The following is a 169,995-nucleotide window of genomic DNA, read 5'->3' as shown; positions in this document are numbered from 1 at the left end:
GTCAAAAGTACCAAATCACGTGCTTGCACGTTGATTTGAGACTTTATGACCCGCCCGAACACGAATAACGTAGTCGTTTTGCATAGCAAAAGGACGTGAGTTATGAGTGTTCAGCAGCACATTGCACACGAATGTGTGCGTTGGCGCTAATCAGTGAGTGGCAAATACTTTTGACCCTCACGTCATATTATTAAAGAATATTAAAAAGCCTGTATTTTCAACATGATAGTGTGTTGGAAATACAGGCTTTTATTAATTATGAAATAATAAATTTATGCGAACATATTGCATTTTTGGTATCTGTCATGAAAGTTATGGAAAGATATACTCACCCGTATCACTTTATGGATTTTACTATGGTTCCTCCGCCCACTACCACATCACCGTCATAGAGAACTACTGCCTGACCTATGGCGACAGCACGTTCCGGAGTATCAAATGTGATTTTTACCTGTCCTGTGGCAATTCCGTTTTTATCTCGCAGAACCTCTGCGGTTGCAGGAACTTCCTTTGCCTTGTAACGTGTTTTTACGGTGACTTTTACAGGCTCTTTCGGAGTGTCAAAAGGTATCCAGTTGAAGTCTTCAGCGATGAGTGCTTTTGAGTAAAGTTCAGGCCCTACAGTCAGGATGACTTCATTTTTCTCCATGTCCTTGTCGCACACGTACATAGGCTGCTTGAGTGCGAGACCCAGGCCTTTGCGCTGCCCTACAGTGTAGCGGATGATTCCCTTGTGCTGCCCGAGGACATTGCCTTCGGTATCTACGAAGTTTCCGGGTTCAAATGTTTCTCCGGTGTAGTCTTCGATGAAATCACCGTAATCACCATCTACAAAACAGATGTCCTGTGAGTCATGTTTGTGGGCATTTATAAATCCGTGTTTCTCTGCTTCGGCACGCACCTCATCTTTGGAAGCAAAATCACCTAGAGGAAACTTTGTGTGAGCGAGCTGTTCCTGATTCATGAAGTACAGAACGTAACTCTGATCTTTGGATATGTTTCTGGACTTCTTGAGAAGCCAGCGACCGGTGCCGGGATCCTGCTCTATGCGCGCGTAGTGACCTGTGACAATGAAATCGCAGTTAAGGTCTTTGGCTTTGTGATAAAGCTTTTCGTGCTTCATATAGCGATTGCATTCAATACAGGGATTTGGAGTTCCTCCGGCCTGATAGGTCTTCACGAATCGCTCGATAACCTGCCTGTCAAAGTCTTCTGTGAAGTTGAAGACGTAGTAGGGCATATCAAGGCTGTCGGCAACCTGTCGGGCATCCTCTGTGTCCTCCAGAGTACAGCATGTGTTATCGCGGCAGTTTGCCGAGGAGTCTCTATCATATAATTTCATGGTTACACCAATGCAGTCAAAACCTGCTTCACACATGAGAGCGGCGGCAACAGAACTGTCAACTCCTCCGCTCATTGCAATCAATGCTTTTTTTTCAGACATATATTTCTTCTTTCTTCTATTTATAGAATAATGACGTTTGCTGATTAATTTTAGGAGACTATAACATGACAATTCCTGCTAATCAAGATTATTGAAGGCAACAGTGACGTAATACAATTGAAGAGATGCGTGTAAGAGAGTATGGCTTAATGGTATATCTGACAGGTAAAACAGGTATCGGGAGGTATAACGGTACAATCCGAACCGGACTTTTTAACACCATGCAAAATCAATCGGGTGAGCCGGTGCCGTTCTGTATTTTTATAGTTAATAAAATTTAGATTTGTATATATGTACCTATTGTGTTAAAATTCAAAAAGTATGTATACATGTCGGGTGAACTATGCCCAAATTTGAGGGGGCTTTATCATACCTGATAGTAAAAGGAGCATTTATGAAGGGAATTATACTTGCCGGTGGTTCCGGTACGAGATTATATCCGCTTACAAAGGTAACCTCAAAACAGTTACTTCCGATTTATGACAAGCCGATGATCTATTATCCGCTCAGCGTTCTTATGAATGCTGGCATTCGTGACATTCTGCTTATATCTACTCCAAATGATACACCGAGATTCAAGGAACTTCTTGGAGACGGTAGTCAGTTTGGAATCAATCTTGAATATAAAGTACAGCCGTCTCCTGACGGACTTGCACAGGCATTTATACTTGGTGCAGAGTTTATTGGTGATGACTCAGTAGCCATGATCCTCGGAGATAACATTTTCTCAGGACACGGTTTTAAAAAGCTTCTCAGAAGTGCTGCTTCAAAGAAGTCAGGTGCTACAGTTTTCGGATATTATGTTGACGATCCTGAGAGATTTGGTATCGTTGAGTTTGATAAGAATGGAAAGGCTATTTCTATTGAAGAGAAGCCTGAGCATCCTAAGTCCAATTACTGTGTGACAGGTCTTTATTTCTATGACAATAAGGTCGTTGAGTATGCAAAGAACCTTAAGCCTTCAGCAAGAGGTGAGCTTGAGATCACAGACCTTAACAGAATCTATCTTGAGGATGGTGAACTTGATGTGACTCTTCTCGGACAGGGCTTTACATGGCTTGACACCGGTACCCAGGAGTCTCTTGTTGATGCTACAAACTTCGTTCATACCATTGAGACTCATGAGCATCGTAAGATCGCATGTCTTGAAGAGATTGCCTACCTTAATGGCTGGATTGACGCTGAGAAGGTTCAGGAAGCTTATGAGATGTACAAGAAGAATGAGTACGGACGATATCTCAAGGATATCCTTGACGGTAAGTATGTAGATAAGCTTACAGAGTGATATATGCGGCTGGCTTCCGGTTCTGATTATGGTGATGCCATGTTTTTATCATGGGTCAGAGTGGAGCCCTTCTGCATTACAGAATACAATACGTTACATATGGCTGATCACTGTGGTCGGCATATAGAATGGAGAATCAGATGAAATATATAGTAACAGGCGGCGCCGGTTTTATCGGCGGCAACTTCATGCATTTTGCTGTTAATACTTATCCTGATGATCAGTGGATCTGCCTTGATGCACTTACCTATGCAGGAAATCTTGAGACACTTGCACCACTTGAGGGCAAGCCAAACTATAAGTTTGTAAAGGGAGATATCGCTGACAGAGAGTTTATCTTCAGACTTTTTGAAGAGGAGAAGCCTGATGTAATCATTAACTTTGCAGCAGAGTCTCATGTGGACCGTTCAGTGGCTGATCCGGGAATCTTCCTTAAGACAAACGTAGGCGGAACAGTTACACTTCTTGATGCATGTAAGGAGTACGGAATCAAGAGATATCATCAGGTATCAACTGATGAGGTATACGGAGACCTTCCACTTGACAGACCTGACCTTTTCTTCACAGAGGATAACAAGATCAAGGCATCTTCACCATACTCTGCATCAAAGGCATCAGCAGACCTTTTTGTTATGGCATACCACAGAACATTCGGTATTCCTACAACCATTTCAAGATGCTCAAACAACTACGGACCATATCACTTCCCTGAGAAGCTTATTCCGCTTGTTATCTCAAGAGCGCTTAACGATGAGAAGATCCCGGTATACGGAAACGGTGCCAATGTTCGTGACTGGCTCTATGTAACAGATCACTGTAAGGCTATCGACCTTATCGTTCGTAACGGAAAGGTTGGTGAGGTTTACAATATCGGCGGGCACAACGAGAGAACAAACCTTGAGGTTGTTAAGACTATCCTTAAGGCACTCGGAAAGCCTGAGTCACTCATTGAGTACGTTAAGGACAGACCGGGTCATGATCAGAGATATGCTATGGATCCTACAAAGATGGAGACAGAGCTTGGATGGAAGCCTGAGTTTACATTTGATACAGGTATCCCTGTAACCATTGACTGGTATCTCAACAACAAGGAGTGGTGGGAGCATATCATTTCCGGTGAGTATGAGAGCTATTTTGACAAAATGTATGTAAAGGGTAAGGGACTTACAGATTGATAAGTCATTCCTTTAAAGAGATAGCGCAGGGTGTTTGTTGCACTCCTGCGCTTAAGTTACATAAAAAGAAAGTGAGAAAAAGTTTGAAAGTATTTGTTACAGGTGTCTGCGGACAGCTTGGCCATGATGTCATGAATGAACTTGCAAGGAGAGGTCACGAGGGAATAGGTTCCGGAATAGAGGCTGTTTACAGTGGAATTCAGGATGGTAGTGCGGTAACCGGGATGCCATATGTTTCCATGGATATCACAGACCGTGAGCAGGTTGACCGTGTTATAACAGAGGCTGCTCCCGATGTCATCGTGCATTGCGCGGCATGGACAGCAGTTGACCTAGCCGAGGATGAAGATAAAAAGGATAAGGTAAAGGCCATAAACATTGACGGAGCGAAGAATATCGCTGACGTTGCCAAAAAGCTTGATGCGAAGATGATCTACATTTCAACGGATTATGTATTCAACGGACAGGGTACTGAGCCATGGAAGGCGGATTGCAAAGACTATGCACCTCTTAACTACTATGGTGAAACAAAGCTTGGCGGAGAGCTTGCTGTTTCAGAGACACTGGATAAGTATTTTATCGTTCGTATTGCATGGGTATTCGGACTTAACGGAAAGAATTTCATCAAGACTATGCTGAATGTAGGAAAGACTCACGATACAGTTCGTGTGGTTAATGATCAGATCGGTACACCTACCTATACTCTTGATTTATCCGTACTGCTTGTAGACATGCTTGAAACTGAAAAGTACGGATACTATCATGCGACAAATGAGGGCGGTTATATCAGCTGGTATGATTTTACAAAGGAGATATATCGTCAGGCCGGACTTAAGACAGAGGTTCTGCCTGTGACAACAGCTGAGTACGGTCTCAGTAAGGCAGCTCGTCCGTTTAACTCAAGGCTTGATAAGTCAAAGCTTGTTGAAAATGGATTTAAGCCGCTTCCGACATGGCAGGATGCACTTTCGAGATATCTTGAAGCTTTGAAGGAAACTGAGGATTGACAGGAATCGCTTTCCTGGATACTAAGATGTCCGGACACGGATTCTCAATGCAGATTGATGCGTTGGGTCGAAAATTCGGACAGGGATTATAGATGGCTTACCTTTCGCTGATTAGGATTAAGCACACATAGTGTGGAAAGTGTTATTGATTTCATGCTCGATAAAGAATGTTCAGAGTGTGGGATTTCAAAACAATAGGAGTGAATTATGGGCAAATATTTTGGAACAGATGGCTATCGCGGAGAGGCAAATGTTAATCTTACCGCAGACAGTGCATTTCGAGTGGGAAAGTTCCTTGGCTGGTACTACGGACAGGGCAAGAAGGAAGGAGAGCGCTGCAGAATAGTAATAGGTAAGGATACCCGTCGTTCAAGCTACATGTTTGAGTATTCTATTGCAGCCGGTATCACAGCAACAGGGGCAGATGCATATCTTCTTCACGTAACAACCACTCCTTCTGTTGCGTATGTTGCAAGATCAGAGGATTTTGATTGCGGCGTCATGATTTCTGCATCACACAATCCGTTTTATGATAACGGATTGAAGGTTATCAATGGAAATGGTGAGAAGCTTGGCGAAGATGTTATCGAAAAGATTGAGGCATATCTTGACGGAAAGACTCCGGAAGTTCCTTTGGCTGTAAGAGAAAATGTCGGAAGAACTGTGGATTTCGCTGCTGGTAGAAACAGATATATCGGTTATCTTATTTCTCTTGCGACTAAGAGCTTCAAGGGCAAGAAAGTGGCACTGGACTGTTCAAACGGTTCGGCATCTTCTATTGCCAAATCTGTATTTGACGCTCTCGGTGCAGATACACATGTTATTCATAACGAGCCTAACGGTGTAAATATTAACGAGAATTGCGGTTCAACCCATATCGAATCTCTTCAGAACTTTGTCCGTGAACATGGATGTGATGTAGGATTTGCCTATGATGGAGATGCAGACAGATGCCTTGCTGTAGACGAGGAAGGCAATCTCATCGATGGTGATCAGATCATGTATGTTTGCGGCTGCTATATGAAAGAGCAGGGTCAGCTTCAGGATGACACTATAGTTACCACTGTTATGTCAAACTTCGGATTATACAAGGCTCTTGACGAAGTCGGTATCAAATATGAGAAGACCAAAGTTGGTGACAGATTCGTTTACGAGAACATGTCACAGAATGGTTTCGCTCTCGGCGGAGAGCAGTCCGGACATATCATTTTTATGCGTCATGCCACAACAGGTGACGGAATTCTTACTTCAATCAAGGTTATGGAGACCATGCTTGCAAAGAAGAAGTCTCTGAAGGAACTTGCATCACCGTTTACTGTGTTTCCACAGGTTCTAAAGAATGTCAAGGTACAGGACAAGGAAATGGCGCAGAAGGATGAAGAGGTTCTTAAGGCTGTTGATAAGGTGACTGAGGAGCTTGGATCTTCAGGAAGAATACTTCTTCGCGCATCCGGTACAGAACCTCTCGTAAGAGTTATGGTGGAGGCCGATACTCTTTCAAAGTGCGAAAAGTATGTTGATCAGGTTATAGATGTTATGAAAGAGAGGGGACTAGTTCTCTCTGTTAAGTGATTATATAATGGAGTAATGTGGGGAGCTCTCTAAGGGCGGTAATTTAGACAGAAACTTCACAGGATGTGTCAGATTCAAACAATCTGATATATGGCGCTGACGGTTTCACCGGATATAATCCGGAACCGGAGGTGCGGGATAGAAAGGGAGATAACATATGTTGAATTACAAGCGTTACAGAAGATTTCCGGCGTTTAAATATCCGGAAAGAACATGGGTTGACAATGAGATAACCGAGGCACCTGTATGGTGTTCGGTGGATCTTCGTGATGGAAATCAGGCACTTGTTGACCCGATGAGTGTTGAGGAGAAGATCGAGTTTTTCCAGATGTTGGTAAAGCTTGGTTTCAAGGAGATTGAGGTCGGTTTTCCGGCTGCATCACAGATTGAGTACGATTTCCTCAGACAGCTTATAGAGCGTAAGATGATTCCTTCAGATGTTACAGTACAGGTGCTTGTACAGTGTCGTGCAGAGCAGCTGGAAAAGACATTTGAATGTCTTACAGGACTTGATAAGGCTATCGTACATATTTATAATTCAACCTCTGTTCTACAGCGCGATGTTGTTTTCCATAAGTCAAAGGAAGAGATCATAGATATCGCCCTTACGGGTACGGCTTTGGTTAAAAAGTACGCAAAGGACTTCCCCGGAAAAATACGTCTTGAGTATTCTCCGGAGTCTTTCACAGGAACAGAGATGGATTATGCTGCAGAGATCTGCAATGCTGTTCTTGATGCCTGGGAGTGTGGAGAAGGAAGAGAAGTTATCATCAATCTTCCGTCTACAGTTGAGATGAATACACCCAATGTTTATGCTGACCAAATAGAGTATATGTGTAAACATTTAAAACATCGTGAGCATGTGATCGTTTCCGTTCATCCTCATAATGACAGAGGAGAAGGTGTTGCTTCTACGGAGCTTGCCATGCTGGCAGGTGCTGACAGAGTTGAGGGAACTCTTTTCGGTAATGGAGAGAGAACCGGTAATGTTGACATCCTGACACTTGCTTACAATATGTTCTCACACGGTGTTGATCCGAAGCTCAATCTTGAAGATATCAATTCTATAAAGGAAGTATATGAGAGATGTACAAAGATGAGCATTCCTCCAAGAGCACCATATGCAGGAGCTCTTGTATTTACGGCTTTTTCGGGTTCTCATCAGGATGCCATCAATAAGGGTGTTCAGGCTATGAAGGAGAGAAATTCCCAGATTTGGGAGGTGCCTTACCTTCCTATCGATCCTTCGGATATCGGAAGAATGTACGAGCCTATCGTTCGTATCAATTCCCAGTCCGGAAAAGGCGGGGTTGCCTTTGTTATGGATTCCCAGTTTGGTTACAAGCTGCCCAAGGGAATGCAGAGAGAGTTCGCAGATTATGTACAGGCACTTTCTGAGCAGGAAGGAGAGGTTTCACCACAGGAGATCTTCGATATCTTCGATGCAAGATATGTTCAGACGAAGGAACCGATGCACTTCAAGAATATCCGCATGACAGATACGGAAAACGGAGAGGACGACAGCTACACCACACTTGCGAATGTTACTTATATGAATCACGGAAATATGCAGACTTTCGGTGGTGTTGGTAATGGCCCTATCGATGCGGTTGTTTCAGGTCTTAATCATGAGATTGGGATCAATGCCAAGGTTTTGGACTATCAGGAGCATGCATTGGGACTTGGCTCCGGAGCAAAGGCTGTATCCTATATTCACCTTTTGGATGTGGACAGCGGAAAGACAAGCTATGGCGTAGGTATATCTTCCAATGTGACACGTTCTTCAATTCGTGGTATCTTCAGTGCAGTTAACCGTCTTTACTTCAAGGAAGAGGCTGAGGCTGCCGGAAAGAAGCGTGTAGAGCAGAATAGAGGAACCGAGAAGCCGAAGGCACTGTTTGGTAACTCATAAAATTAAATTTTTTGGTGGAAATCGAGATAAAAAGCCGCTTTTGCATATGGACAAAAGCCCGACGGATAGATATCTGTGTTATATCGATACTGCCATAAATACAGGTTAAACTGACCGGCTTAAACAAGCCGGTCATATGTGTTATATAGATATGAATATTGTATATGCTTCAGATAATGGATACTGTCAGCATATGGCAGTCTCCATTGTTTCGTTGATTGAACATAATAGAGGAGAACAGCTTACTTTTCATATATTGTCAGATGCTATTTCCGAGGAGAATAAGGAAAAGGTACGACAGATGATTAAGCTGTACGGACGAAAGGTGACCTTTTATCCTATAGAGGGGCTCATGCAGGAGCTTAAGGACAGAATTCCGGGACTTGATACCGGGAGATTTCGTATTACTACACTTGCGAGACTGCTCATGGGGTCGATTCTTCCGGAAACGGTTACCAAGGCATTGTATCTGGATTGTGATACGGTAGTTCTGAGAAGTCTGTCAGGACTTTACAACCTGAGACTTAACAATTGCATAGCTGCCATGGCGGCAGAGCCAACGATTTATCCAGATGTCAAAGATATCATAGGACTTACTGAGGAGGATAATTATTTTAACGCAGGTGTTATACTGTTCAATCTTTCATTGTGGCGTTCTGAGAATATGGAATCAGATTGCCTTGATTATTACAATGTAATGGGTGGAAAGCTCCCTTTTAATGATCAGGATATTTTAAACTACGTTCTGAAGGATCGTATAAAGAGAATAGGTCAGACTTATGATTTTATAACCAATTACTACTATTTCAGGTACTCTACACTTGTGGAGAAGTCTTCTTCCTATGCCGCAGGAGAGTCCAGAGAGAGTTTCCATCTGGCTAAGCATCATCCGCACATAGTACATTATGCATCTGATGAACGTCCATGGAACAGAGGGAACCTTAATCATTACAGTCGAGCGTATGATAAATATCTTAAGCTGACTCCATTCATGGACAATGCCAAAGTAAAGGGTAAGGAGTTCTACATGGCAGCATACCATATGATGAATGTTGCAACGTTTATTGCCCCTCGTATACGCCAGTACATTTCGGATAAGTATTACAATGATAAAGTTAAAAAGTAAAAAAATTCTTCTCATTATGCCGTTTTTTTATAATTATGAGAAGGATATTGAGAGATGCCTGATGGAATCAGGAAATCAGGTTTATCTGATAGATACCAATATTCACGCACAGGGATTCCTGAAAAAGCTTGCTATGTTCTATACTAAGAAGCTTAGGGATAAAATAGTGCGTGAGTATTATGAGGATAAAACAAAGGATGTGCCGCTTGGTATTGATACAGTTTTTGTTATCAAGGGACAGTGGATGACTGATGAAGTCATAGAGATGCTTAAGACCAGATTCAAGGACGCGAGATTCAAGATATATCAGTGGGACAGCGTTGCAACATTTTCCGATCAGACAAGGATTAATCCTCATTTTCAGGATATTTATACCTTTGATCCGGTTGATTCGGAGAATTACAACTGGAATTACAGACCTTTGTTTTTCAAGAGAGAAGAGTGTGTGGATACTGAAGAAAAGAAATATGATCTTATCTTTCTTTGTTCCATGCACACAAGACGAATGCAGATTCTTCTTGCACTAAAAAAGGTGGCTGAAGGATATGGTAAGAAAGTATTCAGCTATATTTATGTACCCAGACTTCAGTATATCAAAGAGGCTGTTTTAAAGAGAAATCCGTTGTATAAAGGAGCATCGGGTGAGCTTCATTTTGCGTCTTTGCCTATGAAGGACACAGTTGATGTTTACAATCATACGAGATGTTTTGTAGACTATACATTTCCGCAGCAAAACGGATTAAGCATGCGTACCATAGAATCGGTGGGTCATAAATGTAAGCTTGTAACCAACAACCGGCATGTACTTGATACGGACTTTTACGATCCTGATAATGTCTGCATTTATGATCCTGATGATTTCGATATACCAAAGGAGTTCCTTGAAACCCCTTATCATGATATAGCAAAGGATGTGTATGAAAGATACAGCCTTGAAGGCTTTTTAGAGGACATTCTTTGTGATTAAAGTAATTAATGTTGGAGATACAGATTTAGATGAAGATACTTGTAACCGGTGCAAACGGATATATAGGACAGGGACTGGTGAGACAGCTATTGGATGACGGGCATGAAGTTGTTGCCACGGATTTCCGTGTAGAGCACATTGACCCGCGAGCGGAGCGAAAAGCCACTGATCTCTTCGGGCTTGATGAACCTTATGAGTTTTTCGGAGAGCCGGATGCCTGCTTTCATTTAGCATGGAGAAATGGTTTTGTTCATAACGATCCATCTCATATAGAGGATTTACCAAAGCATTATGCATTTCTGGAAAAGCTGATAAAGAGTGGCATCAGACAGATGACGGTTATGGGATCCATGCATGAGATAGGTTTTTTTGAGGGCTCAATCAAGCCTGACACACCATGCAATCCACAGTCTCTTTACGGTATCTCGAAAAATGCTTTAAGACAGGCAATAGAACTTTTGTGTAAGAACAGTGAAACTGTGTTTCAGTGGGTCAGAGGTTACTATATAGTAGGAAATTCGGAGTACGGTTCATCTATCTTCTCCAAGATTACAGCCGCTGAAAAACGTGGTGACAGTGAGTTTCCGTTTACTATGGGACAGAATCAGTGGGATTTCATTGACTATGACAGATTTTGTGACATGCTTGCTGCAGTTATAGAGCAGACAGAGCATAAAGGTATCATCAATGCCTGCTCAGGTTTTCCGGAGAAACTTTCAGAAAGAGTTGAAAGATTCATAAGAGAGAATCAGTACAGTATAAGACTTAAGTACGGAGCATTTCCCGACAGACCATACGATAGTAAGGCCGTATGGGGTGATGATACAATTATCAGAAGGATTATGGAGAAAAGAGAAGCGAAATGATTACTGTCCTTTTATGCACCTATAACGGTGCGCAGTATGTTAAAGAGCAAATTGAATCCATTATGGCTCAGAACTGCAGTGATTTCGACATAGTGGTGTCGGATGACGGTTCGTCGGATGAAACATTGACAGTAGTAAATGAGCTGATGGAGAAGCACAATGGACGAATCAGACTTATACAGCAGAGTCCTCCTACGGGAAGTGCTGAAAGACATTTTCTTAAGCTGATTTCAGAAAAACAGTATGGAGACAGTGATTACATCATGTTGTCAGACCAGGATGATGTCTGGAACGGTGACAAGATGGAGAAGTCTCTGGAAGAGATGAAGGCTCTTGAAGTGATTTACGGTCATGATAAGCCGCTTCTTGTTCACTGTGACTCACTGGTTGTTGATAAGGAGTTGAAAACTATATCTCCCAGCTATGTGGAGTATCAGAAGATGACGCCGTCGAGAAAATCACTTAGTCAGCTGCTCGTACAGAATAATATTGTAGGAGGAGCCATGATGATAAATCGTGCACTGGCGGAACTTATAACTGCGGTGCCGGAACATTGTGTGATGCATGACCAGTGGATAGCGTTGGTTGCGGCAGCTTTCGGAGAGATTCGTTTCATTCCGGAGTCTCTCTATAAGTACAGACAGCACGGAGATAATGTTCTCGGTGCAGAGAAGGGCTCACGTATCATGGAGGTGCTTGGACGTTTCGGAATCGGCAGAAAAGACGGGAAGACAAAGGCTGAGATGGATGAACATTCCCGCAATGTATACATGGAAATGTTTGAACAGGCAAGATGCTTCCGGGATATGTACGATGACAGGCTTACGGAGAAGCAGAAAGATTTGCTGGATAGTTTTATCAGTATACCGACAAGGAATAGACTCGAAAAGATATTCATAATACTAAATCATGGTTTTACCTACAATATGTTGCATAGAACTGTGGGGGAATGCTTGTTTATAAAGTGAGGTATTGACTGAGTTCAGAAAATGCAATGGCGGTCGCCGGCTCACTCGATTGAAAGTACATCATGGTTTACATGTTCGTCTCGTCTGCACAATGTGCATCCGGTCTCGGACATGTAAACCATGATATTCTTTCTACTCGCAAGCCTTGGCAACCATCCATTACATTTTCTTGCCATACATCTGATAGATACAGATATATAATGGTGTGAGTGTAAAATCTGACATGGAAATGTTTTGAATTACAGTGGGAACGAAAGCATTTTTATATACGTCATGTGTGGTATAGGATATAGAGTTTTGAAGGTTAATTGAAACAGAAGGCGATACAATGAGTAAAGTAGAGACTGAAGTAAATAATGAACATGATAAACCTGTGATGGTCTCTGTATGTGTAGTGACATACAACCACGGAAAGTATATAGGTACATGTCTTGACCATATATTGGGGCAGGAGAGAAATTTCGAGATTGAGATTCTCATCCACGATGATGCGTCTATCGATAACGCTCAGGAAATCATCAGAAGCTATCAGGAAAAGTATCCGGATATCATTAAACCGATACTCAGGAAAGAGAACCAATACAGTAAGGGGATAACCAATATTTCAGGTGCCTTTAATTTTCCGAGAGCAATCGGGAAGTATGTAGCTCTTACGGATGGTGATGACTACTGGTGTGATCCCCGAAAACTTCAGAAACAGGTTGACTATATGGAAGCGCATCCTCAGTGCGTTTTTACATTCCATTCTGCCAGGGTAGTGACCGAGGATGGCGCTCTTGTTAATGGAGAACTAATGCGACCTTATAAACAGTCACGTGTGGTTAAACCTGAGGAACTTGTGGATAAAGCCATCGGATCGCCCTTTGCAAGCTTCCTGCTAAGGAGAAGTATCGTTGAAAAACTGCCGGATTACTATGTGGATTGTCCGGTAGGCGACAGACCGTTGGAACTCATGGCGGCGGCGGCCGGCGACAGCTACTATTTCGATGAAGCTATGAGTGTATATCGTTTTTCCATAGGAGGTTCATGGACAGAAAGTCAAATGACCGGAGATTATGTGAAGAAACAAGAGAAGTTTGCATCGGAGCTTTGGAAGATGTATAAAAGCTTTGATGAGGAGACGGGCGGAAGATTTCATGAAGCTGCTATGAGAGCAGGTGGAAGAAATGAATTTCTGACGAAAGTTAATACACGGGACTTTAAGGCGATATACAGTGCTGATAACAGAGAGTTTTATAAAGAACTCAATCTGCGTGACAGATTTTTTATAGGATTTGAATATCGCATGCCGAAGCTATACAAATGGCTGCGAGAAAGAAAAAATGATAGATAACAATAATTTAAAATCGAAAGTGATCAGGGGACTGTTTTGGAAAATTCTGGAGCAGTGCGGTTCACAGGGGATTCAGTTTGTTGTGGCGCTTGTTTTGGCGCGACTTATGACTCCGGAGGAATATGGAACCATTAGTCTGATCACCATATTTATAGCTATAGCCAACACCTTTGTACAGTCGGGATTTGCCACTGCACTTGTTCAGGGTAAGGAAATAGAAGAGGAAGACTATAGTTCTGTGTTTTGGATGAGTATGCTTCTGGCGCTCATTTGTTATGGTGTGCTGTTCGGCATTGCGCCATGGATTGCCGGTTACTATGATACTCCGGTTCTTCGCGAACTTGTGAGAGTCATGGGAGTGGTTTTGTTTCCAGGCGGAGTTGTGTCAATACAGACAGCATATGTGGCCAGGAATCTCAGATTCAGGCAGCTATTTCAGTCAACGATGATTGCAGTTATCATATCCGGAGCTGTTTCCATAGTATTGGCGTTTCAAGGTTATGGTGTGTGGGCAATGGCAGCTCAGCAGATAGTGTACTTCTTCTCTCTCATGATCGTTATGCTTATGACTGTGAAGTGGTATCCGCATATACTCTTCCGCACAAGTCGTTTGAAGCAGTTGTTTTCATTTGGCTGGAAGATACTTGCATCAGGACTGATAGATGCGGTATGGCAAAACATTTACGGCCTGATAATCGGCAAGAAGTATTCCAGTGCCGACCTTGGGGCTTACAATAGGGGCGAGCAGTTTCCGAAGATCATAGCTACCAATCTTTCCACTGCTATTCAGTCGGTTATGTTGCCTGCATACAGTAAGGAACAGGATGATCCTGAGGTATTGAGACGTATGACAAGCAGATCCATAAGACTCAGTGCATTTGTGATATTTCCGATGATGGCCGGACTTGCTGCTGTGGCGAGACCTTTGGTGGTGCTTCTTCTTACGGATAAGTGGATAGTTGCCGCGCCGTATCTTGTGCTTTTGGCAGTAAGTTATGCCGTTTACCCTATACATATCATCAATCTTCAGGTCATTAATGCCATGGGGCGTTCGGATCTGTTTTTGAAGCTTGAGATAATAAAAAAAGCACTCGGAATAGTTATCCTTGTGCTTAGTTTATCATTTGGTATATGGCCGATGCTTATACTTAAGGTCATCGATGAATATATATGTACCGTTATCAATGCATGGCCTACAGGAAATCTTATAGGCTATGGCCCTTTGAGACAGTGGAGAGAGGTTCTTCCATCCCTGATCATTTCGTTCCTGATGGGAGCTGTAGTATGGAGCATACAGTATTTTATGCTTCCTGCCATTATTACATTGTTGATTCAGATGGCTGTGGGGGCTGTCGTTTACCTTGTTTTTTCTTGTTTTTTTAATCGTGAGCCTTTGATGTATATCTTCGGATTAGCTTCGAAGCGTACTCAAATGTAGCTGCAATCAATCTTATTTCTATCGTGAGGTATCGCATAGGCGGTACCTCATTTAATTTTGCCCTTTTTAGCGTTTTGGTATTTTTGATGCCTTCTATGAAACCTGTAAAGTAAGCTTTCCCAAATCCGTTTTTAATGAAGAAAAGCTGTTTGATAAGAAATCCGAAAAGAATGGGCAGTATGTTTAAAAGAATCATAAATGCCGGCATGTTCTTATATAAGAGATAGACAGAGTTTCTTGAACTGATTCTGACTTTAAAGTCATTATACTTTGAACCACTGGTGCCGGAACCTACATGCTCAACAACAGCCTCAGGAGAGTAAATGACATTATAACCATAAAGCTGAGCTCTGAAGCATAAGTCTATATCTTCAAGGTATGCAAAGTGATTTAAATCAAAAAGCCCGGTTTTTGAGAACAGAGAAGTCCTGTACATGGCAGCGCCGGCGCAGGCCGAAAATACAGAAGCCTCTTTGTTCCACACAGGAAGTCCGGAGGGCTCATCAAGACCTCTTTGAAACTGCCAGCCAAGAACAGTATACTGATCACCAGCGTCATCCATGATGGAATTGTCGTGCATTTTGATCATCTTGCTTGAGATGGCAAAAATGCGGGATTGGGCATCCTTATCCATACGATTCTCAAGAGCTTCTATAAAGCCGGGTCTGACTTTTGTATCGTTATTGAGCAGAAGAGTAAACTCTATATCATTATCCATGGCCCACTGTATGCCCTGATTTACAGCTCCCGAAAAACCGAGATTATCTGCATTGAGTATAAGCTGTCTATGGAGAGGATCCTTTGTCTGCCAGTTTGTCAGCCAGTCTTTATCAGCTTCCCCTGAACCGTTATCAATGACAAGAGTGATAAAATCCGTTGCGGTCTGTGCATCAAGAGCCTTCATGCAGTCATCAAGGAATCTTAGACCGTTATAGTTTGGTATTACTACCAGAGTTCTTATTTTTTCTGAAATAGGCATAATATTGTTTTCCAAAGCTTTCTGTATATAAAGATAAGTGATGCGCTGAACATAAATACAAAGATTGAGTACATGAGGGTATATAGTATGAGACCTTGAGAACTCTCTCCGAACAGGTTCCGTACAATACCTTCAAGGCCTATGGCACGAAAATGATTTGTAAATATGTAGTGTATCAGATAAATATGGAATGTACAGCCGCCAAATGACTTGATAGCGGTACGTATCATACTGTTCCATTTTTGAGTCGGAAGTAATAATACCATACCGCTGAGAGAAATGGTCTGCAATGCACAAATCATACCGTTCCAACTTGTAAAATAGTAGTCAGTATTAAGGTCGGATGGGGATCTTCCTGACATCAGTCCTGCAACATATATATGCTTTTGAAGCATAAAGAGAAAAACTGATGATGTAAGGAACACAAGGAAGAATATGAAAGTGTATACGGCGGGATTATGTACATGTATATTCAATCCGGCGTCTGTTCCCATCGATGAAACAGAGTTGATGTCTGAATGGTTTGATGTCTGAATGGCTGATCTGTTGTCAGGTTCACGAATGCGTTTTACCCATGAATAGAATAGATAACCTGCTATCGCATACATGGAGGGTTTTCCTATTGCTGGAAATGTATACAGGCTGAATGGAAGTATAACCAATGCGCTGAGGTTTTGTAATGTGAAATGTATGGCGGCAAAAGCCAGCAAAAGCTTTAGCATGTTTTGTTCGTCATGGCGCACAAGTGGCAATATGACAGTCATCCAGAGCATTATCTCCGCATGACTGAAAATGTACCATAGGTGATCTGCATATATTCCGAAACGTACGGTGTCAAAGGCGAGAAATCCCTGTGCCATATCAGTTAACGCCTTAAGCGGATTTGCCAAGGATATGCTTGTCAGGATACTTATTTCGGGATGATCGATCCATGTGCGTATCATTCCGAGGACGAATACGAAAACTGCCGCAGGAAGTATGATTCCTTTTAGAAAACGTAGCCATACATGGATAAGGGATTGTTTTTTACTTATAAAGAAACCGCTTATCAAAAGAAATGAAGCAACTGCCGGGCCATTAAGTACATATATGAGGATGACTGCATCCCGCAGATTATCGCCTGAGAAAGGAAAAGGACGTACATGAATCATGATGACCATGAGACAGGCAATGATGCGGAGCAACTCAACGGAAAGGTCCTGCTTTTTCGATATATTAGTCATAGTGATCTCCTAAAACGCTCATGGCTAAATATTATAGCATATACATCGTTATAACAATAGAAAAAGCGGAACAGCATCTGATGCTGTTCCGCTTTTGTGATGAACAGTAGAAGAATATACTTCTGCCCGTTTTTGTTTTAAGTAAAGGTATTTTGAAAATCAAATACCTGCGAGCACTGAAAATCCTTACTGTGGCTCGCCTTCACCTGTTGCAGCGGCGGCCTCTGCAGCAGCTGCTTCGGCAGCGGCCTTGGCAGCGGCATCCTGAGCTGCTGTAACAAGAGGATCTGTAGGGTCAAATGTCTGGTTTCTTGGAATAGCCTGCTGTATAGCATCCTTCTCTATAGGACCCTTGTCCCACTTGTTGTTATAGATAGTAACTGTGGTTCCGTTTGGACAGTTGTTGTAGATCCATGCACAATCCACTGCACGAAGACGTACACATCCGCCGGACATGGAGTCATCCATGTAGTTATAGTAAATGGCGTCCATTGTGTTGTAGTCAGGTCTTGAATAGAGCAGTGAGTGGAGCAGGAAGTGTCCTTTGAATCTTGAAAGGAACTGGCAGTAGCAGTCTGTATGCATGAAGTGCCATCTGTACTTCTCGTAAATGCTGAAGGAACCGATAGGTGTATCATCACCAACTGTTACCATCAGAGTCTTGTAAGGAATAGTGAAGTTGCCTGATGCATCCTGCGCAAGTACATACATGGTTCTTGTTGCCTTGTTTATACGGATGGCATATGCTCCCGGATTACCCATAACACCGGAAAGATCCTTAAGAGCAACACCGCTCTCATCGAAGTAAATGTTGTATCCGTCAATTACATTCCAACCTGTTACAGCGACACCGTTGTTGAAGTAGTACTGGTTGGATTCACCATCAAAGCCCCATCCGGTGTATGAACGACCGTCGGCTGTTACATAGGTGGCACCTTCTGAAGTCCAGAACACACCTTCGTTATGGTCATTGGCCATAGGCTTCTCTGTTGAATCATAGAAAGGAACACCCTTCTTCCAAAGAGCAAGCTTGATGCCTACGATATAACGGTCATCACCGATAGAACCTACTGCCTGACCTTCAGGAGCCCAGTCAGTTACTGTACCATCGTTAAGAACAGCTCTGTAATAAAGATCGCCAAGATTATGTGTATAACCCTTCACACGGATCTGCATAGCGGAAACGATACCCTGATTAGGAGTGGCTTCCTTTGAAGTTGCCCATGGACCCCAGCCTGTGCCGTTTGAATATGTTCTGTAATACCATCTTCCGACATTGGCATGCTCAAGCATGAAGCTGGTGAAACCGATGGATGAATATGCAAATGAATCGTTCTTTGAAGTTGTGCCCCAGTCAATACGGTTTCCGGCTCCGTCATAAATAAAGTAGGAACCAAGAGGAACAAGGTTGAGAACAGGGTCTGCATCCATGTTTCCTTCGTTAGGAGTAGTCATGTATGTGTAGCGAATGGTCTCAACATCTGTAGGATCAACTGTAGGAAGTGTTTTTGAGCTTGCGCTTACAGCTGTTGTATTGGCTGAAGCTGTTGATGCTGTTTCTGTGGCTGTGGATGAAGTCTCTGTTGTTGCAGCAGTGGTCTCAGACACTGCCTGAGCAGTTTCTGAAGGAACAACCTCGGTTGCTACAGGGTCAGTTGCATTAACTGTATCTGTTGCCGCAGTTTCAACTGTGGTCTCAACTGCACCAAGAGTCGGTGTTTCAGCAGTGTAAACATTATCCGAAGTGCCGGAGGTGTTAGCCTCGTCTGCTATGGTGAACTGCGGTGTGAGATTGTCACCCGGAGTTGCAGCGATTGCAGACATAGGCTGAGCCAGCATTGTGGCTGCTGCGGCAAGGATAGCGACAGTACGTTTCATACTTATCATAATTAATCCTCCAAGTCTGGTAACATCAGCCCGCTGATTTTCGCCTGGCGAAAGGCTGATGTTAAATGTCAGGTTCCCCAAAAGAGCCTGACACAACCCCTATATATTTCAAAAAATTACACGAGTACACTTTATCACAAGGGCTTTGAAAGTTCTAGCCGGGATTTACTTTTTATAGGCAATATTATAAAATCGTAAAGTATTGGCAATAAACTGCTCTTTTTCCTATTATATAGGTATTTATTCAGTTTGATTGCCTATTCTTAATTTGAACTTTTTGGAGATAATATGTCAGATATAGAGAACAATGTTATTAATGTGACCAGAGCGAGTCTCCCGCCACTTGACGAATATACTGAGATGCTGAGAGATATATGGGATTCGGCATGGCTTACCAATATGGGAAGATACCATGAAGAGTTAAGAGCAAAGCTTATTGACTATCTCAAGGTCGGATCTATACAGCTTTTTGTAAACGGACACAGTGCGCTTGAGTTTTTGATTCAGGCGATGGATCTTTCCGGAGAAGTCATCACAACACCTTTTTCCTTTGCATCCACAACCCATGCGATAGTCAGAAACGGTCTTAAGCCAGTGTTTTGCGATATAAACATTCATGATTATACCATTGATGCCGATAAACTGGAGGCTATGATCACTGATAAGACAACGGCTATATTGCCGGTGCATGTTTACGGTAATATATGTGATGTTGAGAAGATTCAGGAGATAGCTGATAGACATCATCTCAAGGTGCTTTATGATGCAGCACATGCCTTTGGAGAGGAGTACAAGGGAAAGGGAGTAGGCAGCTATGGCGATGCGTCTATGTTTTCTTTCCACGCTACCAAGGTATTCAATAGTATAGAGGGTGGTGCTGTTACGACAGGCGATGTGAACGAAGAACTGATGGAGAAGCTTTATGAACTTAAGAACTTCGGGATTCTCGGTCAGGAAGAGGTTGCATCTGTTGGCGGGAACGGTAAGATGAACGAATTTGCCGCAGCTATGGGACTTTGCAATCTTCGACATGTAGACGGATATATATCAAAGAGAAAACTTGTATATGAACGTTATATAGAAAATCTCAACGGAGTGAAGGGAATCATACTTCCCGAACTCAATAAGGATGTTAAGCCGAACTATGCATATATGCCTGTTCGTTTTCATGATTACAAGAGAAACAGAGATGAGATCTTCAGTATACTGAAGGGTGGTAATGTTAATGCGCGTAAGTATTTCTATCCATGCATTAATTCATACAGCTGTTATAGGGGTCAGTATGATGTTAATGATACTCCGAATGCACTTCTCTGTTCGCAGGAGATACTGACACTCCCTATCTATCCGGATCTGTCACTTTCGGATGTGGACAGAATCTGCATGATGATACTTAATTGATACTGTGTTTAATAGAACGATGATTTCATGATTGATTATAGAAGAGGCATTAAATGGAAAAAAGAACAGCACTTGTCACAGCTATAGGCTCGTTTTCCGCTGATGCGGTTATAAGAAACCTTCACGAGCTTGGATGGAGAGTGATAGGAAGTGATATTTATGATAGGGAGTGGGTTGCCGCATCACAGGATGTGGATGAATTTTACAAAGCTCCTTACGCTAGTGATGAAGCTCAGTATATTTCTTTCATTGAAGAAATATGTGCCAGGGAAAAGGTTCATCGTATCCTGCCGCTGATCGATGCGGAGATAGATGTTCTGAACCGCCATCGCGAAGAGATTGAGAAGGATGACCTTCTGATATGTATGTCAGATAAAGATGTGATTTCGGTACTGAGAGATAAGTTCAGTATTGGACAGCTTGTGGAAGGTCTTCTTTCTGAACTTGATGATGAATTCAAGGGGGCGGTTCGAACTATTCCCACATGCAGGGCGTCAGAGACGGATTTTGAAGAGATTGAGTATCCGGTTATTTTGAAACCTGTAGACGGTCGAAGTTCAAGCGGCCTTTACCGTATATATAACGAGGATCAGCTTGGATTTGCATTTTCAAGTATTATGGATCCCACAAAGCTTCAGGATACAACATTGGAGCGATATATTGTTCAGCCTGTAATAAAGGGTAATGTTGTGACAGTAGATGTTTTGAGAGATGATGAGGGAAATTGCACTGCGGTTCTCAGAGAAGAACTTCTGAGAACTCCTAACGGGGCAGGACTTAGTGTTCGTATCTTTGAAGATGAGATTCTTCAGGATGTGTGTGCAAGGATAGCCGATAGGGCGGGCATAAAGGGTCTGGTCAACTTTGAATTTATCAGGGGCGAAGGTTCGGGAGTTTACTATTTTGTTGAGTGTAATCCACGCTTTTCAGGCGGAGTTGCTTTCACAGAGCTTGCCGGAGTGCCCGTTATCAGAAATCATATACGCATTTTCGAGGGAGAAGAAACAGAAAAGCTGCCTTCACCGGAATGTGGTTTTATGACTAGAAAATATCAGGAAATCAGGATGTGAAATGGCAGGAAGTATAGACAGAGAATCAAACAGGGGAAAGGTGATCCTTATCATACCTGCATACAATGAAGCCGGTAACCTGTCGAAGGTTGTATCGGATATACTTGCACAGGAATTCCCCATGGATTATGTCATCGTGTCTGATGGTTCTACAGATGGCACTATAGAGTTGTGTGAAAGAGAGGGCTATAATTATATCTCTCTTCCCGTAAATCTCGGACTGGCAGGGTGTTTTCAGACAGGGATGAAATATGCATACAGGATGGGGTACAGCTACGCGGTTCAGTTTGACGGAGACGGGCAGCATCGCGCGTCGGATATAGAGGCACTTTACGATAAGATGAGAGAAGGAAACTATGATATAGTTCTCGGCTCCCGCTTTCTTAATAGGAATAAGGGCGGATCAATGCGTGAGATAGGCTCAAGGCTTATTTCCATGGCCATAAGGTTGACTACAGGTAAAGTCATTACCGATCCGACCTGCGGACTGAGGATGTACAGCGAAAGAGTTATCGACGGCTTTGCCAACAAACTTAATTACGGGCCTGAACCCGATACCATATCATATCTTATGAAGAACGGTGCCAATGTTACCGAGGCTCCGGTTACCATAGATGAGAGACTGTCGGGGGAATCATATCTGAGACCCGTTAATGCAATGAAGTATATGGCACGTATGCTTATTTCGATTCTTGTGGTACAGAGCAGTAGAAAAAAGGATCTTTGATGAAGATAATGAAAAATATAATTTGGAGCATGGCATGACAGATACCAGAAGAGATTTTTTGTGGAATGCAGCAGGAAGCCTTGCTTATGCCATGGCCTCCATAGTACTGGCATTTGCTGTCATCAGGATTATAGGTCCTGATGAAGGTGGAATATTCGGCTTTGGATTTTCTACTTTAGGACAGCAAATGTTTATTATCGCGTACTTTGGTATCAGGCCGTTCCACATTACTGATATGAAAAACCAATTCAGCTTTGGTGACTATCTGTTGACCAGACGCATTACATCTCTACTGGCGATATTCGCCAGCTTTTTGTTTGTTGGGGCGCAAATGCTGACAGGTTCCTATACAGGACACAAGGCGGTTATACTTTTCCTTCTTTCCATGTATAAGGTCATCGATGGATATGCAGACGTTTACGAGTCTGAATTGCAGAGGCAGGGGAAGCTTTATCGCACAGGACAGTCGCTGGCGTTTCGTACCGGGCTTTCTGTGCTTACACTCCTTTCTGTGCTTTTGTTAACAGGTAATCTGTCAGGCGCAGTCATGGCGGCAGATATTATGCAGCTCATCGGAACTTATCTTTTTGCGGTAAGACCCCTTAAGAGCTGTCCTGAAAAGACGGTGGAATCATCGGCAGAGACTGATGGTAATGTTTCATCTCGTATGTGTGTGGACAGAAGTTTCAGTATTTCGCATTCAAGATCCATGATCTTATCAACCGGGCTTTTGTTTATCAGCGTGTTCGTTGATTTTTATATATTCTCTGCGTCCAAATACGCTATAGATGCAAGGCTGTCTGATGCGGTGTCAGGTTATTTTAATGTTCTTTTCATGCCGACATCATTTATTTATCTCATAGCCAATTTTATGATAAGACCGATGTTGACGAAACTGGCGGATCAGTTTGCGAAAGCGGATACAAAGGCATTTTCTAAAACATGCAGATATATGGTGAAGGCAGTGGCTGTCCTTTCGCTGATTATAATACTCGGGGCTGTAATCTTCGGGAAACCGGGACTCATGATCTTTGAATTGATCCTGGGAGCATCCACAAAAGGAAAGCTCATGTCCCAGTATGTGACTTTTATTCTGCTTATCGCAGGAGGTGGACTGTATGCTCTTGCAAATGTTATGTACTATATACTTGTTACACTCCGTAAACAGTTGAGGATTTTCGCAGGCTATGTTGTGACCGCCGTTATTGCGGCATTGAGCGCCGGACGTATGGTGGAGGCAGGTGGAATGACGGGAGGTGCAATGAACTATGTGATGCTTATGGGCATTCTGGTTTTGCTCTTCTTCCTTTTTGCATTTCAGGCCATAGGAGAGATGAAGCTTTCTGTGAAAAAAGCATCCACAGGTGAGATTGAGGACAAATGAAAACAGTAGATGTTATAATACCGACTTATAAGCCGGGGAAAAAATTCATTAAGCAACAGCGTATGCTTCAGATGCAGACATACCCCATACATCGTATCATCATAGTGAACACTGAAGCTGAATATTTCGACAGAGAAATCATCAGTGATTATGACAATGTTTTGGTGACAGACATTACCGCTGATGAATTTGACCATGGAGCCACGAGAAATCTAGGTGTATCACAGTCAACAGCGGATTATTTTCTCCTTATGACGGATGATGCGATACCAAGGGATGAGCATCTTGTGGAGAAACTTGTAGAGGCTATGGAACAGGGACAGTCTCAGAAGGTTGCCGCGGTATACGGAAGACAGCTTGCCACTGCGGAGAGTTCTGAGGATGAGAAGTATTCAAGGAACTTTAATTATCCTGCCCGGTCATTTATTAAAACCATAGAGGATCTTCCAAGACTTGGTATCAAGACATATTTTGAATCCAATGTCTGCTGTCTTTACAGAAGAGATGTATTCGATGAACTTAAAGGATTTATCAGTCACACTATCTTTAATGAAGACATGATATATTGCTGCAGTATGCTTAAAGCCGGCTTTGCAAGCATGTATTGTGCGGAGGCTTCTGTATATCATTCTCACAATTACACCGGACTTCAGCAGCTTAGACGAAATTTCGATCTCGGAGTTTCTCAGGCAGACAATCCTGACGTCTTTGGCGGGATAAGATCGGAGGGTGAAGGACTGAAGCTTGTAAAGGGTAACGCCTGCATGCTTCTTAAAAAGGGAAGACTGCTTTCTGTGATGAGACTTATATGGATATCCGGATGTAAGTATTTGGGATTCCGTCTCGGTAAAAACTATAGAAGGCTTCCGCAAAAGCTTATTATGAAACTTACGATGAACAAACATTACTGGAAATGATTAGCGATAAAAGAGGCTGTCTTTTTAGATGGCAGAATGGAGTTTATTATGATGACACCGCTTTTTAGAGTTATCCTTGTGGCGGCATCCGTTGGCACACTTGCTATTGTGCTTGGAAGAATACGAAAAGCAAAGCTTAATATCGAGGATTCAATATTCTGGATACTTATGGTGTTCATGTTTGTTGTATTTGCCGTATTTCCTGTTGTGCCTGATACTATGGCACGACTTTTGGGAATCTACAGTACTGCAAACTTCCTGTTCCTTTTCATGATATTCATACTGCTCATGAGACTTTTTACCATGAGTATGCGTGTGAGTACTCTTGAGGATAAGGTGAAACAGCTTGTACAGGAACTGGCACTTAGAGATAAGTCCGAGAGACAGGGTGAACTCGATGATTGATCAGAGAAAACGTTCGCTGCTTTGGGATATATTCAAGGGATTTGGAATCATATTTATAGTTTTCGGCCATACAGGCAAGGTTGGAGGTGCCATAGTATATCTTTTTCATCTGGCACTTTTCTTTTTTGTGACAGGATACTTTTTCAATGAAGATAAGTATGGAGACAGACCATTTACCTATTTCGGACACCGTCTGGCAGGTGCATGGCCCAGATATGTGCTTTACTGCATTTTCTTTGCGCTGACTCACAACTATGCTGTGAGGCATGGACTTATGCCCGAGGGACAGGCACAGTACAATGCATCTCAATTTGTGACTTCGGTGATGAGTAGTATGGTTTTTGAGAGGCCTGAGATGTATTCAGGACCTATGTGGTTTGTTCCGCTATGGCTTTTGGGCGCAGTATTGTTTGCGGGTGTGGTCAAATCAGGAAGAGTTTTAGCCGGAACTTTAGGAAGGAATGATCCCGAATCGGAGGAGAAAATAAAGATTCCTGTTATTGTGATACTGTCTTTACTCTGTATGCTTATCGGTCTGTATGCGGTTCAGTACAATATAAATGCGCTATACCATATGGAGCTTGCATTTGTCATAGAGCCGTTTTTCGCAATGGGATACTTCATGAAAAAGTACGCTCCGTCATGGCAGGAAAAGGTTCATTGGGCAATCATGATCGCTGTGGTATTGATAATATTCTTTATATTTACCAGATTCATTGCCGCAGGAATATGGTTTGATCTTGCAAGTCAGTACATATTCGGTATGTGGTACTATGTTGGAGGAATTCTGGGAATCATTTTCACCATACTATTATCAAAGCTTGTTGAAAATGTAAGTCTGAACAAAATCTTGCCGGAGAAGTTATTTATAGCGCCGGGAGCTAAGAATCCTGTATCCGGTCTGTTGGCGCTTCTGGGAAGATACAGTTTTGATATCATGGCATTTCATATTTTTGTATTTAAAATGCTTGATATGGTGCTTCGTAAGCTTTATTACCGGGATCCCGGCATGGACATCTCGGCTTATCCGTCGCCGCTTTCAAACCGGTGGTGGGTGCTGTATCTGATAGTGGCAGTGTTTGTGCCGCTTTTGGCGGGGATTCTGATAGACCGTATAAAGATATGGGTGGCAAAAGCATGTGCTGTCCACGTATGATGCCCCGGAAACTCTGAGTAAAGAGTTTTCGAAGTAAGTTAAAAGGTTCAAGGGTTTTTAACCCTTGAACCTTTTTTGAAAATTAAAAATAAGCGGTATATAACACACGGATGTGCATGTGTTGTATTTCATTAGTAAGTACGATATTTACACCCGCATCTTCAGAATGCCTTAGAGAGCAGCATCAACAGTTTCCTGATAAGATTGTTCTGAAGCTTTCCGACAGTCAGTTCATAAAGTTCAGCTAAAGCAAAAAGTGCTGTGAATGTGGCAACTGACAGGATGATGAACTCTTTACTGTAGGATATGCGGTTTACCATCAGTATATACATCCTGAGTGAAAAGCAGGCAATGAGCGGAAAATGAATGAGATATACTGAAAAGTTTGTCCGGGCAAGCAGTTGAAGCGGTTTTGCCATCAGTAGACGTTGGATATAAGAACAGTTCATGATGCCAAGTATAAGAAAGAAGCTGAAGCCTATAACCCAATACATATTCCAGATGAAGTATGATTCAAGCTGCGGATAGTTATGCCTTATAAAAGGAGTTATGCCTTCTACGAGACCTCCCGCATCCAGAAAGACGGGGATAAGCGCAACTGCGAGGAAAATGATATTTCGTAAGGTGCTTTCGCTCCCTGTACCGATTCTCCTGTTAAGTTTCACAAGAATGACTCCCGAGAGCACAAGATCAAGATGAAAGAAATTGGGCTCGGGCGGGTATAAAAAGCTTATGAACAAAAAGACGGTGAAGCCTGCATTTAAAAAGAAATGGATGGCAGAGTTTCTGTTGAACACCCTGATCCTGAAACATAAATAGTTGTATAGGTATATCAGGCAGGTTCCAAAGAAAATATACTTCATCATCCATAAAGGACCGTTAAGTTCTCCGCTCATACTAAAAGAAGCTGTTATGACGTCCATTACTCCGGGGGCTTGAGCATAATAGGTGCCTATCCAGGTATTGTGAAGAAGCCGGGAGGCAGTCTGTGTAGGGAAACCTGCGGTGTAATAGATAATGAAGGAAATCAGATTGATGAAGAAAAACGGAATCACAAATCTTATGTATCTTCCCAAAAGCTGCTGTATCAATTCCTTGAATGAACTTATCTTCTTAAATGAAGCAAGATATCCGGAAAGGATACAGAAACCGTATAATGCGAGATTGGAGTCCACAAGTATGGAAAAAGGCGGGAAAAAAAGCTTTTGAAGCTCAAAGCGAAGATCCGGCTTTACTTCGCACATGGTCCAGAATACACCGGTGAAGTGAGTCCAGAAAATGATGAGACAAAAAATATATTTAAGTGAATCCAGATAATAGAGTCTTCCGGATTTTTTACTGTCTGACATATGTAATACCTCTTATTAAATGATAAGGTTACTCTACTAAAAAAGGGTGTGATGCGCAATCATGATACGCAATATCGAGACGGTTTTTGACACCCGTATCAATATAATGTAAAATTGGAAAGATTAAGATACTGATTAAATATATTAAAGGTGGGGAACGGTATGCTTCAGATTTTAAACGGACTTCAGGGGACTGAAGACCGGTTTCTGATAGAGTGGTTCATTTTACTTCTCATCGGACTTTTGGTGCTGTTTACAGCTGTTATCTTCCTGCTTTTCAGGTCAAAGCTTAAACTTCATCAGATATATTTTGTGACTGTTTTTTGGATGGGACTTATGTTCATGACGGTATTGCCTCCTTTGTCGGCACCGGATGAGGTTCTGCATTTCGTTGGAGCATATGAGCTTTCCGACAAGCTGATGTTAACTCAGTCCAGGGATAGTGATGGCAATGTCATCATTCGTAAGGAAGATGAGTTTATTGTAGACTGGCCCGGTGATGATGACTGGAACAGGGCTACGGTTCTTGGGCAGACACTGGATCGTTCTGTATACAGGGAGATTCACAGATACGGATTATTTACCTCTCGAGAGAACGGGGACGGTATAACACTTCAGCAACCGGTGGCTACAACTCCTATTGCATATCTGATGCCGGCACTCGGGATAACTCTGGCAAGGGTATTAAATTTTGGTGCCATAGGACTTCTGTATGCGGGAAGACTGATGAACCTTTTGATGTTTTCAATTCTCGGTTCTATGGCCGTACGCCGGACTCCCGTAGGGAAGAAGATATTCTTTGCGGTATCTCTTTTTCCGATGACACTGGAGCTTGCGGGAAGCTACAGCTATGACAGCTTTATCATTGCTCTTGGTTTTTATCTTACAGCTGTGATATTAAGCCATGCGATGAAGAGTAAAGAAACAAAGATAGGCATCGGGGATATCGTTGAGATGGGGGTACTTGCGGTACTGCTGTCTCCATGTAAGATGATTTATGCAACGTTATTCGCGCTTTGTCTAATGATACCGGTATCACGATGGAAGAAACCTTCTGTACTTCGATGGGGTGTTACGGTGCTTATCATTGGTGCTCTGATAGTCGGTTCCATAGTACTTGTCAACCTTAGAGAGGTTTTGCGCTATGTTAATGTTTCCGGTGTGACTAATGCACCCGAGCTCACATCTTCTGGTGAAGTCAATACGGTAAAGCTTCATGACCTTCAGGAACTTATAAAAGATAAAACCCTTATTATCAGGATAATAAGGAACACATTCCAGATTTTGGGAAAAGAATACCTTGGTACAACAGTGGGGATGTGGCTTGGAGCATTTGACAGAGGACTCACAACAGGATCAGAGCTTATTGCGGGATTCTGGTCCATCGCACTTATTGAAGCTCTTCTGGGCAGGGACGATTGTCGGGCTCCGGAATGGTGGAAGAGAGTGCTTATGGCTGTTGTTTCAGTTCTGCTTTCATTTGTTCTTTTCACAAGTATGCTTCTTTCATACACTCCGGCGGATACATTCTATATTTTAGGTGTACAGGGACGCTACTTCCTGCCGTATCTTCCGGTTATTCTTATGACATTGAGGTCGGAGAGACTGGACAGGATCACTGCTAAGACAGGTTGGACAGAGCCGTTTACAAGAATACTGCTTGCTTTCGAACTTGCCATGAGCGGTATGGTTATCACAGGATGTTTTCTGACTGTGGTATCAAGGTCAGTATAAGGAATATTCCTTTGACAGCTTAAGGTGATGATGTGAGTGTCAAAAGGTGATATAATATATTTTTAAGATTTTTACAGGAGTAACTTAAAAGGTCGTTAACGACCTTCATATACATATGAATCATTTAAAATCACTTATTAGGGATATCTTTGGGAGAAGGATGATGATCTTTGATCTGGCAAAGTCAGACTTTAGAAAGCGCTTTGTGGGATCATATTTCGGTATAGTATGGATGTTCGTGCAACCCCTCGTAACGGTTGCGATCTATGCATTTATCTTTGGACCCTATGGCTTTAAGTCAGCCCCTCCGGTTCCTGACACCAGTTACGTGATATGGCTTATACCGGGACTTGTTCCATGGTTCTTCTTTAGTGAAGCCATGAATATGATAACAGGCATACTTCACGAGTATAACTATCTTGTGAAGAAGGTGGTGTTCCCTGTTGAACTTCTGCCTATCATAAAGCTTGCCTCATGTTTTCTGGTTCATTTATGCTTCATAGCAATCATGCTTGTGGCATTTCTTATCTCGGGAAAGGTGCCTGAAGTAAGCTGGATACAGATTTTCTATTATAGCTTTGCGGCATCGGTACTCGCACTTGGACTCGGATACCTTACCAGTGCGGTGAATGTTTTCTTTAAAGATATGCAGCAGATAGTCGGAATTGTGCTTCAGTTCGGCATATGGATGTGCCCTATCATGTATGATGAGACATTATTCACCTCCCGTGCTCCATGGATAGGAACGGCCCTTAAGCTCAATCCGTTTTATTACATAGTTGCGGGTTATCGTGATTCCATGCTCACCGGTGATCCTTTCTGGATGAGGCCGACACTCGGCGTTTACTATTGGGTGTTTACACTTGCAGTGTTTTTTGTCGGCCTTGGTTTTTTCAAACGCCTCCGTCCGCATTTTTCGGATGTACTTTGATTTTGTTAGGAGATTTTTATGTTACACACTATAGCTGTTCTGTTACTTATTGTTTACTTCCTTACCATCGGTGATCTCATATATCGCGGAAGGATAGAAAAAATTGAAGACAGGAAGAAAAGAGCAGAAGCAACACTTCCGCTCATTCAGGGAATACTTGGCAGGATACTGAAGGTGAGCGGTGTTACATACGAAGTTGAAGGAATGGAGAATCTGACAAATATCCCCAGGGAAGAGGGAGTTATGTTTGTCGGTAATCATCGTTCGTACTACGATGTGCTTATAGCATATTCTATACTTGATCGTCCGACAGGTTTTATTGCAAAGATAGAGATGCAGAAGATCAAGCCTCTGGCACGATGGATGGAGTATGGAAGCTGCCTTATGATAGACAGAGACAATCTTAAACAGTCACTTAAAGTTATAATCACTGCAGTCAAGTATGTGAAATCGGGAATATCTATCTGGATATATCCGGAGGGCACAAGATCAGAAAGTGAAAATGAAGAAGATATGCTTCCTTTCAAGGAAGGATCTTTCAAGATTGCAGAAAAGACAGACTGTTGGATAGTACCTGTTTCCATGATTCATACAAGGGATATACTTGAAGCACATTTTCCGTTTATCAAACCTAAGCATGTTAAGGTCAGAGTAGGAAGTCCTATTCGCATGAGCGAGCTTTCAGATGATGTAAAGAAGCATGTGGGCGCCTATACAAGAGATGCGGTTATTGAGGGCATTAGAGAGTTAAAAGCTAAAGAACAGACAGAGACTTGAGACTGAGAGGGTCAGACATAGTATGGATAATAAACAGACACTGCTGGATATCAGAGATGAACTTGATGTTATCGATAAAGAGATAACCAGACTTTATAAGAAGCGTATAGACCTCTGCGCAGAGGTTGCCAATGTTAAGATAAAGAGCGGAAAAGCGGTTTTTGATCCTGCAAGAGAAGGAGAAAAGCTCGATACTGTTGCATCATATCTTGATAGTGATTTCGATAAGAAAGCGATCAGAGAGCTGTATCAGCAGCTTATGACCATTTCAAGAAGACTTCAGCTTGGTATCATGGCTGAACATGGCAAAAGCTTCGATACCGGTTTCGAAAAGATCGAAAAGTCGGATAAATCAGGAAAGCGTGTCGTCTATCAGGGGGCAGAAGGGGCTTATGCTCAGATTGCCGCTATACAGTGTTTCGGTAGGGATGCTGACATATCCAATGTTAAGACCTGGAAGGATGCAGCGGATAAGGTAAGAAGCGGAGAAGCGGATTATGCCGTTCTTCCTATTGAGAATTCCAGCCACGGAGTTGTATCCGATAACTTTGATCTGATGCTTAAGTACCCGGAACTTGCTATAATAGAAGAAGTGGATCTTAAGGTTGCGCATGCTCTTATGAGTGTGAAGGGGGCAACCATAGAGGGAATCAGGGAGATATATTCTCACCCTCAGGCATTGGGACAGTGCAGCGAGTTTTTTGAGGCTCATCCCGGTATCTCAGCTGTACCGGTTCTTAATACCGCAGTGGCCGCGAAGTTTGTTAGAGACAAAGGCGACACAACTATGGCGGCCCTAGCTTCTGAGGCAGCGGCAGAACTTTACGGCCTTGAGATTTTACAAAGATCTGTTAATCAGCAGAAGACCAATACAACAAGATTTATCATTATAGGAAGAGAAAAAACATATACGGATGCGGCAGGTAAGATAAGCCTTTGCTTTGAAGCAGCGCATCGTCCGGGTGCCCTGTATAACATATTGGGAAACTTCATTTTCAATGATGTTAATCTTACCATGATATCATCCCGTCCGATTCCGGAGAGACCATTTGAGTATCGATTCTTTGTGGATATAGAGGGAAGGCTCGATATGCCGAATATAGTTAATGCACTTTCGGGTATGGAGGATCAGGTAACGGAGCTTCGCATCCTTGGCAATTATTAATATGTACCATTTACATCCGGACCACCGATAGGAGGATGGCTATGGCAGTAAATTCGAAAAATGTCTTTGACCCGGGAAATTATACCAACCGTGAGCTTAGCTGGCTTGATTTTGATGCCCGATGCCTTAATGAGGCAAGGGATCATAGCGAGCCTTTGTTTGAGAGGCTGAAATTTCTTAGTATCACAGCCTCAAATCTTGATGAATTTTTTACTGTCAGAGTTGCGTCCTTAAAGGATCAGGTTAATGCCGGATATCAGAAGAAGGATATCGCAGGTATGACTGCGCAGCAGCAGCTTACTGCCATATCCGAAAAAACTCACAATTTCATGAATCTTCAGTATTCGACATATAACAGGTCTATACTTCCTTCCCTCAGAAATCAGGGACTCTATGTTATTTCAGAGCACGAGAAGCTTACGGATGAAGAAGCTGGATTCGTGGATGAGTACTTCAAGAGCAATGTCTATCCGGTACTCACTCCGGTGGCAGTTGATTCATCGAGACCTTTCCCGCTGGTGCTGAACAGAACACTGAATATCGCAGCTCTGGTAAAGCCTAAAAAAGTTAAAGGAAAAGGTGTTGTCAGTAAAAAACATAAAAAGGCGGCCGGTCTTGAACTGACTCAGGGGAATTTCGAATTTGCCATGGTTCAGGTGCCGAATACGCTCCCCAGAATCATAGAGCTTCCGACTGAGATATTGGAGAATGGTAAAACCCAGAGAGTGGTTATTCTGCTTGAAGAGATAATCGAGCGTAACATGGGGCTGCTGTTTGCAAACTATGAGATAGCATCTACTCATGTATTCAGAATAATGCGCAATGCTGACCTTAGTATAGATGAGGAAGAGGCAACAGATCTTCTTCTCGAGATAAAGAAGCAGCTTAAACAGCGCCGCTGGGGAGAGGTTGTCCGTCTTGAGGTGGAAGATACCATTGATAAACGTCTTCTGAAGGTTTTGAGAAAGGAACTCCATATAGAGAGCAAGGAAGACGTTTACAGAATAAACGGGCCGCTGGATCTTACTTTCCTTATGAAGCTGTACAAGATGGAGGGGTTCGATTATCTGAAGACTCCGGAGTATATACCACAGCCTGTTCCTGCACTCTTCAATGAAGATTCCATATTTGACTGTATAAGAAAAAATGATGTGTTCGAGACTGTTCCGTATGAGACATTTGATCCGGTAGTGCGTCTTATCAGAGATGCGTCAAGAGATCCCGAAACCCTTGCCATCAAGATAACTCTGTACAGAGTATCGGGTAATTCCCCTATAGTTAAGGCGCTGGAAGAGGCTACCATCAACGGCAAGGATGTAACAGCTCTGGTAGAACTTAAAGCCCGTTTCGATGAAGAAAACAATATCCAGTGGGCGGAAAGACTTGAAAAAGCAGGGTGCCATGTCATATATGGGCTTGTAGGACTTAAGACCCACAGTAAGATAGCACTGGTTGTTCGTAAAGAGGCAGACGGTATAAGAAGATATGTACATCTGGCTACAGGTAACTACAATGACAGCACAGCCAAGCAGTATACGGATCTTGGGGTATTTACCTGCAGACCTGAATTTGGAGAGGATGCCTCCAACTTCTTCAATATGATCTCCGGTTATTCAGAGCCGGAGAATTGGAATGAGCTGATATTGGCACCATTATGGCTCAGAAAATGGGTATTGAAAAAAATCCGTAAGGAAATAGAGAATGCAAAGAAAGGGCTTCCTGCTACAATAACAGCTAAGATGAACTCATTATGCGATCATGAGGTTATAGGAACTCTTTATGAAGCCAGTCAGGCAGGCGTGAAGATAAAGCTTATCGTACGCGGTATATGCTGCTTAAGAGCAGGCGTTCCTAAACTCAGTGAGAACATAGAAGTACGTTCAATAGTCGGTTATTTTCTTGAACATGCCCGTATCTTCAGATTTGAAAATGCAGGAGAACCTGAGTATTACCTTGGAAGTGCCGACTGGATGCCAAGAAATCTGGACCGTCGTATCGAGATAGTTTTTCCGGTACATGATAAAGAGATACAGAAACGACTTCAGCATATTCTTGAACTCGAGCTTTCTGACAATGTAAAAGCATCTATCATGGATGAGAACGGTGAGTATCATCATCCTGATCTGAGGGGAAGAAAGCATATCAATTCTCAGATCATACAGTGCGAAGAAGCTGTGAAACGGACAAAAAAGCTCAAGGAATCTCTGAAATCCGGTAAAAAGCTTTTTGTTCCGAGAGAACATAAGGATGTATAAGGCAGAGAAGAATCGCCTGAATAATAAATAACTTTACAGATAAAGGAGTAGTTATGCCACAGATTAATATTCTTGTTGTAGATGATGAAAAGGAGATTGCCGAACTTGTTGAGATCTATCTGGTGAGTGACGGCTATAAGGTTTTTAAAGCCTACAACGCGGAGGACGGGCTCAGAATTCTTGACGAGCAGGAGATTCACCTTGTGCTCCTTGATATCATGATGCCGGGCATGAACGGTCTTGAGATGTGTAAGAAGATTCGTGAGAAGTCAAATATTCCTGTGATCATGCTTTCGGCAAAGTCAACAGATCTTGATAAGATAGTTGGTCTTACGGGAGGTGCGGATGATTATGTGACAAAGCCGTTCAATCCTTTAGAGCTTACTGCACGTGTCAAGTCACAGCTTCGTCGATATACACAGCTTAATCCGAATGCTGCGAATCAGTTCACAAACAATGAGATAACTATTCGAAATATGACTATCAACAAGGATAATCATAAGGTGGTGATTGATGGAGAAGATATTAAGCTCACACCTATAGAGTTTGATATTTTGTTCCTGCTTGCAGCACACCCTGGCAAGGTATTCTCAACAGACGAGATTTTTGAGAAGGTTTGGAACGAAAAGGTGTACGAGGCCAATAACACCGTTATGGTTCACATTCGTCGTCTTCGTGGAAAGATGAAAGAAGACAGCAGAGAAAACAAGATAATCACTACCGTTTGGGGTGTTGGATATAAGATCGAAAAATAATTTTGTGCCGGACGGGGCTCTGCATTATGCAGCGGTTCGTTCGGCATTTTTTTGATATATTTCAGAAATATAGTAAATACGACGTGTTCGTGCAGCTTATCATTCCTGAGTGAAGAATTGTTTTGACACTCACGTCCTAAAAAATAATTAATAGAATTGAGAGAGACATTGGATAACGATAAATCACAAAACAAAAGTCAGGTTAACAGTCCGGGACGAGGCTATATGATACAGCTTGTGGCCAATATTGCCGTTTCCACGGTCATTGCTTCAGTCATAGAAGTGTTCCTGATAACCAATATCACAGCCATAACAAGCTTTCTGTATCAGACGGGGAATACTTCACCTGCCATACAGCGTTTTGCTTTTGGTTCTACTATAAGTGTTCTGTTATTTGTATTGCTTGGAATAGTGATATTTTCTTTTACTTTTCTTATGATGCAGAGAAAAACCGCAAGGGATATCGAAGCTATAGCCAATGCGGTTCAGCAGATTTCAGAGGGAGATCTGAGTACCAGTCTGGAGGTTATGGGTGAGGGAGAGTTTACGGAGATAGCGGAAAACATTAACCGAATGGAGAAGGATATTCGTGAGCTTATAGAAAAGGAACGTAATTCCGAGCAGTCAAAGACTGACCTTATCACAAATGTGGCCCATGATCTAAGAACACCGCTTACATCTATCATCGGATATCTGGAACTTCTCAGAAAGAATAAGAATATATCTCCGGGTATGCAGCAGAAATATCTGGAGATAGCCTATAACAAATCAGAGAGACTTCAGAAGCTTATAGAAGAGCTGTTTGGATTCACAAAGCTGTCCTATGGTAAGGTGAATCTCAATGTCTCTGATGTAGATATAGTTAAGTTACTTGCCCAGCTTCTTGAAGAGAGCTATCCGAATTTTGTGAATAACGGTCTAAGTTATGATTTTGTATCAAATACGGAATCACAGATCATTGAAGCGGATGGAGATCTTCTTGCGAGACTCTTTGATAATCTCATCAATAATGCGATAAAGTACGGAAAAGAAGGGAAAAGGGTAAAGGTAAATCTGAGAGCAGACAGGGAACTTGTGACCATAAAGATAGTAAACTATGGTTATGTTATCCCTGAAAAGGAGCTTCCGCTTATTTTCGACAGATTTTACAGAACCGATCACAGCCGTACAACACAGAATGGTCCGGGAGGAACAGGACTCGGTCTTGCCATAGTAAAGAATATCACTGATATGCATCATGGCGCGGTATCGGTTTCTTCAGATCTCTCAGGCACTGTATTTACAGTAAAGCTGAAGATTCATTTTGAGGAGGGGAAGGAAAATTTTGAATCCAGAAATATTGAAACCAGAAGCTTTGACCAGAGAAGACAGGCATAGACTTACCGGTGTTTTGAGGACGTGGTCTGTAGCATTCTGCTTCTTTTTTGTGATCATATTCTGTTCTGCATTTACATCTCGTGGAGATACCATAGATATTTCCGTGACATATGGATACCAGAATATTGCAAAGGCCGGAAGATTCCTTCCGCTCAGCATCTATATAGACAATACAGGTGAACAGACTTTTTCGGGATATATACATGTATATATGGTTGAGGCTGAAAACAGTGTATATGAATACAGATATAAAAAGACGGTAGAGGGTGAATCTGATGATACGCTTTCGGTTACTGTGTCACTGAGTTCAGGCGTAAATCAGATACTTGTGACCGCTGAGGATATAAACGGAAATATCATGGGTTCAAGAAGAGTGGGACTTGATGTGGCCGGATCTGATGCAGAACTGATCATAGGAACCATATCCCAGAATCCAGAGGCCTTGTCTTATCTCGGAGGTGTGGGAATCAACAACGGTATACTTCGCACCAGAACAGTTGGACTGAACCTGGAGAAGCTTCCTCAGGATAAGAAAGAACTTGACCAGCTTGATGTACTGCTGATTTCGGGTTACACCGCAGAACTCATGAAGGAGAGTGAAGCAAACACCATTCTTGAGTGGGTCAGGAATGGAGGCGTGCTGGTGATGGGAACCGGAGCAAGAGGTGAGCAGGCACTGGCTCCTTACTTCAATAAATATTTGAAAAATCCCCTGTCTCCCACAGAAATGAAAGTTCAGATGGTTGAGGACAACACAGGATCGCAGAATGGAACATTGAAACTGACAACCTCAATAATAACGCTTAACGGTGGAAGAGCGGTCATGTTTTCGGACAATATGCCTATCCTTTCTACAGTTACAGAGGGTGTCGGAGTAATAGCTGTATGTGGATATGATTTTTGTGATATACAGCGTTTTGCAACAGACCAGTACTTCTACGTTGATCAGCTGTTTACTGCGATACTTGGACAGAGCCGTCTTGACAAGCTGTCCACAGCAGCTTCGGAGAGGAGTCTGAAGCTTTATTGGGATATAAAGTCACTTATGAATATGAGTGACATAACAAAGATACCTGAGCCCATGTTTTATGTTGTTATTCTGATGGCTTATGTGCTTCTGATTGGTCCCGGAATATATTTTTATCTTCGTACCCATGAAATGATACGTATTTATCGTTCCAGTGTACTTGTCATCACTATATTGGCTACACTGCTCATATGGGTCATGGGGGTGGGAACCAGACTTACAGGACCATTCCTCACCTATGCGAGACTAAAGGAAGTATCGGAACATAGTGTAAATGAGACCGATTATATAAACTTGAGATCTCCGTACTACAAACCTTACAGCCTGGATGTGAAGTCTGAGTACTACGTATATCCTGTACTTAAGGGGTCTGATTACAATGGCGATATACAGGATATAGCCATGAATGAGAACGCGGGACATACTACCATAAGTAACAACAGAGATAAAACGGAAATCACCATCACCAACACCGCTCCATTCACGGCAAGATACTTTGAACTTAATACAAAAACACCTAACACAGGCGGAAGTTTTACATCTGATATGGTGTATTTCGGGGGAAAAGTAGAGGGAACACTAAAGAATGACTCAAAGTACTCTCTTTCGGATGCTGCGATACTGATCTACGGTAAGGTTATCCTTATCGGAAAGCTTGATGCAGGGGAGAGTGTTGAACTTTCCGGCAAGGAAATGATCAATGTGCCCGTGGGAGATTTTCAGCGAATTGCAGATACGGTGGCAAACGGAGCTGATAAAGGATTCCTGAAATACTATATATCAAACAATATGACAGGTTACTACAGCGATGCAAAGCTCGTGGGGTTTGTTCGTGAAGATACCGGAGATGACAGCCTGGAATTTACAAGTGAGACAAACTATGAGAGTTACGGTACGACTATGGTTGTATCATCACTTCCGTTAAATACAAGGGTGGGAGATGAGTACAGCTACAGTGCATTATCAACTGATCCTGAGGTGGATTCCGGTTACTATAATGTAAGTGACAATACGATTTCGGGAATAGTTCCTACAGTTCTTTCCTATCATCTCGGAGAAGGAAGCAATATCAAGAGCATAAGTATAGAGAGTCTGGGAACAGAATTCTCAGAGGACAGGGAAATAATAGGAAACATTAAACCTTTCAAGGGAAGTCTCAGTTTCTACAACAATCAGACGGGTGGATTTGATGCCATGGATATAGGAAACGGAGTATTGAACAGAACGGATCTGACTCCTTATCTCAATATGGATAATGTTCTAGTGATCAAGTATACACCAAGTGAGCAAAACGCCGGAATCGATGAAAGAAGCTATCTGCCTATGATTACAGTGACCGTAAAGGAAAATGTTGCTGTCATAGATCAGATACTTGAGTCGGATATGAACGGAGAATCAGACGATAGTGAAACTCAGGAAACGGAAGCAGGACCTTCACCGGTCGGCACTGAGGGGACTGTAGTGGTTTCGGAAACTGCTCCCGGTGTGACAGAGACTGCAGAAACTGAGGGGGCAGGAGAGACAATTGCTGCAGAAACCGCTGCAGGCTGACAGATATTCAATAGCACTGCTGACTTCGATTTTTAATCGATGGAACCATGCGCTTTTAGGTGTTCAAAGGAATCCGAAACAATTCCTTATTTATAGCACATGAATGAGTGAATGCTGTGTTGATCAGTGAGTGGCTTATATTATGGCGCTCACATTAAAAAAAGAATGAATTTAGGAAGGAGGCTGTCTGTGATAACACTTGATAATGTCAAAAAAACATATGGACATGTTAATGCTTTGGATGGTCTCACTATGCACATAGAGGACGGTGCCATGTATGGTTTTGTCGGTCCGAACGGGGCCGGCAAGTCCACTGCCATACAGATGATGTGCGGATTGGAGTTCCCTGATGAGGGTATAGTCATGGTTGACGATATGGAGGCCGGATCCAATGTGCGAAGACTGAAAAAGAGAATAGGCTATGTGCCGGATGATACCGGAAGCTATCCAAATCTCAGAATCATTGAGTATATGAATTTCTTTGCGGACTGCTATGACGGACAGGAGACTAAAACCAAGCGACGCATACAGATGCTTCTTAACATGGTGGGGCTTCAGGAAAGACAGAATCAGTTTATGGATTCTCTGAACAGAGGAGGTCAGCAGAAACTTAGTCTTGCAAGAGCACTTATTCACGATCCCAAGATACTGATCCTTGATGAGCCGACAGAGGGGCTTGACATTAATACCAGATTTGAATTCCGGCAGATAATCGCGAATCTGGCAGATTCGGGCAAAACCATTGTTATTTCATCCCATGTTTTAAATGAGATATCGGAATTATGCACTGATATTGGCATTATAGATCAGGGAAAGATGGTGATGGAAGGAAAGATCGAGGATGTACTTGATCAGGTTAATGCATCAAATCCTATCATCATTTCCATTGCCGGAAATATGAGTTCTGCACTTCAGACATTGAGGTCGGATAAGCAGGTGCGTTCGGTGAGCATAAGAAATAAAGATCTCCTCATCTCCTATTCGGGCACTGAAAAGGATGAGTCCAATTTGCTGAAAAAACTTGTTGAGGGAGGAGTACCTGTAAGGGGATTTCATCGTGAGAAAGGCAATCTTGAGTCATTGTTCCTGCAGCTTACAGGAGCGAGAGAGGAAAGGAGGGTGACCTACTATGAAGCTGAATCCGATTTTTCTGAAGGATGAGATAACAAGTGCAAGGCGCCTGACGCTGCCGGCTCTTTTAACCGGTGTTAACGGCGGCCTTTCTATTCTTATTCTTATGAATCTCTTTTATATAGCAAAGAGTGCAAAGGCGACGGGAGAGATTGCTTATGCCGGATTCCTGAGAATCTACTATATAGCTGCGGTGGCGGAGATACTTTTGATATTGATCATCACTCCGGCACTTACGGCATCTTCCATATCGGCAGAAAGAGAAAGAAAGACTTTGGATCTGCTGTTGACGACTCAGCTTGATCCCTGGGACATAGTTGTGGGTAAGCTGATGGGAACAATGGGAACGCTTCTTCTTCTCGTTGTTACCTCCATACCGATTCTTGCAACAGTATATATATACGGTGGAATAACATTTGTTCAGATAGCCATTTTTTTTGGATTTCTGATATGTTCCGCGCTTTTCTGTGCAAGTGTCGGCATCATGGTAAGCTCATTTATCAGTGCCACTACAGCGGCAACTGCTGTAGCTTATGTGATAATATTTCTGAGTTATTTTTTTATGCTTGGCGGATTCCTCTTCAGAGAGTCTCTGGAGATACAGGGCGGCAGACTGCTGGCAGTGGTACTTGCATTTATGATCGCCATTTCAATCTTTATGTTGTATCTCAGCAAGAGACACATTACACCTCACAAGAGACGAAAGCTCAGAGAGGGATGAGAAAGTCCTTGCCTGTCAGAGCTCTTTTGAGTAATATGGTGCACTGTAAGGATAAAGGATGTGTTTATTTCGGATATGCCTGTGGTTGAGCGTGGTGATCCGAAAAAGAGGATAAAGTTATAATGAGACAAAGAGCATCGATGGATGAAAAGCTTAGGTGGTTTTTCCTTTTTCTGACTGTATTGTGGATGATGGTGATATTTATGATGTCATCCCAACCGGCAGATGAATCAACGGAAACCAGTCTTAGAGTGGGTGAAGCTATTGCTTATATATGTGTGCCGGGATTCCGAGAACTATCTCCGGATGAACAGAGACATATAGCAGAAATGATAGATCATCCGGTCAGGAAGACTGCACACGCAACAGAATATGCCATACTCGGAATGTTTATATTAACTACGCTGGAAGGCTTTATGAACTGTCCGTGGAAAAAGAAGGCGCTGTCAGCGCTGGCATTGGCATCCATGTATGCGGCAACGGATGAGATACATCAGCTTTTTGTTCCCGGACGATCAGGGCAGATCAGTGATGTTATGATTGATGCTGCCGGGGCATTTGCGGGGCTTTTGATTCTTTATGTATCTAAAAAAATAATATCAGAAAGATTATGCTTTCGCAGAGTATCTGTGGCATAACCGTGATTTATAAAACAGGGTTCTGTACCCTGTTTTTCTTTTATCTTCGGTTGAAAACACAGGGTTAATATGCTTAAATGGTGTAAACGTAAAATCAAGGACTGTACGTCCGTTTTCAAATAGAGGTGTTAAAATGAGCTGTATCATGATCGGTATCGCCGGCGGTTCAGGTTCCGGCAAGTCTACATTTACCAATCGACTCAAAGCAGAGTTTGGTGACAAAGTCACAGTTATCTACCACGATAATTACTATAAATCCAATGACGGAATTCCATTTGAGATAAGGCAGAAAAACAACTATGATTCTCCTGATGCCTTTGAGACAGATCTTCTTATCGCACATTTGAAGAAACTGAGAAGAGGAGAATCTGTTCAGTGCCCTGTGTATGACTATTCACAGCATAACCGGACATCAGAAACTATTGAGCTTATGCCCTCGAAGATCATTATTGTTGAGGGTATTCTGGTTCTTGAGAACCCTGAGCTGCGTTCACTTTTTGATATTAAGATATATGTTGAAGCCGATGCAGATGAGAGAATCATCAGGCGTATTATTCGTGACGTTAAGGAGAGGGGAAGACAGGTTGAGGATATTTCAACCCAGTATCTGACTACCGTAAAACCTATGCATTATCTTTACGTTGAACCCACAAAAGCCAAGGCAGATATCGTTATCAACAGTGGATTGAATGATGTAGCATTTGATCTCATGAAGACTAAGATCAAAAGTCTTTTAGAAAATGGAGGGAATAATACCAATGCTTTATAACAGCACACGCGGTGGAGAAACAGGTTTACAGGCATCAGAGGCTATACTTAAGGGACTTGCGGATGACGGTGGTCTTTTCATGCCTGAGTCGATTCCTGCGCTGAAGACTTCTCTGAAGGATCTCAGCAGGATGTCTTATCAGGATGTTTGCTACGAAGTCATCAAGGAGTATCTGACTGATTTCACCGAGGAAGAGCTCCGTCATTGCATCAATTCCGCATATGATGAGAAATTTGAGACACCGGCTATAGCTCCTTTGGTTAAGAAGGACGATGCTTATTTCCTTGAGCTTTTCCATGGAAAGACCATAGCATTTAAGGATATGGCTCTTTCTATCCTTCCTCACTTCATGGTTACAAGTGCGAGAAAGAACAATGTTACTGACAAGATCGTTATCCTCACGGCTACATCAGGAGATACGGGAAAGGCCGCCATGGCGGGTTTCAGTGATGTTCCTGGCACAGAGATCATAGTGTTCTATCCTTATGGAGGTGTATCCAGATTCCAGGAACTTCAGATGAGAACAGAGCCTGGTAAGAATACTCATGCGGCTGCCATCAGAGGTAATTTCGATGATGCCCAGACAGGAGTGAAGAAGATTTTCGGAGACAGAGAATTCACTTCAAAATTAAAGGATAAGGGTGTTATTCTGAGTTCTGCAAACTCCATCAATATCGGCAGACTGGTTCCGCAGGTTGCCTACTACGTATATTCATATGCACAGCTTCTCAGTCAGGGCGAGATAGAGGATGGAGAGAAAATCAATGTCTGCGTTCCGACGGGAAATTTCGGCAACATTCTTGCGGCATATTTTGCAAAGCATATGGGTGTTCCTATCGACAGACTTATCTGTGCATCCAATGAAAACAGGGTTCTTACTGATTTCTTCGGAACCGGAAAGTATGACCGAAACCGTCCTTTCATTCTTACATCAAGTCCTTCCATGGACATTCTTATAAGTTCAAACCTTGAGCGTCTTATTTACTTAAGTACAGGACGTTCAGCTGAGAAGACTTCAGGTCTTATGAAGGCTCTTCGCGAGCAGGGTGTTTATGATATAACTGATGATATGAAGGAGTTTATAGCTGATTTCTTCGGTGGCTTTGCAAGTGAAGATGAGGTATTTGCATCCATTAAGGCTCTTAAGGATAGGACAGGGTATGTTATGGATCCTCATACAGCGGTTGCCAAGGCGGTTTATGACAAGTATGTGGATAAGACAGGAGATAAGACAAAGACTGTCATCGCATCTACTGCGAGCCCGTACAAGTTTTCGCCTAATGTCATGAAGGCGCTCGGTGAGAAATATGATGACGAGGATGTTTTTTTAGTTATTGACAGACTCCATGAGATTTCCGGAACTCCTGAACCAAAGGCTATAAAGGATGTTCGCAGCGCAGAGATACGTCACAATACAGTTTGTGAAGTTACGGATATGGAGAAAACCGTAGAGACATTCCTTTTCGGATGATGATGTTTTTCAGGGAAACACTGATTTAATCGGTGTTTCCTTTTTTGCTCGGAAAAGATCAATACAGTTAAATTTGTTTTTTTAATAAAGCAAGTTTAATAATTACGAAGGAAATGGTATGATAGAACAAGATGGTTTTGAAGAAACACAGATATATCGGCGTTTCACTATTATTTTGAATTTATGAGAACATTATAAGAGAAAAACTCTTTTATGTTCTTGTAGAAATACAACTCAAAGTATGTTAAACTATTCACATACTTTGTATAAGTTATTACATTAGGAGGACATAAAATGTTAGTAAACGCAAAGGAAATGCTGGATAAGGCTCTTGCAGGTCATTATGCAGTTCCACAGTTCAACATCAACAATCTTGAGTGGACAAAGTCAATTCTTCTTGCTTGTGAAGAGGCTAAGTCTCCTGTAATTCTCGGTGTATCTGAGGGTGCAGGTAAGTACATGACAGGTTTCAAGACAGTTGCAGCTATGGTTAAGGCTATGGATGAGTCTCTTGGAATCACTGTTCCTGTAGCTCTTCACCTTGATCACGGAACATACGAAGGCTCAAAGGCTTGCATCGAGGCAGGTTTCACTTCTATCATGTTCGATGGTTCTCACTATGATATCGCAGAGAATGTTGAGAAGACAAAGGAACTTGTAAAGATTGCACACGATAAGGGCATCTCTATCGAAGCAGAGGTTGGCGGCATCGGTGGTGTTGAAGACGGTGTTGCATCTGACGGTGAGAAGGCTGATCCTGCAGAGTGCAAGATGATCGCTGAGCTCGGTGTTGATTTCCTTGCTGCAGGTATCGGTAACATTCACGGTGTATATCCTGCTGACTGGAAGGGACTTGATTTTGATGTTCTTGCAGCTATCAAGGATCAGATCGGCGAGCTTCCATTAGTTCTTCACGGTGGTTCAGGTATCCCTGAGGACCAGATCAAGAAAGCTATTTCTCTTGGCGTTTCTAAGATTAACGTTAATACAGAGCTTCAGCTTGTATTTGCAGCAGCTACAAGAACATACGTAGAGGCTGGTAAGGATAAGGAAGGCAAGGGCTACGATCCTCGTAAGCTTCTTAAGCCGGGCACAGATGCTATCATTGCTGAGTGCAAGAACAAGATTGCTATCTTCGGTTCAGGCAACAAGGCTTGATGCTTTTGAAAAGAAAACAATGATTGTTACAGGAGTCGCTTCGGCGGCTCCTTTTTTGTATGACAAATTCATGTAAATGGATCTTGTATGGTTAATGGGGGAGAATTGCTGGCAGAGAAATTCAATTCGTTTCACAGGACGAGAAAAAACGCTATATGTAACTTTTTGCCAATGTCTTTATGGGAAAGCATAGAAAATTTTTTCTTGCCACTTAGTTAGCTGTGGTTTACAATCGGCACAGCACAATTAAATATGCAATTTGGCGGAAGGGACTTAATTATCAGTCCTGCCAAGAGGTTCCACTAGAATTTTCCTTTCATAAGGGAGTAAAAGGAGATTTAAGAATGAATGATGTTCTGAACGTTGCCGAGATCTTTGGTGAAGATGTCTTCAATGACAAAGTTATGCTGGAGCGTCTTCCTAAAGCGGTGTACAAGAAGCTTAAGAAGACCATTACAGAGGGCTATGAACTTGACCCTACTATTGCTGACTCCGTCGCTCAGGCGATGAAAGAATGGGCATTGGAGCATGGCGCTACTCATTACACTCACTGGTTCCAGCCTTTAACAGGTATTACTGCCGAAAAGCATGATTCTTTTATTTCTGCAGCTGATCAGAACGGCAAGGTCATCATGGAGTTCTCCGGAAAAGAACTTGTCCGCAGTGAAGCAGATGCATCATCATTCCCATCAGGCGGATTACGTGCAACATTTGAGGCCAGAGGCTACACCATCTGGGATTGCACAAGCCCTGCATTTCTTCGTCACGAGGGTGACAATAACGATATCGTCACTCTGTGTATTCCTACATCTTTCTGCTCCTTTGGAGGTGAGGCACTTGATACCAAGACTCCGCTTCTTCGTTCCATGCAGGCTGTTAGTGAGCAGGCCATTCGTATTCTCAGACTATTCGGAAATACAACATCAAAAACAGTTAAGCCTTCAGTCGGCGCAGAGCAGGAATACTTCCTTGTAGACCGAAACAAATATCTGAAGCGCAAGGATCTCATATATACAGGACGTACTCTGTTTGGAGTTATGCCGGCCAAGGGACAGGAACTTGACGATCACTATTTCGGCTCTATCCGTCACAGAATTGCAGAGTTCATGCGTGATATCGATGTGCAGCTCTGGAAGCTCGGAGTGACAGCAAAGACCGAGCATAATGAGGTTGCTCCTGCACAACATGAGCTTGCGCCTGTTTATGATGAGGCTAACCTTGCCGTTGACCACAATCAGCTTGTCATGGAGATTATGAAAAAGACTGCTCCAAAGCATGGTCTTGAGTGTCTTCTTCACGAGAAGCCGTTTGAAGGAATCAATGGTTCAGGAAAGCATAATAACTGGTCTCTTACAACTGATGACGGAATCAATCTTATGAGTCCCGGTGAGACACCTCACGATAATATTCAGTTTCTTCTGATTCTTGCATGTATTCTTGCGGCGGTTGATAAACATGCAGATCTTATGAGACTCAGTGCAGCGGATGTTGGAAATGAACACAGACTAGGCGCTGATGAGGCACCACCAGCCATCATCTCAGCATTTATCGGTACACAGCTTGAAGATGTGGTACAGCAGCTTATAGGTACAGGTTACGCTACAAATTCAAAGAAGGGCAAGAAACTTCCTACCGGTGTAAATACCATGCCGGATCTCTATGCCGATGTTACAGACCGTAACCGTACATCACCTTTTGCATTTACAGGAAACAAGTTTGAGTTCCGTATGGTTGGTTCAAGTGATTCTATCGCTGAGGCCAATATCATTCTGGATTCAATCGTTGCGGAGCAGTTTAAAGAGGCTGCAGATGTTCTTGAGAAGTCATCTGATTTTAAGACGGCCTGCCACGACTACATAAAGAAACTTCTTACAGAGCATCAGAGAATCATCTTTAACGGAAACGGATATAGTGAAGAGTGGGTAAAGGAAGCTGAGAGACGCGGACTTCCGAATCTTCCGTCCATGGTTGATGCTATTCCTGCTCTTACTACAGAGAAGGCTGTTAAGCTATTTAAGGAATTTGGAATATATACACAGTCAGAACTTGAGAGCCGTAAGGAAGTTGAGTATGAGCACTATGTAAAGGTGACCAATATTGAAGCCCGTGCAATGATCAATATATCAGGAAAGCAGATCATACCTGCAGTTATTCATTACACAACCAGACTTGCGGATTCTGTCAATAAGGTTATGGCGGCCTGCCCTGATGCTGATGTTTCGGTTCAGAAGACACTTCTTTCAAGAGCTTCAAAGCTCCTTGCAGACATGGAGAAAGCCCGTACAGATCTTTATGATAAGGTAGAAAAGTACGGAAAAGAAAAGAACGCAGAAAAGAAGGCACATCAGTATCATGATGTTATTGTACCTGCCATGAAGGCACTTCGTTCACCTGTTGATGAGCTGGAGCAGATTGTGGATAAGGATCTCTGGCCATATCCAAGCTACGGTGATCTTATCTTTGAAGTTTCAGAGCCGTAATATTCTAAAAAACATTTTCGTATGTCAGAAGGCGAAAGCGCCGGAAGTATGAATTCTGAATTGTAATTGTAATAGTTTGGCTGCATTTACACCGTCAATCGTTCCTTAAGAGGGATGATTGACGGTTATTTATTATGGGAAGGAAAGTATACAGGCGTGGCATAATGCCACAATCATTGCACAGACGCATGAACCGGTGGGGTTGATACTTACATCAAAAGTATCAATGGATCATCTGCAATTAATGACAAAATAAACAGACTGCTTGTGCCGGAGATAAAACAATGGTATCATGTTCAAAAGCTGAAACAAAAGAGATGTTATGAACAAAAACGGTTGAAATAGACGGATGATAAGAAGAATAGAGGAATAAATATGAGTAAGGCAGGCAGAGAATCAATAATTATATTGCGCACTCTATATGAGAATAAGGAAAGCACACAAAGAGATATTGCACTTCAGCTGGAAGTATCCCTGGGAAAGACCAATAAGCTTATATCGGAAACGGTTGAGGAAGGTCTTCTTTCAAAGGTTGAGAGTTCTGAGGGGCGTGGACGTAATGTTTCATACGAACTTACCGAAAAAGGAAAAAAACTTTTGGAAAAGTACAGAGTTGACAGGGCACTTATTCTTGCTTCAGGTTTCGGCTCCAGATTTGTTCCGCTTACCTACGAAACACCCAAGGGACTGCTTGAGGTTTTCGGGGAGCGAATGATAGAGAGACAGATCAGGCAGCTCCACGAAGTGGGAGTCAGAGACATTACCATCATGGTGGGATACCTGAAAGAAAAGTTTGACTACCTCATAGACAAGTATGATGTAAAGCTTATTTACAATCCGGAATTCAGCAGCAAGAATACTCTGGCCACTATGCATCATGCAAAGGATTTTCTTAAGGGGAAAAACTGCTATATTCTGTCTTCCGATAACTGGATGAGGAATAATATCTATCATAGCTATGAGGCCGACGCCTGGTATGCGGCTACTTTTATGAATGGAGAAACCCGTGAGTGGGCCATGGAAACAGGCAGGAACGGTGCCATTAAAGAGGTTCATGTCGGAGGATCAGACAAGTGGTGTATGTACGGCCCCGTATACTTCACAAAGGAATTCTCTGATGCATTTCTGCCGCTGATCGAAGCGTATTATAAGATGCCGGGCACAGAGCAGTTTTATTGGGAGGATGTTCTCATCAGAAATCTCAGAAACCTGCCGGATATATACATTAACAAGCGTCCGGATGGAGAGGTATACGAGTTCGAGAACCTTGAAGAGCTTCGTTTGTTTGATGAGAAATATATTAATGACTCTGGCTCTCGTGCCATGCAGCTGGTTTCCGATGTTTTCGGTGTTCCGGAATCCGGTATAGTGAATATCAGGTGTCTGAAGGCCGGAATGACCAATAAGTCATGGTATTTTAATATATCTGATGATCCTGAGATTCCTGAAAAGTTCAGAGGTAAAGCGTATATCTGCCGTATTCCCGGACCGGGAACCGAAAAACTTATCAACAGACGTCATGAGGGTGATGTCTACAAGGCAGTAACCGGACTTGGCATTACTGAAGAACTTGTTTACTTCAATGCAGAAAACGGCTATAAGATATCAAGATACTATAACGGTGCAAGGAATGCAGATTACACCATTGAACAGGAGCTCACAGCGTGTATGGCCATGCTGAAGAAACTTCATAATTCGGGCATAAAGCTTAATCATGAATTTGACTTCAGACGTGAGCTTCTCGGATACGAAAAGGATATAAGAGAGGTTAATGCTTCGGTTCCCTATGAGGACTATCCGACAGTCAGAATGCAGGCTGAAGAGGTTCTTGGATGGCTGGAATCTCTTAACAGACCTAAGACTATAGCACATATTGATTCTGTAAAGGACAACTTTATCTTTACGGACGAAGGACTCAAAATGATAGACTGGGAGTATGCGGGTATGGCTGATCCGCTTGTTGATATTGCCATGGCGGCTATATACTCCTATATGACATATGAGGAAACCGGAAAACTCATAGAAGTATATGCCGATGCTTCGGAGGGTTCGGGCGATAGGCATAACGGCGATTTCATTGTCGCTTATCGTGATGTTCTGGATGGCAAAAGCGCTGAAGTGTTCGGTGAAAATGGAGGAATTGCACTTAATGGCGAGAATTACACCGATGCATATGCGATAGTTGTTGCGTATATGGGTATGGGCGGACTTCTTTGGGCTCTATGGGGTGTTTACAAAATGGCTCTTGGAGAATCTTTCGGGGACTATACACTCAAGATGTACCGTTACTTTAAAGACTCCTATAAAATCTTACGAAAATTAGAAAAAATTTAATGTAATAGAAAAGGACGTACGCTTTAAGGCGTGATATTATTTAAGCATATAATAGCGGAGGACTTATGATTATGAATATGAAGGGTAAACTTGGTGTTGTTGGTCTGAGTCTTGCCATCGGTTGTGCGGTTATCGCGCCCACAGCATTTGCGGGGTGGGGTCAGAAGGACGGAAAATATTATTATGTTGATGAGTCTACTAACAAGACCATCAAGAACAAGTGGATACATACATCATCCGGATATTACTACATCGGAAGTGATGGTTATATGGTTACCGGTTGGAAGAAGATCAATGATAACTGGCATTACTTCAGAAGCAACGGTCTCATGGCTACAGGCTGGAGGCAGATAGAAGACAAGTGGTATTATCTTCAGTCTGACGGTGTTATGCAGACAGGCTGGCTGAAGCTTACCGAGAACAACAATGTAAGATGGTATTATCTGAAGACGGACGGTTCCATGGCTACAGGCTGGATAGAACTTAATGATAAGTGGTATTATTTCCAACCGGGTGACGGAACTCTGATTATGGATTCCTGGGCAAAGATCGATGACAACTGGTACAGATTTGAGTCTAACGGTGTTATGCAGACAGGCTGGTATTCCAATAACGGAGCATACTACTACCTCAATACAAAGGGTGTTATGCAGACGGGCTGGAAGACGGATACATCAGGCAATAAGTATTATCTTGATAAAGAAAACGGAAAGATGGCTCAGGGCTGGAAGACCATAGATGATGCGAAATACTATTTCGCACAGAACGGAAAGATGGTTAAGGGCTGGCTGGAGTCAGAAGGTTCATATTACTATCTTGATAAGGAAAGCGGAAAGATGGTTAAGAACAAGACGCTTACCATCGATAGTAAAGAATATGACTTCAACAGTGACGGAGTATGTACAAGTTCAGTGAACGGTATCTCTGTGACACATGCGGCCACAGGAACGACACAGAGCTCACAGTCAGAAACCACTTCTACCACAGGTACCACAAGTACAACTAACGGAAGTACCACTACAACTACTACAACAACCACAACCGTTACAACAAATACAACAAACAATACCGGAAGCTCGGCTACATATACTTCTCCGGTATCCACATCAGGAACATCAACAGTGACTTCACCGGATACTTCAGGTTCAACACAGACTGTGACCGGGACAACTCCGGGATCATCATCTGGCAATAAAGTTGTTGCAGGTACTGAGGCTCCTTCATCTACTACAACTTCAAGTTCAGGAAGCAGTTCCTCAAAGACCGTTGTGACCAGCGATTCTGCAACACTTGATGAGGGACTTATCGTAGGACCAAAGTGATTTACGGAAGATTTGATTGAAGTTCATCCGGACCGGAGTATTGATGGTTTTTATCCGTTTTCATTGGGAACGTACCTTTACATCGGAGGAGACAAGAGGATACCGGTATAATCAGTGTTTTCCGGAAGATTTCTTTTGCCAAAAACATATGGCAGAGTGTATTATTATACGGGATCAGGCATATGCGTCTGGTCCCGTTGTTGTATGTTTAGAGACACGACTATAAACTTTCAGGCAAAGGCGTAATGCCAAAGCAATGTGGAATAACTATGTTAGATGATTATATTAAGGCCAAGCATCTTGGCGACGGACAGTACAGGAAGGATGTGACAGGAGGTCGATATCCTTATCTTACAGCACTGGATGATATCATTTCCCAAAGTGTGATTACTGCGGAGAATCGTATGGGAGTTATGGAGATACCCATATCTGCCATCGCAGGCACTAAGACGAGAGGAAGACAGGAATCCTTTGCGACGAATTTCATGCCTATATTAAGCCCCAAAACAGAGTTTGCGATGAAGTGGGGAATACTCTATGATGCTGCAGTGGATCAGGGTATCAGGGATGCTATACTCGTGTATGAGTATATGAACAGATTTTATGTTCAGGAAGGTAATAAGAGAGTTTCGGTTTCAAAATATAACGGAGCAGTATCCATTGTTGCAGATGTCATAAGATTAATGCCTGAGAGAAACGGAACCAAAGAAAATAATATATATTATGAGTTTGTTGAGTTCTTCAAAGCCGCAGGTTTTTATGGTATCAGATTTTCCGAAGAAGGACAGTATCAGAAACTTTGTGATGTTTTGGGACTTCCGATGTCCAGACCATGGGACAGTGATACACGTAAGAGCGTAAAATCCGCTTTTGACAGATTTTCCGATATTTTTGACAGAAAGGGTGGAAATCGCCTTGAAGTCACACGGGGCGATGCCTTTTTACTTTATCTCAAGGTTTACGGACTTTACAATATTCAGGATGTTTCCAATACAGCGATAGAAAGTAATCTCGATCAGATATGGAGGGAATTCCTGAAGAATCCGGATGATGTCAGTCTTGTGAAGGATCCGGATGTACTTGAAAACAAAGAAAGAAAAAATCTTTTCAACATTTTCGCTGCTCAGGACAAGGGATTCAGAGGTGATACCCTCAAAATCGCATTTATCTATGAAAAGAGTGCCGAGACCTCAAGTTGGGCATACGGACATGAGTTTGGAAGACATTATCTTGATGATAAGTTCGGCGACCGTATAAATACCTTCAGGTTTGAGAACTGCGAGACCCCGGAACTTGTATCGGAAGCGATTGATGCAGCGGCCGATACAGGGGCGGATGTTATCTTCACTACCACAGGGATGATGATTGATGCATCTGTAAAGGCACAGATAAAGCACCCGGATATTTATATTCTAAACTGTTCAGTAAATACAAATTACAACACCATCAGAACCTACTACGGACGTATGTATGAGGCAAAGTTCCTTATGGGAGCTCTTGCAGCTTCTGTTACTGATGGACATGATATAGGCTATGCCGAACTTTGCCCTCAGTATGGAACTCTTGCCAATGTTAATGCATTTGCCATAGGTGCCCAGATGGTGAATCCATACGCACGCATACACCTTAAGTGGACCGCACTTAAGGGAAGAGACTGGAAGCGGGAACTGAGAGATGAGAACATCATGACGATTTCAGGTCCCGAGCTCACACCACCAAAGAAGATATCCAGAGAGTTCGGAGTGTATATGGTGGCTGACGGAGACGTGGTTTCCAATATTGCTATGCCGATATTTGACTGGGGTAAATATTATGAGATCATAATCAATTCCATTCTAGGAGGGACATGGGGAAACTCAATGCTTACCAGGGATAACAAGGCGCTTAACTTCTGGTTTGGCATGAAGTCGGGAGTCATAGATGTGATTCTTTCAAGACAGCTCGGATATGCCTCGAGAAAGATGCTGAGAATTCTTAAAAAGGGGATCATGGATGATGGAATCAATCCGTTTGACGGAGAACTCTACAGCCAGACCGGACTCATAAAGGGAGAGGATTCTCCGGCACTGACAGGAGAAGAGATTGTGAATATGCATTGGCTAAATGACAACGTTATCGGTACTGTGCCCAGTATGGAGGCATTTGACGAAAGAGCACAGGAGCTTATGCGCATGAGTGGATTTATGGTGAATAAGGGGGAGCAGGCAGATGAAGGTACTTCTGATAGCCGATGAAGAAGATAAAGCGCTCTATGATTATTATGACGAGTCTAAGCTTAAGGATACTGATCTCATCATTTCGGCTGGGGATCTGAGCTCAAAATATCTTGAGTTTCTTGTGACTGTCGGACATGCACCTCTTATATATGTTCCGGGTAATCATGACTCATATTATGTTAATGAGCCGCCTCTTGGATGTGACTGTGCGGATGACAGAATATATGACTATCACGGGCTTCGGATTCTGGGGCTTGGTGGTTCCATGAAATACAAGGATGGCCCGTATATGTATACGGAACGGGATATGGAGAAACGTATTGACCGGTTAAGAGGGAGTATAAAGCTTCACAATGGATTTGATATACTGCTGACCCATGCACCGGCAAAGGGATACGGAGATATGGAGGATCTTCCTCACAGAGGCTTTGAGTGTTTCAATGAGCTTATGGAAAAGTATCATCCTAAGTACATGATTCACGGTCATGTTCATAAGTCATACGGTGACTTCTCGCGTGTCCGTACACATCCGTCGGGTACTGTCATTATCAATGCCTATGAAAAGTACAATCTTGACCTGAAGAAAGGAGACCATCCCGAGGAGGGCAAGACAGGATCCTTCCTGTATGATCTTTATAAGAATGTATCTATGAGTAAAACAAGAAGATGATACTAAAAAATATTTGGAGAATATTATGATGATAAAAAACGACTGGGAAACTCCGCTTGAATCTGAGTTTTCCAAGCCTTATTATAAAAAGCTGTATGACAGGGTGAATGAGGAATATAAGAGAGAAACTATTTACCCGCCTGCCGAGGATATATTCAATGCTTTTGAATTTACACCTTTGGCTAAGGTAAAGGTTGTCATACTCGGACAGGATCCTTATCATGAACCGGGGCAGGCGCATGGATTATCATTTTCCGTTAAACCTGATATAGATATTCCGCCATCACTGGTTAACATTTATAAAGAACTTAACAGTGATCTGGGATGCTATATACCCAATAACGGATATCTGAAAAAGTGGGCCGATCAGGGAGTTATGCTTCTTAATACGGTGCTTACAGTACGTGCACATCAGGCCAACAGCCATAAAGGCATAGGATGGGAAGAGTTTACGGATGCAGCGATAAGAGTGCTTAATGAGGTTGACAGACCTATAGTGTTTATTCTTTGGGGCAGACCTGCGCAGATGAAGGCGGAGATGCTGGACAATCCGAAACATTTGATCCTGAAATCACCGCATCCAAGCCCGCTGAGTGCATACAGAGGATTTTTCGGATCCCGGCCTTTTTCAAAGACAAACAGGTTTCTTGAGGAACATGGTCTCGGGCCTATAGACTGGCAGATCGAGAATGTTTAAATATATTGACTAGGAGAGTAATATGAGTTTTGTTGAGATACTTAAGGTAATTGTACTTGGTCTGGTAGAAGGCTTCACGGAGTGGCTTCCGGTTTCTTCTACAGGACATATGATTCTTGTAAATGATATAATCCGGCTCCGCCAGCCGGCAGAATACTATGAGGTATTTGAGGTTGTTATACAGCTTGGCGCTATCATGGCTGTTGTAACTGCGTTTTTTCGCGAGCTGTGGCCATTCACCGAGACAAGAAGAAGCAGGGGAATCACACTTGTACCGTCAAAGGTAGAGCTTTGGATAAAGATAATCGTGGCATGTATTCCGGCAGCGGTTTTCGGGCTCCTGCTTGATGATTTCCTGGATACATACCTCTACAACGGATTTGTTGTTGCACTTATGCTTATTATCTACGGAGTGCTGTTTATCATTGTTGAGAGGAGAAATGAACAGAAGGAGTTCACTATCAGAAGTATAGGCGAACTTGATCTGAAGACAGCTGTCTATATAGGTCTGTTCCAGTGTCTTGCACTTGTGCCGGGTACTTCAAGATCCGGCGCCACTATCATTGGAGCTATGCTGCTTGGCGTTTCAAGAACAGCGGCTGCCGAGTTTTCATTTTTTCTTTCGGTTCCCGTTATGTTCGGAGCAAGTTTCCTGAAGCTTCTGAAGAGAGGAGCCGGGTTTGATACTATCCAGTGGTTCTATATGATACTCGGTATGGTTGTTGCATATATTGTCAGCATCTATTGTATTAACTTTTTGATGAGATATATACGTAAGAACAGTTTCTCACTTTTTGGCTATTATCGTATAGTTTTGGGGGCTATCGTACTCATCTGGTTTGCGGTATCAAAGGCACTTTGATGGTGTAAGAAATACTTAAGAGGGACGTAACTGATTGTCGGTTGCGAGCCCTCTTTTTTTGTTCTATGCTCATGCTAAGTTTATAAGCAGGTATGTCTCAGCCGAATTAAAGTATGGGACAGACATTTATGATATATGCATGGAGCAGGGATGCTACATGTAAGTGGGTTAAGTGTTTTTGAAAGAGGAAGAAATGAAGAGGATCAGAGTAGCTTTTACGGCAGCGGTTATGTCGCTTTTTATGGGTATGACGGCATTGGCTTCGACTGAAATAGGTTTGAATCTTGATTGGAAATATGCGGACAATTCAAAGATCAATACCGGTAAAGCTACGCTATATACCAGCGGGGCTGCTGAGAAGAAGGATATTACAGTTGCGGTAGATGCAGGTCATGGAACACAGGGAGGTGAGTCCCAAAAGGTTTTGAGTCATCCTGACGGAAGCGCAAAGGCTAATGGCGGCAGTACTTCGGAAAGTGCGGTAGATGCGGGGATGACATTCCCGGATAAGACCACAGAGGCATCAGTTAATCTCGCAGTGGCAAAGAGCTTTGCAGAGAAGCTTCTGGATGACGGATATGATGTTCTTATGATAAGAGATGGAGAGGATGTTCAGTTGGACAATGTTGCCAGAGCAGTGCTTGCAAACAACAAGGCAGACTGTCATATATCCATACATTTTGATTCTTCATCCAAGGATAAAGGCGCTTACTATATAAGTGTTCCGGACGCAGTCAAAGGCAAGGAGCCTGTCGCTTCCTACTGGAAGAAGTCTGAGAGACTGGGTGAAAGTCTGATTTCGGGACTTGAAGCTACGGGAACCAGGATTCATTCCGGTGGAAGTAAGGATGAAGATCTGGTGCAGACTGCGTATTCGACCATTGCATCCGTCAGCATCGAGCTTGGAGATAAGGCGACGGATCATTCACAGGCTGCATGCGACAGATTTGCTGAAGGACTCCTTTTGGGCGTAAATGAATATTACGGATTTGCGTGATTGCACATTCAGCTCTCATCACAGAAGACGGTAAAAAGATCGTCTCCTGCGATGAGAGCTTTTGTGTTTTTCTGAATAAAAAAACATAAAGTAATCTCAGGGTAGTGAAACAGGAGAAGATGATAGCAGTTTCATCCGCGGCAGCATTGGAATTTCTAAAACCAACACAATCCGTTACTTACATTTACAGGAATTTTGGCCTCTGTTATAATTTTCGGGAATCACTGCTTTATCGGAGAAAGATAAAGTGTAACAATTGAACAGAGGTTAGATATGACAGTAGAGCATTTATCAAGCATTTTCAGTCTTTTTGGTGGACTGGGGATGTTTCTTTACGGTATGACGGTTATGAGTGACGGAATGCAGAAGGCTGCCGGATCACGGATGTCGAAATTTTTGGATGTGGTCACCGGAAACAAAATAATGGCTGTTATTCTGGGAGCCGGAATTACGGCGCTGATACAGTCGTCTTCAGCCACCACGGTCATGGTGGTCGGATTTGTCAATGCCGGTGTTATGAATCTTTCTCAGGCTGTTGGAATCATTATGGGCGCCAATATAGGAACAACTATCACTGCATGGATGGTTTCACTTACGCAGATTTCCAGCGATATGCTTACGGTTTTAAAGCCGGATTTCTTCGCGCCGGTGCTTGTGGGAGTCGGAGCTTTTCGTATTCTGTTCGGGAAAAAAGGAAGCGATGACCTGATTGGTGATTTCTGTATCGGTGTCGGTTTTATATTTATCGGACTCGGATTTATGTCCGGAGCGGTAGCACCCTACGCAGATTCTCCCGTCTTTTCAGAAGCGTTCAGAACAATCGGAAGCAATCCTGTACTAGGCATACTTGTAGGCGCTGTTGTTACCGGCGTTATTCAATCATCTGCGGCATCGGTGTCTATACTTCAGACCCTTGCACTCGCAGGTGCAGTTCCAAGAGTATCGGGTTTTTACATTACCCTTGGACAGAACATCGGAACCTGTATAACGGCGATGCTTTCTTCCACTGGAACCACAAGAACAGCAAAGAGAGCAGCTGTTATTCATCTTCTGTTTAATGTTTCGGGTGCAGTGCTCTTTGGGATCATTATCTTTTCGGGTTCTTTTATGGCACCGGAGTTTTTCATGGGAAAGCTTACACCGGTTGAGATATCGGTATTTCATACCATATTCAATATTCTCTGCACTGTGGTTCTGTTTCCACTAGGTGATTTTCTTGTCAATCTTTCGGGTGCCATAGTGCCTGAGGCAAAGAAAGAAGAAGGAGATGAAACTGTTGAGGACAAGCTTAATCAGGAGGCACAGAGGCTGCGCCGTCATCTCGACGAACGTATCCTTGAATCTCCGGCCATAGCTATTGCTGCAACCAAGAGCGAAGTGGTGAATCTCGGACGTGTGGTGGCCGTAAACATTAGCACAGCCTGCAATTCACTTGCCCTTGACGATGATGAGACTATACAGACTGTTTATGACAGGGAAAAGATCATCGATCATATGACGAATCTTCTTACGGACTATCTTATAAAGATTGATAAGCTATCTCTCAGTGATAAGCAGAAGCTTCAGGTGACTACCATGCTCAATGCTCTTACTGACATTGAAAGGGCAGGAGACCATGCTGAAAACATTGCAGAAAAGGCTAAGTATGCCAGGGAGCATAATGTATCCTTTACAGCAGAGGGAATCGAGGATCTGAAGAGAATTTCAGGAAAGGCCCAGGAAAGTTACAGTCTTTCACTTAACGCTTTTGAGGATGACAGTATAGATGAGATGGTGGATACTGCGAGAACAGAGGATCAGGTTGATGCCATGGAGCGTGAGATGAGACAGAATCATATGCAGAGACTTTCCATGGGCGAATGTACTACAGATGCGGGCATAGTTTTTCTTGATGTTATAGGAGACCTGGAGAGAATCTCCGATCATGCGGACAATATCGCAGCTTATGTAAAGCAAATGATATGATTCTGATGAAAAGAAAAGTCTGATATCAGTCGGATGATATCCGGGAAATCAGAATACATACTGCTGTTGCATGGGAGGCAGGATAACTATGGAGTTATTCGATGAGAAATTGTGACCTATTGATATGAAAGTGATATGACCCGGTGGGCTTAATTGCCTGCCGGGTTTGCTTTTGTGGAAATTGCATATATTGGAATACATTGTAGATAAAGAGAAGGGAATAAAAGTACGGAAAGCCGGTCATGAGAGTGAAAAATACATTAGCTGAACCGAAAAATGGAAGAAATTTAATCCTATAGTTAGATAATTCACAAATATGTGTGAAATATTTCACAAAAATGGGGTTTTGCACTTGCAAAAATACATTCTATGGCATACAATGAGTGTGCTGATGAGGAAAACAGCTCAACAGTATGATGCACCTGGGATATGTAAGTCGTGCATCATAGGTGAGTGTGAAAAAAGTTTCCACTTACATTAACTACATATCATTTAAAGTATCAGGAGGATATTTACTATGGCAGTTAAAGTTGCTATTAACGGTTTTGGTCGTATCGGTCGTCTTGCATTCAGACAGATGTTTGGTGCAGAGGGATTTGAAATCGTTGCAATCAACGATCTTACAAGCCCAGAGATGCTTGCACATCTTCTTAAGTACGACAGCACACAGGGTCGTTACGAGCTTTGTGACAAGGTTTCTTTCGGTGAGGATTCTATCACTGTTGACGGAAAGAAGATCACAATATACAAGGAAGCAGACGCTAAGAACCTCCCTTGGGGAGAGCTTGGTGTAGACGTTGTTCTTGAGTGTACAGGTTTCTATACAAGCAAGGATAAGTCACAGGCACACATCGATGCAGGTGCTAAGCACGTTATCATTTCTGCTCCTGCAGGTAATGATCTTCCTACTATCGTTTACAATGTAAACCACCAGAACCTTACAAAGGACGACAAGATCATTTCTGCAGCTTCATGTACAACAAACTGCCTTGCTCCTATGGCTAAGGCTCTTAACGATCTTGCTACAATCAAGTCCGGTATCATGTGCACAATTCACGCTTACACAGGTGATCAGATGACTCTTGACGGACCTCAGAGAAAGGGTGACAAGAGACGTTCACGTGCAGCAGCATGCAACATCGTTCCTAACTCTACAGGTGCAGCAAAGGCAATCGGCCTTGTTATCCCTGAGCTTAACGGAAAGCTCATCGGTGCTGCTCAGCGTGTTCCGACACCTACAGGTTCAACAACTATCCTTACAGCAGTTGTTGAAGGAAATGTTACAAAGGATCAGATCAATGCAGCTATGAAGGCAGCAAGCAACGAGAGCTTTGGTTACAATGAGGACGAGATCGTTTCATCTGATATCGTTGGAATGAGATTCGGTTCATTATTTGATGCAACCCAGACAATGGTTCTTCCTCTTGACAACGGAACTACACAGGTACAGGTTGTTTCATGGTATGATAACGAGAATTCATACACAAGCCAGATGGTTCGTACTATCAAGCACTTCGGAAGCCTTCTTAAGTAATTATCCTTGAAAGATAAATAAGACATGACTTTGATGAGGTCCGGCCTATATGGGCCTGGGCCTCTTTGTTTGCCTAAAAAACCAAAAATATAACGATATTTGACAATAAACTGAAGATTTGGGCTTTTGCTTTTGTCGAAATACACAAAATACAGAAAAATTCTTTTATAATATCAAGAGAAAAAAACAGGAGAGATATTTCTCTCAAAAAGGAGATTCATATGGCAGGTTTAAACAAGTTAACAGTCGATGATATCGATGTTAAGGGCAAGAGAGTTCTTTGCAGATGTGACTTTAATGTTCCTCTTAAGGATGGAAAGATCACAGATGAGAACAGACTTGTAGCAGCTCTTCCAACAATCAAAAAGCTTATCGCTGACGGTGGAAAGGTTATCCTTTGCTCACACCTTGGAAAGGTTAAGACAGAGGAGGATAAGCCATCAAAGACACTTGCTCCTGTAGCTAAGAGACTTTCAGAGCTTCTCGGACAGGAAGTTAAGTTCGCTGCTGATCCTGAGGTTGTTGGTGCCAATGCCAAGGCTGCTGTAGCAGAGATGAGGGACGGAGATGTTATCCTTCTTGAGAACACACGTTACAGAGCAGAAGAGACAAAGAACGGAGAGGCATTCTCAAAGGATCTTGCTTCTATCGCTGATGTATTCGTAAATGATGCATTCGGTACAGCTCACAGAGCACACTGCTCAAATGTTGGTGTTACTCAGTTCCTTAACGGACCTCACGCTGTTGGTTACCTTATGCAGAAGGAGATCAAGTTCCTTGGACAGGCAGTAGAGAATCCGGTACGTCCATTCGTAGCTATCCTTGGCGGTGCTAAGGTTGCGGATAAGCTTAACGTTATTTCAAATCTCCTTGAGAAGTGCGATACACTTATCATTGGCGGAGGTATGGCATATACATTTGCCAAGGCTCAGGGCTATGAGATCGGTACTTCGCTTTGCGATGAGACTAAGGTTGATTACTGCAAGGAGATGATCGAGAAGGCAAAGACACTTGGAAAGAAGCTTCTTCTTCCTGTTGATGCTGTAACAACAGATCATTTCCCGGAGCCAATTGATGGTGCTATCGATACAGTAGTAGTTGATATTGACAAGATTCCTGCAGACAGAATGGGTATGGATATCGGACCTAAGACACAGGAGCTTTATGCAGAGGCAGTTAAGTCAGCCAAGACTGTTGTATGGAACGGACCTATGGGTGTATTTGAGAATCCTACACTTGCAGCCGGAACAAAGTCAGTAGCAAAGGCTCTTGCAGAAACAGATGCTACAACAATCATCGGTGGCGGTGATTCAGCAGCTGCCGTTAACCAGCTTGGATATGGCGATAAGATGTCACATATTTCTACAGGTGGCGGTGCTTCTCTTGAGTTCCTTGAGGGTAAGGAGCTTCCGGGTGTAGCTGCTGCAGACGATAAGAACTGAGATAACAATGATGTCTTTCCGGAGGACAGATGATAAGAGATAGTGCTTCATGCAGTTCTCCGGAGAAGAAAATTAATTATATAGAAGATTTCTATTGCGTGTATTTTATTCTTATGAATAGGATACATGCGGAATGGAGTTTATAATGAGAAAGAAGATTATCGCCGGAAACTGGAAGATGAATATGGTGCCATCAGAGGCTGTTAAGCTTGTTGAGACATTAAAGCCACTTGTTCAGAATGATGACGTAGATGTAGTTTACTGTGTTCCTGCAGTAGACATTGTTCCGGTAGTTGAGGCTGTAAAGGGTACAAACGTTCATGTTGGTGCTGAGAACCTTTATTTTGAGGATAAGGGAGCATTCACAGGTGAGATTTCAGCAGATATGCTTCTTGATGCAGGTGTTGAGTATGTTATCATGGGACACTCTGAGAGAAGAGGTTACTTCCATGAGACAGATGAAGATATCAACAAGAAACTTTTAAAGGCTCTTGAGAAGGGGCTTAAGCCTATCGTATGCTGTGGTGAGTCTCTTGAGCAGAGAGAGCAGGGCATCACTATGGACTGGATCAATATGCAGATTAAGGTTGCATTCCAGGGTGTAAGTGCTGCACAGGCTAAGGATGTTGTTATCGCATACGAGCCAATTTGGGCTATCGGAACCGGAAAGACTGCTACTGTTGAGCAGGCTGAAGAGGTTTGCAAGGGTATCCGTGAGACAATCTGTGCTATCTACGGAACAGATACAGCTGAAGCTATTCGTATTCAGTATGGCGGATCTATGAATGCCGGAAACTGCAAGGAACTCCTTGCTCAGCCGGATATCGATGGTGGACTTATCGGAGGCGCTTCACTTAAGCCTGACTTCGGAACCATCGTTAACTACAACAAGTAATCGGCTTTTTTGACTGGCTGATTTACTTATATCTTCCTGAGAAGACCGATCACATATTATGTGGTCGGTCTTTTTATGGTTGCCGACTAACTGATAGAAAGAAAATTATTTGCATGTAAACAGTTCTATTGATGCTTATTAGTGAATAGACTACGACTTATAAAATAGAAAATGAAAAGAAATCTGGTGGATCAGTTTATTGAATTATATCCTATAGAATAGATTATTCTTTTGTAAGTATCATCCAGGGTGATATGTACAATAAGCCTGTTATCAAGTACTGTGTCAATGAGAGTGATATCAGAGTTGTTTGAAATCTCAGCAGAATCAAACTCAGGCAGTGACAAAAGACGTGTACTTTCATCAGAGAATTCCGTGTCGGAAAGAGTTTCACCAAGGCTCATGTGGAAACTGTTTTCAAGAATACTGCTATACTTATAGTAACGATAGGAAATGTTGGAAGCGTCAGCCGCGATAATATCCGGAAAAACAGCATCTACAGTATCTCTTGTTATAGCATCGATATCATCATCGAACTTCATATAATTATGAACTTCAGTTGTGCCGGAACAGTATGGTGGCAGTATACAAAGGAATACAGTGGCAATGATTCCTATGATGAGAGAAGGAAATGAGATCGCTGTGAAGAACTTTGTCCATGAGCGGGATTCATATGTTCTTGCCCATAATCCGAGAAGACCTGTAAAAAACGGTAGAAACAGGCTTAGGTAAAGAAGATTTAAAACTGTAGCTTTCTCGAATGTGAGCTTTGGAAATCTCATTGACCAGAAAAACATAGAAAAAAGAAAGATGAATATCTGTAAGGATATTCCAAAAACAAGGTCGTATGTAAGCCAGTCACGCCAAAGAGGCTTCATGTTATGAGTGTTGTTCTTGATATGTTTTTTTATATTGAAATGATTGTTCACTTATATCACCTTATTCTGTGTGCAAATATGGCTTCATTATATTATATAAAAAATGCAGCCACCGTAGTGACTGCATTATAATAACACATTTTGTTATGTTGTTCAAAAATGAAGCATTACTGCTCCCATGGAAGCTCCGGCTTTCCGAAGTGACCATAGCTTGAAACAAGGTTGTAATCAACATCACGAAGCTTAAGAGAATTGATGATACCCTTTGGTGTAAGGTCATAATTGTGCTTGATGTCATCCCAGATCTTGTTGCAATCTTCCTTTTCGGTTCCGAAACAATCAACATAAACGGATACAGGCTCTGCAACACCGATGGCATAAGCAAGCTGAACCTCACAACGGTCAGCCTTGCCGGCTGTAACGATGTCTCTGGCAATCTTACGGGCCATGTATGCTGCGGAACGGTCAACCTTACTTGGGTCCTTTCCTGAGAAAGCTCCGCCGCCGTGATGAGCAGCTCCGCCGTAAGTATCAGCGATGATCTTACGTCCTGTGAGACCGGAATCAGCAAATGAAGAACCGAGAACAAAACGTCCTGTAGGATTTACAAGTATTCTGAAATCCGTATTGAGAGAAAGTTCTTCAGCAGTTTCCTTCATGATGGCTGAAACAATCTCTCGTACCTTATCAAGAGATGTTTCCTCAGCGTGCTGTGTAGAAATAAGGAAAGTATCGATACGATGAGTCTTGTAATCGAAAGATACCTGCGCCTTCGCATCCGGACGAAGAGTCTTGAATCCATCCTTTAAGTTAAACTCACGAAGTTTGAGAAGTGCTCTGTTTGAAAGAACATAAGGGATAGGAAGAAGTTCTTCTGTTTCATTGGTGGCATATCCGAACATCATTCCCTGGTCTCCGGCGCCATCATTGTCTACGCCCATGGCGATATCAGGTGACTGCTTGGAGATGAGAATACGAATGTTGTACTTATCTATATCTGTGAGACCAATTTTCTTAAGAACGTCACGTGTGAGTTTCTCGTAATCAGGGTCATAATTGGTTGTAACCTCACCAAGAATTGTGATCTCGAAGTCCTTGATTGTTGTTTCTGCAGCTATACGACCTGCTTTGTCATGCTGAAGAATATCGGTTACGATCGCATCTGAAATCTGGTCACAGATTTTATCAGGATGTCCGTTGGATACCTGCTCTGATGAAAATAACATATAAAAAATCCTTTCTGACGCATAGCGTCCTGGTGTTTCGAAAATGAAAAACGGATGAGTCTGTCTATTTACAAAAGAAAAAGCCCGTCGAACAATCGACCGGCTCATAATAAGCATCCTCTTATTGTTCGAAACAAAATTAGTTCGCTCAGGTTAGCACCTTCCGGTTTTCCCGGGGTTGCTGCGGTTTCATAGCTCCTATGTAGCTCCACCGACTCTGAATAAGTATTCATTTGTACGGGATATTGTAACATTTCATTTCTATTTGTCAATATCTATATTAAATCAGCGTTCTCCCATACTGTTTACCCATATAGTTTTCATCGGCATACGTCTGATATTTATAAATGTCAGTCAGAGAATTATTTAAAATGTGGTCAGAACTCTTGTCAAACTGTAGTCAAAGTATATTTGCAGAAAAGGTTCTGTCGGAAGAAGCATATATTACCGATGACTATGACATGGAAACCATGTGTATTCTTGTTGATATATTCTATCGAAATCTATCTTAACAGCAATGTTTAAATTCTTGATTATTTAATGTATACTTATGTTTAATTGTCTATCTTCTCACAGTTTTATTCGGGTAAGGATAGCATTTGTACAGGTTAGAACAGTACAAAAAATGAGGGGTACCTCTGAATTTAGGGAGATGTTCATATGCCAATTAAAGTACAGAATGATTTACCGGCAAAACACATACTGGAAAGTGAAAACATTTTTGTTATGGACGAGCAGCGTGCCCAGTCTCAGGAGATACGACCGCTGAAGATATGCATTCTCAATCTGATGCCTTTGAAGGAAGACACAGAACTGGATATCCTAAGGGTATTATCCAATTTTCCTATCCAGACTGAGATAACATTGATGAAAGTTGCCACCCATGAGTCGACACATACTGCGGCGTCCCATCTTAATAAATTTTATGTTACCCTGAGCCAGATAGAGAATGAGAGATTTGATGGTCTTATCATTACCGGTGCTCCGGTGGAAAAGATGCCTTTTGAAGAGGTTGAATACTGGGATGAACTGAAAAAGATCATGGAGTGGTCAAAAACACACGTATTTTCTACATTCCACATATGCTGGGGGGCTCAGGCCGGACTTTACTATCATTATGGTATAGAGAAGGTTATGCTTCCAAAGAAGCTTTCCGGTATATACAGACATAAGGTTCTGCACAGGAAAAAAATGATAATGCGTGGTATGGATGACTATTTTTATGTTCCTGTTTCCCGATATACAGGTATTGACGAAGAAGCGGTGAGGAGCAATCCTGAGCTATATGTGGTTGCTGAGTCAGAGAAACCGGAAGATGGAGGGACATATATGGTTCTCGCATGTTCCAGCCGACAGATATTTATCACAGGTCACTCTGAATATGACAAGTATGATCTAGATAAGGAATATAAGAGAGACCTTAAAAAGGGGCTTAATCCTGATATCCCTGTAAACTACTATCAGGATGATGACCCGTCAAAGGAGCCGATACTCAGCTGGAGATCCACATCAAATTGCACCTACACCAACTGGCTTAATTTCGTATATCAGGAAACACCATATGATCTTAATGAACTTAAACCTGTGGAGTATGACAGTTATGTAGAAGGCGATCACCTTCAGGAAAGAGATACAACTCTTACTTTTAGAAAAAATATTTAAACAGAAATTGGAGACATCATGGACGTATTGGAAAGATTTATCGAGTATGCAAAGATTGATACACAGTCAAGCGAGGAGACAGGAACACATCCTTCAACTGAAAAACAGTTCGATCTTGCAAGACTACTGGAAAAGCAGATGAAGGAGTTGGGGATTGAGAACGTACATCTCAGTGAACACTGCTATGTATTTGGAAGAATTCCGTCAAATCTCAGCCCTGAAGAAGGTAAAAAGACACCAAAGCTTGGATTCATAGCACATATGGATACTTCACCATCCGCAAGTGATGAGGGGGTAAACCCAAGAGAGATTAAGAATTATCAGGGTGGAGATATTGTTCTCAACAAGGAAAAGAACATTGTACTTTCACCTAAAACGTTCCCTAAGCTTGAAACTATGATTGGTGATGATCTCCTGGTTACAGACGGAACAACACTCCTTGGCGCAGATGACAAGGCAGGTGTTGCAGCTATCATGGCTATGGCGGAGTATCTTCTTCAGCATCCTGAGTTAAAGCATGGAGAGATTGAGATTGGTTTTACACCGGACGAGGAGATAGGTGAAGGGCCTATGTTCTTTGATGTGGCAGACTTTGGAGCAGATGTGGCATACACTGTTGATGGTGGTACCATTGGTGAGATAGAATATGAGAATTTCAATGCTGCATCCGGTAAGGTCAGCATAACAGGTGTTAATGTTCATCCCGGAGATGCAAAGAATAAGATGGTAAATGCAGCGCTTGTTGCTATGGAGTTTGATGCACTGCTTCCTGACGAGCGCCCGGCAAACACAGAAGGATATGAGGGATTTTTCCATCTTACGGGAATAAACGGAGATGAGGCATGTACCAATATGAGTTACATTATCCGTGATCATGATAAGGCGAAATTCCTCGAGAAAAAGGAAATCTTTCGGAAAGCAGCTGATAAGCTGAATGAGAAATATAAGGATACTGCGGCAAGTGTTGAGGTCATTCTGAAAGATCAGTACTTTAATATGAGAGAAAAGATTGAGCCGGACAATATGTATCTTATAGATGCTGCTGAAGAAGCGTTCAGAAAGGCAGGAGTTGAGCCTAAGACAGTTCCTATCAGAGGCGGAACAGATGGAGCGCAGCTTAGCTTCAAGGGTCTTCCGTGTCCGAACCTTTCAACAGGTGGTGAGAACTATCATGGCATCTATGAGTATCTTAATATCAATTCCATGAGAAAGATGGTTTCGGTACTTACAAATCTTGCTACAGATATGGTTGGAAAGAATAAATAATGACAAAACAAAGGACCCTTCCTCGAGGGTCCTTTCTAAGTATTTAAAATTGTTTCTTAATCTATATTCAATTTTTCAACTAACTAATACAACGGGGTAGTCTCCCTTCTTTGTATTAGGTATATACAGTTTCTTCGATGACGGCTTTGTGCTCGTCTCACTTATATACCTTGTAAAAATTTAAAATAAAATAGATTCTAAGATTTTATTCTTAATACTTATTGTTTACCGGAACGATGGTATCTGGCTTCAAGAAGGTTAAATAAATTGGAGAAACACTCCTCAGTTGAATAACATGACCACTTAAAGTGCTGTTATCGCTTTTCCTAAATTACCTTACCTGAAGCATCGAGATATCATCGAATAACTGAGCTGGTGTCATAATTTTCATCCCTCTGCTTTCTCCGATATAGTTTTGTGACTATGCATGACCACGACCGATCACAGTCACTGTAGTTAACTTGGATCATCCTTTCTCGTCAGATGATGTGTTAACTGATCTATTTCTTGTATACTTATAGTAGCATGAAGGTATATCCTTGTGAATATCAAAAACGTAAGAAAACATTTTTATTTGAAATGAAAAATTAATTTTTAATAAACATTCTGCAATAGCGGAGACGCGCCGGATACTTACGCAATATGGAATAAAGGAAATGCTGATATGATCAGTCTTTCCTTGGCATAATAACGGAAAGGAAGATTATAATAGTGTTATGGATAAAAATGAATTACGAACCCTGATCAGAGAAAAGAATAAGACAATAACAAAAGAGTACAGAGAAAAATCTGATGCAGGTATCGCTACGAGATTTCTTTTATACCCGGTATTTCAACAGGTGGACTCCATCTTTTGTTACGTAAGTATGGACAATGAACCGGATACAAGGACTATCATTGAAACTGCCTGGCAGATGGGAAAGACAGTTACAGTGCCAAGGTGCATTCCCGGGGCAGAGCATGATATGGAGGCTGTCAAGATAACATGCTGGGATGATCTCGAGACCGGTACCATGGGGATACTTGAGCCAAAACGGGGGCTTCCTGTTGTTGATGGATACAAGATTGCACTGGCGGTGGTGCCATGCGTATCTGCTGACAGGTGGGGAGGAAGGCTTGGACACGGTGCCGGATACTATGACAGATGGCTGAAGGGACAGACTATGTATAAATATTGTCTCTGCTATGAAGAACTTATGTCTGATAATATCCCTATGGAGCAGTACGATGTAAAGATGGACAGGGTGTTTACGGAGGATAGAATCTACAATCCGGGAACACAAAGTGACGATACCACCAATGAGATAGTGAAGGAAATCAGAAGTAAGGGTATCATCGGAATGTTGAAGGATCTGCTGATTAAAAAGAGATGATGTGTCCCCCAAAGTGTAGTCTATGATTTAGTTTATATATGTATGTTCTTTAGGTTGAAGGGAGAATGCTATGGATGAACAGAAGATTTTGGAACTGAAGGATATGGTAGACAAATCTCAAAACATCGTGTTCTTTGGAGGAGCAGGCGTATCCACAGAAAGTGGTGTTCCTGATTTCAGAAGCAAGGACGGACTGTATAACCAGCATGATGTTCAGTTTGAAAAGTATCAGCCGGAGTATCTTCTGAGTCACAGCTGCCTTGTGCGTGAGCCGGAGGTTTACTTTGAATTCCACCGTCAGAAGATGGACACAAGAAAGATTGAACCGAATAATGCTCACAAATATCTGGCTGCGCTTGAAAAGACAGGTAAGCTGAAGGCTGTTGTTACTCAGAACATTGATGGACTTCATCAGAAAGCAGGCAGTGAGAAAGTTTATGAGATACACGGAAGTGCCCTTCGTAACTACTGTATGAGCTGCGGAAAGAAGTATTATACGGATTACATTTTCGATTCAAAGGAACCGGTGCCACATTGTGATTGCGGAGGTGTGATTCGTCCGGATATAACATTATATGAAGAAAGCCTTCCGGAGATGGCGGTTCGTAAATCAGTGAATGCAATTTCCGCTGCAGATATGCTTATTATCGGAGGAACATCACTGACGGTTTATCCGGCAGCTTCCTATATAAACTATTTTGAAGGAAAGTATCTGGTTATCATAAACAGAGATGAACTTAACATCCGCAGAGCGGCAAACACACTTGTGATCAATGATAAGATAGGCGAAGTGTTCACAAGACTTGCTGAGATAAGCGGTATCAGCCTTGGGTAATGCCTGAAAGAAGTTTGAAGTTGATACATCAATACAGCTATGATGCTTAAATTGAATGTTCAGCAGCACAACTGCCTTCGATTTTTAATCGAAGGAATCACGCGGCTTTGAGCGCTCAATAGGAATCTGTATGCATTCCTGCTCTATGCACACGAACGTGTGCGTTGGGGCTAATCGGTGAGTGGCAAATACTCTTGACACTGACGTCATTGAATAAATTAAAGAAAAAAGAGAGGAACCGGTCTGACCGGATCCTCTCTTAAATTTTTGGTGGTAAAATCATTTTCTTTATCCATATGCACTAGCCGAAGTATCTCTTCAGGAGACCTGCAAATGCCTTGCCGTGTCTAGCTTCGTCGCGAGCCATCTCATGAACGGTATCATGGATAGCGTCAAGATTCAGAGCCTTTGCTCTCTTTGCGAGATCCGTCTTTCCGGCTGTAGCACCGTTCTCTGCCTTTACGCGAACTGTAAGGTTTTCCTTTGTTGATGCAGAAACGCACTCACCAAGAAGTTCTGCAAATTTTGAAGCATGATCTGCTTCTTCAAAGGCTGCTGTTTTATAATATTCACCAACTTCGGGATAACCCTCACGGAAAGCCGCTCTTGACATAGCAAGATACATACCTACTTCTGTGCATTCAGCTTCGAAGTTTGCACGAAGATCTGCCTTGATATCTTCAGGTGCATCAGATGCTACGCCGATAACGTGCTCAGCTGCCCAGGTCATATCTCCGGACTGCTCGGTGAACTTTGATGCAGGAACACCGCATACAGGGCATTTCTCAGGTGGATTCTCACCTTCACAAACGTATCCGCATACTGAACAAACCCATGTCTTCATACTAGAAATCTCCTTTTCATTTTATTGTGGGAGAACCATGTCATTCTCCGTTTTGATGATTGGCGTCATACGTATGTTGAATATCATATGTGAGCGGCAAATACTTTTGACGATCATATAATGACATATAACACCATCAACCAGAAACCGGATTATCATTTTTAAAGTTATGACAATGTCACAGATAAACGCTTTAAAACTGATAATCATTAACAATTAATTCGACTATACATTTCGTAAAAAACGAAGTCAATACATTATAAAAAAGATTTTCTTTTATTTTTTGCGACAGGATGTTAGTTCCACCTAACCTTTTTGATATGGCAATTTTATTATTCTCGGTCTATAATATACCGGTCTGCAGGAGCAGACCTGATATGAACATTATTAACTTTAAGGAGATATTATGGGACAGATAAAAGTTACTAAGGCTCCTATCGAGGGTCTTTACGTCATCGAACCGACAGTTCACGGCGACAGTCGTGGATACTTTATGGAAACATACAATCAGAACGATATGCACGATGCCGGACTTGATATGGTATTTGTTCAGGATAACCAGTCCATGTCAACAAAGGGTGTTCTTCGCGGACTTCATTTCCAGAAGGAGTACCCGCAGGGCAAGCTGGTTCGTGTTATAAAGGGCTCTGTTTACGATGTGGCTGTTGACCTTCGTCAGGGTTCAAAGACTTACGGTCAGTATTTCGGCGTTGAGCTTACAGAAGAAAACAAGAAGCAGTTCTACATCTCTGAGGGATTTGCTCATGGTTTCCTCGTTCTCTCTGATGTTGCTGAGTTCTGCTATAAGGTAACTGATTTTTATCATCCGGGAGATGAAGGTGGTCTCGCATGGAATGATCCGGAGATCAACATTCAGTGGCCTACTCTTACAGGTGAGTATAAGGGCAATGCTTCTGCTGAAGGATATGCGCTCTCAGACGGAACACCACTTAACCTCTCGGATAAGGATCAGAAGTGGCTCGGACTTAAGGATACATTTAAGTTCAACTGATATGTCAAAAAATCTAAGAGTACTTACATATACTATACCGGAAAGCTTCCACGGAAAAAACGTGGAGGCTTTTCTTCAGTCCGAGGGGTATTCCAGAAACGTAATATATCACCTGAGAAACACAGGAACGGATGCGGTGCCGGCAGATTTAAGCGGCCTGGTGTTGAACGGACAGAAAACATGGCTGAAGAAGACATTAACCACCGGTGATGTTCTTCAATGCAATATTCTTGAAACAGAAGAGAGCGCAAATGTTACAGAAAGCGACATTCCGCTTCCCATCATATACGAAGATGATGACCTGATGGTTATAAACAAACCGGCAGGTATGCCGATACATCCGTCGATGGGACACCATGAAGGAACATTGGCCAATTCTCTATGTTGGTACACACATCATACTCTGGGCTTTGATAAATACGTCAACAGGGTAATAAACAGGCTTGACAGAGACACCAGCGGTCTTCTTATATCTGCCAAAAACATGCTTTCGGCGGCAAAGCTTTCGAATATGGTGAGGGCAAGGGAGATACACAGGGAGTATCTGGCTATATGTCATGGAGATGTGGCAGAACTTGCGAAAGGATGTTCCTGTGTTCAAAAATATTTTGGAAAGTGTATTGAAACATCAAATGCTTCGGGAGCTGCCATTGCTGATACATTTGATGTTTTTGATAAGACGATAACTACTGAATCTGGTGATTATGACATTACTATAGATGCCCCAATCGCAAGAAAAGAAGCTTCGGTTATAGAAAGAACTATAGATTTTGAAAGAGGAGAAAGAGCGGTCACTCATATAAAGCTGTTGTCATATGATCCGGAACGGAAGCTTTCACTAGTCAGATTGAAGCTGGAGACCGGACGAACACATCAAATCAGGGTTCACATGAGATATACGGGTCATCCTCTCATTGGAGACTTTCTGTACAATCCGGACTATAGATTTATAAAACGCCAGGCTCTTCATTCCCGGAGACTGAGATTCAAACATCCGATTACAGGGGAAGAGCTGGATTTGACGGCACCTATGCCTGTAGATATGAAAAGTCTGTTTTTACATTATTCAGATAACACATTTTGACATTCGGATTATTATTTATGAACCTTTTTATGGAAAACTCTGCGGGGAATAGGTGTTTCATATCGAAACAAAAATTGCAGATTTGCAAAAATGTTAAAAAATGCAATGAAATTATTAAAAAAATGGAAAAAACTTATATAAAATACCTGTGTTTGTCGATATAATAGACAAGTCGCGTTGTGGGGGTCTTTAAGATCTCCATAGACAATATTAAATATTTGAGGGGAAATTGTTATGTCAGACAAACTTACAAGACGTGATTTTCTTAAGGGAATCAGTGCAACTGCAGTTATCGCAGGTCTCGGTTCTCTGTCAGCATGTTCATCAGGAAGCACTCCGAGTGCTACAACAGCCGCAGCTGAAACAACAGCGGCTGCCGCTGCTGAGACAACAGCTGCAGCCGCTCCTGCAGGTGGAGCTATCTACACACCCGGTACTTATACAGCAGGTGCAGACGGAATCAGCTCAAAGGTTACTGTTACTATGACTTTTGACGAGTCATCAATCACAGAAGTAAAGATCAATGCAGACGGTGAGACACCATCAATCGGTGGCGCTGCTGTTCCTGATCTTGAGAAAGCTCTTATGGATGCACAGTCAGCAGAGTTTGATGCTGTTTCAGGTGCAACTATCACATCAGACGCTGTGAAGAAGGCAGCAGCTAACTGTATTGCACAGGCAAAGGGCGAGGCAGTAGCAGCTACAGGTGATCTCATTCCGGCGGGTTCTGATGAGGATTGGCTTGGTGAGGAGCCTATCGTTGATGATGCAGACGTTAAGGATACAATTGACACAGATATCCTTATCGTAGGTGCCGGTAATGCCGGTATGATGGCAGCAGCATATGCAGCATCAAAGGGTCTTAACTTCCGCGTTATCGAGCAGAATGCTGTGGTTCAGGATACACGTCACTGGTATGGAGCTGTTAACAGTTCAGCAGCTATCGCAGCAGGTTCTTCTATTGATAAGAAGAAACTTCTTTCTGAGATCAGCCGTTATGCATCAGGAAAGTGCGATCAGAGAGTAGTAAAGCTTTGGCTTGATGAGTCAGCAGCTATGCATGATTTCGTTGCAGGAATCCTTGAGAATGAGCCTTACAACTGGAAGTGCGACTTCACATCAGGTGAGGAAGCACGTTGGCCGGATAGCGATGAGAATACAACATTTGTATTCCCTGAACAGGAGCACAACTACAGAGCATCCGAGTCAGAGTACGGAATGCAGAGAAACGAAGTATTCCTTGAAGTTATCCAGAAGGCAGGCTATGATGTAGACTTCAAGACTGCACTTGTTAAGCTTGAGAAGGATGATACCGGAAGAGTAACAGGCGTTATCGCTCAGAACGTGGATTCAGGAGACCTTATCCGTTACAATGCCAAGGATGGTGTTCTTCTTGCCTGCGGCGGATATCCGGGCAACCCATACATGATGGAGCAGCTTGACCCGCTTGGAACTTCTGTTACAACAGCATGTTCATTCAGTCCTGCTGATAAGGGTTATGGAATCCGTGCAGCAGTTTGGGCAGGTGCTCATCTTGATGCCGAGTCAGCTCCTATGCTCTTCGACCGTGGACTTGTAGCTCCTGGTGTGGATTCAGGTTATGTTGAGAGTGAGTCATCATTCGGCGGAAAGGCATTCCCTGGTACTGTAAGACAGTACAATCCTGGTACACAGCCATTCCTTAAGGTTAACCGTCATGGTCAGCGTTTCGCTAATGAGTCAAGCCCATATAACGATATCGTTTATGCAGCAGCTCATCAGCCTGGTCATGTGTATGCTCAGATCATGGATGCTAACTACATGGAGGATATCAAGAGATTCCATACTATCGGATGTTCAGCACAGTCAAGAAATATTCCTGGCTATGTAGACAAGCAGCTTGAGCAGTACGGTGAAGAGGGCGAAGGTCTTATCTTCAAGGCTGATACAATTGAGGAGCTTGCTGACAAGCTTGGTTTCAAGGACGATGATAAGAAGAACTTCCTTGCAACAGTTGAGCGTTATAACGAGCTCTATGACAAGCAGGAGGATGAGGACTTCGGTAAGATGAAGGTTCGTCTCTCTGAGCTTAGAACAGCTCCTTTCTATGGATGCTGGCTTGGTGCATCACTTCTTACAACAGAGCAGGGTATCTCTATCAATGATAAGACACAGGCTCTTGATGCAGAGAACAATGTAATCCCTGGTCTCTATATCGGCGGTGATATGTCAGGTTCTTTCTTCGCAAACAACTATCCTTGTCTCATGGCAGGTATCGCTTGCGGACGTACACTTACATTTGCAATGAAGTCCATCAAGGTTATGGCCGGAATTGACGAATAAGATATATGACTACTATAACGCTCGGGTTATCCCCCGGGCGTTTTTTGTATCGCTGATTATGTGATGAAGATGTGGTTGAATCAGATTGATGTCATTCCGGAGATTAGGGGAACGCTGATTGAAGCGTTTTCCCGGCCGGATATTTTCGATGCGAAGCATCAACTTTCTTTGAAAATCTGTGCCCCGACGCCGGAGGCGCAAAGGAAACATTGATATAATCATTGCTTCCTTAGATGTGCTGTTTTTTGCGGGTCAGATTTTATTTTGATTTCCCGATTATAAATACTGTAAATATGATGAAATAATATATACAGAAGTATTTGCAGATTTGCCAAGGAGGAAGTATGGGAGATGAAACTAAAGGCGGGAACCTGAGACGATTTAATGAGGGAGATATCATTTTCCAAGAGAAAGAGATGCATCCATATATGTATAAGGTTCTGAAAGGTAAAATCGGGCTTTACGTGAATTACGACAAACAGGGTGAGAGTGTGCTTGGGATATTAAATGAAGAAAAATTCTTTGGAGAGATTTCCATGCTCACCGGAAAACCTCAGGTATATACCGCGGTGGCGATTGAAGATGTACTTCTCATGAGAGTGGAAGAGGGACAGTTGGAGCAGTTTCTCTATGATAACCGAAGCAATATCCTTGGGATGATGAAGAGTATGGCACGTATTATCGTGACACAGAATATGGACATATCTCTTCTTATGGAAGATATATCAGAAATGATGAAGAGTCTTCCGAAGGAAACTAAGATAGATTCCCGGATAGAGATGAGACTGAAACAGTATCAGCTTAAATATATTGAGAAATCATGTACTCCGGAAATGCTGATGTTTTCGGCAAAGGGGTGATGGAAGGAGGGCGGTTTAACAACGCCTTCTTTTTTCAGGAAAGACAGAAACAAAAATAAGAACCTCGAATCCATGAAGCACACGCCATTTCATCTACCGTTCTTATCACACGATCGTTTAGGATTTGTGAAGCACTCGCCACATTTCCTTCAACTGATTGTATTGTATCAGATAAAATACATATATGCAACATAAAATCAAAATAAAAAATATTTCCTAAAATGATTGGTGAATACAGTAAAACCGGACACGGTTATATTTGATTTAATAAAATTTGAAAAAAATATTCTATATCCACTGTTTTTCTTATGGGGACGCAGTCTATATCAGGGTTTCCTCATGCGCTCATTTGCAATACAGCTGATAAAAAGAAGGAGTTGTATTTTTTTTAACAAAGTTGTGCCCTGAATCATTGACGCTCATTCCTATTTGGTATAAACTACAGTGGATTGCAGTAAATACAATATGATGATGTAAGGGTCAATATTTTTGGCAAACATCACAATATAGTTTTTATAGAAGGATGGTTATTATGACAGATAAGAAACCGGTAGTTTTACTTATCCTTGATGGATACGGCATTAATCCTAACCCTGAGGGCAATGCTATCGCTATGGCCAAGACTCCAGTTATGGACAGACTTGAGGCTGAGTGTCCTTTCGTACAGGGACAGGCATCAGGTCTTTATGTAGGTCTTCCTGATGGACAGATGGGTAACTCAGAAGTTGGACACATGAATATGGGTGCCGGAAGAATCATTTATCAGGATCTCACAAGAATCACAAAGTCAATTCAGGATGGTGATTTCTTCGAGAATCCGGCACTTCTTTCTGCAGTTGAGAATTGCAAGAAGAATGATTCGGCACTCAATATGTTTGGTCTTGTTTCAGACGGTGGTGTTCATTCACATCTTGAGCATATCTTCGGCATTCTTGAGCTTGCAAAGAAAAACGGTCTTAAGAAGGTTTATCTTTATGCATTCCTTGATGGTCGTGATACACCTCCTGATTCAGGTAAGAGTTTCCTTAAGCAGGTAGAGGATAAGATGGCAGAAATTGGTGTAGGTGAGATTGCCATGATTTCAGGCCGTTACTATGCTATGGATCGTGATAAGAACTATGATCGTGTCGTTAAGGCTTATGATGCCATGACAAAGGGAATCGGAGATAAGGCAGCTTCTGTTTCTGAGGCTATACAGAATTCATACGATGCAAAGATCCTTGATGAGTTTGTTGTTCCTTGCGTTATTGAGAAGGATGGTGCTCCGGTTCACGTTATAAAGGATGGAGATTCATGTGTATTCTTCAATTTCCGTCCAGATAGAGCAAGAGAGATGACACACTGCTTCTGTGATGATGAGTTTGATTTCTTTGAGAGAGGAAGTCGCCTCGATACTAAGTTTGTATGCTTCACAGACTATGATCCGACTATTCCAAACAAGGAGATTGCTTTCCCTAAGCAGTCTATCGAGAAGACTCTTGGTGAATACGTTGCATCTCTTGGACTTAAGCAGCTTCGCATCGCTGAGACAGAGAAGTATGCTCATGTTACATTCTTTTTCAACGGTGGTGTTGAGGAGCCTAATGAGGGTGAGGATCGCGTGCTTGTTCCATCTCCTAAGGATGTTCCTACTTACGATCTTAAACCACAGATGTCATGCCCTGAGGTATGCGAGAAACTCTGTGATGCAATATCATCAAAGAAGTACGATATGATCATTGCCAACTTTGCAAACCCTGATATGGTTGGACATACAGGCGTTATTCCTTCAGCTGTGAAAGCTATAGAGGTTGTTGATGAGGCTGTTGGCAAGGTTGTTGATGCATTAAAGGCGGTAGACGGTCAGATGATTATCTGTGCTGATCATGGTAATGCTGACATGATGATCAACTATGAGACCGGAGAGCCATGGACAGCTCATACTACAAATCCTGTTCCTTTTATCCTTGTGAATTCTGATCCAAACTGGAAGCTTCGTGAGGGCGGTGCGCTGTGTGACCTTGCGCCTACACTTCTTCAGATGATGGATATTCCACAGCCTTCAGAGATGACAGGAAAATCTCTTATTGAAGAAAAGTAAATTATGTAGTATCATTCTAGGGTTATTTGTTGCTCCGAAATGAAATGAAGGATTTAAAATCTTTGGTTTCGGAGATGTGAGAGACGCTCATGTGACACTCACAGCATTGATTTTAGATGTACAAAGTAAAAGCGGATGTTTCGGTAGAAGCATCCGCTTCGCCATAAAGGCGGTTTACGTAAATTGTGATGTATGTGTCAGATTTTCTATGATGATCTGACATGTGACTCCGGTCCTTCGCAAAGCGAAATTTCAAAGGTCCGGAGTTTTCGAAATAAGAGGTAAGGTTTATGAGAATTGGGGTTTCAACAGACTCCGGAAGTGGTATAACTCAGGAAGAGGGTAAGGCGCTTGGCATCCGTGTAGTTCCGATGCCGTTCCGTATAGATGGTCAGGAATACTTTGAGGGTGTAAACATTACAAAAGAAGAGTTTTATGAGAAGCTTCAGAATGACTGCGATGTTGCAACATCACAGCCCAGCCCTGAGGATGTTATGAAGGTCTGGGATGAACTTCTTGAGGAATGCGATCAGGTGGTTCATATTCCGCTCACATCAGGTCTTTCCGGTTCAACTCAGACTGCAATGATGCTTAGTCATGAGGATAAGTACGAGGGCAGGGTTTTTGTACCAGATGATAAGGGCGTTTCTGTAACACAGAGGCAGTACTGCATTTTTGCTTTGGAGCTTGCTGAAAAGGGTTATGACGGGCAGGCAATCTGCGACATTATAAATCGTGAGTCCGGAAGCAATCAGATATATATCGGGGTTGATACCCTTAAGTATCTCAAGAAGGGTGGACGTATCACTCCTGTGGCCGCTGCTATCGGTACACTTCTTCATATCAAGCCGGTGCTTGGTATCACCTACGGCGGAAAGCTTGATTCATACACTAAGGTAAGAACAACAAAACAGGTGAAGGAAGCTATCATTAAGGGGCTTAAGAATGAACTGGAGACAAGACTTGGAGACCCTGAGATGAGCAATTGCTATGTTCATATTGCTCATACCGAGAATGACGAGCAGGCTCATGCTTTTGCCGAAGAGCTTAAGGCTGAGTTCCCTGACCGACTTAATCCGGAGATAGTTATAGCTCCATTGTCACTTCTTATAAGCTGTCATGTCGGACCCGGTAGTCTGGCCGCGGCAGTTATAGAGAGACCTGAAGAACTTAAATGATGAATCAGAGGGCGATTTTCATAAGTGAAGATCGCTCTTTTGTTATAATCACTTTTTTACAGGTGAATATGTGCAGCATGTTTTAATATATGCGCCGGAAGTAAATGATTTTCTTCTTGTAATACTAATCATTATCTGTTACTATCAAGCCCTATGAATTATAAAAGACCTATGCTTCTGATTGCGATGGTGTTCGTACTTGGAGTGTGTGTAACAGCTGTTGAAGCAGGCCTTTATCTTAATGTTTCTGCAGGAGTTCTTTTCTGCGGAGTATTATCCCATGGAATCATCAGTAAAAGACTGGTTAAGCGAATGGCAGCAATTCTTCTTGCTGTATTTTTGACGGGTACACTCAGATACCGGTATGATATGGCGAGTCTTGATCTGTATAAAACCAATATTCAAAAATTTGATGGATTGAAGGTATGCCTTCAGGGAACCGTAGACAGTCATACTTCATCACTAAAGAATGATAGAATAGTGATAAAGAATGCTGTGCTTTCCAATGCCTATGGAAGTTCGGAAACATTACCGGAAGATGCACCTCTGGAATTGAAAGAACGATATGATCAGAGTGTCGGAGATATCATGGTTTATCTAAAAAACAGCGATACATCCTATAGTTCATCTCGTTTCGGAAAATCAGGATCCGATAAAACGGGAATCCGTAAAAATGATGAAAATGATATTGTATCTGATAAAGAATCAGACATCCAAAGCCCTTATCCCGGGGAGATGGTGAAAATCTACGGAACAATGATACAGGATGAAGGAGTAAGGAATGAAGGACAGTTTGATTTCGGATTATACTACCGGACATTGGGCATAAGCGGTTCAATGTATGGTGACAGACTTGAAATCACAGGTGGTGAACCGGAACCCTTCAGATCGTTGCTTCAAAAAGCTCGAAATTGGGTATGTAAAAGATTGGAACTTGTTTCAGAAGAAAGAGATCTTGGCATATATAAGGCGTTGCTTGTTGGCGATAAATCATCCATGGATGAGGAAATTAGGGAACTGTATCAGGATAATGGTATAGCGCATATTCTTGCTGTGTCAGGGCTTCATCTGTCTATTATAGGAGCCGGATTTTATGATTTTTTGAGACGATGCGGTTCGACAAAACGTTTTTCAGGAGTTCTTTCGGCGATTTTGATATTAAGTTACGGGATATTTACCGGTTGCTCGGGTTCGGCGATGAGAGCTGTGATAATGCTGCTTATCAGATTCCTTGGGGAAGCCATAGGCAGACAATATGATATGCTGTCAGCACTGGCTTGCGCCTGTATATTGTTGCTTATCGGTGAACCCTATATGATTTTCAGTTCGGGATTTCAACTGAGTTTTATGGCAGTTCTTTCTCTTGGAACAGGTGCCATCCTTCCTTTCCCCAAAGAAAAGACTTTAAACGGAATCTGTATGTCTTTGTTTCTTCAGATCATGACTCTGCCGGTCATTATTTATCACTTTTTCCGGTTTCCTCTTTATGGGATGATGCTTAATTTTCTTGTACTTCCGCTTATGAATTATGTGATTTACAGCGGACTTCTTGCAATTGCCCTTTCTTTTGCGTCGGTACTGACAGGTGCTGCGGCATTGGCATCCGGACACTATATCTTAAGCTTTTACAATTATCTATGCCATCAAACGTCTGATTTGCCGTTTTCATCACTTCTTCTTGGCAGACCGAAGATATCGGAAATCATAGTCTACTACACGATGCTTTTTTTTCTTCTTGTTTTGACCCTTTATCTTAAAGATCAAAGGAAGAAGGGAAGACTTAAAGGGATAAAACGGAAGATATACTATGAACTTCCGGGAATCTGGCTCATCAGTCTCATGATTGCCTGCCGGGTTCTTCTTCCAAAGATACCTGCCGGGATTGAGATTACATGCATTGATGTGGGACAGGGGGATGGATTTATAATACGACATAATGATCTTGTGCTGACTGTTGATTGCGGCTCATCCTCGGACAAAAAACTAGCGGAAAACAGACTGGTGCCGTACCTTGAGTCACAGGGAATAGGCAGAATAAATATGGCATTCATTACTCATTGTGATTCTGATCATTACAGCGGCATGATAGATATTTTGAATAACGAAGATGGGATAGTTATAGATGAGTTGTGTCTCCCGTTCTGCGGAAAGGAGGATGAAAGATATGATAAACTTCGAAATGCAGCGGAAGGTAGGGGGACAAAAGTCTCGTATTTTGGGACAGGAAGCGTGGTGGAATCAGATGATCTCAGACTGACAGGACTTTATCCTTTGGATGGAGGCTATATATCGGAAGCAAACAGTCATTCCATAGGAATGCTTTTGAGTTACGGTGAATTTAAAATGCTGTTTACCGGAGATATGGACAAAGAATGCGAAAGGAAAATGCTTGAATATTTGAAGAACTGTAGCTGGAGAATGGTGGGAGATGGAAGTATATATAATCATGAGGATGCAGCAGGAGGATTATCATCCGGAAAGGATTTAAAACAGTATGGTCATGATGAGGGGGATCTTCCGGATATAGACATTATCAAGCTCGGACATCACGGCAGTTCAACAAGTACAAGTGAGGAACTTCTCAAATATATGAAACCTGAATGTGCGATCATAAGCTACGGCGCTGGTAATGACTATGGGCATCCGCATCGTGAAACGGTAGGGCTTATGAAAAGCTACGGTATAAGCATGTATGAAACTGCAAAGATGGGAGAGATAAGGATAGTGAGTGACGGTGAGAGGTATAAGACCAGGAGTCTGTTAAAAGAATCAATAAAAAAACCCGCGGTGGGTTAACCGCGGGTCTTTGTGAGTAACGTTACTTACAAAGTATATTTCAAGAACGACTTGAAAACAGAAATCCTGATCAAAGATTTCTGCGCGCATACGCGCTTATTAGTTCATAGCGTCAACTGCTGAGTAAAGCTTAGCAATCTTTCTTGAAGCGTTGTTTGACTTAAGAACGCCCTTGCTGTGAGCCATGCTGATCTTCTTCTGAGCCATCTTAAGAGCATCCTGAGCCTTAGCCTTGTCACCAGCCTCTACTGCTGCGTGTACTCTCTTGATGTATGTCTTAACTTCTGAACGAATAGCCTTGTTGCGCTCGTATCTTGTAGCTGCTACAAGGATTCTCTTCTTAGCGGATTTAATGTTTGCCATTGGAAATATCTCCTTTCACATGATATATATCTGTTTATGATGTTTTCAAATACCGGACACGGACAGTTTGAAAACACGCTCAACTATCATATATAAAAGCCTCAATTGTGTCAAGAGAATCGGCGGGTAAAATTTTTAGACCTTTTATAATCTTTTATTATGCTGTCAATCGGTAGTGACATAAATATTTACAACCCGTGTGGATACAGGGCAAATCATGCTGGAAATGTACAGGCGGCTTTTCGGTGACAGTTATCCGGATCATAATAAGATAAGAGTCAACAGGCATGTCCCCAAATGCGATGCCATTTCTATCTTGTTGTGTTTTTTGATGGCATCAGTAATGGTACTTCTTCAAATATATTGGCAAAGATGCAATCAATATGGTAGGATATTTGAACGAAAATGAATTAGATTACATATAGTTAGGAAGAAACATGGCAGATATTAAAAATATTGATCAGTCAAAAATCAGAAATTTCTGTATTATAGCACATATTGACCACGGTAAATCAACACTTGCAGATCGTATCATCGAGATGACCGGAACTCTTACAGCAAGAGAGATGCAGTCACAGGTGCTTGATAACATGGATATCGAGAGAGAACGGGGAATCACCATCAAGTCTCAGACTACCCGTGTTATATATACCGCAAAGGATGGTAAGGAGTACATATTTAATCTCATTGATACTCCGGGACATGTTGACTTTAACTATGAGGTATCAAGAGCACTTGCAGCCTGTGACGGAGCTATCCTTATAGTGGATGCCACACAGGGGATACAGGCACAGACACTGGCAAATACATATCTTGCACTTGATCATGACCTTGAGATACTTCCTGTTATCAATAAGATAGATCTTCCTTCCGCAGATCCGGATCGTGTTGCGGAAGAGGTGGAAGATGTTATAGGTATTGAGGCCATGGATGCGCCGAGGATTTCTGCCAAGACAGGTGAGAATGTTGCTGACGTGCTCGAAGCCATTGTGCAGAAGCTTCCGGCACCGGAGGGCTCTCCTGAGAATCCGCTTCAGGCACTTATCTTTGATTCACTTTATGACAATTACAGAGGTGTTATCATTTTCTGTCGTGTTAAGGAAGGAACCGTGAAGGTAGGCACACGTATCAGACTTATGGCCAGCAAGGCTGAGTTTGATGTTACAGAGGTTGGATATTTTGCACCGGGAAGATTCATCCCATGCGAGGAACTCACTGCCGGCATGGTTGGTTACATTACTGCTTCCATCAAGGATATCCGTGAGACACGTGTAGGTGATACAGTTACAGATGCTGCCCGTCCTGCAGAAAAGCCGCTTCCGGGATACAAGAAGGTTCAGTCCATGGTTTATTGCGGAATTTATCCTGCGGATACCATGAGATATCCGGATCTTCGTGATGCTCTTGAGAAGCTTCAGCTTAATGATGCTGCACTCCAGTATGAACCTGAGACATCACAGGCTCTCGGATTTGGTTTCAGATGTGGATTCCTTGGACTTCTTCATCTTGATGTAGTACAGGAGCGACTTGAGAGAGAGTACAATCTTGATCTCGTTACGACTGCTCCGTCTGTTGTTTATCATGTATATAAGACAGATGGTACCATGATGGAGCTTTCAAATCCTGCAAACCTTCCGGATCCTGCAGAGATAGATCACATGGAGGAACCTATAGTTGAAGCAGAGATCATGGTTACACCTGAGTTTATGGGCTCTATCATGACTCTTTGCCAGGAGAGACGTGGCGTATATAAGAGTACTGAGTACATTGAGGCAAATCGAGCGATACTCAAATACGATATGCCGCTTAATGAGATAATTTACGATTTCTTTGATGCCATTAAGTCACGCTCCAAGGGCTATGCATCTTTTGACTATGACCTTAAGGGCTATCAGACAAGTAAGATGGTTAAGCTTGACATCCTTGTCAATCGTCAGGTTATCGATGCCCTCAGCTTTATCGTACACGCTGACTCTGCTTATGAGCGAGGCAAGAAGATGTGTGAGAAGCTGAAGAATGAGATACCTCGTCAGCTGTTTGAGATACCTATTCAGGCGGCTATTGGCGGTCATATACAGGCCAGAGAGACTGTAAAGGCGCTTAGAAAGGATGTTCTTGCCAAGTGTTACGGCGGAGACATTTCCCGTAAGAAGAAGCTTCTTGAAAAGCAGAAAGAGGGTAAGCGCAGAATGCGCCAGTTTGGTAATGTTGAGATTCCGCAGAGCGCATTTATGTCCGTGCTCAAGCTGGATTCAGAATAAGGAAATAAGGTTTAGAACAGATGTTGGAATGTAAAATTCTGACATCTGTTTTTGCTTTCTGTCTGTTAAAAGTAAGGAAAGAGTGCTGGGGTTTGAAGCTATACATGGAATACGTAATAAAAAAGAAGGTATTTTTATAACAGTATAGTTACTGTTGTAGATATAACTGCGGGTTTGAATATGAAAGTAAAGAATAATCAGTGATTATAACTTGTATAATAATATTATGTATTAAGCCTCGTTGAAATCGTATTTTTTTAGACTTATACTTGAGAAAGCAGCCGACATATTAGAGATGTCGTGAAAGGAGATTACAAACATGGCTAAAAAGGACCTTGATTGGGCAAATATAGGTTTTGCTTATCACGTAACAGATAAGAGATATGTTTCTAATTATAAAGACGGTAAGTGGGATGCAGGCGCACTCATTGATGATCCGAACGTAACAATTAACGAGTCAGCATGTGTGCTTCAGTACTGCCAGCAGGTATTTGAAGGTCTGAAGGCATATACATGGGAGGATGGTTCTGTTGTATGTTTCCGTCCTGACCTTAATGCAGACAGAATTTACGAATCAGCGCAGAGAATCGAGATGCCTCCGTTCCCTAAGGACAAGTTTATCGATGCGGTGGATCAGGTCGTTAAGGCCAATATCGACTGGGTGCCTCCATATGGTTCAGGAGCATCTCTTTATCTCAGACCATATGAGTTTGGAACAGGCGTTGTTATCGGTGTAAAGCCTGCTACAGAGTATCAGTTTAGAATCTTTACAACACCGGTTGGCCCTTACTATAAGGGTGGTGCAACACCTATCGCTATTCTTGTTTCAGACTTTGACAGAGCGGCTCCTCGCGGAACAGGCGCTGTAAAGGCAGGACTTAACTATGCAATGAGCCTTCATTCTTCAGTACTCGCTCATCAGGCAGGATATGCAGAGAATCTTTATCTTGATCCTGCAACAAGGAGCTATGTTGAGGAGACAGGCGGTTCCAATGCCATATTTGTGGATCAGGATGGCAAGCTTGTAGTTCCTAAGTCACCGTCTATCCTTCCTTCTATCACAAGACGTTCTATCGTTTATATCGCAGAGCATTATCTGCATCTTACAGTTGATGAAAGACCTGTAAAGTTTGATGAGATCAAGGGCTTCAAGGAGTGTGGTCTTTGCGGAACAGCTGCTGTTATTTCTCCTGTAGGACGTATCGTGAACGGAGATCAGGAGATTCTTCTTCCTTCAGGTATGGAGAAGGCCGGAGAGGTAATCGGTGAGCTTTACAGCACTATCACCGGCATCCAGAGCGGCAAGATAGAGGCTCCGGAGGGATGGATTCATCACGTTTGCTGATTATGATATAGTGATTGACAGCCTGTCGCATTGCGGCAGGCTTTTTTTTCTGCCCGATTTATGTTAGATTTAATAGCCGCAGAGAAGAATTAAGGCATTGATAATAAGTCTGTTAAAAATCAGGCAAAGAAGGCTATGGTTTCTCTGTTATTATTATCGAACAGGAGCATATATGCTGGAAAAAAAGATCATTGATCCGACTGATGTTAAACAATTGGAACTCTATATTCATATCCCTTTTTGTGCAAGAAAGTGTAACTATTGCGATTTTCTTTCTTTCCCTGTAAAAGAACAGGATCATGCTGAATATGTGGAAAAGCTGTGCAGAGAGATTGCATTGGGAGCAGAGCCTGCATCAGAAAACCGTGAAGTATCCAGCGTGTTTATAGGTGGAGGGACACCGTCACTTATTGATCCTCGTCATATAGTTCATATCATGGATGAGGTTAGAGATCATTTTTCAGTAAGGAAAGATGCCGAGATTACTATAGAATGCAACCCGGCCTCTACGCTTCGCTACAAGTTTTCTTTATACAAGGAAGCCGGAATCAACAGACTTTCTCTAGGACTTCAGTCTGCCAATGATTCGGAACTCAGAATGCTCGGAAGAATACATGCTTTTGATGATTTTTTAAAATGCTTTCAGAATGCAAGGATGGAGGGATTCAGCAACATCAATGTTGACCTCATGAATGATATACCGGGTCAGACATTGAAAAGCTGGAATGAGACATTGAAACATGTGCTTATGTTAAAGCCAGAGCATGTTTCGATATATAATCTGATAGTGGAAGAGGGCACGCCCTTTATGAAAATGTACAAGGACGGAACATTAGCGCTTCCGGATGAAGAAACGGCTTCTGAAATTGATGAGATCACACGTGTCCTTACCGGGAAATACGGTTATAATCGATACGAGGTCTCGAATTATGCAAAACCGGGATATGAATGCAGGCATAATTACGGCTATTGGTCCAATGTTTCCTATCTGGGCTTCGGACTTGGAGCGGCATCATACTTTAGCGGTAAACGATGGAGCAATACAAGAGATTTCAGACGTTATATGGAGCTTGATTTTTCTGATGACATGAAAGCGGGATTCTCTTTGCTTCGTACAGATGAGCAGATTCTCAGTAAGGAAGATCAGATGGAAGAGTTTATGTTCCTTGGATTAAGACGTATTGAAGGTATATCCGAAGTTGAATTCAAACAAAGATTTCAGATGGATATAATGAGCGTTTTCGGAAGTGAACTTGAGAAATATGTCAGTCAGGGATTTATCATTCATGATGGATACAGATTCCGTTTTTCTGACAGGGGTATGGATGTTTCCAATGTGATTCTCAGTCAGTTCCTTATTGACAGATGATCTGTGTGATGCGTCCGATTCTTGATGAAAATACATTCTTTGGCTGGTGTTCGAGCGATAAATGCGGTTGAGATAAAACATTTGTATATCATGATACATTGGAATATTGGCTTTTTCGGGTGAAGGGTGAAATATGGCAAAGAAAAGCGGAAGAAATACAAAACAGAAGATCGTTACGGCTGCATGGAAACTGTTTTATGAACAGGGATATGATGATACCACTGTTGACGATATAGTTTTTGAATCAGGTACATCAAAGGGATCCTTCTATCATTATTTTGAGGGAAAGGATGCGCTTCTCAGTTCACTGCAGTTTTTGTTCGATGAAAAGTATGAGGAACTTGAAAAAGTCATAGATCCGGAGATGAACGCCATTGATAAGCTGATATTTCTTAATCACGAACTCTTTGAAATGATTGATTCTTCCATTTCCATAGAGCTGTTGGCCAGAATGTTTTCAACGCAGCTTGTCACACATGGAGAAAAGCATCTTTTGGACAGAAAAAGAACCTATTTCAAACTTATAAAGCAGATAGTAAAGCGCGGGCAGGAAAGAGGAGAAATAAGAGATGATATAACTGTCAATCAGATGGTGAATGACTATGCCATGTTTGAACGGGCGCTCCTGTATGACTGGTGTCTTGAGGATGGAGAATATTCTCTGGGGCGCAATGCTGACAGGCTGATGCCAATGTTCCTTCAGGGATTCAGAAAAAATAGGATTTGATATTAATAGAAAGGCATTTTGGATAAGCAGGATGTGAATCTGCTTTTGATGGTTGTATTCTGATCCGGCTTTTTTAGGCGGGTAGTGCAGCAGTGCTGATTCAGAGTGTTTTACTGGCGCAAAAGTGCAGATGTAAGAGGATTATTAACTCTTATGTCTGCGCTTTTTTGATGAGGAAAAATGAGAATCACACTTAAATTATAATGGAATAAAATCGAAAAATATGAACAAATTAACCAATTTAAATGATGAGTACTCAAAAAAATATTTTTAAGACATATAAATGAACGGATATTAGTCTATTAAAATATGATTGAAATTAATATGTTAATAGATATAAATGATAAAATAGTACAGAATGTAGTCTATACAACATTCTGCATTTTAGTCTAATAATAGTTGTGATATAGTACTGAATAACAAATTTTCAGGAGGAGAGTATGTCTGGTACAAGTATTTGCGTTTTAATGGCTATCATTGCTTATCTCGGTGTTACGATTCTTATCGGTGTTTATTACAGCCGAAAGGGAAGTTCTGCTGATACCGAGAATTTTTATCTTGGAGGTCGTGGGTTGAATCCTATAGTTACAGCCATGAGTGCGGAGGCTTCAGATATGAGTTCATATCTACTTATGGGACTTCCGGGACTTGCTTATCTTGCAGGTGTTGCAGAGGTAGGCTGGACTGTTATCGGCCTTGCAGCAGGAACATACCTGAATTTTCTGCTGGTTGCCAAGAGACTTCGTGTTTATTCTGAAAAGATAGGTGCAAATACGGTTCCGGATTTCTTTTCAAGAAGATATGATGACAGAAAGCGCACACTTTCATGTCTTGCTGCTGTGGTTATACTGATTTTCTTTATCCCTTATACAGCATCGGGATTCAAGGCGGTAGGCACACTGTTCAACAGCCTTTTTGGATGGGATTATCACGTATCCATGGTTCTCGGAGCGGCGGTTATCATAGGGTATACAGTTATGGGCGGATTTATGGCTGTTTCCACAACAGATCTTATCCAGTCAGTTGTCATGTCTGTAGCATTGGTTATCATCATTTTCTTTGGCATATCTCAGGCCGGTGGTATTCATACAGTAGTTGAGAATGCAAAGGCTCTTCCGGGATACCTTGATCTGTCAAAGGGTTATGATGCAGCTACAGGAAGCGCTGCAAGCTTCGGAGGACTTTCTGTTATTTCCACACTTGCCTGGGGACTTGGGTATTTCGGAATGCCGCACATTCTTCTCAGGTTTATGGCTATACGTGATCCGGAGGAGATAAAGGTTTCAAGACGAATCGCATCTGTATGGGCTCTTGTTTCTATGGCAGTTGCAGTTCTTATCGGAATAATCGGTTACAGCGTTTCTGTGGCAGGAAAGATAGATTTTCTTACTGCAAGTTCGGAATCAGAGACTATCATCATCAGATTGTCTGATTTAATGAGTCGTAATGGAGTTCTTTTTTCTATAGTATCCGGCATCATCATGGCAGGAATCCTTGCGGCAACCATGTCAACAGCAGATTCCCAGCTTCTTGCAGCAGCCAGCAGTATGTCAGAGGATCTTCTTCGTGATTTCCTTAAGATCAAGCTTGATAACAAAACTTCAATGCTTATAGCGAGAGGTACAGTTGTTGCGATTGCTATCATAGCTGTATTCCTTGCATGGAATCCTGACAGCAGTGTGTTCAGAGTGGTTTCATTTGCATGGGCAGGTTTTGGAGCTGCGTTCGGACCGGTTATGCTTCTTGCTCTTTTCTGGAAGAGAAGTTCAAGAGGCGGTGCAACAGCCGGAATGTTCGCCGGAGGACTTATGGTTTTCGTATGGAAGTTCCTGGTTGCACCTATGGGCGGAGCATTTGCCATCTATGAACTTCTTCCTGCATTTGTAGTTGCTCTTATTGTTAATGTAGTTGTATCTTTGCTTACTTTTGCTCCGTCAAAGGAGATTCAGGCAACATTTGATGAAGTGGCAGCAAGATGCAGGATGAAAGGTAATGCCGCATTCGATTATGTTGAGGCAGGTCAGGAAGTATCTACCAATATCTGACTTTGGAAAATGATATGAGTACATGATATTGCGGGCAGAATGGTTTATTACGCAATATTCAGAATAGTGTTAAGATTTTTACCGGGCACAGGGATTCTTCCTATGCCCGGTTTATTTTGTTATAATGTCTTTAAATTTTTACGAGTGGAGTTATACATGGCATTTAATAAAAAGGAAACGTACAGTGAATATCTGAAACTGAGTCAGGATCTGAAGAGCGGTGATTATAAACCATATTATCTTATGTACGGATCTGAAGAGTATCTTAAGCTGTCATATAAGAAAGCCTTCAGAAAAGCCTTTGGCGGAGAAGAAGGAATGGCGTATACCTATTTTGACGGAGCTCCGGATGTTGACGAACTTATTGATCTTTTGAATACAATTCCTTTTACATTTGGCGAGAATAACGGAAGACTTGTCATTGTTTCAGACAGTCAGTGGTTTAAGAAGACTCCTCCTGAGAAGCTGGTCAAATTTCTTGAGGATATAGAACATTATCCTGACACTGCGCATCTCATGTTTATAGAAGATACTGCGGATAAGAGAGGAAAACTGTATAAGATCATACAGAAAAACGGATTTGCATGTGAAGTTGGGGAACAGGATCATGGACAGCTTGGCAGATGGGCGGCGCGTTATCTCACAAATGCAGGGAAGAAGATCAGAAGTTCTACGATGGACCTGGTACTTATGAAGGCTGGGACCAGCATGGATAACATTGCATCGGAACTTGAGAAGTTGATAGCTTACACAGGGGAGCGGGAAATCATAGAAGATGAGGATGTGGAGACTATATGTTCTCAAAATGTTGAAGACAGGGTCTTTGACATGATAACTGAGATGAGTCTTGGAAATACGGAAAAGGCGCTGAAATATTATGCAGATCTCCTCACTCTTCAGGAAGCGCCGATGAAGATTCTCAGCCTTATGAGACGTAATTTCAATCAGCTTCTGCTTACAAAGGAATCGGTGACAAAGGGTATGACGGGGCAGGAGGCTGCAAAGTTTGTGGGTGTTTCTCCATGGATACTCGGAAAGCTTCAGAATCAGGCTAAACATTATACGCTGGAGAGCCTGGAAGCTTATATTTCAAGGTCTCTTGACTATGATGAAGCCATAAAAAGCGGCAATCTTTCTGACCGTATAGCGGTGGAATTACTTCTTACGGTTTAAGAAAAATAAAGCATAATATTATAATTTGGTTATAAAAAAGTAAGTTGACCCCCAAAAGCAAGTGTATTAAGGTCTTGATATAACTGCGAATTATATGTTGACAGATGAGTACATAAGTGCTCATCCTGACATCCTTTTATTCGATGGATGTTTATGTAAATATCAGGAGGAACTTATTTATGAAGTCAGCAGAATTAAAGACGATAGCAGCTGCGTTTATCATGGCTGTTGTTGTTTCAGCTTCTGCTTTTGCAGCTGAAGGGGTCGGTCCAACGGGTACAGCCTGGAACGATACTTCACAGGTTACCGGTTATACTTTGGAAGAGTCTTCGGATGAAAGTCTGGATGCAGAGATGCAGGCAGAGCTTGCATTGGAACAGGCCATGGCAGCAGCTTTAGCCGCACGTCCCGGAGAAACTCCCATAGGAACCAAAGTTACAGAGGAGTCAACACATTATGTGAGAGGCGCATGTCTTGGCAAGTTCAAACTTACAGGATATTACGGGGCCGGTGTTACATATTCGGGAGCATATACTGTTGCGGATCATACCATTGCCGCGGATACTTCTGTACTCCCATTGGGGACTAAGGTGTTTATAAACAACACTGTATACACGGTTGAGGATATAGGCAGCGGAGTAGTCGGCAATATGATTGATATATATTACGATACATATGGAGAGGCTGCCGGGGTGACAAATCTTGGATACCGCTATCTTGATGTGTACATAGCAGTACCTGCGACCTGATCTTTCACACTTGATATAAACAATTTGCCGATATTTGAAACTGAAATGGAGATTCTTTGGATTCGGTTCTGTTCTCTTTTCTGATCAGGATCGATGTATCGGGAGTGACCGGATTATCCTTAGAGCCTACGGCGTCGGGGCACGGATCTTCATAGGAAGTTGATGCTTTAATCCAGGCAGGGAAACATTTTAATAAGCGTTTTCCTGATAAGACATAATTAAGCGGAGTTGCAGAAATGCGGCTTCGTTTTTTTCATGCTTATTTCACAATTCGCTTTAACTAAATCTCTTGACATAAAATTGTAAGGCGAGTATTATAACTCTCAGATGTTAGCACTCCATATTTTTGAGTGCTAACAGATAAAAGCAAAGGAGGCGGACAGATGGAGCTGGATCAACGTAAGGTTGTTATACTTACCACCATAATTAAAAATTATCTTGAGACCGGAGAACCGGTTGGCTCGAGAACCATAAGTAAGTATTCCGGGTTAAATCTTAGTTCTGCCACCATAAGAAATGAGATGAGCGATCTGGAGGAGATGGGCTACATTGTACAGCCTCATACATCTGCAGGCCGTATACCAAGCGATAAGGGCTATCGTTTTTATGTTGATCAGCTGATGGAAACACATCAGCATGAGATAGAAGATGTAAAGACTGAGATGTTCGAAAAGGTGGATCGTCTTGAGACCACGCTGAAAACGCTGGTAAAGAATCTTGCGGAAAATACGAACTATGCAGCGGTTGTGACCGGGCCGTCCATAAGGACGAACAAGATCAAGTTCATTCAGACATCTCTGGTGGATTCCAGAAGACTACTTCTGGTTATCATGATGCAGGGAAACATTGTAAAAACTGCTACAGTTATGCTGGACGGATCTGAGGAACTTGATTTCAACAGGGTTCTGAGTATTAACATGCTGCTAAATGATGAGCTTAACGGACTAAGTGTTGAGGATATCACAGAAGGCCGATTGGCACAGCTTCTGGCCAGAACCGGTTATAAGGAGACTATCAAGGCTATAGTGGCCAGCATAGTAAATGTTCTGGATATCAAGTTTGGCGATTCTCAGATATATACTTCGGGAGCCACAAACATTTTCAAGTATCCTGAACTCTCTGAGTCGGACAATGCATCAAAGCTTATAAGTGCATTTGAGACAAAGGATGAGCTGGCAGCTCTTGTAAAGGGAAGTCAGGAGCAGGGAGATGGTAAGAAAGCGATTCAGGTATATATAGGAGATGAATCACCTCTTCAGAATATGGCAGATTGTTCGGTGGTCACTGCAAGCTATGAGCTTGGTAACGGACTGAAGGGAACGATCGGAGTCATAGGTCCTAAGCGTATGGATTATGAAAAAGTGCTTGAAATTCTGAGCAAGATACAGAATGAGATGGATCAGGCATTTCAATAGTTGCAATTTTGGCTGTGTATGCAGCTGAATCATATAGTTTTGATGCAGAGACCGGAGTGATCCGGAGAGATTTGCATTTTAGCAGTTGAAAACAGGAGGTTATCTTGAAAGACGAGGAATTAAAGCAGTCTTCCGAAGAGCAGGGTACTGAAGAGACTACAGCAGGCAAAGCTGAGGAAGTAAAGACAGAGCCTGCAGACGAAAAAGAAGCAGAGGCAAGTGAGGCTGGGGAAACTTCAGAGGAAGCGGATGCGGCTGATGACGATACAGAGAAGCTCAAGAAAAAGTATGAAGCAGAGATTGCTGACTGGAAGGATAAGTACACAAGACTTTATGCTGAATTTGATAACTTCCGTAAGCGTACCGAAAAAGAAAAAATCCAGAATTTTGATTTTGGCGCACGGGATGTTATTGAGAAGCTGCTTCCTGTAGTTGACAATTTTGAAAGAGCACTTGGAACCGTAGAGAAGGAAGATGAGGAGGATGCTTTTACAAAGGGCGTTCAGGGCATCTACAAGCAGATCCAAAAGATGTTCGAAGACCTTCAGGTTAAGGCTATAAAGGCAGAGGGGGAGAAGTTTGATCCATCTCTTCACAATGCCGTTATGACAGATACAGAGAGCGATGTTGAGGAAGACACCATCACTCAGGACCTTCAGAAGGGATATACATATAAGGACCAGGTCGTAAGACACAGCATGGTCAAGGTAAAGAAATAGTTTATCAGAAAAAGGAGAAATCATATGGGAAAGATAATTGGTATTGATTTAGGTACAACAAACAGCTGTGTAGCAGTTATGGAAGGTGGAAAGCCAACCGTTATCGCTAATGCAGAGGGTCTCAGAACTACACCTTCAATCGTAGCATTTACAAAGAACGGTGAGAGACTTGTAGGTGAGCCGGCAAAGCGTCAGGCAGTAACAAATGCAGACAGAACCATCTCTTCAATCAAGAGACATATGGGTTCAGACTATAAGGTAAACATCGATGGCAAGGACTATACTCCTCAGGAGATTTCAGCTATGATCCTTCAGAAGCTCAAGGCTGATGCCGAGGCTTATCTCGGTGAGAAGGTAACAGAGGCTGTTATCACAGTACCTGCTTACTTCAATGATGCTCAGCGTCAGGCTACAAAGGATGCCGGAAAGATCGCAGGTCTTGATGTTAAGCGTATCATCAACGAGCCTACAGCTGCAGCACTTGCTTATGGCCTTGATGAAGGAAATGAGCAGAAGGTTATGGTTTATGACCTTGGTGGTGGTACATTCGATGTTTCTATCATCGATATCGGAGATGGTGTTATCGAGGTTCTTTCAACAAACGGTGATACACGTCTCGGTGGTGATGACTATGATAACCGTATCCAGAACTGGATGGTTGAGGAGTTTAAGAAGGCTGAGGGCGTAGATCTCAGCAATGATAAGATGGCTCTTCAGAGACTTAAGGAAGCAGCAGAGAAGGCTAAGAAGGAGCTTTCTGCTTCGACAACAACAGATATCAACCTTCCGTTCATAACAGCTACTGCTGAGGGTCCTAAGCACCTTGATATGACTCTTACAAGAGCAAAGTTTGAGGAGCTTACATCAGATCTTACAGAGAGAACAGCAGTTCCTGTACAGAATGCTCTTCGTGATGCGGGATTCACAGCCGGTGAGATTGATAAGGTTCTCCTTGTCGGTGGTTCGACACGTATGCCAGTTGCTCAGGAGAAGGTTAAGCAGATCACAGGCAAGGAGCCAAACAAGTCTCTTAACCCCGATGAGTGTGTAGCTATCGGTGCAGCTATCCAGGGTGGTAAGCTTGCAGGTGATGCCGGTGCCGGCGATGTCCTTCTTCTTGATGTAACACCGCTTACACTTTCTATCGAGACACTCGGTGGAGTTGCTACACCTCTTATCAAGAGAAACACAACTATCCCTACAAGACAGTCTCAGGTATTCTCAACAGCTGAGGATAACCAGACAGCTGTAGACATCCATGTAGTACAGGGTGAGCGTGAGTTTGCACGTGATAACAAGACTCTTGGTCAGTTCAGACTTGACGGAATCCTTCCTGCAAGACGTGGTATGCCTAAGATCGAGGTTACCTTCGATATCGATGCAAACGGTATCGTAAATGTTTCTGCAAAGGATCAGGGAACAGGTAAGGAGCAGCACATCACAATCACATCCGGATCAAATATGAGCAAGGAAGATATTGATAAGGCTGTTAAGGAAGCTGCACAGTATGAGGCAGCTGACAAGGAGAAGAAGGAAGCTATCGAGACAAGAAACGGTGCTGATTCTATCGTATTCCAGACAAAGAAGGCACTTGAGGACGTAGGTGACAAGATTTCCGGATCAGACAAGGCACAGGTTGAGGGCGATCTTAAGGCACTTGAGGATATCCTTGCTGCAAATCCTCTTGAGTCCATCACAAAGGATGGCGCAGAGAAGATCAAGGCTGCCCAGGAGACACTTATGAAGTCTTCACAGGCACTTTTCTCAAAGGTTTATGAGCAGGCTCAGGCAGCTCAGGGTGCAGCCGGTGCAGGTGCTCAGAACGATGCTTCTCAGGGTGCTCAGCAGAACAACGCCGATGATAATGTTGTTGACGGTGACTTCAAGGAAGTTTAATTAAAGTCTTTACATCCGACAGGGTGCAGAGTATCATTCATAAAGCCTCCGGCGCAGTGCGCCGGGGGCAAAATGTGGATTATGGAGAACCATGATCCGTTTGTTAGGAGATAAAAATGGCAGAACAGAAGCGAGACTATTATGAGGTTCTCGGCGTAGATAAAAATGCTGATGATGCAACCATAAAGAGGGCTTTCCGTAAGCTTGCAAAGAAGTATCATCCTGATGCAAATCCGGGAGACAATGCTGCGGCAGAGAAGTTCCGTGAGGCGAATGAGGCTTATGCGGTACTTTCAGATGAGCAGAAGAGAAAGGCATATGATACTTACGGCCATGCTGCATTTGATCCGAACTCGGCAGCCGGTCAGAGCAGTGGCTTTGGCGGATTTGATTTCGGAGGCATGGATTTCTCTGACATCTTCGGAGACATTTTCGGATTCGGCGGAAGCAGAGGAGGATTCTCTTCCTACGGAGGAGCGGCTAATCAGGCAACCCGTGGTCAGTCTATCCGTACAGGAGTACGTATCACTTTTGATGAGGCTATCAAGGGATGTAAAAAGACAGTCAAGATCCGTTATAAGGATGAGTGCTCAAAGTGTAACGGTACGGGTGCGAAGCCGGGCACTCAGCCGGAGACATGTTCAAGATGCGGAGGCCGTGGTCAGGTTGTTATGACACGCCAGAGTATGTTTGGTACTATTCAGCAGGTTACAACTTGTCCTGACTGTCAGGGCAGCGGAAAGATCGTCAAGGAGAAGTGTCCTGACTGTCGCGGTGAAGGATATATCACAACTCAGAAGAATATTGAGATCACTATTCCGGCAGGCATCGATGATGGTCAGACACTGCGTCGTTCAGGAGGCGGAGATCCGGGAACCAACGGCGGTCCAAGAGGAGATCTGCTTGTTGATATAGCTGTTTCTCAGCATCCGTTCTTTAAGCGTCAGGGTACAAATATCTACTCAACCGAAGAGATAAGCTTTGCAACAGCGGCTCTTGGCGGAAAGAAGGTTATCCGTACAGTGGATGGTGATGTGGAACTTACTATCAAGCCGGGAACTCAGTCTGACACCAAAACCAGACTTCGTGGAAAGGGTGTTCCAAGTCTTAACAATCCAAACGTTCGCGGTGATCAGTACGTTACTATAGTTGTAAACATTCCTTCATCTCTCAACAAGAAGCAGAAGGAAGCTCTCAAGGCATATGCAGAGGCGTGCGGAGAGACTGTAGAAATCTGAAATAATCTGAACCGGTGAATATGGAGTATTTATAGGTTTCTATATCAGAATAAAGTACAGTTAATTGAAGTACGATATATGTTTATATATATGTATGTGCATTGAAGATAATGAGCATGGATATGCAGATAACCCGGTAAATAACGATGTTTAAACGTCGGAGAGAAATCTCCGGCGTTTTTGTTTTGTAACAGGATTGAATATAGGCATGCCGTTGCAGATTACGATAGGCGGGCGAACCCGCAGGATTGTTCTTTTTCTGAAATGGAAAGATTGTTTTCAATTGAATATTCAGTTTTACTTTTTAATGATTATTGTTATAATAGCGAAAGTTTTACTTAGGGAAACGCTGATTAAAACGTTTTCCTGGCCGGATTTTTCGTTGCGAAACATCAATTCCTTTTAAAAATCCGTGCCCCGACGCCGAAGTCTCTGAGGAAACACTGATATAATCAGTGTTTTCTTGGAAATCATAGTGAAAGCAGGTCGTTATGCATCATTTTTTTGTTGAAAGATCCAATATTGATTCAGATAGTCGCAAGGTTTTTCTTACGGGTGACAATTACAATCATTTAAAGAATGTTCTCAGGGTGAGGGTAGGCGAAAAAATACTTATCTCCGATGGAGAGGGGACGGATTACGAGTGTGATGTTATCACGATTCATGATGAGAACTATATTAAAGAGGCACGGGAATCGGGAGATATGTCTGTTACGGAACCTGAAGTGGTTCTTCATATCAATTTTGTTGAAGAGATACATGAGCTTCCGGCAGATATATATCTTTTTCAGGGACTTCCGAAGCAGGACAAGATGGAACTCATCATACAGAAGGCAGTGGAACTTGGGGCACATGCTGTTATCCCCCTTGATTCAAAAAATACAGTCATAAAGCTTGATGATAAAAGGCAACAGAAGAAAACAGACCGTTGGCAGGCTATAGCAGAGGCTGCTGCCAAGCAGTCAAAACGTTCCATTATTCCTGAGGTTATGCCTGTGATGAAGTGGAAGGCGGCTATGGAATATGTGAAGGATTTTGATCTTAAGCTTATTCCTTATGAGAATGCCAAAAACATTAAACATACCATGGAAGAACTGAATAAGCTTCCTGAACATGGAAAGATAGCTGTATTTATCGGACCTGAGGGTGGCTTTACCGATGGAGAGATTGAAGATGCACTTCAGCATGGTATAGAGCCTGTTACGCTTGGAAAGAGAATACTTAGAACTGAGACAGCAGCTATAACAAGTCTTTCGGTATTGATGTTGATGCTGGAGGCAAAAGCTGACCAGGATACAAAGTAGAGATTCCGGGTGGCAAATACATCTGACACTCACGTCATAATATAATTCATTAAACGGATTTCACCGGTACGGGTGATAGAACAGGACTAAAATGAGAGAAATTTACTTTGATAATTCGGCGACAACAAGAGTTTATCCTGAAGTCGTAGAGCTGATGAAGAAGACTATGGAGGAGGATTATGGTAATCCTTCCTCAAAGCATATAAAGGGATTTGATGCGGAGAAGTATTTCCGTACAGCAAGAGAACAGGTGGCAGAAACTCTTAAGGTTAAACCAAGAGAGATAATATTTACCTCCGGTGGAACAGAGTCGAACAATACAGTAATATTCGGAACGGCTCTGGCAAAGCGTAAGCAGGGAAAACATATCATATCATCCCAGGTGGAGCATGCAGCCGTTTACAAACCGCTTGATACATTGGCGGAACTTGGATATGAGATAACTTATCTGCCTGTAGACAGCAAGGGGCATATCAATCTAGATGAGCTGAGAGCGGCTATTCGTCCGGATACAATACTTGTGTCTGTGATGCATGTGAATAATGAGATAGGTGCCATCGAGCCTGTAGAGGAGATAGGCAGAATCGTTAAGGAGTGTAATCCTAACACCTGGTTCCATACAGATGCCATTCAATCTTACGGTAAACTTACTATCCGTCCAAAGAAGCAGAACATAGATATGCTCTCTGTATCAGGGCATAAGATTCATGGACCTAAGGGAATTGGATTTCTTTATGTTGATGAAAAGGTTCGTTTGAAACCTATGATTTATGGTGGCGGACAGCAGGAAGATATGCGTTCAGGAACCCATAATGTTCCTGGTATAGCAGGTATGGGACTTGCTGCAGAAATCGCATACAGGAATCATGATGAGAAGATTGCACACATCATGGATATAAAGAACTACTTCATTGATGAGGTATCGAAGATTGACGGAGTGACCGTCAATTCCGAGAGAGGAGATGCATCTGCGCCGAACATCGTATCCGTTTCTTTTGAGAAGGTGCGTGCGGAAGTTCTTCTTCATGCATTGGAGGAGAAGGGCATATATGTGAGCTCGGGTTCGGCATGCTCATCAAATCATCCCGGTATTTCCGGAACTTTGAAGGCAATAGGCGTAAAGCCGGAGCTTTTGGATTCTACCATCAGATTTTCATTCGGTATGTTCAATGAAAAAGAAGAGGTGGATATTTGTATGGAGGCACTTAAAGAACTTGTTCCTGTACTTAGAAGATTTACAAGATTCTGATGAAAGAATCAATGATATCATTGTGCCCTGAGAAACGACAGTAAGAATCCGGGGTTATCATTCTGGCGGTACTTCCGATTATCTTATATGGAAGTATTATGTTTTGGGAAAGGTATATTAAATGGTTTGGAGAAAATTCACTATTCATACAACAACTGAGGCTGAGGATATCCTCAGCGCAAATCTGGCAGATCTTGGTCTTGACGGGGTTCAGATAGAGGATAAGATCCCTCTTTCCGAGGAAGATACCAAGGGGATGTTTATCGATATTCTTCCGGATATAGGACCTGATGATGGTATGGCAGATGTAAGTTTTTACGTAGAAGTCCTTTCACCTGAAGATAAGCAGGACAGAATCGAGAAAGCAAAAAAGTATATGGAGGATCCTTCTGTAGATGCCAGCTATATGCCTAACACTTCCAATGTCTATACACCTGCAGAACTTAAGAAGCTGCTTCAGGATGTTGAGGAAATGATCTCTGATATGAGAAACTACTGTGAGGTAGGAGAGGGAACGATTGAGACTTCAGAGACTGAGGATAAGGACTGGATAAACAACTGGAAGACTTTCTTCCATCCTTTCACAGTGGGAGATATTCTCATTAAACCGACATGGGAAGAGGTTCCTGAGGAAGATAAGGACAAACTTCTGATAGAGATTGACCCCGGAACAGCGTTTGGAACGGGTATGCATGAGACAACACAGCTTTGCATTCGCCAGATTCAGAAGTATATGAAGAAAGGCTCTGAAGTAGCTGATATCGGAACAGGCTCGGGAATTCTTGGTATAACTGCTCTTAAACTCGGTGCCGGACATGTTTACGGAACTGATCTTGATGAAGAGGCGGTACCTGCTGTTCGTGACAATATGAAAGCCAATAACCTTTCTGAAGATGCCTTTGATATAGTTGTGGGTAATGTTATCGGTGATGAGGAAATAAAGTCTCGTATGGGACTCGGAAAGTATGACATTGTTGTCGCCAATATCCTTGCACCGGTTATCGTTCTTCTTACTGGAGAGGTTGGACCGCTTCTTAAGAAGGATGGTCTTTTCATAACATCAGGTATACTCAATGAGCGTGAGCAGGAAGTGGTTGATGCATTTAAGGCTCATGATGATATTTGGGAGATTCTTGAAGTTAATCACCAGGGAGAATGGGTTAATGTGACTGCCCGGAAGAAGTAAGGATGAAGACTGCCGTTCAGCTTTGAAATAGCCGGTAGGAGCCGGAAGGCATCCGTTTAATGCGGAGGTGCTTACATTTTAGAAACCTAAAACATCCACCTGAGAGAGCATAGTGCCTCTTAGGTGGATGTTTTGATTTATCATGGTCTCGTTTTATATATTTGAAGGGATACGTTTCGGCTCTTACCGATATTGATACCTCAGTTAAACTATGTCAATGAAGTAAAGAAAAAGCAAGGGATGGATGCCATGGCTTATGGGATGAAAAAACAGCCTGTCCTTTCAATCGGGTGAGCCGGCGTCCGCCCTTGCATTTTCTGTATCATTTAAACTGACCAATCAACGGCCTTTGCCCGCACACCAGATAAGCTCAGCCTCATTAACTGCCTTCTCAACTAAAGGAAGCATCTCTTCATAAACGATTTCCTCTGACTTTCTGATCTTCTCAGGAACAGGCTTTGTAACAGGATGCTTGGCTACGAAAATAGTACAGCAATCCTCGAAAGGCTCAATGGAAGTTTCATAAGTTCCGATCTTCTGTGAAACCTCAACGATCTGCTGTTTGTCAAAAGCTATAACAGGACGGTATACAGGAAGATTGCAAACTTCGTTTGTACATACAAGCGACTGCATGGTCTGGCTTGCTACCTGGCCGATGGATTCACCGGTGATAAGTGCGATACATCCGCGCTTCTCTGCAATAGCCTCTGCGATACGCATCATATATCGTCTCATGATGATGGTGAGCTCCTCGTGAGGACACTTCTCGTAGATTTTCAACTGAATATCAGTGAAGTTTACAACGTGAAGAGCGACTGCACCGGAGTAGAGTGCTACTTCATTTGCAAGATCAACTACTTTCTGCTTTGCACGCTCGGAAGTGTATGGAGGCGCATGGAAATAAGTGGCTTCAATGATAGCGCCGCGACGTGCGATCATATAACCTGCAACAGGGCTGTCGATTCCTCCGGAGAGAAGAAGCATGGCTTTTCCGTTTGTTCCGAGAGGCATACCGCCGACACCCGGAAGAATCTCTGAGTAGATATTGATGAACTGACGAATCTCGACATGAAGGACAACTTCAGGATTGTGAACATCTACAGAGGTGTTGGGGAACTTCTCGAGAATGTCGTGACCGAGTTCTGCGTCAATCTCGTTTGACTGCATGGGGAACTCTTTGTCTGCACGTCTGGTACTTACCTTGAAAGTGAGCTTACGATCGCCGTAAACCTCTGAAAAATACTCAAGAACCTTGTCTGAAACGGTCTTATAGTCATGTGTTGATTCCATCTGAATCATAGGACAGATGGAAACAATTCCGAAAACATGCTGAAGAGCATTGACTGTTTCGTCATAATCATAAGTCTCGGACTTGACTGTAACATAGATACGTCCGCGCTCGCGATACACTTTGAAATCGCCTTCTGCGCGCTCCAATTTCTTCCTGATGTCGTGAACAAGGGCATCCTCGAACACATAGCGGTTCTTTCCCTTTGTTCCGATCTCGGCGTACTTGATAAGAAAGCTTTGGTACTGCATAGAACTCCTTTGATTTGTTTTGTATAAGTCTTACGCACTGCTCTTGGGACACTATTACGATTCCGAACTTATACATTAAAAAAACGAGTGCGAGCAAAAGAGCACGCACTCATTTGACACTTGTTAATTTATCGCTACAATGATACGATATCAATTACTCTGCAATGATGTATGGTGTCAAAGCAGAAAGAATCTCATCCATACGATTTGCATCTGCGTGGATGTTAAGATCGATAGGCTTTGAAAGATCCAATGAGAAGATACCCATGATGGACTTTGCGTCAATTACATAACGGCCGGATACAAGATCGAAATCAACGTCCGGGAACTTTACAAGTTCATTGACAAATGATTTAACTTTATCGATAGAATTAAGTGAGATACGTACGGTTTTCACGATGAAATCCTCCTTAAAATAATATTCTTTAAATAGTAAGTAACGAAAAACTTACTTTAAAACAATTTTATCAACAAGGAACTTTAAAAGTCAATAGGATGCCAAAGGTTTCCCAATCAAAACATGGCATATGAGGCTGAATTATATATAAGATTTAGCAGGAAGTTAAAAAGAATAAGATGGAATTTAAAAATAAGAAAGCAGCCATGCATAACCTGGGCTGTAAGGTTAATTCATACGAAGCTGAGGCCATGGTTACCGAACTTAGAGAAGCAGGCGTCGAAATAGTATCCTGGGATACTGAAACTGCAGATATTTATATCATTAATACCTGTTCAGTGACAAATATCGCCGACCGTAAGTCAAGACAGATGATACATAAGGCTCGTGCCATGAATCCCGATGCGGTTGTTATAGCTGTGGGCTGCTATGTTCAGGCCAGATCCGAGGAACTCAGGGAGGATTCGGCCGTGGATATACTTGTGGGAAACAATGAAAAAAGCAGGATACTTCCCATATTGGAGAAATATTATATGGAGCACCCTGAAAAGAACTTTACCGTAAGTGAAGTTAAAGATATTTCATCGGAACATTATTATGAGGAGCTTAATGCTGGAGAGATATCAGATGAAGGCCGCGTTTTTATAAAAGTTCAGGATGGCTGCAATCAGTACTGCTCATACTGCATTATTCCTTATGTGCGTGGACGGATCAGATCAAGATCAGTACAAAATACATTAAAAGAAGTACAGGATTTCGCGGAACGCGGATATCATGAGATAGTACTGACGGGGATACATTTATCATCCTACGGTCTTGATTTTGATGACAGTAATTATGAGTATGCCATGAATCATGATATTCCTTCGGTTCATCTCGTGGAATTGATAAAAAGTGTGGCAGCTGTCAAGGGAATTGAAAGAGTAAGGCTCGGAAGTCTGGAGCCCCGTATCATAACAGAACAGTTTGTGGAAGAACTTAAGAAGATACCTGAGATATGCCCTCATTTTCACCTGTCTCTTCAGAGCGGTTGCGACCGTACACTGAAGGCTATGAACAGACATTATGATACAAAGGATTTCAGGAATTCTGTTGATATACTCAGACGAACATGGCCGAACGTATCTGTAACCACAGACGTTATAGTCGGTTTTCCGGGAGAGACTGAGGAGGATTTTGAAACTTCGTACCGTTTCATAGATGAAATCAGCTTTTATGAGCTGCATGTGTTTAAGTACAGCAGACGTCAGGGGACTGCTGCAGATAAAATGAAGGATCAGGTTCCTGATAAAATAAAGACCGAACGTTCGGAACGGCTTATAAGTCTTGACCGCTTAAAGTCGGAGGCATTCAGGAAGAATTTTATTGGAGAAAAGGATGATATCATACCTGAAGATGTGGTCGACATTCACGGAAAAAAATATTTACGCGGTTATAATAAATGTTATGTACGCTATTTGGTGCCGTTTACAGAAATTGAAGATCCGGAGAGTAAAATCGGACAAATAATCGAGGTGCAAGGCACAGATTTCTGTGAGACATGCGTACTTGCAATGCCGGTATAAATAGTATAAAATTAAAAAAGTTATTAAAAGGACGTGACAATATGAGTGATTTAGGCAGTACACAGATTATCAGACCGATGCAGGATTACGATTTGGATGTTACGGAAGTGTTGGCTCGTGTTTATGAAGCATTAACAGAGAAGGGCTACAATCCTATCAATCAGATCGTCGGATACATCATGTCCGGTGACCCTACATATATCACAAGTCATAAAGGAGCTCGCAGCCTTGTTATGAAGGTTGAACGTGATGAGATCCTTGAGGAACTTATGAAAACTTATGTTGAGGCTAAGCTCAACAAGTGAATTTGTGTGTCTTTAAAGAGTCTGTCCATCTTTGACAGGCTCTTTTATTTTATGAATATATTTGACGTTGTCGGATGATTCGTAGGACATGAAGAGACAGGGAATGATGGATATTGATTTGGATACATTATTTATTTGGAGATAATAAGTGAGGATATTAGGACTGGATTATGGGTCAAAGACCGTTGGAGTGGCTATAACCGACCCTATGGGTATAACTGTTCAGCCGTTTAAGACTATAGTGAGAGATCGGGAATCTAAGCTGCGAAAGACATTATCCGAGATACAGGATATAGTTGAAAACTATGATGTCGAAAAGATCGTATTGGGACTTCCTCTTAATATGGACGATACCGAGGGAGAGAGAGCACAGCTTACCCGTGCTTTTGCAGAAAAGCTGGCACTCAGGGTGTCGGTACCTATCGAGTTTACTGATGAAAGGCTTACAACTATGGAAGCCGCCGAGATACTTGATGAGAGTGGTATCAAAAGGAGTGAGCAGAAAAGGGTGATCGATCAGGTTGCTGCGCAGCTTATATTGGAACAATATCTGAGAGGCTGAAGGCCTGTCTATATAAAATCAGGAGTTAGGAGAATTACATGAAAAACACGATTCGATTAAAATCAGATGACGGTAATATCGAGCTGGAGATTCTTGAAGAGACTACGGTTCAGGGTGTGAATTATATTCTTGTGACAGATGCACCGGAAGGTGAAGATGGTGAATGCTATGTCATGAAGGACGTTTCCGGACCGGAAGATGATGAAGCAGACTATGAATTTGTTGATGATAAGGAATCAGAAGCGCTGATGCAGATATTCTCTGCACTCCTGGAAGGAGAAGGTATAACGATTGAAAAGTAATACAGATAAAGAGATTAAAGAAACTGTTGATTCGGGAGTTATGGATGTTCAGGTGAACACTTCTTCCGGAGAAGAGCGTCCACGCAGACCGAGAAGAAGAACGCCTCGCCGTAAAACGGTGGCTGACACAGAGGCGGCAGTTGCTGAGACTGCGGTTTCAGAAGAAACACAGAAGGAAGAAATAACAGAAGTAAAGACTGTAAGAAAAACCAGAAATTCAGGACAGCGCCGAAGAACAGTAAAGGGCGACGCTGAGGCTTCTGTTTCTGCAGACGCTGATTCCGTTTCTGCGGATGAAAACCGTGAGGCTGCTGCTCCTGAGAAAAGGGTTGGCAATAACAGACGAAGAAGACAAAAGTCTGATAAGAGTATGGTAAAGAAGAACGGTAAGGTCAGAATCATTCCGCTCGGCGGACTCGATCAGATAGGTATGAATATCACTGCCTTTGAGACAGATGACAGTATCATGATCGTTGACTGTGGACTTGCGTTCCCGTCCGGGGATATGTTGGGAATCGATCTTGTAATACCTGATATCACGTATCTGAAGAGCAATATATCAAAGGTTAAGGGATTTGTGATTACTCACGGACACGAGGATCATATAGGAGCTCTTCCTTATGTGCTTCAGCAGATAAAGGCGCCTGTATACGGAACAAAACTTACTATGGCGCTCATCGAAAACAAACTGAAGGAAAACGGCCTTGATCAGGTTATCGATATGAATGTGATACCATTTGGCGGTGTGGTTGATTTCGGTGATATCAAGGTTGAGTTTATTAAGACCAACCATTCTATTCAGGATGCTGCGGCATTTGCGATTTTCACTCCTGCAGGTACTATCGTTCATACAGGTGATTTCAAGATAGATTACACACCGGTATTTGGAGATCAGATCGATCTTCAGAGATTTGCCGAGCTTGGAAAGGCGGGAGTTCTTGCCATGATGTCCGACTCTACCAATGCAGGAAAGCCGGGTTCGACCATGTCAGAGCGCTCCGTAGGTGTGACTCTTGAAAGGATATTTGCCGAGCACAGAGAGAATCGAATCATAGTTGCAACATTTGCATCCAATGTTGACCGTGTTCAGCAGATCATAAACACTGCGGCAAAGCATGGACGCAAGGTGGTTGTGGAAGGCCGTTCCATGGTTAATGTTATCACTGTGGCTTCGGAACTTGACTATATCGATATTCCGGATGGAACGCTTATCGATATCGATCAGCTCAAGAATTATCCGGATGAGCAGACTGTACTTATCACCACAGGATCTCAGGGAGAGTCTATGGCAGCTCTTAGCCGAATGGCGGGCGGAATGCACAGGAAGGTGCGTATCAAGCCAAATGACGTTGTGGTGCTTTCGTCACATCCGATTCCCGGTAATGAAAAGGCAGTGGACAAGGTTGTTAACGAGCTTTGCATGCTTCATGCACATGTCATCCTTCAGGATACCCATGTTTCAGGTCATGCCTGTGCTGATGACATCAAGCTTCTGTATTCACTTGTTAAGCCGGAGTATGCTATTCCTGTCCACGGCGAGTATCATCATCGTATGGCAGCTGCGAAAATCTGTGAATCAGTGGGTGTTGACAAGGAAAAGTGTCTTCTTATCGAGAATGGAGATGTGCTTGAACTTTCTTCCAAGGATGGAAAGAACAAGGCGGAAATCAAAGAACATGTTCAGGCCGGAGGCGTATTTGTCGATGGTCTCGGAGTCGGGGATGTCGGTAATATAGTTCTGAGGGATCGTCAGAATCTCGCTCAGAATGGTATAATCGTTGTAGTTTTAACTTTGGAGAAGTATTCCGGACATCTTCTTGCAGGCCCTGATCTTGTTTCCCGCGGCTTTGTTTATGTCCGTGAGTCAGAGGATCTTATGGAAGAGGCAAGAGTTCATGTACAGGATGCGGTTGATGACTGTCTTGTACGTCATGTTAATGACTGGGGCAAGATCAAAAATATCATCAAGGATTCGCTAAGTGACTTCCTCTGGAAGCGTATAAAGAGAAATCCGGTCATTCTTCCGATTATCATGGAGGTTTAATGCATGGGGCATCAGGATACTATTGAGAGAGTTGCCAACTTTCTGATAGGCATCGCATGGCGTGTCATCGTCATTGCTCTTTTGGTTTATGCACTTATGAACGGAGTCCGGGCAGCTTACAGCTACGGCCACGGACTGCTGTATTCACACGCCATGGCGGGGGACAATGCTATAGATGAGGACTTTGTCATTTCTGAAGGGGATAAATCTGCAGATGTAGCCGAAAGACTTCTGAAAGAGGGGTTTATTGACAATGCTGATGCATTCAACGTTCAGGCTAAGCTGTATGAGGCTGAATTCGTTCCGGGTGTTTATACCATAAGTAAGTCTATGACTATGGTTGAGATAATTCAGCTTCTTACTCAGGAAGGGAAGAAGTATCAGGAGCTTGTGGACAAGAATCTGGTTGATGCGGAAGCTACTACTACAGCGGCTGCTGAGGTAGAGACTGACGCAAACGGAATTGAGGTTATCGGCGGAACCGAGGATGAGCAAATGATAGAACAGGATGCGGCAGATGCTGCACTCAGGTCTCAGGAGGCCGAGCAGTATGCCGGAGGTAATGCTTCAGCAGGTAATACGGCAGAAACCGATTCATCTCTCGGATGATTCCGAGAGGTATTATTGAAAATGAGGAAGTGGAGCTTTGATTGCAAATGAGAGACTGGTGAATTATATACATTCACTTGAACCCGATCGGAGTGAGCTTCTGGAAAATGTCAGAAAAGAAGCGCTTGCGGCGGAAATTCCTATCATAAGGGATGAAACAGCGGCGCTTCTTAAATGTTTCATAACCATGCTCCGTCCGAAGCGTATATTGGAGATAGGGACGGCAGTCGGATATTCAGCTCTCACTATGGCTCACGTCATGCCTTTGGATGCTGAGATAATAACTGTTGAGAACTATGAGCCGCGTGTGAAGACAGCAACCAGAAACATTTCCGGAAGTGTGTATCGGGACAGGATTCATCTGATAGATGATGATGCCGGTAAGATCATAAGAGAATTTGCTGCGGAAGGCCGGCAGTTTGATTTTATATTTATGGATGCCGCCAAGGCACAGTATATAGTGTGGCTTCCGGATATCATAAAGATGATGCCTGAGGGGGCTGTCCTTTTCAGCGACAATATACTTCAGGACGGCTCCATAGTTGACAGCCGGTATCAGATCAAGCGAAGAGACCGGACAATTCACAGTCGCATGAGAGAGTATCTTTTTGAACTTAAGCACATGGAGGTGCTTGAGACATCCATCCTTACCGATGGAGACGGTATATCGATCAGCGTGAAGAAATAGTAATATATATTTTCACAAGGAGAAAAGATGTTAAAAGAAACAGAGTTACTGATTCCTGCAGGTTCTTTGGATGTGCTTAAGACTGCAGTAAACTACGGTGCAAATGCAGTATATATCGGCGGTGAAGCCTTCGGACTTCGCGCCAATGCCAAGAACTTCAGTATTGATGAGATACGGGAGGGTGTAGCTTACGCACATGAGAGAAATGTCAAAGTATTTGTAACTGCGAACATTCTGGCACATAATGGTGATATGGATGAGGCCCGTGAATATTTCAAGGAGCTTTCTACAACAGGAATTGATGCTGTTCTGGTAGCCGATCCGGGAATGTTTATGATCGCCAAGGAAACATTACCTGAGAGTGTTGAACTTCATATCTCCACACAGGCAAACAATACCAACTACGAAACATTCCTATTCTGGTGGAAGATGGGGGCGAAGCGTGTGGTATGTGCCCGTGAGCTTAGTCTTAAGGAAATCAAGGAAATCAGAGAGCATATACCTGTGGAACTTGATATAGAAGCCTTTATTCACGGTGCTATGTGTATGTCATATTCAGGCCGCTGTATGCTCAGCAATTTCTTTACAGGAAGAGATGCCAATCGCGGAGAGTGTACACATCCATGCAGATGGAAGTATAATATCGTTGAAGAAAAGAGACCCGGGCAGTATTATCCTATATATGAGAATGACAGAGGAACCTTCATTTTCAATTCAAAGGATCTTTGCATGATAGAGCATGTACCTGAGCTTATAGAAGCAGGAATAGATTCTCTCAAGATTGAAGGAAGAATGAAGACGGCTCTTTATGTGGCTACGGTAGCAAGAACATATCGTAAGGCTCTGGATGATCTCAAGGAGAGCGAAGAAAAGTATCGTGCCAATATGGAGTGGTATAAGTCTGAGATAGCCAAGTGCACATATCGTGAGTTCACGACAGGCTTCTACTATGGTAAGCCTTCTCAGGAGGATCATATCTACGATAATAATACTTATGTTACAGGTTCTGTATATCTCGGCACTATCGAGAGAACAGAAGACGGATGGAGCTATCTTGAACAGAAAAACAAGTTTTCTGTAGGTGAGACTATCGAAATCATGAAGCCTAACGGTGATGATATACCTATCGAGGTTCTTGAGATACGTGATGCCGAGACTGATGTTCCACAGGAGTCCTGCCCGCATGCATGTCAGAAGATCAAGGTGAGATTTTCTGTTGCACCTGAGGCAAGAGACATCATCAGAAAGGAAACACCTGATAAGCAGGATGTTGACTAAAGAGAGAGGAGACACCTTTCTTTAAGGTGTTGACTGAAAAGTATGGAACTTATCTTTATAGCAATGGGAATAGCATCGCTTGCCTATGTAGCTGCGATCTTTGTAAATTATGGGCTGACCACATTTATGTGGTTTTGGCCCTTATTTGCGTTTATGAATTTTCTCATGTTTGCCCTTATCAGATATCTAAGGGTGAAACACAGGGATAAGAAAGAAATCAATCTTAAACCATATATTTTCTATTTCACTACTTATGGAATATGTGTCTGCACATTACTGAGTGTTCTTGCGGTCATTTTTTCCAATTCTGCAAGCAGGGTTCAGAATAATCTGGACTATGTTATAGTCGTCGGAACCGATCTGGTGGATAACAAAATTTCTAAATCACTGAAAAGAAGACTGGATAAAGCTCTGGAATATGCTGATGAAAATCCGAATACAGTATTTGTTCTTTCTGGCGGAAGAAGTGACTATGACAGAAGTACGGAAGCCACTGTTATGTATCAGTATATGATCAGGGAGGGCATTCCTGAGAAAAATCTTCTTCTTGAGTTCTACTCCGATTCAACACAGGAAAAAATCGGGTTTTCACTGAGAACCATTAATCAGGATCATGAGCAGAAGCTTATGGCCAATCGTGTAAGGCACAGTAATGTTACTCCGGTAAAGCGGAATCATTCAGAAGATGATATAATTAACGGAGTTGACCGTCCGTTATCTATAGGCATCATAACTTCAGAGTTTAATCTTTTCAGGGCAAGAGAGATAGCAAGAAGGTATGGAGTTCCGGATGCCTGTCCTATGGCGACAAAAACAGATGAACTTATGCTTGCACACCTTGCGGTGAGAGAGGCAGTTGCACTGTTTAAAGATAGACTGATAGGGAATATATAAGGTAGAGAGGAGAATGGCTTGATGAAAAACTATGAGCTGATTGAGACAAAAAGAATAGAGGAGCTGTCTACGGATGCCTGCATTTACAGGCACAGGAAGAGCGGTGCACGTATCTTCACCATGAAGAATGATGATGACAATAAGGTTTTCGGTATCGCATTCCGTACTCCGGCGGAGGACAGTACAGGTGTGGCTCATATAACCGAGCACTCCGTGCTTTGCGGATCTGAAAAGTTTCCGCTTAAGGATCCGTTTGTTGAACTGGCAAAGGGTTCACTTAACACATTCCTTAATGCCATGACATATCCGGATAAGACTGTTTATCCTATCGCATCAAGAAACGATAAGGATTTTGACAATCTGATGAATGTTTATATGGATGCAGTATTCCATCCCAATTCTGTGAAGGATCCACGTATTATGATGCAGGAGGGATGGCATTATGAGATGCAGGATGAGAAGGACGCGCTTATATATAACGGTGTTGTTTATAATGAGATGAAGGGCGTTTTCTCAAATCCGGAGTCAGTGCTTGAACGTTATATCATGCATGCACTTTTCCCGGATACTACTTATGGCAATGAATCCGGCGGAGATCCTGTGGATATCCCGGATCTGACTTTTGAAGATTTCAAGGCATTCCATGCCCGCTTCTATCATCCGTCCAATTCCTACATTTTCCTTTATGGAGATATGGATATGGAGAAGAAGCTGGACTGGCTTGATAAAGAGTATCTTTCAGCGTATTCTGCCATCGAACCCAACTCCGATATTGCATATCAGAAGCCTTTCGATAAGATGCACACAGAGGAAATTACTTATTCTGTAGGTGATAATGAACCTCTTGAGAAAAATACGTACCTGTCATGGAATGCTGTTGTTGATGCAGTGGACAGTAAGCTGAATATGGCATTTGATGTACTTGATTATGCACTTCTTTCATCACCGGGTGCTCCTCTTAAACAGGCTCTTTTGGATGCGGGTATCGGAGAAGACATATTCGGAGGCTTCCAGGATGGTATCAGACAGCCTTATTTTTCAGTAACGGCAAAGGGCACTGATAAGAAGGATAAAGATAAGTTCCTTGAGGTTATTGATACTACACTTAAGAAAATTGCCAGGGAAGGTCTTGACAAAAAGACTCTTCTTGCTGCCATTAATCATGATGAGTTCCAGTATAGAGAGGCTGATTACGGTCGGACTCCAAAGGGACTTGTTTATTCACTTACTTCGCTCGATACATGGCTGTACGGTGGTAAGCCATGGGATTATCTTGAGTGTGAAAAATACTATAAGGAACTTCGTGAGGATACAGAAAAGGGATATTTTGAGGCACTCATCGGGAAGTATCTTCTTGGCAATAAACATTCTGCACTTGTAATATGTGAGCCTGAACGTGGACTTACTGAGAAACGTGAGAAGCAGCTTGCAAAGAAACTTGCCGATATTAAGAAGAAAATGTCAAAGGCTGACATCAGGAAGTGCATTGATGACACAAGGATGCTTAAGGAGTATCAGGCAGAGCCTACCTCTGAAGAGGATTTAAAGAAACTTCCACTTTTAAGCATTAGTGATATCAGTAAGGAAGCAGAGAAATACAGCTGGAAGGAAGAACGACTTGCGGATACCCTTATTCTTAACACAGAGCTCAATACAAGAGGCATTGCCTACATCCGCTTTAATTTCAATACTTCTACGCTTACAGAAGAGGAACTTCAGTATGCAGGTTTCCTGAAGACCGTTCTTGGATATATGGACACAAGCAACCATACATTCCAGGATCTTACATCGGATATTCTGCTTAATGCAGGAGGCATAAACTTTGATACGAATGCATACCCTGACATTGATAATTACGGACACTATACCGGGGTGTTCAGTGTTGAGATAAAGCTTCTCTATGATGGCTTCAGATTTGGCTATGATATCGTCGATGAGATACTTCATACAACCAGATTTGAAGATAAGAAGAGAATGCAGGAGATTCTCAATGAATCACGTTCCCGTGAAAGAATGCGCGTAGAAGGTGCAAGCCACAGCTATGCTGTAAACAGAGCAACTTCATACTTCTCAGGAACGGGCAGATTTGCCGATCTGACAGGAGGAATCGCATATTATCAGTTTATTAACAGGATTTCAGAACAGTTCCGCAAGGACCCGGATGCACTTGTGAGAAAGCTGTGGGAGGTTTCGGACAAGCTTTTCCGTGCGGAGAATATGTTTGTCACCATAGCTGCAGAAAAGAACGGATATGAGGCATTTGCAAAGGGATTTGCAGCCTTTAAGAAGAGATTCAGTAAAGAAACAGAGGCTAAGAAGAACCGCTGCCTGAAGCTTGACAAGAAGTACAAGCCTTTTGAGAAAGCAGAGGCAAAAGTATCTCCACAGATACTTCTCTCAGGTAATCTCAATGAAGGCTTCAAGACACCTTCACAGGTAAACTATGTTGCAAGAACCGGACTGTATGATACAAAGAAGCTGCCATATACCGGTGCTCTCAGAGTACTCAAAGTCATCCTGAACTATCAGTATCTTTGGCTTAATCTGCGAGTAAAGGGAGGCGCTTACGGATGTATGTCCGGGTTCGGAAGATCCGGAGAGGGATACTTTGCATCCTACAGAGATCCACATCTCAAGGAGACTCTTGATATATATGAGGCTCTTCCGGAGTTTGTTCGTGAGTTCAGTACATCTGAACGTGATATGACAAAGTACATCATAGGTGCTGTTTCTGAACTTGATACACCGAGAACAAATTCTGCCAAGGCTGCACTTACCATAAGCGCATATATGTCAAATGTAACCAACGAGATGCTTCAGAAAGAAAGAGATCAGGTTATCGCTTCAAAGGAGAAGGATATCAGGGCTCTTGCGCCGTATATGGAGGCAATACTTAAAAAGGGAGCAGTCTGCACCATAGGAAACAGTCAGCTTATAGATGAGAATAAAAAAGAATTCCTGACAACAGAGGAACTGTTTAAATGATTTATTCCGGTGTCATAGTGAGGTCCATATCCCTGATATGTCACCGGATTTGATTAGCAAGTGAGAAATATAATGAGTGAAAAGAAAGTAAAAACCGGATTTGTTGCATTGGTTGGAAGACCAAATGTGGGCAAATCAACATTGATGAATCATGTCATCGGGCAGAAGATAGCCATCGTTTCCAACAAGCCTCAGACCACAAGAGGAAGGATACAGACAGTTTATGACGATGAACGCGGACAGATTATATTCCTTGATACCCCGGGTATTCATAAGGCCAAGAACAAGCTTGGAGAGTATATGGATAATGTTGCGGAAAAGACTCTTCAGGATGTTGACGTCGTAGTATGGCTCGTGGAACCAACCACATATATAGGAGCCGGAGAGCAACATATTGCTGAGGTTATAAAGGCGTCCAATAAGCCTAAGATACTTGTTGTCAACAAGATAGATACCATGAAAGATAAGCCCGATGAGCTTGATGCTGCCATAGAGAAGTATAAGTCTCTCATGGAGTTTGACGAGATAGTTCCGCTTTCTGCAATGCGCGCGCAGAATATAGAGGGCTTCAAGAAGGCAGTTTTTAAATACCTGCCGGAAGGTCCAAGATACTATGATCAGGATACGGTCACGGATCAGTCCATGAGAGAGATAGCTGCGGAGCTTATCCGTGAACAGGCTCTGAGAAAGCTCCAGGATGAAGTACCTCATGGTATAGCTGTTCTGATAGATCAGATGCATCAGAGATCAGATGGTATGTGGGATATCAAGGCTACAATAGTCTGTGAGAGAGATGCACATAAGGGTATCATCATAGGCAAGGGTGGATCCATGCTGAAGCGTATAGGTACAGGAGCGCGTATACAGATAGAGAAGATGACTGGTGACAGAGTGAACCTTCAGCTTTTTGTAAAGGTACGTAAGGACTGGAGAGATTCCGATACATTCCTGAGAAATTACGGGTATAAAGACGAAAGTTGATTGATCTTATGAGAGATGAACTTGAACTTCACGGGGTGGTGCTTTGTTCTGCGCCATCCCGTGACTTTGATAAAAGACTGTCTGTTTTGACAAATGAGTGCGGTAAGATAACCGTATGGGCATCCGGAGCAAAGAAAACCGGGTCACAGCTTATGGCCGGTACCAGAAATTTTGTATTCGGAACATTTTCCGTTACAAAAGGAAGAAGCGGTTACAACCTGAAATCTGTTAAAGTTAATAATTACTTTGAAGAGATCGCCAATGACCTTGTGAATGCCTGCTACGGATCATATATTCTGGAATTTGCCGATTATATCGCTCAAGAGAATCTTGAGGCGACTGAGACAGTGAATCTTATATACATGTCTTTGAAAGCAATACTCAATCCGAATCTTGACAATGATCTGGTTCGAAGGATATTTGAACTTAGACTTTTATATATAAGCGGTGAATATACCGAAGAACCGCCTATACCCTGCAGCCAGGCATGCAGGTTTGCATGGCAGTTTGTGCTTGGAACACCTGTGATGAAACTCTATACATTTACGCTTAAGGATGAGGTAATGTATGAGTTTTCGCAAAATATCGATATGCTGCTGAAGGGTGTAATGCCGCATAATTTCAGATCACTGGAGATACTTAAGACATTGAAGTGAGCATGAAACTGTAGAATAAGATCTGAATCAGACTGATAGGGCTGGTGTTTATAAGCCATATCAGTCTGATTTTTTGCTGGATTTTTTGAGCTTCAGGATGTATAGTGAAAAGCAACGCGAAAAGCGGAAATAATAACTATATACTTTATTCTTAGCCGCACTCCGGCGGCAGAAAGAGGAAAAAATGGCAAAAGAATACACAATGGACACAATCGTTTCCCTTGCAAAGTCAAGAGGATTTGTTTATCCGGGCTCAGAGATCTACGGCGGACTCGCCAACACATGGGATTATGGTAATCTTGGTGTTGAGCTGAAGAACAACGTTAAGAAGGCCTGGTGGAAGAAGTTCATTCAGGAGTCAAAGTACAATGTAGGTATTGATTGTGCTATCCTTATGAACCCTCAGACATGGATTGCATCAGGACATCTTGCATCTTTCTCTGATCCTCTTATGGACTGTAAGGAATGTCACGAGAGATTCCGTGCTGACAAGATCATCGAGGATTTCGCGGCTCAAAATGCTATGGAGCTTAATGGTTCCGTAGACGGATGGAGCAACGAGGAGATGGAGAAATTCATCGAGGATAACAAGGTAGAGTGCCCAACTTGTGGTAAGCATAATTTCACAGGTATCCGTCAGTTCAATCTTATGTTTAAGACCTTCCAGGGTGTAACAGAGGATGCAAAGAATGCGGTTTACCTTCGCCCTGAGACTGCACAGGGTATCTTTGTAAACTTCAAGAATGTTCAGAGAACATCACGTAAGAAGCTTCCTTTCGGCATCGGTCAGATCGGTAAGTCATTCCGTAATGAGATCACACCTGGTAACTTTACATTCCGTACAAGAGAGTTTGAGCAGATGGAGCTTGAGTTCTTCTGCAAGCCGGATACAGATCTTGAGTGGTTTGCTTACTGGAAGCAGTTCTGTCAGGACTGGCTCCTGAGCCTTGGTATGCCTAAGGAGATGCTTCGTGCAAGAGATCATGAGAAGGAAGAGCTCAGCTTCTACTCAAAGGCAACAACAGACCTTGAGTTCCTTTTCCCGTTCGGTTGGGGCGAGCTTTGGGGTATCGCTGACAGAACCAACTATGACCTTGGACGTCATGCAGAGGTTTCGGGTCAGGATATGACATATTTTGATGATGAGACAAACGAGCATTATATTCCATATGTAGTAGAGCCATCTCTCGGCGCTGACCGTGTGACTCTCGCATTCCTTTGCGCAGCATATGATGTTGAGGAGCTTGAGGGTGGTGATGAGAGAACAGTTCTTCATTTCCATCCTGCACTTGCACCTGTAAAGATCGGTATCCTTCCACTTTCAAAGAAGCTTGCTGAGGGTGCACAGGCTATACACGACGAACTTGCCAAGTACTGGTATGTTGAGTACGATGACAGAGGAAACATCGGAAAGAGATACAGAAGACAGGATGAGATCGGAACTCCTTACTGCGTAACATATGATTTTGATTCAGAGACAGATCACTGTGTTACTATTCGTGAGAGAGATTCCATGAAGCAGGAGCGTATCCCTATCGATCAGCTTAAGAGCTACTTTGAGGAGAAGCTTGCATTCTAAGTGCATCATAAGTAAAATCGCATAATAACTATCAGATCCGGTATGAACATTCGGTTCATGCCGGATTTTTCTTTATAAACTGAGGTTTTCTTATATTAAGAATTTATAGTTATGTTATAATTAATCGATAAATAAAGTATAAAGAGTTTATCTTCAGTTATATGCTGTTTTTATATAGATTGTATGTTGGTGTCAGATAAAAAGTATAAAAACAGCATTGACAGATGAGGTATGACAGATGAGTTTGGAATTTGCTATATAGATTGTGTAAACTTTTGGTCTGATATTAAAGGAGGATAGGTTCTTTATTGAATATATTGATGGACAGTGTAGCTGATCTGAGGGATGACAAATGAAACATGTTGGTCTTATGGGGCGAGTGGCAGTAAGCTTTTGTATAAGTACGATCTTGCCTTTGATTTTGATGTATCTGATGTTCATGGGTTATACAACCATGAGTATGAATGTGGTAACGCTTATAGTGGCGGGTCTTTTCTTTATAGGCTGGATATACATGGGCATAGTTAAGCCGGTTGATGAACTTAAGGCAGCCGCCAGAAGGATAGAGTCGGGAGACCTTGATTTTACTCTTGAAGCGGAGACCAATGATGAGTTTGGTGAACTGATGCAGGCATTTGACGAGATGCGTATGAGGCTGAAGGAAACTCAGGACGAGAAGATACGTAATGATAATGCCAACAGGGAACTGATAACCAACATTGCCCATGATCTTAAAACGCCTCTTACAGCAATCAAAGGTTATTCAGAAGGAATACTTGACGGCATTGCCCAGAGTCCTGAGATGCAGAAAAAGTACATCCAGACTATCAACATAAAAGCCAATGATATGGACAGGCTCATTGATGAGTTAAGGTACTATGTCAAAGTTGAGTCCAATAAGATTCCTTATGATTTCCAGCATATGAGAGTTCAGGACTATTTTCAGGATTGTGCTGATGAGATAGGGCTCGATATGGAATCCCAGGGCATAGATTTCACATTTGAAAACAGCATCGATAAAGATGTTGAGATGATTGCGGATCCTGAACAACTTAGAAAAGTAATAAACAATATTATCTCCAATTCCGTCAAATACATGGATAAAGATTACAGGAAGATAGCATTGACGCTGGAAGACGCCGGAGACTTCATACAGGTTAATATAACGGATAACGGAAAAGGCATAGCCAAAACGGATTTGCCATACATATTCCAAAGGTTTTTCAGAGCTGACAGCTCGAGAAATTCAATGAAGGGAGGATCCGGAATAGGTCTTTCTATAGTTAAAAAGATAGTAGAGGACAGCGGAGGACGTATTTGGGCATCCTCGGTTGAAGGTGATGGAACAACGATACATTTTGTTTTACGTAAGTATATTCGAAGCGTACAGGAGGTACTGATCGATGGATGATGAGAAGAAGAGAATTCTGATAGTTGAGGATGAACAGTCTATAGCTGAACTGGAGAGAGACTATCTGGAACTCTCCGGGTTTTTGGTAACTATCACGGGAGATGGAGAAAAGGGACTTGATATGGCGCTTAATGAAAACTATGACCTTATCATTCTTGATCTCATGCTTCCCGGAAGAGACGGATTCGAGGTATGCAAGGACATTCGTGCAGTTAAGGATATTCCTATCATCATTGTATCAGCAAGAAAGGACGACATCGACAAAATCAGAGGTCTTGGTTTGGGAGCGGATGACTACATGACCAAACCTTTTTCTGCATCAGAACTGGTTGCAAGGGTAAAAGCTCATCTTGCAAGATATGAGAGACTCATAGGAACAGGCAAGGAAGAGAATGACATGATAGAGATCCGTGGCCTAAAGATCGATCCTGCGGCAAGACGTGTATGGGTGACAGGAGATGAAAAGATTTTCACTACCAAAGAATTTGATCTTTTGTATTTCCTTGCATCCCATCCGAACCATGTCTACACAAAGGCGGAGCTCTTTAAGGAGATATGGAAGATGGATTCGGTCGGTGATATTGCTACAGTAACTGTGCATATCAAGAAGATAAGAGAAAAGATAGAGATGGATACTGCAAAGCCCCAGTATATAGAAACAATATGGGGAGTCGGATACAGATTTAAGGTTTGATGTTTCCGAATGGAGCAAAGTCAAATTTGCACTATTTCCGGCTGTGAATATATTTTTATAAATGATACTTTCAAAACCACAATCGGGATTTGCAAAACAGAGTGGGGTATCAGGAGCTGTTAAGGGTCAGACGTTATGGTCTGGCCCTTTTGCGTAAATTTTAGTAATCACTTAAATAAGGATATTCCGGGCGGTATTATCGTAAAGAAATGCTTCAAGATAACAGTCCGTGTTTAGTCCGATACAGACTGGCTGGAATGTCAGGATGCGAAATAATCTTATCGGGATGGGATGTCATTTTAACAGTGGTAATTTTGCACATATTAGGGTGACGAAACAAAATATCCGTTTCAGGCCATGAAATAAAAAATATTTTCTAAAAATCCCTGATATAAAGCCTTAGATATTCTTTGATTTTCTTAGAATTTCCAAGGCTTTTTTGATGAGTGAAAAATTTTTTCGAAATGTAAACGCTTACATCAATAAGTGTACTTTACTAAAAAATATTCGTCGAGTATAATCTCAAATGGTGATTTTATCTGACTCAAGGGGATAAATCACGAGTAATTTTGTAAGGTTTGTCATGGGTGTTTTTACAAAAAGACAATCGTATGCAAAAGGCTCATAAATATATGTTTGCTTAGGAGGAGAAAGCAATGGCTAAGAAATGGGTTTATACCTTCAAAGAAGGTAACATGTCTATGAGAAACTTGCTTGGAGGTAAGGGTGCTAACCTTGCTGAGATGACTGAGATCGGTCTTCCTGTTCCACAGGGTTTCACAATTACTACAGAGGCTTGTACACAGTACTATGAGGATGGTCGTAAGATTAACGATGAGATCATGAGCCAGGCTATGGAAGGTGTAGCATGGATGGAGAAAGAGAACGGAAAGAAGTTCGGTGATCTTCAGAATCCTCTTCTTGTATCGGTTCGTTCAGGTGCACGTGCATCAATGCCTGGTATGATGGACACTATTCTCAATCTTGGTCTTAATGACGAAGTCGTTGCTGCTATGATCAAGGGCAATCCTGATCCTGCATTTGAGCGTTTTGTATATGATTCATATCGTCGTTTCATTCAGATGTTCTCAGACGTAGTTATGGAAGTTGGTAAGAAGTATTTCGAGCAGCTTATCGACAAGATGAAAGAGAAGAAGGGCGTTAAGTTCGACGTTGACCTTACAGCAGCTGACCTTAAGGAGCTTGCAGAGCAGTTCAAGGCTGAGTACAAGAATCAGCTTGGCAAGGATTTCCCTTCAGATCCTGTAGAGCAGTTAAAACTTGCTATCGAGGCTGTATTCCGTTCATGGGACAACCCACGTGCCAACGTATATCGTCGTGATAACGATATTCCTTATTCATGGGGAACAGCTGTAAATGTTATGCCGATGGTATTCGGTAACCTTAACAACCAGTCAGGTACAGGTGTTGCATTTACACGTGATCCGGCTACAGGTGAGAACAAGCTCATGGGTGAGTTCCTTATCAATGCTCAGGGCGAGGACGTAGTTGCAGGTGTTCGTACACCTATGCCTATCGCTCAGATGGAGAAGGAGTTCCCTGAGGCTTATGCAGAGTTCATCAAGGTTTGTGAGACTCTTGAGAACCACTATCATGACATGCAGGATATGGAGTTCACAGTTGAGAACAAGAAGCTCTACATGCTCCAGTGCCGTAACGGTAAGAGAACAGCTCCTGCAGCTCTCAAGATCGCTTGTGATCTCGTAGACGAGGGACATAAGACACCTGAAGAGGCTGTCGCTATGATCGATCCTCGTAACCTTGATACACTTCTTCATCCTCAGTTCGATGCTGCTGCTCTTAAGGCTGCAACACCACTTGGAAAGGGACTTGGTGCTTCTCCGGGAGCTGCCTGCGGTAAGGTTGTATTCACAGCTGATGATGCTGTAGAGTGGGCTGCAAGAGGGGAGAAGGTAGTTCTCGTTCGTCTTGAGACTTCACCTGAGGATATCACAGGTATGAAGGCTGCTCAGGGTATCCTTACAGTTCGTGGTGGTATGACATCACACGCTGCCGTTGTTGCCCGTGGTATGGGTGAGTGCTGCGTATCAGGTTGCGGCGACATCATCATGGATGAGGAGAACAAGAAGTTCACTCTCGGCGGCAAGGAATTCCACGAGGGAGATTTCATCTCTATCGATGGTACAACAGGTAACATTTACGATGGAAAGATCGCAACAGTTGATGCTCAGATCGCAGGTGAGTTTGGCCGTATCATGGCATGGGCTGATGAGTTCAGAAAGCTTAAGGTTCGTACAAATGCTGATACACCTGCTGATGCCAAGAAAGCAAGAGAGCTCGGCGCTGAGGGTATCGGTCTCTGCCGTACAGAGCATATGTTCTTTGAGGAAGACAGAATTGCTGCATTCCGTGAGATGATCTGCTCAGATACAGTTGAGGAGAGAGAGGAAGCTCTTGAGAAGATCCTTCCATATCAGCAGAATGACTTCAAGGCTCTCTATGAGGCTCTTGAGGGTTGCCCTGTAACAATCAGATTCCTTGACCCACCTCTTCACGAGTTCGTTCCTACAACAGAGGATGAGATCAAGAAGCTTGCTGATGCTAAACATAAGTCTGTGGAAGAGATCAAGGCTATCATCAATTCTCTTCATGAGTTTAACCCTATGATGGGTCACAGAGGATGCCGTCTTGCAGTTACATATCCTGAGATTGCAAAGATGCAGACAAAGGCTGTTATCCGTGCAGCTCTTGAGGTTCAGAAGAACCATCCTGAGTGGAATGTTAAGCCTGAGATCATGATCCCGCTTGTATGCGAGGTTAAGGAGCTTAAGTTCGTTAAGAACATCGTAGTTGAAACAGCAGATGCTGAGATTGCAGCTGCAGGAGCAGATCTTAAGTACGAGGTTGGTACAATGATCGAGATCCCAAGAGCGGCTCTTACTGCTGACGAGATCGCCAAGGAGGCTGACTTCTTCTGTTTCGGTACAAACGACCTTACACAGATGACATTCGGATTCTCTCGTGATGATGCAGGTAAGTTCCTTAATGCTTACTATGATACAAAGATATTTGAGTCAGATCCATTCGCTAAGCTTGATCAGACTGGTGTTGGTAAGCTTATGGAGATGTCACTCAAGCTTGGAAAGCCTGTAAACTCTGCTCTTCATGTAGGTATCTGTGGTGAGCACGGTGGTGATCCATCATCTGTAGAGTTCTGCCACGAGATCGGCCTTGACTATGTATCATGTTCACCGTTCCGTGTACCTGTAGCACGTCTTGCAGCTGCTCAGGCACAGATCAAGAACCCAAGAAAGTAATAGTTACAAATCAATTAATAGCAAAGTTGTACGCCGGGGAGTTATCCCCGGCGTTTTTAATGCTGATGAGGAAGGCTGTGGATATGGGACAAAAAATGAGTATTCATGTCAACGTCCCTGGTTATCGAACGCCCAAAGAAGGCGTTCGATAATCTCACTGCGTGAGATCGGTTTTTCTGGCGGAAAAACCGACATATACTGAAAGCACTTTTTCTGAAGAAAAAGTGTTTTCCTACTGCGTTGAAAGTACATTCCGAGAAAAAAGTCCGTCAGGTCCTGAATACCTTGGTGTTCGTCCCTGACGGACTTTTTTCTCTCCATGTTCTTTCAAGCAGCAAGCCTAGTTGACATTGAAAACTCATTTTTTCTGGTTTTCGAAATGGCAAAATGACTTCTTGGGGGATTGGATAACTGGACTGGTGTGATGAAAATATATTTTAGTCCGCTTTGAATATGACTCCTGCGATTCCTGATAAAAGATGTTAAAACTGCCCACCTGTAATGATATACTTATACCAATAACGCGTCTGCGTTAATTCTTTTATGGGCTATGGTAGTGGGACTATGAATGAGGGGACAAAAAAAGCGATAGTTAAAAAGAAAAGAAAGAAGGGGAGGCTGCAGCTGAGCACCACCCAGATGATTGCGCTGAGTTTTCTGTTTACGATACTGGCTGGTACCGCGCTTCTGATGCTACCCTGGGCTACAGTTCCCGGGGAGACAACATCACTACTTACTGCACTTTTTACTGCCACCACATCTGTGTGTATAACGGGACTTGTGGTGGTTGATACATTTTCACACTGGACTGTATTCGGGCAGATAGTGATACTCATGCTTATTCAGGTTGGTGGTATAGGAGTGGTATGTTTGTCTGCGATACTCATGCTTCTATTCAGGAAGGGATTGTCTCTCAAGACCAGAGTTCTGATGATGGATTCATTCAATCTTGATTCCATAAAAGGCGTGGTTAAATTCTGTCGTCGGGTAATAAGAGATATCTTCATAGTTGAAGGAATAGGAGCACTGCTTTCGGCTTTTGTGTTTGTTCCGGAATTCGGTAAAGACAAGGGCATTTTCATTTCTGTATTTCATTCAATATCGGCATTCTGTAATGCAGGAATCGATCTCATCGGTTCAGACAGCTTGATAAGGTATAGCGGAAATTACTATATGCTCGGAATCACAATGATGCTTATAGTACTTGGAGGATTAGGCTTTGTGGTATGGTTTGACGTGATTGGCGCAGTGAAGACTCTGTTTACAAAAACCGAAGATCCCAAACGCATAAGACTTCAGGAACAGACCAGACTGGTGATTGCTTTGACTGCGGTTTTGATACTTAGTGGAGCAGTGCTCACATTTATCGCAGAACGGGGAAATCCAGAAACTCTGGGTAATATGTCATTAAGCGGAAAACTCTGGAACAGTGTATTTCAGTCTGTAACATTCAGAACAGCCGGATTTATGACTGTGTCTCAGAAGGGTCTAAGGGATGTAACGGCGTTCTTCGGACTTCTCTATATGTTTATAGGAGGTTCACCTATGGGGACGGCCGGAGGCGTGAAGTCTGTGACATTTTTTGCTTTGATACTTTATGCCATTAGTTCACTTAATCACCATCAGAAGCCGGTGATTTACAACAGGTCATTTTCCTTTGAAACCATACACAAGGCAGTAGCTATCATTATCATCAGTTTCCTTGTTACTGTTATCCTGAGTATCTTGCTAATGCTTACGAACCCGTGGGTAGTGCTTTCGGATGCGCTGTATGAAACCTTTAGTGCCACTGCTACGGTGGGGCTGTCAAGAAACCTTACAGCAAGCCTGAATCCGGCAGGTAAACTTGTGATTATTATTGCGATGTATCTCGGAAGAATCGGACCGATATCTCTTGTTATGTTTTTTAGAGGACAAAAAGACAGAGAGACCTTGCTGAACTGCGCAGAAGGAAAGTATTATATAGGATGATATTCGGGTTGTTATAGTACAACAGACACATATAGTTAGGCGGTAAGAGACAAGAAGTGTTGTTGTATATCGGATTAGATTGAAAAAACGGATAGAATAAAAATGGCTAAAAAACATAGTTTTATATAGTCTGTAAGATATATAACATCTGTGAGCCGTATATTACGGTCAAAAACATGCTTTTATATGGGAGAACGAGATGGGAGATAAAAAAACATTATCCATTGCAGTACTTGGACTGGGAAGATTTGGAAAATATACAGCCAGAGAACTGTTTGAAAACGGGGCAGATCTTTTGATTGCGGATAATGATGAGGAAGTGATAAATCAGATGGCTGAAATTGCGGAGATTGCAGTGACATGTGATCTTTCGGATCCTGAGGCTATAGAGAAGCTGGGGCTTGGTAATATGGATATAGTCATTGTGTGCATGGGAAGTAATCTGGATTCAAGCATCATGTGTACGCAGATTGCAAAGGAACAAGGGGTTCACAAGGTTATAGCCAAGGCCGGTTCTGAACGAATGGGCAAGGTGCTGAAGAAGCTTGGAGCGGATGAGATAGTATATCCGGAGAAGACCATGGCACATCTCACTGTTACAAAAATAATGGGAAGATAATTAAAGGAAGGGTTAATGATAGTCCGGTTGATGGATTGGTGAAGTCCATCAACCGGACTTTTTTAAAAGCAGAAAAAATGCAGACAGAGTGATAGATTTGTGGAAATGCTGAGTAACGTGTTTCCTACGGCCGGATTATTAATACAAAGTATTAATTTCCATTGAAAATCCAACCCAACCGCCGATGGCTTTTATGAAACACTGATAAAATATGCATTTCATTGGAACCAATGGAATGTTTATACCTGAACTAAGTAAAAAACGAACAAAAAGAAATAGTTCAAAAATTAAAAAGACATTATAGACGTCTTATATTGTATACAGAGTCAAAAAGGTATCTCATTATCGAGCTTGATTTTTATGATTATGTTCATCAACGATTTAAAGCGGCGATATTAGGGTGTCTTTTTTGTACGGACATGTGTATGCACAGAAAGAATAAAAGACATAATTAAAAGTTATCCATCACATTAAAAATGCTTATGTGTTATAAGAAGCTTAATTATTTCAATTGGTTGTAGATTATTTAACAGGATGATATAATCACAAGGCATGTTAAATATTGACACAAATAATATTAAATATAAGACATAAATTTGATTTATATGATTTCTTTTGTTGACAACATGGGAGGGCAAAATGAATTTTGATGAAGTAAACAAAGAGCTTATCTCTTTTTTAGATAACAGTCCTAATGCATTTTTTGCAGTGAGCAATATGTGTAAAACGTTGGATGAGGCCGGAATTATCCGTTTGTATGAGGGGAAGGCCTGGGAACTTGAAGAGGGGAAAGGATACTACGTAACCAGAAACGATTCCGCAGTTATTGCATTCCGTATACCAAAGAAGAATTACACAGGATTCCAGATGATGGCCAGCCATTGTGATTCTCCGGTTTTCAAGATTAAGACCAATGCGGAGATAACAATAGACAATCAGTATGTGAAGCTTAATGTTGAAAAGTATGGCGGAATGCTTTGCGCACCGTGGCTTGACAGACCGCTTTCTGTAGCCGGACGTGTTGTTGTTCAAACAGAAGAGGGTATAGAGACAAAGCTTGTAAATGTCGATCGCGATCTCATGATCATACCTAATCTTGCTATTCATATGAATCGTCAGGTGAACGACGGATATGCATTTAATGCACAGGTGGATATGCTTCCGCTTTTCTGCGAGAAGGGTGAAGAGTCTGATGTATTCATAAAACTTATAGCAGAAGAGGCCGGTGTAAAACCGGAAGACATCCTTGATACAGATCTTTTCCTGTACAACCGTATGAAGGGAACCATGCTCGGATTAAACAGAGAGTTTGTGGCAAGCGGACGTCTTGATGATCTCCAGTGTGCTTATGCTTCACTTCAGGGATTCCTTAAGGCGGAGCCAAAGGATTCAGTAGCTGTACATTGCGTATTTGATAATGAAGAAGTAGGTTCAGGTACAAAACAGGGTGCTGCAAGTACATTCCTTAAGGATACACTTCACCGTATAAACAGTGCCTTAGGCAAGACTGAAGATGAGTATCTCATGAGCATCGCTTCAAGTTTCCTTGTGTCAGCAGATAACGCTCATGCGGTTCATCCTAACCATAAAGATAAATCTGATCCGACAAACCGTCCTTATCTGAATAAGGGCATCGTGATCAAGTACAGTGCTAATCAGAAGTATACAACTGATGCTGTCTCAGGAGCTATTATGCGCGCTATCTGTAAGAAAGCGGAGGTTCCTTATCAGACATTTACCAACCGTTCCGATATGCTCGGCGGTTCAACTCTCGGAAACATTTCCCAGAGTCAGGTAGCTTTAAATACTGTGGATATAGGACTTCCACAGCTTGCCATGCATTCACCTTTCGAGACAGCGGGTGCAAGGGATACCGCTTATCTCATTGAGGCTGCAAGAGTCCTGTTCTCAGGCTCAATGGAAGGAACAGGGGACGGTAATTACAAACTGAAATTCTAAGGAAACACTGATTATATCAGGTTCCCCTGAAGAGCAGTAATTTGATATTGGCTTTATAAAAGTATTTATAAAGGTACTGCTTCTTAAAAATATGTGAGATTTCAGTATTATATGATTTTGTTTAATGGTTCATTATTATATATGATCTTTAAAAGAACAAATCATTATTATGTAATTAAAGCGGAGACTGATTAAGGCAGAAGAAAGAGTCAGCCTTCGCTTTTTACAGTCATATAGAGATTTTTTAGGGAGAGATATTGCTATATGGCTGACATAAGTCCTAAGGTTTCTCATGGTGGGTGAGGAATCGAAGGGCATAAACAGAGATACAAAAACTCATGCGGTATCTCTGAAAAAGCAGGACAGGAAATGTTTTGCAGGTATGAAAAGGAGAGTTTTGTTATGGATTCAAAACGTATCAAATGGACGACTCTCGCATTCATGGCGTTCTCAACAGTATGGGGCTTTGGTAACGTTCTGAATGGTTTCGTCTACTTCAACGGTATCCAGGTTATTTTCAGCTGGATTCTCATGTTTGCACTTTACTTCATTCCATATGCACTTATGGTTGGAGAGCTTGGCTCAGCATTCAAGGAGTCCGGCGGTGGCGTAAGCTCATGGATTTTAAAGACCACAGGTCCCAAGCTTGCATACTATGCAGGCTGGACATATTGGGCCTGCCACATTACTTACATCGCAAGTAAGTCATCAGGAGGACTTAAGGCTCTCAGCTGGGCAGTTTTCCGTAATGCAGAAACTTATGACACATTCCCTACACTGGGAGTTCAGCTTGTGACATTTGCAGTACTTCTTTTCTTCTGTTGGGTTGCCAGCCGTGGACTTAACCCTCTTAAGAAGCTTGCAACAATCGCAGGTTCAAGTATGTTTGTAATGTCTATCCTTTACATCATCATGATCTTCAGTGCCCGTGCTATCAACCCTAATGCAGACTATGTATCTATGGATTTCAGCATGAAGAGCCTTATCCCACAGTTTGATGTAAAGTACTTCACTTCACTTTCAATCCTTGTATTCGCTGTCGGCGGATGCGAGAAGATCTCTCCTTACGTTAATAAGGTAGAGAATCCAAGCAAGGGCTTCCCTAGATCAATGATCACTCTTGCAATCATGGTAGTTGTTTGTGCTATCCTCGGAACTATTGCTATGGGTATGATGTTCGATCCTGTAGCTATCAATGAGAACTTCAATGCTTATGTTTCAAATGGTTCTTACTGGGCATTCCAGAAGCTTGGAAACTACTATGGCATTGGTGATACACTTCTCATGGTTTATGCTCTTTGCAATGCTGTAGGACAGCTTTCAACACTTGTTATCAGTATCGATGCTCCTCTTCGTATGCTTCTTGACAACGAGGATGCACAGGAGTTCATCCCTACAGCTCTTCTTAAGAAGAACGATGCTGGTGCTTATGTAAATGGTATCAAGATGGTTGCAGTCCTTTCAGGTGCTATCATCCTTATCCAGTCATTCGTTCCGGGTGCTGCTGCCGTACTTAAGCAGCTTACAAAGCTTAACTCAGTATGTATGCCTATGAGATACCTTTGGGTATTTACAGCATATATTGCGCTTCGTAAGGCAGGCGAGAAGTATGCACCTGAGTATCGTTTCGTAAAGAACAACACCATCGCACTTGTTGCCGGTGGCTGGTGCTTCTTTGTAACAGCAGCATGCTGTCTGCTTGGTGTATATGATACAGATGCATTCACAATGTGTCTCAACATCGTAACACCTGTTGTTCTTACAGCACTTGGCGTTATTCTTCCTATCATTAAGAAGAACGAGAAGAATAACTCTAAACTTCATGAGAGAAAAGTAGGCTGATAGCCTATTGATATTATAAGGAACAGGTCGAAATTGACGGCATTCTTGCAATATCGCTCACAAATCAAACTATTGACTGAAAATGATCATTATAATGGCTGTTCGCTTAAGCGGACAGCCATTTTTGTTGTTAAAAATATCTAAAACCAGATGTAAAATGATGAGGAAGTTGTTAATATATGCCTATATGGTCGAAAATGCATATCTTGTAGGCAAAAATGTGAACATTTATGCATATAATGCTGTTAAAATACACATATGTGAGGCGATCGATGTGAGAAAATGATAAAGATTGCACAATAAAAACTGTAAAACAATGCCGGATATTCAGTATTCGGCGTGTAGATTAAGCTCATGGACTTTCATGATCTCATGAGTAAGTTATTAAACGGAGGAAAATTTATGAAGAAGAGACTTTTATCGGCTTTGATGGCAGGAACTATGGTAGCATCACTTGCTGCCTGCAGCCCATCGCCAACAGCACCTCAGGATGGCGGCAATGCCAAGGAAACATCCAAGGCAACAGAAGCTGCTACAGAGGCTTCCGGAGAAACGAAGGCTGCAACAGAAGAGAAATCGGCAGACGGCAATACTCTTACTGTTTACGCATGGGACAAAAACTTCAACATCCCGGCACTTAAGGCTGCTGAAGCTGATTATCAGAAGAATGTTAATCCTGATTTCAAGCTCGAAATTGTTGAGCAGTCACAGTCATCAGATGTAGAAAATGCAGTAACACTTGCCGGCTCTGCAGGTGACTACAGTACACTTCCTGATATCGTTCTTTTCCAGGATCACTACTTTAAGAAGTATGTAACGGATTTCCCTGATGCATGGGCAAGTTTTGAAGGAGCAGACATCAATTGGGATGATTTCGGACAGGAAAAGCTTTCATATTCAACCATTGATGGAGTACATTACGGAATGCCTGTAGATAACGGTACAGTTATCTTTGCATACAGAACAGATCTCCTTCAGGAGGCCGGATACACAATCGATGATATGAAGGGCATCTCATGGGACGAGTGGATCGAAGTTGGTAAGAAGGTTTATGACAAGACAGGCAAGTATCTTCTTTCAATGGATGGAGATGGAAATGATCTTCCTTACATGATGCTTCAGGCCGAGGGCGTTTCACAGTTCAAGGACGGAGATGTAAACCTTACAGAGAATGAGACCTTTAAGAAGATAATCGACGTTATCGTAAGAGGTGTTCAGGCTAATGCTATCTACCTTGCAAATGACTGGTCAGATTACACAGATCAGACAATCGTTGGCGATATGGTTGCAGGTGTTATGAATGGTAACTGGATCATCCCTACAATCAAACAGGTTTCTGACAACTCAGGAAAGTGGGAGATCACAAGCATGCCTACACTCGAAGGAAATGGCAAGGAAGGATTTGCTTCTAACGGTGGTTCATCACTTTACATCACATCTAACTGCAAGAACCTTGAGCTTGCTCAGGATTTCCTTGGAAAGACATTTGGTGCAGGTTCAACAGAAACATATGATACAGCTCTTAAAGAGGGCGGTGTTATCACATGTTCAATTTCAGCCGGTAAGTCAGATGTTTACAACGAGGGTATAGAGTACTTCAACAACACACCTGTTTATGCAGAGATCGTAGCTATGGGTGCAAATGTTCCTATCGTTGAGCAGAGCGATTATCACTATCCTACACGTACACAGGTTGCAGCTGCTATCCAGAATATCATCAGCGGTGCAGATGCAGATGCTTCTATCAAGGATGCAGAGGATCAGGTAAGATTCGCAATGCAGGGATAATAAGCAGATACGAATCTGCCGGAATCACCTGATTGACTTGATGATGAATGTAAAATGATGCAGCACATTGCACATGAATGTGTGTTGATGCTAAATAGTGAGTGGCAGGTACGTTTGACACTCATATCATAAAATGACTGACAGCAATTACACAGAATCAACAATGAAGAAATATACGGGCGGGGAGACGCCAAACCCTCCCCGCCCGTATTGTATCCAAAGGTAATATGATTCTGAAAATCCTGCACGAAAAAGTGTGCTATCGCCAATGTGTGGGTAGTAAATACTATTCCCACAGTATTTTCTTAATCTAAATTTTATCGTGAATGAAATACGGCATTAGACAGGAAAATGACCTGAATAGTGCAATAAGGAGGACTTATATGAATACAGAAAAGAAAGGAAGCAGTGTTCTTGCCAAACAGCATCGAGCAGGATGGTTTTTCCTACTGCCGGCAACCATACTGATCTTTGTATTAAACTTTTATCCGATGCTTCAGGCGTTCATCATTTCTTTAAAGAAAGGTTCTCCGGCAGCATTACAGTGGACTACACCGATATTCAACAACTACACACGTATGTTCCAGGACAAGCTGTTTATACGTTCCGTGGGTAACACATTTCTTTATCTGCTCATACAGGTCCCTATCATGCTGATTCTTGCCATACTTCTGGCTCAGCTTCTCAACAATAAGGATTTAAAATTCCGTGGACTGTTCCGCACTATGGTATTCCTGCCTTGTGCCACATCACTGGTATCCTATGCATTGATTTTTAAATCTTTATTTGCAACACAGGGACTCATCAATTCTGTTCTTGTAAATATTGGAATCTTTAAAGAGAATTTCAATTTTCTGGGAACTCCATGGTCTGCTAAGATGGTCATCATCATAGCTCTCATTTGGAGATGGACAGGCTACAACATGGTATTCTATCTTGCAGGACTTCAGAATATCGAGTATTCAGTTTATGAGGCTGCAAAGATTGACGGAGCAAACGGATGGGAGACCTTTTGGGGAATAACAGTACCGCTTCTCAGACCTGTTATCGTCATGACTTTTATAATGTCTATCAATGGTACACTTCAGCTCTTCGATGAGTCAATGAACCTTACAGGAGGCGGACCTGCAAACTCAACTATCACCATGTCCCACTATATCTACAATAACTCCTTCGGGCAGGGGGTTGGAAACTTTGGATACTCCTCAGCACTAAGCTTTGTAGTATTCATAATGGTTGCAGTTCTTGCATTTATCAATCTGAAAGTAGGTGACAAGCGTGACTAAGAATAATGAAATAAAAGCCAATTCTTCGGCCATACAGAAAAGACTTATACCAACTTATGTGTTTTTGATATTCTGGTGCCTGTTTTCAGTGTTTCCACTTTACTGGATGATAACGGCGGCCACCAATGCTTCTATAGAGATAGCAAGAGGTAAGATAGTGTTTGGTACCTATGCGGCCACCAATTTCAAGAATCTTCTTGCTGCGGAACCACTATTCAAATCACTTATGAATTCCTTCAAGTATTCGATTGTTCAGACGGTTCTCTGTCTCTTCATATGTTCACTTGCAGGATACGGATTCGAACTTTATCATGACAGCAAAAAGGATAAACTGTTCGGAGTGCTTCTTCTGGCCATGATGGTACCTCAGGTTGCAACTATGATTCCTCTGTTCAGAATGGTATCTAATGCACATCTTCTGAACACTGTATGGGCATTTATACTTCCATCCATCTCAACACCCTTCATGATCATGATGTTCAGACAGAACTCGCGAAATTTTCCGATAGATATCATGGAAGCGGCGAGACTTGACGGACTCAGTGAGTGGGAGATCTTCTTTAAGATGTATCTTCCTGTAATGAAGTCAACTTATGCGGCAGCAGCGGTTATCAGTTTTATGAATGCATGGAATTCATATATGTGGCCTAAGGTTGTCATGAATACAGATACCAGTGCCATGAATATGCCGATGCTTATTGCCAACCTTTCTGCCGGTTACACTGTTGATTATGGTCAGCTTATGATGGGCGTACTTTTCTGCTCTGTTCCCACAATGATCATTTTCTTCATATTACAAAAGCAGTTCGCGGAAGGTATCACAGGTTCTGTAAAGTAATGAAATATCAGTCAATGATTTGTCAGGTTTTCTTGTAAAACCTGACAAAACTATTGATACATACAACAAGTGAAGACATTAAGGGTTTTGATTGATAAAGAAAGAAGTGAATGTGATGGAAAAGTTTGATTATAGTATCGTAAAGGATCCAAAGATCTTTAAGATAAATGTGTTACCTCAGCTATCTGACCATATAGCATACAGGAATGAAGAAGAGTTAATGACAGGAAACTCAGGATTGAGATTCTCGCTTAACGGTCTATGGAAGTTTTCGTATGCCAAAAACTATAGAAGTACAATCCCAGGGTTCTATGAAGAAGGTTATGATGCCGAAGATTGGGAGGATATAAGAGTACCTGCTCACATACAGATGGAGGGATACGATATCCCGGCATATGTTAATACCCAGTACCCATGGGATGGAAGAGAACAGATTGAACCGGGAGAGATACCTGAGAGTTTTAATCCTGTAGGAAGCTATGTGAAGTATTTCACTGTACCGGAAAACTTTAAAAACAAACCGCTTTATATATCTTTTCAAGGAGTGGAATCAGGGTTTGCTCTTTGGATGAACGGACAGTTTGTAGGCTACAGCGAGGACAGCTTTACACCTTCTGATTTTCTGCTTACTCCATATGTGAAGGCAGGGGTGAATAAGCTAAGCGTGCAGGTGTTTAAGTGGACCGCCTCAAGCTGGCTTGAGGATCAGGATTTCTACCGTTTTTCCGGAATCTTCAGGGATGTATATCTCTATACCGTTCCGGAAGTTCATGTTTACGATCTCAAGGTGAAGGCATCTCTTGATAAGACATTAAAAGACGGTACACTTGAGGTGACGCTTGATCTCGGAAAGGCAGGAGGTTCTACGGAGTATGCATTATCATATGGTGATGATGTTGTACTCAGTGGGGAAGTGAAGAATGCAACGGGCTCTCTTCGTATAACAGGAAATGTTGATTCTCCGGAACTCTGGTCGGCAGAAGCTCCGAATCTTTACAGGTTAAGATTGACACTTAAGAATGATGGTGGGGTTGTTACCGAGGTTATTGAACAGGTTGTCGGATTCCGTCGTTTCGAGATGGATAACGGCATCATGAAGATAAACGGTAAGAGGATCGTATTTAATGGTGTTAACCGACATGAATTTTATACCGATAAAGGACGTGCGGCAGTGACATTGGAAGATGTGAGAGAAGATGTCATCGCAATGAAGAGAAACAATATCAATGCCGTAAGAACATCTCATTATCAGAATGCTCCTTACATATATCGTCTGTGTGATGAGTACGGACTCTATATGATAGCCGAGAACAACATGGAGACTCACGGTGTCTGGGATATGATAGCAAGAGGCCAGAAACCTCTTGAATATGCACTTCCCGGGAACAGGGAAGAGTACATCCCGATGCTTATGGACAGAATTAACAGCACATATCAGCTGGATAAGAATCATCCGTCTGTTATCATTTGGTCCATAGGTAATGAATCCTTTGGCGGCAGGGTGCCGCTTATGATGTCGGATAAATTCAGAGAATTGGATCCGGACAGACTGGTGCACTATGAAGGTGTGGATCATGATGACAGGTATCCTGATACTACGGATATGTATTCACAGATGTATACACCGGCTGCGAAAATAGAAGAATACTTGAAAATTCATACAGACAAGCCCTTTATTCTTTGTGAGTATACACATTCCATGGGCAATTCCAATGGAGGAATGTTCAAGTATACTGATCTTGCTGACAGAGAAGCGAGATATCAGGGAGGCTTCATATGGGATTATGTGGATCAGTCCCTTAGAAGAAAGAACCGGTTCGGTGAGGAGTACCAGGCTTACGGTGGGGATTGTGGAGAGAGACCTACGGACTATGAATTCAGCGGAAACGGTATAATGGACGGGAACCGTCAGGAGTATGCCGGAAAGATGCAGGAAGTAAAGTATTGCTTCCAGGGATTAAGGATAAGAGTTGAAGATGGGAAGATAAACATTTTCAACAGAAATCTGTTTACTGCTTCTTCTGAATGGAGATGCATTGTAAGTCTCAAAAAACAGGGAACAGAGCTTAAACGACAGGAACTTGAGACAGACGTTGAACCACTTGCAGAGAGGAACTATCAGGTTCCTTTCGATATGCCGGATGAGCCGGGCGAATATACCATTGATGTTTCATTCAGACTGAGAGAAAATACCTCTTGGGCAAAGAAGGGACATGAAGTGGCTTATGCTCAGGGGATCGTAAAAGTAGGAGAGTCTCAGCTTAAGGTAATGCATGAGGAGTCGATGAAGAAGCCATTTAAGGTGATTCGCGGTTCTGTTAATGTAGGTGTAAAGGGTGAGAACTTTGATATACTTATCTCTACATTGAGAGGCGGAATAACTTCGTACCGTTATGGTGGAAAAGAATTGGTTGGAGCAGTACCGAGACCTAACTTCTGGAGAGCTCCGACGGCCAATGATGAGGGAAACCAGATGGCAGGAAGATATGGTATCTGGAAGCTGGCTAGCCTGTATCAGACTACGGCACCACAGGAAGCAAGATTTGATGACGGATGGATGAAGGAAGCCATGAAGTATCCTGAGGTGTCAGAGTATGAGGATCATGTGGATGTATGCTTTAAGCATTGGTTGTTCCCTTCGGATAAATCGGTTTTTGCAACAGTGACCTACAGCGTTTACGGTGACGGAACCTGCAGAGTAACTATGGATTATAAGCCGGAAAAAGAACTTCCGCCTATGCCGGAATTCGGGTTCATGATGAAACTTGATTCAGATTTTGACAGGATAAAGTTTTACGGATATGGTCCTGAAGAAAACTACTGTGACAGAAATGCCGGAGCAAGACTCGGTATATATGAAACAACAGCAAGGGATTCGATGGCTCCTTATCTTGTACCGCAGGAGACCGGAAATCATACAGGCGTGAGATGGGCTCTGGTCACAGATCGAAGAGGACGCGGTATGAGATTCAGATGTTTTTCATCTGAGGGAATGGATTTTTCGGCTATTCCGTATACTCCGGAACAACTGGAGGAGGCAAGGCATTGGCATGAGCTTCCAAGAGTTGAAAATACTGTGGTACGTTGTTCTATGAAGCAGATGGGTATCGCGGGTGACGATTCCTGGGGTGCAAGAACGCATGAGGAATTCCTTGTTGATAATAAGAATTCACTGAAGTTCAGTTTTGAATTCAAGGGGGTTTGATTCCCGGTACACTGATTAAAAAGTATCTGAAAATTTGAGTGAGAGGAGATAATTGATGCCAAAGAAGAAACAGGAGATGCAGTATCGCTATTATGAGATGCCGGAAGATTCCTATATATTGCCGCTCCTGGGTGAAAGCTGGGTGAGAAAATACGGTGATGGTATCGACTATCTCCATTTTCACAATTACATGGAGATAGGAGTATGCCATAAGGGGACAGGAGAGATGGTTTTTGAGGACACGGTTTATCGTTTTGAACCGGGTTGCTTCACCATTATCCCGCCAAACTATCCTCATACTACCAATTCCGATCCGGAGACCTTCAGCTTTTGGGAATACCTTTTTGTTGATTGTGAGGGACTTGTACAGCATGTATTTGACTCTAAAGCAGACAATGCAAGGATAGCTGTCGATGAACTGTATAAAAGGCCGTATTTCTTTAAGGATGGGCAGGGAAAAGAACTGATGACCTGTATTGATTCCATATTAAGGGAGCAGAAGGAGAAGAAGCATCTCTATAAGCAGAAGAGCAACTCTTACCTTGTGAGCATGTTCATTGATATCATACGCATGAGTGAAGATAAATCGGATCATCTGAAGGATGAAAAGAAAGTTATCAAAGAAGAGTCCGGAGATATGGAACGCCTGGAACCGGCTCTGAGTTATATAAAGAGTCATTACATGGAGGAAATATATATCGGAGAACTTGCTGACCTTTGCGCTCTTTCCGAAACTCACTTCAGAAGACTGTTTAATGACAACATTCATCTGTCACCCCTTGAGTATGTGAATTCCATTCGTATACATGAGGCGTGTAAAGCGCTGAGGACAACGGATAAACCGATTCGTACAGTTGCTTTTGAAACAGGATTTACTTCGATTTCTACATTCCAAAGGAATTTCTTTAAATTTGTGGGAATGCCGACTCATGAGTGGAGGAATCATCCGGAGAATTACGAATATAAGCTGCAGCAATATAAGATAAGCACTTATGAGGGATGGTAAGACTTGAAATATTTTTCCTTTTAGTGCTATAATTCAGAAAAATTCTATAAGATCAGATTGCAAAGAAGCCGTCGTATATACATTGCGTATATAGGTCGGCTTTTTTGTCGTTAAAGTCTTAAATTAATGACGGGAAAATGAAGACCTAATTTAGAGATGAATACTTTAAAGCGATAATACTTAAAATCGCCTGAGCGGAGAAAAAAATTAACCGGATGCAGAAATATGGAATATTAAATGCTATTAGATATTTGCTATGACGACTATAGTATTAATGCTATAGAAGAATATCAGACATAACCTAAAATTTGCGACTTAAAAATATACAAATTATTGAGAATAACTGTCGGGCAATAAGGACATAAAGACATTGCGTCTTTATTGAAACACGCAAATAAAAATGCATAAACATTCTACTAAAGCATAATTATGCATTATAAGGTCAACTAACCGAGCATGAGTGTGGAATAAATGTATAAATAGTGCATATATAAAAAAGTTGACAAAACCGCCTCAAAGTTTTACCATTTAATCATTAACTGAAGAAAAAGTTATGGGATCTTTTGATTTCATAACAAAAACTATACTGCTGGTCTTCAGAGAGGGAGAGTTTATGAAGAAGTTATTATCATTAGTGATGACAGGCGTGATTGCAGCGAGTGCATTGACAGCATGCGGGAACCTTGAAGAGGTAAAAACAACAACAGCTGCTTCTGCAGGAACAGAGACCACTGCTGCTGCAGCCGCTGCCAATGCCGGTGCTGCTTCAGGTGAGGAAGTTGTATTCGGTACAGGTGGAACAACAGGAACATATTACGCAGTTGGCGGTGTTATGGCTACAGTTCTGAATCCTCTTATGCAGAACTCTCATCTCACTGTTACTTCAACCGGTGCTTCAAAGGCAAACATTCAGCTTATCGACGACGGAGATGCAGACATCGCTATCGTACAGAATGATGTTATGACATATGCTCATGAGGGAACAGATCTGTTTGCAGATGAAGGCGCATATGAGACATTTGCACCTGTAGCAGGCCTTTATGATGAGACAGTTCAGATCATTACATGTGGTGACGAGATAAAGACAGTAGCAGATCTTAAGGGCAAGACAGTATCAGTAGGTGATGCCGGTTCAGGTGTTGAGTTCAATGCCCGTCAGATTCTTGATGCTTACGGACTCAGCTTTGATGATATCAAGGTTGTTAATGCATCTTTCGGCGATTCAGCTGATTCACTTAAGGACGAGAAGATCGATGCAGCATTCATCGTAGCAGGTGCGCCTACAACAGCAGTTGTTGACCTTGCTACAACAAAGGATGTTCATCTTGTAGAGCTTGATGATGAACATATCAAGACATTACAGGATAAGTACAATTTCTACACAGCTACAACTATTCCGGGCGGAACATATAAGGGAACAGATGCAGATGCAAAGACAGTTTCCGTAAGAGCTACTATCATTGCTTCAACAAAGCTTTCCGATGACGTTGTTTACGAGATGCTTAAGGCTATGTTCGACAACAAGGATGCACTTGCTTCAGGTCATGCCAAGTTTGAACTTCTCAGCCTTGATGATGCAACAAAGGGTATCAGCATTCCATTCCATCCGGGTGCAAAGAAGTATTATGAGGAGCAGGGGATCACAGTTGAGTGATGGCCTTTGAATCAAAGATAAAAAAAAGGATTTTAGTAGCGGTGATTGCCTTGGTGGCGGTTGCCGCTACCGTTGTTATTTATATAGAGGCAGTTGGAATAGGTTTTCTGGTTCTGAGAGATGCTTCGAATGATATAATATATGCAAAGTATCATGTTTCTCAAGGCGACAGATTCAGCATTGGTTTCATACATTCGGTAAACAAGAGCCCTCTGATAGATTGTTATGAGATTAAAGAGGACGGAATCTATGTTGAGAAAACGATATATTACGGATTCGGAGCAGGTGTTCAGACAGAACTCTCTGAGGGGGAGAAGCTGGAGTATGGACCGGACGGAAGTATGATTGTATCAGGTTTTGACAAGAGAATGGATGATCTCATCTATTTTGTCGGTACTGTATCTGACCATACTTTGACTATTAATAACGGAGAGGGCATAAGCCTGAGAGACCTTTGCGGAAGGAATTCTGAGGTGAGATTCTCATATGAGAAGTGGAGGCTTTTTTGATTCTATCGGAGCTATCCGATAACTCCCGATTAAATAACGTTAAAAACGTTTTTAAATAAGCGAGAGAATGGAGGACACAACATTGGAAGAAAGAACAAATAACACAACAAAAGCTGTGGACGTTGGCAAGACAGGCGTTATGGCACAGCCGGCACAGTCTGCTGAAGCTCAGGCAGCTGTGGATGAGATCATGAAAAAGTATGATCGTGAGTCGAATACGAGACAGTGGAAGGGCGTGCCGGACATTGTGATTAAGGCGGCACTTGCTGTATTCTCTCTTTTTATGATCTATATGAATCTTTTTGCTGTGTGGGATGAACGTATCAGACGTCCTTTGTTTGTAGGCATCGTCATTCTGTTTATTTTCATTCTTTTTCCGGCGGGAAAGAATCATAAAGCAGCTCAAAAGGTGAACTACATACCTTTCTATGATGTGATACTGGCACTTATTGGTTCAGGAAGCTTTTTCTATTTTGTAATCAACAATCGTGAGATAATTAACCATGCAACGAGGATCAATCAGACTGAGATTATCCTTGGTGTTATAGGAATAGTGGTTCTTGCAGAGTGTTGCAGAAGAGTTACAGGTATTCCTATCGTAGTAGTTGCTTCACTGTTTGTGATATATGCATTTACAACAGGAGCGTCTCTCAGAAAGATAGTTTACAATCTGTTCTATACAACAACAGGTGTTATCGGTACACCAATCGGTGTATGTAGTACATATATCGTTCTCTTTATCATTTTCGGTGCATTCCTTGAGGCAACAGGCATTTCCGATTTCTTTATCCAGTGTGCCAATGCTCTTGCCGGTTCTGCCACCGGCGGTCCTGCAAAGGTTTCGGTTATCTCCAGTGCTCTTTGCGGTATGGTTTCAGGTTCATCGGTTGGAAATACCGTTACTACAGGTTCTGTTACTATCCCTATGATGAAGGATACAGGTTTCCCTGGAGACTTTGCCGGCGCTGTTGAGGCAGCCTCTTCAACAGGCGGACAGATCATGCCGCCTATCATGGGAGCTGCAGCCTTTCTTATGGCTGAGATGATCGGTGTACGTTATTCAGACATCGTAGTCAGAGCTATACTCCCGGCTATACTGTACTTCACCGGTATTTTCCTTATGGTTCATCTTCGTGCAAAGAGACTTGGACTCAAGGGTATCCCAAAGGAGAATCTTCCAAAGTGGAAAGACCTTCTTCCCAGGATTTATCTTCTTATTCCGCTTGTTGCACTGATTTATCTTATCTGTGCCGGTTATACTATGAGCCGTGCGGCCATCATTGCAACAGTGCTCTGTATCGTTGTCAGCATGTTTGACAAGAATCACCGTATGTCACCTAAAGACATCTTTAATGCTCTTGTGACCGGTGCAAAGAATACTCTTTCCATCGCAGCAGCCTGCGGTATCGCCGGTATCATCGCCGGAGTAGTCACCATGACAGGTCTTGGTCAGGTGTTTATATCTGCTATCGTAGGTGTATCGCACGGAAATCTGCTTATTGCACTCTTCCTTACCATGATCTGCTGTATCATCCTTGGAATGGGTGTTCCTACTACAGCAACATATATCATCATGGCAACCACATGTGCACCTATTCTTACAACAGGTATGGGACTTAATGCATTAAGTGCCAACATGTTTGTATTTTACTTCGGAATAGTTGCGGATATCACACCTCCTGTTGCGTTGGCTGCATATGCCGGTTCAGCTATTGCAAAGGCTGACCCTATGAAGACAGCAGTCAATGCTACAAGACTTGCTATCGGAGCATTCCTGGTGCCGTACATTTTCTCACTGAATCCTGCTATGCTTCTTATCAATACTAATGGCATAGGGGTAGTGATGATTGTTATAACAAGTTTCATCGGTATGTTTGCGATTTCGGCAGCTCTTGAAGGCTACACTATCAGACCTATCAACATGGTCACACGTATCATATGTGCCGTAGCCGGACTCATGATGCTGTATCCCGGAACAGTTACCGATATAATCGGTATTGTTATCATCGCTGCTATCATAGGTATGGAGATAGTACAGGGAAAAGGTCCCAGGAAAGCAGAGAAAGCGGCATGATGTCAGACCTTTATGAAAGAAAATAATAAATCATAAGATGATGTAAGGGTCAAAAGTACCAAATCACGTGCTTGCACGTTGATTTGAGACTTTATGACCCGCCCGAACACGAATAACGTAGTCGTTTTGCATAGCAAAAGGACCGAAGTTTGAGTGTTCAGCAGCACAACTGCCTTCGATTTTTAATCGAAGGAGCCACGCGGCTTTGAGCGCTTCAAAGGAATCTGTAAGGATTCCTGCTCTATGCACACGAATGTGTGCGTTAGCGCTAATCAGTGAGTGGCAAATACTTTTGACACTCACGTCATAAGATTATATAGAACCGTCTTGTCATTTTGGCAAGGCGGTTCTGTTTTATTACAGTCACGGCTTTATTAGTATTTAAGGTCAGATATCTTTGAGAGCGCTGATTAAGGTGATTATCCTACCGGATACGAATACAAGAGGAAAAAATGCCCAAAATGGTGAACCGGTTTACAACACATTTCACAAAGTTTTGAAATCGCTTACATTTTTGACCCAAAAGCCTTGAACCGAGTCTGTTAATAAACTATCATAATCTCGTAAAGTTAATATAAACGCCGAAAACAATAGAGATTAGAAGGGATTTATCCTGTCTCGTCTATCGATACCACAATATATATTCGAGGAAGATGATAAGGGATAGATTCATACTTGGTATCAGATTTAAGGCGAATAATAAAAAGGAGATATAACATGGCTGGAATACTTGATAAGTTTAGACTTGATGGCAAGGTTGCATGGGTTACAGGAGCTTCTTACGGACTTGGACTTGCGTATGCAAAGGCATTTGCAGAGGCCGGAGCAAAGAAGATTGTTTTCAATGATATCAATCAGGAACTTGTAGACAGAGGTATGGCTGAGTATAAAAAGGCCGGTATTGATGCTTACGGTGTTGTATGTGATGTCACAAACGAGGAGCAGGTTAATGCTCTTGTCAAGGATGTTGAAGAGAAGTTCGGAGGTGTAGACATTCTTGTAAACAACGCAGGTATCATCAAGAGAATCCCTATGACTGAGATGACAAAGCAGCAGTGGGATCAGGTTATCAATGTTGACCTTACAGGTCCATTCCTTTGCTCAAAGGCTGTTCTTCCCGGAATGATAAAGAAAAAGGCTGGAAAGATCATCAATGCATGCTCAATGATGTCAGAGCTTGGTCGTGAGACAGTTTCTGCTTATGCTGCTGCAAAGGGCGGTCTCAAGATGCTCACAAAGAATGTTTGCTCAGAGTATGGTCAGTATAACATTCAGTGTAATGCTATAGGACCAGGTTACATTGCAACTCCACAGACAGCAGCTCTTCGTGAGAAGCAGCCTGATGGTTCAATGGCGCCGTTTGACCGTTTCATCCGTTCAAAGACACCTGCTCAGAGATGGGGCGAGACAGAGGATCTTCAGGGACTTGCTGTATTCCTTGCTTCACCTGCGTCTGATTTCATCAACGGTCAGGTAGTTTACATTGATGGTGGTATCCTTGCCTACATTGGTCAGGATCCAAGCCAGCTTGATGAGTCAAAATTCCAGGAAGTTACAGGTGTAGAAGAAGTAAATGTAATTGATAAGTGATCCGGAACCGGTATTATTTGAATTCTCTGATATTTATAATGTAGTTTTTCTGCATAAATATATAAACAAATCCCCCTATGTGATAAGAAGCCTTTCCCGTCATGGGAAAGGCTTTTTGGATGGTATAGAATTGTAAGGGTCAAAAGTACCAAAGAATTAAGTTAAGTTATTTTCTGAGTTTATGTTTATGATTTTTATTGTAGAATTGGGGTATGAAAAAGACGGGGGAGGAAATATTAGTGTTAGATGTAGAAAAAATAATGTCTGAAATTACAACCATCTGTATGCAGGCCGGAAGTAAGCTATTGCTTGCGCTTGTCATCTTTATCGCCGGGCGGATAGTCATCGATCACATCATGAAGCTTGTTAAGAAAATCCATGCCATCGACAGGGCGGATAAGACCGTTGCAGGTTTCATCATTAGTGGTGTGAAGATAGTCCTTAATATAGTATTGCTTCTCAGTATCATAAGTGTTTTGGGAGTTCCCATGGCTTCGGTTATAACCATCCTGGCTTCGGCAGGTATGGCTATCGGTCTTTCACTTCAGGGGGCTCTCAGCAACATCGCCGGTGGAATAATGCTTCTGATATTCAGACCGTTTAACGTAGGAGAGTATATTCAGGCAAACGGGGTTGAAGGAGCAGTAAGAGCCATCAGCATCATGTACACAACACTTCTCACAAACGATAACAAGAAGATAATGATACCTAACGGCGAGCTCATGAATAAGAGCATTACCAACTTCTCATCGGAGGAGTTTAGAAGAGTGGATCTTCAGTTCAGCACAGGAAAAGGAGAGGATGTTGTTAAGGTTCAGAACATTCTCCTTGAGGTAATGAAGAACCATGCCAAAGTCCTTACGGATTCACCGGCCCATATGCCTTTTGCCTCCATAGATGGCGGGACTAATGAATCAATCATTTTTACAGCAAGAGCATGGGTTAAGACCGGGGACTACTGGACGGTATACTATGAACTTTTGCAGGAAATAACCATGTCACTTGGTACAGCCGGTATTTCTGCCCCGGAAATGAAGGTACTCGTTAAGGAGAACCAGAAAAACGCTATACTACACTACACATAAAGGAGATACTTACGATGCATAAGGAAACCAGACTCACATTTACTTCTGACTACATGGAAGGGGCACATCCCGAAATACTTAAAAGACTTATGGAAACCAATCTGGAAAAGTCTGTGGGGTACGGGCTGGATGAATATTCGGAATCAGCAAGGGAAAAGGTAAGAGCAGCCTGCGAATCACCGGATGCGGATGTATATTTCCTTGTGGGAGGGACTCAGGCCAATGCCACCATGGTGGATGCATTGCTCCGTCCCTATCAGGGAGTTATGGCGGCAAAGACAGGTCATATAAGTGGACATGAAGCAGGAGCGATCGAGTTCGGTGGACACAAGGTCCTGGAGCTTCCCCATCACGACGGAAAGCTTTCGGCTTCTGATATCCGTGACTGCATCAACAGATATAAACAGGATGATAATCGTGATCATACAGTTATGCCGGGTATGGTTTATATCTCACAGCCTACGGAGTACGGAACCCTTTATTCCTCAAATGAACTTAAAGAAATAAGTGATATATGCAGGGAAAACCATATCCCGCTTTATATGGACGGTGCGAGACTTGCATATGCTTTGGCCTGTCCTGAAAATGATGTGACACTTCCGGATATAGCAAAGCTCTGTGATGTATTTTACATCGGCGGAACCAAGTGCGGAGCTCTGTTCGGAGAGGCGGTGGTTATTCCGAAGCATGATTTCATTCCCCATCTTTTTACCATCATAAAGCAGCACGGAGCCCTTCTTGCCAAAGGACGCATCGCTGCGATACAGTTCGAGACATTATTTACCGATGACTTATATGGAAAAATCGGTGTTACGGCCATAAAGGCTGCTGATAAGATAAGAAAGGCCCTTAAAGATAAGGGATACAGCTCACCGATACTAGCACCGACAAACCAGATTTTTGTGCTTCTTACTGATGAGAAAGCAGCAGAGCTCAGAGAAAAAGTTGAGCTTGGCTTCTGGGAAAAACCCGATGCAGAGCATACGGTTCTTCGTATAGTTACAAGTTGGGCCACGAAGGATGAAGACGTGGAAAGGCTGATAGAGATACTGTGATATCGGCAAAAGAATATGTAACATAAATAATGGTTATTTGTTAATGTGCTTACATCTAAGTATAGTACAAAGTAATTCAATAAAATTGCAAGGGCGCAGCTGGATTATTTCGGCTGTGCCTTTTTTCGCGATAAGCCCATCAAGCGCCCAACCGGGCGTTGTGCTCGCACAAAAGACCGGTTAGTCATTTGACGGGCAACGCGGAATCGACCATCAGTGATGGGAGATTTATTTAGAAAAAAGAGTGAAGGTTGGATAACAGTATGAATGTAGCTGAGATGTTGGTGAAGGCCCTGGAACACGAAGGGGTGAAGTACGCATTTGGTATTCCGGGAGAGGAAAATCTGGATTTTGTTAAGGCTTTGTGCGACTCTGAACAGATAAAGACTGTGCTTGTGCGCCACGAGCAGGGAGCTGCTTTTATGGCGGATGTTTACGGAAGATTGACAGGTAAAGCGGGAGTGTGTTTTTCAACTCTCGGCCCGGGAGCAACTAATCTTATCACAGGAGTCGCGGATGCCAATGGTGACGGTGCGCCTCTTGTAGCTATCACCGCACAGGTAACCACCGAGAAAATGCCGCTGACTTCTCACCAGTACCTGGATCTGGATACATTGTTCCATCCCATCACCAAGAGGACAAAGATGCTGATGTCTCCGGCTTCGGTAACGGAGATAACCAGACTGGCCTTTAAGTATGCGGAGGGGGACAGACCCGGCGCAACCCACATTTGCATACCTCAGGATGTGGCTCAGATGCAGGTTCCGGAGGGGGCTTCACAAAAGCTCATAAAAAGACCGGTTTTGGGTTATGAACGTGCCGATGAAGATGAAATCGCTGAAGCTTCGGCGGAGATAAACAGGGCACAGCATCCGGTGATACTTGTAGGTCACGGGGCAGTGCTTGCAGGTGCGGGAAAGGCATTGACAGAGTTTGTGAACAGACTTCATATTCCTGTCATAAATACCATGATGGCCAAGGGAATAGTGTCCTATAAAAATCCATACTATATGTGTACTTTGGGTATTCCATGGAAGGACTACCCGAATATCATGCTTGATAAAGCGGATCTTGTCATCTGTATCGGCTATGATATCGTTGAACTTGCTCCCTCAAAGTGGAATAAGGATGTCTGCCACAGAATCATTCATATCGATGAAAGGATAGCTGACGTAAATAAGCATTATCAGCCGGATGTGGATGTGGTGGGAGATATCAGTCACTCCCTTGAAGAAATAATGCTGAACTGCGATGTAAAGGCAGAGCCCAAGGAGTTTCTTGATCTTAAGAAGCGGTTTGACAGTGAGCTGTCGGAATATGAAAAGGACACTTCTTTTCCGATGAAGCCTCAAAGGATACTTTTTGATGTGCGTAAGATTTTGGGACCTGAGGATATAGTTATCTCGGATGTAGGCGCCCATAAAATGTGGATTTCCAGATACTATAATTGCTATAAGCCAAACACCTGCCTCATATCAAACGGTTTTGCAACCATGGGAATATCTCTTCCGGGAGCCATTGCGGCAAAAATGATATATCCTGAGAAACGTGTTCTTGCCATATGTGGAGACGGTGGGTTCATGATGAATGTTCAGGAACTGGAAACTGCGGCAAGACTTAATGTTGCCATGGTGATCCTTGTGCTTGTTGATAACAGTTATGGGCTTATCAAGTGGAAGGAGTCCACCATATTCCATGAAGATTTCTGTGTAAATTTCACCAATCCCGATTTTGTGAAGCTTGCGGAATCAATGAGTTGTGCAGGTTTCAGGGTTGATTCTGCTGAGAGTTTTATTCCCGTCATGGATAAGGCGTTTCAATGCGGACGACCTGCAGTTGTAGAGTGCCCCGTTGACTACGCGGAAAACGATAAGCTGACAGAGCATCTTAAGAAGTTGACATGATGAATAAATAAAAGCATCGATGAAATGATTTAAATATTTTCATTGATGCTTTTTTAGTATTTATAACTGTATTTTTTGTTTCTTTTATCTGCTGCGACGGGTATAATATTGTATTCTGCGACTCATAGAGTAAGTATAGTATCACGTCGGATCCATAATACTTGAATCAGAAGGCTTGACCATAAAAAGGATATGATATGCGTGTTCGGGCGGGTCATAAAGTCTCAAATCAACGTACAAGCACGTGATTTGGTACTTTTGACCCTTAGATCATCAAATTATAGAAACTGGGGTTAAACGATGGAAAGTAATAATAAAAGTGAAACTAATAGCATAGTAACACCGGCAGCAAACGGATGGGCTCTTATGCCCATATTGATATTTCTTGTATTGTATCTTGGAAACGGTATATTCTTTGAATGCATCAGACCGATTGAAGGTGAGATGGGATTTTACATCATTTCGGTGGTGGTAGCCTTCGGTGTGGCACTGATTGCAGCATTCTTTCAGAACAGAAAACTGTCATTTGATGAAAAGATACATCTGTGTGCACAGGGAATAGGTGATGATAATATCACTATAATGCTGTTCATTTTTCTGCTCTCGGGAGCCTTCAGCGGAATAGCGGGAAAAGCGGGAGGAGCAGTCAGTACAGCCAACATGCTCTTAAATATCATCCCACCTGGATTTGCGGAGATGGGACTTTTCATTATCGCATGTCTTATATCCATGGCCATGGGAACCAGTGTGGGAACCATCACAGTGCTTGTCCCCATAGCCACCACAGTGGCTCAGAATGGCGGTTTTTCGATTCCTATGTGTGTAGGAACTGTGGTAGGAGGCGCCATGTTCGGGGATAACCTTTCCTTTATATCGGACACGACTATAGCTGCCACAAAGACCCAGGGAGTTCAAATGTCGGATAAGTTCCGGACCAATATAAAAACAGCACTTCCTTCTGCAATACTGACTCTTATGGTGATCCTTTTCCTGTCACTTAACAGTGAATCTGCACCCATGGAAAATTTTGAATATAATCCCTGGCTTGCAGCGCCGTATTTTGCAGTGCTTATACTGGCATTGCTGGGAGTCAATGTTTTTGCGGTACTTATGATAGGCATTGTTCTTTATCTTGGTGCCGGCTTACTGCTTGGTTCACTTGATTATGTCAGCGCATTTTCTGCCATGGGAAGCGGAACGGCAGGAATGTTTGAAACCATGATAGTAACAGTGCTTGTGGCATCAATATCAGCCCTCATGAAAGCGGGAGGAGGATTTGCAGCAATTCTCGAATTCATAAAAAAGCGGGCAACCGGTAAAAGAGGAGGCATGGCAGGTATTGGTCTTTTGACAGCATTTCTTGATATTGCGACAGCAAACAATACAGTGGCGATAGTGATAGCTGCTCCGATAGCCAAAGAAATAAGTGATGAGTATGATGTATCCGGCAGAGTTACAGCATCACTCCTGGATACATGTTCCTGTATAGCCCAGGGAATCATCCCTTACGGAGCACAACTTCTGATAGCTTCATCACTCTCAGGCATAAGCAGTATTGAGATCATTCCATGGCTTTTCTATCCCTTCATACTTTTGATATTTGTTGTGGCATCCATCATCAGAGCAAAATAAAACGTTTAAAAGAAAAGCATCAATGAAGTGATCAGAACTTCATTGATGCTTTTTAAGCGTTTATGTTTATCATTTGCTATTCTTTATATAATCACATCAGCTCCGCGAAAAGTCTCAGGAACAGTTGTGAAAGCTTTAGATATGAACTCTTCACAGTACTGTATTCTTCTGTGACCTCTCTGCTTTCGGAAAACATCTTTTCGAAGTCACGACGGATATCTGTCACAACATCACTGTGAGCGATGAAGCAGCCGTTTTCAAAATGATGATAGAGGCTTCTGTAGTCAAGATTTATGGTTCCACAGGTGGCCATAGTATCATCTGAAACGCACATTTTCGCATGACAGAATCCCGGGGTCCATTCGTACATTCGCACTCCATGTCTTGCAAGAGAGTTATAGAATGAGCGGGTTACGCTGTAAACCAGCTTCTTATCCGGTATTCCCGGAGTAATGATCCTGACATCCACGCCTCTTTCCGCTGCCAGCGTAATGGCATGGGTCATCTCATCTGTTATGATGAGATATGGAGTGATGAAGTAGCAGTAGTTTACCGCTTTTTCAACGATGCTGATATAGACGTCCTCACCGACATGAACATTATCCATGGGATTGTCCGCATAAGGCTGAATAAAGGATTTTTCGCCTGCAATAGTTGGATTCTCCGGGAAAAATCTGTCAAACTCAGCATCATCCTTATCTGTAGCACTTACTGCATTCCACATTTCAAGGAAAGTGACGGTGAGAGATTTCACTGCCTCACCTTCAAGCCTGATTCCTGTGTCTTTCCATAATCCAAAGGGATGTGTAATGCCGAAATACTCATCTGCAAGATTATATCCACCTGTAAATCCGATATATCCGTCTATGACCGTTATTTTTCTATGATCCCTGTTATTCAGAAAGAAGTTAAGCCCCGGTGCCAGCGGATTAAATACACGGCATTGAATGCCTCTGGCTTCAAGCTTTTTGCAGAAATCCGTGGTTATGAATCCGATGCTGCCCATATCGTCATAGAAAACACGGACTTCAAGGCCCTGTTTCACCTTTTCAGCCAGAACCTCCTCGATACGATTCCATGAAACAGAGTCCTCGATAGCATGGTATTCCATGAAAATGAATGATTTTGCTTTTGACATTGCACGAAGCTGTGCTTCAAGACCGGAGGAGGCACTATCAAAATATTCAATGCGGGTATTCTGGTAAACCGGATATGATGCCTTGGATGAAATATAGTGTGAAACTCCTGCTGCTGCGCTGTCTAAATCCTTCAGCTCTTCATAAACATCAGTATTTTCGGGAAGCATGGGCAGAAGTACATCGTCTATTGTTCTGTATCGTTCCCTCATCTTTCGTGTATGGCCGTTAAGACCAATCATGAGATACAGCGAAACTCCCATGACAGGTGCCACAAGTATCAGAATAACCCAGGGCATCTTCATAGATGATGTCTTGCTCTCTGCATATATTCCTAGAACCAGCATTAAAGCAATAATTCGCATACTGATGTTTATCCATTCGGCATAGTCCCATAATCTGGTGAACATCAATACTATAAGCACAACTTCAACCGTCAGGGAAATCCCGACTAAAATCATTCGTTTAACACCGTTTTTTGCTGCTTTGCCACCCTCGTAGGTACGTTGATCATTATTCATTTTGCTCATTGTGAACCATCCTCGGTACTAAGATACATTTTATAATAATCATAGTAAAGTATACCATGTTGTGCCTGCATGTAGCACGTAGGAACGCATTTTTCGGTTCGATAGCGACTTTTGACATTCGCATCATAGGCTCGGATTTGTTACGAAGCCCCGAATTTTTTTCTGTATGCGCTGGGAGTCATGTCGTATTCTTTCCTGAAACATTTTACAAAATAGTTGGAATCCAGTATTCCAACGGAAGCTGCTACCTCCTGTACAGAAGTATCAGTCTGTCTCAGGAGGTCGGCTGCTTTTGTGGCTCGTATGTGGTTAAGGTATGCCATAGGTGTTGTGCCGGTTTCTTTCTTGAACTGATGAATAAGAGTGCTGCTGCTGATATTGAGTTCCGATGCCAGTTCATCAAGTGTCAGAGACTTATGGTAGTCATTTTCCAAAAGGTATATGAGGCTTTGAACAGTGCTGCTGAATTTATTATCATGATAAGTTTTTATAGTGTCGCAGTATTCACGTATAAGTCTTTCGTGTTCAGCGTAGATACTGTCAATGCTTCTTGCTTTAGTTATATTCATGGAACTGGTGCCGGATATCCGGTCATTTATTTCGGCAGGAAGTCCTGCATTTACGGCACCTATACGTATAAGGGTTCTGGTAATGCCGGCGGATACCCTGGCTGTTTCAAGAGTATGTCCGATTTTCGTATATGAAACCGCCTTGTGAAGAAAGTGCCATGCATCCAAAGCTTCTGTAAAATCCCCCTTTTTGACAGCGTCCATAAGTCGTTTCTCGTTAGTATAGTGTTCACGAACCAGTTGAGTTCTGAGTTCCTTCTTGTCTGAAGGCTCATCCATGACTACAGAGCTTTGCGAAGGGGCATATGTCCTGACATTACGGATAGCTGTATCTCCGGTGACTTCAGAAAACAGGATATTAAGATGATAATGCACATTCTGCAGAGGCTTAACGGTGTAGCGGCTTCGCTGACGGGCAAGATCCTCTGCAGAGAGATCTCTTATTTTCAGATGTGAAAGAAGTATAGTGATCTCTTCTGTGGAAAGGAGTTCTGTGCAGTAGGGGCCATAGGCAACAGGGGTGTCCATGCATTTGCCGAAGAGAAATTTTATATGGAAAGGATCTTCATACAGCAGGAATTCGGAATCGTTGAGAGATGTCAAAAGGTAGTCAATCTCACTTTTGGAAAACAGAAGCTGAGCCGGGTGGATACGGTATTTACTGATAAATTCCGAAACTGCAGATTCAGAGTCAAGGATATGAACGGGAATCAGTTCCAGGTTTTCGAGAAAGCGGCAGGCGTCATACAGATTCATAGCATTTACCCGGTCAAATTATACACATCATAATAGAAATATAGATGTCCGGGACCTCCTTTCCGTGATTGATACTGTAAAAAATAATATCACACCATACAATATACTGCTATATTTTCAATAATGTTCTAATGCCTTTTTGCTTACACTGCTATAATGTCACCATCAGCTGAATCGATTCAAAAATCAATCAATAACATGAGTGCAAAAAGTTAATATCATGAATTATCGGGGAGAAACAGAGATGGCAAAGGATTATGAACTTATAGCCAGAGAAGTTGTTAAGAACGTAGGCGGCAGCGACAATATAAAAGAACTGACACATTGTGTGACAAGATTAAGATTTATACTTAAAGATAAATCAAAGGCAGACAAAGAAGCCCTTGAAAGCATTAACGGAGTTTTGAAAGTTATAGAAGCAAGCGGACAGACTCAGGTGGTTATAGGTCAGGATGTTACAAAGGCATTTGATGCGGTTATGGCACTTCCTGAGGCGGCAGATTGGGGAAAGAGCAGTGGAACCGTTTCTGTGGAAGATACGGAAGAGCCTGAAGATATAGTTGCCGAAAACAAGAAGAAGGCAAAGAAAAATGTCTTCGGAGACAAGTTTGTAGAGTATGTTTCAGCTATATTTACACCATTCATGGAAGCCTTTATGGGAGCCGGACTTTTAAAGGGCTTTGTGGTGCTTTTTGTGACTATAGGAATGCTTTCAAAAGAGTCTTCAACCTATCAGATTCTTTATTCGGCAGCAGACGGAGTGTTCTATTTCCTGCCTGTCTTTATCGGATACACAGCAGGAAAGAAATTCGGTGCAAAGCCATTTCTTACCATGGCTATAGCGGCAGCTATGGTTTATCCGAATATAGTAGCCCTTAAGTCTGCGGAAACAGCAGTTACATTCATGGGCATACCTGTGAACATGATAAGCTACACAAGTTCAGTGCTTCCTATCATTGCAGCAGCATATGTTCAGGCTAAGTGGGAAAAGCTTCTCAAGAAGTTCCTTCCTGAAGTGGTGGCCGGAATATTTATTCCGCTGCTTGACCTTCTTGTCATATTCCCGCTGACACTTATAGTAGTGGGACCTGTGACAGATTACCTCGGAAGAGGCATTGCTGTAATGATCGAACTTGGACTTAATACAGTTCCTCTTCTTGCTGGATTCCTGATGGCAGCCCTCTGGCCTGTAATGATCATCTTCGGCGTGCACTGGGGACTCATCCCTATCTGCATGAACAACTATGCAGTTTTGGGATATGACTACATCCTTCCTTTAACTGTAGGAACAAATTTCGGTATCGCGGCAGCAACATTTGCAGTTTTCCTGAGAACCCGTGACAAGAAGCTGAAGGAGCTTTCCGGAACATCGGCATTATCAGCATTTATCGGAGGTGTTACAGAGCCTGCAATCTACGGTGTGCTTCTGGCAAGAAAGAAGGTCTTCGCCGCAATGTGTATCATCAACGGAATCGGCGGTGCACTTTGCGCTATCATGCATGTAACAAGAGATGTACAGATTTCTGTTAATGCTCTGACACTGCCTGCCATCTATGCAGTATACGGTCCATGGGGCATCGTAGCCATCGTTATCTCCATCGTGGGAGCTTTTACAGCAGCTTTTGTGACCTTCAGGGAAGATGGCGATAAAAAAAGTATAAAGGTAAAATCAGTGACAGCTCAGAAGGCCTCTGCCTGAGAATTTGAAAAGACCATCGGAGCCGGATTACAAAAGAAAATGTATCAAAGCATGACTGATGAATCAGAGACTTGTCGGGTGGTCTTTAATTCAGGAAACCGCTGATTAAAGCGTTTCCCCGGCCGGATTTTCGATGCGAAGCATCAATTTCCTTTGAAAATCCGTGCCACGACGCCGGAGGCGCTAAGGAAACACTGATGCAATCAGTGTTTTTTTAGAAATAATCTGAAAAACGGAGAGTTAGAAATATGATGGAATCACTTTTATATCCCTGTATGACAGTGACAAGGATGAAGCTTTCTTTGGATGGGATGTGGAAATTTTCTTTTGACAGAGAAAAAACAGGAGAAGAGAATCATTGGGAAAAGGGGCTTTCAGAATATGAAATGATGCCGGTTCCGGGGAGCTTTGCAGATTTATATACGGACAAGAAGAAAAAGAATTACTGCGGGGATTTCTGGTATGAGACGGATTTTGTGGTACCGGGAATATCCGAAAGTAAACGCTGTGAAAAGAGAATACTTCTTCGCTTCGGAAGTGTGACTCACAGGGTTGTTGTATATGTTAATGGTCAAAGGATCGGGGAGCATGAAGGCGGATTTCTACCTTTTGTATTCGATGTGACAGATTGTGTATATCCCGGAATCAATCGATTGTCTGTTAAAGCCAACAACGAGCTTAATGAAGAGTGTCTTCCATGCGGAACAGTCAGGAAAAACAAAGACGGAAGTCTCACGGCAAAGCCGTATTTTGATTTCTTCAATTATTCCGGAATCCAGCGCAGTGTAGAGCTTTTACTGGTACCTAATACTTCTGTAGAGGATTACAGTTATGTTACAGAACTTGTTGACGGAACTGCAAAGATTGATTTAAAGGTAAAGCTGAGAAACGGAGAAGTTTCCGGAGATGTTAATGTTTCCGTTAAACTCATTGATGAAAACGGAAAGGTTGTTTTGGAAGAGAGACTTTACAATTATGATAAGGAATCATTATCCGGAAAAACAATGGAAAATAAAACTTGTGACTTTGTTTCAAGTGAAGCCGGTTGTGTTTCAGAGATAGAGTGCCTGCGCTATACAAAAAGTCTGTCAGTGGAAAGTCCATTCCTTTGGAATGTGAGAGATGCGCATCTCTATGACATTATCATAAGAGTGACTGACAAAACAGGAAAACTTCTTGATGAGTATACAGACAGAATAGGGCTTAGAACCGTAGAGGTAAAAGGAAAAGAGATACTTGTAAACGGAAAGCCGGTTTATCTCAAGGGTTACGGAAAACATGAAGACTTCAACATTTTGGGAAGAACCTTTAACTACTCTGTTGCCAGGCGTGATTTTGAGTGCATGAAATGGAACGGGGCAAACTGCTTCAGGACCAGCCACTATCCATACGCTGATGAGTGGTATCGTATGGCGGATGAAGAGGGATTCCTTATCATCGATGAGGTACCGGCTGTGGGAATGATGAGATCAACTCACAATTTCGTTGATGCCGGAACAGGAAAGTACACATATTTCTTTGAGACACCGACGGTGTCGAAACTCAAGAATAATCACATTCAGCAGGTTCGGGAGATGATCACGAGAGATAAAAATCATCCAAGTGTCATTGCCTTCAGTCTGTTTAATGAGCCGGAAACCACAAGTGACTATGCATACGATTATTTCTCGGATATTTTTGAAGAGGCAAGAAAACTGGATCCTGAGAAGCGCCCTCTCACAGGGGCTCTGGAGAAGAACAGCAGCCCTGAGAAGTGTAAATGCCATCCTCTTCTCGATTTCATCAGCCTGAACAGATATTATGGCTGGTACATCAGCGGCGGAGAGGACTTTGAGGAAGCGGAAGGAAAGTTCAGGGATGAACTTGATCGCTGGAAAGCTTTGGGGGTAAATAAACCTTTCATCATGACTGAGTTCGGAACAGATACATTGGCAGGAAATCATTCACTTCCCGGAACCATGTGGTCAGAGGAATATCAGAATGACTACTATGAGATGAATTTCAGAGTAATTGATGATTATGATTTCATACAGGGTGAACTTGTCTGGAATTTCGCCGATTTTGCAACTTCCGAAGGCATCTTCAGAGTGGGCGGCAATAAAAAGGGAATCTTCACAAGAGACCGTCAGCCTAAGTCGGCAGCATTTGTGCTTAAAAGCCGTTGGGAAGAACTGTAAAAGAGTTTGTTCATAATAAGCTGTTTTCAAAACGGAAAAGTATTCTGTTTTGAAGATGGCTTATTTTATTTTTTAGGGAACCGCTGATTAAAGTGTTTCCCCGGCCGGATTTTCGATATGAAGCATCAACTTCCTTTTAATAACCGTGCCCGACGTCGAAGGCGTTGAGGAAACATTGATGTAATAGATGTTTCCTCAGAAATCATGTTACGGTTGGAAGCATATATATAATGACGGTTTTTTGTTATATCTGATAGTCCTTTTTGATAGATTACATACATAACTCCCTGTGATACGATGCTGATATGGAATTATGTATAGTTATGGCACAGACCATAGCTTAATGTGAAAACGAGCATTCGACAGTTGTCTTTATAAGAATGTCTCGGTCGGAAATCAGTCAATTATCAGAGTGAAGCATAAGTCGTATCTAAGCGCTTATGTCAGAAATGGGGAGAAGATAAACATGGCTAATATTCTGGAAGACATCGCTGAGCACACAAGAAAGCGAGTGGAAAAGGCAAAGAGAATCGTACCGCTTCAGGAGATGAAGCAAAGAGCAGAATCAATGGATGTGAATACCGGTTTTCCTTTTGAAAAGAAGCTGAAGGAGCCGGGGATAAGTTTCATATGTGAATGTAAGAAGGCATCCCCATCGAAGGGACTTATCACAGTTGATTTTCCTTATCTTAAGATTGCATATGAGTATGAGAAGGCAGGAGCGACTGCTATATCTGTACTTACGGAGCCGAAGTGGTTCAAGGGCAGCAATGAGTATCTTAGACAAATTGCGGAAACAGTGAAGCTTCCGTGTCTGAGAAAGGACTTTACCATTGATCCGTATATGATTTATGAGGCTAAGGTTCTGGGCGCACAGATCATACTTCTTATATGTGCTCTTCTTGATGAAGAAACATTGAAAGAGTATATCGGCATAGCAGACAGTCTGGGACTCTCAGCTATAGTAGAGGCTCATGATGAAGATGAAGTCAGAAAGGCTGTTAATGCAGGTGCAAGAATCATCGGGGTCAACAACAGAAATCTCAAAGACTTCACTGTAGACATCAGTAACAGCATAAGACTCAGAGAAAATGTGCCTGAAGATATTCTCTTCATTGCAGAAAGCGGCATAAAGAGTCATGATGATATAGAAGAGCTTGAGGCGGGGCATGTTAACGGTGTTCTCATAGGAGAGACGCTCATGAGAGCGGCAGACAAGAAAGCAATGCTTGATGAACTGCGTTTGGGGATACTTCATGAGCAGGCGGTGTAATGCCGAAAGGCTTTGACTGTTTGACATATATCAATAAAAAAGACTGTGGTATTTTTGGTAAAAAAAGATATTTTTGCCATGAATTTATGATTTTGTATTAAATGTTTACTATCTTATGCTAAAATGGCAACATAACTTTTTTATATGCGGCAATTGACTCTTTAAGGAGTAAAAATGCATGGTTGTCGTGAAAAATATAGTTTTGGAGGGGAAGTTATGTTTTGTAAGAAGTGTGGAAATCAGTTGGCTGATGATGCCAAGTTTTGCCCGGTTTGTGGAGAACAGGTCAATTCTATCAATAACTTTAAGGAGTTCAGCCAGGGTGCGTACAATGCGGCAAACTCTGCATTGAACAAAGCGGAAAATGAGCTTGGAGATGCAGCCCGTAACATTGCCGGCAACAATGGCGGTTATTATGGTGGTGAGAGACTGAAAGAAGACAGAAGTCTTTTGATGTATATTCTTTTAACCATCGTTACATGCGGCATTTATTCATATTACTTTGTTTATAAGCTTGCTCAGGATGTGAATACAGCTTGTAACGGGGACGGACAGGAGACTGCCGGTCTTGTAAAGTATATTTTATTATCTGTTATAACTTGTGGTATCTATTCATTCTATTGGCAGTATTGTCTTGGAAACAGACTTGCTTCCAATGCTTACAGATATAACCTTGCATTCCAGGAGAATGGTACAACAGTTCTTATGTGGGATCTTTTCGGTATTCTGCTTTGCGGAATCGGACCATTCATCGCCATGAATATCCTTATCAATAACACAAATAAGATTTGTGCTGCTTACAACAGATCAAACGGACTTTGATGGTTGAATATATAATGTGATAGAGGCCCCTGTGACAGCTTTTTTATAAGCTGCCGCAGGGTTTTTTGTTGAATCTTTATGCATTCATGTATATGAATATGACCTCCGGATATGTACCTGATATTCAAAGATTAGTGATTGTATAAGCTGTTACAGGGTCATGTTATGTGGAGTTGTACATGAGGTTATCACTGCTATAAAATTTCAATATTTTTATTTATTGAATAAGAATTGACATTCTTTTTCAAAAGCATTATCGTAGTTATCAAGTTAATAATTTAAACCGTTGAAGCGGAGATAAAGCTATGTATGATCTCACAGAGAGCCGGCGATGGTGCGAATCCGGCAGAAAACAGCATTGCAAATGGACCGCTAAGGGCACAATGAAAGGCATGAATATGCTTAGTATCCTGTGACGTAAGACATACGTTAGTTGTCGGAGATATGTTGGTATCTCGCAAAGCGCACGAGTCATATCGTGAAACAGGGTGGCACCGCGATTTTATCGTCCCTGGCAGAATCATAGTCTGGTTCTGCCGGGGACTTTTTAGTATATATCCATGTTTCCGAAGGAACCATGGATGCCCCTTATTCCTGAATCCGCGCAGCGTGAGATCGTAATTTTCAAAGGGGATCAGCCCCGAAAGGAGAATAAGATGATCAAGAATGCTATTGACAAGATTGCAACATTAAAAGGAGACCTTACTTACGATGAGGCCTACACAGTTATGACGGAGATCATGACAGGGCAGACTACACCTACACAGAATGCAGCATTTTTGGCTGCTCTATCAACCAAGTCGACGAAGGCTGAGACAATAGACGAGATTTCGGGCTGCGCGGCTGCGATGAGAGAGCAGGCAACAAAGGTACCTCATCCAGGTATGGAGGTGCTTGAGATCGTCGGAACAGGCGGAGACGGAGCACATAGCTTTAATATCTCCACAACTGCAGCAATGGTTATCGCCGCTGCAGGAATCAAGGTCGCCAAGCACGGTAACAGAGCTGCATCGTCACTTTCGGGAACAGCGGATTGTCAGGAGGCACTTGGTGTAAACATTAATCAGGATGTGAATAAGGCACAGCAACTCTTGGCCGATGTGGGATTATGTTTCCTTTTCGCACAAAAGTATCATGCGGCAATGAAGTATGTAGGACCTATCAGAAAGGAACTTGGATTCAGAACAGTTTTCAATATCCTCGGCCCTCTTACCAATCCTGCAAATCCTGATATGTTTCTTCTTGGGGTTTATGACGAGTATCTGGTTGAACCTGTTGCAAAGGTACTTGATAAGCTTGGAGTAAAAAGAGCATTTGTGGTTTACGGTCAGGACAGAATGGATGAAATCTCAGCATCCTGTGAGACTACCGTTTGCGAACTTAGAAACGGCTACTATAGAACAACAGTTATAAAGCCTGAGGATTTTGGCCTTGAGAGAGGCAGGAAAGAGGATATAGTAGGCGGTACACCTGAAGAAAATGCCGAAATCACAAGAGGCATCCTTTCAGGAAAGATTCAGGGAACCAAGAGAACTGCGGTGCTTCTCAATGCAGGAGCTGCAATTTACGTCGGTGGCAAGGCAGACTGTATGGAGGAAGGAGTGAAGCTCGCAGCAGAACTCATAGATAACGGAAAGGCTCTTGATAAACTTGAAGAGTACATCAGATGCAGTAATGAACCTGCAATGCTGGCTGATATTCCTGCCTGATGAATTGCAACTTTATATACTTTGAGAAAGCAAAGACTGCGGGATGGAGGGTATATGTCAGGGATTAAAATCTGTGGCTTAAGAAGACCTGAGGATATAGAAGCGGTAAATGAACTGAAGCCTGAGTACATAGGTTTTGTGTTTTACAAAAAAAGCAGGCGTTATGTCACGGAAGCAGAAGCGGAACAGCTCAGCAACATGCTTTTACCTTCCATCAGTGCGGTGGGGGTGTTTGTATCAGAGGACAGAGACATTATCCTCAGACTCATGAGGAAGGGGATAATATCTATAGCACAGCTTCATGGTGACGAGTCCGCGGAATATATAAAGGAACTGCAGGAAGAGCTGAAGAAGCCGGGAGAATTTCCTGACGGAACACCGTACAGTATCGACGGAAAGGTGATGAAGGCATTTCTGGTAAGGACTTCTTCGGATGTGAAGAACGCTGAAATGTCACCTGCAGATTATATCCTACTCGATAAGGGAATGGGAGACGGGGAAACATTTAACTGGGAGCTGATCAAAGGGCTCCAAAGACCGTATTTTCTTGCGGGAGGACTCAATCCTGACAATGTTTCAGAAGCAGTAAGAAAACTCAATCCATATGCTCTTGATGTGAGTTCCGGGGTGGAAACCGGTGGCTTCAAGGATCCGGTCAGGATGAAAACATTTGTAGAAGCGGTGAGAAGTTTGGATTTGACAGAAAAGTAAGGAGAAGAGATGTTTGAGATAAAAGGAAGATTTGGTGTTCATGGAGGACAATACATACCTGAGACTCTGATGAATGCGGTTATAGAGCTTGAGGAAGCATACAACAGATATAAGGACGACCCTGAGTTTAACAGAGAACTCATAGAGTTATACAACGAATATGCTAACCGTCCTTCGAGACTGTACTATGCAGAGAGATTAACAAAGGAGCTTGGCGGGGCAAAGATATATTTGAAGCGAGAGGATCTGAACCATACAGGAGCACACAAGATCAATAACTGTCTCGGACAGGCTCTGCTTGCGAAGAAGATGGGAAAGACACGTCTCATCGCTGAAACCGGCGCAGGACAGCATGGGGTTGCAACAGCTACAGTGGCAGCACTCATGGGTATGGAATGTGTTGTTTTCATGGGAAAAGAGGATATGGAGAGACAGGCGCTTAATGTTTACAAGATGCGTCTCCTCGGATCAGAAGTTGTTCCTGTCACAACCGGTACCGGGACTCTCAAGGATGCGGTATCAGAGGCCATGAGAGAGTGGACAAGAAGAATATCAGATACACATTACTGCCTGGGATCCGTTATGGGACCTCATCCTTTCCCTACCATAGTCCGTGACTTTCAGGCGATCATCTCCCGTGAGATAAAGGAACAGATGCTTGAAAAGGAGGGAAGACTTCCTGATGCGGTTATAGCCTGCGTAGGAGGCGGTTCCAATGCCATAGGTTCTTTCTATCATTTTATCGGGGACAAGGATGTACGTCTTATAGGATGTGAGGCTGCCGGCAGAGGTATTGACACATTTGAAACAGCCGCGACCATCAATACAGGACGACTTGGAATCTTCCATGGAATGAAGTCATATTTCTGCCAGAATGAGTATGGTCAGATCGCACCGGTTTACTCGATCTCTGCAGGACTCGACTATCCGGGAGTAGGGCCGGAGCATGCTTATCTTCATGATATAGGCAGAGCCGAGTATGTTGCCATAACAGATGATGAGGCGGTTGATGCATTCGAATATGTTTCAAGAGCAGAGGGAATCATTCCTGCTATTGAGTCATCACATGCGCTTGCCTACGCAAAGAAGCTTGCACCGACACTGAGTAAAGACAAGATAATAGTTGTGACAGTATCCGGAAGAGGAGATAAGGACTGTGCGGCTATAGCCCGTTACAGAGGGGAGGATATAAGCGAATGAGCAGAATCACAGAAGCATTTAAAGACCATAAAGCATTTATTCCATTTATAACCTGCGGAGATCCGGATCTTGAAACCACAAGAGCCTGTGTCCTTGAGATGGTGAAAAACGGAGCCGATATCATTGAACTTGGTATACCTTTTTCAGATCCTACAGCTGAGGGTCCGGTGATCATGGAGGCTGATAACAGAGCACTTAAAAGCGGAGTGACTACAGATAAGATATTTGAATTTACAAAAGAACTCCGTAAAGAAGTTGATGTACCGTTTCTTTATATGACTTATGCTAATGTTGTCTTCTCCTACGGTACAGAGAAGTTTATGAAAGCGGCTTCGGAAGCAGGAGTAAGCGGATTGATACTTCCTGATGTTCCTTATGAGGAAAAAGGGGATTTTGAGGAAATCTGCGACAGATACGGGGTTGAACTTATATCGATGATAACTCCCGCGTCCAATGACAGAATCAGGATGATAGCAAAGGAAGCAAAGGGATATATCTATGTGGTGTCATCCCTCGGAGTGACAGGCGAACGTTCGGATATCACAGCAGATATAGGGTCGATGGTTAAACTTGTGAAGGAAAATACAGATGTACCTTGTGCCGTTGGCTTTGGTATATCCAGTCCTGAGCAGGCCGGATCAATGGCAGCGCTCAGTGACGGAGCCATCGTTGGCTCATCCATAGTAAAGATTGTGGCTGAAGAGGGTGCAAATGCTCCCCAAAAAGTCGGAGCACTGGTTAAAGCCATGTCTGACGCGGTTCACAAAGCTTCATAAGTGATGATTATGCTCTGATGATACCGGGGAAACACTTTAATCATTGTTTTCCCGGTATCATCAGAGGTAAATGTGAGATAATCTGCAGGTGCCATATAAGCATTAGCGTATCGACAGTGAACGCAAATTATGATAAACTACATCGGTATGTTTATTGATATTAAACAGATGCTTTAAGCTGATGTTGCTAAACGACGGAATGCATTTGCATCTGTATTAACCAGGAGGTTTATATATGGCAGATTATACAGAGAGAGCCAATCAGAAGCTCGTAGAGGCCATCAACAGATTCAAGGAGTCAGAGGGCAGAGATAAGGAAGCACAGAATGTGATTTCAGAGGAGCTTATTTCAAATGCTGAGTTCATCATGCCTGCAAGAACAGTAGAAGATCCTAAAGAGGGAAAGAAGACACTTTACGGAGTAGTTGCATTTAAGGATGCACGTCCTTTCTATACATTATTCACCAGTAAGGAGAAGCTTAAGAGCTGGAATAAAAGCATAAAGCATTCAGAGACGGAAGTAAACAAGTTCGATATGATTGCTGATCTTGCTTTCGGTGATGATCGCATTTTCGGCCTTGTTGTGAATCCCGGAACAGATGATTTCATCATAGCACGTCCTGTTATTTCACAGCTTCGTGCCAGAATGAAGGGAATCGAAGGCGGTCTGGAAGGTGAGAAGGCTCATGCTGATGATGATGTAACATTCCAGGATGTCCGTCAGGATGAAGTTACAGAGGAACTTCAGAATGCACTTGTTATGGCTATGCGTAACAATGATAATGTAACCAAAGGTTACCTTAGAGATATGATCAGAAACGGAAATCTCGATTATCTTGTTGTTATCGAGCATACAGGTTCTATGAATGAGACATTCACAAAGATTATGGATATCTGTAAGAATCACTCTCATGGACGCAGTGTTGCACTTATTTCTTCAAAGGCACCTGTAGCTGACAGAGCTATCGAGGGCGCTGAGCCAATCTACAGCAAGTAAAAAAGCGGATATTTTCTTTGTTAGTACAAGATTGAACAGCAATTTCCTTGACAATGTATATTCATACTAGTTATAATTTTTGTACTTATAGTTATTAAGTACCTATTTAAGAAAGAGGTGTTAGAATGAAGCATATCGTTACATTAAATACTAGAGATATGAAGAGATCAGAAGAGAAGGGCGGATGCGGCGAGTGCCAGACATCTTGCCAGTCAGCTTGCAAGACAAGCTGCGGTATTGCAAACCAGAAGTGCGAGAACAAGAACGCTTAATATTCAGGTGAGCTAAGCCGGGGCAGATAAAGCCCCGGCTTTTTAATGTACTGTATAAGTATTTGCTATATGCCATCGTCACATATGACTGCAAATGAAGTCAAATGAGGTTGTATGACATGGCAGCAGGGATCGGTCAGCAGAGTTACAGGGCGAATCAGAGATACCTGCGGCAGGGCTTATGTATGTGCGGAGATAGAGTATGGATACGGTGTTTATTGTTTTAAAGGAGATTAGGAGTATAAATGATACATCAGTATAAAATGAACGGTTACAACATTGTGCTTGACGTTTACAGTGCAAGTGTACATGTAACTGATGATCTGGCATATGATGCTATTCATCTTCTCGACGAGGGAAAGTCTGTAGATGAAGCCCGAAAAGAACTTGCAGAGATGTATAAGGATGCATCAGCTGAAGATATAGATGATACTTTTTCAGATATTCAGGAGTTAAAGGATAATGGAAAGCTTTTTACAGAGGACATCTATGAAAAGGCTGCCGGCTATCTGAAAAAGCAGACAACAGTAGTTAAGGCACTTTGTCTTCTTGTAGCTCATACCTGCAATCTCAATTGCAGCTACTGCTTTGCCTCCCAGGGAAAGTTCAAGGGTGATGAAGGTCTCATGACTTTTGAGACAGCAAAGAGAGCGATCGATTTTCTTGTTGAGAATTCCGGAAACCGTCGTAACCTTGAGGTGGATTTCTTCGGTGGTGAGCCTCTTGTAAACTTTGATGTATGTAAGAAGACAGTAGAGTATGCCAGATCCATCGAGAAAGAGCATAATAAGAATTTCAGGTTCACTCTTACCACTAACGGAGTAAATGTTACAGACGAAGTTATCGAGTGGGCTAACAAGGAGTGTTACAATGTAGTTCTTTCTCTTGACGGACGTAAGGAAGTTAATGACAGATTCCGTGTGAATCGAGCAGGTCAGGGATCCTATGATCGAATCGTTCCAAACTTCCAGAAGTTTGTCAAGGCAAGAGGAGACAAGGCATATTACATGAGAGGAACATTCTCTCACTACAATACAGATTTCACAAAGGACATCTTCCACATGGCAGATGATCTTGGCTTCACAGAGCTTTCCATGGAGCCTGTTGTCACAGACGGAAAGAGTCCAAGTACCCTTACAGAGGAAGATCTTCCTGTTCTTTACGAGCAGTATGAGATTCTTGCAAAGGATATGCTTCGCCGTGAGAAGGATGGAAAGCCGATCACATTCTATCATTATATGATAGACCTTGAGCATGGTCCTTGTGTATACAAGAGAGTATCAGGCTGCGGATCAGGAACAGAGTACATGGCAGTTACTGCATGGGGAGATCTCTATCCGTGTCACCAGTTTGTAAATGATCCTGAGTATAAGCTTGGTAATGTCTTCGACGGAGTTGATCGCACAGACCTTGTTGATACTTTTAAGGAGTGTAATGTTTATTCCCGCCCTGAGTGTAAGAAGTGCTGGGCAAGAATGTACTGCGCAGGCGGCTGTTCAGCCAATGCTCTTCATGCTACAGGAGATATCAAGGGCGTTTATGAGTATGGATGTAAGCTTTTCCGTAAGAGAATGGAATGTGCTCTCATGATGAAGGTGGCTGAAGCCGAGATGGCTCAGGAACAGGAAAATGAAGCAGAATAAAAGCTTATTCGAAGAACTGAAAATATATAATGAAAAGGGCATATATCCTTTGCATATGCCAGGACATAAAAGGCGTATGACATTATCAGAAACCTCTGAAAGCTGTTGCTTTCCGGATGTGATCAGGGAAAAAACCTTCGGGAATCCGATGACGTATGACTTTACAGAGGTTTCCGGGACTGATGATCTTCATCACCCCGAGGGGATTCTTTTGGAATCCATGAAACGTACGGCTGAAGTGTTCGGCGCCGATAAGACCAGATTTCTTGTCAATGGAAGTACCTCAGGTAATCTTATCGGAATAAGTGCTATATGCCCGTTAAACGGGGAACTGATCGTGGCAAGAAATTGCCATAGATCAGTTTTTCACGCATTAGAGATAAGAAATATTACTCCACACTGGCTGTATCCTCAATACGATGAGGAGTTTGGCATCCTGACGGATATTGATGCCTGTCAGGTGGAAAAGCTTCTTGAAGACTATCCTGAAAGCAGAGGTGTTGTCATTACAAGCCCGACTTATGAAGGGGTGGTTTCCGATATAGAAGCAATTGCCGATATTTGTCACAGACATGGTATTCCGCTTTTTGTTGATGAAGCTCATGGAGCTCACTTTGGTCTTGTGGAATCAGCAGGCTTTCCAAAGAGTGCGATTCAGTGCGGCGCTGACATAGCGGTACAGTCTGCCCACAAGACGCTTATCGGTATGACCCAGACTGCATTTTTGCATATAAAGAGTGACCTGGTAAATGAAGATACGGTGGACCGTTTCATAGATATCTACGAAACATCGTCGCCTTCGTATCCGCTTATGATATCTCTTGATTCCTGTACTGAGATGATTCTTGACAGTGGAGAGGCGGTGTTTTCAAAGTGGTCGGGGATGCTTAAACGTTTCGATGAAAAGGTCAGGGGCTTAAAGCATTTCAAAGTGATGTGTCACGGTAGAGATAATAGTTCGAAACATGTTTTTTATGATTTTGACAAGAGTAAGCTTCTTGTGAATTGCAGGGATACCCATTTAGATGGTGGCTCCTTAATGAAGATAATGAGGGATAGATTCAGTTTTGAACTTGAGATGAGTCTCTCTGACAACGGGCTGGCCATGACGGGTCCCGGAGATGAACCGGGTGAAATACTGAGATTTGCCGATGCTATCCTTGAACTTGACAGGGAAGAAGAGCTGATATCAGAAGCAGGAAAAGAGAATCGATGCTTAGGTGAGTTATCATCAAAGGTATTATCCGAAAGAGATATGGAAATGCGGGAAGAGGCAGTTGATAACATTGACGATCGGTTAGATAAATCCCATGATTCCAATGTTGACTTTCGGGATAGACATGGATTTAACGGACATACTGATGCATATCACGAACTTCTTTCCACTAAGATGGAACAGAGTTTGACTCTTCAGGAAGCAACCGAAAGTTCATCGGAGTGTTTCTCTTTTCCGGATGCGGCAGGAAATATTTCGGCAGAATATATTTACTGCTATCCGCCGGGTATCCCGATGGTGGTTCCGGGAGAGATACTGACCGAAAAATGCATTGAAATGCTGGGCAGAATGTGCGATATGGGATGTAAGCTGCATTATACAAAATCTGTTGAGGATACAAGAGATATAATGTGTGTGAAGAAGTCCTGATCAACAGGTAAGGCCTGATGGAGGCGGTTTTCATTTTGCTGTCGGGAAGTTATGGTTTTGTCGTGAAAGCGGATATACCAGAGAATGATGCTTGAATGTATTAAAGGTTATACCTTCTGTCAATAAATTAACTTTTATTGACTAAAAATGCCTTTGTGATTAAATTTATCTATGTTCGCGTATGGAAATCATCGTTTTATTTTTATCTGATAGAGAAGATAAAATAATTGAAGTTCCGAAATCAGGGAGGAGATAATTATGGCTGTACATGTTTTAGATGAGGCAAATCGTTGCCTTCAGTGCAAGAATCCACGTTGTCGCACAGGTTGTCCTATCAATACAAACATTCCGGAGATGATCAGACTTCTTAAAGAAGAGCAGATGATGGATGCAGCGGTTATGCTTTTCAATAACAACCCGCTTTCTATCGTATGTTCACTGGTATGTGATCATGAGAAGCAGTGTGAAGGTCATTGTGTTCGTGGTATCAAGGGAACTCCGGTTCATATCTCTGCTATAGAGAACTACATTTCAGATTCATGCTTTGAGAGAATCAAGCTTGAAAAGAAGCCATACAACGGTAAGAAAGTTGCGGTTATCGGTGGAGGCCCTGCCGGAATCACTATCGCGGTTCTTCTTGCTCAGAGAGGGTACAAGATCACTATATTTGAGGGACGTGAGAAGCTTGGCGGTGTCATGAGATACGGTATTCCTGACTTCCGTCTTCCGAGAACTGTTCTTGACAGATATGCAGCAAGACTTCATGAGCTTGGAATTCTGTTCCGCCCTAACTTCAATATCGGTGGTTCAACAAGCATAAAGGATCTTTTTGCAGACGGATATAAGTCAGTATTTATCGGAACCGGAGCATGGCGTCCAAAGCACCTTCGTATTCCTGGCGAGACTTTTGGTAATGTTGCTTATGCTATCAATTATCTTAACAATCCTGATGTATATCATATCGGAGAGAATGTTGCCATCATAGGTGCCGGTAATGCTGCCATGGATGCTGCACGTACTGCGATCCGTAAAGGTGCAAGAAATGTTACCGTTTATTGCAGACGAGATACTGCGGCTGCATCTATCAAGGAAATCGAGTACGCAAAGCTTGACGGGGTTAAGTTCGAGTATTGCAAGTCGCCTCTTGAGATAAAGGATGACTCTATCGTTATGGCACCTGTAACATTCGATGAGGATGGTAAGAGTACAGTGCATAAGGAAGAAGCAGTGGAAGTTCCTTGTGATTTTGTTATCATCTCAGTTTCTCAGGTTCCTAAGGACCGTCTTGTATCAAGAGATAAGGAACTTACTCTCAATGAAAAGGGTACACTTCAGACAGATGAGAACGGTGAGACTACTATGCCGGGTGTATTCGCATCAGGTGATGTAGTAACCGGTGCCAAGACTGTAGTAGCAGCTGTAAATGTATCAAAGCAGATTGCAGATGATATGGATAAGTATATGCAGGGGCTTCTTGACTGATAAGTTGTAAGGCGCAGAACATACAAAATGTGAGCATATGTTGCATAATAACAAGTTGTGGTGCTTCTGAGAACCGCATAATAAAATAAGAGTCTCCGGGAGAAGATTATCTGATCTTTTCCCGGAGACTTTTTTAGATTCTGACCGTACAATTTATCAGGTATCATCCGTTAGAGAATAACTCGGGTATAATACGGATTTCTGTCCGACAAACATATGTTTTATCCAGTTCGAAGATGATTGAATAAGAACAAATATTCTGCAAACAAATATTTGGGAACAGCTGTTTACAAAACGTTTGTACAGTGATAAAATACATTCAGTGTTAAGAACAGTTGTTTTGAGTTTTCCATGAAGACATGACGTTTAAACAATGGAGGAAATCATCATGAGAATCAATATGAAAACATTTGAATTCGTAGTAGAGTTTCTGTTAGTGATTGGAATCGTTGCATCTCTTTGTGAATTTAATGAGGTGAGATACCTTGGATATATGATCAGCGCAGGCAGCATATATCTTATGTATCAGATTGAAAAAGAGATAGAACGCAAACGTCATAGAGCAAGATTTCATAGACGTATGTACAAGCTTATAGAACAGAAATTGTTTTCATGATATTTGTCAGTCCCAGCTTATGTATACATCTGAGTTTTCATCTATATCGAACTCATTGATGTAAGCATCTTCTTTAGGAATCCATATTGTTTTGTATTTTTCAATCAGATCTTTGTTATCGCCTACACGTGCGATTACATTTTCAATCTGAGATTCCGGCTCTATATCACAGAATATGCGAAGCTGATAGGGTTCTCCAAAGTAAGGATGCTGACTATAGGAACCTTCGATGATATTGATTCGCTTGGGCTTTATGATTTTTTCCATGGCTTTGTCTATTTTCATGGTCTTGCAGTTAAAGGGACGATAGGTGACTGCATCCCCATACCATATAGGTATCATTACTTCTTCACGGAATCTTTCATAATCTACATTACCGCCTATCTCTGACATACGTTCTTCAGTTCTTTGTTCTTCTCTGAGGAAAAAGTCGTCCATATGAAAGACGTTAGCATCGTACATATCTGCAAGAAAGTGTGCGAGAGTGGTCTTTCCACTTCCAGAACGTCCATCGATGGCGATCATCAGAACTTCCTCATCCATAAATTCGTCATCAGACAAAAGATCATTCATCGCATCTATTGCCGGTTGAAATCGTTTTTGTTTCATATCAATGATATCCATTATTTTTCTCCTGAATCCAATTAGTATAAGTTTGCGATATGTGAACTTAATGATGCAACAATGTGTTACATTTAGGTAAACATATCTAAAGAAGCATTGATTATATCAGTGTTTCCCCAGAGCATCCGGCGTCGGGACACGGATTTTCAAAGAAAGTTGATGCTTCGCATCGAAAATCCGGCCAGGGAAACGCTTTAATCAGAGTTCCCATAAGGAAATTAGTGCTCAGGTGTGTCATAAAGTCACAAATCATTGTAGAAGCACAAGATTTGGTATTTTTGCCTCTTACATCATGATATGAGTCGCCCGACAAATGGGGCGCTAGAACCTTAAAAACCTAATACATTACCTTTTCTAAATAGTATAATAGAGATAGGATCTGTTGGAGGTATAGTTTATGTCATTTGCAACAAATTCATCTCAGCAAATCAGCTTGTTTGATTCTACTTCTAATTTAACCCAAAGAGAAGTAAAAATGCTTGAAAAATCATGGGCTAAATTTTTTTCTGAAAATATTTTTCCAGCTATAGATGAAGAGCCTTTCCGAGTATTGTACAGTGATCAGCCTTCACGCCGTAACACTCCGATTAACGTAATTATAGGTGCTCTTATTATAAAGGAGATGTTTCAGCT

Annotated in this window: 131 protein-coding genes, 1 pseudogene, 1 riboswitch and 1 other annotated feature; of the genes and pseudogenes, 118 read left to right on the top strand and 14 right to left on the bottom strand. The window is 42.5% G+C overall.

All coding sequences use genetic code 11. The features are described 5' to 3' along the window. Window positions 1-337 precede the first annotated feature (337 nt). Window positions 338-1,444 (bottom strand): tRNA 2-thiouridine(34) synthase MnmA, encoded by a 1,107-nt coding sequence (gene mnmA / locus BM294_RS07395; protein WP_091206315.1) that lies wholly within the window; start codon window positions 1,442-1,444, stop codon window positions 338-340. 394 nt (window positions 1,445-1,838) lie between these two features. Here mnmA and rfbA point away from each other — a divergent pair, with 394 nt between their 5' ends. From rfbA to BM294_RS07340, 11 genes are all read left to right on the top strand, one after another. Next, window positions 1,839-2,729, top strand: a complete 891-nt coding sequence (gene rfbA, locus BM294_RS07390) for a glucose-1-phosphate thymidylyltransferase RfbA (RefSeq protein WP_091206311.1) — start codon at window positions 1,839-1,841, stop codon at window positions 2,727-2,729. Window positions 2,730-2,869: 140 nt separating this feature from the next. Next, window positions 2,870-3,904: a dTDP-glucose 4,6-dehydratase gene (rfbB, locus tag BM294_RS07385; RefSeq protein ID WP_091206307.1), complete on the top strand. Its 1,035-nt coding sequence runs from the start codon at window positions 2,870-2,872 to the stop codon at window positions 3,902-3,904. Window positions 3,905-3,987: 83 nt separating this feature from the next. Next, window positions 3,988-4,911: a dTDP-4-dehydrorhamnose reductase gene (rfbD, locus tag BM294_RS07380; protein WP_091206364.1), complete on the top strand. Its 924-nt coding sequence runs from the start codon at window positions 3,988-3,990 to the stop codon at window positions 4,909-4,911. Between the two features lie 207 nt (window positions 4,912-5,118). After that, complete coding sequence (gene glmM, locus BM294_RS07375; protein ID WP_091206305.1) at window positions 5,119-6,483, top strand: phosphoglucosamine mutase; 1,365 nt, start codon at window positions 5,119-5,121, stop codon at window positions 6,481-6,483. Window positions 6,484-6,640: 157 nt separating this feature from the next. Beyond that, the gene (leuA, locus tag BM294_RS07370; RefSeq protein WP_091206302.1) at window positions 6,641-8,395 is read left to right on the top strand and encodes a 2-isopropylmalate synthase; all 1,755 of its coding nucleotides are present in this window, start codon (window positions 6,641-6,643) and stop codon (window positions 8,393-8,395) included. 136 nt (window positions 8,396-8,531) lie between these two features. Continuing rightward, the gene (locus BM294_RS07365; RefSeq protein ID WP_330389837.1) at window positions 8,532-9,521 is read left to right on the top strand and encodes a glycosyltransferase family 8 protein; all 990 of its coding nucleotides are present in this window, start codon (window positions 8,532-8,534) and stop codon (window positions 9,519-9,521) included. Beyond that, on the top strand, window positions 9,502-10,488 hold the full coding sequence (locus BM294_RS07360; protein ID WP_091206300.1) for a WaaS/CpsH family glycosyltransferase: 987 nt from the start codon (window positions 9,502-9,504) through the stop codon (window positions 10,486-10,488). The genes BM294_RS07365 and BM294_RS07360 overlap by 20 nt, the downstream gene beginning before the upstream one ends. 29 nt (window positions 10,489-10,517) lie before the next feature. After that, window positions 10,518-11,354 (top strand): NAD-dependent epimerase/dehydratase family protein, encoded by an 837-nt coding sequence (locus tag BM294_RS07355; RefSeq protein ID WP_091206297.1) that lies wholly within the window; start codon window positions 10,518-10,520, stop codon window positions 11,352-11,354. Next, window positions 11,351-12,322, top strand: a complete 972-nt coding sequence (locus BM294_RS07350; protein ID WP_091206295.1) for a glycosyltransferase family 2 protein — start codon at window positions 11,351-11,353, stop codon at window positions 12,320-12,322. The genes BM294_RS07355 and BM294_RS07350 overlap by 4 nt, the downstream gene beginning before the upstream one ends. Window positions 12,323-12,650: 328 nt before the next feature. Beyond that, a complete protein-coding gene (locus BM294_RS07345; RefSeq protein ID WP_091206292.1) occupies window positions 12,651-13,655 on the top strand; it encodes a glycosyltransferase in 1,005 nt (334 codons plus the stop codon). Then, on the top strand, window positions 13,645-15,093 hold the full coding sequence (locus BM294_RS07340; RefSeq protein WP_091206289.1) for a lipopolysaccharide biosynthesis protein: 1,449 nt from the start codon (window positions 13,645-13,647) through the stop codon (window positions 15,091-15,093). The genes BM294_RS07345 and BM294_RS07340 overlap by 11 nt, the downstream gene beginning before the upstream one ends. Here the strand turns inward: BM294_RS07340 and BM294_RS07335 are convergent. The 3 genes from BM294_RS07335 to BM294_RS07325 all read right to left on the bottom strand — a co-directional run bounded on the left by BM294_RS07335 (window position 15,035) and on the right by BM294_RS07325 (window position 19,182). After that, window positions 15,035-16,072 (bottom strand): glycosyltransferase family 2 protein, encoded by a 1,038-nt coding sequence (locus BM294_RS07335; protein ID WP_242944474.1) that lies wholly within the window; start codon window positions 16,070-16,072, stop codon window positions 15,035-15,037. The two genes, BM294_RS07340 and BM294_RS07335, sit on opposite strands and share 59 nt — an antisense overlap. Then, window positions 16,051-17,295: an acyltransferase family protein gene (locus tag BM294_RS07330; protein ID WP_091206286.1), complete on the bottom strand. Its 1,245-nt coding sequence runs from the start codon at window positions 17,293-17,295 to the stop codon at window positions 16,051-16,053. Before BM294_RS07330 ends, BM294_RS07335 begins: the two co-directional genes overlap by 22 nt. Before the next feature lie 186 nt (window positions 17,296-17,481). Next, a complete protein-coding gene (locus BM294_RS07325) occupies window positions 17,482-19,182 on the bottom strand; it encodes a L,D-transpeptidase (protein WP_091206283.1) in 1,701 nt (566 codons plus the stop codon). A 288-nt stretch (window positions 19,183-19,470) separates the two neighbouring features. On the opposite strand from BM294_RS07325, the gene BM294_RS07320 reads away from it, so the two are divergent. The 7 genes from BM294_RS07320 to BM294_RS07290 are packed head-to-tail and all read left to right on the top strand — an operon-like array spanning window position 19,471 to window position 26,242. Further along, entirely contained in the window at window positions 19,471-20,583 is a 1,113-nt protein-coding gene (locus BM294_RS07320) for a DegT/DnrJ/EryC1/StrS family aminotransferase (RefSeq protein ID WP_091206280.1), read from the top strand. 53 nt (window positions 20,584-20,636) lie between these two features. Continuing rightward, complete coding sequence (locus tag BM294_RS07315) at window positions 20,637-21,653, top strand: ATP-grasp domain-containing protein (protein ID WP_091206278.1); 1,017 nt, start codon at window positions 20,637-20,639, stop codon at window positions 21,651-21,653. 1 nt (window position 21,654) lies between these two features. After that, complete coding sequence (locus BM294_RS07310) at window positions 21,655-22,380, top strand: glycosyltransferase family 2 protein (protein WP_091206275.1); 726 nt, start codon at window positions 21,655-21,657, stop codon at window positions 22,378-22,380. A gap of 34 nt (window positions 22,381-22,414) precedes the next feature. Further along, a complete protein-coding gene (locus BM294_RS07305) occupies window positions 22,415-23,764 on the top strand; it encodes a lipopolysaccharide biosynthesis protein (protein ID WP_175494588.1) in 1,350 nt (449 codons plus the stop codon). Further along, window positions 23,761-24,681, top strand: coding sequence for a glycosyltransferase family 2 protein (locus tag BM294_RS07300; protein WP_091206272.1), 921 nt, complete (start codon window positions 23,761-23,763; stop codon window positions 24,679-24,681). The genes BM294_RS07305 and BM294_RS07300 overlap by 4 nt, the downstream gene beginning before the upstream one ends. Window positions 24,682-24,729: 48 nt before the next feature. Beyond that, window positions 24,730-25,086, top strand: coding sequence for a DUF2304 domain-containing protein (locus BM294_RS07295; protein ID WP_242944473.1), 357 nt, complete (start codon window positions 24,730-24,732; stop codon window positions 25,084-25,086). Further along, window positions 25,079-26,242: an acyltransferase family protein gene (locus BM294_RS07290; protein ID WP_091206269.1), complete on the top strand. Its 1,164-nt coding sequence runs from the start codon at window positions 25,079-25,081 to the stop codon at window positions 26,240-26,242. Before BM294_RS07295 ends, BM294_RS07290 begins: the two co-directional genes overlap by 8 nt. Window positions 26,243-26,403: 161 nt before the next feature. Here the strand turns inward: BM294_RS07290 and BM294_RS07285 are convergent, their stop codons facing one another. Then, on the bottom strand, window positions 26,404-27,591 hold the full coding sequence (locus BM294_RS07285; RefSeq protein WP_091206267.1) for an acyltransferase family protein: 1,188 nt from the start codon (window positions 27,589-27,591) through the stop codon (window positions 26,404-26,406). A gap of 162 nt (window positions 27,592-27,753) precedes the next feature. Here BM294_RS07285 and BM294_RS07280 point away from each other — a divergent pair, with 162 nt between their 5' ends. The 26 genes from BM294_RS07280 to tpiA all read left to right on the top strand — a co-directional run bounded on the left by BM294_RS07280 (window position 27,754) and on the right by tpiA (window position 62,465). Then, on the top strand, window positions 27,754-29,325 hold the full coding sequence (locus BM294_RS07280) for a DUF2142 domain-containing protein (protein ID WP_091206264.1): 1,572 nt from the start codon (window positions 27,754-27,756) through the stop codon (window positions 29,323-29,325). A gap of 115 nt (window positions 29,326-29,440) precedes the next feature. After that, on the top strand, window positions 29,441-30,256 hold the full coding sequence (locus BM294_RS07275) for an ABC transporter permease (RefSeq protein WP_091206262.1): 816 nt from the start codon (window positions 29,441-29,443) through the stop codon (window positions 30,254-30,256). Window positions 30,257-30,274: 18 nt separating this feature from the next. Further along, a complete protein-coding gene (locus BM294_RS07270) occupies window positions 30,275-31,033 on the top strand; it encodes a lysophospholipid acyltransferase family protein (RefSeq protein ID WP_091206259.1) in 759 nt (252 codons plus the stop codon). A 22-nt stretch (window positions 31,034-31,055) separates the two neighbouring features. Beyond that, the gene (gene pheA / locus BM294_RS07265; RefSeq protein ID WP_091206256.1) at window positions 31,056-32,198 is read left to right on the top strand and encodes a prephenate dehydratase; all 1,143 of its coding nucleotides are present in this window, start codon (window positions 31,056-31,058) and stop codon (window positions 32,196-32,198) included. 41 nt (window positions 32,199-32,239) lie between these two features. Continuing rightward, window positions 32,240-34,453: an RNA degradosome polyphosphate kinase gene (locus BM294_RS07260; RefSeq protein WP_091206253.1), complete on the top strand. Its 2,214-nt coding sequence runs from the start codon at window positions 32,240-32,242 to the stop codon at window positions 34,451-34,453. 53 nt (window positions 34,454-34,506) lie between these two features. Continuing rightward, the gene (locus BM294_RS07255; protein ID WP_091206251.1) at window positions 34,507-35,208 is read left to right on the top strand and encodes a response regulator transcription factor; all 702 of its coding nucleotides are present in this window, start codon (window positions 34,507-34,509) and stop codon (window positions 35,206-35,208) included. Window positions 35,209-35,433: 225 nt separating this feature from the next. Beyond that, window positions 35,434-36,585: a sensor histidine kinase gene (locus tag BM294_RS07250; protein ID WP_091206249.1), complete on the top strand. Its 1,152-nt coding sequence runs from the start codon at window positions 35,434-35,436 to the stop codon at window positions 36,583-36,585. Further along, complete coding sequence (locus tag BM294_RS07245; RefSeq protein WP_139225860.1) at window positions 36,533-39,163, top strand: hypothetical protein; 2,631 nt, start codon at window positions 36,533-36,535, stop codon at window positions 39,161-39,163. The genes BM294_RS07250 and BM294_RS07245 overlap by 53 nt, the downstream gene beginning before the upstream one ends. 189 nt (window positions 39,164-39,352) lie before the next feature. After that, on the top strand, window positions 39,353-40,324 hold the full coding sequence (locus tag BM294_RS07240; protein ID WP_091206244.1) for an ABC transporter ATP-binding protein: 972 nt from the start codon (window positions 39,353-39,355) through the stop codon (window positions 40,322-40,324). Then, window positions 40,293-41,015: an ABC transporter permease gene (locus tag BM294_RS07235; RefSeq protein WP_091206241.1), complete on the top strand. Its 723-nt coding sequence runs from the start codon at window positions 40,293-40,295 to the stop codon at window positions 41,013-41,015. Before BM294_RS07240 ends, BM294_RS07235 begins: the two co-directional genes overlap by 32 nt. Window positions 41,016-41,137: 122 nt before the next feature. Continuing rightward, window positions 41,138-41,653: a VanZ family protein gene (locus BM294_RS07230; RefSeq protein ID WP_091206238.1), complete on the top strand. Its 516-nt coding sequence runs from the start codon at window positions 41,138-41,140 to the stop codon at window positions 41,651-41,653. Window positions 41,654-41,786: 133 nt separating this feature from the next. Beyond that, entirely contained in the window at window positions 41,787-42,422 is a 636-nt protein-coding gene (udk, locus tag BM294_RS07225) for a uridine kinase (RefSeq protein ID WP_091206236.1), read from the top strand. Further along, a complete protein-coding gene (gene thrC / locus BM294_RS07220) occupies window positions 42,412-43,893 on the top strand; it encodes a threonine synthase (RefSeq protein WP_330389834.1) in 1,482 nt (493 codons plus the stop codon). Before udk ends, thrC begins: the two co-directional genes overlap by 11 nt. A gap of 294 nt (window positions 43,894-44,187) precedes the next feature. Continuing rightward, the gene (fba, locus tag BM294_RS07215; RefSeq protein ID WP_091206233.1) at window positions 44,188-45,051 is read left to right on the top strand and encodes a class II fructose-1,6-bisphosphate aldolase; all 864 of its coding nucleotides are present in this window, start codon (window positions 44,188-44,190) and stop codon (window positions 45,049-45,051) included. 344 nt (window positions 45,052-45,395) lie between these two features. Next, on the top strand, window positions 45,396-47,531 hold the full coding sequence (locus tag BM294_RS07210) for a glutamine synthetase III family protein (RefSeq protein WP_091206231.1): 2,136 nt from the start codon (window positions 45,396-45,398) through the stop codon (window positions 47,529-47,531). 375 nt (window positions 47,532-47,906) lie between these two features. Further along, window positions 47,907-49,865 carry a sugar phosphate nucleotidyltransferase gene (locus BM294_RS07205; RefSeq protein ID WP_091206229.1) on the top strand — a complete coding sequence of 653 codons (1,959 nt, stop codon included), beginning with the start codon at window positions 47,907-47,909 and terminating at the stop codon, window positions 49,863-49,865. A 65-nt stretch (window positions 49,866-49,930) separates the two neighbouring features. Beyond that, on the top strand, window positions 49,931-51,187 hold the full coding sequence (locus BM294_RS07200; RefSeq protein ID WP_091206226.1) for a PspC-like choline-binding domain-containing protein: 1,257 nt from the start codon (window positions 49,931-49,933) through the stop codon (window positions 51,185-51,187). 269 nt (window positions 51,188-51,456) lie between these two features. Beyond that, window positions 51,457-53,421, top strand: coding sequence for a BMP family ABC transporter substrate-binding protein (locus BM294_RS07195; RefSeq protein WP_091206224.1), 1,965 nt, complete (start codon window positions 51,457-51,459; stop codon window positions 53,419-53,421). Then, window positions 53,396-54,073: a metallophosphoesterase family protein gene (locus tag BM294_RS07190; protein ID WP_091206221.1), complete on the top strand. Its 678-nt coding sequence runs from the start codon at window positions 53,396-53,398 to the stop codon at window positions 54,071-54,073. Before BM294_RS07195 ends, BM294_RS07190 begins: the two co-directional genes overlap by 26 nt. A 22-nt stretch (window positions 54,074-54,095) precedes the next feature. After that, complete coding sequence (locus BM294_RS07185; protein WP_091206351.1) at window positions 54,096-54,770, top strand: uracil-DNA glycosylase; 675 nt, start codon at window positions 54,096-54,098, stop codon at window positions 54,768-54,770. A gap of 22 nt (window positions 54,771-54,792) precedes the next feature. Then, window positions 54,793-55,632 carry an undecaprenyl-diphosphate phosphatase gene (locus BM294_RS07180; RefSeq protein WP_091206218.1) on the top strand — a complete coding sequence of 280 codons (840 nt, stop codon included), beginning with the start codon at window positions 54,793-54,795 and terminating at the stop codon, window positions 55,630-55,632. 193 nt (window positions 55,633-55,825) lie between these two features. Continuing rightward, entirely contained in the window at window positions 55,826-56,629 is an 804-nt protein-coding gene (locus tag BM294_RS07175) for an N-acetylmuramoyl-L-alanine amidase family protein (protein ID WP_091206214.1), read from the top strand. A 273-nt stretch (window positions 56,630-56,902) separates the two neighbouring features. Continuing rightward, window positions 56,903-58,594, top strand: coding sequence for a Na/Pi cotransporter family protein (locus BM294_RS07170; protein WP_091206211.1), 1,692 nt, complete (start codon window positions 56,903-56,905; stop codon window positions 58,592-58,594). A 517-nt stretch (window positions 58,595-59,111) separates the two neighbouring features. After that, window positions 59,112-60,128, top strand: a complete 1,017-nt coding sequence (gene gap, locus BM294_RS07165; RefSeq protein ID WP_091206208.1) for a type I glyceraldehyde-3-phosphate dehydrogenase — start codon at window positions 59,112-59,114, stop codon at window positions 60,126-60,128. Window positions 60,129-60,349: 221 nt separating this feature from the next. Beyond that, window positions 60,350-61,570, top strand: a complete 1,221-nt coding sequence (locus tag BM294_RS07160) for a phosphoglycerate kinase (protein WP_091206207.1) — start codon at window positions 60,350-60,352, stop codon at window positions 61,568-61,570. Between the two features lie 142 nt (window positions 61,571-61,712). Next, window positions 61,713-62,465, top strand: a complete 753-nt coding sequence (gene tpiA, locus BM294_RS07155; RefSeq protein ID WP_091206349.1) for a triose-phosphate isomerase — start codon at window positions 61,713-61,715, stop codon at window positions 62,463-62,465. A gap of 191 nt (window positions 62,466-62,656) precedes the next feature. On the opposite strand, the gene BM294_RS07150 is transcribed toward tpiA, so the two are convergent. Further along, window positions 62,657-63,394 carry a hypothetical protein gene (locus BM294_RS07150; protein ID WP_091206204.1) on the bottom strand — a complete coding sequence of 246 codons (738 nt, stop codon included), beginning with the start codon at window positions 63,392-63,394 and terminating at the stop codon, window positions 62,657-62,659. A gap of 116 nt (window positions 63,395-63,510) precedes the next feature. Continuing rightward, window positions 63,511-64,569 (bottom strand): methionine adenosyltransferase, encoded by a 1,059-nt coding sequence (gene metK / locus BM294_RS07145; RefSeq protein WP_091206202.1) that lies wholly within the window; start codon window positions 64,567-64,569, stop codon window positions 63,511-63,513. 118 nt (window positions 64,570-64,687) lie between these two features. Then, window positions 64,688-64,797, bottom strand: a riboswitch (SAM riboswitch). A 432-nt stretch (window positions 64,798-65,229) separates the two neighbouring features. Here metK and BM294_RS07140 point away from each other — a divergent pair. The 4 genes from BM294_RS07140 (at window position 65,230) to BM294_RS07125 (ending at window position 69,705) form a co-directional block, all read left to right on the top strand. Beyond that, complete coding sequence (locus BM294_RS07140) at window positions 65,230-66,231, top strand: homoserine O-succinyltransferase (RefSeq protein ID WP_091206199.1); 1,002 nt, start codon at window positions 65,230-65,232, stop codon at window positions 66,229-66,231. An 18-nt stretch (window positions 66,232-66,249) separates the two neighbouring features. Beyond that, window positions 66,250-67,497, top strand: coding sequence for a peptidase T (pepT, locus tag BM294_RS07135; RefSeq protein ID WP_091206196.1), 1,248 nt, complete (start codon window positions 66,250-66,252; stop codon window positions 67,495-67,497). 716 nt (window positions 67,498-68,213) lie between these two features. Then, complete coding sequence (locus tag BM294_RS07130; RefSeq protein WP_091206194.1) at window positions 68,214-68,870, top strand: 5-formyltetrahydrofolate cyclo-ligase; 657 nt, start codon at window positions 68,214-68,216, stop codon at window positions 68,868-68,870. Window positions 68,871-68,940: 70 nt separating this feature from the next. Beyond that, window positions 68,941-69,705 (top strand): NAD-dependent protein deacylase, encoded by a 765-nt coding sequence (locus BM294_RS07125; RefSeq protein ID WP_091206191.1) that lies wholly within the window; start codon window positions 68,941-68,943, stop codon window positions 69,703-69,705. A 301-nt stretch (window positions 69,706-70,006) separates the two neighbouring features. On the opposite strand, the gene BM294_RS07120 is transcribed toward BM294_RS07125, so the two are convergent. Continuing rightward, on the bottom strand, window positions 70,007-70,549 hold the full coding sequence (locus BM294_RS07120; protein ID WP_091206188.1) for an NADH peroxidase: 543 nt from the start codon (window positions 70,547-70,549) through the stop codon (window positions 70,007-70,009). Window positions 70,550-70,955: 406 nt separating this feature from the next. On the opposite strand from BM294_RS07120, the gene rfbC reads away from it, so the two are divergent. The 7 genes from rfbC to BM294_RS07085 all read left to right on the top strand — a co-directional run bounded on the left by rfbC (window position 70,956) and on the right by BM294_RS07085 (window position 81,881). After that, window positions 70,956-71,561: a dTDP-4-dehydrorhamnose 3,5-epimerase gene (rfbC, locus tag BM294_RS07115; RefSeq protein ID WP_091206185.1), complete on the top strand. Its 606-nt coding sequence runs from the start codon at window positions 70,956-70,958 to the stop codon at window positions 71,559-71,561. A 1-nt stretch (window position 71,562) separates the two neighbouring features. Beyond that, window positions 71,563-72,645 (top strand): RluA family pseudouridine synthase, encoded by a 1,083-nt coding sequence (locus BM294_RS07110; protein ID WP_175494586.1) that lies wholly within the window; start codon window positions 71,563-71,565, stop codon window positions 72,643-72,645. A 234-nt stretch (window positions 72,646-72,879) separates the two neighbouring features. Then, window positions 72,880-74,967 (top strand): FAD-binding protein, encoded by a 2,088-nt coding sequence (locus BM294_RS07105; RefSeq protein ID WP_091206181.1) that lies wholly within the window; start codon window positions 72,880-72,882, stop codon window positions 74,965-74,967. 344 nt (window positions 74,968-75,311) lie between these two features. Beyond that, window positions 75,312-75,827, top strand: coding sequence for a cyclic nucleotide-binding domain-containing protein (locus tag BM294_RS07100; RefSeq protein ID WP_091206177.1), 516 nt, complete (start codon window positions 75,312-75,314; stop codon window positions 75,825-75,827). A 532-nt stretch (window positions 75,828-76,359) separates the two neighbouring features. After that, entirely contained in the window at window positions 76,360-77,907 is a 1,548-nt protein-coding gene (gpmI, locus tag BM294_RS07095) for a 2,3-bisphosphoglycerate-independent phosphoglycerate mutase (protein ID WP_091206174.1), read from the top strand. A gap of 290 nt (window positions 77,908-78,197) precedes the next feature. Continuing rightward, window positions 78,198-79,085, top strand: a complete 888-nt coding sequence (locus BM294_RS07090; RefSeq protein ID WP_091206172.1) for a DegV family protein — start codon at window positions 78,198-78,200, stop codon at window positions 79,083-79,085. A gap of 153 nt (window positions 79,086-79,238) precedes the next feature. After that, window positions 79,239-81,881, top strand: coding sequence for a ComEC/Rec2 family competence protein (locus tag BM294_RS07085; protein ID WP_091206169.1), 2,643 nt, complete (start codon window positions 79,239-79,241; stop codon window positions 81,879-81,881). Window positions 81,882-81,980: 99 nt separating this feature from the next. Here the strand turns inward: BM294_RS07085 and rpsT are convergent, their stop codons facing one another. After that, on the bottom strand, window positions 81,981-82,244 hold the full coding sequence (rpsT, locus tag BM294_RS07080) for a 30S ribosomal protein S20 (RefSeq protein WP_091206166.1): 264 nt from the start codon (window positions 82,242-82,244) through the stop codon (window positions 81,981-81,983). A gap of 446 nt (window positions 82,245-82,690) precedes the next feature. Between rpsT and lepA the strand changes: the two genes are divergently transcribed. From lepA to prmA, 14 genes are all read left to right on the top strand, one after another. After that, window positions 82,691-84,505: a translation elongation factor 4 gene (lepA, locus tag BM294_RS07075; protein WP_091206343.1), complete on the top strand. Its 1,815-nt coding sequence runs from the start codon at window positions 82,691-82,693 to the stop codon at window positions 84,503-84,505. 319 nt (window positions 84,506-84,824) lie between these two features. Next, window positions 84,825-85,850 (top strand): branched-chain amino acid aminotransferase, encoded by a 1,026-nt coding sequence (locus BM294_RS07070; protein ID WP_091206164.1) that lies wholly within the window; start codon window positions 84,825-84,827, stop codon window positions 85,848-85,850. A gap of 172 nt (window positions 85,851-86,022) precedes the next feature. Then, the gene (hemW, locus tag BM294_RS07065; RefSeq protein WP_091206162.1) at window positions 86,023-87,219 is read left to right on the top strand and encodes a radical SAM family heme chaperone HemW; all 1,197 of its coding nucleotides are present in this window, start codon (window positions 86,023-86,025) and stop codon (window positions 87,217-87,219) included. Window positions 87,220-87,352: 133 nt separating this feature from the next. Further along, window positions 87,353-87,946: a TetR/AcrR family transcriptional regulator gene (locus BM294_RS07060; RefSeq protein WP_091206159.1), complete on the top strand. Its 594-nt coding sequence runs from the start codon at window positions 87,353-87,355 to the stop codon at window positions 87,944-87,946. A 440-nt stretch (window positions 87,947-88,386) separates the two neighbouring features. Further along, complete coding sequence (locus BM294_RS07055) at window positions 88,387-89,991, top strand: sodium/proline symporter (RefSeq protein WP_091206156.1); 1,605 nt, start codon at window positions 88,387-88,389, stop codon at window positions 89,989-89,991. Window positions 89,992-90,147: 156 nt separating this feature from the next. Further along, window positions 90,148-91,164, top strand: coding sequence for a DNA polymerase III subunit delta (holA, locus tag BM294_RS07050; RefSeq protein WP_175494584.1), 1,017 nt, complete (start codon window positions 90,148-90,150; stop codon window positions 91,162-91,164). A gap of 179 nt (window positions 91,165-91,343) precedes the next feature. Next, window positions 91,344-91,913, top strand: a complete 570-nt coding sequence (locus tag BM294_RS07045) for a 3D domain-containing protein (protein ID WP_242944471.1) — start codon at window positions 91,344-91,346, stop codon at window positions 91,911-91,913. Between the two features lie 383 nt (window positions 91,914-92,296). Next, the gene (gene hrcA, locus BM294_RS07040; protein ID WP_091206151.1) at window positions 92,297-93,328 is read left to right on the top strand and encodes a heat-inducible transcriptional repressor HrcA; all 1,032 of its coding nucleotides are present in this window, start codon (window positions 92,297-92,299) and stop codon (window positions 93,326-93,328) included. Between the two features lie 104 nt (window positions 93,329-93,432). Continuing rightward, on the top strand, window positions 93,433-94,047 hold the full coding sequence (gene grpE, locus BM294_RS07035) for a nucleotide exchange factor GrpE (RefSeq protein WP_242944470.1): 615 nt from the start codon (window positions 93,433-93,435) through the stop codon (window positions 94,045-94,047). Between the two features lie 24 nt (window positions 94,048-94,071). Beyond that, entirely contained in the window at window positions 94,072-95,943 is a 1,872-nt protein-coding gene (gene dnaK / locus BM294_RS07030) for a molecular chaperone DnaK (RefSeq protein ID WP_091206146.1), read from the top strand. Window positions 95,944-96,059: 116 nt separating this feature from the next. Next, complete coding sequence (dnaJ, locus tag BM294_RS07025; protein WP_091206143.1) at window positions 96,060-97,181, top strand: molecular chaperone DnaJ; 1,122 nt, start codon at window positions 96,060-96,062, stop codon at window positions 97,179-97,181. Between the two features lie 491 nt (window positions 97,182-97,672). Next, window positions 97,673-98,485: an RsmE family RNA methyltransferase gene (locus tag BM294_RS07020; protein WP_091206140.1), complete on the top strand. Its 813-nt coding sequence runs from the start codon at window positions 97,673-97,675 to the stop codon at window positions 98,483-98,485. A 91-nt stretch (window positions 98,486-98,576) separates the two neighbouring features. Continuing rightward, window positions 98,577-99,734 (top strand): cysteine desulfurase family protein, encoded by a 1,158-nt coding sequence (locus BM294_RS07015; protein ID WP_091206137.1) that lies wholly within the window; start codon window positions 98,577-98,579, stop codon window positions 99,732-99,734. Window positions 99,735-99,855: 121 nt separating this feature from the next. After that, window positions 99,856-100,920, top strand: a complete 1,065-nt coding sequence (gene prmA, locus BM294_RS07010) for a 50S ribosomal protein L11 methyltransferase (protein WP_091206135.1) — start codon at window positions 99,856-99,858, stop codon at window positions 100,918-100,920. Between the two features lie 339 nt (window positions 100,921-101,259). On the opposite strand, the gene thiI is transcribed toward prmA, so the two are convergent. After that, the gene (gene thiI, locus BM294_RS07005) at window positions 101,260-102,459 is read right to left on the bottom strand and encodes a tRNA uracil 4-sulfurtransferase ThiI (RefSeq protein WP_091206132.1); all 1,200 of its coding nucleotides are present in this window, start codon (window positions 102,457-102,459) and stop codon (window positions 101,260-101,262) included. A 154-nt stretch (window positions 102,460-102,613) separates the two neighbouring features. Beyond that, the gene (locus BM294_RS07000) at window positions 102,614-102,856 is read right to left on the bottom strand and encodes an HPr family phosphocarrier protein (RefSeq protein WP_091206130.1); all 243 of its coding nucleotides are present in this window, start codon (window positions 102,854-102,856) and stop codon (window positions 102,614-102,616) included. Window positions 102,857-103,035: 179 nt separating this feature from the next. Between BM294_RS07000 and mtaB the strand changes: the two genes are divergently transcribed. The 33 genes from mtaB (at window position 103,036) to BM294_RS06830 (ending at window position 148,725) form a co-directional block, all read left to right on the top strand. Then, a complete protein-coding gene (mtaB, locus tag BM294_RS06995) occupies window positions 103,036-104,421 on the top strand; it encodes a tRNA (N(6)-L-threonylcarbamoyladenosine(37)-C(2))-methylthiotransferase MtaB (RefSeq protein ID WP_091206128.1) in 1,386 nt (461 codons plus the stop codon). Between the two features lie 41 nt (window positions 104,422-104,462). Beyond that, complete coding sequence (locus tag BM294_RS06990; protein ID WP_091206125.1) at window positions 104,463-104,726, top strand: IreB family regulatory phosphoprotein; 264 nt, start codon at window positions 104,463-104,465, stop codon at window positions 104,724-104,726. Window positions 104,727-104,874: 148 nt separating this feature from the next. Beyond that, the gene (gene ruvX, locus BM294_RS06985; protein WP_091206122.1) at window positions 104,875-105,288 is read left to right on the top strand and encodes a Holliday junction resolvase RuvX; all 414 of its coding nucleotides are present in this window, start codon (window positions 104,875-104,877) and stop codon (window positions 105,286-105,288) included. 38 nt (window positions 105,289-105,326) lie between these two features. Continuing rightward, window positions 105,327-105,590, top strand: coding sequence for a DUF1292 domain-containing protein (locus BM294_RS06980; protein ID WP_091206117.1), 264 nt, complete (start codon window positions 105,327-105,329; stop codon window positions 105,588-105,590). Between the two features lie 370 nt (window positions 105,591-105,960). After that, the gene (locus tag BM294_RS06975) at window positions 105,961-107,634 is read left to right on the top strand and encodes a ribonuclease J (RefSeq protein ID WP_091206337.1); all 1,674 of its coding nucleotides are present in this window, start codon (window positions 105,961-105,963) and stop codon (window positions 107,632-107,634) included. Window positions 107,635-107,637: 3 nt separating this feature from the next. Continuing rightward, the gene (locus BM294_RS06970) at window positions 107,638-108,243 is read left to right on the top strand and encodes an endolytic transglycosylase MltG (RefSeq protein ID WP_091206114.1); all 606 of its coding nucleotides are present in this window, start codon (window positions 107,638-107,640) and stop codon (window positions 108,241-108,243) included. A 37-nt stretch (window positions 108,244-108,280) separates the two neighbouring features. Further along, entirely contained in the window at window positions 108,281-108,931 is a 651-nt protein-coding gene (locus BM294_RS06965) for an O-methyltransferase (protein ID WP_091206112.1), read from the top strand. Between the two features lie 27 nt (window positions 108,932-108,958). Then, window positions 108,959-110,209, top strand: coding sequence for a peptidase U32 family protein (locus tag BM294_RS06960; RefSeq protein ID WP_091206109.1), 1,251 nt, complete (start codon window positions 108,959-108,961; stop codon window positions 110,207-110,209). Between the two features lie 42 nt (window positions 110,210-110,251). After that, window positions 110,252-111,103: a YdcF family protein gene (locus BM294_RS06955; protein ID WP_091206107.1), complete on the top strand. Its 852-nt coding sequence runs from the start codon at window positions 110,252-110,254 to the stop codon at window positions 111,101-111,103. 21 nt (window positions 111,104-111,124) lie between these two features. Continuing rightward, window positions 111,125-114,088 (top strand): insulinase family protein, encoded by a 2,964-nt coding sequence (locus BM294_RS06950; RefSeq protein WP_091206104.1) that lies wholly within the window; start codon window positions 111,125-111,127, stop codon window positions 114,086-114,088. A gap of 72 nt (window positions 114,089-114,160) precedes the next feature. Beyond that, window positions 114,161-115,069: a GTPase Era gene (era, locus tag BM294_RS06945; RefSeq protein ID WP_091206101.1), complete on the top strand. Its 909-nt coding sequence runs from the start codon at window positions 114,161-114,163 to the stop codon at window positions 115,067-115,069. Between the two features lie 8 nt (window positions 115,070-115,077). Next, complete coding sequence (gene recO / locus BM294_RS06940; protein ID WP_091206335.1) at window positions 115,078-115,725, top strand: DNA repair protein RecO; 648 nt, start codon at window positions 115,078-115,080, stop codon at window positions 115,723-115,725. A gap of 184 nt (window positions 115,726-115,909) precedes the next feature. Next, on the top strand, window positions 115,910-117,304 hold the full coding sequence (locus tag BM294_RS06935) for a glycine--tRNA ligase (protein WP_091206098.1): 1,395 nt from the start codon (window positions 115,910-115,912) through the stop codon (window positions 117,302-117,304). 352 nt (window positions 117,305-117,656) lie between these two features. After that, on the top strand, window positions 117,657-118,715 hold the full coding sequence (locus BM294_RS06930; RefSeq protein ID WP_091206096.1) for a sensor histidine kinase: 1,059 nt from the start codon (window positions 117,657-117,659) through the stop codon (window positions 118,713-118,715). Further along, window positions 118,708-119,409, top strand: coding sequence for a response regulator transcription factor (locus tag BM294_RS06925; protein ID WP_091206093.1), 702 nt, complete (start codon window positions 118,708-118,710; stop codon window positions 119,407-119,409). Before BM294_RS06930 ends, BM294_RS06925 begins: the two co-directional genes overlap by 8 nt. A 656-nt stretch (window positions 119,410-120,065) precedes the next feature. Then, window positions 120,066-122,708 (top strand): pyruvate, phosphate dikinase, encoded by a 2,643-nt coding sequence (gene ppdK, locus BM294_RS06920; protein WP_091206090.1) that lies wholly within the window; start codon window positions 120,066-120,068, stop codon window positions 122,706-122,708. Window positions 122,709-123,272: 564 nt separating this feature from the next. Then, window positions 123,273-124,679, top strand: coding sequence for a TrkH family potassium uptake protein (locus tag BM294_RS06910; RefSeq protein ID WP_175494583.1), 1,407 nt, complete (start codon window positions 123,273-123,275; stop codon window positions 124,677-124,679). A gap of 199 nt (window positions 124,680-124,878) precedes the next feature. Beyond that, a complete protein-coding gene (locus BM294_RS06905) occupies window positions 124,879-125,298 on the top strand; it encodes a potassium channel family protein (RefSeq protein WP_091206082.1) in 420 nt (139 codons plus the stop codon). 639 nt (window positions 125,299-125,937) lie between these two features. After that, window positions 125,938-127,257 carry a M18 family aminopeptidase gene (locus BM294_RS06900; protein ID WP_091206079.1) on the top strand — a complete coding sequence of 440 codons (1,320 nt, stop codon included), beginning with the start codon at window positions 125,938-125,940 and terminating at the stop codon, window positions 127,255-127,257. A gap of 402 nt (window positions 127,258-127,659) precedes the next feature. Continuing rightward, a complete protein-coding gene (locus tag BM294_RS06895; protein ID WP_091206332.1) occupies window positions 127,660-129,099 on the top strand; it encodes an APC family permease in 1,440 nt (479 codons plus the stop codon). A gap of 402 nt (window positions 129,100-129,501) precedes the next feature. Continuing rightward, complete coding sequence (locus BM294_RS06890) at window positions 129,502-130,887, top strand: ABC transporter substrate-binding protein (RefSeq protein ID WP_091206078.1); 1,386 nt, start codon at window positions 129,502-129,504, stop codon at window positions 130,885-130,887. A 383-nt stretch (window positions 130,888-131,270) separates the two neighbouring features. Beyond that, entirely contained in the window at window positions 131,271-132,173 is a 903-nt protein-coding gene (locus BM294_RS06885; protein WP_091206075.1) for a carbohydrate ABC transporter permease, read from the top strand. Beyond that, on the top strand, window positions 132,166-133,011 hold the full coding sequence (locus BM294_RS06880; RefSeq protein ID WP_330389830.1) for a carbohydrate ABC transporter permease: 846 nt from the start codon (window positions 132,166-132,168) through the stop codon (window positions 133,009-133,011). The genes BM294_RS06885 and BM294_RS06880 overlap by 8 nt, the downstream gene beginning before the upstream one ends. A 115-nt stretch (window positions 133,012-133,126) precedes the next feature. Then, window positions 133,127-136,216 (top strand): beta-galactosidase, LacZ type, encoded by a 3,090-nt coding sequence (locus BM294_RS06875; RefSeq protein WP_091206072.1) that lies wholly within the window; start codon window positions 133,127-133,129, stop codon window positions 136,214-136,216. 55 nt (window positions 136,217-136,271) lie between these two features. Next, window positions 136,272-137,222, top strand: a complete 951-nt coding sequence (locus BM294_RS06870) for an AraC family transcriptional regulator (protein ID WP_091206070.1) — start codon at window positions 136,272-136,274, stop codon at window positions 137,220-137,222. A 613-nt stretch (window positions 137,223-137,835) separates the two neighbouring features. Further along, on the top strand, window positions 137,836-138,876 hold the full coding sequence (locus tag BM294_RS06865; RefSeq protein WP_091206327.1) for a TAXI family TRAP transporter solute-binding subunit: 1,041 nt from the start codon (window positions 137,836-137,838) through the stop codon (window positions 138,874-138,876). Continuing rightward, complete coding sequence (locus BM294_RS06860; RefSeq protein WP_091206067.1) at window positions 138,876-139,385, top strand: DUF1850 domain-containing protein; 510 nt, start codon at window positions 138,876-138,878, stop codon at window positions 139,383-139,385. Before BM294_RS06865 ends, BM294_RS06860 begins: the two co-directional genes overlap by 1 nt. A gap of 82 nt (window positions 139,386-139,467) precedes the next feature. After that, window positions 139,468-141,459: a TRAP transporter permease gene (locus BM294_RS06855; protein ID WP_330389829.1), complete on the top strand. Its 1,992-nt coding sequence runs from the start codon at window positions 139,468-139,470 to the stop codon at window positions 141,457-141,459. 717 nt (window positions 141,460-142,176) lie between these two features. Beyond that, the gene (locus BM294_RS06850) at window positions 142,177-143,049 is read left to right on the top strand and encodes a gluconate 5-dehydrogenase (protein ID WP_091206064.1); all 873 of its coding nucleotides are present in this window, start codon (window positions 142,177-142,179) and stop codon (window positions 143,047-143,049) included. A gap of 239 nt (window positions 143,050-143,288) precedes the next feature. Then, a complete protein-coding gene (locus tag BM294_RS06845; RefSeq protein ID WP_175494581.1) occupies window positions 143,289-144,134 on the top strand; it encodes a mechanosensitive ion channel family protein in 846 nt (281 codons plus the stop codon). A 14-nt stretch (window positions 144,135-144,148) separates the two neighbouring features. After that, complete coding sequence (locus tag BM294_RS06840) at window positions 144,149-145,189, top strand: threonine aldolase family protein (protein WP_091206059.1); 1,041 nt, start codon at window positions 144,149-144,151, stop codon at window positions 145,187-145,189. Between the two features lie 251 nt (window positions 145,190-145,440). Beyond that, complete coding sequence (locus BM294_RS06835; RefSeq protein WP_330389828.1) at window positions 145,441-147,093, top strand: acetolactate synthase large subunit; 1,653 nt, start codon at window positions 145,441-145,443, stop codon at window positions 147,091-147,093. 300 nt (window positions 147,094-147,393) lie between these two features. After that, complete coding sequence (locus BM294_RS06830) at window positions 147,394-148,725, top strand: Na+/H+ antiporter NhaC family protein (protein ID WP_091206054.1); 1,332 nt, start codon at window positions 147,394-147,396, stop codon at window positions 148,723-148,725. Between the two features lie 91 nt (window positions 148,726-148,816). On the opposite strand, the gene cls is transcribed toward BM294_RS06830, so the two are convergent. Next, entirely contained in the window at window positions 148,817-150,382 is a 1,566-nt protein-coding gene (gene cls, locus BM294_RS06825) for a cardiolipin synthase (RefSeq protein WP_091206322.1), read from the bottom strand. Window positions 150,383-150,531: 149 nt separating this feature from the next. Next, entirely contained in the window at window positions 150,532-151,716 is a 1,185-nt protein-coding gene (locus BM294_RS06820; RefSeq protein WP_091206049.1) for an AraC family transcriptional regulator, read from the bottom strand. 244 nt (window positions 151,717-151,960) lie between these two features. On the opposite strand from BM294_RS06820, the gene BM294_RS06815 reads away from it, so the two are divergent. From BM294_RS06815 to BM294_RS06755, 15 genes are all read left to right on the top strand, one after another. After that, on the top strand, window positions 151,961-153,415 hold the full coding sequence (locus BM294_RS06815; RefSeq protein ID WP_175494579.1) for a PTS transporter subunit EIIC: 1,455 nt from the start codon (window positions 151,961-151,963) through the stop codon (window positions 153,413-153,415). Window positions 153,416-153,663: 248 nt separating this feature from the next. Next, on the top strand, window positions 153,664-155,592 hold the full coding sequence (locus tag BM294_RS06810; RefSeq protein WP_242944468.1) for a glycoside hydrolase family 2 TIM barrel-domain containing protein: 1,929 nt from the start codon (window positions 153,664-153,666) through the stop codon (window positions 155,590-155,592). Between the two features lie 466 nt (window positions 155,593-156,058). Further along, complete coding sequence (gene trpC, locus BM294_RS06805; protein ID WP_091206045.1) at window positions 156,059-156,865, top strand: indole-3-glycerol phosphate synthase TrpC; 807 nt, start codon at window positions 156,059-156,061, stop codon at window positions 156,863-156,865. A gap of 216 nt (window positions 156,866-157,081) precedes the next feature. Then, window positions 157,082-157,687: a DUF4234 domain-containing protein gene (locus tag BM294_RS06800; RefSeq protein WP_091206042.1), complete on the top strand. Its 606-nt coding sequence runs from the start codon at window positions 157,082-157,084 to the stop codon at window positions 157,685-157,687. 277 nt (window positions 157,688-157,964) lie between these two features. Further along, window positions 157,965-158,203, top strand: a binding site (T-box leader). Window positions 158,204-158,343: 140 nt separating this feature from the next. After that, a complete protein-coding gene (gene trpD / locus BM294_RS06795; protein ID WP_091206039.1) occupies window positions 158,344-159,396 on the top strand; it encodes an anthranilate phosphoribosyltransferase in 1,053 nt (350 codons plus the stop codon). A gap of 54 nt (window positions 159,397-159,450) precedes the next feature. Then, window positions 159,451-160,107: a phosphoribosylanthranilate isomerase gene (locus tag BM294_RS16255; protein ID WP_242944466.1), complete on the top strand. Its 657-nt coding sequence runs from the start codon at window positions 159,451-159,453 to the stop codon at window positions 160,105-160,107. A gap of 9 nt (window positions 160,108-160,116) precedes the next feature. Next, complete coding sequence (trpB, locus tag BM294_RS16250) at window positions 160,117-161,307, top strand: tryptophan synthase subunit beta (protein ID WP_242944465.1); 1,191 nt, start codon at window positions 160,117-160,119, stop codon at window positions 161,305-161,307. Beyond that, the gene (gene trpA / locus BM294_RS06785; RefSeq protein ID WP_091206036.1) at window positions 161,304-162,083 is read left to right on the top strand and encodes a tryptophan synthase subunit alpha; all 780 of its coding nucleotides are present in this window, start codon (window positions 161,304-161,306) and stop codon (window positions 162,081-162,083) included. The genes trpB and trpA overlap by 4 nt, the downstream gene beginning before the upstream one ends. Before the next feature lie 235 nt (window positions 162,084-162,318). Further along, window positions 162,319-163,080: an enhanced serine sensitivity protein SseB C-terminal domain-containing protein gene (locus BM294_RS06780; RefSeq protein ID WP_091206033.1), complete on the top strand. Its 762-nt coding sequence runs from the start codon at window positions 162,319-162,321 to the stop codon at window positions 163,078-163,080. A gap of 125 nt (window positions 163,081-163,205) precedes the next feature. Further along, window positions 163,206-163,352 (top strand): six-cysteine ranthipeptide SCIFF, encoded by a 147-nt coding sequence (scfA, locus tag BM294_RS06775; protein ID WP_091206028.1) that lies wholly within the window; start codon window positions 163,206-163,208, stop codon window positions 163,350-163,352. Between the two features lie 114 nt (window positions 163,353-163,466). Beyond that, entirely contained in the window at window positions 163,467-163,589 is a 123-nt protein-coding gene (locus BM294_RS16440; RefSeq protein ID WP_255407183.1) for a hypothetical protein, read from the top strand. 8 nt (window positions 163,590-163,597) lie between these two features. Then, a complete protein-coding gene (scfB, locus tag BM294_RS06770; RefSeq protein WP_091206025.1) occupies window positions 163,598-164,995 on the top strand; it encodes a thioether cross-link-forming SCIFF peptide maturase in 1,398 nt (465 codons plus the stop codon). Then, window positions 164,982-166,640: an aminotransferase class I/II-fold pyridoxal phosphate-dependent enzyme gene (locus BM294_RS16245; protein ID WP_091206022.1), complete on the top strand. Its 1,659-nt coding sequence runs from the start codon at window positions 164,982-164,984 to the stop codon at window positions 166,638-166,640. Before scfB ends, BM294_RS16245 begins: the two co-directional genes overlap by 14 nt. A 258-nt stretch (window positions 166,641-166,898) precedes the next feature. Next, entirely contained in the window at window positions 166,899-168,122 is a 1,224-nt protein-coding gene (locus tag BM294_RS06760; RefSeq protein WP_091206019.1) for an NAD(P)-dependent oxidoreductase, read from the top strand. Between the two features lie 388 nt (window positions 168,123-168,510). Further along, window positions 168,511-168,738: a hypothetical protein gene (locus BM294_RS06755; RefSeq protein ID WP_091206017.1), complete on the top strand. Its 228-nt coding sequence runs from the start codon at window positions 168,511-168,513 to the stop codon at window positions 168,736-168,738. Window positions 168,739-168,744: 6 nt separating this feature from the next. Here the strand turns inward: BM294_RS06755 and BM294_RS06750 are convergent, their stop codons facing one another. Next, the gene (locus tag BM294_RS06750; RefSeq protein ID WP_242944463.1) at window positions 168,745-169,362 is read right to left on the bottom strand and encodes a uridine kinase family protein; all 618 of its coding nucleotides are present in this window, start codon (window positions 169,360-169,362) and stop codon (window positions 168,745-168,747) included. 397 nt (window positions 169,363-169,759) lie between these two features. Here BM294_RS06750 and BM294_RS06745 point away from each other — a divergent pair. Then, window positions 169,760-169,995: pseudogene (locus tag BM294_RS06745) on the top strand (transposase); the annotation flags it as partial.

The sequence above is a fragment of the Oribacterium sp. WCC10 genome (genome assembly GCF_900113415.1).
Lineage (GTDB): Bacteria > Bacillota > Clostridia > Lachnospirales > Lachnospiraceae > Oribacterium.
Note: the sequence above shows the minus strand (reverse complement) of the source record. Positions and strands in the feature narration are given on the sequence as shown.

Bases quoted from the DNA above. Each gene is read 5' to 3' on its own strand.
- BM294_RS07090 (WP_091206172.1), top strand. From the start codon at position 78,198: ATGAGAATTGGGGTTTCAACAGACTCCGGAAGTGGTATAACTCAGGAA.
- BM294_RS06780 (WP_091206033.1), top strand. From the start codon at position 162,319: ATGGCAGATTATACAGAGAGAGCCAATCAGAAGCTCGTAGAGGCCATC.
- holA (WP_175494584.1), top strand. From the start codon at position 90,148: ATGGCATTTAATAAAAAGGAAACGTACAGTGAATATCTGAAACTGAGT.
- BM294_RS06840 (WP_091206059.1), top strand. From the start codon at position 144,149: ATGCATAAGGAAACCAGACTCACATTTACTTCTGACTACATGGAAGGG.
- BM294_RS07280 (WP_091206264.1), top strand. From the start codon at position 27,754: ATGCTTCAGATTTTAAACGGACTTCAGGGGACTGAAGACCGGTTTCTG.
- BM294_RS06830 (WP_091206054.1), top strand. From the start codon at position 147,394: ATGGAAAGTAATAATAAAAGTGAAACTAATAGCATAGTAACACCGGCA.
- BM294_RS07260 (WP_091206253.1), top strand. From the start codon at position 32,240: ATGGCAGTAAATTCGAAAAATGTCTTTGACCCGGGAAATTATACCAAC.
- BM294_RS06935 (WP_091206098.1), top strand. From the start codon at position 115,910: ATGGCAAAAGAATACACAATGGACACAATCGTTTCCCTTGCAAAGTCA.
- BM294_RS07320 (WP_091206280.1), top strand. From the start codon at position 19,471: ATGTCAGATATAGAGAACAATGTTATTAATGTGACCAGAGCGAGTCTC.
- udk (WP_091206236.1), top strand. From the start codon at position 41,787: ATGAGCTGTATCATGATCGGTATCGCCGGCGGTTCAGGTTCCGGCAAG.
- BM294_RS06955 (WP_091206107.1), top strand. From the start codon at position 110,252: ATGGAACTTATCTTTATAGCAATGGGAATAGCATCGCTTGCCTATGTA.
- BM294_RS07105 (WP_091206181.1), top strand. From the start codon at position 72,880: ATGTCAGACAAACTTACAAGACGTGATTTTCTTAAGGGAATCAGTGCA.
- BM294_RS06930 (WP_091206096.1), top strand. From the start codon at position 117,657: ATGAAACATGTTGGTCTTATGGGGCGAGTGGCAGTAAGCTTTTGTATA.
- gap (WP_091206208.1), top strand. From the start codon at position 59,112: ATGGCAGTTAAAGTTGCTATTAACGGTTTTGGTCGTATCGGTCGTCTT.
- BM294_RS07235 (WP_091206241.1), top strand. From the start codon at position 40,293: ATGAAGCTGAATCCGATTTTTCTGAAGGATGAGATAACAAGTGCAAGG.
- BM294_RS07210 (WP_091206231.1), top strand. From the start codon at position 45,396: ATGAATGATGTTCTGAACGTTGCCGAGATCTTTGGTGAAGATGTCTTC.
- BM294_RS07015 (WP_091206137.1), top strand. From the start codon at position 98,577: ATGAGAGAAATTTACTTTGATAATTCGGCGACAACAAGAGTTTATCCT.
- BM294_RS07335 (WP_242944474.1), bottom strand. From the start codon at position 16,072: ATGCCTATTTCAGAAAAAATAAGAACTCTGGTAGTAATACCAAACTAT.
- dnaJ (WP_091206143.1), top strand. From the start codon at position 96,060: ATGGCAGAACAGAAGCGAGACTATTATGAGGTTCTCGGCGTAGATAAA.
- hemW (WP_091206162.1), top strand. From the start codon at position 86,023: ATGCTGGAAAAAAAGATCATTGATCCGACTGATGTTAAACAATTGGAA.
- BM294_RS06810 (WP_242944468.1), top strand. From the start codon at position 153,664: ATGATGGAATCACTTTTATATCCCTGTATGACAGTGACAAGGATGAAG.
- pepT (WP_091206196.1), top strand. From the start codon at position 66,250: ATGGACGTATTGGAAAGATTTATCGAGTATGCAAAGATTGATACACAG.
- BM294_RS07365 (WP_330389837.1), top strand. From the start codon at position 8,532: ATGTGTTATATAGATATGAATATTGTATATGCTTCAGATAATGGATAC.
- BM294_RS06975 (WP_091206337.1), top strand. From the start codon at position 105,961: ATGGTAAAGAAGAACGGTAAGGTCAGAATCATTCCGCTCGGCGGACTC.
- rfbA (WP_091206311.1), top strand. From the start codon at position 1,839: ATGAAGGGAATTATACTTGCCGGTGGTTCCGGTACGAGATTATATCCG.
- BM294_RS06885 (WP_091206075.1), top strand. From the start codon at position 131,271: ATGAATACAGAAAAGAAAGGAAGCAGTGTTCTTGCCAAACAGCATCGA.
- BM294_RS16245 (WP_091206022.1), top strand. From the start codon at position 164,982: ATGAAGCAGAATAAAAGCTTATTCGAAGAACTGAAAATATATAATGAA.
- BM294_RS06925 (WP_091206093.1), top strand. From the start codon at position 118,708: ATGGATGATGAGAAGAAGAGAATTCTGATAGTTGAGGATGAACAGTCT.
- BM294_RS07110 (WP_175494586.1), top strand. From the start codon at position 71,563: ATGTCAAAAAATCTAAGAGTACTTACATATACTATACCGGAAAGCTTC.
- rfbB (WP_091206307.1), top strand. From the start codon at position 2,870: ATGAAATATATAGTAACAGGCGGCGCCGGTTTTATCGGCGGCAACTTC.
- BM294_RS07055 (WP_091206156.1), top strand. From the start codon at position 88,387: ATGTCTGGTACAAGTATTTGCGTTTTAATGGCTATCATTGCTTATCTC.
- BM294_RS07170 (WP_091206211.1), top strand. From the start codon at position 56,903: ATGACAGTAGAGCATTTATCAAGCATTTTCAGTCTTTTTGGTGGACTG.
- mnmA (WP_091206315.1), bottom strand. From the start codon at position 1,444: ATGTCTGAAAAAAAAGCATTGATTGCAATGAGCGGAGGAGTTGACAGT.
- BM294_RS06820 (WP_091206049.1), bottom strand. From the start codon at position 151,716: ATGAATCTGTATGACGCCTGCCGCTTTCTCGAAAACCTGGAACTGATT.
- BM294_RS07330 (WP_091206286.1), bottom strand. From the start codon at position 17,295: ATGACTAATATATCGAAAAAGCAGGACCTTTCCGTTGAGTTGCTCCGC.
- BM294_RS07045 (WP_242944471.1), top strand. From the start codon at position 91,344: ATGAAGTCAGCAGAATTAAAGACGATAGCAGCTGCGTTTATCATGGCT.
- BM294_RS06760 (WP_091206019.1), top strand. From the start codon at position 166,899: ATGGCTGTACATGTTTTAGATGAGGCAAATCGTTGCCTTCAGTGCAAG.
- BM294_RS06860 (WP_091206067.1), top strand. From the start codon at position 138,876: ATGGCCTTTGAATCAAAGATAAAAAAAAGGATTTTAGTAGCGGTGATT.
- BM294_RS07190 (WP_091206221.1), top strand. From the start codon at position 53,396: ATGAAGGTACTTCTGATAGCCGATGAAGAAGATAAAGCGCTCTATGAT.
- pheA (WP_091206256.1), top strand. From the start codon at position 31,056: ATGGATAATAAACAGACACTGCTGGATATCAGAGATGAACTTGATGTT.
- trpD (WP_091206039.1), top strand. From the start codon at position 158,344: ATGATCAAGAATGCTATTGACAAGATTGCAACATTAAAAGGAGACCTT.
- leuA (WP_091206302.1), top strand. From the start codon at position 6,641: ATGTTGAATTACAAGCGTTACAGAAGATTTCCGGCGTTTAAATATCCG.
- BM294_RS16255 (WP_242944466.1), top strand. From the start codon at position 159,451: ATGTCAGGGATTAAAATCTGTGGCTTAAGAAGACCTGAGGATATAGAA.
- thrC (WP_330389834.1), top strand. From the start codon at position 42,412: ATGCTTTATAACAGCACACGCGGTGGAGAAACAGGTTTACAGGCATCA.
- BM294_RS07070 (WP_091206164.1), top strand. From the start codon at position 84,825: ATGGCTAAAAAGGACCTTGATTGGGCAAATATAGGTTTTGCTTATCAC.
- BM294_RS06850 (WP_091206064.1), top strand. From the start codon at position 142,177: ATGGCTGGAATACTTGATAAGTTTAGACTTGATGGCAAGGTTGCATGG.
- BM294_RS06865 (WP_091206327.1), top strand. From the start codon at position 137,836: ATGAAGAAGTTATTATCATTAGTGATGACAGGCGTGATTGCAGCGAGT.
- thiI (WP_091206132.1), bottom strand. From the start codon at position 102,459: ATGCAGTACCAAAGCTTTCTTATCAAGTACGCCGAGATCGGAACAAAG.
- BM294_RS06815 (WP_175494579.1), top strand. From the start codon at position 151,961: ATGGCAAAGGATTATGAACTTATAGCCAGAGAAGTTGTTAAGAACGTA.
- BM294_RS07305 (WP_175494588.1), top strand. From the start codon at position 22,415: ATGACAGATACCAGAAGAGATTTTTTGTGGAATGCAGCAGGAAGCCTT.
- BM294_RS07085 (WP_091206169.1), top strand. From the start codon at position 79,239: ATGAATTATAAAAGACCTATGCTTCTGATTGCGATGGTGTTCGTACTT.
- rpsT (WP_091206166.1), bottom strand. From the start codon at position 82,244: ATGGCAAACATTAAATCCGCTAAGAAGAGAATCCTTGTAGCAGCTACA.
- cls (WP_091206322.1), bottom strand. From the start codon at position 150,382: ATGAATAATGATCAACGTACCTACGAGGGTGGCAAAGCAGCAAAAAAC.
- BM294_RS06755 (WP_091206017.1), top strand. From the start codon at position 168,511: ATGAGAATCAATATGAAAACATTTGAATTCGTAGTAGAGTTTCTGTTA.
- BM294_RS07230 (WP_091206238.1), top strand. From the start codon at position 41,138: ATGAGACAAAGAGCATCGATGGATGAAAAGCTTAGGTGGTTTTTCCTT.
- BM294_RS07175 (WP_091206214.1), top strand. From the start codon at position 55,826: ATGAAGAGGATCAGAGTAGCTTTTACGGCAGCGGTTATGTCGCTTTTT.
- BM294_RS07125 (WP_091206191.1), top strand. From the start codon at position 68,941: ATGGATGAACAGAAGATTTTGGAACTGAAGGATATGGTAGACAAATCT.
- BM294_RS07350 (WP_091206295.1), top strand. From the start codon at position 11,351: ATGATTACTGTCCTTTTATGCACCTATAACGGTGCGCAGTATGTTAAA.
- BM294_RS07295 (WP_242944473.1), top strand. From the start codon at position 24,730: ATGATGACACCGCTTTTTAGAGTTATCCTTGTGGCGGCATCCGTTGGC.
- era (WP_091206101.1), top strand. From the start codon at position 114,161: ATGAGTGAAAAGAAAGTAAAAACCGGATTTGTTGCATTGGTTGGAAGA.
- BM294_RS16440 (WP_255407183.1), top strand. From the start codon at position 163,467: ATGACATGGCAGCAGGGATCGGTCAGCAGAGTTACAGGGCGAATCAGA.
- BM294_RS06890 (WP_091206078.1), top strand. From the start codon at position 129,502: ATGAAGAAGAGACTTTTATCGGCTTTGATGGCAGGAACTATGGTAGCA.
- BM294_RS07120 (WP_091206188.1), bottom strand. From the start codon at position 70,549: ATGAAGACATGGGTTTGTTCAGTATGCGGATACGTTTGTGAAGGTGAG.
- dnaK (WP_091206146.1), top strand. From the start codon at position 94,072: ATGGGAAAGATAATTGGTATTGATTTAGGTACAACAAACAGCTGTGTA.
- prmA (WP_091206135.1), top strand. From the start codon at position 99,856: ATGGTTTGGAGAAAATTCACTATTCATACAACAACTGAGGCTGAGGAT.
- glmM (WP_091206305.1), top strand. From the start codon at position 5,119: ATGGGCAAATATTTTGGAACAGATGGCTATCGCGGAGAGGCAAATGTT.
- BM294_RS07315 (WP_091206278.1), top strand. From the start codon at position 20,637: ATGGAAAAAAGAACAGCACTTGTCACAGCTATAGGCTCGTTTTCCGCT.
- BM294_RS06960 (WP_091206109.1), top strand. From the start codon at position 108,959: ATGTTAAAAGAAACAGAGTTACTGATTCCTGCAGGTTCTTTGGATGTG.
- BM294_RS06900 (WP_091206079.1), top strand. From the start codon at position 125,938: ATGAATTTTGATGAAGTAAACAAAGAGCTTATCTCTTTTTTAGATAAC.
- BM294_RS07205 (WP_091206229.1), top strand. From the start codon at position 47,907: ATGAGTAAGGCAGGCAGAGAATCAATAATTATATTGCGCACTCTATAT.
- BM294_RS07140 (WP_091206199.1), top strand. From the start codon at position 65,230: ATGCCAATTAAAGTACAGAATGATTTACCGGCAAAACACATACTGGAA.
- gpmI (WP_091206174.1), top strand. From the start codon at position 76,360: ATGACAGATAAGAAACCGGTAGTTTTACTTATCCTTGATGGATACGGC.
- BM294_RS07355 (WP_091206297.1), top strand. From the start codon at position 10,518: ATGAAGATACTTGTAACCGGTGCAAACGGATATATAGGACAGGGACTG.
- BM294_RS07325 (WP_091206283.1), bottom strand. From the start codon at position 19,182: ATGATAAGTATGAAACGTACTGTCGCTATCCTTGCCGCAGCAGCCACA.
- BM294_RS07270 (WP_091206259.1), top strand. From the start codon at position 30,275: ATGTTACACACTATAGCTGTTCTGTTACTTATTGTTTACTTCCTTACC.
- scfB (WP_091206025.1), top strand. From the start codon at position 163,598: ATGATACATCAGTATAAAATGAACGGTTACAACATTGTGCTTGACGTT.
- BM294_RS07060 (WP_091206159.1), top strand. From the start codon at position 87,353: ATGGCAAAGAAAAGCGGAAGAAATACAAAACAGAAGATCGTTACGGCT.
- BM294_RS07290 (WP_091206269.1), top strand. From the start codon at position 25,079: ATGATTGATCAGAGAAAACGTTCGCTGCTTTGGGATATATTCAAGGGA.
- hrcA (WP_091206151.1), top strand. From the start codon at position 92,297: ATGGAGCTGGATCAACGTAAGGTTGTTATACTTACCACCATAATTAAA.
- BM294_RS06950 (WP_091206104.1), top strand. From the start codon at position 111,125: ATGAAAAACTATGAGCTGATTGAGACAAAAAGAATAGAGGAGCTGTCT.
- BM294_RS07250 (WP_091206249.1), top strand. From the start codon at position 35,434: ATGATACAGCTTGTGGCCAATATTGCCGTTTCCACGGTCATTGCTTCA.
- BM294_RS07285 (WP_091206267.1), bottom strand. From the start codon at position 27,591: ATGTCAGACAGTAAAAAATCCGGAAGACTCTATTATCTGGATTCACTT.
- trpA (WP_091206036.1), top strand. From the start codon at position 161,304: ATGAGCAGAATCACAGAAGCATTTAAAGACCATAAAGCATTTATTCCA.
- fba (WP_091206233.1), top strand. From the start codon at position 44,188: ATGTTAGTAAACGCAAAGGAAATGCTGGATAAGGCTCTTGCAGGTCAT.
- mtaB (WP_091206128.1), top strand. From the start codon at position 103,036: ATGGAATTTAAAAATAAGAAAGCAGCCATGCATAACCTGGGCTGTAAG.
- BM294_RS06910 (WP_175494583.1), top strand. From the start codon at position 123,273: ATGAATGAGGGGACAAAAAAAGCGATAGTTAAAAAGAAAAGAAAGAAG.
- BM294_RS07345 (WP_091206292.1), top strand. From the start codon at position 12,651: ATGAGTAAAGTAGAGACTGAAGTAAATAATGAACATGATAAACCTGTG.
- BM294_RS07340 (WP_091206289.1), top strand. From the start codon at position 13,645: ATGATAGATAACAATAATTTAAAATCGAAAGTGATCAGGGGACTGTTT.
- BM294_RS06875 (WP_091206072.1), top strand. From the start codon at position 133,127: ATGGAAAAGTTTGATTATAGTATCGTAAAGGATCCAAAGATCTTTAAG.
- trpC (WP_091206045.1), top strand. From the start codon at position 156,059: ATGGCTAATATTCTGGAAGACATCGCTGAGCACACAAGAAAGCGAGTG.
- metK (WP_091206202.1), bottom strand. From the start codon at position 64,569: ATGTTATTTTCATCAGAGCAGGTATCCAACGGACATCCTGATAAAATC.
- BM294_RS06870 (WP_091206070.1), top strand. From the start codon at position 136,272: ATGCCAAAGAAGAAACAGGAGATGCAGTATCGCTATTATGAGATGCCG.
- BM294_RS06800 (WP_091206042.1), top strand. From the start codon at position 157,082: ATGTTTTGTAAGAAGTGTGGAAATCAGTTGGCTGATGATGCCAAGTTT.
- trpB (WP_242944465.1), top strand. From the start codon at position 160,117: ATGTTTGAGATAAAAGGAAGATTTGGTGTTCATGGAGGACAATACATA.
- BM294_RS06990 (WP_091206125.1), top strand. From the start codon at position 104,463: ATGAGTGATTTAGGCAGTACACAGATTATCAGACCGATGCAGGATTAC.
- BM294_RS06895 (WP_091206332.1), top strand. From the start codon at position 127,660: ATGGATTCAAAACGTATCAAATGGACGACTCTCGCATTCATGGCGTTC.
- BM294_RS07195 (WP_091206224.1), top strand. From the start codon at position 51,457: ATGTTAGATGATTATATTAAGGCCAAGCATCTTGGCGACGGACAGTAC.
- BM294_RS07310 (WP_091206275.1), top strand. From the start codon at position 21,655: ATGGCAGGAAGTATAGACAGAGAATCAAACAGGGGAAAGGTGATCCTT.
- BM294_RS07130 (WP_091206194.1), top strand. From the start codon at position 68,214: ATGGATAAAAATGAATTACGAACCCTGATCAGAGAAAAGAATAAGACA.
- BM294_RS07180 (WP_091206218.1), top strand. From the start codon at position 54,793: ATGAGTTTTGTTGAGATACTTAAGGTAATTGTACTTGGTCTGGTAGAA.
- BM294_RS07255 (WP_091206251.1), top strand. From the start codon at position 34,507: ATGCCACAGATTAATATTCTTGTTGTAGATGATGAAAAGGAGATTGCC.
- rfbC (WP_091206185.1), top strand. From the start codon at position 70,956: ATGGGACAGATAAAAGTTACTAAGGCTCCTATCGAGGGTCTTTACGTC.
- BM294_RS07160 (WP_091206207.1), top strand. From the start codon at position 60,350: ATGGCAGGTTTAAACAAGTTAACAGTCGATGATATCGATGTTAAGGGC.
- ppdK (WP_091206090.1), top strand. From the start codon at position 120,066: ATGGCTAAGAAATGGGTTTATACCTTCAAAGAAGGTAACATGTCTATG.
- recO (WP_091206335.1), top strand. From the start codon at position 115,078: ATGAGAGATGAACTTGAACTTCACGGGGTGGTGCTTTGTTCTGCGCCA.
- BM294_RS06970 (WP_091206114.1), top strand. From the start codon at position 107,638: ATGGGGCATCAGGATACTATTGAGAGAGTTGCCAACTTTCTGATAGGC.
- BM294_RS07275 (WP_091206262.1), top strand. From the start codon at position 29,441: ATGAATCATTTAAAATCACTTATTAGGGATATCTTTGGGAGAAGGATG.
- BM294_RS07100 (WP_091206177.1), top strand. From the start codon at position 75,312: ATGGGAGATGAAACTAAAGGCGGGAACCTGAGACGATTTAATGAGGGA.
- BM294_RS06905 (WP_091206082.1), top strand. From the start codon at position 124,879: ATGGGAGATAAAAAAACATTATCCATTGCAGTACTTGGACTGGGAAGA.
- BM294_RS07200 (WP_091206226.1), top strand. From the start codon at position 49,931: ATGATTATGAATATGAAGGGTAAACTTGGTGTTGTTGGTCTGAGTCTT.
- scfA (WP_091206028.1), top strand. From the start codon at position 163,206: ATGAAGCATATCGTTACATTAAATACTAGAGATATGAAGAGATCAGAA.
- BM294_RS06980 (WP_091206117.1), top strand. From the start codon at position 105,327: ATGAAAAACACGATTCGATTAAAATCAGATGACGGTAATATCGAGCTG.
- BM294_RS07020 (WP_091206140.1), top strand. From the start codon at position 97,673: ATGCATCATTTTTTTGTTGAAAGATCCAATATTGATTCAGATAGTCGC.
- BM294_RS07300 (WP_091206272.1), top strand. From the start codon at position 23,761: ATGAAAACAGTAGATGTTATAATACCGACTTATAAGCCGGGGAAAAAA.
- BM294_RS07360 (WP_091206300.1), top strand. From the start codon at position 9,502: ATGATAAAGTTAAAAAGTAAAAAAATTCTTCTCATTATGCCGTTTTTT.
- BM294_RS06750 (WP_242944463.1), bottom strand. From the start codon at position 169,362: ATGGATATCATTGATATGAAACAAAAACGATTTCAACCGGCAATAGAT.